Annotated in this window: 232 protein-coding genes, 3 tRNA genes, 2 pseudogenes and 1 riboswitch (1 of these 238 cut by a window edge); of the genes and pseudogenes, 140 read left to right on the top strand and 97 right to left on the bottom strand. The window is 71.5% G+C overall.

Translation table 11 applies throughout. From position 1 onward, the window contains the following. Positions 1-293: 293 nt before the first annotated feature. On the top strand, positions 294-2399 hold the full coding sequence (locus ABD709_RS00750) for an ATP-dependent DNA helicase (RefSeq protein ID WP_344771857.1): 2106 nt from the start codon (positions 294-296) through the stop codon (positions 2397-2399). 4 nt (positions 2400-2403) lie between these two features. Here ABD709_RS00750 and ABD709_RS00755 read toward each other — a convergent pair whose 3' ends face one another. Both ABD709_RS00755 and lexA read right to left on the bottom strand, forming a co-directional pair. After that, a complete protein-coding gene (locus tag ABD709_RS00755; protein WP_344771858.1) occupies positions 2404-3927 on the bottom strand; it encodes an MXAN_6640 family putative metalloprotease in 1524 nt (507 codons plus the stop codon). Positions 3928-3988: 61 nt separating this feature from the next. Next, positions 3989-4705, bottom strand: coding sequence for a transcriptional repressor LexA (gene lexA / locus ABD709_RS00760; protein WP_344771859.1), 717 nt, complete (start codon positions 4703-4705; stop codon positions 3989-3991). Positions 4706-5135: 430 nt separating this feature from the next. On the opposite strand from lexA, the gene ABD709_RS00765 reads away from it, so the two are divergent. Further along, positions 5136-5474, top strand: coding sequence for a LysM peptidoglycan-binding domain-containing protein (locus tag ABD709_RS00765; protein ID WP_344771861.1), 339 nt, complete (start codon positions 5136-5138; stop codon positions 5472-5474). Positions 5475-5695: 221 nt separating this feature from the next. Then, positions 5696-6037 carry a hypothetical protein gene (locus ABD709_RS00770; protein WP_344771862.1) on the top strand — a complete coding sequence of 114 codons (342 nt, stop codon included), beginning with the start codon at positions 5696-5698 and terminating at the stop codon, positions 6035-6037. 1 nt (position 6038) lies between these two features. On the opposite strand, the gene ABD709_RS00775 is transcribed toward ABD709_RS00770, so the two are convergent. The 5 genes from ABD709_RS00775 to ABD709_RS00795 all read right to left on the bottom strand — a co-directional run bounded on the left by ABD709_RS00775 (position 6039) and on the right by ABD709_RS00795 (position 9494). Continuing rightward, positions 6039-6737 carry a hypothetical protein gene (locus ABD709_RS00775; protein WP_344771863.1) on the bottom strand — a complete coding sequence of 233 codons (699 nt, stop codon included), beginning with the start codon at positions 6735-6737 and terminating at the stop codon, positions 6039-6041. 56 nt (positions 6738-6793) lie between these two features. Further along, a complete protein-coding gene (locus ABD709_RS00780; RefSeq protein ID WP_344771864.1) occupies positions 6794-7360 on the bottom strand; it encodes a DUF6318 family protein in 567 nt (188 codons plus the stop codon). Between the two features lie 93 nt (positions 7361-7453). Further along, positions 7454-8386, bottom strand: a complete 933-nt coding sequence (locus ABD709_RS00785; RefSeq protein WP_344771865.1) for a hypothetical protein — start codon at positions 8384-8386, stop codon at positions 7454-7456. Positions 8387-8516: 130 nt separating this feature from the next. Then, positions 8517-8846, bottom strand: coding sequence for a hypothetical protein (locus tag ABD709_RS00790; RefSeq protein ID WP_344771866.1), 330 nt, complete (start codon positions 8844-8846; stop codon positions 8517-8519). A 51-nt stretch (positions 8847-8897) separates the two neighbouring features. Continuing rightward, positions 8898-9494: a hypothetical protein gene (locus tag ABD709_RS00795; RefSeq protein ID WP_344771867.1), complete on the bottom strand. Its 597-nt coding sequence runs from the start codon at positions 9492-9494 to the stop codon at positions 8898-8900. Positions 9495-9867: 373 nt separating this feature from the next. Here ABD709_RS00795 and nrdR point away from each other — a divergent pair, with 373 nt between their 5' ends. The 4 genes from nrdR (at position 9868) to ABD709_RS00815 (ending at position 15645) form a co-directional block, all read left to right on the top strand. Beyond that, the gene (gene nrdR / locus ABD709_RS00800) at positions 9868-10338 is read left to right on the top strand and encodes a transcriptional regulator NrdR (protein WP_344771868.1); all 471 of its coding nucleotides are present in this window, start codon (positions 9868-9870) and stop codon (positions 10336-10338) included. A gap of 94 nt (positions 10339-10432) precedes the next feature. Further along, positions 10433-13426, top strand: coding sequence for a vitamin B12-dependent ribonucleotide reductase (locus ABD709_RS00805; protein WP_344771869.1), 2994 nt, complete (start codon positions 10433-10435; stop codon positions 13424-13426). A 288-nt stretch (positions 13427-13714) separates the two neighbouring features. Beyond that, positions 13715-14512: an FRG domain-containing protein gene (locus ABD709_RS00810; RefSeq protein WP_344771870.1), complete on the top strand. Its 798-nt coding sequence runs from the start codon at positions 13715-13717 to the stop codon at positions 14510-14512. Then, positions 14509-15645: a GmrSD restriction endonuclease domain-containing protein gene (locus tag ABD709_RS00815; protein WP_344771871.1), complete on the top strand. Its 1137-nt coding sequence runs from the start codon at positions 14509-14511 to the stop codon at positions 15643-15645. Before ABD709_RS00810 ends, ABD709_RS00815 begins: the two co-directional genes overlap by 4 nt. 303 nt (positions 15646-15948) lie before the next feature. Here ABD709_RS00815 and ABD709_RS00820 read toward each other — a convergent pair whose 3' ends face one another. After that, positions 15949-17850 carry a DUF262 domain-containing protein gene (locus ABD709_RS00820; protein ID WP_344771872.1) on the bottom strand — a complete coding sequence of 634 codons (1902 nt, stop codon included), beginning with the start codon at positions 17848-17850 and terminating at the stop codon, positions 15949-15951. A 125-nt stretch (positions 17851-17975) separates the two neighbouring features. Further along, complete coding sequence (locus ABD709_RS00825) at positions 17976-18968, bottom strand: HNH endonuclease (RefSeq protein ID WP_344772300.1); 993 nt, start codon at positions 18966-18968, stop codon at positions 17976-17978. 353 nt (positions 18969-19321) lie between these two features. On the opposite strand from ABD709_RS00825, the gene ABD709_RS00830 reads away from it, so the two are divergent. Further along, positions 19322-19744: a very short patch repair endonuclease gene (locus ABD709_RS00830; RefSeq protein ID WP_344771873.1), complete on the top strand. Its 423-nt coding sequence runs from the start codon at positions 19322-19324 to the stop codon at positions 19742-19744. A gap of 229 nt (positions 19745-19973) precedes the next feature. Here ABD709_RS00830 and ABD709_RS00835 read toward each other — a convergent pair whose 3' ends face one another. The 3 genes from ABD709_RS00835 to ABD709_RS00845 form a co-directional block, all read right to left on the bottom strand. Then, a complete protein-coding gene (locus tag ABD709_RS00835; RefSeq protein ID WP_344771874.1) occupies positions 19974-21044 on the bottom strand; it encodes a DNA cytosine methyltransferase in 1071 nt (356 codons plus the stop codon). A 57-nt stretch (positions 21045-21101) separates the two neighbouring features. Further along, complete coding sequence (locus tag ABD709_RS00840) at positions 21102-21827, bottom strand: type II restriction endonuclease (protein WP_344771875.1); 726 nt, start codon at positions 21825-21827, stop codon at positions 21102-21104. Positions 21828-22482: 655 nt separating this feature from the next. Then, positions 22483-23529: a TROVE domain-containing protein gene (locus ABD709_RS00845; protein WP_344771876.1), complete on the bottom strand. Its 1047-nt coding sequence runs from the start codon at positions 23527-23529 to the stop codon at positions 22483-22485. 33 nt (positions 23530-23562) lie between these two features. Between ABD709_RS00845 and ABD709_RS00850 the strand changes: the two genes are divergently transcribed. After that, positions 23563-24402 carry an HNH endonuclease gene (locus ABD709_RS00850; RefSeq protein WP_344771877.1) on the top strand — a complete coding sequence of 280 codons (840 nt, stop codon included), beginning with the start codon at positions 23563-23565 and terminating at the stop codon, positions 24400-24402. Between the two features lie 127 nt (positions 24403-24529). Here the strand turns inward: ABD709_RS00850 and ABD709_RS00855 are convergent, their stop codons facing one another. Both ABD709_RS00855 and ABD709_RS00860 read right to left on the bottom strand, forming a co-directional pair. After that, positions 24530-25753 carry an RtcB family protein gene (locus ABD709_RS00855; RefSeq protein WP_425574999.1) on the bottom strand — a complete coding sequence of 408 codons (1224 nt, stop codon included), beginning with the start codon at positions 25751-25753 and terminating at the stop codon, positions 24530-24532. A gap of 66 nt (positions 25754-25819) precedes the next feature. Continuing rightward, a tRNA-Arg gene (locus ABD709_RS00860) sits at positions 25820-25893 on the bottom strand. Positions 25894-26341: 448 nt separating this feature from the next. Between ABD709_RS00860 and ABD709_RS00865 the strand changes: the two genes are divergently transcribed. Then, positions 26342-27532, top strand: coding sequence for an excalibur calcium-binding domain-containing protein (locus ABD709_RS00865; RefSeq protein ID WP_344771878.1), 1191 nt, complete (start codon positions 26342-26344; stop codon positions 27530-27532). A gap of 42 nt (positions 27533-27574) precedes the next feature. Here the strand turns inward: ABD709_RS00865 and ABD709_RS00870 are convergent, their stop codons facing one another. The 3 genes from ABD709_RS00870 to ABD709_RS00880 are packed head-to-tail and all read right to left on the bottom strand — an operon-like array spanning position 27575 to position 30499. After that, positions 27575-28216: an endonuclease/exonuclease/phosphatase family protein gene (locus ABD709_RS00870; protein ID WP_344771879.1), complete on the bottom strand. Its 642-nt coding sequence runs from the start codon at positions 28214-28216 to the stop codon at positions 27575-27577. A 39-nt stretch (positions 28217-28255) separates the two neighbouring features. Then, the gene (locus ABD709_RS00875) at positions 28256-29935 is read right to left on the bottom strand and encodes a formate--tetrahydrofolate ligase (RefSeq protein WP_344771880.1); all 1680 of its coding nucleotides are present in this window, start codon (positions 29933-29935) and stop codon (positions 28256-28258) included. Continuing rightward, positions 29936-30499: a cyclodeaminase/cyclohydrolase family protein gene (locus ABD709_RS00880; RefSeq protein ID WP_344771881.1), complete on the bottom strand. Its 564-nt coding sequence runs from the start codon at positions 30497-30499 to the stop codon at positions 29936-29938. A 170-nt stretch (positions 30500-30669) separates the two neighbouring features. Between ABD709_RS00880 and ABD709_RS00885 the strand changes: the two genes are divergently transcribed. Continuing rightward, the gene (locus tag ABD709_RS00885; RefSeq protein ID WP_344771882.1) at positions 30670-31512 is read left to right on the top strand and encodes a nuclease-related domain-containing protein; all 843 of its coding nucleotides are present in this window, start codon (positions 30670-30672) and stop codon (positions 31510-31512) included. An 8-nt stretch (positions 31513-31520) separates the two neighbouring features. On the opposite strand, the gene ABD709_RS00890 is transcribed toward ABD709_RS00885, so the two are convergent. After that, positions 31521-32039: a hypothetical protein gene (locus ABD709_RS00890; RefSeq protein ID WP_344771883.1), complete on the bottom strand. Its 519-nt coding sequence runs from the start codon at positions 32037-32039 to the stop codon at positions 31521-31523. 322 nt (positions 32040-32361) lie between these two features. On the opposite strand from ABD709_RS00890, the gene ABD709_RS00895 reads away from it, so the two are divergent. The 6 genes from ABD709_RS00895 to ABD709_RS00920 all read left to right on the top strand — a co-directional run bounded on the left by ABD709_RS00895 (position 32362) and on the right by ABD709_RS00920 (position 35364). Further along, the gene (locus ABD709_RS00895; protein ID WP_344771884.1) at positions 32362-32658 is read left to right on the top strand and encodes a hypothetical protein; all 297 of its coding nucleotides are present in this window, start codon (positions 32362-32364) and stop codon (positions 32656-32658) included. Between the two features lie 22 nt (positions 32659-32680). Next, positions 32681-33001 (top strand): Imm51 family immunity protein, encoded by a 321-nt coding sequence (locus tag ABD709_RS00900; RefSeq protein ID WP_344771885.1) that lies wholly within the window; start codon positions 32681-32683, stop codon positions 32999-33001. Between the two features lie 27 nt (positions 33002-33028). Then, positions 33029-33490, top strand: a complete 462-nt coding sequence (locus tag ABD709_RS00905; protein ID WP_344771886.1) for a YdeI/OmpD-associated family protein — start codon at positions 33029-33031, stop codon at positions 33488-33490. A gap of 88 nt (positions 33491-33578) precedes the next feature. After that, the gene (locus ABD709_RS00910) at positions 33579-33917 is read left to right on the top strand and encodes a DoxX family protein (protein ID WP_344771887.1); all 339 of its coding nucleotides are present in this window, start codon (positions 33579-33581) and stop codon (positions 33915-33917) included. Positions 33918-34084: 167 nt separating this feature from the next. Next, the gene (locus ABD709_RS00915) at positions 34085-34222 is read left to right on the top strand and encodes a hypothetical protein (protein ID WP_344771888.1); all 138 of its coding nucleotides are present in this window, start codon (positions 34085-34087) and stop codon (positions 34220-34222) included. Beyond that, a complete protein-coding gene (locus ABD709_RS00920) occupies positions 34219-35364 on the top strand; it encodes a N(5)-(carboxyethyl)ornithine synthase (protein WP_344771889.1) in 1146 nt (381 codons plus the stop codon). The genes ABD709_RS00915 and ABD709_RS00920 overlap by 4 nt, the downstream gene beginning before the upstream one ends. 12 nt (positions 35365-35376) lie before the next feature. On the opposite strand, the gene ABD709_RS00925 is transcribed toward ABD709_RS00920, so the two are convergent. Both ABD709_RS00925 and ABD709_RS00930 read right to left on the bottom strand, forming a co-directional pair. After that, positions 35377-36054 (bottom strand): DUF6226 family protein, encoded by a 678-nt coding sequence (locus ABD709_RS00925; RefSeq protein WP_344771890.1) that lies wholly within the window; start codon positions 36052-36054, stop codon positions 35377-35379. Positions 36055-36113: 59 nt separating this feature from the next. After that, the gene (locus ABD709_RS00930; protein ID WP_344771891.1) at positions 36114-36587 is read right to left on the bottom strand and encodes an SRPBCC family protein; all 474 of its coding nucleotides are present in this window, start codon (positions 36585-36587) and stop codon (positions 36114-36116) included. Between the two features lie 124 nt (positions 36588-36711). Between ABD709_RS00930 and ABD709_RS00935 the strand changes: the two genes are divergently transcribed. Together ABD709_RS00935 and ABD709_RS00940 are read left to right on the top strand one after the other, a co-directional pair. After that, entirely contained in the window at positions 36712-37203 is a 492-nt protein-coding gene (locus ABD709_RS00935) for a hypothetical protein (RefSeq protein ID WP_344771892.1), read from the top strand. Positions 37204-37213: 10 nt separating this feature from the next. Then, complete coding sequence (locus tag ABD709_RS00940; RefSeq protein WP_344771893.1) at positions 37214-37858, top strand: hypothetical protein; 645 nt, start codon at positions 37214-37216, stop codon at positions 37856-37858. Between the two features lie 215 nt (positions 37859-38073). On the opposite strand, the gene ABD709_RS00945 is transcribed toward ABD709_RS00940, so the two are convergent. Then, positions 38074-39150: an amidohydrolase family protein gene (locus tag ABD709_RS00945; protein ID WP_344771894.1), complete on the bottom strand. Its 1077-nt coding sequence runs from the start codon at positions 39148-39150 to the stop codon at positions 38074-38076. Between the two features lie 97 nt (positions 39151-39247). Here ABD709_RS00945 and ABD709_RS00950 point away from each other — a divergent pair, with 97 nt between their 5' ends. Further along, positions 39248-39802 (top strand): CG0192-related protein, encoded by a 555-nt coding sequence (locus ABD709_RS00950; RefSeq protein ID WP_344771895.1) that lies wholly within the window; start codon positions 39248-39250, stop codon positions 39800-39802. 21 nt (positions 39803-39823) lie between these two features. Here ABD709_RS00950 and ABD709_RS00955 read toward each other — a convergent pair whose 3' ends face one another. Then, entirely contained in the window at positions 39824-41422 is a 1599-nt protein-coding gene (locus ABD709_RS00955) for a TROVE domain-containing protein (RefSeq protein ID WP_344771896.1), read from the bottom strand. A 367-nt stretch (positions 41423-41789) separates the two neighbouring features. Between ABD709_RS00955 and ABD709_RS00960 the strand changes: the two genes are divergently transcribed. After that, a complete protein-coding gene (locus tag ABD709_RS00960; RefSeq protein WP_344771897.1) occupies positions 41790-42131 on the top strand; it encodes a metallopeptidase family protein in 342 nt (113 codons plus the stop codon). A gap of 101 nt (positions 42132-42232) precedes the next feature. After that, positions 42233-43045 (top strand): hypothetical protein, encoded by an 813-nt coding sequence (locus ABD709_RS00965; protein WP_344771898.1) that lies wholly within the window; start codon positions 42233-42235, stop codon positions 43043-43045. Between the two features lie 120 nt (positions 43046-43165). Here the strand turns inward: ABD709_RS00965 and ABD709_RS00970 are convergent, their stop codons facing one another. Genes ABD709_RS00970 through ABD709_RS00990 form a run of 5 tightly spaced genes read right to left on the bottom strand, consistent with a single transcriptional unit; the run spans position 43166 to position 46512 of the window. Then, on the bottom strand, positions 43166-43360 hold the full coding sequence (locus ABD709_RS00970) for a ferredoxin (RefSeq protein WP_344771899.1): 195 nt from the start codon (positions 43358-43360) through the stop codon (positions 43166-43168). Further along, positions 43357-44607 carry an NADH-ubiquinone oxidoreductase-F iron-sulfur binding region domain-containing protein gene (locus tag ABD709_RS00975; protein ID WP_344771900.1) on the bottom strand — a complete coding sequence of 417 codons (1251 nt, stop codon included), beginning with the start codon at positions 44605-44607 and terminating at the stop codon, positions 43357-43359. The genes ABD709_RS00970 and ABD709_RS00975 overlap by 4 nt, the downstream gene beginning before the upstream one ends. Beyond that, positions 44604-45173, bottom strand: a complete 570-nt coding sequence (locus ABD709_RS00980; protein ID WP_344771901.1) for a ferric reductase-like transmembrane domain-containing protein — start codon at positions 45171-45173, stop codon at positions 44604-44606. Before ABD709_RS00980 ends, ABD709_RS00975 begins: the two co-directional genes overlap by 4 nt. Continuing rightward, positions 45170-46084: an FAD:protein FMN transferase gene (locus tag ABD709_RS00985; RefSeq protein ID WP_344771902.1), complete on the bottom strand. Its 915-nt coding sequence runs from the start codon at positions 46082-46084 to the stop codon at positions 45170-45172. The genes ABD709_RS00980 and ABD709_RS00985 overlap by 4 nt, the downstream gene beginning before the upstream one ends. A gap of 2 nt (positions 46085-46086) precedes the next feature. Continuing rightward, a complete protein-coding gene (locus ABD709_RS00990; protein ID WP_344771903.1) occupies positions 46087-46512 on the bottom strand; it encodes a hypothetical protein in 426 nt (141 codons plus the stop codon). A 131-nt stretch (positions 46513-46643) separates the two neighbouring features. Here ABD709_RS00990 and ABD709_RS00995 point away from each other — a divergent pair, with 131 nt between their 5' ends. Further along, positions 46644-47129 carry a hypothetical protein gene (locus tag ABD709_RS00995; protein ID WP_344771904.1) on the top strand — a complete coding sequence of 162 codons (486 nt, stop codon included), beginning with the start codon at positions 46644-46646 and terminating at the stop codon, positions 47127-47129. 10 nt (positions 47130-47139) lie between these two features. On the opposite strand, the gene ABD709_RS01000 is transcribed toward ABD709_RS00995, so the two are convergent. Beyond that, entirely contained in the window at positions 47140-48411 is a 1272-nt protein-coding gene (locus ABD709_RS01000; RefSeq protein WP_344771905.1) for a sensor histidine kinase, read from the bottom strand. Continuing rightward, positions 48411-49103, bottom strand: coding sequence for a response regulator transcription factor (locus ABD709_RS01005; protein WP_344771906.1), 693 nt, complete (start codon positions 49101-49103; stop codon positions 48411-48413). The genes ABD709_RS01000 and ABD709_RS01005 overlap by 1 nt, the downstream gene beginning before the upstream one ends. Positions 49104-49153: 50 nt before the next feature. Here ABD709_RS01005 and ABD709_RS01010 point away from each other — a divergent pair, with 50 nt between their 5' ends. The 3 genes from ABD709_RS01010 to ABD709_RS01020 all read left to right on the top strand — a co-directional run bounded on the left by ABD709_RS01010 (position 49154) and on the right by ABD709_RS01020 (position 51948). Next, a complete protein-coding gene (locus tag ABD709_RS01010; RefSeq protein ID WP_344771907.1) occupies positions 49154-49711 on the top strand; it encodes a hypothetical protein in 558 nt (185 codons plus the stop codon). Positions 49712-49762: 51 nt separating this feature from the next. Further along, a complete protein-coding gene (gene malQ, locus ABD709_RS01015) occupies positions 49763-51163 on the top strand; it encodes a 4-alpha-glucanotransferase (protein ID WP_344771908.1) in 1401 nt (466 codons plus the stop codon). A 71-nt stretch (positions 51164-51234) separates the two neighbouring features. Next, positions 51235-51948 carry a nuclease-related domain-containing protein gene (locus ABD709_RS01020; protein WP_344771909.1) on the top strand — a complete coding sequence of 238 codons (714 nt, stop codon included), beginning with the start codon at positions 51235-51237 and terminating at the stop codon, positions 51946-51948. A 74-nt stretch (positions 51949-52022) separates the two neighbouring features. On the opposite strand, the gene ABD709_RS01025 is transcribed toward ABD709_RS01020, so the two are convergent. Then, positions 52023-52295, bottom strand: coding sequence for a DUF4031 domain-containing protein (locus ABD709_RS01025; RefSeq protein WP_344771910.1), 273 nt, complete (start codon positions 52293-52295; stop codon positions 52023-52025). Between the two features lie 46 nt (positions 52296-52341). Between ABD709_RS01025 and ABD709_RS01030 the strand changes: the two genes are divergently transcribed. Further along, a complete protein-coding gene (locus ABD709_RS01030) occupies positions 52342-53238 on the top strand; it encodes a haloalkane dehalogenase (protein ID WP_344771911.1) in 897 nt (298 codons plus the stop codon). Here the strand turns inward: ABD709_RS01030 and ABD709_RS01035 are convergent. The 4 genes from ABD709_RS01035 to ABD709_RS01050 all read right to left on the bottom strand — a co-directional run bounded on the left by ABD709_RS01035 (position 53219) and on the right by ABD709_RS01050 (position 56156). Continuing rightward, positions 53219-53662 carry a hypothetical protein gene (locus tag ABD709_RS01035; protein WP_344771912.1) on the bottom strand — a complete coding sequence of 148 codons (444 nt, stop codon included), beginning with the start codon at positions 53660-53662 and terminating at the stop codon, positions 53219-53221. The two genes, ABD709_RS01030 and ABD709_RS01035, sit on opposite strands and share 20 nt — an antisense overlap. Before the next feature lie 139 nt (positions 53663-53801). Beyond that, the gene (locus ABD709_RS01040; protein WP_344771913.1) at positions 53802-54935 is read right to left on the bottom strand and encodes an ABC transporter permease; all 1134 of its coding nucleotides are present in this window, start codon (positions 54933-54935) and stop codon (positions 53802-53804) included. Between the two features lie 188 nt (positions 54936-55123). Then, positions 55124-55516, bottom strand: coding sequence for a DUF2237 family protein (locus tag ABD709_RS01045; protein WP_344771914.1), 393 nt, complete (start codon positions 55514-55516; stop codon positions 55124-55126). Between the two features lie 13 nt (positions 55517-55529). Further along, a complete protein-coding gene (locus ABD709_RS01050; protein WP_344771915.1) occupies positions 55530-56156 on the bottom strand; it encodes a hypothetical protein in 627 nt (208 codons plus the stop codon). Between the two features lie 63 nt (positions 56157-56219). Here ABD709_RS01050 and ABD709_RS01055 point away from each other — a divergent pair, with 63 nt between their 5' ends. Continuing rightward, a complete protein-coding gene (locus ABD709_RS01055; RefSeq protein WP_344771916.1) occupies positions 56220-56675 on the top strand; it encodes a DUF4383 domain-containing protein in 456 nt (151 codons plus the stop codon). Positions 56676-56724: 49 nt separating this feature from the next. Here the strand turns inward: ABD709_RS01055 and ABD709_RS01060 are convergent, their stop codons facing one another. Then, positions 56725-57771, bottom strand: coding sequence for an NAD-dependent epimerase/dehydratase family protein (locus ABD709_RS01060; protein ID WP_344771917.1), 1047 nt, complete (start codon positions 57769-57771; stop codon positions 56725-56727). Continuing rightward, the gene (locus tag ABD709_RS01065; RefSeq protein WP_344771918.1) at positions 57768-58454 is read right to left on the bottom strand and encodes a hypothetical protein; all 687 of its coding nucleotides are present in this window, start codon (positions 58452-58454) and stop codon (positions 57768-57770) included. The genes ABD709_RS01060 and ABD709_RS01065 overlap by 4 nt, the downstream gene beginning before the upstream one ends. A 66-nt stretch (positions 58455-58520) precedes the next feature. Between ABD709_RS01065 and ABD709_RS01070 the strand changes: the two genes are divergently transcribed. Continuing rightward, positions 58521-59288, top strand: a complete 768-nt coding sequence (locus ABD709_RS01070; RefSeq protein ID WP_344771919.1) for a class I SAM-dependent methyltransferase — start codon at positions 58521-58523, stop codon at positions 59286-59288. Between the two features lie 17 nt (positions 59289-59305). On the opposite strand, the gene ABD709_RS01075 is transcribed toward ABD709_RS01070, so the two are convergent. After that, complete coding sequence (locus tag ABD709_RS01075; RefSeq protein ID WP_344771920.1) at positions 59306-59674, bottom strand: DUF427 domain-containing protein; 369 nt, start codon at positions 59672-59674, stop codon at positions 59306-59308. Positions 59675-59744: 70 nt separating this feature from the next. Here ABD709_RS01075 and ABD709_RS01080 point away from each other — a divergent pair, with 70 nt between their 5' ends. After that, a complete protein-coding gene (locus ABD709_RS01080; protein ID WP_344771921.1) occupies positions 59745-60296 on the top strand; it encodes a hemerythrin domain-containing protein in 552 nt (183 codons plus the stop codon). Between the two features lie 31 nt (positions 60297-60327). On the opposite strand, the gene ABD709_RS01085 is transcribed toward ABD709_RS01080, so the two are convergent. Together ABD709_RS01085 and ABD709_RS01090 are read right to left on the bottom strand one after the other, a co-directional pair. Then, a complete protein-coding gene (locus ABD709_RS01085; RefSeq protein WP_344771922.1) occupies positions 60328-61617 on the bottom strand; it encodes an MFS transporter in 1290 nt (429 codons plus the stop codon). Continuing rightward, positions 61614-62321 (bottom strand): FadR/GntR family transcriptional regulator, encoded by a 708-nt coding sequence (locus ABD709_RS01090; RefSeq protein ID WP_344771923.1) that lies wholly within the window; start codon positions 62319-62321, stop codon positions 61614-61616. The genes ABD709_RS01085 and ABD709_RS01090 overlap by 4 nt, the downstream gene beginning before the upstream one ends. A gap of 108 nt (positions 62322-62429) precedes the next feature. On the opposite strand from ABD709_RS01090, the gene ABD709_RS01095 reads away from it, so the two are divergent. From ABD709_RS01095 to ABD709_RS01105, 3 genes are read left to right on the top strand one after another with little or no spacing between them, the layout of a single operon-like run. After that, a complete protein-coding gene (locus tag ABD709_RS01095; RefSeq protein WP_344771924.1) occupies positions 62430-62936 on the top strand; it encodes a gluconokinase in 507 nt (168 codons plus the stop codon). A gap of 24 nt (positions 62937-62960) precedes the next feature. Beyond that, positions 62961-64343, top strand: coding sequence for a GntT/GntP/DsdX family permease (locus tag ABD709_RS01100; RefSeq protein ID WP_344771925.1), 1383 nt, complete (start codon positions 62961-62963; stop codon positions 64341-64343). 22 nt (positions 64344-64365) lie between these two features. Then, positions 64366-64998 (top strand): DNA-3-methyladenine glycosylase, encoded by a 633-nt coding sequence (locus tag ABD709_RS01105; RefSeq protein ID WP_344771926.1) that lies wholly within the window; start codon positions 64366-64368, stop codon positions 64996-64998. Here ABD709_RS01105 and ABD709_RS01110 read toward each other — a convergent pair. The 8 genes from ABD709_RS01110 to ABD709_RS01145 all read right to left on the bottom strand — a co-directional run bounded on the left by ABD709_RS01110 (position 64923) and on the right by ABD709_RS01145 (position 70138). Beyond that, complete coding sequence (locus ABD709_RS01110; RefSeq protein WP_344771927.1) at positions 64923-65309, bottom strand: (deoxy)nucleoside triphosphate pyrophosphohydrolase; 387 nt, start codon at positions 65307-65309, stop codon at positions 64923-64925. The genes ABD709_RS01105 and ABD709_RS01110 overlap by 76 nt on opposite strands. A gap of 41 nt (positions 65310-65350) precedes the next feature. Further along, entirely contained in the window at positions 65351-66313 is a 963-nt protein-coding gene (locus ABD709_RS01115) for a type IV toxin-antitoxin system AbiEi family antitoxin domain-containing protein (protein ID WP_344771928.1), read from the bottom strand. Between the two features lie 124 nt (positions 66314-66437). Further along, entirely contained in the window at positions 66438-66881 is a 444-nt protein-coding gene (locus tag ABD709_RS01120; RefSeq protein ID WP_344771929.1) for an HNH endonuclease, read from the bottom strand. Between the two features lie 34 nt (positions 66882-66915). After that, on the bottom strand, positions 66916-67245 hold the full coding sequence (locus tag ABD709_RS01125; protein WP_344771930.1) for a WhiB family transcriptional regulator: 330 nt from the start codon (positions 67243-67245) through the stop codon (positions 66916-66918). Positions 67246-67362: 117 nt separating this feature from the next. Beyond that, positions 67363-67512, bottom strand: a complete 150-nt coding sequence (locus tag ABD709_RS01130) for a hypothetical protein (protein WP_344771931.1) — start codon at positions 67510-67512, stop codon at positions 67363-67365. A 136-nt stretch (positions 67513-67648) separates the two neighbouring features. Continuing rightward, a complete protein-coding gene (locus tag ABD709_RS01135; protein ID WP_344771932.1) occupies positions 67649-68158 on the bottom strand; it encodes a hypothetical protein in 510 nt (169 codons plus the stop codon). A gap of 12 nt (positions 68159-68170) precedes the next feature. Next, positions 68171-68569, bottom strand: coding sequence for a hypothetical protein (locus ABD709_RS01140; protein WP_344771933.1), 399 nt, complete (start codon positions 68567-68569; stop codon positions 68171-68173). 111 nt (positions 68570-68680) lie between these two features. Then, positions 68681-70138, bottom strand: a complete 1458-nt coding sequence (locus tag ABD709_RS01145) for an MFS transporter (protein WP_344771934.1) — start codon at positions 70136-70138, stop codon at positions 68681-68683. An 87-nt stretch (positions 70139-70225) separates the two neighbouring features. Here ABD709_RS01145 and ABD709_RS01150 point away from each other — a divergent pair, with 87 nt between their 5' ends. Together ABD709_RS01150 and ABD709_RS01155 are read left to right on the top strand one after the other, a co-directional pair. Next, on the top strand, positions 70226-70627 hold the full coding sequence (locus ABD709_RS01150) for a MarR family winged helix-turn-helix transcriptional regulator (protein WP_344771935.1): 402 nt from the start codon (positions 70226-70228) through the stop codon (positions 70625-70627). 53 nt (positions 70628-70680) lie between these two features. Then, positions 70681-71514, top strand: a complete 834-nt coding sequence (locus tag ABD709_RS01155) for a hypothetical protein (RefSeq protein WP_344771936.1) — start codon at positions 70681-70683, stop codon at positions 71512-71514. Here ABD709_RS01155 and ABD709_RS01160 read toward each other — a convergent pair whose 3' ends face one another. After that, positions 71515-72108 (bottom strand): mismatch-specific DNA-glycosylase, encoded by a 594-nt coding sequence (locus ABD709_RS01160; RefSeq protein ID WP_344771937.1) that lies wholly within the window; start codon positions 72106-72108, stop codon positions 71515-71517. A 71-nt stretch (positions 72109-72179) separates the two neighbouring features. Here ABD709_RS01160 and ABD709_RS01165 point away from each other — a divergent pair, with 71 nt between their 5' ends. Continuing rightward, positions 72180-72680: a hypothetical protein gene (locus ABD709_RS01165; protein WP_344771938.1), complete on the top strand. Its 501-nt coding sequence runs from the start codon at positions 72180-72182 to the stop codon at positions 72678-72680. Here the strand turns inward: ABD709_RS01165 and ABD709_RS01170 are convergent. Beyond that, on the bottom strand, positions 72677-73960 hold the full coding sequence (locus ABD709_RS01170) for a phosphodiester glycosidase family protein (RefSeq protein WP_344771939.1): 1284 nt from the start codon (positions 73958-73960) through the stop codon (positions 72677-72679). The genes ABD709_RS01165 and ABD709_RS01170 overlap by 4 nt on opposite strands. Positions 73961-74063: 103 nt before the next feature. On the opposite strand from ABD709_RS01170, the gene ABD709_RS01175 reads away from it, so the two are divergent. After that, a complete protein-coding gene (locus tag ABD709_RS01175; protein ID WP_344771940.1) occupies positions 74064-75224 on the top strand; it encodes a site-specific DNA-methyltransferase in 1161 nt (386 codons plus the stop codon). A 36-nt stretch (positions 75225-75260) separates the two neighbouring features. On the opposite strand, the gene ABD709_RS01180 is transcribed toward ABD709_RS01175, so the two are convergent. Next, positions 75261-76919, bottom strand: a complete 1659-nt coding sequence (locus tag ABD709_RS01180) for a long-chain fatty acid--CoA ligase (protein ID WP_344771941.1) — start codon at positions 76917-76919, stop codon at positions 75261-75263. 23 nt (positions 76920-76942) lie between these two features. Beyond that, positions 76943-78532, bottom strand: a complete 1590-nt coding sequence (locus tag ABD709_RS01185; RefSeq protein WP_344771942.1) for a WS/DGAT/MGAT family O-acyltransferase — start codon at positions 78530-78532, stop codon at positions 76943-76945. A gap of 243 nt (positions 78533-78775) precedes the next feature. Between ABD709_RS01185 and ABD709_RS01190 the strand changes: the two genes are divergently transcribed. Next, a complete protein-coding gene (locus ABD709_RS01190) occupies positions 78776-79156 on the top strand; it encodes a hypothetical protein (protein ID WP_344771943.1) in 381 nt (126 codons plus the stop codon). 19 nt (positions 79157-79175) lie between these two features. Further along, positions 79176-80312 carry a DNA polymerase IV gene (locus tag ABD709_RS01195; protein WP_344771944.1) on the top strand — a complete coding sequence of 379 codons (1137 nt, stop codon included), beginning with the start codon at positions 79176-79178 and terminating at the stop codon, positions 80310-80312. A gap of 39 nt (positions 80313-80351) precedes the next feature. Here ABD709_RS01195 and ABD709_RS01200 read toward each other — a convergent pair whose 3' ends face one another. Continuing rightward, positions 80352-81482, bottom strand: a complete 1131-nt coding sequence (locus ABD709_RS01200) for a glutamate--cysteine ligase (protein ID WP_344771945.1) — start codon at positions 81480-81482, stop codon at positions 80352-80354. Between the two features lie 100 nt (positions 81483-81582). Here ABD709_RS01200 and ABD709_RS01205 point away from each other — a divergent pair, with 100 nt between their 5' ends. Genes ABD709_RS01205 through ABD709_RS01220 form a run of 4 tightly spaced genes read left to right on the top strand, consistent with a single transcriptional unit; the run spans position 81583 to position 85354 of the window. Beyond that, the gene (locus tag ABD709_RS01205) at positions 81583-82656 is read left to right on the top strand and encodes a ferredoxin reductase (protein ID WP_344771946.1); all 1074 of its coding nucleotides are present in this window, start codon (positions 81583-81585) and stop codon (positions 82654-82656) included. An 18-nt stretch (positions 82657-82674) separates the two neighbouring features. Beyond that, the gene (locus ABD709_RS01210) at positions 82675-83892 is read left to right on the top strand and encodes a fatty acid desaturase family protein (protein WP_344771947.1); all 1218 of its coding nucleotides are present in this window, start codon (positions 82675-82677) and stop codon (positions 83890-83892) included. Further along, a complete protein-coding gene (locus ABD709_RS01215; protein ID WP_344771948.1) occupies positions 83889-84239 on the top strand; it encodes a hypothetical protein in 351 nt (116 codons plus the stop codon). Before ABD709_RS01210 ends, ABD709_RS01215 begins: the two co-directional genes overlap by 4 nt. Positions 84240-84259: 20 nt before the next feature. Further along, the gene (locus tag ABD709_RS01220) at positions 84260-85354 is read left to right on the top strand and encodes an FUSC family protein (protein WP_344771949.1); all 1095 of its coding nucleotides are present in this window, start codon (positions 84260-84262) and stop codon (positions 85352-85354) included. 77 nt (positions 85355-85431) lie between these two features. Here the strand turns inward: ABD709_RS01220 and ABD709_RS01225 are convergent, their stop codons facing one another. Then, a complete protein-coding gene (locus ABD709_RS01225) occupies positions 85432-85953 on the bottom strand; it encodes a DUF402 domain-containing protein (protein ID WP_344771950.1) in 522 nt (173 codons plus the stop codon). A gap of 38 nt (positions 85954-85991) precedes the next feature. On the opposite strand from ABD709_RS01225, the gene ABD709_RS01230 reads away from it, so the two are divergent. After that, positions 85992-87314 (top strand): threonine/serine exporter family protein, encoded by a 1323-nt coding sequence (locus ABD709_RS01230; protein ID WP_344771951.1) that lies wholly within the window; start codon positions 85992-85994, stop codon positions 87312-87314. Positions 87315-87389: 75 nt separating this feature from the next. Here ABD709_RS01230 and ABD709_RS01235 read toward each other — a convergent pair whose 3' ends face one another. Then, a complete protein-coding gene (locus ABD709_RS01235; protein ID WP_344771952.1) occupies positions 87390-88229 on the bottom strand; it encodes an SDR family NAD(P)-dependent oxidoreductase in 840 nt (279 codons plus the stop codon). Then, positions 88226-89728, bottom strand: a complete 1503-nt coding sequence (locus ABD709_RS01240; protein WP_344771953.1) for a flavin-containing monooxygenase — start codon at positions 89726-89728, stop codon at positions 88226-88228. Before ABD709_RS01240 ends, ABD709_RS01235 begins: the two co-directional genes overlap by 4 nt. 49 nt (positions 89729-89777) lie before the next feature. Between ABD709_RS01240 and ABD709_RS01245 the strand changes: the two genes are divergently transcribed. From ABD709_RS01245 to ABD709_RS01255, 3 genes are all read left to right on the top strand, one after another. Further along, positions 89778-90377: a TetR/AcrR family transcriptional regulator gene (locus tag ABD709_RS01245; RefSeq protein WP_344771954.1), complete on the top strand. Its 600-nt coding sequence runs from the start codon at positions 89778-89780 to the stop codon at positions 90375-90377. A gap of 87 nt (positions 90378-90464) precedes the next feature. Continuing rightward, a complete protein-coding gene (locus tag ABD709_RS01250; protein WP_344771955.1) occupies positions 90465-91019 on the top strand; it encodes an RNA polymerase sigma factor in 555 nt (184 codons plus the stop codon). Then, positions 91019-91840 (top strand): hypothetical protein, encoded by an 822-nt coding sequence (locus ABD709_RS01255; protein WP_344771956.1) that lies wholly within the window; start codon positions 91019-91021, stop codon positions 91838-91840. Before ABD709_RS01250 ends, ABD709_RS01255 begins: the two co-directional genes overlap by 1 nt. Positions 91841-91864: 24 nt before the next feature. Here the strand turns inward: ABD709_RS01255 and ABD709_RS01260 are convergent, their stop codons facing one another. Then, complete coding sequence (locus ABD709_RS01260; RefSeq protein ID WP_344771957.1) at positions 91865-92059, bottom strand: hypothetical protein; 195 nt, start codon at positions 92057-92059, stop codon at positions 91865-91867. Between the two features lie 102 nt (positions 92060-92161). Then, a complete protein-coding gene (gene rocD / locus ABD709_RS01265; RefSeq protein WP_425575000.1) occupies positions 92162-93400 on the bottom strand; it encodes an ornithine--oxo-acid transaminase in 1239 nt (412 codons plus the stop codon). 162 nt (positions 93401-93562) lie between these two features. Here rocD and hrpA point away from each other — a divergent pair, with 162 nt between their 5' ends. The 3 genes from hrpA (at position 93563) to ABD709_RS01280 (ending at position 99969) form a co-directional block, all read left to right on the top strand. Continuing rightward, on the top strand, positions 93563-97534 hold the full coding sequence (gene hrpA / locus ABD709_RS01270) for an ATP-dependent RNA helicase HrpA (protein WP_344771958.1): 3972 nt from the start codon (positions 93563-93565) through the stop codon (positions 97532-97534). 174 nt (positions 97535-97708) lie between these two features. Continuing rightward, positions 97709-98308 carry a hypothetical protein gene (locus ABD709_RS01275; RefSeq protein WP_344771959.1) on the top strand — a complete coding sequence of 200 codons (600 nt, stop codon included), beginning with the start codon at positions 97709-97711 and terminating at the stop codon, positions 98306-98308. A 221-nt stretch (positions 98309-98529) separates the two neighbouring features. Next, a complete protein-coding gene (locus ABD709_RS01280) occupies positions 98530-99969 on the top strand; it encodes an extracellular solute-binding protein (protein ID WP_344771960.1) in 1440 nt (479 codons plus the stop codon). Here ABD709_RS01280 and ABD709_RS01285 read toward each other — a convergent pair. Both ABD709_RS01285 and ABD709_RS01290 read right to left on the bottom strand, forming a co-directional pair. After that, entirely contained in the window at positions 99873-101252 is a 1380-nt protein-coding gene (locus ABD709_RS01285) for an HRDC domain-containing protein (RefSeq protein ID WP_344771961.1), read from the bottom strand. The genes ABD709_RS01280 and ABD709_RS01285 overlap by 97 nt on opposite strands. Further along, positions 101249-101860: a DUF3000 domain-containing protein gene (locus tag ABD709_RS01290; protein ID WP_344771962.1), complete on the bottom strand. Its 612-nt coding sequence runs from the start codon at positions 101858-101860 to the stop codon at positions 101249-101251. Before ABD709_RS01290 ends, ABD709_RS01285 begins: the two co-directional genes overlap by 4 nt. Before the next feature lie 49 nt (positions 101861-101909). On the opposite strand from ABD709_RS01290, the gene hemE reads away from it, so the two are divergent. From hemE to ABD709_RS01310, 4 genes are all read left to right on the top strand, one after another. Further along, positions 101910-102995: a uroporphyrinogen decarboxylase gene (gene hemE / locus ABD709_RS01295; RefSeq protein ID WP_425575011.1), complete on the top strand. Its 1086-nt coding sequence runs from the start codon at positions 101910-101912 to the stop codon at positions 102993-102995. Positions 102996-103071: 76 nt separating this feature from the next. Next, the gene (locus ABD709_RS01300; RefSeq protein WP_344771963.1) at positions 103072-104463 is read left to right on the top strand and encodes a ferredoxin reductase family protein; all 1392 of its coding nucleotides are present in this window, start codon (positions 103072-103074) and stop codon (positions 104461-104463) included. Positions 104464-104468: 5 nt separating this feature from the next. Next, positions 104469-104978, top strand: a complete 510-nt coding sequence (locus ABD709_RS01305; RefSeq protein WP_344771964.1) for an FMN-binding protein — start codon at positions 104469-104471, stop codon at positions 104976-104978. After that, the gene (locus tag ABD709_RS01310) at positions 104975-105766 is read left to right on the top strand and encodes an FAD:protein FMN transferase (protein WP_344771965.1); all 792 of its coding nucleotides are present in this window, start codon (positions 104975-104977) and stop codon (positions 105764-105766) included. Before ABD709_RS01305 ends, ABD709_RS01310 begins: the two co-directional genes overlap by 4 nt. 10 nt (positions 105767-105776) lie before the next feature. Here ABD709_RS01310 and ABD709_RS01315 read toward each other — a convergent pair whose 3' ends face one another. From ABD709_RS01315 to selA, 3 genes are all read right to left on the bottom strand, one after another. Beyond that, positions 105777-106691 carry a LysR family transcriptional regulator gene (locus tag ABD709_RS01315; protein WP_344771966.1) on the bottom strand — a complete coding sequence of 305 codons (915 nt, stop codon included), beginning with the start codon at positions 106689-106691 and terminating at the stop codon, positions 105777-105779. An 84-nt stretch (positions 106692-106775) separates the two neighbouring features. After that, on the bottom strand, positions 106776-108548 hold the full coding sequence (locus ABD709_RS01320) for a SelB domain-containing protein (RefSeq protein WP_344771967.1): 1773 nt from the start codon (positions 108546-108548) through the stop codon (positions 106776-106778). A 2-nt stretch (positions 108549-108550) separates the two neighbouring features. Beyond that, positions 108551-109894: an L-seryl-tRNA(Sec) selenium transferase gene (gene selA / locus ABD709_RS01325; protein ID WP_344771968.1), complete on the bottom strand. Its 1344-nt coding sequence runs from the start codon at positions 109892-109894 to the stop codon at positions 108551-108553. 60 nt (positions 109895-109954) lie between these two features. Here selA and ABD709_RS01330 point away from each other — a divergent pair. From ABD709_RS01330 to nrfD, 6 genes and pseudogenes are all read left to right on the top strand, one after another. Further along, positions 109955-110049 (top strand) — tRNA-Sec (locus tag ABD709_RS01330). 32 nt (positions 110050-110081) lie between these two features. After that, positions 110082-111089, top strand: a complete 1008-nt coding sequence (selD, locus tag ABD709_RS01335; protein WP_344771969.1) for a selenide, water dikinase SelD — start codon at positions 110082-110084, stop codon at positions 111087-111089. Between the two features lie 46 nt (positions 111090-111135). Beyond that, on the top strand, positions 111136-111699 hold the full coding sequence (locus ABD709_RS21485; protein WP_486348520.1) for a hypothetical protein: 564 nt from the start codon (positions 111136-111138) through the stop codon (positions 111697-111699). A 12-nt stretch (positions 111700-111711) separates the two neighbouring features. Next, positions 111712-114405, top strand: a pseudogene (gene fdh, locus ABD709_RS01340) (formate dehydrogenase); the annotation flags it as partial. Continuing rightward, entirely contained in the window at positions 114402-115373 is a 972-nt protein-coding gene (locus tag ABD709_RS01345) for a 4Fe-4S dicluster domain-containing protein (RefSeq protein WP_344771971.1), read from the top strand. The pseudogene fdh and the gene ABD709_RS01345, both read left to right, overlap by 4 nt. Beyond that, positions 115370-116440: an NrfD/PsrC family molybdoenzyme membrane anchor subunit gene (nrfD, locus tag ABD709_RS01350; protein WP_344771972.1), complete on the top strand. Its 1071-nt coding sequence runs from the start codon at positions 115370-115372 to the stop codon at positions 116438-116440. Before ABD709_RS01345 ends, nrfD begins: the two co-directional genes overlap by 4 nt. A gap of 7 nt (positions 116441-116447) precedes the next feature. Here nrfD and ABD709_RS01355 read toward each other — a convergent pair whose 3' ends face one another. After that, complete coding sequence (locus tag ABD709_RS01355) at positions 116448-117239, bottom strand: NYN domain-containing protein (protein ID WP_344771973.1); 792 nt, start codon at positions 117237-117239, stop codon at positions 116448-116450. 44 nt (positions 117240-117283) lie between these two features. Between ABD709_RS01355 and hemG the strand changes: the two genes are divergently transcribed. The 15 genes from hemG to ABD709_RS01430 all read left to right on the top strand — a co-directional run bounded on the left by hemG (position 117284) and on the right by ABD709_RS01430 (position 133341). Continuing rightward, positions 117284-118633 (top strand): protoporphyrinogen oxidase, encoded by a 1350-nt coding sequence (gene hemG / locus ABD709_RS01360; RefSeq protein ID WP_344771974.1) that lies wholly within the window; start codon positions 117284-117286, stop codon positions 118631-118633. A gap of 234 nt (positions 118634-118867) precedes the next feature. Then, the gene (locus ABD709_RS01365; RefSeq protein WP_344771975.1) at positions 118868-119587 is read left to right on the top strand and encodes a hypothetical protein; all 720 of its coding nucleotides are present in this window, start codon (positions 118868-118870) and stop codon (positions 119585-119587) included. 47 nt (positions 119588-119634) lie between these two features. Further along, positions 119635-121692, top strand: coding sequence for a sensor histidine kinase (locus ABD709_RS01370; protein ID WP_344771976.1), 2058 nt, complete (start codon positions 119635-119637; stop codon positions 121690-121692). Further along, positions 121689-122345, top strand: coding sequence for a response regulator transcription factor (locus ABD709_RS01375; RefSeq protein ID WP_344771977.1), 657 nt, complete (start codon positions 121689-121691; stop codon positions 122343-122345). The genes ABD709_RS01370 and ABD709_RS01375 overlap by 4 nt, the downstream gene beginning before the upstream one ends. 24 nt (positions 122346-122369) lie before the next feature. Next, the gene (gene hemQ / locus ABD709_RS01380; protein ID WP_344771978.1) at positions 122370-123095 is read left to right on the top strand and encodes a hydrogen peroxide-dependent heme synthase; all 726 of its coding nucleotides are present in this window, start codon (positions 122370-122372) and stop codon (positions 123093-123095) included. A 92-nt stretch (positions 123096-123187) separates the two neighbouring features. Then, positions 123188-123640, top strand: coding sequence for a cysteine dioxygenase (locus ABD709_RS01385; protein WP_344771979.1), 453 nt, complete (start codon positions 123188-123190; stop codon positions 123638-123640). Further along, positions 123637-124062 (top strand): rhodanese-like domain-containing protein, encoded by a 426-nt coding sequence (locus ABD709_RS01390; protein ID WP_344771980.1) that lies wholly within the window; start codon positions 123637-123639, stop codon positions 124060-124062. Before ABD709_RS01385 ends, ABD709_RS01390 begins: the two co-directional genes overlap by 4 nt. A gap of 52 nt (positions 124063-124114) precedes the next feature. Further along, entirely contained in the window at positions 124115-124516 is a 402-nt protein-coding gene (gene msrB / locus ABD709_RS01395; protein ID WP_344771981.1) for a peptide-methionine (R)-S-oxide reductase MsrB, read from the top strand. Positions 124517-124573: 57 nt separating this feature from the next. Then, positions 124574-125668, top strand: a complete 1095-nt coding sequence (locus tag ABD709_RS01400; RefSeq protein ID WP_344771982.1) for a DNA polymerase domain-containing protein — start codon at positions 124574-124576, stop codon at positions 125666-125668. Next, positions 125665-126216, top strand: coding sequence for a mycothiol transferase (locus ABD709_RS01405; protein WP_344771983.1), 552 nt, complete (start codon positions 125665-125667; stop codon positions 126214-126216). The genes ABD709_RS01400 and ABD709_RS01405 overlap by 4 nt, the downstream gene beginning before the upstream one ends. Before the next feature lie 30 nt (positions 126217-126246). Then, positions 126247-126516, top strand: a complete 270-nt coding sequence (locus ABD709_RS01410; protein WP_344771984.1) for a hypothetical protein — start codon at positions 126247-126249, stop codon at positions 126514-126516. A 167-nt stretch (positions 126517-126683) separates the two neighbouring features. Beyond that, positions 126684-129608 carry an AfsR/SARP family transcriptional regulator gene (locus ABD709_RS01415; protein ID WP_344771985.1) on the top strand — a complete coding sequence of 975 codons (2925 nt, stop codon included), beginning with the start codon at positions 126684-126686 and terminating at the stop codon, positions 129606-129608. A 119-nt stretch (positions 129609-129727) separates the two neighbouring features. Then, on the top strand, positions 129728-130363 hold the full coding sequence (locus tag ABD709_RS01420; protein WP_344771986.1) for a helix-turn-helix transcriptional regulator: 636 nt from the start codon (positions 129728-129730) through the stop codon (positions 130361-130363). A gap of 258 nt (positions 130364-130621) precedes the next feature. Continuing rightward, a complete protein-coding gene (locus tag ABD709_RS01425; protein ID WP_344771987.1) occupies positions 130622-131290 on the top strand; it encodes a Pvc16 family protein in 669 nt (222 codons plus the stop codon). Then, positions 131287-133341, top strand: a complete 2055-nt coding sequence (locus tag ABD709_RS01430; RefSeq protein ID WP_344771988.1) for an ATP-binding protein — start codon at positions 131287-131289, stop codon at positions 133339-133341. The genes ABD709_RS01425 and ABD709_RS01430 overlap by 4 nt, the downstream gene beginning before the upstream one ends. Positions 133342-133343: 2 nt before the next feature. Here the strand turns inward: ABD709_RS01430 and ABD709_RS01435 are convergent, their stop codons facing one another. Further along, positions 133344-134576: a hypothetical protein gene (locus ABD709_RS01435; protein ID WP_344771989.1), complete on the bottom strand. Its 1233-nt coding sequence runs from the start codon at positions 134574-134576 to the stop codon at positions 133344-133346. Between the two features lie 170 nt (positions 134577-134746). Between ABD709_RS01435 and ABD709_RS01440 the strand changes: the two genes are divergently transcribed. The 15 genes from ABD709_RS01440 to ABD709_RS01510 all read left to right on the top strand — a co-directional run bounded on the left by ABD709_RS01440 (position 134747) and on the right by ABD709_RS01510 (position 152577). Continuing rightward, positions 134747-135502, top strand: coding sequence for an eCIS core domain-containing protein (locus ABD709_RS01440; RefSeq protein ID WP_344771990.1), 756 nt, complete (start codon positions 134747-134749; stop codon positions 135500-135502). 23 nt (positions 135503-135525) lie between these two features. After that, positions 135526-139449 carry a phage tail protein gene (locus tag ABD709_RS01445; protein ID WP_344771991.1) on the top strand — a complete coding sequence of 1308 codons (3924 nt, stop codon included), beginning with the start codon at positions 135526-135528 and terminating at the stop codon, positions 139447-139449. A 123-nt stretch (positions 139450-139572) separates the two neighbouring features. Further along, positions 139573-141117 carry a phage tail sheath family protein gene (locus ABD709_RS01450; protein ID WP_344771992.1) on the top strand — a complete coding sequence of 515 codons (1545 nt, stop codon included), beginning with the start codon at positions 139573-139575 and terminating at the stop codon, positions 141115-141117. Between the two features lie 27 nt (positions 141118-141144). Beyond that, positions 141145-141591: a phage tail protein gene (locus ABD709_RS01455; RefSeq protein ID WP_344771993.1), complete on the top strand. Its 447-nt coding sequence runs from the start codon at positions 141145-141147 to the stop codon at positions 141589-141591. After that, the gene (locus ABD709_RS01460) at positions 141591-142034 is read left to right on the top strand and encodes a hypothetical protein (protein ID WP_344771994.1); all 444 of its coding nucleotides are present in this window, start codon (positions 141591-141593) and stop codon (positions 142032-142034) included. Before ABD709_RS01455 ends, ABD709_RS01460 begins: the two co-directional genes overlap by 1 nt. After that, positions 142031-142189: a DUF6760 family protein gene (locus ABD709_RS01465; RefSeq protein ID WP_344771995.1), complete on the top strand. Its 159-nt coding sequence runs from the start codon at positions 142031-142033 to the stop codon at positions 142187-142189. The genes ABD709_RS01460 and ABD709_RS01465 overlap by 4 nt, the downstream gene beginning before the upstream one ends. Beyond that, positions 142189-144300, top strand: coding sequence for a hypothetical protein (locus ABD709_RS01470; RefSeq protein ID WP_344771996.1), 2112 nt, complete (start codon positions 142189-142191; stop codon positions 144298-144300). Before ABD709_RS01465 ends, ABD709_RS01470 begins: the two co-directional genes overlap by 1 nt. A 55-nt stretch (positions 144301-144355) precedes the next feature. Next, the gene (locus tag ABD709_RS01475; protein ID WP_344771998.1) at positions 144356-144796 is read left to right on the top strand and encodes a phage tail protein; all 441 of its coding nucleotides are present in this window, start codon (positions 144356-144358) and stop codon (positions 144794-144796) included. 1 nt (position 144797) lies between these two features. After that, complete coding sequence (locus tag ABD709_RS01480; RefSeq protein ID WP_344771999.1) at positions 144798-145577, top strand: CIS tube protein; 780 nt, start codon at positions 144798-144800, stop codon at positions 145575-145577. Next, a complete protein-coding gene (locus tag ABD709_RS01485; RefSeq protein WP_344772000.1) occupies positions 145564-147318 on the top strand; it encodes a VgrG-related protein in 1755 nt (584 codons plus the stop codon). The genes ABD709_RS01480 and ABD709_RS01485 overlap by 14 nt, the downstream gene beginning before the upstream one ends. Positions 147319-147338: 20 nt before the next feature. Continuing rightward, entirely contained in the window at positions 147339-147623 is a 285-nt protein-coding gene (locus tag ABD709_RS01490; RefSeq protein ID WP_344772001.1) for a PAAR domain-containing protein, read from the top strand. Between the two features lie 2 nt (positions 147624-147625). After that, the gene (locus tag ABD709_RS01495; RefSeq protein WP_344772002.1) at positions 147626-148036 is read left to right on the top strand and encodes a GPW/gp25 family protein; all 411 of its coding nucleotides are present in this window, start codon (positions 147626-147628) and stop codon (positions 148034-148036) included. Then, a complete protein-coding gene (locus ABD709_RS01500; RefSeq protein ID WP_344772003.1) occupies positions 148033-149985 on the top strand; it encodes a putative baseplate assembly protein in 1953 nt (650 codons plus the stop codon). The genes ABD709_RS01495 and ABD709_RS01500 overlap by 4 nt, the downstream gene beginning before the upstream one ends. Continuing rightward, positions 149978-150589, top strand: coding sequence for a phage tail protein (locus ABD709_RS01505; RefSeq protein WP_344772004.1), 612 nt, complete (start codon positions 149978-149980; stop codon positions 150587-150589). Before ABD709_RS01500 ends, ABD709_RS01505 begins: the two co-directional genes overlap by 8 nt. Next, positions 150586-152577: a COG1470 family protein gene (locus ABD709_RS01510; protein WP_344772005.1), complete on the top strand. Its 1992-nt coding sequence runs from the start codon at positions 150586-150588 to the stop codon at positions 152575-152577. The genes ABD709_RS01505 and ABD709_RS01510 overlap by 4 nt, the downstream gene beginning before the upstream one ends. Positions 152578-152588: 11 nt before the next feature. Here ABD709_RS01510 and ABD709_RS01515 read toward each other — a convergent pair whose 3' ends face one another. Continuing rightward, positions 152589-153140 (bottom strand): hypothetical protein, encoded by a 552-nt coding sequence (locus ABD709_RS01515; RefSeq protein WP_344772006.1) that lies wholly within the window; start codon positions 153138-153140, stop codon positions 152589-152591. Positions 153141-153165: 25 nt separating this feature from the next. Further along, positions 153166-154266: an ATP-dependent DNA ligase gene (locus ABD709_RS01520; protein WP_344772007.1), complete on the bottom strand. Its 1101-nt coding sequence runs from the start codon at positions 154264-154266 to the stop codon at positions 153166-153168. An 87-nt stretch (positions 154267-154353) separates the two neighbouring features. Here ABD709_RS01520 and ABD709_RS01525 point away from each other — a divergent pair, with 87 nt between their 5' ends. After that, entirely contained in the window at positions 154354-155400 is a 1047-nt protein-coding gene (locus tag ABD709_RS01525; RefSeq protein ID WP_344772008.1) for an SDR family oxidoreductase, read from the top strand. Between the two features lie 8 nt (positions 155401-155408). On the opposite strand, the gene ABD709_RS01530 is transcribed toward ABD709_RS01525, so the two are convergent. From ABD709_RS01530 to ABD709_RS01550, 5 genes are all read right to left on the bottom strand, one after another. Beyond that, positions 155409-157208 carry a glycoside hydrolase family 15 protein gene (locus tag ABD709_RS01530; protein ID WP_344772009.1) on the bottom strand — a complete coding sequence of 600 codons (1800 nt, stop codon included), beginning with the start codon at positions 157206-157208 and terminating at the stop codon, positions 155409-155411. Further along, positions 157205-158989, bottom strand: a complete 1785-nt coding sequence (locus ABD709_RS01535; RefSeq protein ID WP_344772010.1) for a thiamine pyrophosphate-requiring protein — start codon at positions 158987-158989, stop codon at positions 157205-157207. Before ABD709_RS01535 ends, ABD709_RS01530 begins: the two co-directional genes overlap by 4 nt. 61 nt (positions 158990-159050) lie before the next feature. Beyond that, on the bottom strand, positions 159051-160268 hold the full coding sequence (locus tag ABD709_RS01540) for a DUF4032 domain-containing protein (protein WP_344772011.1): 1218 nt from the start codon (positions 160266-160268) through the stop codon (positions 159051-159053). Positions 160269-160295: 27 nt separating this feature from the next. Continuing rightward, positions 160296-160727, bottom strand: coding sequence for a redox-sensitive transcriptional activator SoxR (gene soxR / locus ABD709_RS01545; RefSeq protein ID WP_344772012.1), 432 nt, complete (start codon positions 160725-160727; stop codon positions 160296-160298). A gap of 48 nt (positions 160728-160775) precedes the next feature. Then, positions 160776-160851 (bottom strand) — tRNA-Thr (locus tag ABD709_RS01550). Between the two features lie 139 nt (positions 160852-160990). Here ABD709_RS01550 and ABD709_RS01555 point away from each other — a divergent pair. Further along, positions 160991-161188 (top strand): hypothetical protein, encoded by a 198-nt coding sequence (locus tag ABD709_RS01555; RefSeq protein WP_344772014.1) that lies wholly within the window; start codon positions 160991-160993, stop codon positions 161186-161188. A 3-nt stretch (positions 161189-161191) separates the two neighbouring features. On the opposite strand, the gene pdxY is transcribed toward ABD709_RS01555, so the two are convergent. Beyond that, a complete protein-coding gene (gene pdxY / locus ABD709_RS01560) occupies positions 161192-162043 on the bottom strand; it encodes a pyridoxal kinase PdxY (protein ID WP_344772015.1) in 852 nt (283 codons plus the stop codon). A 119-nt stretch (positions 162044-162162) separates the two neighbouring features. On the opposite strand from pdxY, the gene ABD709_RS01565 reads away from it, so the two are divergent. Further along, complete coding sequence (locus tag ABD709_RS01565) at positions 162163-163821, top strand: GMC family oxidoreductase (RefSeq protein WP_344772017.1); 1659 nt, start codon at positions 162163-162165, stop codon at positions 163819-163821. Between the two features lie 7 nt (positions 163822-163828). Continuing rightward, positions 163829-165394: a succinic semialdehyde dehydrogenase gene (locus ABD709_RS01570; RefSeq protein ID WP_344772018.1), complete on the top strand. Its 1566-nt coding sequence runs from the start codon at positions 163829-163831 to the stop codon at positions 165392-165394. 80 nt (positions 165395-165474) lie between these two features. Here ABD709_RS01570 and ABD709_RS01575 read toward each other — a convergent pair whose 3' ends face one another. Next, on the bottom strand, positions 165475-165918 hold the full coding sequence (locus tag ABD709_RS01575) for an Hsp20/alpha crystallin family protein (protein WP_344772019.1): 444 nt from the start codon (positions 165916-165918) through the stop codon (positions 165475-165477). A 91-nt stretch (positions 165919-166009) separates the two neighbouring features. Between ABD709_RS01575 and ABD709_RS01580 the strand changes: the two genes are divergently transcribed. From ABD709_RS01580 to ABD709_RS01590, 3 genes are read left to right on the top strand one after another with little or no spacing between them, the layout of a single operon-like run. Further along, the gene (locus tag ABD709_RS01580; protein WP_344772020.1) at positions 166010-166285 is read left to right on the top strand and encodes a MerR family transcriptional regulator; all 276 of its coding nucleotides are present in this window, start codon (positions 166010-166012) and stop codon (positions 166283-166285) included. Between the two features lie 10 nt (positions 166286-166295). Then, positions 166296-166976, top strand: coding sequence for a class II aldolase/adducin family protein (locus tag ABD709_RS01585; RefSeq protein ID WP_344772021.1), 681 nt, complete (start codon positions 166296-166298; stop codon positions 166974-166976). After that, entirely contained in the window at positions 166973-167911 is a 939-nt protein-coding gene (locus tag ABD709_RS01590) for a carbohydrate kinase family protein (RefSeq protein WP_344772022.1), read from the top strand. The genes ABD709_RS01585 and ABD709_RS01590 overlap by 4 nt, the downstream gene beginning before the upstream one ends. Before the next feature lie 37 nt (positions 167912-167948). On the opposite strand, the gene ABD709_RS01595 is transcribed toward ABD709_RS01590, so the two are convergent. Then, positions 167949-168752: a dioxygenase family protein gene (locus ABD709_RS01595; RefSeq protein ID WP_344772023.1), complete on the bottom strand. Its 804-nt coding sequence runs from the start codon at positions 168750-168752 to the stop codon at positions 167949-167951. Between the two features lie 10 nt (positions 168753-168762). After that, on the bottom strand, positions 168763-169425 hold the full coding sequence (locus ABD709_RS01600; protein WP_344772304.1) for a uracil-DNA glycosylase: 663 nt from the start codon (positions 169423-169425) through the stop codon (positions 168763-168765). A 68-nt stretch (positions 169426-169493) separates the two neighbouring features. Here ABD709_RS01600 and ABD709_RS01605 point away from each other — a divergent pair, with 68 nt between their 5' ends. Continuing rightward, positions 169494-169775 (top strand): GNAT family N-acetyltransferase, encoded by a 282-nt coding sequence (locus tag ABD709_RS01605; RefSeq protein WP_344772024.1) that lies wholly within the window; start codon positions 169494-169496, stop codon positions 169773-169775. Positions 169776-170042: 267 nt separating this feature from the next. On the opposite strand, the gene ABD709_RS01610 is transcribed toward ABD709_RS01605, so the two are convergent. Genes ABD709_RS01610 through ABD709_RS01620 form a run of 3 tightly spaced genes read right to left on the bottom strand, consistent with a single transcriptional unit; the run spans position 170043 to position 173813 of the window. Beyond that, on the bottom strand, positions 170043-171293 hold the full coding sequence (locus tag ABD709_RS01610) for an alpha/beta fold hydrolase (protein ID WP_344772025.1): 1251 nt from the start codon (positions 171291-171293) through the stop codon (positions 170043-170045). A gap of 30 nt (positions 171294-171323) precedes the next feature. Then, positions 171324-172757: an alpha,alpha-trehalose-phosphate synthase (UDP-forming) gene (locus ABD709_RS01615; RefSeq protein WP_344772026.1), complete on the bottom strand. Its 1434-nt coding sequence runs from the start codon at positions 172755-172757 to the stop codon at positions 171324-171326. Positions 172758-172802: 45 nt separating this feature from the next. Next, positions 172803-173813 carry a Gfo/Idh/MocA family protein gene (locus ABD709_RS01620; RefSeq protein ID WP_344772027.1) on the bottom strand — a complete coding sequence of 337 codons (1011 nt, stop codon included), beginning with the start codon at positions 173811-173813 and terminating at the stop codon, positions 172803-172805. A gap of 71 nt (positions 173814-173884) precedes the next feature. Here ABD709_RS01620 and ABD709_RS01625 point away from each other — a divergent pair, with 71 nt between their 5' ends. The 3 genes from ABD709_RS01625 to otsB are packed head-to-tail and all read left to right on the top strand — an operon-like array spanning position 173885 to position 175642. Then, the gene (locus ABD709_RS01625) at positions 173885-174184 is read left to right on the top strand and encodes a DUF3263 domain-containing protein (RefSeq protein WP_344772028.1); all 300 of its coding nucleotides are present in this window, start codon (positions 173885-173887) and stop codon (positions 174182-174184) included. 4 nt (positions 174185-174188) lie between these two features. Then, positions 174189-174743 carry a LytR C-terminal domain-containing protein gene (locus ABD709_RS01630; protein WP_344772029.1) on the top strand — a complete coding sequence of 185 codons (555 nt, stop codon included), beginning with the start codon at positions 174189-174191 and terminating at the stop codon, positions 174741-174743. A 50-nt stretch (positions 174744-174793) separates the two neighbouring features. Beyond that, positions 174794-175642: a trehalose-phosphatase gene (otsB, locus tag ABD709_RS01635; protein ID WP_344772030.1), complete on the top strand. Its 849-nt coding sequence runs from the start codon at positions 174794-174796 to the stop codon at positions 175640-175642. Positions 175643-175644: 2 nt separating this feature from the next. Here otsB and ABD709_RS01640 read toward each other — a convergent pair whose 3' ends face one another. Then, entirely contained in the window at positions 175645-176901 is a 1257-nt protein-coding gene (locus ABD709_RS01640; RefSeq protein WP_344772031.1) for an RNA polymerase sigma factor, read from the bottom strand. Next, positions 176882-177259, bottom strand: coding sequence for a YciI family protein (locus ABD709_RS01645; RefSeq protein WP_344772032.1), 378 nt, complete (start codon positions 177257-177259; stop codon positions 176882-176884). The genes ABD709_RS01640 and ABD709_RS01645 overlap by 20 nt, the downstream gene beginning before the upstream one ends. A 160-nt stretch (positions 177260-177419) precedes the next feature. Continuing rightward, a riboswitch (SAM riboswitch) is annotated at positions 177420-177560 on the top strand. A gap of 11 nt (positions 177561-177571) precedes the next feature. Here ABD709_RS01645 and thrC point away from each other — a divergent pair. The 7 genes from thrC to ABD709_RS01680 all read left to right on the top strand — a co-directional run bounded on the left by thrC (position 177572) and on the right by ABD709_RS01680 (position 181606). Further along, positions 177572-178855, top strand: a complete 1284-nt coding sequence (gene thrC, locus ABD709_RS01650) for a threonine synthase (RefSeq protein ID WP_344772033.1) — start codon at positions 177572-177574, stop codon at positions 178853-178855. A 15-nt stretch (positions 178856-178870) separates the two neighbouring features. Further along, a complete protein-coding gene (locus ABD709_RS01655; protein ID WP_344772034.1) occupies positions 178871-179149 on the top strand; it encodes a MoaD/ThiS family protein in 279 nt (92 codons plus the stop codon). A gap of 16 nt (positions 179150-179165) precedes the next feature. Beyond that, a complete protein-coding gene (locus tag ABD709_RS01660; protein ID WP_344772035.1) occupies positions 179166-179534 on the top strand; it encodes a hypothetical protein in 369 nt (122 codons plus the stop codon). Between the two features lie 14 nt (positions 179535-179548). Beyond that, positions 179549-180019, top strand: a complete 471-nt coding sequence (locus ABD709_RS01665; protein WP_344772036.1) for an OsmC family protein — start codon at positions 179549-179551, stop codon at positions 180017-180019. A 52-nt stretch (positions 180020-180071) separates the two neighbouring features. Next, positions 180072-180938 (top strand): SGNH/GDSL hydrolase family protein, encoded by an 867-nt coding sequence (locus ABD709_RS01670; RefSeq protein WP_344772037.1) that lies wholly within the window; start codon positions 180072-180074, stop codon positions 180936-180938. A 116-nt stretch (positions 180939-181054) separates the two neighbouring features. Next, on the top strand, positions 181055-181336 hold the full coding sequence (locus tag ABD709_RS01675; RefSeq protein WP_344772038.1) for a response regulator transcription factor: 282 nt from the start codon (positions 181055-181057) through the stop codon (positions 181334-181336). Between the two features lie 90 nt (positions 181337-181426). Then, positions 181427-181606, top strand: coding sequence for a hypothetical protein (locus tag ABD709_RS01680; protein ID WP_344772039.1), 180 nt, complete (start codon positions 181427-181429; stop codon positions 181604-181606). Between the two features lie 182 nt (positions 181607-181788). Here the strand turns inward: ABD709_RS01680 and ABD709_RS01685 are convergent, their stop codons facing one another. From ABD709_RS01685 to ABD709_RS01700, 4 genes and pseudogenes are all read right to left on the bottom strand, one after another. Then, the gene (locus ABD709_RS01685) at positions 181789-182166 is read right to left on the bottom strand and encodes a hypothetical protein (RefSeq protein ID WP_344772311.1); all 378 of its coding nucleotides are present in this window, start codon (positions 182164-182166) and stop codon (positions 181789-181791) included. A 10-nt stretch (positions 182167-182176) separates the two neighbouring features. Beyond that, positions 182177-182383 (bottom strand): annotated as a pseudogene (locus ABD709_RS01690) (alpha/beta fold hydrolase); the annotation flags it as partial. Between the two features lie 14 nt (positions 182384-182397). After that, positions 182398-184080: a monocarboxylate uptake permease MctP gene (mctP, locus tag ABD709_RS01695; RefSeq protein ID WP_344772040.1), complete on the bottom strand. Its 1683-nt coding sequence runs from the start codon at positions 184078-184080 to the stop codon at positions 182398-182400. Further along, a complete protein-coding gene (locus tag ABD709_RS01700) occupies positions 184077-184337 on the bottom strand; it encodes a DUF3311 domain-containing protein (protein ID WP_344772041.1) in 261 nt (86 codons plus the stop codon). The genes mctP and ABD709_RS01700 overlap by 4 nt, the downstream gene beginning before the upstream one ends. 232 nt (positions 184338-184569) lie before the next feature. On the opposite strand from ABD709_RS01700, the gene groL reads away from it, so the two are divergent. Together groL and ABD709_RS01710 are read left to right on the top strand one after the other, a co-directional pair. Continuing rightward, a complete protein-coding gene (gene groL, locus ABD709_RS01705) occupies positions 184570-186198 on the top strand; it encodes a chaperonin GroEL (protein WP_344772042.1) in 1629 nt (542 codons plus the stop codon). Positions 186199-186326: 128 nt separating this feature from the next. Continuing rightward, positions 186327-186872 (top strand): nucleotidyltransferase family protein, encoded by a 546-nt coding sequence (locus ABD709_RS01710; protein WP_344772043.1) that lies wholly within the window; start codon positions 186327-186329, stop codon positions 186870-186872. Here the strand turns inward: ABD709_RS01710 and ABD709_RS01715 are convergent. Then, entirely contained in the window at positions 186869-187285 is a 417-nt protein-coding gene (locus tag ABD709_RS01715) for a hypothetical protein (RefSeq protein ID WP_344772044.1), read from the bottom strand. The genes ABD709_RS01710 and ABD709_RS01715 overlap by 4 nt on opposite strands. A gap of 110 nt (positions 187286-187395) precedes the next feature. On the opposite strand from ABD709_RS01715, the gene ABD709_RS01720 reads away from it, so the two are divergent. The 10 genes from ABD709_RS01720 to ABD709_RS01765 all read left to right on the top strand — a co-directional run bounded on the left by ABD709_RS01720 (position 187396) and on the right by ABD709_RS01765 (position 198678). Continuing rightward, positions 187396-188127: a response regulator transcription factor gene (locus tag ABD709_RS01720; protein ID WP_344772046.1), complete on the top strand. Its 732-nt coding sequence runs from the start codon at positions 187396-187398 to the stop codon at positions 188125-188127. Further along, on the top strand, positions 188127-189605 hold the full coding sequence (locus ABD709_RS01725) for a sensor histidine kinase (protein ID WP_344772047.1): 1479 nt from the start codon (positions 188127-188129) through the stop codon (positions 189603-189605). The genes ABD709_RS01720 and ABD709_RS01725 overlap by 1 nt, the downstream gene beginning before the upstream one ends. 75 nt (positions 189606-189680) lie before the next feature. After that, entirely contained in the window at positions 189681-190562 is an 882-nt protein-coding gene (locus tag ABD709_RS01730) for an AAA family ATPase (protein WP_344772048.1), read from the top strand. After that, complete coding sequence (locus ABD709_RS01735) at positions 190559-191659, top strand: vWA domain-containing protein (RefSeq protein WP_344772049.1); 1101 nt, start codon at positions 190559-190561, stop codon at positions 191657-191659. Before ABD709_RS01730 ends, ABD709_RS01735 begins: the two co-directional genes overlap by 4 nt. Then, positions 191652-192806: an XdhC family protein gene (locus ABD709_RS01740; RefSeq protein ID WP_344772050.1), complete on the top strand. Its 1155-nt coding sequence runs from the start codon at positions 191652-191654 to the stop codon at positions 192804-192806. Before ABD709_RS01735 ends, ABD709_RS01740 begins: the two co-directional genes overlap by 8 nt. A 9-nt stretch (positions 192807-192815) precedes the next feature. Beyond that, positions 192816-194039: a transcriptional regulator gene (locus tag ABD709_RS01745; RefSeq protein ID WP_344772051.1), complete on the top strand. Its 1224-nt coding sequence runs from the start codon at positions 192816-192818 to the stop codon at positions 194037-194039. Positions 194040-194107: 68 nt separating this feature from the next. After that, positions 194108-194599 carry a (2Fe-2S)-binding protein gene (locus ABD709_RS01750; RefSeq protein WP_344772053.1) on the top strand — a complete coding sequence of 164 codons (492 nt, stop codon included), beginning with the start codon at positions 194108-194110 and terminating at the stop codon, positions 194597-194599. Next, positions 194596-197073, top strand: coding sequence for a xanthine dehydrogenase family protein molybdopterin-binding subunit (locus ABD709_RS01755; protein WP_344772054.1), 2478 nt, complete (start codon positions 194596-194598; stop codon positions 197071-197073). The genes ABD709_RS01750 and ABD709_RS01755 overlap by 4 nt, the downstream gene beginning before the upstream one ends. After that, entirely contained in the window at positions 197070-197948 is an 879-nt protein-coding gene (locus ABD709_RS01760) for an FAD binding domain-containing protein (RefSeq protein WP_344772055.1), read from the top strand. The genes ABD709_RS01755 and ABD709_RS01760 overlap by 4 nt, the downstream gene beginning before the upstream one ends. Positions 197949-197958: 10 nt before the next feature. Further along, entirely contained in the window at positions 197959-198678 is a 720-nt protein-coding gene (locus ABD709_RS01765; protein WP_344772057.1) for an SRPBCC family protein, read from the top strand. A gap of 9 nt (positions 198679-198687) precedes the next feature. Here ABD709_RS01765 and ABD709_RS01770 read toward each other — a convergent pair whose 3' ends face one another. From ABD709_RS01770 to ABD709_RS01800, 7 genes are all read right to left on the bottom strand, one after another. Then, positions 198688-199389 carry a hypothetical protein gene (locus ABD709_RS01770; protein ID WP_344772059.1) on the bottom strand — a complete coding sequence of 234 codons (702 nt, stop codon included), beginning with the start codon at positions 199387-199389 and terminating at the stop codon, positions 198688-198690. Next, positions 199386-200297, bottom strand: coding sequence for a vWA domain-containing protein (locus tag ABD709_RS01775; protein WP_344772061.1), 912 nt, complete (start codon positions 200295-200297; stop codon positions 199386-199388). Before ABD709_RS01775 ends, ABD709_RS01770 begins: the two co-directional genes overlap by 4 nt. Next, positions 200294-201337 carry a VWA domain-containing protein gene (locus tag ABD709_RS01780; RefSeq protein ID WP_344772063.1) on the bottom strand — a complete coding sequence of 348 codons (1044 nt, stop codon included), beginning with the start codon at positions 201335-201337 and terminating at the stop codon, positions 200294-200296. The genes ABD709_RS01775 and ABD709_RS01780 overlap by 4 nt, the downstream gene beginning before the upstream one ends. Continuing rightward, positions 201328-201819, bottom strand: coding sequence for a hypothetical protein (locus ABD709_RS01785; RefSeq protein ID WP_344772065.1), 492 nt, complete (start codon positions 201817-201819; stop codon positions 201328-201330). The genes ABD709_RS01780 and ABD709_RS01785 overlap by 10 nt, the downstream gene beginning before the upstream one ends. Next, on the bottom strand, positions 201803-202699 hold the full coding sequence (locus tag ABD709_RS01790) for a DUF58 domain-containing protein (protein WP_344772067.1): 897 nt from the start codon (positions 202697-202699) through the stop codon (positions 201803-201805). The genes ABD709_RS01785 and ABD709_RS01790 overlap by 17 nt, the downstream gene beginning before the upstream one ends. 18 nt (positions 202700-202717) lie before the next feature. After that, entirely contained in the window at positions 202718-203731 is a 1014-nt protein-coding gene (locus tag ABD709_RS01795; protein ID WP_344772069.1) for an AAA family ATPase, read from the bottom strand. Between the two features lie 148 nt (positions 203732-203879). Continuing rightward, positions 203880-204686 carry an RDD family protein gene (locus ABD709_RS01800; RefSeq protein ID WP_344772071.1) on the bottom strand — a complete coding sequence of 269 codons (807 nt, stop codon included), beginning with the start codon at positions 204684-204686 and terminating at the stop codon, positions 203880-203882. Between the two features lie 28 nt (positions 204687-204714). Here ABD709_RS01800 and ABD709_RS01805 point away from each other — a divergent pair, with 28 nt between their 5' ends. Further along, a complete protein-coding gene (locus tag ABD709_RS01805) occupies positions 204715-205719 on the top strand; it encodes a stage II sporulation protein M (RefSeq protein WP_344772073.1) in 1005 nt (334 codons plus the stop codon). Between the two features lie 88 nt (positions 205720-205807). Here the strand turns inward: ABD709_RS01805 and ABD709_RS01810 are convergent, their stop codons facing one another. Genes ABD709_RS01810 through ABD709_RS01830 form a run of 5 tightly spaced genes read right to left on the bottom strand, consistent with a single transcriptional unit; the run spans position 205808 to position 211093 of the window. Next, positions 205808-207118 (bottom strand): DUF58 domain-containing protein, encoded by a 1311-nt coding sequence (locus tag ABD709_RS01810; protein WP_344772075.1) that lies wholly within the window; start codon positions 207116-207118, stop codon positions 205808-205810. A 28-nt stretch (positions 207119-207146) separates the two neighbouring features. Then, positions 207147-208151, bottom strand: a complete 1005-nt coding sequence (locus ABD709_RS01815) for an AAA family ATPase (RefSeq protein ID WP_344772077.1) — start codon at positions 208149-208151, stop codon at positions 207147-207149. Continuing rightward, the gene (locus ABD709_RS01820) at positions 208148-209302 is read right to left on the bottom strand and encodes a DUF4350 domain-containing protein (RefSeq protein WP_344772079.1); all 1155 of its coding nucleotides are present in this window, start codon (positions 209300-209302) and stop codon (positions 208148-208150) included. The genes ABD709_RS01815 and ABD709_RS01820 overlap by 4 nt, the downstream gene beginning before the upstream one ends. Then, positions 209299-209922 carry a DUF4129 domain-containing protein gene (locus ABD709_RS01825; RefSeq protein WP_344772080.1) on the bottom strand — a complete coding sequence of 208 codons (624 nt, stop codon included), beginning with the start codon at positions 209920-209922 and terminating at the stop codon, positions 209299-209301. The genes ABD709_RS01820 and ABD709_RS01825 overlap by 4 nt, the downstream gene beginning before the upstream one ends. Before the next feature lie 4 nt (positions 209923-209926). Then, positions 209927-211093, bottom strand: a complete 1167-nt coding sequence (locus ABD709_RS01830; RefSeq protein ID WP_344772081.1) for a DUF7544 domain-containing protein — start codon at positions 211091-211093, stop codon at positions 209927-209929. Between the two features lie 321 nt (positions 211094-211414). Between ABD709_RS01830 and rpsJ the strand changes: the two genes are divergently transcribed. The 19 genes from rpsJ to rpsE all read left to right on the top strand — a co-directional run. Then, the gene (gene rpsJ, locus ABD709_RS01835) at positions 211415-211723 is read left to right on the top strand and encodes a 30S ribosomal protein S10 (RefSeq protein ID WP_007078637.1); all 309 of its coding nucleotides are present in this window, start codon (positions 211415-211417) and stop codon (positions 211721-211723) included. A 22-nt stretch (positions 211724-211745) separates the two neighbouring features. Beyond that, positions 211746-212396, top strand: coding sequence for a 50S ribosomal protein L3 (rplC, locus tag ABD709_RS01840; RefSeq protein ID WP_344772082.1), 651 nt, complete (start codon positions 211746-211748; stop codon positions 212394-212396). 5 nt (positions 212397-212401) lie between these two features. Beyond that, positions 212402-213037 (top strand): 50S ribosomal protein L4, encoded by a 636-nt coding sequence (gene rplD, locus ABD709_RS01845; protein ID WP_344772084.1) that lies wholly within the window; start codon positions 212402-212404, stop codon positions 213035-213037. Continuing rightward, entirely contained in the window at positions 213034-213339 is a 306-nt protein-coding gene (gene rplW, locus ABD709_RS01850; RefSeq protein WP_344772086.1) for a 50S ribosomal protein L23, read from the top strand. Before rplD ends, rplW begins: the two co-directional genes overlap by 4 nt. A 24-nt stretch (positions 213340-213363) precedes the next feature. After that, on the top strand, positions 213364-214200 hold the full coding sequence (rplB, locus tag ABD709_RS01855) for a 50S ribosomal protein L2 (protein ID WP_344772088.1): 837 nt from the start codon (positions 213364-213366) through the stop codon (positions 214198-214200). 5 nt (positions 214201-214205) lie between these two features. Then, positions 214206-214487 (top strand): 30S ribosomal protein S19, encoded by a 282-nt coding sequence (rpsS, locus tag ABD709_RS01860; RefSeq protein ID WP_215814567.1) that lies wholly within the window; start codon positions 214206-214208, stop codon positions 214485-214487. Continuing rightward, entirely contained in the window at positions 214484-214903 is a 420-nt protein-coding gene (gene rplV, locus ABD709_RS01865; protein ID WP_344772089.1) for a 50S ribosomal protein L22, read from the top strand. The genes rpsS and rplV overlap by 4 nt, the downstream gene beginning before the upstream one ends. Then, on the top strand, positions 214903-215757 hold the full coding sequence (gene rpsC / locus ABD709_RS01870) for a 30S ribosomal protein S3 (RefSeq protein WP_344772090.1): 855 nt from the start codon (positions 214903-214905) through the stop codon (positions 215755-215757). Before rplV ends, rpsC begins: the two co-directional genes overlap by 1 nt. A 2-nt stretch (positions 215758-215759) precedes the next feature. Beyond that, on the top strand, positions 215760-216179 hold the full coding sequence (rplP, locus tag ABD709_RS01875; RefSeq protein ID WP_344772091.1) for a 50S ribosomal protein L16: 420 nt from the start codon (positions 215760-215762) through the stop codon (positions 216177-216179). Next, a complete protein-coding gene (gene rpmC, locus ABD709_RS01880; RefSeq protein ID WP_344772092.1) occupies positions 216179-216418 on the top strand; it encodes a 50S ribosomal protein L29 in 240 nt (79 codons plus the stop codon). The genes rplP and rpmC overlap by 1 nt, the downstream gene beginning before the upstream one ends. Next, positions 216418-216696 carry a 30S ribosomal protein S17 gene (gene rpsQ, locus ABD709_RS01885; RefSeq protein ID WP_344772093.1) on the top strand — a complete coding sequence of 93 codons (279 nt, stop codon included), beginning with the start codon at positions 216418-216420 and terminating at the stop codon, positions 216694-216696. The genes rpmC and rpsQ overlap by 1 nt, the downstream gene beginning before the upstream one ends. Positions 216697-216765: 69 nt before the next feature. Continuing rightward, the gene (gene rplN, locus ABD709_RS01890; protein ID WP_344772094.1) at positions 216766-217134 is read left to right on the top strand and encodes a 50S ribosomal protein L14; all 369 of its coding nucleotides are present in this window, start codon (positions 216766-216768) and stop codon (positions 217132-217134) included. Further along, entirely contained in the window at positions 217134-217487 is a 354-nt protein-coding gene (rplX, locus tag ABD709_RS01895; protein WP_344772095.1) for a 50S ribosomal protein L24, read from the top strand. The genes rplN and rplX overlap by 1 nt, the downstream gene beginning before the upstream one ends. A gap of 2 nt (positions 217488-217489) precedes the next feature. Continuing rightward, on the top strand, positions 217490-218071 hold the full coding sequence (gene rplE / locus ABD709_RS01900; RefSeq protein ID WP_344772096.1) for a 50S ribosomal protein L5: 582 nt from the start codon (positions 217490-217492) through the stop codon (positions 218069-218071). A 22-nt stretch (positions 218072-218093) separates the two neighbouring features. Beyond that, positions 218094-218279: a type Z 30S ribosomal protein S14 gene (locus ABD709_RS01905; RefSeq protein WP_011757321.1), complete on the top strand. Its 186-nt coding sequence runs from the start codon at positions 218094-218096 to the stop codon at positions 218277-218279. Between the two features lie 72 nt (positions 218280-218351). Then, positions 218352-218756 carry a 30S ribosomal protein S8 gene (gene rpsH, locus ABD709_RS01910; RefSeq protein WP_344772097.1) on the top strand — a complete coding sequence of 135 codons (405 nt, stop codon included), beginning with the start codon at positions 218352-218354 and terminating at the stop codon, positions 218754-218756. 28 nt (positions 218757-218784) lie between these two features. Next, a complete protein-coding gene (gene rplF, locus ABD709_RS01915) occupies positions 218785-219336 on the top strand; it encodes a 50S ribosomal protein L6 (RefSeq protein ID WP_344772098.1) in 552 nt (183 codons plus the stop codon). 2 nt (positions 219337-219338) lie between these two features. Further along, positions 219339-219722, top strand: a complete 384-nt coding sequence (gene rplR / locus ABD709_RS01920) for a 50S ribosomal protein L18 (protein ID WP_344772305.1) — start codon at positions 219339-219341, stop codon at positions 219720-219722. Between the two features lie 28 nt (positions 219723-219750). After that, positions 219751-220133 carry the 5' portion of a 30S ribosomal protein S5 gene (rpsE, locus tag ABD709_RS01925; protein ID WP_344772099.1) on the top strand. 265 nt of this gene lie beyond the right edge of the window, so only the first 383 of its 648 coding nucleotides appear in the window; the start codon lies at positions 219751-219753; its stop codon lies beyond the right edge, outside the window.

A 220133-nucleotide genomic window follows, 5' to 3' on the forward strand; every position in this document is an offset into this window, starting at 1 on the left:
CGAGGAGGTCGCCCTGGCGACCGGCGCCGGGTGGTCGAGGAGGTCGCCCTGGCGACCGGCGCCCGGTGGTCGAGGAGGTCGCCCTGGCGACCGGCGCCCGGTGGTCGAGGAGGTCGCCCTGGCGACCGGCGCCGGGTGGTCGAGGAGGTCGCCCTGGCGACCGGCGCCCGGTGGTCGAGGAGGTCGCCCTGGCGACCGGCGCCCGGTGGTCGAGGAGGTCGCCCTGGCGACCGTCACGAGACCCTTGTGGAGTCGCGGTGAGAACCGTCGGCGTACGCCGTTAGGGTGCTCCGGTGACCGCGGAGACCGTGCCGAGCAGCGCCGTACGCGAGACGCTCGCAGCCGCCGTCACCGCGCTCGGCGGCCAGGAGCGCCCCGGCCAGCTCGCGATGGCCGAGGCGGTCGCCCACGCCCTCGAGGAGCACCAGCACCTGCTCGTCCAGGCCGGCACCGGCACCGGGAAGTCGCTCGGCTACCTGGTCCCCGCGCTGCACCACGACAAGCGCGTCGTCGTGGCGACCGCGACCCTCGCCCTCCAGCACCAGCTCGTCGAGCGCGACCTGCCGCGGCTCGTCGACGCGGTCGGCGGACGCAAGGGTGTCGACGCGTCCTACGCCGTGCTCAAGGGCCGCTCCAACTACGCCTGTCTGCACCGGATCCGGGAGGGGGCGCCGGACGACCAGGGCGAGCTGATCCAGGTGCCGGAGGGCTCGCTCGGCGCCAAGGTCCTCGAGCTGCGCGGCTGGGCCGAGCAGCAGGCCGAGGACGGCGGTACGGGCGAGAAGGACGCCGCGCCGCGGCACACCGACAAGGAGTGGCGCCAGGTCAGCGTCAGCCACCGTGAGTGCCTCGGCGCCGCGAAGTGTCCGTTCGGCGACGAGTGCTTCGTGGAGCGGGCTCGCGAGAAGGCCCAGAAGTCGCACCTGATCGTCACCAACCACTCGCTGCTCGCGATCGACGCGATCGAGGGCGTGCCGATGATCCCCGAGTACGACGCCGTGGTCATCGACGAGGCGCACGAGCTGACCGCGCGGGTCACCCAGGCCGCGACCGACGAGCTCTGGGCGTCGGAGGTCGAGCGGGCCTCTCGTCGAGCGGTCAAGTACGTCGAGGGCAAGGAGGCCGACGACCTCGACGACGCCGCCGATGCCCTGCGCGCCGCGATCGGCGACGCCGAGCCGGGCCGGTTCGACACCGTCCCCGAGGACCTCTCCGACGCGCTGATCCTGGTGCGCGACGCCGCGCGCGCCTGCGTCTCCGCGTTCCCCAAGCAGCAGGACTCCGACGCCGCCGACGCCGGCTTCACCCAGGCCAAGGGCATGGTCCAGGACGTCTTCGCCACCGCCGAGCGGATGGCCGCCAACGCCGACTCCGACGTCATCTGGCTGACCGAGGGCACCGACCGGTTCCCGCCGCACCTGTGCATCGCCCCGCTCCAGGTCTGGGGCCCGATGCGCGACAAGCTGCTCGCCGACAAGACCGTCGTGATGACCTCCGCCACCCTGATGCTCGGCGGCGACTTCACCACCCTCGCCGCCTCCGTCGGCCTCAAGCCCACCGAGCGCCTGGCGCCCTCCCGCCCGGTGGTTGAGGTGCGAGGCGCCGCCGGTCCGGTGGTTGAGGTGCGAGGCGCCGCCGGTCCGGTGGTTGAGGTGCGAGGCGCCCCGGCGCCGAGCCTCGAAACCTCCGGGCCCGACACCGACGCCCTCCCCGACGACGCCGAGCCCTGGGTCGGCCTCGACGTGGGCAGCCCGTTCGACTACGGCAAGCAGGCCATCCTGTACGTCGCCCGCCACCTCCCGCCCCCGGGCCGCGACGGTCTGGGCACCTCCCAGCTCGACGAGATCGTCGAGCTGGTCGACGCGGCGGAGGGCCGGACCCTGGGCCTGTTCTCCAGCCGCCGCGCGGCGGAGACCGCGGCGGAGAAGGTGCGCGAGCGGCTCCCGCACCTGACCACGCTGGCGCAGGGCGACGCCCAGCTCCCCGAGCTCGCGCGGCAGTTCGTCGAGGACCCGCACACCTGCCTGTTCGGCACCCTCGGCCTCTGGCAGGGCCTCGACGTCCCCGGCGACACCTGCCAGCTGGTGATCATCGACCGGATCCCGTTCCCGCGGCCCGACGACCCGCTGATGAGCGCGCGGCAGCGGGCGGCCGACCAGGCCGGCGGCAACGGCTTCATGCAGGTCGCCGCGACGCACGCCGCGCTGCTCCTCGCGCAGGGCGCGGGCCGGCTGATCCGGACCAACGACGACAAGGGCGTGGTCGCCGTACTCGACCCGCGGCTGGTGACCGCCCGCTACGGCCGGTTCCTGACCGCGAGCCTGCCGCCGATGTGGACGACGACCGACCCGAGGGTGGCCCGCCAGGCCCTCGCGCGCCTGGCGGCCACCGCCGGTTAGCGGCTCAGGGGGTCAGCGTCGCCGTGACGCCCTCGGTGTCGTGGCCCGAGGTCTTCCCGTCGACGATGGTGACCTCGACCCACTTGGTGGTGCTGGGGTCGTAGGCGATGGGCGTCTGCGGACCGCCGCTCGTCACCAGCTGCTTGGTCACCGGCGAGCCGGCCACCTTGGTCACGACGACCGCGCGCCCGGCGCTGCCGGCCGTGCCGAAGTCGAGGTCGAGCGTCAGGTTGCCGACCGATCCGGCGGTAAAGCGGTAGGTCCTCGCGGTGAGGTGCTGGTAGCTCTTCGTCAGGGTCACCGGCGTCGCGCCGACGTTCCGGGTGGCCTCGAGCGGTGCCTTGGGGTACTTGATCCCCTGCTTCGCGACCTCGGCCACCTCGGCGTGGTAGGTCTCCTGCGGCCGGCGGCTGCCGGCGGAGAAGCGGGCGAGCTCGTCGGGCAGGTTGGTGCCGTCCTTGCCGAGCGCCAGCTTGATCGCGCGCAGCGAGTTGTGGCTGGCCTTCTGCCCGGCGCACGCCTTCCACATCTTGAGGATGAGGTCGTTCATGCCCGCGGTCTCGGTGTCGTAGCGGTCGGTCAGGTAGCGGAAGAAGATCCAGTCGCCGTACTGGAAGAGCCCGCGGAAGGTGTTGATCGGGATCTGCGGGTTCGCCAGTGGCCCGTAGGGCAGGTAGAAGGCGTTGTCGTTGATCTTGTCGAAGACCTGATCCTCCGCCCAGGTCGCCGTCGCCTCCATGAACCAGGCGTTCTCGCCGGCGTCCATCGCGAACTGCACGTCGTGGAAGAACTCGTGGGCCGCGGTCACCTTCATGTTCTGCAGCGGCGAGTGGGCCGGGAACTCCCGGTGGCTGTAGTCGTTGTCCAGCACGCAGTAGCCCCACATGCTGCCGTGCTGCACGTGCCGCGGGCCCTCGGGCGCGCAGTAGCCGTAGAGCCCCTGGTCGCCGATCTGGGCGAGGTAGATGTCGGGCTTGTCGTTGCCGCCGCGGCCGCGGTCCGACATCGGCTTGCGGTAGCCGGCGGCGACGTACTTCTGGTCCACCCCGGACACGGTCTTGAGCACCCGGTGGACGTACCGCATGCTCACCGGCGCGTTCTTCGGGTCCTCGCTGGCGGGCACCCAGTGCACGCAGATGGTGTCGTTGCAGATCTGCCGGTCCGCGCCCTGGTAGCAGCGCACGTCCGGGCACCGGTTCGGGTTGGCCGTCGGGCGGGCGAGCAGCCGGTTCGCGCGGGCGCGGTCGGCGGGGGACAGGGCGTCCTTGAGCTGCACCAGGTCGCGCAGCTGGAGGGACAGGTCCCGCTGGGCCTTGGCCGGCGAGGTCAGCCCGTTGAGCAGGTCGGTGACGCTGTCGAGGACCTTCTGCGCGCGTACGGCGCGGTGCGGGTCGGGCTTCGGCTGGGCCGTCACGACGGTCGCCTGGTGGGGCGTGGCGTCCGCCGGCGCCGCCGCGGCGGGTAGTGCGAGGCCGAGCAGGCAGGCGAACAGCAGGGCACGGAGCAGCAGGGGGCCGCGACGGGACATCCGAGACCTTTCGGGTCGATGAGCAGACCCGAACGACCCTACGGGACGACCCCGACGGGCCTCACACCCGGCGCAGGACCGCCGTCACCTTTCCGAGGATGGTGGCGTGGGTGCCGTCGATCGGTTCGAAGGCCGGGTTGTGCGGGAGCAGCCACACGTGGCCGTCCTTGCGCTGGAAGGTCTTGACCGTCGCCTCGCCGTCGATCATCGCGGCGACGATCTCGCCGTTCTCGGCGGTGTTCTGCTGCCGGATGACGACGTAGTCGCCGTGGCAGATGGCCGCGTCGATCATCGACTCGCCGCTGACCTCGAGCAGGAACAGCTGGCCGTCGCCGACGAGCTGGCGGGGGAGCGGGAAGACGTCCTCGATCCGCTCCTCGGCGAGGATCGGGCCACCGGCGGCGATCCGCCCGACGACCGGCACGTTGGTCGCCTGGGGCGAGACATCGCCGATGCCGGTCTCGTCGTACGACGACTCCTCGGCCGCGCCGAGCGAGCGCCGGGCCGCCATCACCTCGGGCAGGAAGACCTCGAGGGCGCGCGGCCTGTTGGGGTCGCGCTTGAGGTAGCCCTTCTCCTCGAGGGTGCGCAGCTGGTGGGCGACGCTGGAGGTGCTGGTCAGGCCGACGGCGGTACCGATCTCGCGCATGCTCGGCGGGTAGCCCCGCATCTCGATGCTGTCCTTGATCGTGGCGAGCACCCGCTGCTGTCGCGGGGTCAGACCCGTGGCGTCCGGCGGCCCGTCGGGCAGTTCGGTCACGGTCTTCTTGCCAGCCATGGGCGTGCCTTCCTGTTGGCGTGCGCTGCGCGCTCGGCGTGGACCGACAGTAACGCCGATCACCTCCGCGTTTCAAACACGTGTTCGAACTGGCGTGTCGTCCCCTCCGGTGGTCGAGAAGGTCGCGCCCGGTGGTCGAGGAGGTCGCGCCCGGTGGTCGAGGAGGTCGCGCCCGGTGGTCGAGGAGGTCGCGCCCGGTGGTCGAGGAGGTCGCGCCCGGTGGTCGAGGAGGTCGCGCAGCGACCGTCACGAGACCCACAGGTCCATCGAACACGATTTCGAACAGACCCTTGATTCGTTCGAACGCATGCTCTAACGTCGTACACATGTTCGATCGAATGTCTGATCGACTGGCTCCCCGGGATTGTGTCGGGGCCTCTCGATAGACATCAGCTCGACAGCGAAATCCGTCTTCCCCCGGAGGTCCACCATGAGCACCGCCTACGCCCCCAGCGTCCAGTTCCGCAGCCAGCGCTCGCAGGTCCGCCTGACGCGCCGCGGCCGCCTGGTCGTCCTCCTGCTCGGCGCGGCCCTGCTCATCGGTGTCGCCCTCTGGCTGGCCGCCGGCTCCGCCGCGACCGACCAGCCGAGCGGGACCGCGCCCTACGAGGTCGTGACCGTCGCCCCCGGCGACACCCTCTGGGACATCGCCGACGGCGCCACCGACGGCAACGTCGGCGACATGGTCGCCGAGATCCGCGACGTCAACTCGCTCACGTCCGGCGAGGTCTTCGCCGGCCAGCAGCTCCGGATCCCCGTCGGCGACTGAAGCCCTCGGTGGTTGAGGTGCGAGGCGCCCCGGCGCCGAGCCTCGAAACCTCCGAGCACAACTGAATACTTCGTCCGCCGCCTCGACCCCGGCCGGACGACGGGCCCTCTGCCCTGGGCCCAGGGGAAGGTGAGGGGCGGGCCGCTGCCGGCCCGCCCCTCACAACATTTCTGAGTAGCGGTGCTCTGGGGGAGAACGATCCCGACCGAGACCGTCGATACATGACCTCCACCGAGTCTCCCTCCACCGCCGGTTCTGTCCTGCTGTACGTCGGCTCGCTCGCCTTCGCGGCTCTCACCTGGGTCGTCTCGTTCTTCGCCTGCGTGTTCATCCGCTTCGGCGCCTCGGGCTGCAACGAGGTGATCCCCGCGCAAGCGCGCCAGGGCCTGCTGAGCCTGGCGGTCGTCGCCGGCCTCGCCGTCGCCGTCTGGGCAGGCGTCTGGTGGCTCTCGCGGAAGCGGGCGGGCGTCGCCGTCATCGGCGTCGTCGCCGTGCTGCCGGCGTTCGTGTTCTTCGTGCAGGGCCTCGACTGGCAGAGCTGGGGCGACGGCTGGTGCTTCTGACTCAGCCGACGAGGACCGGCCGCGCCTCGATGGCGCGCAGGCTCTTCGCATCGCCCTCGATCGTCACCGATCCCGGAACCGTGTGCCACGCCCCGCCGTTCACGCGGTAGTCCGCCACGTACGTCGTGTCCAGGCTCGGTCGGTAGCCACCCTTCTGCAGGTAGTTGTGCGTGATCTGCAGGTGCGGGTACGGCGCCCCCGGCTTGCTCGTCCTGAGGACCGCCCCGTCGTCGAAGTGCCAGGTGTACGACGCGACAGAGATGCGCAGCTCGATCCGCTGCCCCAGAAGCCGCACCGTCCGGTCGAGCGGCCGCTGCTCGGTGTAGAAGTTCGTCTCGAAGTTCACCAGCGTCTTGCCACCCGGCGGCTGGATGATCAGCGGCGACGCCGGCAGCGGGATGCGCTGGAACGCGTCGGCGACCATAGGCGGAGTGATCGTCGGCCGATCGCCAATGGCTGGACAGAACTGGTTGGACCAGAGGACGCGCCCGGTCTCGTCCTCGATCCATTCGAAGTTCGGGTACGACCCATCCGCGCACTGGATCCCGGACATGCAAACCGTGCCGCTGCACATCTGAGCGACGTGGTACTCGCCACTTGGCAGCGCCGACTCGCCGGTGTCAGTGACGCCGCCTGGAGCGGCTGAGCCGGGCGCCTGCTCGGCGCCGTTGACGTTGTACGCCCCGGGCCCGGGCGTCACGGTGTCATCCGCCCCGACCGGTGGCCCTACGACAAGGACGGCAAGCAGGCCAGCGATCACTGCTCTGACCATGACGTGACCTTCCAGCTCTGTCCGCCTGGCTTGATTACGAACCGTGCGTCGAAGGTCCCCGCCGGATAAGTCTGGTTGAGCTTGCCGGCGCCTGAGACGCGCTGCCGGGTGGCATGCACCTTCATCTCGACGATCCAGAAGGGCGCGGCACCGCCCAGATGCATCGCCCTTGCCGCGTCGAGTCTGTTCGTGCCCGTGATCGATCCGTTGCGCCGGTAGACGCTGTCGATCCAACTGACGCCGCTTGCACAGGCATCGCATGAGGGCATGTGCAAGCCGCGGAGAAGCCGGGTATCACCCGTCAGCTGGGCGTAGTTGACGACGTCCCAGTAGTAGCGAACGAAGGCCTCGGCGCCTGCCTTCGTGGCGGTCCTCGCCGCCGCGGGCAGCCTCGGCTCGACAGGTCCCGACGGCGTACTCGAGGACGACGGCGGCGTCGCATCAGTCGAGGCGGTGGGGGAGAACGTGCTGGCGGGGTTGGCGCCGTCCGCGTCCGAGTCGCAGGCCGAGAGCCCGAGGACGAGCACCGTGCACAGCAGGAGCCATTTCATGGGCGACCTCCCGAGATGAAGGATGCTCGGAAACTACCTCCGAGCCGCCCGTGCGACCAGAACGACCGGCCCGGCTGTGGAGAACGACGATCCTCAGGCCGCACGCCGTGCCGCCGCATCGGTCAGCGCCTGCTCGATCTGGGCGTAGAACTCGTCGGGCTGGAGTCGCAGCCCGAGCAACGGCACGCGCAGGACGACGTCCCGCTCGAGCGCGAGGGAGTTCTGACGGAGGGCGTCGCCGACGACGTTCTCGACCCAGGTGTGGTGGATGCCGTCGACCTCGACGACCACGCCGAGGTCCGGCCAGTACAGGTCGAGGTAGTACCTCCCGTCACGCCCCCTCCGCACCACCTGCTGCGCAGGCGCCGGCAGCCCGCGTCGGCGCAGCTCCCGCATCAGGTCGAGCTCTCCCAGCGACCGCACGCCACCGAGGAGGTCGTTGACCACGGCGGCCAGCAGCTGTCGCCGCTTGTGCCGGCGGACCGTCAGCAGCTCGTGCCCGATCTGCTCGGGACGGGCCATGCCCTGCTGGACGACGAGCGTCAGCAGGTACGTCGCCTGACGGTCGGACTTCGCCCACAGGGCCGCCCGGACCGCGGCGACCGGTACCCGGGTTCGCGGGACGCCACCAGGCGCCCGGTCGGTGCGCCGCAGGCGGCGGGTCTCGCGGATGTCGAACCGCTCGGTACGGCGTACGCGCGCGCCCTTGGGCACGGAAACGCGGATCCGGTCGACGTCGTACCGCTGCAAGCCGGAGGCGAGGAGGCTCGACGCGCCGTCGAGCATCGCCCGAGGTCCGCCCTGGAGCACCGCCGCCCACTGCATCCCGAGTTCGGGCAGCGGCCCGGTGTGCACTGCCACGACCTGGTCGGTCACGCGCTGCCAGCGACGGGCGCGGAGGTGCGCGGTCACCTCGGACCGGGTGACGCCGAGGGCGTACAGCTGCTTCCGGGCGAGGACGCCACCCTGCTCGTCGGCGAGCGCGAGCGCGCGCCGCCAGCGAGGGCCGGTCAGGAGTGTCGTCACGCCGGAGAGCATCCGTCCGATCGCCCTCGAGCGCGACCGCCGACCCGCCCCCCTGTGGACGACGCGCACAACGTCCTACGAACTGCGCGCCCCAACGTGCGATTCGCAGGACGTTAGGGCTGCCGCGCGCTCAGCGAGCGGCGCGCTTGCCGCCCTTGACCGCGCCGACGACCTTGGGCGGCTTGGGCGGCGGGGCGCTCGTCCAGCCGATGGCGCGGGAGAAGCGCACGACCAGCATCAGGCCGAGGAACAGGCAGGCGACGGCGCCGACGGCGCACACGCCGAGGTAGAACCACGCCTGGTCGTCGCCGTCCTTGCGGGCGGTCGAGCCGAAGTCGATGGCGGCGTACACGAGGTAGCCCCAGGCCACCACGGCGAGCGTGATGCCGACGGCAAGCAGCAGCAGGACAGGGCGGAAGCCGCCCTTGACCTTCTCGCCCGCTCGCTTGCCCGAACTCACGTGCGCATTGTGACTGATGGGGCCAGGAGATTCCGGCGACCGGCCGATCCGTTACCCCTGCGAGACCGAGTAGGTCACCACGACGCCGCTACCGGTCGACACGGCGAGCAGGACGTCGTACTTGTCGCACTTCAGCTGGCCCACGGCGGAGGGACCGCTCCCGGTCTTGTCGATCTCCACCTTGCAACCCGCGTCGGTGAGCAGCTTCTCGGCGACGTCGTACTCCTTGGAGACGTTCTTGCCGTCCCGGATGGTGACGTTCCAGCTCAGCGGCTTCTTGCTGTAGTTGCCGGAGACGATCTCGCCGTCAACGGGCGGTACGGCGTCGGTGGGGAACGCGTTCGGGAGCGGGACCGGCTCCTGGGTCTTGTCGTCGCTACCGTCGGAGCTGTCGTCGGCGCTGTCCGAGCTGTCGCTGGAGCCGTCGCTACTGTCGTCCGAGCCCTTGCCCTTGTCGCCCTTGCCGTCCTTGCCGCCCTTGGCGTCGTCGGAGGAGTCCGAGCTCGCCGTGCTGTCGGAGCTGCTCGTGCCCTGGCTGCTGCCGGCGTCGTCGCTCGACTTGTCGTCGGAGCCGCCGCACCCGGTGAGGGCGAGCAGGCTGGCGAGCGCGGCGCCGGCGGCGACGAGTCGGAGGTTGGTGCGGTACATCGGGGCTCCCGGGAGTCTTCGGAGGAAACAGGCCTTCAGGCTCGGACGAACCTAGACGGCCCGTCCCAACAACGGCCGCGGAATCAGGGAACTTTCAGGTCCGACACGCCGGTCGACGTACGGCGACAGGCGGCCTGACCTGCACGAACGCGACCCAGATCACATCTCGCGAAATCTCTTTGCCCCGCCACTTGCACCGGTGGTGGTGCGGGCGTACTGTCACCACTACATCTAGTAGTTACAAGGATGTAGTTCATCCACAGAGCATCCACAGAACGACCCGGTGGAGTGCACAGGTTACGACTAGATATCCACAGCAAGTGGCAGGCCCGCGGAGGGCCTACTTCGTCATGTCCGGGAGGAGGACCGTCCCATGCACTGCCCTTACTGCAAGCACCAGGACACCAAGGTCCTCGACTCCCGCGTCGCCGACGACGGCTGCTCGATCCGGCGCCGCCGGATGTGCCTGGACTGCGAGAAGCGGTTCACGACCGTCGAGCTGATGCAGCTGACCGTGCTCAAGCGCTCCGGCGCCACCGAGCCGTTCAACCGCGAGAAGGCCGTGTCCGGCGTACGCAAGGCATGCAAGGGGCGTCCCGTCGACGAGGACGCCCTGGCCCGGCTCGGCCAGGAGGTCGAGGACCAGCTCCGCCTCGCCGGCAGCCCGGAGATCGCCGCCCACGAGGTGGGCATGGCGATCCTCGGCCCGCTGCGGCGGCTCGACGAGGTGGCCTACCTCCGGTTCGCGAGCGTCTACCGCGGATTCGAGTCCGCGGACGACTTCGAGGCGGAGATCTCGATGATGCGCGCCGAGCGCGAGCTCACACCGGCCCCGTCGGGCTGAAAAACACAGACCGCCCGGCAGGTTGTGGGGAAGCAGCCTGCCGGGCTCCAACGTTGAACAAGTAGCAGTCCACAGCAGGGGGATCAGGAGCGTCATGACCGAGACCGCGAGCACGTCAGCAGGGACCACGGGTGCACAGCCCGGACTGAAGATCGAGCGGGTCTTCAGCACCGAGGGGACCCATCCCTACGACGAGATCACCTGGGAGCGCCGCGACGTCGTACAGACCAACTGGAAGACGGGCGAGACCGTCTTCGAGCAGCGCGGCGTGGAGTTCCCCGACTTCTGGTCGGTCAACGCCTCGACGATCGTCACGACGAAGTACTTCCGCGGCGCCGTCGGCACTCCCGAGCGCGAGACCGGTCTCAAGCAGCTCATCGACCGCGTCGTCGGCAAGTACGTCGAGGCGGGCGTCGCGAACGGCTACTTCGAGACCGACACCGACGCCGAGGTCTTCGAGCACGAGATGACCTGGCTCCTGGTCCACCAGTACTTCTCGTTCAACTCCCCGGTCTGGTTCAACGTCGGCACCAAGTCCCCCCAGCAGGTCTCGGCGTGCTTCATCCTGTCCGTCGACGACTCGATGGACTCGATCCTGAACTGGTACAAGGAGGAGGGCTTCATCTTCAAGGGCGGCTCGGGCGCCGGCCTGAACCTCTCCCGGATCCGCTCCTCCAAGGAGCTGCTCTCCTCCGGCGGCACCGCCTCCGGCCCGGTCTCCTTCATGCGCGGCGCGGACGCCTCCGCCGGCACCATCAAGTCCGGCGGCGCCACCCGGCGCGCGGCGAAGATGGTCGTGCTCGACGTCGACCACCCCGACATCGAGGAGTTCGTCGAGACCAAGTGGCGCGAGGAGGACAAGATCCGCGCGCTGCGCGACGCCGGGTTCGACATGGACCTCGGCGGCAAGGACATCACGTCCGTGCAGTACCAGAACGCCAACAACTCCGTCCGGGTCACCGACGAGTTCATGCGCGCGGTCGAGGACGGCACCGAGTTCGGCCTGCGGGCCCGCAAGACCGGCGAGGTCATCGAGACCGTCGACGCCCGCCAGCTGTTCCGCAAGATCAGCGAGGCCGCGTGGGCCTGCGCCGACCCGGGACTGCAGTACGACGACACGATCAACGACTGGCACACCAACCCCGAGACCGGCCGGATCACCGCGTCCAACCCGTGCTCGGAGTACATGTCGCTCGACAACTCCTCCTGCAACCTGGCGTCGCTGAACCTGCTGAAGTTCCTCAAGGACGACGACACCTTCGACGCCGAGCTGTTCGTGAAGGCGACCGAGCTGATCATCACCGCGATGGACATCTCGATCTGCTTCGCGGACTTCCCGACCGAGGCGATCGGCGCCACGACGCGCGACTACCGCCAGCTCGGGATCGGCTACGCCAACCTCGGCGCGCTGCTGATGGCGATGGGCCTGGGCTACGACTCCGACGGCGGCCGCTCGATGGCGGCGACGATCACCTCGCTGATGACCGGTACGTCGTACCGGCGCTCGGCCGAGCTGGCCGGCATCGTCGGCCCCTACACCGGCTACGCCCGCAACGCCGAGGCGCACAACCGGGTGATGCGCAAGCACCAGGCCGCCAACGACACCGTGCGCACGATGCACGTCGCCGACGCGACCGTGCACAAGGCCGCGACGGCCGAGTGGGCGAAGGTCGTCGAGCTGGGCAAGGTCAACGGCTTCCGCAACGCCCAGGCGTCGGTGCTCGCGCCGACCGGGACCATCGGCTTCATGATGGACTGCGACACCACCGGCATCGAGCCCGACTTCTCGCTGGTGAAGTTCAAGAAGCTGGTCGGCGGCGGCTCGATGCAGATCGTCAACCAGACGATCCCGCGGGCGCTGAAGAAGCTCGGCTATGACGAGGAGAAGATCGAGGCGATCGTCGCCTACATCGCCGAGCACGGTCACGTCGTCGACGCCCCGGGCCTCAAGCCGGAGCACTACGAGGTCTTCGACACCGCGATGGGCGAGCGGGCGCTGGCCCCGATGGGTCACGTCAAGATGATGGCGGCCTGCCAGCCGTTCCTCTCCGGCGCGATCAGCAAGACCGTGAACCTGCCGGAGTCGGCGACGGTCGAGGAGATCGAGGACATCTACCTGCAGTCCTGGAAGCTCGGGCTGAAGGCGACCGCGATCTACCGCGACAACTGCAAGGTCGGCCAGCCGCTGTCCGACGGCGGCGGCAAGGCCAAGAAGGACGCAGAGTCCGCTGGTCGAGGTGCGAGCGAAGCGAGCCTCGAGACCAAGGACGTCCAGGTCGTGGAGAAGGTCGTCTACGCCCCGACCCGCAAGCGCCTCCCGAAGTCCCGTACCTCCCGCACCACGTCCTTCACGGTCGGCGGCGCCGAGGGCTACATGATCTCCGGCGCCCACGACGACGGCGAGCTCGGCGAGATCTTCCTCAAGCTCGGCAAGCAGGGCTCGACCCTGGCCGGCGTGATGGACGCGTTCTCGATCGCGGTCTCGATCGGCCTGCAGTACGGCGTCCCGCTGGAGACCTACGTCTCGAAGTTCACCAACCTGCGCTTCGAGCCCGCCGGCCTCACCGACGACCCCGACGTCCGGATGAGCCAGTCGATCATGGACTACATCTTCCGCCGCCTCGCCCTGGACTACATGTCCTTCGAGCAGCGGTCGATGCTCGGCATCTACTCCGCCGAGGAGCGCCAGCGCCACCTCGAGACGGGCTCCTACGAGCCCATCGAGGAGACCGGCTCCGCCGCCGAGCTCATGGAGGACAGTTCCGTTGGTCGAGTAGCGGAGGCGAGGAACGAGCCTTCGCGTATCGAGACCTCCGACGCTTCCGCTGGTCGAGGTGCGAGCGAAGCGAGCCTCGAGACCAAGGAAGCCACCATCGACCCGGCGGCATCGCACGACTCCGAAGGCCACAACGAGCGCTCGGTCCCGGCAACCCCGGCGAAGACGGCGCACACCTCCGCCGAGCTCCTCGAGCAGATCACCGGCCACGCAGTCGACAGCCCGCTCTGCATGACCTGCGGCACCAAGATGCGCCCGGCCGGTAGCTGCTACGTCTGCGAGGGCTGCGGCAGCACCAGCGGCTGCAGCTGAGCACCCCGACTTGAACGAAGGGCGGGTACCCGAGGGGGTACCTGCCCTTCGTCGTTCGAGGCGAGGTCCCGACGGACCTGCCCAGCGTCTTGGTCAAGATCAGCCAAGCCCGCGGCTCGAATCCCTCAGAACTCGGACCCCGATTTGCACGTGTCGTCCAGCAAGGCATGCTTTCGCAAGCGTGCACAGTCCCGCCCACGGCGATGAACACCGAGAGGAAGACGAGACTGGGCAAGACGCTCCCTCATTGCGGTACGGCGCTCGCCTCGCTCCGATACCGTCGTCCCCGTGACCGTGAAGGAAGAGGTCGTGCAGTCCATCTCAGACTACGTCAGACTGGTGCTGGAAGACTTTTCGGCAGCGCGCCATTGGTTTCGCGGCCAGGGCTGTCACAGGCGCCTTCTCCGACCATCTCTCTTCCGGCGGATCGAGCCCTACTCTGCTAGTGACATGATCGCGAAGGAACTCGCGCTGATCACGCGCTTTCGTCAGCGAAGCCTTCCCCTCTGGCCCGAGGGCTACCCGCAGGACGATTGGGAGCAGCTATTCGCAATGCAACATTTCGGTGTCCCGACGCGCCTTCTCGACTGGAGCGAAAACGCAACAGTCGCCGCATATTTTGCGGCAGACCACGACGCGACGCGATGCGAGTGTGAAGTCGGCGATTGTCGGCCGACGATCTGGATTCTCGACCCTGTCCGCCTCAACCGCCTAAATTCCCGCCTAGACGGGTACGGCGAGGCGATTGGCATCCTCTCCACAAACTCTGAAGCCATCGAGCCCTGGGCGCCTGGCACAGAGGAAACCCGATTTGCTCCGTGGCCGGTCGCGCTCCATGGGACGCACAACAGCGCGCGGATCGTGGCGCAGCAGGGCACATTCACGGTGATGGGCAAGGAGGGAGCTGCTTTGGAGACGTCACCTGCAGTCCAGGACAACGACGAGGTTCTCGCGAAGGTCGTTTTCGAAACCGACCACAGTATGCTCATGACGGAGTTGCGCGCACTTGGCGTGACTAGGCCTACGGTGTTCCCTGACCTTCCTAGTGTCGCTTTCGATGTCACCGTGGAGGAACTCGGCTCATGAGCGATCTCGAGAGAGAAATCTCTGACGCGCGCATTGAGATATCAGCTGACTCGATTAGCATGTCGATCAGTGAGTTGACCAATTTGTACCGGGAGGGCGTGCTTGAGATCCGCCCCGAATTTCAGCGACTCTATCGGTGGAGCCAGGAGCAAAAGAGCAGACTCGTCGAAAGCGTGTTGTTAGGAATCCCATTGCCCTCACTCTTCGTCTCCCAGGCCGAGACGGGGAAGTGGGAGCTGGTCGATGGGCTTCAGCGAGTCAGCACGCTGCTCGAGCTTCAAGGAGTATTGAGGGCCACGGGTGGGATCAAGCTCCCAGCCTTGACTCTCTCGGGAACCAAGTTCCTTCCGCACCTTGACGGGATGAGTTGGACGGGTGCCGACGGCAATCGGCTGACAGAAGCTCAAAAGCTCGACATCCGCCTAGCGCGTCTCGACCTCCGTGTAATCAAGCGAAGCTCCGACCCCAAGACGAAGTTCGATCTATTTCAAAGACTAAACAGCTTCGGCTCCACGCTGGAGCCTCAAGAGATTCGATCCGCGATGATCGCGGGGACGAACTCCGAAGCGCTGGCGTGGTTGAACCGGCTGGCTGCGAATGAGTTCTTCGTGGACTGCTTAGGCCTGACGGAGCGCCTGACCGATGAACAGTTTGACGTTGAACTCGTTCTACGATTCCTTATGCTTCATGATCGCTCCTTGGACGGGATGCGCGCCGCTTTGGCGGACTTTTCGACAAAGCTCGACGACTGGGCGGTGGACCTCGCTGCAAACTACCCGGAGGGGTCGGATCAACTGGAGGATGTGTTCGTGGAGACGTTCACTTCACTGGCGGCCAATGGTGGCGATAGGATATTTCGCAAGTGGGACGCTGCAAGAGGGCGTTTCCGGGGGTCATTTCTGAACACATCTTTCGAGGTCATCGCCCTCGGTGTCGGCTACCATATCGCCAACGGTTTGCCCCACCGGACTGACTATCTCGACGCTGCCCGCGAGCTATGGCTCTTGCCCAATATGAACACGAGGTTCGCAACCGGCCTGGCGACGCAGGATCGATTCGCGAAGACCATCCCAATCGGGCGGAAACTAATGGCGGATCCTCCGGTGCAGATTACGGCGGCCGATCTCCCATGAAGACGGCCCAGCAACCGATGGGACCCGGGCGGGGTTGTCCCAGATAACGGTACCTTCGATGCACGCTCGCGAGTCTCGCCGAAACTGAACCTGCCACGACAACAGCTGTTTTTTTCTCGTCCATCGACCAGGTTCATCATGAAATGGTTAACGGCCGTGCTGCCGCCGAAGCCAGCGGGAGGAGCCTCAACGTGGTTGGGATGCGCTGGCGACCGCGCGGGGCGGGTGAGGCCGCTGACCATGGGTCGGCGGGTGTTGAACCTCGGGTGTCTAGAGCCCGGCGGTCTTCTCCGTTGCGGCCTTCTAAGGCAGTGGCCAGATGGTGATCGCCGTCTTGGCAAGCGACGTCGACCGCAGGTCAATCTCGGCACGAGTCCACCGCTGGTTCGCGAGCACCATCTTGCTAAGTTCTAAACGAAGGTTTCCCTTGATCCAGCGCCTTTTGTCCATCTTTAGGCCGGGCTGATTGAATGGTAGATTGCTCAGCTCAGAGTTGTAAGCGGTTAGGGTCAGATTCCCCGACACGTCGACAAGCGTCTGCCAAGTCTCCTGCGGGTCCGGATCGCCCCAAGATGCCAGGTCCATGCGCCAAGCCGCCGGGAAGGACTGAGGGAGGATGTGTTCGATCGAGTAATCGCCGCGGGTGGTTCCAATGACGATCTGTGGAGCCTCCTTGCCATCCAGGTGGACGGCGATCCTCTTGAGCACAAAGAAGGTCCACCGTTGACCCTTAGGTCGGTATAGTGGACGTCGCATCATGGCATCGGTCAGCTCCGCATCAGTCGGCCAGCGTCGAAGCTTCTCGCTGAGGCCTTCAAGGAGCGCAGACTCGAACGCGCTGGCTGTCGTCTTGCGGCGGATTTGCTGGGTAAGTCGAGCGAAGATGCTTCGAAGGTCGTTAGGTGGCACTTGCGCGATGAAACGCCGCACCACAAAGCTCTCGAGGTAGCTCAGGATTCTGAGAACATCGGCCTGCTTGAGCTGTCCTCCCCTAAAGCGATCGAGCACCTCCATTAACACCGGCTCCATGGGCACGACGCCCCACTCCTGCAGGCGCACAAGAGCTGCGACTATCGCCTTTGGCACGGTAACGCCGGCGCCGAACTTCGCCCGATCTGATGGAATATTGGGCCGCGTGATGAGAAGGTATGTCCATCCAGCGTTGTGCATGTCCCTCAACTGCTTTCGGACAGACGCTTCAGAGAAGCCGGGTGGCGACAGCAGCTTGACGGCACTGCTGTATATCTCCTTCGCGGGAACGTTGTATCCATGTCGGATAACCCACGTGTGGAGATATGCTTGCAGAAGTTCCTTGCCCATTACGGCTTCCATTGGGGTCCAAAACTCGGCATGCGCGCGCTTTCCGCCCTTAGGCATCAGCATGAACACCGCGTTTCGAGTCAGGTCCACCTGCGAGAGTGGAAGCCCCTTGCTATTGAGTGTCGCGAAGATCTGATAGGCGCTCTCAGGTGGGACGTCGGAGATTGAGACCAGTTCGAGCTGGGTACCTACAACGGACAAAAGTGTCTCCCAATCCCAAACGACATAAGATTGGCCATCGTCGTCGGAGTGGTTGTCGTCTTCGAAGTCAGTGTCCGCGTCGACAAGGTCACTATTGACGGTCTCGTCTGCACTGTCCGCCTTGTCCCCTGAGTCCTCGGAGACGTCGGGGTCAGCGTCCTCTTCGGTCGGACCTTGATACAGCCTGTCGACGATATAGGCATATGCCTTGTAGACCAACGTGCGTTTGTCGGGATCGCCTTGTTGAATGATCTCATCATAGGACGCGCGATCATCGGCACCAGGACGAACCCGCGAGGAAGAGATCTTGTCTTGTTTGAAATGGGCAAGATACTGCTGAGTGATCTCCGCCTTCTCAGCCGGATCGTCAACCAGTTCGTCGCGGATCGCGGCAACGATAAGGGAGAGTGTAATGAGCCGTTGCTGACCGTCGATGATGGGACATTCGACAGGGCCCAAAGCTTTGGTCGAGGCCGCGCCGACGACGACAGATCCGATGAAGTGGGAGTCGGTGCGACCATGATCTATAGCATTTGTGTACAGTCGAAGGATGTCGCTCCATAACTCAGCGACGGACTTGTTCGCCCGCCAGGAGTAGGCCCTCTGGTACTCCGGCACGTAGAATATTCGACCTTGGTCGATCAGCTCCACAAATGGTCCGTGTGCTGTGTCCAGCTTGCTCACAGGCGCTCCGTTCGGCGGACTGATTCTGTCAGGCACAAACTAGAATCAGTTGCTGAGCATAGGTGGTGGTGGACGATGACGGGTCGAAATCAAGGTCCGTGACGACGGTCTGCCGCTGCTGACGCTCACGTCCAGTCATAAGCCGCCCGATAGAGGTCATAGCGCGCCCAGAACATTGAGGAGCGCGGTCGTGCTCGGGGGTCGTAGGGCTCAGCCAGGCGTCGGTACGTCGAGTCCCGTAAGACGGCAGCCTGATCTGACCCAAAGAAGTCAGGGTGCAGGACCACTTCACGGGATTGCGGATGCACAGCGACCAAGTGTCGGTCGAACGCCACGTGGTGATTCGGACACAGTGCGAGGCCGTTCCACACTGCATCATCAGATCCGGGCGCAGAAGCCGGGTAGATGTGTGCTCCTTGGGTGAGGTTCAGTCCCAGACCACACATGGCGCACATTCCGTCGTAGGCCTCCCTGACACGGGCTGAGAAGCGCCAATCGCGGATGATGCGCGAGGCGGCGCGGCGCGCCCGGTTTGCAGCTGGAGGGTTGTCGTCGAACGTGAGTCCCGCCGCGTCAACGATGTCCTGTACGCGCGTGTCATCGTCTTCGATCCAGGCTTGATCGCTGACATCAGCTGCCTGAACCGCGATCGGGAGTAGGCGCGCGTCGAAGCACCGGATGACTTCACCGGCACCCGATGTGAAGCTCGACCAACCGGTCTGGAGAGCTTCGTTGAGGCTGTCCATCGTGGCAAAGACCGAGTATCGCGTTCGAATTCCAGTGCGCCGATGTGCGTCGGCGAGGACTAGGATCGGCCACTCGATATGCGACGCGTCATCGTCGAGCCACAAGCCCACAAGTAGCGATCGGTGCCCAGGTATGTGTTCGATGGGCCGGTCCGGCCCAGGATTCTGGAAGCGCCGCTCGACCTGGTCCCGGTTGCGGCCGCTGGGTCCCACCAGGCTAACGAACAGAGCAACTGAGACGACGCTGTCATCGATCCGGATTTTCCCGAGAGCTGGCCACCCGTTCCGAGGGTCACTGATGTGCAGAACGTCTCTTCCGACCGCCTGTTCAAGCTGCAGCGCTAGCGACGATCGGCTCGCGACCACGTGCATCCCCGTTCTCTTGTTGGACACGACAGAGTAGTGAAGCTATTGCGACTTCGGGGTCGCGCTGTATGGCTGGAGCGACTTTTCGATGTCATGCGCCGCTGCGCTCCAGGCGATGGATTGCGACGCGCGGCAGATCGCCAGGCATCGCAACAATGACCTGGTGGCCACTCGCAGAACAACACCTCGGAGCAACCGAGGTCGACATCGTCGGCGCGACGCTCGTGTGCGGTGAGTAGGGAACGTACGCTTGGCCGGCTGCGCACAGGCCCTTCTAGGTAGCATCTCTCCGTGCCGACCCTCGACCACGCGCGGGACTGGAGTGTGCCCCGCTCCCCTCGTGCAGGAGCGTTCTTCAAGTGACTGCTGGGTACCAGGCCTGGGCGTCGTCCGCCGCCTCGCAGCAGGTGATGAGGGCGAACCGATCGCGCGACACCGGTCCAGAACTTGCGGTTCGAAGGCTGCTGCACGCCGCTGGACTTAGGTATCGCGTGGATTGCCGTCCTGAGGCCTCTCTACGCAGGAGGGCAGATGTCGTTTTTCGCAGCCGCCGCGTCGCGGTTTTCATCGATGGCTGTTATTGGCATGCCTGCCCGGAGCACGGAACCGTCGCTCGGACCAACGCCGAATACTGGTCAGCCAAGTTGGCGCGAAACGTTGAGCGTGACCAGGAGACGACGGCGCTACTCCAAAGTGCGGGTTGGCGGGTCCTTCGCTACTGGGAGCACGACGACCCTCGCGCAGTCGCCGCTTCGATCTTCGCAGCGCTTGCAGAACGTTAAAGGCTTCAGACGATGCAATCGTCAGTGATCGAGCATTACCGTTGCTCGAGGTTCGAGCCGTGCGGCCTCGGGGTCTCCACGGGCCGCGGACGTAGGGCACTTCCCGACCCAGTCGCGCCGTTTAGTAGTAGATCCGTTTCAGAAGCGCGGCATCTTGCAGGCGAACGGACGGCCGCTTAGATCGCTGTGTTGACGGGTTCGCGGCCGCCGATGTGAAGGTCTCGAGGACTCACTGGCTTCGGTTGGTTGCGGCGACCTGTTCGACGACCTTTTGAGCGAGGAGCGGTGGCACCGAGTTTCCGAGTTGGGCCTGAACTCGCGCTCGCGTGCCGACCAGTTCGAACTCGTCGGGGAATGTGAAGAGGCGCTTGACCTCCGCGACGCGGAGGCGACGGCTCTCCCAGTGGAAGGGACCGACATTCGGCCCGGGCTGCGCCTGGATGGTCGGTGACGGCTTGTTCGGATCGAGCTTGAGCAGGAACGACCAGTAGCGGCTGCGGTAGGTGAACTGCGGTTCGGGGTGGCCGCGCTCGGCCGTGTAATACAGGTAGTTGTCGCCTGGCGGGATGCCCGGAAGCAGGTGGCCCCAGGTGCCGCGCACGACCTCGGTCGGCTCGGGGTCAGTGACGAGTCCAGCTAAGGCTTCGCCGGCGGTGACGTGCGGCCGTGCTCCGTTGCCGCTCGCCCGTCGCTCCCAGAGGCCCCCGTGGGTCGGCTCCGGCAGCTCGGGAACTTTGCCGCCCTTACGTACACCGACGATGAAGAGGCGCGGCCGGGCCTGCGGCACGCCGTAGTCGGCGGCATTTAGCACCCGGTAGTTGAACTCGTAGCCGGCCTCGTGCAGTTCCTTAAGCAACCGGGTGAAGGCTGGGCGGCTGGCCTTGTTGTTGTAAGTCAGGGCGTATACGTTCTCGAGCACGAAGGCGCGGGGCTTCGCCTCGGCGAGCACGCGAGTGTAGGCCTGCAGCAGCGAGGCGTCGGGGTCAAGGCCTTCGCGCTTCCACTCCAGCCAGAAGCCGCTCTTCGAGAACGGGGTGCATGGCGGGCCGCCGATCAGCAGCTCAGGGCGCTCACGTCCCTTCAGGCCGGCAGCCCGGAGGATTTCTCTGGTCGGGATGTCAAGGATGTCGCCCTGAATAACCGGCGACGCCAGCCCCGAGAAGTTCTTCTCCATGGTGAGCGCGGCGTCGCGGTCGTACTCAACGGCTGCTCGGACGTGGTAGCCGGCCCGCTCTGCGCCCAGATCTAGCCCGCCTGCGCCGGAGAACAACGAGATGGCGATGCCCTGGGAGCTACTCATGGCTGCACTCTGCCAGCACGGTCCGACGGTTCGCTGGACGCTCGCCGAATGTCGACATTAGGAGTCCTGGCTGGCCAGCAGCTTGTCGAGCTGCTGCTGGACGACGCGACCGATCTTAAAGGGGTACTTGCGCCAGAACTTGTAGAACTCGTCGGGCGTGCTGAACTCGCCGTCACCGTTGCGGAGGGCTTCGATATCCACGACCGCGCCGATGTACTCGCGCGTGGTCGACGAGCGCTGCCTGCTGGCGATCTTCCACGACGGCTGCACGATCAGCTCGAGGTCATCGACGCGCGACGTCGACTCTTCGTTCAGGGTATAGATGCCGATGACGTCGAGATGTGAGGCGTAGTCCTCGAACGGCCGGAAGGTGCCGGGCCAGTGCAGCTTCGGATACCGGAAGTAGGTGTTGCCCGTGTAGAGCGTGATGCGGCTGTCGGTGTTCTTGCTGACGCCCTTCTTGAGGCTCTTTCGTCGGGCGATCTTGATGTCGACGGCGTGGAACTCCCCGTCGAGCGCATCACCCGTGAATTCCAGATCGGGATAGCCGCGCTCGGTCCCGCGACGTGTCTCGACGCCGTCCAACTCGCCTGCTGCATCTAAGAGGTAGTCAACGATCCCCACCTCGAGCACGTTTGCCAGCGCCGCTGGCTCCTTCGGGAGCGGCAGCAGATGACCGCCGGATGCGATCAGGGTGTCGAGTTCTGCCTCGCTGTGCGCTACCAGCGGCCAGTCATGATCACCGCGCGCCTGGAAGATCCCGCGGAGGTCGAACGAGTACACGCTGCACGTTGTTCGCAGCCAGGGCTCAAGATCGAGTCGCGGCACGGCCCGAGCATGCCAGGGCCGATCGAAGGATCCCCGGATCTGTGACCGCGTGGCGATCAGATGGCGGCGAGATCGAAGGCGACCCCGTCCTCGGACATGATCCCCCGAGGAGGTGCAGGCGTCCTTGCAGTTCCCCCCGGACCAGCGACCAGTTCAGCCGCACCGACACTCGTTGCGCCACAGGATCCGCATCCGTACTTCGGGCCTGCGGTACGGGCAGCGCGACCGAGTGGAGGTTCAAGGAGCGTGGCCGAGCAGTAGTGATCAGAAGGCCCTCGATGGCGCGCCGCATGCTCCCGCGGCGACGTCGGCGAGGTCTTGCGGGCGACCGGGTTCTTGCCCCGAGTGGCTGAGAAGTGTTTTCACCTCACCACATAGCGTGTGACGTCCCTCTTCGCCGATGACGGCAAGGTTGGCTCCGTCGCGCACGACAGTCAGCTGGTGCTGGATCCGGTTTGCTTGCTCCGAGGGCATGTCACCACCGTGCCACAGGGATCCCGCGAGCGGTCCGTCGGCAGAAATCGTCAAGCGTCCTGGCGGCTAGTTGCGAGGCGAATAGCCAGGGGCGGCACCTGTCGGTGCCGCCCCGGGCGTCATACCAGCTCGACCGTCAGAGTCCGCGGGCGAACTCCGTGATCAGCGACGGCACGGCGGCGTCGAAGCCGACGACGTCGAGCATGCCGGAGTCACTGGGGTCGGCGATGCTGAAGCCGGTGGCGGTCATGCCGACCACGATCAGCTTCGCGTCGATCCCGGACCGGCGGCGGTACTCGGCGAGCGCCTGGTGCGGGTGGATCGCACCTGCCCAGGTCTCGTTGTCGGTGTAGACGACGAACGTGTCGATCTTCAGCCGCTTCTCCGTCGCGTAGATCATCGGCAGGGTGCAGTCGGTGCCCGCGAACGGCATCGCGTCGGCAACGCGCAGGGCGTCGTCGAGTCGCTGCCGCGGCGAGATCCGCAGCGGCGCCAGTGCGGACTCCCGCCACGTGCGGGCGCCGTACCGGCTCGTGAAACCGACCGCCGTCGCCGACGGCTCGGTCGCGAGCTGGACCAGCGCCAGCGCCGCGGACGCCTCCCGCGCCGAGATCGGCATGCCGGAGATCGACTGGGTCATCGAGCCGGACACGTCGACCGCCAGCAGCGTGCGCTTGCCGGACGGCTTCACCGCGCCGAACGCCGTGTAGAACGCGGCGTCCAGCGCGTCGGTGACCTTCCGCGACGGCGCCCAGGTCGCACCACTGCGCGCCGAGTGGCCGGACGCGTAGGTGCGCTGCGCGACCAGCACGTTGACCGGGTGCACCCGGGCCGCGCGCAGCCGAGCGGGGTCGGTCAGCTGGGCGACGACCTCGTCGGTACGGCCGCCGATGTCCGGCAGCATGCCGAGCCGGGTCGGCCGCGGAAGCTGACGCATCAGCGCCGTCTGCGGCACACCGCTGTCGTGCAGCGCGTCCCAGACCGCGACCTCGCCATGTGCGGCGTCGGGGAGCATCTCCCACGACAGGCCGTACTCGCGCACGAGCGCCGCCCAGGTCGCCGTGTCGCCGGCCTCTTGTGCCCGCACGAAGCCCTCGATCAGCCGAGGCGTGCGGTCGCCCACCGAGCCACGGACGATCCAGTCGAAGGTGTTCTGTGCCGCAGGTCCTTCCGGGATCCGCACCCGCGTCCGCCGACTACCGAATACCGTCCATGCATGGACGCCGAGACCTTGGTGCTCCTGATCGCGACGCTTGCCGCCGGGATAGGGGCAGGATCGTTCGGGCTGATTATGGTCAGGCTGAACGCGCGCCACCGACGTGCTGTGCTTGCTCACAGCGTCGCACTGGCCGAGCTCGCCAAGTTGAATACTGCGTATGCGCCTCGCCTGCAGGCCCCGCCCCCCGCTGCATATGAATTTGTCGACGCCGTTAGTTCCAAAGCGAAGTATGACCGGTACGACCTGCGGAAGTTCTTCCTCGGACAGTTGTCCACGTTTGAGCAGGAGATTCAGCCGAAGATCGATCAGCGCTTGTTCTCCTGGGCCGCCTACCAGGAGTACATGATGCACCGCGCGAGTCTGGCGGACGCCCATCTGGGCAAGTCATCCGCCGATGAGATCGGGCGGTCAGCCTTTGTAAGGATCGAGCGGAAGCAATTTGACACGATGACCCTGACGAGCCCGTACAGTCCGATGCATATGCGTTGTGCCGTAACGTATACGAGTCCCCAGGGCAGGAATTCGTACGGGAGGGCGCTCGACTTTTCGGTTGAGGACATGCGCCGTGGGCTCGAAGAGTTGCGGACCATTCGCGAAACGCGATCCACCACTCATTTCCTGCGTCAGCAAGAGCGCAATCGGATGACTGACCGTCTGAGGGCGGACGTCTTGCGACGCGATGGTTATCGGTGTCGAATGTGCGGCGCTTCCTCGGAGGACGGCATTCGACTACACGTGGACCACATTGTCGCGGTTAGTAATGGGGGAACAACCGTAACGGAGAATCTGCAGACACTTTGTCAGGCCTGCAACCTAGGCAAGAGCAATCGATTCTGACGCAGATCCGCTCGCGTCATCGCAAAGCCGCGTCCAAGCCACAATGTACTGCGCGACCAACGGCGCCCGCAGTGCCCTGCGCTGGTACGACTTGTGGCCGGCCGCGGCAGCGGCCGGCCACGGGTCTTCAGCCCTTCACGCACATGAGCGTCGTGAGCTTCGCGACGACCTCGACGAGGTCGGTCTGCGCCTCGATCACGGACTCGAGGTCCTTGTAGGCGCCGGGGATCTCGTCGAGAACGCCCTTGTCCTTGCGGCACTCCACGCCGGCGGTCTGCGCAGCCAGGTCGTCGACGGTGAAGGTCCGCTTGGCATGGTTGCGCGACATCCGGCGGCCCGCGCCGTGGGACGCGGAGCAGTAGGACTGCTCGTTGCCGAGGCCCTTGACGACGTACGAGCCGGTGCCCATCGATCCGGGGATCAGACCGTACTCGCCCGCGCCGGCCCGGATCGCGCCCTTGCGGGTGACGATCAGGTCGACGCCGTCGTAGGTCTCCTGCGCCACGTAGTTGTGGTGCGCGGAGATCTGCTCGCCGAACCTCACCTCGACACCGCGCGCCGCGAACTCCCGGGCGACCACCTCGCAGAACAGCGCCATCATCACGGCGCGGTTGCGGGCGGCGTACTCCTGAGCCCAGTACAGGTCGCGGAGGTAGGCCTCCATCTCCTTGGTGCCGGACAGGAACACCGCCAGGTCGCGGTCGGGCAGACCGAGGTTGTGTTCCAGGCCCTTGGCCTCATGGATGTGGCGCTCGGCGAGCTCCTTGCCGATGTTGCGGCTCCCGGAGTGCAGCATCAGCCAGACCTGGCCGGTCTCGTCGGACGTCAGCTCGATGAAGTGGTTGCCGCCGCCCAGCGAGCCCATCTGCTGCTTCGCCTTGCGCTCGCGGTCCTGTACGCCGCCGTGGAACTCGCCGAAGCGGCGCCAGAAGCGGTCCCAGCCTGCGAACCGCCCGTGATTGAGCTTGAGCCGGTTCACGTCGGGCGCCAAGGAGTGCGCGGCGAAGCCGACCGGGATCGCCTTCTCGACGGCCAGGCGCAGTGCGTGCAGGTCGTCGGGGAGGTCGGCCGTGGTCAGGCTCGTGCGCACCGCCTGCATGCCGCAGCCGATGTCGACACCCACCGCGGCGGGGGAGACGGCGTTGCGCATCGCCACGACCGAGCCGACCGTCGCGCCCTTGCCGAGGTGGACGTCGGGCATCACGCGGACGCCCTCGACCCACGGCAGCCGCGAGATGTTGCGCAGCTGGTCCATCGCGGCCTGCTCGACGTCCTCGACGCGCGCCCACATCAGGGTCTCTGCCTGGGCGCCGGGCAGGCGCAAGGGCAGCTCGGTCTGCATGGTGTCCATCGTGATCTGCCTCCTTCGGGTCTCGTGACGGTCGCTTCGCGACCTCCTCGACCAACGGTCGTGAAGTACCCCCTCCGGGAGTCGAACCCGGGACCTCCGCGTTCGTAGCGCGGCGCTCTGTCCGGCTGAGCTAAAGGGATGGGGTGAGGGGCGCTGTGGTCAGCAGCTGGGGTGTTCGGCGTCCCGGCGCCGGGGCCCGGAGAGGTACTCGCACCGGGCAGCGTGCAGGGCGCGGACCGCTGGGCGGTTCGCGTGCATCCTTCGCTGCTCGGTGGTCATGGTGCTCTCCATTCCGTTGCCGGCCGAGTGGGCCGGCGACGGATGAAACATAAGGCCCGCCTCGTCACTCGGGCTAACGGGTTATTCGAGGGCCTCAGCCTGCGCCGCGACTTGGTCCTAAATGACTAGACCACTGGTCACGCCGAATAGTTCGCTCCGGTTTGGCTGCGCGAAGCCCCGAACGGTCTTTACCTTTCTCCGGTCGGTTGCGCCTCGACCTCTGGGTGCCACCGCGCAACGCATCCAGCTCAATGCGGACGCTCCGGACGCCTGGGCTGCTCTCAACTTCCACACCAAGGACACATCGCAGTGAAGCTCCTCAAGCCCGCCCTCGTGGTCGCCGCAGCCCTCGCCACGGTGGGCTTCGCCGTACCGGCTCCCTCGGCTGTCGCCAGGGACATGGACTGCAGTGACTTCCCGAGCCAACGAGCCGCGCAGATCTACTTCCTGAACCACGGGGGACCGCAATCCGACCCCGATCGCCTCGACGCTGACGGCGACGGGATCGCCTGCGAGGACAATCCGGCGCCGTACTACTACGGCACGACCCTTCCGGGTGGGGGCGGAGGCGGAGGAGACCAGCAGCCGCAGATCACGAACGTGCACTCGACAGTTCGGCTCGCCGTTCGGCCAGGCAAGCGGATCGCGGGTGAGCTTTATCGGCTGACGGCGTCGGTCCGCCCTGCGATCAGCCGGGAGATCGTGGTCCAGCGCAAGGTCAACGGACGCTGGAGGAACTTCGCTCACGGAACCACCGGTGGGCGCGGCGTGATCACTGGAACCTTCAAGGCCCCCAGGACGTCGACGGCGTACCGCGCGGTCGTGCAGCAGGTCACCAAGGGCAACAAGCGGTACTCCGCTGCGACCAGCCGGACGCGCACTCTTGCCATCCAGCGGCAGCGGGTCTCTCTCAGCTTCGATGATCACAGCGTCGCTGAAGGTGCCAGGGTTCAGGCGCGCGTCCGCGCGACTCCTGTTCGGGCCGGCCGCCCCGTGGTTCTGCAGGCACGGTCAGGAGGCACCTGGCGAACTGTCAGCAGAGCCCGCGTCAATCGTCGCGGCCAAGCCGAGTTCGCCGTCACCGCGAATCTGGGCACGGACGCCTACCGGGCAGTCGCCCTGCGCCATCGAGGAGCAGCGCCCGAGCAGTCGCGCGTCAGGATGCTCACTGCCACCGACCAGACGCCTCCGCCGACGCCGACCAACCTGGTCGCCGTCCCGGGCGACGGCACGGTCCAGCTCAGTTGGTCTCAGGTCACTCCAGCTGACTTCTCCCACAACGAGGTTTGGGTGCGGACCGACTCAACGGCGTGGTCGCTCTACACGACCACCGGCGCGCAGAGTGTCGACGTCACAGGGCTCCAGAACGACGTGACCTACTGGTTCTCCGTTAGCAGCGTGGACCTCCGCGGAAACGCGTCTGCGAAGTCCACTGCGGTGTCGGCGATGCCAACCGCGGTCGCTCCGCGCGCCCGCGTCGCCGCTCCGGCGGCTCGCTGACGTAGGCCGACGCAAGCGCCGGCGCCGGCGGTGAGGCGCACCTCAGGTGCGGTGGACCTCGACGACGTATGCGTCATGGTCCGAGAGCAGAACACCGTTGCACTCAGCCCGGTGGTGCTCGACCTCAAGGGTGCTCCATGAGGTCGGCACGGCGATGTGGTCGATGGTGAGGTCGGATCCCTCCTGGTGGACCAGCGCGGTCGTTGTGATGACGAGGCCCAGCCGCATGGCCGCTGACCAAAGGAGCGTCCGGCTTGTCGGCGCGACGGCGTACCCCGTGGGCGCGAACGACGTGTTCCAGTCTCCGCCCCAGATCCTCGGTGCAGCAGCAGCGATCGCGTCGACGGCGTATGCCGTTCGGTCGCCGTCGTTGTCGCCGCCCCACGGGTACCAACGGCCCGACCCTTGCCAGGGCAGCACCGACGAGCAGACCCGGAGTCCGTCGACCGTCGCGAGCGCCGCGGCCGGGTGCGGATCGGCGAGTCCGGTGACCTCGGTAGCGAAGACGCCGGCCCAGGCTCGACCCGGAACCATGGGCTCGGTCGTGCGGTGTCCTCGCATGCCTGGGATGTCGACCTGGTCGGGCACCTCGGTCATTAGCAGGACGTCACACTCGAGACGGGCCACGAGGTCGCGGTGGCGTGCGTCCCAGCGGCCGTCGAGATTCCACGTGCCGATGCGCATGGCACAGGATGGCGCGACGCCCCGACGGGCGTAGCGAGTTCACGACAAGCCGACGATCGTCCCGTCGTCGAGCAGGTCGATGCCGGCGGCGGCGGGCTTGGCGGGGAGGCCGGGCATCGTCATCACGTCCCCACACACGAGTACGACGAACCCGGCGCCCGCAGCCAGTCGAACCTCACGCACGTGCAGGTCGTGGCCGGTGGGGGCGCCGCGGAGTGCGGGGTCGACGGAGAACGAGTACTGGGTCTTGGCGATGCAGACGGGCAGGTCGCCGTACCCGTCGGCCTCGAGGCGCTCGAGCCGCCGCTTGGCCTTGACGTCCCAGGTGACGACGGACGCGCCGTACAGCCGGTGGGCGATCGTCTCGGCCTTGTCCTTGAGCGGGAGCGAGTCGGGGTAGGTGAACGAGAACGTCGACTCACCGGCGTTGTCGAGCAGGTCGAGCACGCCCTTGGCCAGGTCGGTGGCGCCGGTGCCGCCGTCGGCGAAGTGGGTGGCGGGGTACGCGCGGACGCCGAGCTCGTCGACCAGCTCGACCACGCGGGCGACCTCAGCGTCGGTGTCGGTCGGGAAGCGGTTGAGCGCGACCACGCACGGGATGCCGTAGACCTCGCGGACGTTGCGCAGGTGCCGCTCGATGTTGGCCATGCCGCGCTCGATCGCGCCGAGGTCCTCCTTCGCGATGTCGGGCATGTTGACCCCGCCGTGGAACTTCAGCGCCCGGACGGTGGCCACGACGACGGCGGCGTCGGGGCGGAGGCCGGACTTGCGGCACTTGATGTCGACGAACTTCTCCGCGCCGAGGTCGGCGCCGAAGCCGGCCTCGGTGACGACGAAGTCCGCCAGCCGCAGGGCGGCCTTGGTGGCGATGACCGAGTTGCAGCCGTGCGCGATGTTGGCGAACGGGCCACCGTGCACGAAGACCGGCGTGTGCTCGAGTGTCTGCACGAGGTTGGGCGCGAGGGCGTCGCGCAGCAGTACCGCCATGGCGCCGTGAGCCTCGAGGTCGCGGGCGGTCACCGGCTTCTTGTCGCGCGTGTAGCCGATCACGATGTCGCCGATCCGCTGCTTGAGGTCGGCCCAGGACTCGGTCAAGCAGAGGATCGCCATCAGCTCGGAGGCGACGACGATGTCGAAGCCGTTCTCGCGCGGGTACCCGTTCGCCGTACCGCCGAGGCCGACGACGATATCGCGCAGCGCCCGGTCGTTGAGGTCGACGACGCGTCGCCAGTCCACGGCCCGTACGTCGATCCCGAGCGCGTTGCCGTGGTGGATGTGGTTGTCGATCAGCGCTGCCAGCAGGTTGTTCGCGGCGGCGAGCGCGGCGAAGTCGCCGGTGAAGTGCAGGTTGATGTCGGTCATCGGCACGACCTGGGAGTAGCCGCCGCCGGCGGCGCCGCCCTTCATGCCGAAGACCGGGCCCATCGACGGCTCGCGCAGGCAGGCCATCGCCTTGTTGCCGAGCCCGCGCAGCGCGTCCGCGAGCCCGACCGTGGTCGTTGTCTTGCCCTCGCCGGCCGGCGTCGGCGAGATCGCCGTCATCAGGATCAGCTTGCCGAGCGGCCGCTCGTGGAGCGACTGGACGTAGCCGAGGTCGACCTTCGCCTTGTGGTGGCCGTACGGGACCAGGTGGTCCGCGTCGATGCCCAGCTCGTCCTGGGCAACCTGGATGATCGGACGCAGCTCAGCCGCGTTCGCGATCTCGATGTCCGACAGCATTCATGCCCTCCCCTTCATCACACCCATCCGTCGCAGGAGCCGCTCCCGCTCCTCGGAGTCCGGCAGGGTGCGGACGTTGGACTCCACGTTCATCCGCGCGATCGCCGACGCCGTCCGCGCCACCTCGGCGGCGGCGACCAGGTCGGACGCCAGCCCGGGCCGGGGCGCGGCGGCGTGCCGCAGCTGGTCGATGAGGACCAGTACGTCGACCGCGGTCTCGACGAGCCGCGCCTGCGGCTCGGAGGCCGCGAGCAGCGCGTCGTTGATCGCGGCGCGTCGGTCGGCGTCGTGCTCCGAGCCTCGCGGCAGCTTCCACGCCGCGGCGACCGCACCGAACGCTCGCTCGTCGTCGGCCATCAGCCGCTGGGCCTCGTCGACCAGGCCCTCGGCCCGCTCGGCCAGCTCCTCGGTGTCGCAGTAGCGCGCGACCATCGCGACCAGCGCCGCCGCCTGCGCCGTGCACAGCGCCGCGACGGAGCCGCCCGCCGGGGTCGGTGTCCGGGCGGCCAGGCGGTTCAGGAAGTCGGTGAGCTCGCCGCCGTCGACGTCGTCGTCGTGCGCCACCCGGCCACGCTAACCCTGTGAGCGCTCGCTGCCACCCGTTCGCGGCAAGCCGCGCCTGACCTTCCCGGCGGCAAGGACCAGGGGCACCCGATCTCGGCTTTGCCGGACAGCCGGCCGCATTTTGCTTACGGTGCGTGCGAGGGTCGGCTGGCACAGCTGGTGGGGGAGACATGGCGGGAGAATCCGCGGCGGAGTCCGCACGCCGGATGAGAGAGCGGGCGACGCGGTTGCACCAGTCGGCGCAGCGCTATGAGCGTGGCGCTGAGGGCGAGCGGGCCACGGCCGCCGTGCTCGGCGAACTGCCGCCGGCCGATTGGACGGTCTTCCACGACATCCGGTGGCCAGGACGCCGGTTCGCGAACGTCGATCACGTCGTCGTCGGTCCGCCCGGAGTGTTCGCTATCGACAGCAAGAACTGGTCCGGGCGCCTCGACGTACAGGACGACACCCTTCGACAGGACGGACGGCGGCGCGACAGCACGGTTGCCGGCGCGACTCAGGGTGCGATCGCCATTGGTCAGATGACGCGGAGCGTCCCACCACGGTTGGTGGTGCCGGTGTTGTGCTTCGTTCGAGATGCCGAGGTCACGGGCAGCGCGAAGGGTGTTCTGCTGTGCTCGACCTCGAATCTGGTCGAGATGCTGAGCACGCGCGAGCCCCAACTGAACCCGGCGCAACGCCAGCAGGTTTGCTTCGACCTCAAGGCTGCCTTGCGGCCGGCGACCGAACGCAGTGTGCATCGAGAACCCCGGCGGTCAGCTGCGACAAACAAACCAGCCGGCCGGCGGACCCGGCCCGCGCGAGCGAAGTCGTCCGGGCGCGCGGGCCGGGCTCTCTTGGGGCTGGCCACAGCAGTGGCGATCGGTTTCACAGGGGTGGCCCTCGTCAATACCGACCTGCCGAACGCATTCGGCCGGGCTCTCGTCTCATTGGTGGACGACACGCATCACTCTGACCCAGCCAAGGACAAGCCGGGGCATCCGGGTCCGAGCGGCAAGGCGGGGCGTCGCTGAGCTCCCTGTCAGCCGCAGCTGTCGCAGACGCCGGTGGGGAGCAGCGCCATGTTGCACGTCGGGCAGACCTTCACGGCCGGGGGATTGGCCTTTGCCTTGCGGGCCGCGGACGCGGCGTACTTGGGGGTGAGGGCGGCCCGGCCGCCGTCGGCCGGAAGGTCCGTCGCATTGGCCCAGCGGTAGCACTCGAGCCGCGCCTGCGCGGCGTGCTTCTCCCGCTTCATCGGGTCGTCGATGGGGGCGACGCCGGTGGCGACCAGTACGGCGTCGTACCCGTCGCCGACCATGCCGGTGTCCTTGCGCACGACGAGCGACGTCAGCGGCGGGATGCCCTCGTCGACGCACCGTTTCGCGACGTCCTCGAGCACGCCGCTGATCCAGTTCCGGACGGCCTTCGTCGTCATCAGGCCGCTGTGCTCCTGGATGTCGTTGCCGAGCTGGGTGTACTCGATGACGGCGTTGTAGCGGCCGGCGACGTCCCCCAGGATCTTGTACGCACTCTCTGCCCAGGTCTCGCGGTCGCTCATGCTCGGTCGTCCTCTGCTGATGCTCCGCCCGGGTGCTGACCGCTCCCGATGCTCGAGGTCGTGCCGCCGACGCACCGACAGGGCCGAGCCGACATACCCAGTGTGCCCCTGATCAGCCCGGCTTGCTGCATCGAGAACGCCGCCGGGGGCTGCGACGGTGGTGACGGCCGTTGGTCCACCACCTTCACCACCGCGCGTGTCAGCCCTTCACGCACGTGAGCGCGGGGAGCTTCGCGGCTGCCCGTCTAGTCGTATCGAGCCATGGCTCAGGCGGCACGGTAGCGGGATGCTGAGGGGACCGATCGATTCTCAGGAGGACGCCATGTCCGGCTTCGTGCAGATCATCGAGTTCACGACCACCCGCATTGACGAGGTGAAGGCCCTCGGTGAGGAGATGCGGGCCAGCTCGAACACGGGTCTGGTCGTCCGCGGCACCTTCACCGCGGACCGCGACCGCCCGAACACCTACCTGAACATCATCGAGTTCGACTCTTACGACTCGGCCATGGAGAACTCCAACCGCTCGGAGACCAGCGAGTTCGCGGCGAAGATGATGGAGCTGTGCGACGGTCCGCCGACGTTCCGCAACCTCGACGTGATGGACACGTGGGACAGCTGACCCGGCGAGCGGGGCTCGGGGAGTGACCCGCTCGAAGCTGGTCGAGTACGGCGGCGGCCACTCGCTGGTCTTCGCCTGCGGCGGGCTACCGGCCGACGACGCGATCATCGCCGCGGGGCACGAACCGAACGGCTACTTCTGGGAGGGCGTCGCGACCCTGCTCGCGCCCGACCTGGTCGCGAAGCTCGACCTGGACTCCGAGGCGGACATGTTCAGCGCCGCGGGACCGCGCGCGGACCTGCTGCGTCTGCAAGCGGTCCTCGAACCGCATCTCGACGATCCCGCGTCGGTTCGCGCGTTGATCGATCGCGCCGGGGCCGATGGGTTCCAGTTCGACGACTGAGCGCTGCTCGAACCGTACGATCCGCGCATGGGCAGCCTGAGCTTCCGTACGACGCTGGTCCCTCGCGGGCCGGCGGCCGCCGTCGTCCTCGACGACGACCAGGTCGCCGAGCTGGGCCAGGGGAAGAAGCGGTTCCCGGTCGCGGCGACGGTGAACGGCTACACGTGGCGCACGAGCGTCGCGCGGATGGGCGGCGAATTCCTGGTCGGGCTCAACCGCGAGGTGCGGGCCGGCGCCGGTGTCGAGGCGGGCGACGAGGTCGACGTCGTTCTCGCGCTCGACGAGGAGCCGCGCGAGGTCGAGGTGCCGGCCGAGCTGGCCGCGGCACTCGCGGACGACCTGACCGCCAAGGCGGCGTACGACGGGCTGGCGTTCACCCATCGCAAGGAGTACGCGCGGTGGATCACCGAGGCGAAGCGCGACGAGACGAAGGCGCGGCGGGTGGCGCAGGCGCTCGAGATGCTGCGCGAGGGGAAGACCAGGAGCTGAGGGGGCCGGAGGTTTCGAGGCTCGGCGCTGGGGCGCCTCGCACCTCAACCACCGGCGGACGTGGGACCCTGCTGAGTCAGGAGGACTCATGGACACCTTGCTCTCGATCCTGGTCGCGGCCACGTTCCTGTTCAGCGGCTCGATCAAGGTGTTCGGCGTGCCGCAGAGTCTGGCGGTCCGTGATCACCTCGGCGTACCGCCCGGGCTGTGGCGGTTGATCGGGGTGCTCGAGCTGCTCGGGGCGGTCGGCGTACTGGTCGGGCTCGGCGTGGGCTGGGTCGGTACGGCGGCGCTGGTCGGGCTGGCGGTGCTGATGATCGGCGCGCTCGGGTCGCGGCTGCGGGTGCGGGACACGGCGGTGATGCTCGCCGTGGACGTCATGACGCTGGCGCTGGTCGTCGCCGCGCTCGTCGTACATGTGGCGTAGTGGGCTCAAGGGTCTCGTGACGGTCGCTTCGCGACCTCCTCGACCACCGGGAGGGTCGCTGCGCGACCTCCTCGACCACCAAGGCCTCTGGGTCTCGATACGCCCACCGAATGGGGCGTAGTGTCGGCTCACGGAGCCATTCAGGCTTCCTCTCAGAGAGACTCGCCATGAGCGACAAGTCGCCGCGTCAGAACATGTCCAAGAAGTCCGCGAAGTCCATCAAGGAGAAGCGCGCGGAGAAGCGGGCGAAGGGCGACCACGACACCACGTTCACCGAACAGATGCACCCGGCGAAGAAGAAGTGACACTGCTGACCCTCGGGGTCATCGGCTCCTCTGCCAAGGAGAACGAGCACCGGCTCCCGCTGCACCCGGACCACCTCCCGCACCTCGATGCGGACATCCGGGAGCGGATGACGCTCGAGCACGGGTACGGCGCCCGGTTCGGGGTCGCGGACGATGCGCTCCTGCCGCACGTCGCAGGCTTCGCCTCGCGGGACGAGATCCTCACCGGGTCGGACGTCGTGGTGCTGCCGAAGCCGCAGCACTCGGACGTCGCCAGCATCGGTGAGGGCAAGGTGCTGTGGGGGTGGCCGCACTGCGTGCAGGACGCCGAGCTGACCCAGATCGCGATCGACCGCCGGCTGACGCTGATCGCCTTCGAGGCCATGAACCACTGGACCGTGGACGGCTCCGTCGGGCTGCACGTGTTCCACAAGAACAACGAGCTGGCGGGCTACTGCTCGGTGATCCACGCGCTCCAGCTGGCCGGTCTGACCGGCGACTACGGCCGGCGGATGAACGCGGTGGTGATCGGGTTCGGTGCTACCGCCCGGGGCGCGGTGACCGCGCTCAATGCCCACGGCGTGCACGAGGTCGCGGTGCTCACCAACCGGGCCGTCGCGGCCGTCGGGTCGCCGATCCACTCGGTGCGGATCCGCCAGTTCGAGCACGATGACGACGCGACCAAGCCGAGCCACGTGATCACCGAGCGGGGCCGCGAGCCGCTGCCGGCGTACCTCGCCCAGGCCGACATCGTCGTCAACTGCACCTTCCAGGACCCCACGAAGCCGCTGATCTTCCTGTACGACGAGGATCTGGACGCCTTCCGGCCGGGCAGCGTGATCGTCGACGTGTCGTGCGACCTGGGCATGGGCTTCAGCTGGGCCAAGCCGACGACGTTCGACGACCCGGCGTTCGTGGTGGGGGACAACGTCCTCTACTACGCCGTGGACCACAGCCCGTCGTACCTCTGGAACTCCGCGACCTGGGAGAACAGCCACGCGCTGATCCCGTTCCTGCGGCCGGTGCTCGAAGGCGCTGCCAGCTGGGATACCGAGGAGACGCTGGCGCGGGCCATCGAGATCCGCGAAGGTCAGGTCGTCAACCCGGCGATCCTGGAGTTCCAGGGACGCTCGGCGGAGGCGCCGTACGCCGTGCAGCGCTGACCTCGCCGGCCGTCAGCCGAACCAGGCGCGCCCGACGAAGGCCTCGGTGCCCGGTGGCAGCTCGACGGTCTCGCCTCCGGCCAGGCGACGGCAGCGCTCGGTGATGTCGTGGAAGTCCGGTGCTCCCGGGGTGCCGCCGACCGAGGAGCCGTCCGGGGACCACTCGGCCTGCCAGCCCGGACCACGGAGCACGACGAGCGGGCCGCCCACGATCCGGGCGACGGTCTCGTCGATCGTCGTGAGCAGGTCCGCGGAGCCCGAGTCGCAGGCGTCGCAGCCGCAGTCGGGCAGGCTCTGGACGACGATCTCGGGACGGCCGACGCCGATCCGCAGGACCGGCAGGCTGCCCTCCTCCGCGGTGAGCCTGACGTCCAGCTCGAGGAGATAGAGCGGCAGCGTGCCCGCCCGCTCGGAGGTGAGGCGGGTGCCGCTGACGAAGATCCGGTGCGGGTCGGGCTCGACGTCGGACTCCGCGAGCGGCGCTGCGGTGACGCCGGGAACGGCTCCCAGCTCCGCAGCCCACAGCCGCGACCGCTCCTGGACGATCCGGTAGCGGCCGCCGTCGGTGACGCGGGAGTACTCCTCGTCCGCGGGGCTGCTCATCCCCGGGTGCGGGTCGGGCCAGGGGGGCAGGTCGAGCTCCCGGTAGCGCTGCGCCACCCGCCCGCCCACGTCCGCCACGCTGTTCATGCTGCGGACCCTAGGCCGCGAGGATCTCCCCGGCCGAACGGGTTCTGCAGGGCCGGGCGTCAGCCGTTGGTAGCCGCCTCGGCCTCGGCGACCGCCTTGATCCGCTCGAGGGTCTTGCGCATGCCGTTCTCGTTGGTCTTGCCGCGGAGCTTGCCGAGCAGCGCCCAGTAGACCTTCAGTACGCCGCGCTGCTCGAGCTGGAAGGACTCGGTGACGTCGGTGCCGCCGTCGTCGGTGGGGGTGAGCTCGTAGCGCCAGTTGTTCACGCGCGCGCCGCCGCCGTACACCCCGAAGCCGAAGTCGCGCTCGGGCTCGCACGAGGTGACCTTGCACTTGGTCCAGTAGATCGGCCCGACGCCGTTGCGCTTGACGTGGCCGCGGAAGTGGGCGCCGACGGCCGGGCCGGTCGCGCCGTCGAGCCACTCCGCCTCGAAGGTCTCCGGGCTGAACTCGCCGATCCGGGTGACGTCGCTGACGAGGTCCCAGACGACCTTGGCCGGCGCGTTCATGTGGACGGTCACGGATCCCTGCATGGGTGGACAGTAGCGGGCGCATGCGATGCGATAGGTCACAGGCTCTGACCCGTCTCTCCGGCCCGGTACTGGGCACTGCACACCTATGACCAACGACAAAGCAGCAGAGGCCCGTGAGGGCTTTGTGGACAAGATCGCCGGCAAGGCGAAGGAAGTCGCTGGTGCGGTGACCGGCAAGGGCGAGCTGGTCGAGGAGGGACAGCTGCAGCAGGCCGAGGCCGACAAGCGCCGTGAGGCGGTCGCCGACGCGGCCATCGCCGATGCCGAGCGCAAGGAGGCCGTCCAGGACCTCCGAGAGACCACGGCCGAGACGGCTCAGCAGGAGCGCGCCGCCGAGGAGCGGGCCGAGCAGCAGGAGTCGGAGATCGAGCGCCGGCGTCGGCAGGAGGAGGCCGCGGCGGAGCAGGCAGCGGCCACTCAGGCAGCGCAGGGCGCCGCCGAGGCCGAGGCCGACGCCGACCAGGTGGCCGCCTCGCGGGCCGAGGAGGCCGAGCACCTCGCCGCGGACGCCGAGATCACCGAGCAGCAGGGCGTCGCCGAGCGCGAGCAGCTGCAGCGCGAGGCCGCCTTGGCCGACCAGCGCGCCGCCGAGCTGCGCGCCGAGACCGAGAAGTGAGGAGCAGACGATGATCAAGAACCTGATCGCCCTTCCCTACGAGGTCGCGCGACGACCTCTCGACGTCGTCGGCAAGCTCGCCGAGCGGCTGCCGGACAACTCCTACGCCCGGCTGAGCGTCGACCGCACGCTCGGTACGGCGGATCGGCTCGCCGGCACCGTGCTCCGCAACGACGACATCAGCCAGCGCGGGTCCGAGCGGCTCGAGCGATCCAGCCGGCTCGCCGCCGCGGCCGATCTCGAGCAGCACGCCGCGTCGAAGCGGAAGTACGCCGACAAGACCGTCACGACCGCTCGCAAGGAGGCCGCGGCCAAGCGCGAGGAGGCGCAGGACCGCGTGACCACCGGTCTCGAGGAGGCCGACGAGGTCGAGCTGCGCGAGAAGCAGCAGGCCGAGGCGCGGGCGCGGAAGACCGCCGCCGAGAAGAAGGCGGAGGCCGAGCGTCTCGCCGCCGCGCGCGAGGAGCAGGTCGGGCATGACGAGCAGCGGGTGAAGACCGCGGCTGCGGCGAAGCGGCAGGCCGCGCAGCGCCGTACGAAGAAGGAGCTGGACGAGGCCCGGGAGACCGAGCAGGAGGCCAGCGAGAAGCGGGCCGACGCCGAGCGGCTCGAGGAGCTGACCGAGGCGAAGAAGGCGGCGCGGAAGGCGGACTGAGGTCGGCTGTAGCCCCGGGGGTCTCGTGACGGTCGCTGCGCGACCTCCTCGACCACCGGGGCTTGCGGGTCTCCTCGACCACCGGGGCCGTCGACCACCGGGGCTTGCGGGTCTCCTCGACCACCGGGGCCGTCGACCACCGGGGCTTGCGGGTCTCCTCGACCACCGGGGCCGTCGACCACCGGGGCTTGCGGGTCTCCTCGACCGTCGGGGCTCTAGAGGCGGTAGGTGGCGATCGCGTTGTCGCGGAAGACCTTGCGCAGGAGGTCGGGGCCTCGGGGCGCGAGGAGGTCGACCAGGGCGCCGACGATCGCCGGGTACGTCGTGATCGACTTGTCCATCGGGTAGTTGGAGCCGAAGACGAGCCGGTCCTCGCCGAAGACGTCCGTGGTGTGGTCGACCAGCGGACGCACCTTCTCCGCGAGCTGCTCGCGGGAGAGCCCGGGCTCGCGATGGCCGAGGCTGGGGAACGCGATACCGGAGTGCTTGGCGACCACGTTGGGGCATGCGGCGACCTCGGCGATCGCATCCCGCCATCGATCGAGGAGCGCCGCGCGGTCGGACGGCGTACGGGCCGTCGACCTGCCCATCGGTCCCATCACGCCGACCGGCGGGCCGTAGTGGTCGAGGACGATCGTGGTGTCGGGGTACTCCTTCGCCAACGTGACGACCTCACCGAGCTGGTGGGAGTAGACGTAGGAGTCGAAGGTCAGGCCGCGCTCGGCAAGCGCGGCGAAGCCGCGCAGGAAGGCGGACGACTTCATCACGCCGTCCTCGTCGATCCAGTTCTTCACGCCCTTGTCCGGGTGCCAGGTCGTCATGAACCGGACGCCGCGGAACCTCCCGCTCGCCGCGGCGTGGGCGTCGAGGAGGTCGGCGAAGCCCGGCTCGCGCGGGTCCGCCTCGGCGACGATCGCGGCGAGCCGCGGGTTGCCGTCCCGTCCGAACGGCAGCGTCTCGAGCCACTCCGTCTCCCCGACCGGGCTGCCCTCGTGCCAACCGCACTGGATGTGGATCGCGGCCTCGACCGGTACGCCGACCGCGGCCACCGTGCCGGCGACGTCGGCGGCGTAGTCCGCCGGCAGATAGGGCCGCGCCGCGTGCCGGGCCGTCAGGATCAGCTCGCGCGTGCCCCGGTCGAGCACGACCGGCAGCAGCCGATCCATCAGCCGCGGCGCCCGGTCATAGAGCGGCGCGAGCCTCGACGCCTCCCGCGGTGTGGTGAACGGGTCCCACTGGTGGATGTGGGCGTCGATGATGCTCGGCACGATCCCGGACAGGCTCTGTGTCATGGGGACGAGTGTGCCGAACTGCCATTTCTCGTCGTTCCGCTGCCACTTGCTCGTCGTGGCGCGCGCGGTCGGGCGCCCGCTCGCTAACGTCCGCGGCATGGCCCTGCTGTACGACGCGACGCTCACGCCCACCAAGCTCGAGGTGCTGGAGGGGTGGGTGCCGACGCAGCCGTGGGGCGCCGACGCGGCGGACGGGCTCGAGCTGGTCGGCCGGTTCCGGTTCGACGACCCGGACGGCGAGGTCGGGATCGAGGCGTTCGTCGTGCGGACCGCCGGTGGGACCGTGCTGCACGTGCCGCTGACCTACCGCGGGGCGCCGCTCGAGGGCGCGACCCTGGTCAGCACCATGGAGCACTCCGTGCTCGGCCACCGCTGGGTGTACGACGCCCTGACCGACCCGGTCTACGGGGCCGTGCTGGCCGACGTGATCGCGACCGGCGCCCGGGAGGCGATGCAGTACCTCCACCAGGACGACGGCCCGCCGACCGAGTACCCCTCGTCCATCCGGGCGTGGGGCGTCCCGAGCCTCGACGACGACCCGACGGTCGAGGTGCTCCGGGTCGTCGACCTCGACGCCGTCACGCCGGCGGACGGCGTACTCCTCGCCGAGTGGGAGGGCCTGGCGGCGCCGGTCGTGCTGGCGACGGCGTGAGGCCCCCGACCCCCCGAGGGGTCAGAGGCCGCACGCGAACTCGGTGATCAGCGACGGCACCGAAGCGTCGAAGCCGACCACGTCGAGCATGCCCGGGTCCGAGGGGTCCGCGATGCTGAACTCCGTGGCGGTCATGCCCACGACGATCAGCTTCGCGTCGATCCCGGAACGCCGGCGGTACTCCGCCAGCGCCTGGTGCGGGTGCACCGCACCGGCCCAGGTCTCGTTGTCGGTGTAGACGACGAACGTGTCGACCTCCAGCTGCTTCTCCGTCGCGTGGACCATCGGCAGCGCGCAGTCGGTGCCGCCGTACGGCATCGCGTCGACGACACGCAGGGCGTCGTCGAGGCGCTGCCGCGGCGAGATCCGCAGCGGCGCCAGCACGCCCTCGCGCCAGCTCCGGGAGCCGGCCCGCGTCGTGAAGCCGACCGCCGTCGCCGACGGCTCGGTCGCGAGCTGGACCAGCGCCAGGGCAGCCGAGGCCTCCCGAGCGGTGATCGGCAGACCCGAGATCGACTGCGTCATCGAACCGGAGACGTCGACCGCCAGCAGGGTGCGCTTCCCGGACCGCTCGACCGCGCCGAACGCCGCGTAGAACGCTGCGTCGAGCGCGTCGACGACCTTCCGGGTCGGCTCCCAGCGCGCGTCACCGCGCGCCGAGCGACCGGACGCGTAGGTCCGCTGCGCCACCAGCACGTTGACCGGGTGCACGCGCGCCGAGCGCAGCCGCGCCGGGTCGGTCAGCTGTACGACGACCTCGTCGGTGCGGCCGCCCAGGTCGGGCAGCATGCCCAGCCGGGTCAGCCGCGGCAGCTGACGCAGCAGCGCCGTCTGCGGCACACCGGTGTCGAGCAGCGCGTCCCACACGGCCACCTCGCCGAGGGCGGCGTCGGGGAGCATCTCCCACGACAGTCCGTACTCGCGCACGAGCGCCGCCCAGGCCGACGCGTCGCCGACCTGCTGGGCACGCACGAAGCCCTCGACCAGCCGCGGCGTCCGCTCACCGAGCGAGCCGCGCACGATCCAGTCGAAGGTGTCCTTCAGCTCCGGCACCGCCGTCTCCGGGTGCGCCAGGCGCAGCAGGTCACGGTGCGACCAGCCCTCGCGCTGGCGGTACTTCACCACCTGGTAGGCGAGCGCGTCCGGCTCCTTGGCGGTGTACCAGCCACCCACGGCACGCCGCAGGCCACGGCCCCAGCCGCGGAACTGCTCGACGTACGCCGCGAACAGGAACAGGTGCGTGCCCGTCTGGGCGACGTCCGGCAGCGCCGCGAGGGCCAGCTGCGCGGACTCCCCGTACGCCGTCGCGAGCGCGAGGGCGAACAGGGCCGGGTTCTGCTTCGGAGCAGCGCCCGAGCGCGAGACCTCGACGATCGTGGCGACCAGGGTCTCCGGGTCCTCCACGGCCATCCGCGCGACGACCTCCGCGTTGGCGCGAGCCAGCTCGCGCGGCGCGGCGTAGTAGGTGCCACCGTCGACACCCAGCACCAGGAACCGGCGCAGCCGGGCCACGTCGTCCAGGGTGAAGGCGTAGCCGCCCGCGGCATTGCGCCGCTGGCGGGGGTCGGCCCGCTCGGACTGGGGCGTCCGGCGCAGGCCGAGCGTTCGCAGAACGTCCATGGTGCTCCTCCTTCGGCGGGTGGTGTGGCGGGACGAGGGCGGGGGCGGGCGTGGGGTGCGGACCGGGCGTGCCCGGTTGCCCGGGTGGCCCTCCTCACGAGGGCCGTCACTGAAGAGGTGAGAGAGAACCGATCTGCTTCGGCCCGCCACCGCTCTCGTCGTACGGGTGCGAACGGGCGTGGTGTGCCCTCCGGAAGACGGCGTACGCCGCCGGCGGAACCGAGGGGGACTCGAACCCAAACCGCCATGGACCGGGTTAACCGAAGTGCTCCGGCCCGCTCGCGCATCAGAGGCTAGGGGCCGGTGCGGCCGGCGCCCTAACGGGTTTCCGGCGGTCCTGTTACCGGCCCTGGCGGACACTTGCCCGGTGATCGAGGTGGAGCCGGTGCGGTTCGAGGAGATGGTCGCGGAGGCGCTCGACGGTCTGCCCGAGGAGCTCGGGCGGATCATGAGCAACGTCGCCGTCACCGTCGAGCACGGGCCGGGCCGCCGCGGGTTGCTCGGGCTCTACCAGGGCATCCCGCTGACGCGGCGGACGACGACGTACGCCGGGGTGCTGCCGGACCGGATCACGATCTTCCACCACGCGATCTGCGCGATCTGCGACACCGAGGAGCAGGTCGTGGAACAGGTACGGCGAACGGTGGTGCACGAGATCGGGCACCACTTCGGGATCGGGGACGCGCGGCTGCGCGAGCTCGGCTGGTGAGACTTCCATGTCGGAGTCCTCAGGTGCTGGGTCTTGAGTGCCGAAGGGGCGCATAGGTGGTGCACTCGGCGCTGCCTCCCTGCACCTCAGGAGCCTCACTGATGAAGCGCATCAACCGGGCCGCCGCGGCCTCCTTCGCCGCCGCGGTCGCCCTCGGCATCAGCTCGCCCGCCGCCATCGCCGACCCCGGCCACGGGCAGGGCGGCGGTCACGGCGGTCACGGCACGCACGGTGGCGGTGGACAGTCGTCGCAAGGCGGCAAGTTCGCCCACGACCAGAAGCACGCCCTCGACCAGATCGCCCGGCTGGACCGGCAGATCGGCAAGGCGCTCGACGACTCGCGGCTGCGCAAGCTGGCGCCGGTCCACGACGTCGACGTGAAGTCGGCGGTGCTGGCCAACGGCGCCGCGGACTCTGCCGCGCTCGCGGACCTCGCCGTGACCGTCCAGGCGGCGGCGCCGGGCTTCGACTTCGGCGCAGTGCGCGACCAGCTGCGGTCGGTGCGGCCGGAGAACTACCGGATCGTCGTCAACGCGCTGCGCCGCGCGGCCCGGCTTGCTGCCGCGGCCGACGCCGCCGGCGCGACCGACGTGTCCGCGGCTGTCGACGCGGCGGTCGCGCAGGCGCTGGCGCTCAACGCCAGCTCGTCCAAGGCGGACGTCCAGACGCTCGTCGGCGCGCTGGCCGACGCCGAGGACCAGCAGGACGGCACCGACGACTCCGGTGACGATGACGGCACCGACGGCACCGACGGCACCGACGACGGCACCGACGACAACGGCACCGACGACGGCACCGACGACGACGGCACCGACGACGGCTCGGACGACAACGGCACCGACGACGGCTCGGACGACAACGGCACGGACGACGGCGGTGCGGACGACGGCGGTGCGGACGACGGCACCCCCTGATCCGATCTGATCCGCGGGCGTCACCATCGGGCGGTGGTGGCGCCCGCGTTCCATCTCGGGCCTTTGGGGCCCGCCGCCGACCCACCGGACTGCCCGACCGTCGCCGCAGCGTGCAGACGCTCAGTCCACGAGCCGCAGCGCCAGCCGGGGGCAGCCGCGGACGGCAGCGCGCGCGTCGGAGAGCAGCTCCTCGGAGACCTCGCCCGTCACGATGGGGTAGCCCCACTCGTCCAGCTCCACCACCTCGGGCAGCAGCTCGTGGCACAGGCCGCGGGCCTGGCAGGCCGGCCAGTCCACCCGCAGCTGCGCGCTCATCGAGCCACCACGCGACGCGAGGCCGCCCCGCTCGGCAGGGCGAGGCAGGCACCTGCGCGGTGGGCGGCGACCTCCTCGGGCAGCGCACCGAACAGTGATCGGACCAGCCGTACGGTCCCGTCCGGGTGCGCACAGGCCCCGCGTCGCGCGACGAGGCGCGTCAGCTCGTCGATCCGGGCCGCGGCGTCGCGCCCCTGCGCCATCGCTCGTACGGCGACCGCCAGCGCCGGGAGACCGTTGAGGCACGGCCCGCAGCGACCGGCGCTCTGGCCGGCGAGGTAGTCGACGACGGCGCTGGTGAACGCGACCGGGCAGCTCCCCGGGTCGGGAACGTGCACGACGCCGGCGCCCAGCGGCAGACCGACGGCCGCCATCGCCGGCACCGACACCCGGGTCGCGCCGAGCGTCTCCCAGGTGGCCCACGCGCCGTGGAAGCCGCCCACCAGGGCGGGATGCCCGGTCGCGAACGGCGGCAGCACGTCGCGCAGGCGCACGCCGTACGGCACCTCGAGCACCTCGGCGTCGAAGCCGGGGCGCGTGATCGTCAGCAGCGCGGTGCCGGGCTCCTCGGCGGTGCCGTGGGCACGGTAGGTGGCCTCGCCGGCGAGCACCAGGTGTCCGACGTGGGCCCACGTCTCGGCGTTGGACAGGAGCGTCGGGCGACCGCGGTGGCCGGACACCGCCTCCGGCGCCCACGCCGTGACGGGGAGGTTCGGCCGGCCGGCCATCAGCTCGATCACTGCGCGGGCCTGGCCGGCGACGAACCGTGCATCCGCGGTGTGCAGCCGGAACCGCACCCGGTCCTTGCGCTCCGCCACCGCGAGCCGGACCTGTGCCGCGGCGTCCGGGCGGTCCGCCGGCAGGACCAGGTGCACGTCGCGAGAGCCGAGTGCTCGGGCCGTCGCCACGGCACCGTCGAGCACCAGGTGCGGCCGCCCGAGCGCCAACGCGGTGTCCTTGGCGCTCGCCGGCTCGCCCTCGCTGAGGTTGACCACGACCACGGGTCGGCGCCCGGCGGCGGCCCGCAGCTTCGTCGCGAACGGGAAGGCAGCGCCGCCGCGGCCTCGCAGCCCGACGGCGCTTACCCGGCGATCCAGCTCCGCCAGCGGCACGGTCGGAAGAGGCCCGTAGCGGCTCCGGTGCGCCGCCAGCGTCGGGCCCTCGTCGACACCGGCGAGCAACGCCGGACCGCGCTGGATCCGGACCCGGCCCGGCACCGGGACCGGGGACGGTGCGGGCGCGCTCATGCCGGCCCCCGCGCCGTGGTGAGCTCCGGGTGCGCGACGGCACGCGCGATCCGGGCGACCGCAGCCACGCCGACCGCCCCGACGCAGACGGCCGTCGGCAGCACGGCGAGGCCGTCCGGGTGGGCCAGGTCGGTGCCGATCCCGATCGCGTGCGCCACCGAGAGCGCCCAGGCCGCCCAGGCCAGGAGATGCACGGCCCGCCACGAGCGGTGGCCGAGCCGGGTACGCAGCAGGCTGGTCAGGACCACGACCACGATCACGTCGAGGGAGAGCGTGCCGAGGCCGAGCCAGAGCGGGCGGTACGTCGCGCCGTACGGCACCAGCGCCTGCCACCACCGGATGTCGACGTAGGTGTCGATCACCGCCGACGCGACGTGCGCCAGGAGCATCAGCACCGAGAGCAGTGCCAGGTTGCGGTGGAACGTCTGCGTCACGAAGCGCGGCACCCCGCGCCCGGGGCGCCCGCCCATGGCGAGCACGCCGAGCACCACGCTGACGGTGAGCAGGACGAGGAGCACGACACCCGTGCCGCGGTTGAGGTACCAGAGCAGCGGACCGTCGGTCATGCCGCGCTCCTCTCGGCGGGCCAGTTGCCGACGGTCCGCACGGTCCCGTCCGCCGCGACCAGGCGCGCGGCGATGCCGTGCACGTCGAGCCAGCCGGGGGCCTCGTGGCCGAGCACGACCGCCGCCGTGCTGGCGGTGTTGGCCGCCGAGCAGGTCGCGCCGGTCGCGGTCACGCTGCGCCACACCTCGGCGGCCGGCAGGCCGGTCCGCGGGTCGAGCAGGTGGTGCCGCCGTACGCCGGCGCGCGTCCAGCGCCGCACCTGCGTGCTCGACGTCGCCAGCCCGCCGCGGTCGAGCGTCACGACGACGTCCGGGGCCGCGCCGGGTCGCTCCGAGACCGCGACGGGCCAGGGGCCGTCGGCGCCCGCGATCCGCAGGTCGCCGCCGACGCTCACGATCGCCGGCACACCGAGGTCCTTCTCGAAGGCGGCGGCGATGAGGTCCGCCGCCCACGCCTTCCCGGTCGCACCCAGGTCGAGCGAGGAACCCTCGGGGATCCGGACCAGGCCGTCGGGGTCGACCTGCACGTCGTCCCAGGCCGCGAGCGGCGGCGGCGAGGACTCGAGGGACTCCGCGCCGTCGATCTCGACCAGCTCCTGGAAGTCCCGGTCGTAGCCGAGCTCGACCAGCTGGCGGCCGAGCAGCGGGTGCACGAGCCCCCCGGTGGCCCGGGCCGCATCGACCGCGACCTGCACGGCCGCGACCAGCAGCGGGTCGACCTCGACCCAGCGGCCGGGATGGGCGTTCACGCGCGAGAGGTCGGAGTCGGGCCGGAACCGGCTGCACACCTCGTCGACGTCGACGAGCACGCGGGCGGCCAGCCGCAGCGCGTCACCCAGCGCACCCGGGTCCCGGGTGGCGACGAAGACGGAGGTTCCCAGGGCGGGGAGCTGGGCGGACGTGGCGGTCATCGTCAGGACCCGTGTGTCGGCGCCGGGGGCGGCGGGGGCGGGGGAGCGGCGTGCACAGGGGCGGCCGGGTGCGGCGCCGGAGCCGCAGGAGCCTGGGGAGTGACGGTCCCGCCCTGCCCGAGCGAGGTGCTCGCCGCAGTCACGTAGCGGGTCGTCACCCGGGTCCGGGTCGGTCGATCCTTGAGCACGATCCGGGTGTGGGCGTGCCGGGCGCGCGCCGGGTCGCCGTACTTGGCCTTCCAGGCGGCGTACTGCGCCCGGGCCAGGGCCTTCTGGTCGGCCTTGCGCTGCGCCGCCGCCTGGTCCTGGTGGTGCGCCGCGGTGCCGGCCAGCCAGCCGGTCGCCGTGATCGCCGCGGCAGCAACCGCGGCGGTGGCGCCGGTCACCGCCAGGCGGTACCGGTCGCGGGTGCGAGAGTCGTAGGTCATGGCCAGGAGCATGCGGACCCGACCGGCAAGGCGTCCTCATCGCGCTGTTAAGTCCCTCCTAGGAAGATCCTTGACCCCGACTTGACGGTCTCGCGAGGTCCTCCTATCGAGCCCGGTCGCAGCATCACGGCATGAAGCTGATCACCACCGGGCTCGCCTCGGTCCTGCTCGCCGCCGGCGTCGCCGGCTCCGTCGCGGCCTACCGCAGCCAGTCCGTCCAGGACGTCTCCGTCCCCACGGTCCGCACCACCCACGCGGCGGACCCGGCCGCGTCCGTCGCGGCTGAGCCGCGGCAGCACCGGACCCGCTGGGCTCCGTGCCCCAAGGGCAGCAAGCTCGAGAAGGGCACGTGCGTGACCGACGTCGTGCACACCGTCGTCGTACCCGCGCCGGCCGCGCCGGCGCCGAGCCCCGCGGCCCCTGCGGTCCCGGTCGTCGTTCGTGGCTCCGGCGGTCAGCCCGGCGGGGGAGAGGACGGCGGGCGTGACGACGCCGGCCCGGGTGACGACAGCCCGGGTGACGACGGCCCGGGTGACGACAGCCCGGGTGACGACCACGGTCACGACCAGGACGGGCCCGGCGACGACGACTCGGAGGACGGCTCCGACGACGACTGAGCGGCCCGGATCACTTGCCGGTGAGCGGCATCCGCGCCTCGACCCGTACCCCGCCGGCAGGACCGACCCCCACGGTCAGGTCGCCGCCGCAGCCGCGCGCCGTCCGCGTGGCGATGTCCAGCCCGAGGCCGGTGCTGCCGCTCCGCGCCTGGCGCGGCCGCGCGGCCATGCCCGGCCCCTCGTCGAGGACGGTGAGCACCGCGTGACCGTCGACCTCGCGCAGCTCGACACCCAGCGTCGTGCCCTCGGGCGTGTGGGCGAAGACGTTGTCGACCAGCACGTCGAGCAGGTCCTTGAGGTCGTCTGCTGCGAGGGGTACGTCGAGCGCGCCGTCCGGCAGGTGCACGTCCATCCGGCGGCCCTGGTCCTCGGCCAGCGGTCGCCAGAACTCCACGCGCCGGTGCACCGTCGCGCGGGCGTCGCAGGTCGGGGTGAGATCGGTGCGCACCGGGCGGCGGGCCTCGTGCACGATGGCGTCGATCGTGCGCTGGAGCACCCCGATGTGGGTCTGCAGCCGCTGCGCGAGGTCCGGGTCGTCGACCGCCTCGGCGTCGAGGCGGAGCGCGGTCACCGGCGTCCGCAGGCGGTGGGACAGGTCGCCGACGGCCGCCCGCTCGGTGGCCAGCAGGTCGGTGGTCCGCTCGGCCAGTCCGTTGAGGGCGCGGGCGAGCTCCTGGGTCTCCGCGGGCCCGGCCACCTCCGCGCGCGCGCCGAGCTCGCCCTCGCGCAGGCGGTGCGCCGCTGCGGCCACCTCGCGCAGCGGTTCGCTGACCCGCCGGCCCAACCGCGACGCGATCACCGTCGCCACGAGGAGCAGCAGCAGCCCCAGGCTGATGATCCCGATCCATGCCGCCGCCACGCCACGGTGCAGGTCGGACGGGCTGACCGCCGACCGCACGACCGCGGTTCCGTCCTTCGTGATGACCGGCAGCAGCACGCGGCCGCCGTCGTCGTCCACGACGGTGAACGCGTCGCCCCTGCGGGCCTTCCGCACGTCCGGGTCGTGCCGGAGGTCGGTGCCGCCGCCGAGCTGCCGGCCGTCGGCGGTCAGCACCCCGGTCGTCGGGGTGCCCCGGCTGTCGATGTCCTCGACCAGCTCGCCGAGCTGCGGCTCGTCCCGCACTCCGGCCACCAGGATGGCGACGTTGCGGGCCTCCTGGTCCGCGGCCGCCATCGCCCGGTCCTCCGCGAGGGTGCGCACCAGCAGGCAGAGCGGGACGACGAAGGACACCACGACGGCCGACGTCGTGGCGACGACCAGCCATGAGATCCGCCGCCGCATCAGTCGTCCTCGGCGTCCGGGTCGACCAGGCGCACACCGACCCCGCGGACGCTGAGCAGGTACCGCGGCTGGGCCGCGGACTCGCCGAGCTTGCGCCGCAGCCACGAGAGGTGCACGTCGACGGTGCGGTCGGAGCCGCCGTACGCCTGCTGCCAGACCTCCGCGAGCAGCTCCCGCTTGGTCACCACCTGGCCGCGTCGCGACGCAAGCAGCGCGAGCACGTCGAACTCCTTGCGGCTCAGGTCGAGCGCGCGGCCGTCGACCGAGGCCGTACGGGAGCTCTCGTCGATCCGCAGCCCGCCCACCTGGAGGATCGACGGAGTCAGGTCGCGCCCGGTGCGGCGGAGCACCGCGCGGATCCGCGCCGCGACCTGGTCGGTCCCGAACGGCTTCACGACGTAGTCGTCGGCGCCGCTGTCGAGCGCCTTGATCATCGTCGGGTCGTCGTCCTGGGCGGTGATCACGATGAGCGGTACGTCGCTCGCGGCGCGGATCATCGCGATCAGCGTGAGCCCGTCGACGTCGGGGAGACCCAGGTCGAGCAGGACCACCTGAGGCCGCGCCTGGAGGATCTGCTCGAGCCCCGCGAGGCCGGTCGCGGCGGTCGCGACGGCGTGGCCACGCTCGCGCAGTCCCCGCATGACGGCGCTCCGGATCGCGTCGTCGTCCTCGACCACGAGGATGCTCGTCATGCCCGAACCGTAGACCCAGCCACCGTGCCGCCACCTGCCAGGATGAGGGCATGAGCCGCCCGCGTCTTCTTGCCGCGGCGATCGCGTGGGTGGTCGTCGTCGCGGTCGGCTCGACGGTTGTCTGGGCCGTGATCTCCCGGGCCGGGGACCAGGTCGTCTCGGCGGATCGCGAGGTGCGGACGACGGACGACCGGTCGCCCCGGCACTCGTCGACGAGGTCGTCCCGCCAGCCCTCGCCGTCGGGCGGGCCCTCGAGCTCCACCTCGAGCACCACCTCGAGCAGCACCGCCCCCGCGTCCCCGTCGCCGAGCACTCCTGGGAGCGACGACTCCCACCCCGCTGCGCCGCCGCCGGCCCAGCGCCGGACCTGGCAGGGCCAGGCCGGCCTCCTGGTCGCCGAGTGCCGGGGGACGGCGATCTCGCTGGTGTCCACGCAGCCGAACGTCGGATTCCACGCCGAGCTCAAGAAGCCCGGCCCCGAGGAGCTCGAGGTCGAGTTCGACGGGAGGGAGGACGAGACCGGCACCACCGTGACGGTCACCGCGCACTGCGCCGGAGGTACGCCCGCGTTCGCGACCCGGCAGGAGACCGACGGGCAGGACGACTGAGGGTCGTCGCCCTGAGCGCAGGGAGATCGCCCGAGCGGCTACGTTCGAGGGATGAAGGACGACATCGGGCCGTTCGACGTACGCCGTGCCGGGGTGCTCCTGCACGTGACCTCGCTGCCGGGCGGCGACCTGGGCGAGGAGGCGTACCGCTTCGTCGACTTCCTCGCCGCCGCCGGTTGCACGGTGTGGCAGGTGCTGCCGCTGGTACCGACCCACGACGACGACGGGTCGCCGTACAACGCGCTCTCGTCGATGGCCGGCAACCCCGACCTGGTCGACCGCGACACCTGGCCGGTGGAGAAACCAGCCGACTCGGGGGAGCTCGCGCGGTGGTGCGCGGAGCAGGCGGACTGGCTCGACCCCTACGTCGAGTTCACCGCGCTCCGCGAGCTGCACGACGGATCGCCCTGGTTGACCTGGGAGCCGCGCCTGCGGGACCGGGACCCGGAGGCGGTCGCCAGCGCGACGGGATCGGTCGCGGACCGGGTCGAGGAGCTGCGGCTCGAGCAGTGGGTGTTCGCACGCCAGTGGGGGCGGCTGCGGGAGTACGCCGCGTCGAAGGACGTGCTGCTGTTCGGGGACCTGCCGATCTTCGTGTCGCTCGACAGCGCCGACGTCTGGGCGCACCGCGCGCTGTTCCAGCTCGACGAGGACGGCCGGCCGATCACCGTGACCGGCTGCCCGCCGGACTACTTCGCCGAGGACGGGCAGCGGTGGAACAACCCGCACTACGACTGGGAGGCCATGGCGGCCGACGGGTTCGCGTGGTGGCGCGCGCGGATCGCCCGGCAGCGCGAGCTCTTCGACCTGGTGCGGATCGACCACTTCCGCGGCTTCGAGGCCGCGTGGCACGTCCCCGTGGAGGCGCCCACCGCCCGTGACGGCGAGTGGGTGAAGGCACCGGGCAAGGAGGTGCTCGCCGCGCTCGTCGAGGCCGCCGGCCCGGGCTCGCTGGTCGCGGAGGACCTCGGCGTCATCACGCCGGAGGTCGACGCGCTGCGGACGGCGTACCGGCTTCCCGGGATGAAGGTGCTCCAGTTCGCGTTCGACGGCGACCCCGACAACCCCCACCTGCCGGCCCAGCACGACGAGCTGAGCGTGGTCTACACCGGCACCCACGACAACGACACCACCGTGGGCTGGTGGGACGGTCTCGACGAGGACGCGCGGCAGCAGGTGCTCGAACTGACGGCTCGAGGTGCTCCAAGTGAGGGTTCGACGGGGATGCCGTGGGCGCTGATCCGGCTGGCGCTGTCGTCGCGGGCGCGGCTCGCGGTCATCCCCGCCCAGGACCTGCTCGGGCTCGGCAACGAGGCGCGGATGAACACGCCCGGCACCGACGAGGGGAACTGGGGCTGGCAGGCGCCGGCCGGTGCGTTCGGAGCAGACCTGGCCGAACGAGTGCGGTCGCTGGTCGTCGAGACCGGTCGCACCGGGTCGAACGGGGGGTGACTCCAGCAGACTTCCTACTTAGGCTCCGAGGGGAGGGGCCCTCGGCGTGAGCCGGGGGCGGAGGGGAAGTCATGACTGGAGACTCGGCTCGGTCAGCCCGCAAGCTGCGGGAGAAGACGGACGGCGAGCGGCAGACGGCGGAGGCGCTCGAGCACCTGCCGCACGGTGAGTGGGACGTGTTCCACGACGTCCGCTGGTCCGGGCGGCGGTACGCCGACATCGACCACATCGTCGTCGGACCACCCGGGGTGTTCGTGATCTCCTCGAAGAGCTGGTCCGGCCAGATCGCCGTGCACAACGGCGTCGTGCGGCAGAGCGGGCGGCGCCGGGACGCGGCCGCGATCGCGGCGGTCGAGGCGGCTTACGCCGTCGCTCAACTGGTCCCCGACATCTCGCCGACCCACGTCCACGGCGTGCTGTGCTTCGGCGGCGAGCACCACGTGACCGCGTGGTCGCACAGCCCGATGCTCTGCTCCACCCGCAACATCGCGACGATGCTGGCGTCGCGGCCGCCGGTGATGATGCAGGCCGCGCGCGAGGACGTCGTACGTCAGCTGCGCGAGCAGGTCGCCAAGCCGACGCCGGTCCCGCCCCGGGGTGCGGCGTCGGGCTCGCGCTCGCGGGCGAAGCAGACGTTCATCGCCTCGCTCGTCGGTGGCGCGGTGGCGGCCGGTGCGCTCGTCGTGATCACCCACCCCGAGATCCCCGACAAGGTAGGCGACCTGGTCGTCGGCATCATCGGCTCCGACGATCCGCCCCAGAAGCATCCGCACGGAAAGCGGTGAGCGGAGAGCGGGGGCTCGCGGCCGCGGGCGTGGAGGTCGCGCTGGGCGCGGCGGCCCAGCGATTCAGCGCGGAATCATCCTCGGGGCTGAGTGCGCTTGCGGCGGCGCAGGCCGGAGTCGATGAGGCGGCGGACGAGGACCCGGCTGGAGACGGGGAGGGCGCCGGCGGCGACGGCGGCGTCGTAGAGCTCCGCCGGGACGTCGTAGTGGTCGCGCTCGAACGCCCGCGGCGGTACGCCGAGCGCGCCGGCGAAGGCGTGCAGCTCGTCGTACGAGGTGTCCGACGCGAGGTGCGACCACATCCGCCCACGGGACGGCACGAGCGGCGGGTCGATCAGCACGGTCACCGGAACATTGTGCGGACCACCCGCGCCGGGCACTAGGTTCCGGGCCATGGACGTCCTCCGCACGTCGGACGCGCGCTTCGCCGGCCTCCCCGGCTATCCGTTCGCACCGAACTACGTCGACGTGGCCGCCTCGGACACCGAGCCGCTGCGGATGCACTACGTCGACGAGGGTCCGCGCGACGGGCGACCGGTCGTGCTCCTGCACGGCGAGCCGACGTGGAGCTACCTCTACCGCACGATGATCCCGCCGCTCGTCGACGCGGGCTACCGCGTGCTCGCGCCCGACCTGATCGGGTTCGGCAAGTCCGACAAGCCGACGCGCCCCGACGACTACACCTACCTGCGCCACGTCGAGTGGGTCACCGCGTGGTTCGAGGCGCTCGACCTGACCGACGTGACCGCGTTCGTCCAGGACTGGGGCTCGCTGATCGGGCTGCGGATCGCGGCTGAGCAGGAGCACCGGTTCAGCCGGATGGTCGTGGGCAACGGCTTCCTCCCCACCGCCGACAGAGGTACGCCGCCCGCGTTCCGGATCTGGCGCGCGTTCGCCCGCTACACCCCGGTGTTCTCGTGCGGCTTCATCGTCGGCAGGGGCACGGTGACGAAGGTGCCGCGCGCGGTGCGGGTGGCCTACGACGCGCCGTACCCCTCCTCGAAGTACCTCGCCGGCGCCCGCCAGTTCCCGAACCTCGTCCCGACCGAGCCGGACGACCCGGCGGTGCCGGCCAACCGCGCCGCGTGGGCGGCGCTCGGGCGCTGGGAGAAGCCGTTCCTCTGCCTGTTCGGCGCCAATGACCCCATCCTCGGCAAGGCCGACAAGCCGCTCATCGCCCACGTCCCCGGCGCCGCCGGCCAGCCGCACGACCGGATCCGCGCCGGCCACTTCCTCCAGGAGGACGCCGGCCCCGAGCTCGCCCGGCGGATCATCGCGTGGGAGGCGTAGGCGCGGCCGCGTTCTTCCGCCGCAGCTTCCCCTGCAGCCACTTGAACGTCAGGAAGGAGAACGGCAGGCCGAGCGCGATCAGGATCAGCGGCAGCCCCAGCGACCGGCTGTAGAGCACGCCGTCCCGCTCCGTCGCGACGACCGTCTTCCCTACCTCGTTGTCGCCCGAGGCCTCGATCGGACCGGTCTTCTCGACGCCGTCCTCGGTCCAGCGCGCCGTGCAGTACTGCGAGTACTGCCGGTAACCCGCATCGGTGTCGCAGCTGATGACCGTGGCCTCGATCCGGTCTCCGAGCTGGCGCTGCGCCAGCAGCCAGACGCCCGAGCCGATCAGCACGACCGGGAGCAGCAGGATGACGGCGACGAGCAGGCCGATGAGGATCCGCATCGGCAGCGACTCCGGTGGACGGGTCGGCTCCGTCATGCGCCCAGCGTGGCACCCATCCGGGGACCCTGGTCACGAATGACTAGACCGGCGGTCCGATCTGTCGGTGTTGGGCGATTCCTCCCCACGCGGCCCCCCGGGTCCCTAGCGTCAGCCTTCTTGGCCGTCGCATGCTCCATCACCGCTCTGGGGGCGGGGATGGGGATGCGGCCGGGACTCCTGATGCCGCGTGGCGGCGCAGCCACCACGTGTACCGACTCCGGTTGGCGGCGGTGTTGGTGACCAGGATGACCGCCAGCCCGATCACGGAGTAGAGCCCGAGCACCACGAACGGCCCGGCCGTCGACGCGTCCGGGAAGTACGTCGCGTCGCGGGCTACCGTCGCACCCGCGCCCGGAGGCAGCAGCTGGCCGATCGCCTTCCCGAGCGTCGGCAGCATCTCCGGCACGATCGAGGAGCCGGAGATGACCAGGCCCACGGTGAAGTAGAGCCCGCCGACCAGCGAGCCGACGGGCCCGAACAGCGCCACGCACGCGGCGGTCGACGCGGTCACCGCCAGCGAGATCAGCGCCAGGCCGCCGAACAAGGTCAGGTGGTGGGCGTCATCGCCCACCCCGAAGACGGCCATCGCGACCAGCGCGACCGCGCCCGAGCCGAGGGCATAGACCACGAGCAGCGATGCGTGCCCGGCGCCGCGCTTCGGCGACCGCTGGGTCAGCCGCCCGAGCCGGCCGAGCGCGAGAGACGCGATCGAGCCGCCCAGGCAGAGTGCCTGGATCACGAAGCCCAGCGAGCTGCCGGCCGAGTCGTCGGCGGGCAGCGGCACCACGTCCTTGACCGCCGGCGGTGCCGCGAGCCGGGCCGCGGTCGCGGCCGGCACGGGGCTGCCCGCCGCGACGATCTGCTTGACCTGCTTGCCGAGCTCCTGCTCGTAGGCCTCGGTGAACGACCTGCGGAACAGGTTCGCGACCGACGGCCCGGCGGCCGAGGCGACGTACAACGTCGGCACCCGGCCCTTGAACACCACGCCGCCGTAGGCGTCGCGCTGCTTGATCGCCTGCACCAGGCCGGCGGCGCCGTCGTATGCCTCGACCTTGAAGTCGCCGCCCTGCTCGAGCCGGTCGGTCACCTGCGCCTGCTGCTGGGCGCTGCCGACCACCCCGACCGGAAGGTCGTGCGGCTGGGGCGAGTGAGCCATCGCGAGGTAGTAGACGCCGAGGACGAGCTGTACGCCGATCCCCACGGCGGCGATGATCAGGCCGTACCTGGAGATCGTCCTCGCGTCGGGTGCTTCCGTCGACGTGTGCGCCATGGCGGACAGCATGGCGGGGCCGGATGGCGGTCGCCAGACCTGCCCGGCCCTCGGAGCCCTGTCGCCGCCGCCGAATCATCACGGTATGCAGGCGAATCGGCACTTCCCGGGCGGAACCCCGCGGGGGAAGCGCACACTCACCCGCATACCGTGATGATTCGGCGGACCCGCCCCGGCCCTCGGAGCCTCTAGCCGAGGAGCCCGCTGGGGTCGTCCGGTACGTCGACGGCGTTCTCGCGCAGCACCTCGAGCGGGATCACCTCGAGCGCCCGCTCGTTGGTGGACGCGAGCACGACGGGCGCGGCGAGGCCCTCGGCGTACGACTGCAGCCAGCGGACCGCCACCACGCACCAGCGGTCGCCCGGCCGCAGTCCCGGGAACTGCCACTCGGGGTGCGGGGTCGAGAGGTCGTTGCCGATCGCCTGCTGGTGGGCCAGGAACTCGTCGGTCATCACCGCGCACACGGCGTGCAGTCCCCGGTCCTCCGGTCCGCACGAGCAGCTGCCGTCGCGGTAGAAGCCGGTGACCGGGTCGATGCCGCAGGGCTCCAGGTCGCCCCCGAGGACGTTGCGCTCGCTCACCTGGCCACCCGTCTCATCCGCAGTTGTCGCAGATGCCGGTCGCGGGCAGGGCCATGAAGCAGGTCGGGCACACCTTGACCGCCGGCTCGGCGGGGCGGGCCGGCGCCTTGGGTGCGCGCGGCGCTCGGGGGGTCGTCGACCGTCGCGCGACGGGAGCCCGTGAGACGACCGGCTCGACCACGGGCGGAGGCGGCGGCACCCAGCCCGGCGGCTCGGGGTTCTCCAGCCCGAGCCCGGCCAGCACCTCGCGGGCGGCGTCGGTCGGGCGGTGCTTGGGCTTGGTGACGATGTCGTGGGGCGAGGCCCCGCCCTCGAGGAACGTCTGCGCGGCCGGGCCCATCTTGGGAGGCAGCCGACGGTGCCGCCACCGGGGCGGCGCGGTGCCGCGCTGGGTGATCGTCACCAGGTCGGGGCGGCTCCAGGCGACGAGGGTCCAGTCGTTCTGCGCGCTGATCGCCCAGATCACGCCCGGGCCGTCGGCCAGCTCGCCGGCGGCCTGCAGGGCGATCCGCTCGGGGTTGAGGAACCTGCCCTCGACCAGGAGGGTGCCCTCCTGGGGCCGCTCGACCTTGTAGCCCTCGTTGCGCAACGTGAAGGCGAGGTCCGCGTAGGGGTCCTCGGTCGGCTCGGCGTCTTCCATCGCCTCCTGACTCTACGTGGTCGGTTCCAGACTCGGAATGCCAGGAGGGGGTACCTGCTGGTCATGACGCAACACGTAGCGACAGACCGCACGACCACCACCACGCTCCTGCAGAAGGCGGCCCTGGCCGTCGCTGCCACGTTCGCTCTCGTCGGCGTGCTCGGGTTCATCCCGGGCATCACGACCGACTACGGCCAGATGAAGGTGCTCGGTGACGAGTCGGGTGCCGAGCTGCTCGGCGTCTTCGGTGTCTCGGTGCTGCACAACATCGTGCACCTGCTCTTCGCGGTCGCCGGCTTCCTGATGGCCCGGACCTGGCAGGGCGCTCGCACGTTCCTGATCGGCGGAGGCGCCGTCTACCTGGTGCTGACGCTGTACGGCGCCGTCATCGACCTGTCGAGCAACGCCAACTTCGTGCCGTTCAACGTGGCCGACAACTGGCTGCACCTGGTCCTCGGGCTCGGCATGATCGGCCTCGGGCTCGCCCTCGGCCGTCAGGCACACGACTCCCGCATCTGACCCCATGACCTCGGCCCGGCGCGAAGCTCGCGCCGGGCCGACGTGCGTCTCAGGGCCGCCAGCCCAGGCCGGTGGCGAACTCGTGGCTGCGCAACCGCCCGCTGGTCGCGGGAGCCAGTGGCGGGGTGGGGCCGCCCTCGCCCGAGCGGAAGCCCGCCCACAGCTCGCCGAACGTCGTCTCGGCGTCGCGCTGCGGCTCCCAGCCGAGCTCCTCCCGGGCGCGGTCGGTGCGCATCACCGGGATCTGCGCCAACAGGTCGAAGAGGCCGGGCGAAGCGGGGAGCAGGTGCGCCGCCCAGGCGGCCCCGACGCCGAGGCGGGTCAGCCGCGCCGGCACCGGCACCGCGCGCGCACCGAGCAGCCGGGCGATCGCGGGGACGTCGAGGGTCGGCCCGGTCGCGATGTTGAAGGCGCCACGGACCTCGCGGAGCAGTGCCAGCCGGTAGGCCTCCACGACGTCGTCGGTGTGCACCACCTGCAGGGTCACGCCGGGATCGGGCAGCACCGGCAGCGGCAGGTGCGAGATCAGCCGGGTCGGCGCGAGCGGCCCGGCGAAGAGCCGCCGCTGCTGCACCGAGGACTCGCGGCGGAAGATGAACGCCGGCCGCATCCGGACCACCCGGGTCGACGGGTTGTGCTGCTCGAACACGTCGAGCAGGCGCTCGACGTACGCCTTCTCGCGGCTGTACGCCGCCGTCGGGATCCCGTGCGCCGGCCACGACTCGTCGACCGGGCGCCGCCCGGGCCCGCGGCTGTAGACCCCGACCGACGACGCCTGGACGACGGTGCGCACGCCGGCGTCGGCCGCGGCGCTGAGCAGCCGGACCGTGCCCTCGACGTTGGCGCGCCAGGTCGCCCCGGGGTCGCGGGTCGGCTGGAACAACCAGGCGAGGTGGACCACGGCGTCCACTCCGGGGAGCAGGTCGCGCGGCACGTGCTCGGCGAGGTTGGCGGCACGCCACTCGACCCCGGCCGGTACGTCGTCCGGCTCGCGCCGGGAGACCGCGACGACCTCGTCCACCTCCGGGTCCGCGGCCAGCCGCTCGACCAGCCGTGAGCCGACGTTGCCCGTGCCGCCGGTGACGACCACCCTCATGACCGGCGACCGCTCTCCTCGCGGGCGGAGCGGTAGGCCGGCTCGCGCAGCCGGCGTACCCAGCCGTAGGGCTCCAGCCCCGGCACCGGGTTGGTGATCGCGTCGAAGGAGACCTCGGCGTCCGGCGCCGGCTCGCTGAGCAGCACCAGCTCGCCGAACTCCGCCCACCGCCCGATGCCGACGGACCAGAACAGCTCGAAGGTGCGGCCGTCCCAGCCGGCCTCGGTCGTCTTCGCGGCCGCGGCGATCAGCAGCGGCCCCGCCGGGCTCCGGTAGGGGAGCAGCGTGGTCAGCGGCCGGCTCGAGATCCGTCGGCCCGCGGTGAGCGTGAAGCGGGTGAGCCGGCCCAGCCCGGTCTGGGCGAGCAGCAGGTCGGCAGGCCGGCCGTCGACCGGCACGCGTACGGCGAGCCCGTGGATGTCCGGCACCGCGTCCGGGAGGCCGACCGCGCGGGAGATGCGCACCAGCGCCTCGTCGACCCCGGGCGTGTCGAGCCAGGGCACGCCGGACCCGGTCGAGCCGATCCGACGCAGCGTGGCGGTCACGATCTCGCCGCGCGGATGAAGCGGCTTCGGGTCGCGCCGGGCCCAGGTGAGCGCCCGGGCGGTGGTCCCGAGGACGCTGCCGGCGGCCGCCGCGGTCACGTCGGCGAGGCGGGCGAGGGGAGCAGGTGTGGTCGCCATGAGGGGGCGGTACCCGTTCACCCGAGATCCCCACGGGTCCCGCCGCGAGGTGCCACGATCGGAGGCGTGGCGCTCTTCGACGTGTCGGCGGACTCCTACGTCCGGTTCATGGGGCGGTTCTCGGCCCCGCTCGCGACCTCCTTCGCCGACTTCGGCCTGCGCGGCCTGGGTGAGGACATGAGCGTGCTCGACGTGGGCTGCGGGCCTGGGATGCTCACCGCCGAGCTGGTCCGCCGGCTCGGCGACGAGCGGGTCTCCGCCGTCGACCCGCAGCCGTCCTTCATCGCCGCAGTCCAGGCGGCCTACCCCGAGGTCGACGCGCAGGTCGCCTCCGCCGAGGACCTGCCGCACGAGACCGCGACCTTCGGCGCGACGCTCGCGCAGCTGGTCGTCCACTTCATGGCCGACCCGGCCCGCGGCGTGCAGGAGATGAAGCGGGTCACCGTGCCCGGCGGCCGGGTGTCCGCCTGCGTCTGGGCGCACGCCGACGACTCCGGACCGCTGTCCGGGTTCTGGCGCGCGGTGCAGCGGATCGACCCCGGAGCCGACGACGAGAGCGGTCTCACGGGCTCGGCCCGCGGCGAGATCGTCGCCCTCTTCGAGGGTGCCGGGCTGCGCGAGGTCACCGAGGAGCTGCTCACCGTGGCCCTGGAGTTCGCGACGTTCGAGGAGTGGTGGCTGCCGTTCACCGAGGCCGTCGGCCCGGCCGGGGCCTACGTCGCGAGGCTCGGCGAGGATCGCCGGGAGCGGTTGGTCACCGAGCTGCGCCGGGAGTACGGCGAGGGGCCGTTCTCGCTCCAGGTCGCCGCCTGGGCGGCGACCGGCCGGGTCTGAGTGCCGCGCCGGGCGGCTCAGTGCTCGGTGACCTCGACCTTGTCCGGGTAGAACGCCAGGTGCCCGGCGATCTCAGGCACCGCGTCGTACGGCGTCTCGTAGGACCACACCGCGTTCTTGACGGTCCCGTCCTCGGTACGGATCGAGAAGTAGGACGCGTCGCCCTTGTAGGGGCAGTAGGTCCGGTGGTCGGTCGGCTCGAGCAGCGTCAAGTCCGCGTCCTCGCGCGGCACGTAGAGCACCGCCGGGTAGCTCGACTCCTGCAGCGTCTGCGCGCGGCTGGTGTCCGCGATCGTCCGGCCGGCGACCCTGACCGTCACCCGGCGAGGGTTCGCGGTGACGGTGATCGGGTGGCTGGGGCCGGGAGTCAGGCGGGGCTTGCGCACGTCCGTGACGGTAGCGCGACGGACCGCACCGACCTGGTTGACGACGCGAGGCCCGGGGTAACAGCCCCCCATGACCAGTGGCATCGACCTCGGCCGGCCCACCAGTGGCGACGTACTCGACCTGATCACCGACGACCACCGGCACTTCGAGCGGCTGCTCGCCCAGCTGCGCGACTCGACGAGCGACCGCGACGCGGTGCGCCAGGCGTTCGCCCACGTGCTGATCGCGCACGGCGAGGCCGAGGAGGAGCTGGTCTACCCGGTTCTGCGCAGGCGCGCCACGGACGTCGGCGAGCACGAGATCGAGCACGGCCACGAGGAGCACGCCGAGGGCAACGAGGCGCTGCTGAAGGTGCTCGAGCTCAAGGGCACCGACACCGATGCCTTCCAGGACGCGGTCGAGAAGCTCAGCAACCTGATCGCGCACCACATCGCCGAGGAGGAGCTGACCATCATCTCGCCGGCCCGCGAGTCGGTCGGCGAGCGGGTGCGGCGCGAGCTGGGCGAGAAGTGGGCCGCCCGCCGCAACCAGCTCGTCGACGACGGCTGCGGCTCCCTCGAGAACGTACGGCGCGTGGTGGCCGCGGCCGAGCGTGAAGGGCTGCTCGACGACGACGAGTGACCGCACAGCCCCGACGGGTCCGGCTCGCGACTCAGATCATCGTGGAGCCGGACTCGACCACATCGCGACCGAGTGCCCTGCGCACCCGGTTGCGGTAGCGCCAGATCTGCGCGGCGCCCAGTGCCCACAGGACGTACTGCACGCTCATCGCCCACCGGAACGCGTGCGGCGTGTACTCCGAGGACGAGCCCGGCGTGAGGGCGTCGAGAACGCCGCCGACCGCGAACACCGCGATCAGCGCGGCCAGGAAGCCGCCCTGGTTGATGATCCCGCTCGCGCTGGCCAGCCGGTCCGGAGGGTTGCTGGTGCGGCCGACGTCGAAGCCGATCATCGACGTCGGCGACCCGCAGCCGCAGACGAGCATCAGCAGCACGAGCAGCCACAGCGGGGCGTGGCCGGGCCAGAGCAGCACGACGGTCCACACCGTCGCCATCGCCCCGACGACCGACAGGGAGACGCTCGAGCGGTGCCAGGGGTGCTTGCCGACCAGCCACCCGAGCACCGGCCCCGAGGCGATCGTGGCCACGACGATGACGCTGAGCAGGGTGCCGGCGGTGGTGTCGGAGACGCCCTCGCAGAGCACCAGGAACGGGAAGCCCCACAGCAGCGAGAGCACGTGGGTGCTGAACGGCGTCGCGAAGTGCACCCAGAAGCCGAGCCTGGTCCCGGGCTGCGCCCACGACGACCGCAGGCTGGTGACCAGCGCGCGGCGCGACATCGGGTGCCCGCGCAGGTAGCGGCGGTCCGGCGCGTCGCCGACGACGACCAGCAGCGCGACGAGCAGCACGGCGCCCAGCCCCGCGGCGATCAGGTAAGCCCGGGTCCAGCCGAGCGCGCCGAGCGCCCAGGTCATCGGCACGGCCGCCGCGATCGCCCCGATCTGCCCGGTGCTGCCGGTGAGCTGGGTGATCAGCGGGATCCGCCGAGGGGAGAACCAGGAGTTCACCAGGCGCAGCACGCAGATGAAGGTCATCGCGTCGCCGACGCCGACGAGCAGCCGGGCGCCCAGCGCCGCCGGATAGGTCTCCGCGAGCGCGAAGCCCGCCTGGCCCAGGCTGATCGTGACGATGCCGATCGTGAGCACGGTGCGAGGGCCGAACCGGTCGACGAGCAGGCCGACCGGGACCTGCATGCCGGCGTAGACCAGCAGCTGCAGCACCGTGAACGAGGCGAGCTGGCTCGCGGACAGGCCGAACCGCTCGGTGGCGTCGAGGCCGGCCACCGCCAGGCTCGTGCGGTGGAAGACCGCGAGCACGTAGATCGCGAGCGCGACACCCCACACCAGCCAGGCGCGCCGCAAGGTCACGTCGGGAGGGGTCACGCGGGGCCTTCCTGCTCGGCCTCCGCCACCGCGTCGGCCGCCTCGTCGATGATCGCCTGCATCGCGGCCCGGGCGGCGGCCGCGTCACCGGAGCGTACGGCGCGCGCGACCCGCTCGTGCAAGTCGACGGCCTCGGCCTTGGGGTGGGCCGGCATCAGGTCGTGGTGGGTGCGGCCGCGCAGCACCTCGGCGACCACGTCGCCCATCGCGGTGAGCATCTCGTTGCCGGTCGCCTCGAGCAGGATCCTGTGGAACGCGACATCGGCGGCGAGGAACGCCTCGAGGTCGCCGGACCGACCGTGCACGACCATCTCGCCGGCGGCCTGGGACAGCGCGCCGCACTGCTCCGGCGTCGCCCGCTCGGCGGCGAGCCCGGCGGCGACCGGCTCCAGCCCGCGGCGCAGCTCGCCCAGCGACTGCAGCTGCGCGAGCCGGTCCCCGGAGTCGAGCCGCCAGCGGATCACCCGCGGGTCGAAGACCTGCCAGGAAGAGCGGGGGAGCACGGTGACGCCGACCCTGCGGCGCGAGGCGACCAGGCCCATCGACGAGAGCACCCGGACGGCCTCCCGCGACACCGAGCGGCTGACGGCGTACTCGACGTCGACGGAGTCGAGGGTCAGCACGGTGCCGGGGGCGAGCTCGCCGCCGACGATCCGCCGCCCGAGCGCGTCGAGGACGTCGTCGTGGAGGGCGCTGCCGGCCATGGCCGCTCCTTCGAGCACAAAAATCAGATCAATTGCCACGAGACTCTTGCAATAAGCATATCAATGAACGCATCCTGTGACGACCCGCACACCGACAGGGAGACCTCGATGAACCGATCCGCACCGCTCGTCGTCGTGATGGGCGTCTCCGGCTCGGGGAAGTCGACCGTCGGCGCGGCGCTCGCACAGCGCCTCGGCGTGCCGTTCGCGGACGCCGACGACCTCCACCCGGCCGCCAACATCGCGAAGATGACCGCCGGGCACGCGCTCGACGACACCGACCGCGGGCCGTGGCTCGAGGCGATCGGCACCTGGCTCGCCGACCACGACGGGCGGGGCGGCGTGATGAGCTGCTCGGCGCTGAAGCGGTCCTACCGCTCGGTGCTCCACCGGCACGCGCCGCGGACGGAGTTCATCCACCTCGCCGGCTCCCGCGAGGTGATCGCCCGGCGGCAGGCCAGCCGGCCCGGGCACTTCATGCCCGCGTCCCTGCTCGACTCCCAGTTCGCGATCCTCGAGCCGCTCGCGCCCGAGGAGCACGGCGTCGAGGTCGACGTCGACCAGTCGGTGGACGCGATGGTCGACGAGGCCGCGGCCTACGTCGCCGGTCGCTGATCGCCGTACCCCAGGAAGGAAGCCATGCCCCACCTCATCGCCCTCGACGCCGCGACCGATCTGGTCCAGCCGGTCGCGTCCGACGGACGGCTGATCGCAGCCGCCCTGATCGGCATCGCGGTCATCGTCACCCTGATCATCGCCGCCAAGGTGCACCCGTTCCTCGCGCTGACGATCGGCGCGCTGACCGTCGGCCTGGTCGCCGGCGTCGACATGGCGACGGTGATCGCGAGCTACTCGACAGGGTTCGGCACGACCGCCGCGAGCGTCGGCATCCTGATCGCGCTCGGAGCCATGTTCGGCAAGCTGCTCGCCGACTCCGGCGGCGCGGACGAGCTCGTCGACACCATCGTGGGCGCCGCCTCGCCGCGGACACTGCCGTGGGCGATGGCCCTGGTCGGCGCGGTGATCGGCCTGCCGATGTTCTTCGAGATCGGGCTCGTGCTGCTGATCCCGGTGATCTACCTGGTGGCCCGCCGCTCCGGCCAGTCGCTGGTCGCGATCGGCATCCCCGCGCTCGCCGGCCTGTCCGCGATGCACGGACTGGTGCCGCCGCACCCGGGGCCGATCACCGCGATCGGCCTGCTGCACGCCGACCTCGGCATCACCCTCGCCCTCGGCGTCGCGATCGCGATCCCGACCGTGATCATCGCGGGGCCGCTGTTCGCGAAGGTGCTCCGCGGCATCGACGTACCGGTCCCGGACCGGTTCGAGGCTCGTGAGAACGCCGAGGAGCAGCGGCCCTCGTTCGGGATCACCCTGGCCTCGGTCCTGCTGCCGGTCGTGCTGATGATGGGCAAGGCGATCGCGGACATCGTCATCGACGACGTCGAGGACCCGGTGCAGAAGGTGTTCGACGTCTTCGGCACGCCGCTCATCGCGCTGCTGATCGCTGTCGTGGTCGGGATGTTCACCCTCGGCCGCGGAGCCGGCATGGGCCGTGAGGCGGTCTCCAAGTCGCTGGAGTCCTCGCTGCCCGCGATCGCGGGCATCCTGCTGATCGTCTCCGCCGGCGGCGGCTTCAAGCAGGAGCTGGTCGACACCGGCGTCGGCACCCTGGTCGCCGAGTGGGTCTCCGACCGGAACATCTCGGTGCTGCTGCTCGCGTGGGTGGTGGCGGTGCTGATCCGGCTCGCGACCGGCTCCGCCACGGTCGCCACGGTGACCGCGTCCGGCCTGCTCGTCCCGCTGACGTCGTCGCTCTCCAACGGCGAGATCTCACTGATGGTGCTCGCCATCGGCTCCGGCTCGGTCTTCTTCTCGCACGTCAACGACGCGGGCTTCTGGCTGGTCAAGGAGTACTTCGGCATGACCGTCGGGCAGACGCTCCGCACCTGGTCGGCGATGGAGACGCTGCTGTCGGTGTCCGGGCTCGCGTTCGTGATGGTGGCCAACGTCTTCATCTGAGACCACTCCTAGGGTGGGGCCCATGTCGGAGGTGCCGGTCGACGCGGTCGTCGACGAGGCGCGCTCGCTCCTGGGCCGCACCCTGTGGGGCCACGGGGTCGCCGTACGCATCACCGAGGTGGAGGCGTACGGCGGCCGCCACGACCCCGCGTCGCACGCGTTCACCCGCACGCCCCGCTCGGAGATCATGTACGGGCCGGCGTACCGCCTCTACGTCTACCGCTCCTACGGCATCCACCTCTGCGCCAACATCGTCACCGGGCCGACCGAGCACGGCGCCGCCGTGCTGCTGCGCGCCGGTGAGGTGGTCGACGGCATCGAGCTCGCCCGCGCGCGGCGCGGTGCGGTCCCGCGCGGCCCCGACCACCGGCTCGGGCGCGGTCCCGGCAACCTGGCCCAGGCGCTCGGCATCACGCTGACGGACCTCGGCACGCCGGTGCTGGAGGACGCCAGCCCGGTGCGGCTGGGCCCCGCCGTCGAGGACGCCGGCCCGATCGTCGCCGGCCCGCGGGTCGGTGTGTCCAAGGCGGCCGACGTCCCCTGGCGGTTCTGGCTCAAGGGCGAGCCGTCGGTCTCGGCCTACCGCCGGAGTCCGCGGGCGACGGTGGCGAGCGCAGCCCGGTCGGACGGCAGCCAGTCGACCGTCTCGAGCTGATCGGCCTCCAGCCAGCGGACCTCGTCGTGGTCGGTGTCCGGGGTCGGCTCGCCGGAGGTGATCGTCGCGAGGAACAGGCGGAGCTCGTAGCGATCGTCGATCGGCCAGGTGCCCAGCTGCTCGCCGATGGTCGCCTCGACGGCGAGCTCCTCGCGCAGCTCGCGACGCAGCGCGGCAGCAGGGGTCTCGCCCTCGTGCACCTTGCCGCCGGGGAACTCCCAGAGTCCGGCGAGCTCCGGCGGGTAGGTCCGCCGCGCCGCACACACCCGCCCCTCATCGACGAGGATCGCCCCCACGACGGTCTGCGTCATAAGGAGATCATCGCCGAACGCAGTTGTGCGGTTGATCCGAGTCACCAGGTGCCCCGGATCAACCGCACAACGTCCGAGGGGCAGCGCGGACACGGGTGGACCGCCCCCGCCCAGCCGCGCTCGTTGAGCCCGCGGCCGATCTTGACCGCGGTGGAGCATGGACGGTCGAAGACCTGGCCCCACCCGAGGCGCGCGGTCGCCCGGGCGGCTGCGAACACGTCGAGGTCGCGCTCCATGTCCCGGTCCCGCTGGCGCACCTTCGCGTGGAACGGTCGCCCGTCGAGCTCGACCACGACGAGGCCGCCGAGGTAGGCCGCGTCCCGGTAGAGCTGGCCCTTGAGCGACTCGCGGAACTGTCGCTCGGCAAGAGGGAGCCCGTGCGGCCGCTCGACCAGGGTGAGGTAGCCGTGCTCGAGAGTCGAGCACGTGCCCAACCGGATGTCGTCGACGACCGAGATGAGGAAGCGGCGACGGGCGAGCCGCTCGCGCCCGTCGATCGCCGCGGCGAGACGAGCCGCCGTTGTCTGTCGCCCCTGGACGGCGTCGGCGAGGTAGGCGACGGCGTCGACCTCGCGGGGTGCGTCTGCGGCGAGCCTGACGACGGCGTGCTCGATTCGCTCGCGCGGCGGCGAGGCGGTCCACAGCACCCGCCTCTGTATGTCAGCCGCGCGGTGGAGCCGCACCCCGGGTGGCTCGACGACGTTCCGGTGCCGGTCGACCATGACGTCGATCGGCTTTCCGTCGTCGTAGCCGGCGCGCCCGGGACCGTCGGCCGCCCGGCGTGCCGCCTCGCCGCAGAGCGCCGCCGGCTCGGAGAACAGGACAGCAGCCCAGGCGCGCTGCAACCAGGTCAGCGGGCCGGTGTGGTCGACGTACACGCCGTCGTGGACGCGGGCGATCTCGTTCCGGCGTCGCATCCGTCGCAGGTCGTTGACGTTCAGCCCGGCCTCGAGCGCCTGGCGCCGGTTGAACACACCGGCTTGTCGACGGATCAGCTCCTCCATGCGCAGGACCGTGGACCGCGCGCCGGCGAGTGGCAACCGTGCGTCCCCCGACCTGTGGACGGCCGCCCGAAATGCACTACGCGGTGGATCCGGGTCGCCAGGTTGCTCGGATCCACCGCGCATCTCACTGCAGCTGCGCGAGCTGCGCCCGGGTGGGGACGTACGGCGCGAACCGCAGCCGCATCCGGGCCTCGACCGGCGTCCGGTCGGCCTTGTGGGCGTTGCACCGACCGCAGGCCGCGACCGTGTTCTCCCAGGTCCAGCCACCGCCTCGCGAGGCGGGGAGGACGTGGTCGACGGTCGTGGCGCGCCCGCCGCAGTAGGCGCACGTGTGCCGGTCGCGGACGAGCACGCCACGCCGCGTGTAGCCGGCCGGGCGGTACATCCACTTCGCAGCGACGTACCGCACCAGCCGGATCACCTTCGGCCACGGGTGCGGACCGATCATCCGCTCGCCGTGCGCCTCCTCCACGGTCGCGACCTGCCGGAACAGCATCCGCACCGCGTGCTGGAACGTCACCGTGCCGAGCGCCTCGTAGGAGGCGTTCAGCAGGATCACTTGGGTCACCGCTGAACGCCTCCTCTCTGGTCTCGTCGCGGGTTCAGGCGACCTTCTTGGGCCGGCCGGGCTTCTTCACCGCGGCCAGCGGCTTGCCACCCTCGAGCAGCACGCCACCCCAGACGCCGTACTCGTCCCGGGCGTGGCCGAGGTCGAGGCACAGCGCCCGGACGGGGCAGTCGGCGCAGAACGCCTGCGCCGCAGCCAGACCCGCGTCGTCCACCGGGTGGAAGAACTCCGGGTCCGGGTGGTCGGCGCAGCGCCAGGCCAGTCCGGGGGTGAGGGGCGTGGGAGCCGTGAAGGCGATGGTCACGCCCTTGGTCTCGAACCGGTCCTCGTGGGCCGGCTTGGTCTTGGTGATCGAAATGGACATCTCCTTCACCTCCTGGTGTCGGGTGGGTCGGGTGGGTTGGTCGAAAAATGCGGAAGGCCGCCCCTGGCGCCGTTGCTGGCTACCTGGAGCGGCCCGGTGGAACCGGTGCCTGAGCACCTAGTCCATGGGCAGCTCCGATGGGCACGGCAGCCACCGCTCCACGCCCCTGCGGGCGCTGGAGCCGAGGCCGATGGGGCAGTCGAGGGCAGCCGGCATCACGCGGACCGCGGTGCGGTTCGCGTACTGCTGGAGGTGGCGGTGTTCCATCTCCGGCTCCCTTCTCGACGTGGCGCTACTGTCAGCCGGTCGTGACGACCGGCTGCAGCAGGGTAGATCCGCGGAGGGCCGCGGGCCTAACGAGTTTCGAGGCTCGGCGCTGGGGCGCCTCGCACCTCAACCACCGTTACTCGGGCCGGGCGCCGGGCTCGGCGGGGCGCGCGCCGGGCGAACCCGGGGGCGGCGCGGCTCCCTCGGGGAGGGGCAGCCGGCTGGTCCTGATCCAGTCGATCCCCATGTCGGTGGGGTTCTGGTGATCGATGGCAACGGCGAGCTGACCGCCCGGCACGACCCGAGCCATGCTCATCTGCGCGATGCAGTCGTCGAACACGGCGATGTAGGGCTCGGTGCCGTCCTCGCGCTCGACCCGGCCCTGGATGCGGTAGACCTCCGACATCCCGGCGTACGTCGCGATGTGCCAGACGCCGTCGATCGTGACGATCCCGTGCACACCGCCACCGTTGACGAGCTGCGAGTGCCGCATCATCAACATGCCGATCTCCATGTTGTTGGCGGCCTCGTTCATGTTGCGCGGGATGTCGGCCATCTGGCCGAACATGCCGGTGCGCTTGCCCTGCGACGCCAGGTACTGGTTGTTGGCGTCGTTCATCCGCTTCCAGTCACCGAACATGCCCATGGTGCGCTCCGCTCAGTAGCCCAGGAAGCGTCGGAACTGCTGCCCGACGGCCTGCGACTGACCCATCCGCGCCACCCAGCCGTCGAGGGCGGCCTTGGTGTCCTCGGCGGTCCAGCCCTTCTCCTGGGCGACCGTGATCATGCCGGCCTCGTCGTTGACGCCGCGGGCCTGGCACTCCTTGGCGAGGTCGGCGTAGTCCTGCAGCGAGATGCCGTTGATCGGCTCCCAGATCGGGTCGTCGTTGGCCACCGACGCGGTCGAGGGGCCGCCGAACACGGCCGGGTCGATCGGGCCCGCGCCCTGCACGTGCACGTAGCCGTCGCCGCCCTGCTGCTGCGGCGGCTGACCGGTCTGCTGCATCTGCTGCGCGGCCTGCTCCGCCGCCTGCTTCGCCTTGTTGAACAGTCCCATGGGGGTCCCCTCCCGGGGCAGAACCGAACCGGTCGCCGGGCGGCGGCCTTGCCCCCTGACGGTAGGCGCGTCAGGGGGCAAGGACCATGCCCGGACTAGACCGGCGGCGGGTCAGGCGGCGAGCTCGGCGGGCAGCGGCTCGAGCTCGTCGGCGACCTCCGGGGCGCCGCGCAGCCGCCACGGCACGACGGTGAGCAGGGCGACCAGCGCGCCCACCGAGGCGATGACCGCCGCGAACACCAGGCCGGGTCGGTAGGCGTCGAGCATCGTCGCCCGCGTCGGGTCGGCGGGCATCCCGGAGGCGATCATCGCGGAGGTGATCGCCAGCAGCACGGCGGGCCCGACCTGCATCGAGGTCTGCAGGACGCCGGCGGCGAGACCCTGCTCCTCGTTGCGGATGCCGTTCGTGGCCTGGATGTTGACCGCCGGGAACCCGATCCAGCCGACGGCGATGAGCAGCACGGCCGGGAGGATCGCGCCGACGTAGGACGCCGAGGTGTCGATCCGCAGGAACATGAAGTAGCCGATCGCCATCACCGTCAGCGTCGTCGCGATGATCCGGCCGGTGCCGAACCGGTCGACCAGCCGGTCGGAGAACAGCGCGGACAGCGTGACCATCAGCCCGACCGGCAGCAGCGCGAGCGCGAGGTGCAGCGGCGACCAGCCGATCGTGTCCTGGAGGAACAGGGTGACGATGAACTGCCAGCTGAAGTAGGAGCCGCCCATCGCCACGATCGCCAGGCAGGAGCGGATCAGCGTCGACGTGCGCAGGATCCCGAGCCGCACCAGCGGGTGCCGCACCCGGCTCTCCGTGACGACGAACGTCGTGAAGAGCGCGACGACCGCAGCGAACGAGCCGAGGGTGCGGACCGAGTCCCACCCCGCGGTCGGCGCCGACACGACGGTGTAGACGAGCAGCAGCATCCCGGAGGTGGAGAAGACCGCGCCGAGCAGGTCGTGGCCGCCCTCGGTGGCCGGCCGGTCCTTGGGCAGCAGGACGTACGCCGCCGCGAGCGCCGCGAGGGCGATCGGCACGGGCAGCAGGATCGTCCAGCGCCAGCCGACGCCGGTCAGCAGGCCGCCGAAGACCAGGCCGAAGGAGTAGCCGCCGGCGCCGAACACCGTGTAGATGGAGAGCGCCTTGTTGCGCGCGGGGCCCTCGGCGAAATTGGTGGTGATGATCGACAGGCCGGTCGGCGCCGTGAAGGCGGCGGCGAGGCCCTTGACGAAGCGGGTCAGGATCAGCAGTGGGCCGCTCGTGACGAACCCGCCGGCGAGGGAGGCGACCGCGAAGACCGTGAGCGCCAGCAGGAACACCCGGCGGCGGCCCATCAGGTCGGCGGTGCGTCCGCCGAGCAGCAGCAGGCCGCCGTACCCGAGCACGTAGCCGCTCACCAGCCACTGCAGCGAGGAGGTGGACATGTGCAGCTCGCTGCCGATGGACGGCAGGGCCACGCCGATCATCGAGACGTCGAGCCCGTCGAGGAACAGCACGATGCAGAGGGTGATGAGGAGGGCCCAGACCCGGGCGGTCCAGCCGGTGCCGGAGATGGGGAGCGTGGAAGACATGAGCATCACCATTCCATGCGTGTGCATTGAATGCAAGAGCAAATAATGTGTTTGCATGTTCGTAACATCTCGGCTACCCTCGGACGCATGCCGACCTCTGCCCGCAGCGCCTCTCGAGCCGAGCTCGTCGGCGAGTGGCGCGAGCTGCTGGAGCGGCACGCCAAGGTCAGCTGCGCGCTGGAGAAGTCGCTCAACGCGGAGCACGGCATCGGGCTGAGCGAGTTCGAGGTGCTCGACCGGCTCGTCGACGCCGCCAAGGGCGAGAACCGGATGTCCGACCTCGCAGCGGACATCTACCTCAGCCAGAGCGCGCTGTCCCGTGCCGTCGCCCGGCTCGAGGACGACGGCCTGGTGAGGCGCGCGATGTGCGACAACGACCGGCGGGCGATCTTCGTCTGCCTGACCGACAAGGGTCGCGAGGTGGCAGAGCGGGCGCGGCCCACCCACCGCGAGATCCTCGGTCGCACGTGGGACGTCGCGGCCGACTGAGCGGTCTGCACAATTGGTCCCTACGGGCCGGTGATCTGTCCTAGGTTGCCGTCATGCCTCCGGACGACGCGGACCCGCCGCCCCAGCGCTGGGACGAGTACGACGCACCCGGCGACTCGCCGGGCAGCGTGCTGCTGCCCGACACCCCGGACCCCTCCTCGACGCCGCCGCCGGTGACGCCCATGACTCCGCCCTCGGCGGACCCGCCGCCGTCGACGTGGGTCCCGGAGCAGACCCCGCAGCCGTTCGTGCCCTACGGGAGCGCGGGCGGAGGCCCGACGATCGGCGGCACGACGTTCGTCACCCTCGGCGGTGCGTCCGGCCGGATCGGCTCGCGGTGGAGCCTCGTCGGCGTGATCCTGGGCATCGCCGGTGCCACGGTCGGCGTCGGCGTGGCGATCTGGGCGGCCAGCGGCGGAGGTGGGATCGGGATCCACAACCCGCTCGACAAGCCGGACATGCATTCCCAGGCCGGCATCGACGACCTCAGCAGCTCCCTCGAGGACGCCGGCGCGGGCACGAAGATGTACAACCTGGTGCTCTACCCGGACTACGCGGTGGCCGAGGTCGCCGTCCCGGGCGGAAGCGGGTCCCGCTACCAGGGCTACTACTTCAGCGGCTCCCTCGACGGCGACTGGAGCGACGGGACCGCGCCGGACGAGAAGACCTTCGACCTCTCCCAGGTCGACGGAGGGCTCATCGGCGGGTTCTGCGACCGGGTGTCGAAGCTGCTCGACAGTCCCGGGGACTGCTACGTGGTGGTCGACCCCTCGGAGACGAAGGGCGACAAGACCTTCTACCAGGCCTACGTCAGCAACGACTTCACCGAGAGCGCCTACGTGACCTACGACGCCGACGGCAACGAGCTCTCGCACTACACCTCGTGATCACCCGATGATGCCGGCCGCGCGGCCGACCTCGGCGTACGCCCGCGCCAGGGAGTCGATCGTCTCGTGCGCGTTGAGCCCGCTCGGGTTGGGCACCACCCAGAGCTCGGCGCCGGCAAGCGGCTCGGGCTGGCGGCCCTGCACCGCCTTGGGAAGGCCGTACGCCGCGCGGTAGGCCGTGATGCCCGCGATCGCGACGACCCGCGGCCGCGTGCGCGCGACGAGCGCGGCCAGCTGCTCACCGCCGGCCCGCAGCTCCTCGTCGGTCAGCTCCGAGGCCTTCGCCGTCGCCCGGTGGACGACGTTGGTGATGCCGATACCGCGCTCGCGCAGCCGGTCCCGGTCGTCCTCCGTCATCCCGCCGGCCGGGTCGACCGGCTCGGTGAGGACGCCCGCCCGGTGGAGGGCGGGGTAGAAGCGGTTGCCCGGATGGGCGAAGTGGGTCTGCGTCGCCGCGGTCCAGAGCCCCGGGTTGATCCCGACGAACAGCAGCCGGAGGTCGTGCTCGGGCCGGGTCGGCAGCAGGTCGGGAACGACCGCGTCCCGGAACGACTCGAGCTCCGCCCGGGTGAAGGTACGGCGGCGCGGGGTCACGTCGGCATTCTGCTGGACGTCGACCGGGGCGGGGTGGGAACCGGGCCGGTGCGGGTAGCGTCCCACCTGTCATGCGGACACCTCTCGGACCTGCGCGGGCGGCCCTGGTCGCGGCGCTGCTCGCCTGCGGGCTGGCCTCGGCGTGCGGCGGTGGCGACGACAGCCACGCGAGCGACCCGGCCACCTCCTCGGCCGCCCCCTCGAGCGGCACCACGACGTCGTCGGGCGCCCAGCCGAGGGTGCTGGACGTCGTGGCGGCGCCGGCGTCCGGCTCGGGTGAGGTCGACCCGACACCGGTCGACATCAGCACGACCACCGGCTTCCAGGTGTTCGCGAAGTCGCTCGGCCCCGGGACGCTGGCCGACCAGGTGCAGGCGGTCGCGGACCGGGCGAAGCTCGCCGACGGGCTGCGCCCCTACGCCGCGATCATCGCCATCGGCTGCGACGTCCCCGACGCGTTGATCACCGGCGGGCCCGGGGACTGGCAGGTCGTCGCGGCGAAGGTCGCGAGCCCCAAGCCCGAGTGCTTCGTCGCCAACATGAGCGTCGCGGTGGTGGCGCTGCCCGGCTAGCGGTGGTGGTGCCGCCCGGCGGCCTTCGGCTTCTTGTAGATCACCTGCAGGCCGTTGGGGATCCACCGCTCCTGGCCGTCGGACGGGGTGTTCTGCACCTGCAGCCGGCCGTCCTGGCGGGTGACCAGCGTCGAGGACCCGCCACCGTCGAGGTTGAGCGCGTCCTCGGCGCCGAGCTGCTTCATCAGCCGGGCCTCCTGGACCATCGTGAACCCGGTCGTCGACTCGCGGCGCCCGTCCACGACGACCCAGATGATCTGACCGGCGTCGCGGTCGATGCCGACCATCGTCCGCGGGTGCAGCTCGCTGTCGTCGGTCGCGAGGATCTTGCCGTCCTTGAGCAGGATCGACTGGCCGGTGATCGCGAACGCCGGCCCCTCCGGCAGCCGCCAGCCCACCTGCAGCTTGCTCCCGACCTTCAGCGAGCGCAGCTGGCGGCGCTGCTCCGGTCCGCGCGCGACGAGGTAGGTGCCCTTGAAGGTGCCGGTCGGGAAGCTCGTCGTGTTGGTCATGACCCTGCCCTCCCGGATGTGCACCACGCGCGCATAGCGGGTGTAGCCGTCGACCCACCGGCTGCCGATCGCGGAGCCGAAGCGGGGCGTGTAGATCCCGATGCCGTTGGGCTTCACCTGCGGTGAGTTGAGGTTGCTGACCTTGATGTCGGGGTGGCCGGCGATCCAGGCCTCCGGGTGGAGCAGGTCGATGTGCGGCTTGTCCTTGCGGTCGATCCAGAACGCGTTGTTCCACCCGAAGTCGATGCCGTGCATGAGGCCGACGCCGCGTGCGCGGCCGAGCCCGAGCGGCGCGCCGCTGTCGCCGATGTCGAAGAAGTCGCCGTTGATGCCCGCGACGACGCCCGGCGTCTGCTTCAGGATGTCGCTCAGCGGCTCGTCCTGCTTCACCTTCGGCGCGTGCGCGTAGTCCATGGTGATGCCCTTGTGCCGCCACCAGGTCCGCACCACGAAGTAGCGCACCCGGCCGCGCGGGCCGTCCTGGATCCACTTCGCGACCCGGCAGCCGGGCGCGGCGTCGTACCACCACTTGCGGTGGGAGCTCGTCGTGGCGCGGAGGTAGTGCGGCACCCTCGGTGCGATCCCGCCGCGCTCGCAGTCGGAGGTCTGGCAGTGGCGGGGATCCTTCGGGTACGCCGCCGGCCGCCCGGCCGGGCCGTTGGGCTGCGGCGGGTTGCCCGGGTCGGCGTACGACGTCTGCGACGCGCCGACCAGCCCGAACGTCGCGGACAGGGCAAGGCACAGCAGCAGCGTGGGGAAGGAACGCATGGATTCGAGGTTAAGCAAAGGAGGCCCCGTGATCGGGGGTTTCGTGCGGCGTGGCAGGCATTGGCTGCCAGTCCGGCCGAGCCCGCTCGGACATGATGGGTGGGTGGCGGTGACCAACACGTTCTGCGAGGGCGACAACCTCGCAGTGCTGGCCGGCCTCCCGGACGCGTCGTTCGACCTGATCTACGTCGACCCGCCCTACAACACCGGCAACGGGTTCGCCTACCGCGACTCGTGGGGTCGGCACGCGGCCTGGGTGGAGATGATGCGGCCCCGGCTCGCGGAGGGGCGCCGGGTGCTCGCCGACACCGGCGCGATCTTCGTCAGCATCGACGACCACGAGGTGGCGCACCTGCGGCTGCTGATGGACGAGGTGTACGGCGAGGCCAACCTGCTGGCCCAGGTCGTCGTGAACCTCAACCCCAAGGGCCGGCAGCTGGGGAAGGGGTTCGCGACCTCGCACGAGTACGTGCTGGCCTATGCGAAGGACGCGACTCGCTGCGTGCTCGACGCGTCCTCGCCGACCACGGTCGACCCGGCGGACTTCCCGCTGGTGGCCGAAGACGGGCGGCGCTACCGCCGGCTGCCGCTGCGCAACACCAACAAGAAGTTCAACCCGGTCACCGCGCCGACGCTGCACTTCGCGATCTGGGGCGACCCCGGGTCGGGGGAGGTCCGGGTCGACCCGTTCCCCGGCGCCGTGGAGATCAAGCCGGTCTTCGGCGACGGGGCGCCAGCCGTCTGGCGCTGGTCCCGGCCGCGGATCGAGGCGCGACCGGACGACCTGGTGTGCCGGCGGGTCGCCGGCGCGATCGGCGAGCGCGTCGACGTCTTCCAGCGGGACTGGCTCGACGTGCACCACGACGGCACTGCCCGCCGCAAGAAGCTGCGCACGATCTGGCTGGCCGAGGAGGTCGGCTCCACCGACACGGCCGTCGCCGAGCTCAAGGTCCTGGTCGGGAAGGTGTTCGAGTCACCCAAGCCGACCGGACTGGTCCGGCGGATCCTCGGCACGATGCCCGATGACGCGCGGGTCCTGGACTTCTTCGCCGGCTCCGGCACCACCGGTCACGCCGTCGCGCTCGCCAACGCCGAGGACGGCGGTCGGCGTACCTGCCTCTCGGTCAACGACGCCGCCCCGGTCCGCAAGGACTCCGCCGCCGACCTGGCCGGCTTCCGCACCGTCGCCGACATCACCCGCGCCCGGCTGCGGGCGGTCGCCGACACGGTCGGCGGCGGGTACCACGAATCGGTGGTCGAGTAGCCGCCGAGGAACGAGGCGGCGTATCGAGACCTAGACCTAGGCCGTCCGCGGCTTGGGTGCCCCGAGCTCGACGACCTCGAGCTCGCCGTCGGCGTACTGCTTGCGCAGCACCTTCTTGTCGAACTTCCCGACGCTGGTCTTGGGGACCTCCTTGACGAAGGCCCAGTGCTCGGGCAGCTGCCACTTGGCGAAGTGCGCCTCCAGCGACGACCGCAGGTCCTCGGCGCCGGCGGAGGCGCCGTCGGCGAGCACCACGGCGACGAGCGGGCGCTCGTCCCAGTTGGGGTCGGGTACGCCGATCACCGCGGCCTCGGTGACGTCGGGGTGGGCCATGACGGCGTTCTCCATGTCGACCGAGGAGATCCACTCGCCGCCGGACTTGATCACGTCCTTGGAGCGGTCGACGAGGGTGAGGTAGCCGTCGGGGGTGATCCGGCCGACGTCGCCGGTGCGCAGCCAGCCGTCGTGGAACTTGGCCTCGTCGACCGCGACGCCGTCAGGCGCGTAGTAGGACGCGGTGATCCACGGCCCACGCACCTCGACCTCACCGAGGCTCTCGCCGTCGTGCGGCACGATCGCGCCGTCGTCGTCGACGAGCCGCGCCTCGACCTGGACCGGGAACTGGCCTTGGCTGATCCGGTAGGCCCACTTCTCGTCGCCGGTCGCCCCCGGCGGCGGGTGCGCGACGCTGCCGAGCGGGGACATCTCGGTCATGCCCCAGGCATGCACGACCGTCACGCCGTGCTCGTCGTCGAAGGCGCGCATCATCGCGGGCGGCACGGCGGACCCGCCGACGATGACCTGCCGCAGGTGCGTGATGTCCTGCGGGTGGGTGGCGAGCTGACCGAGGACGCCGGTCCAGATGGTCGGCACGGCGGCGGCGAAGGACGGCTTCTCGGCCGCCATCATCGCCAGGATCGGCTCGGGCTGCAGGAACCGGTCCGGCATCAGCAGCGAGGCGCCGCACATCAGCGCGGCGTAGGGGAGGCCCCACGCGTTGGCGTGGAACATCGGCACGATCGTCAGCACGTCGTCACGGGCGGAGAGGCTCATCCCGTCGCCGGTGCAGACGTGCATCGAGTGCAGGAACGTGGAGCGGTGGGAGTAGACGACGCCCTTCGGCTCCCCGGTGGTGCCGGAGGTGTAGCACATCGCCGCGGCCTGCCGCTCGTCGACGACGGGGTAGTCGTAGTCCTCGGACTGGGCGCCCAGGAGCTCGTCGTAGCCGTGCACCTCGACCCCCGCGGGTGCCTCGAGCGATGCCGGATCGCCGTTCACGACGACGACGTGCTCGACTGCCTCGAGCTGGGGGAGCAGCGGCGCGAGGAGCGGCACGAGCGATCCGTCGAGGAGGATCACCTTGTCCTCGGCATGGTTGGCGACGTAGACCAGCTGCTCAGGGAAGAGCCGGATGTTCAGGGCGTGCAGCACCGATCCCATGGCCGGGATCGCGTTGTAGGCCACCAGGTGCTCGTTGTTGTTCCACATGAACGTCGCGACCCGGTCGGTCAGCCCGACCCCGAGGCTCGACAGGGCGTTGGCCAGCCGGCCGGCCTGGCGTCCGAGGTCGCTGTAGGACAGCCGGCGTACGTCGTCGCCGGTCCAGGTGGCGACCTCGCCGGCGGCCTTCGCCGTGCTGGCGTAGCGCAGCAGCGTCGCGAGCGAGAGCGGTCCGTCCTGCATCGTGCTGAGCATCGTGGTTCCCTCCGGTCGAGCGATCAGTTGACTCCGGCGGCCTTCTCGAGCGCGCCGAGCTCCTCGTCGAGGAAGGTCAGCAGCCGCTGGAGGTGCGGCACCGTCCGGCGGCAGCCGGTGAGGCCGAAGCCCATGTCGCCGTCGTAGGACGTGCAGGTGATGTTGAGCGCCATCCCGTTGATCGGGATCGACAGCGGGTAGGTGCCGGCGAGTCGGGCGCCGTTCCAGTAGTGCGTCGAGCGCGGGCCGGGCACGTTGCTGATGATCAGGTTGAACGGCGGCCGGACGACGCCCTGCATCCGCAGCAGGCCCGGCACGATCGCGGGGGCCATGCCGATCGCGCTCATCGCCATGATCTGCGACGGCGTCATCGAGGACAGCGCGTCCTTGCCGTCCTTCATCGAGGCGTGGATGGTCTTGAGCCGCCGCTCCGGGTCGTCGAGGTCGGTCGCCATCTTCACCATCACCGCACCCACGGCGTTGCCGCCGTCGGCCGAGGCGACATGCGACTCCTTGGCCTTGAGGCCGACGGGCACCATCGCGACCAACGAGGTGTCCGGGAGGGCGTCGAGGTCGGTGAGGTACTTCCGGATGGCGCCGCTGCACATCGCGAGCACGACGTCGTTGATGGTGGTGTTGCTGGCCTTGCCGATGGCGCGCATCCGCTCGATCGGCCAGTCCTGCGCGGCGAACCGCCGGGACCCGGTGATCTTCTGGTTGAAGATCGTGCGGGGGGCGTAGAGCGACACGGCGGACGTCTCGTTCCTGATGCCGCGGCGCAGGGTGCGGACCAGCGCGCCGGGCATGCCCGCCGCGTCCGCGCTGATCGCGAGTGCCGTGCGCATGACGTCCACGGGGAGATCGGGGATGCTGAGGCCGCGCGCCGCGTCGGCCGCGCCGGCCGCCGCGTCGACGACCACGTCGGCCGCCCCGCTCATCGCGCCGGCGGCGACCTCGGTGGCGGCGGCTGCCGCGCCGACGACCGCGGCGGTGGCTCCGCTGACCGCGGCCGCGATGGCGCCGGGATCGTTGTCGTGGTCCTCCTCCTTGCGGGACCTGCGCGACCGGACCGCTTCGGCCGACCACATCGCCTGCATGTTGCGGCGGTCGGGGTCGGTGCTGAGCACCTTCTGCAGCAGTCGCATCGCCGAGATGCCGTCGACCAGGCCGTGGTGGATCTTCGTGTAGAGCGCGACCCGGCCGTCGGCCAGGCCCTCGATCACGTGCGCCTCCCACAGCGGTCGCTCCCACGCCAGCCGCGTGGAGTGCAGCCGGCCGCAGAGATCGAGGAGCTCGCGGACCCGGCCGGGCTCGGGGAGCGCGCTGTGCCGGACGTGGTGCTCGATGTCGAACTGCTCGTCCGGGCGCCACACCAGCTGACCACCGGTGCGCACCGAGCGGTAGGGGTGCTTGAGGAACAGCGGTGCGATCTCCTCGACGTCGCGCATCTTCTCGTACATCTCGCGCACGTAGTTGGGTCCGGCGTCCTCCGGCAGCTCGAAGAGCTGCAGGCCACCGACGTGCATCGGCTGGTTGCGGGTCTCGGCCAGCAGGAACGCTGCCGAGGTCGGATCGATCGGCTTGCCGGGCAGCAGCCTGGGAGCAGAGACCACGGGTGCCCCTTTCGGGATCGGCTCGTGCGCGCGTTGGGTTGGGCGCGTGATCTGGCGATCCTTGCGCGGAGTGACCGCTGCCACAAGGACCGTCCCATCGCGGTATGGACCAGGAACCGTCCACAGGCAGCCCCGGACCGCGCGTCCTCCACAGGCCGCCCGGCGAGCAGGGCGCCGGGTCGGGCGTCGCTCCTAGGTTCGCTGCGCGCGCCGGAAGGACCGGCGCCGTCGAACACTCGGGAGTTGATCCGCATGCAGTTCCACGTCATCGGCCGGCGGTCGCCGTACGTCCTCCTCGGGGCGGTGGTCACCGCCCTCCTGCTCCTCGTGCCGGGCGGTGCGTCCGGCAGCCCGTCGCCCGCCGCCAAGATCCACGACCCCCCGCGCAAGACCATCGTGCGCGTCTCGGGCGACGCCGCCAACGGCTTCGGGATCCACTACTTCGACGGCACCAGCGACTTCCCGCCGACCGACAGCGAGGCGCTGGCCGAGTGCACGGAGTACGACGAGCAGGTCGACCGCGTGAAGTGCCGCACCCAGGTCCGCACCTGGTACTACGACCTCGCCGACATGCACCAGACGATCCACTACTACAAGGCGCTGCTGGAGGAGGCGACCGACTGAACCTGACACGATCGGGGGCATGACGGACCCGGATGCGCTGGTCCTGCACGTCGACCTCGACCAGTTCATCGCGGCGGTCGAGGTACGGCGGCGCCCCGAGCTGGCCGGGCGGCCCGTGGTGGTCGGCGGCCGCGGCGACCCGACCGAGCGCGGGGTCGTCGCGACCGCGTCCTACGAGGCACGGGCGGCCGGTGTCGGATCCGGGATGCCGCTGCGGGTCGCGCTCCGGAAGTGCCCGGACGCGGTGTTCCTGCCGGTCGACAAGGAGGCGTACGACGCGGCGTCGGCCGAGGTGATGGAGGTGCTGCGGTCGCTGGAGTGGGGTGGCGTGCCGGTCGTGCTCGAGGTGCTCGGCTGGGACGAGGCGTTCCTCGCCGCGGGGCCGGGTGCGGAGGACGGCGAGGAGCCGGAGACGTTCGCCGAGCGGGTCCGGCAGGCGGTGCTCGACGCCACCAGCCTCACCTCCGCGGTCGGCATCGGGGACAACAAGCTGCAGGCCAAGCTCGCCACGGGCTTCGCGAAGCAGAAGGTCAGTGGCGCCGCCGCCCCCGAGCGCACGCCGGAGTCGAACGTCGGGACCACGGGGACGGGGGTCTACCGGATCTCCTCGGAGCGCTGGTACGACGAGATGGGCTCGCGTCCGACGACCGCCCTGTGGGGCATCGGCGCGCGGACCGCGGCACGGCTGGAGCTGCTCGGGATCCGCACCGTCGAGGAGCTCGCTCGGTCCGATGCGCAGGTGCTCGCGGAGCAGATCGGACCGACGACCGGCCCGTGGCTGCGCCGCCGCGGCCGGGGCGTGGACCCGAGCCCGGTCGACGCGACGCCGTGGGTGCCGCGCGGCCACGGTCGCGAGGAGACCTTCCAGCAGGACCTGGCCGACTGGGCCGACGTCGAGCGCGAGACGGCCCGGATCGCTCGCCGCGTGACCGAGGACGTCGTCGCCGAGGGCCGTGCGGTGACCCGGGTCGGCCTCAAGATCCGGTTCCGCCCGTTCATCACGCTCACCCGGATCCACAAGCTCGCCGAGCCGACCCTCGACCCCGACGTGCTGGCCGCGGAGGCCGTCGCGCTGCTCGACCGCGTGGAGAAGGACCGCCCGGTGCGCCTGCTCGGCGTACGGCTGGAGATGGTGGAGCCCGAGGGCGGCTACTGACCGGTGGTCGAGGAGGTCGCGAAGCGACCGTCACGAGACCTATCGGAGCTCTGCCCTCAATTCCTGCACGACGGAGTCGACCACGGCGACCAGGTCGCCACCGGTGCGCTCGGCGATCGCGCGCTGCCGCTGGTAGGACGCCCCGCGGACGGGGATCTGCAGCACGCCGGCCAGCTCCTCGGCGCACCCGAGCCGGTCGGCGACGGGGGCCAGCTTCTCGACGAGCTCGGCGAGGTCCTCGGTCACGAGGCGCTCGTTGCTCTGGGCGTCGAGGATCACGATGGCGTCGACGCCGTACCGCGCGGCCCGCCACTTGTTCTCCTGCACGTGCCACGGCGGCATCGTCGGGAGCGTCTCGCCCGCGGCGCACCGCTCGTCGAGCCACACGACGAGGCAGTGCATCAGCGCGACCAGGCTGCCGAGGTCGGCGAACGTGGAGACGCCGTCGCAGACCCGGTTCTCCAGGGTCCCGTGGGTGACGGCCGGCCGCACGTCCCAGCGGATCTCGGACAGCTCGTCGATCACGCCGGTCGTCAGCTGGTCCTCGACGAACCGCTCGAACTCGTCCCACGCCTGGAACTGGAACGGCAGCCCGGCCGTCGGCAGCTGCTGGAACATCAGCGCCCGGTTGGAGGCGTACCCGGTGTCGACACCCGCCCAGATCGGCGAGGACGCCGAGAGCGCCTGCAGGTGCGGGTAGTAGGTGAGCAGGGCCGACAGCACCGGCATCACCCGCTCCTCGGCCGGCATGCCGACGTGCACGTGCACGCCCCAGATCAGCATCTGCCGCCCCCACCACTGGGTGCGGTTGATCAGCTCCTCGTAGCGGTGGCCCTCGGTGAGCTGCTGGCCGTCCCACTTCGCGAACGGGTGGGTCCCGGCGCCGTACAGGTCGAGGTCGAGCTCGTCGCACGCGGGGACGACGTACCCGAGCGTCTCGCGCAGGTCCGCCATCGCCTCCGGCACCGTGTGGCAGACCCGGGTCACCAGCTCGACGGTGTTCTTGAGCAGCTCCTTGTGCAGCCGGTTCGGGTCGGGCATCCGCGCCTTCGCCCGCGCGAAGAGGTGGGCAGCGTCGTTGCGGAGGTCGCGCGTGCGCCGGTCGACGAGCGCCAGCTCCCACTCGACGCCGAGCGTCGGCTCGGGTGAGCCCCGGAAGTCGATCCGCACGGCTCCAGCGTTCCACATCGCGGACGGAGCGGCGGCCTACCCATCGTCCGGACGATCAACCGTCTTGAACTGTCCAGTGAACAATTGTTCTCTGGTGTTCATGGCCAGCACCATTCCCTGGGAACGGGTCAGGCGGGCCGGCTCCAAGCTGACCACGCCCCTGCACCCGGACGACTACCTGCGTCTCTTGAATCCGCTGTGGAGCGAACGCGAGCTCCGTGGGCGGATCGAGAAAGTGATCCCCGAGACCGACGACGCCGCCACCCTGGTCATCCGGCCCGGGTGGGGCTGGCGCTACGACCACAAACCCGGCCAGTACGTCGGCATCGGCGTCCAGGTCGAGGGGCGGTTCCAGTGGCGCTCCTACTCCGTGAGCTCGCCGCCACATCGCAGCGGCCGGACCATCTCCATCACGGTCCGGGCGATGCCGGAGGGCAAGCTGTCCAGCCACCTGGTCAACGGGCTGGCGCCGGGCACGATCGTCCGGCTGGCGCTTCCCGAGGGCGAGTTCGTGCTGCCGGACCCGCCGCCGGACAAGATGCTGTTCCTCGTCGGCGGGAGCGGGATCACCCCGGTCATGGCGATGCTCCGCACGCTCGACCGGCGCGGCCAGATGCCCGACGTGGTCATGCACTACTCCTCGCCGACCGAGGATCGGATGATCTTCAGGGACGAGCTCGACGAGCTCGAGCAGAAGCACGACGGCCTGACCCTGCACCGGCTGGCCACCGACGTCGACGGCATGCTCGAGATGGCCGCCCTCGACGAGATCTGCCCCGACTGGCGCGAGCGACAGACCTACGCGTGCGGTCCCGGTCCGATGCTCGACGCCATCACCGAGCACTTCGAGTCCAACGAGCTCGAGGACAACCTGCACCTGGAGCGGTTCTCGCTCGAGCTCGGCGGCGAGGGCGGCGAGGGCGGGACCATCACGTTCCAGAACTCGGGCAAGACCATCGAGGCCGACGGCGCCACGACCGTCCTCGAGGCTGGCGAGGAGGCCGGCATCGGCATGCCCTACGGCTGCCGGATGGGCATCTGCCACACCTGCACGCTGACCCTGCTCAAAGGCAAGGTGCGCGACCTGCGCAACGGCGACGAGTACGACAGTCCCAACGAACCCGTGCAGACCTGCGTGACCGCCGCCGTCGGCGAGTGCACGCTCGACATCTGACGACGAAGGAGAACACACATGGCGATCTCGGACGTCCGGGAGTACACACACCTCACCGATGACGAGGTGGAGCAGATCGGTCGTGAGCTCGACCAGATCCGCAGTGAGATCGAGGAGTCACGCGGCGCGTCGGATGCGGCGTACATCAACCGGATGATCAGGATCCAGCGGGGGCTCATGGCCGCCGGCCGGGTCACGCTGATCGCCGGCACGCAGATGAAGCAGACGCGGAAGCCCGCCTGGGTACTGGGCGCAGGTCTCCTGGGGATGGGCAAGATCCTCGAGAACATGGAGATCGGCCACAACGTGATGCACGGCCAGTGGGACTGGATGAACGACCCGGAGATCCACTCCTCCAACTGGGAGTGGGACACCGCGCAGCCGGCCGAGCAGTGGAAGCACTCGCACAACTACGTCCACCACCAGTTCACGAACGTGCTCGGCTACGACAACGACATCGGCTACGGCATCCTGCGGATGGCCCGCGAGCAGAAGTGGTCGCCCTACAACCTCGGGCAGCCGATCTACAACAGCCTGCTCGCGACGCTCTTCGAGTGGGGAGTCGCTCTCCACGACCTCGACATCGAGCGGATCCGCAAGGGCGAGAAGGACCCGAAGGAGATGAAGCGGCAGCTCAAGCAGATCTTCCGCAAGGGTCGCAACCAGGTCATCAAGGACTACGTGGTCTACCCCGCACTGGCGGGCAAGCAGTGGAAGACGGCGCTGACCGCCAACGTCACTGCCAACATCATGCGGAACTTGTGGTCCTACATGATCATCTTCTGCGGGCACTTCCCCGACGGGGCGGTGCACTTCACCGAGGAGGAGATCGAGGACGAGTCCAGGTCCGAGTGGTACCTGCGGCAGATCCTCGGCTCGGCGAACTTCGAGGGGAGCAGGCTGCTGCACATCATCTCGGGCAGCCTCGGCTACCAGATCGAGCACCACCTCTTCCCGGACCTGCCGAGCAACCGCTATCCGGAGATCTCCGAGCGGGTCCAGGCGCTGGCCGCCAAGTACGACATCCCCTACACGACCGGTCCGCTCTACAAGCAGTACGGCCAGGCGCTGCGCACCATCATGAAGCTGTCGCTGCCGAACAAGATGACCAAGAGCGACCAGCCGGAGGCGCCAACGCCTCCGCACGACCGACGGCGGAAGTCCGACCAGGAGCGCCCGTCGCGTCGTACCGAGCTCGGAGGGTGGTCCCGCTCGCACTCGGAGGCTCGTGGATGAGGCTCCCCGCCGGGCTGGACACGCCCTTCGCCTGGGACCCCGCCCCCGGCGGGGGTCTCGGCGACCTGGTCGGACGGCGGGTCACCCAGTGCGCGCTCAGCCGGATCTGTGGGGTCTGCGCTGAGTCCCTGGGTCGGCCCGTCGTCTTCGTGGGCACGCCCACGGAGATCGGCCGCAACGCGTTTCACGCACCCCCGCTGCACGCCACCTGCGCCGATGACCTGCTCCGCGTCGACGGCGCCGACCCGGAGTGGCAGGCGGTGAACACGGCCGGCTTCGAGTTCGTCCGGCCGACCCGCGAGGACGTCGACCGCCGACCCACGTTCCAGCCGAACTCCCTCCTCTAGGCGTCTGCGACGATAGGTGGGTGGAGGCGCCGCTCGACCGGATGTGGGAGCGGAGCCGCCTGTCGGTCGGCGGACGGCTCGCGCGCTGGCGCGGCAAGTCCTTCGCCGTCGCGCAGTGCGCGATCGCCGCGGGTGTGGCCTGGTGGATCGCCGCCGACCTGCTCGACCACACCCGGCCGTTCTTCGCGCCGGTGGCCGCGGTGGTCGCGCTCGGCACGTCCTTCGGCCAGCGGCTGCGCCGGGTCGTCGAGATCACCATCGGCGTCGCGATCGGGGTGTTCGTCGCGGACCTGCTGGTGCTGTGGATCGGGTCGGGTCCCTGGCAGCTGACCCTGATCGTCGCGCTGGCGATGTCGACAGCCCTGGTGCTCGACGCGGGCGTGCTGTTCGTCAACCAGGCCGCCGTGCAGTCGATCGTCGTCGCGACACTGATCCCCGGCCAGGGCGCGGCGTTCACGCGGTGGACCGACGCCCTCATCGGCGGCGGGGTCGCGCTGGTCGCGGCCGCCGTGGTGCCCGCCGCGCCACTGCGCCGACCGCGCGAGCAGGCGGCCGGGGTCGCCCGGAAGATCGCCGAGCTGCTGCGCGCCGCAAGCCACGTGATGGTCGACGGCGACCCGGACGTCGCGCTGGACCTGCTCGCCGACGCCCGCTCGACCGACCGGATGATCCGGGAGCTCCAGGCGGCGGCCTCGGAGGGGATGTCGGTCGTGACGTCCTCGCCTTTCCGTGCGCGGCACCGCGAGCCGCTGCGCCGGATGGTCGAGCTGGTCGACCCGCTGGACCGCGCGCTGCGCAGCACCCGGGTGCTCGTGCGTCAGACGGCCGTGTCGGCGTACCGGCACCGTGAGGTGCCGTCGTCGTACGCCGATCTCGCGGCCGACCTCGCGATCGCCGTCGACGCGGTCGCCGACGAGCTGGCCGCGAACCGGATGCCGGTCGCCGCTCGCGAGAAGGTGCTGGAGGTCGGGCAGGCGACCGGGCTGGTGGAACGGACGCGCGAGCTCACCGGCGAGGCGATCCTCGCGCAGCTGCGCTCGATCGTCGTCGACCTGCTGCTCGTCACGGGGATGGAGCAGCTGGAGGCGACCGACGCTCTCCCGCCGCCCCGCTGAGGCTTGCAGGTTCCCCAAGGGATGCAGCGAAGTGTGCGCCTCCCAGTGGTTGTACGACGTGGGGGGCGCGGGTTTCGCTACATCCCTTGGGAAACCTGCAGCTCGCGCAGCCACCGCTCCGCGGTCCCGTCGTACGGCGTGACGCCCGCCCGCACCGCGGCGAACACCTCCCGCGCGGACGCCTCCGCCATCGCGACCACGTCGGCGGGGTAGCCGTACTCGACCGTGTGCTCGGCGAACTCGTCCTCGTCGTCGACGTACACGGTGCCGTCCTGCAGCTTGACCACGTCCAGGTCGAGGTCGACCGACCGGAGGACGCGCCCGTCCCAGGCGGCGGGCGTCGCCATGTCCACGTAGATCGCCGCCTTCGCGGCCTGGTCGTTGAACGCCGCGAGGTGCGCCGCCCCGCCGGCCGGGACCAGCATGACGCCGCTGAAGGTGGCGACGAACTCCATCCCGGGCCGGCGATAGAAGGTCCCGACGCGGAAGCCGAGCCACTCGCCGTGCTCGTCCGCGCCGAGGTAGACGCCGTCGTACTCCCAGTGCGGGCGGCCTTCCCACTTCGTCATCTCGACGCGGATCGGATCGCCGGGAGCCACGTACCGCTGTCTACCAGAACTCTGCGAGCATCGGGAGCATGGACGAATCGCGCCGGCTCGCCCAGACCCTCGATCTGTGCCTGCGGATCGGGGAGGTGCTGCTCTCCTCCGGGGCGGGGGCTGCCGACGTGACCGCGACGATGCGGGTGGTCGCGCAGGCGCTGGACGTGCGCAACCCCCAGGTCGACGTGACGTTCACGTCGCTGTCGATGACCGCCCAGCACGCCGACGAGCTGCCGGTCTTCCAGATGCGCCAGGTCATGCAGCGCGACATCGACTACGAGGACCTGACCCGGGTCGACCACCTGGTCCGCGACATCGTGGCGGGTCGTGCCGACATGCAGACCGCCCGCGCGAGGGTGGCCCGCATCGCCTCGTCGGGCCACGCCCGGCCGCGGTGGGCGGCGAGCGCCGGGTGGGGCCTGATGTGCGCCGGCACCGGCCTCCAGCTGGGTGGCTCGGTGGCGGTCGTCGTGGTCGCGTTCGTCGCGGCCGTCTCGATCGACCGGCTCCAGCTCGCGATGTCGAAGCGCCGGCTGCCGTTCTTCTACCAGCAGATCGCCGGCGGCGGCGTCGCGACGATCCTCGCCGCCGTGGCGACCAAGCTGACGGAGTCGTTCGTGCACATGGACGCCTCGCTCGTGGTCAGCGCGAACATCATCATGCTGCTGGCCGGGATCGGCTTCATGGGTGCCATCCAGGACGCCCTCTCGGGGTTCTACCTCACCGGCGGCGCGCGGGTGCTCGAGGCACTGCTCGCCACCGGCGGCATCATCGCGGGCGTCAGCGGCGGCTTCAGCCTCGCCGCGACCCTCGGGTTCGACCTCCCGGTCCTGGTGCCGGCGCGCACCGACCTGGTCGGGGTGAGCGTCGCGGCCGGCGGGGCCGCCGTCGGCGCGGCGGCGTTCGCCTACGCGTCGTACGCCCCCATGCGGTCCCTGATCCCGATCGGCCTGCTGTCCGGCTTCGCGCTCGCGATCAGCGAGACGATCGCGCTGCAGGACTTCGGGCGCCCCTGGTCGGTCGGCGTCGCGGCCTTCGTCGTCGGCCTGGTGAGCTATGCGGTCGCGTCGCGACTGCGGGTGCCGCCGTTCGTGATCGTCGTGCCCGCGGTCGTGCCGATGCTGCCGGGTCTGTCGATCTACCGCGGTCTGGCCCTGCTCACCGCGACCGGGCACCCCGCCGTCGCCGAGGGCCTGCTGTCGATGGTCACCGCCGCCTCGACCGCCACCGCCCTGGCCGCCGGGGTGATCCTCGGCGAGTACGTCGCCCAGCCGGTCAAGCGCGAGGCGCGCCGGGTCGAGACCCGGCTCGCCGGCCCGCGGCTGGTCGGCGTCACCCGGTTCCGCCGGCACCGCTGAGCGGGCGCCGCGCGAGCGGAGGGGTAACTCAGGGAGTGGTCATAACACTGAGTTGCAGCAGCGCCCGCCGGCCGCTCAGACGACCTTCTTGTTCGGCAGCACCCGCTTGGACACCGTCGCGATGACGTCCTCGTAGCGCGAGCCGGTGAACTTCTGGAAGTTGTGCAGGGCGTGGGCGTCGATGCCGACGAGGACGCGGGCCTGGTTCTTGAGGATGCCCTTGACGATGATCTCGGCGGCGCGCTCGGGGCTCATCCGGGCGAGCTTCTCGTCGAACAGCTTCGCGGTGGCGGCCTTGTCCTCGTGCTCGGAGACGCGGGCGTTGCGGGCGATCGCGGTCTTGATGCCGCCGGGGTGGACGGCGGTGACGCCGACGTTGTGCCCGGCGATCAGCATCTCCTCGCGGAGCGCCTCGGTCATGCCGCGTACGGCGAACTTGGTCGCGTTGTAGGCGCTCTGGCCGGGCATCGCGAGCAGGCCGAACAGCGAGGACAGGTTGACGACGTGGCCGTCGCCGGAGGCGATCAGGTGCGGGAGGAACTCCTTGGTGCCGTGCACGACGCCCCAGAAGTTGACGCCGATGATCCAGTCCATGTCCTTGTAGGACAGGTCGTTGAGGTCGCCGGCGAGCGCGACGCCCGCGTTGTTGACGATCACGTTGACCCGGCCGAACTGCTCCGCCACGGCGGTGGCGTAGGTCTGGAACGCGGCGCGGTCGGCGACGTCGAGGCGGTCCGAGCGGACCTCCTTGGCGCCGGCCTGCTTGACCAGGTCGACGGTCTCGGCGAGCCCGGCCTCGTCGACGTCGGAGAGAGCGAGGAGCGAGCCCCGCTTGGCGCAGTTCACCGCGAGGGCGCGGCCGATGCCGGAGCCGGCTCCGGTGATGACGACGACCTTGTCGTTGAGTGTCTTCATGCGGGGACGGACTCCTTCTCGGTGAGGGGCGCGACGTCGTACTTGTCGACGTCGAAACTGGACAGCAGCTGGCGGAACCTGAAGGTCTGGCCGGGCCAGAGGGTGGTGTTGTTTCCGAACTTGTCGAGGTACCAGCTCGCGCAGCCGCCGGTCATCCAGACCGTCGGCTTCATCCGCTCGCGCATGGCCTCGGTCCACTCCTGCTGGGCCTCGGCGGTCGGCTCGACGGCGGCCAGGCCCTGCTCGCGCAGGGTCCGCGCCGCGTCGACGATGTAGCGGACCTGGGACTCGATGATGAAGATCATCGAGGAGTGCCCCAGCGCGGTGTTGGGACCGACGATCTGGAAGTAGTTGGGGAAGCCGCTGACCGTGGTGCCCTTGTAGCCGGCCATGCCGTGCTCGCCCCAGACGTCGGCGAGGGTCCGCCCGTCGCGCCCGGTGACGTGCTGGGCCATCGGCGGCTCGGTGACGTAGAAGCCGGTCGCGACCACGAGTACGTCGATCGGCCGCTCGGTGCCGTCGGCGGTGACGACCGCGTCCGCGGTGACCTTCGTGATCGGGTCGGTGACGAGCTCGACGTTGTCCTGGGCGAGCGCGGGGTACCACGCGTTGGAGATCAGGATCCGCTTGCAGCCGGCCCGGTAGGTCGGCGTGACCTTCTCGCGCAGCTCGGGGTCGTCGATCGCCTTGGCGATCTGCTTCTTGACCTGGCCCTCGACCGCGCGCATCAGGCCGGGGAAGCGGGTGAAGGCGGGCGCCCGGGACTCGAGCGTGGCGTAGATGCCGGCGCGGACGGCGCGCTGGGTGGCGGGCACGCGGCGGAAGAGCTCCTTCTCGACGCCGGTGTACTTCCGCTCGTTGCGCGGGATCACCCAGTTCGGCGTGCGCTGGTAGACGTCGAGGTGACCGACGACCCTCTGCAGCTCGGGGACGATCTGGATCGCCGAGGCGCCGGTGCCGATGATGGCCACCCGCTTGCCGGTGAGGTCGACGTCGTGGTTCCAGCGGGCGGAGTGGAAGACCTCGCCCTGGAAGCCCTCGATGCCGTCGATCTCCGGCATGCGGGGCTCGGACAGGCCACCCGAGCCGGCGATGAGCGTGCGGGCGGCGTACTCACCGGCGCTGGTGCTGACCAGCCAGCGGCTCTGGCCGTCGTCCCAGCGCGCGTCGAGCACCAACGTGTCGAAGACGAACCGGTCGAGGGTGCCGGAGTCGCGCGCCACCCGCTTGATGTAGGCGAGGATCTCCGGCTGCGGCGAGTAGTGCGAGGACCAGTCCGGGTTCAGCGCGAACGAGAACGAGTAGAGCTGGCTCGGCACGTCGCACGCGGCTCCGGGGTAGGTGTTGGCGAACCAGGTGCCGCCGACGTCGCTGTCCTTCTCGATCACGACGAAGTCGGTCTCGCCGGCCTCGTCGAGCTTGATCGCGGCGCAGAGGCCCGCGAAGCCGGCGCCGACGACCAGGTGGTCGACGAGCGTGGGAGTGGTCTTGGTGGCCATGCGGATGACGGTATGGACTTATTGAACAAGTGTCAATAGACTGTCCGTCGTGACCGCGACCACACCCGCTCGGACCCGGCTCTCACCCGATGAGCGCCGCGAGCAGCTGCTCGAGCTGGGCGTCCGGATGCTCGCGGACCACTCGCTCGAGGAGCTCTCGATCGACCTCCTCGCGGAGGCCGCCGGGATCTCGCGCGGGCTGCTCTACCACTACTTCGGTGGCAAGCAGGGGTTCTACGAGGCCGTCGTGCAGCGTGCGGCGGACGACCTCTACGCGCAGACCGCCCCGCCCTCGGAGGGTGAGCCGTTGGAGCGGCTGCAGGCCTCGATGGAGGCGTACGTCGACTACGTCGCCGCGAACCGGGCCGGCTACGCCTCGCTCGTCCGCGCAGCCGCCGGCGGCAACGACGCGCTGCGGGCGATCTACGACACGACCTTCGACGCACTGGGCACCCGGTTCTTCGAGGAGGACACCCAGAGCCTGCTGATCGCCGACACCCCGGCCAACCGGGCGCTGATCCGCGGCTGGCAGGCGATGACCGAGGAGCTGACGCTCACCTGGTGCGACGACCCCTCGGTGCTGAGCCGCGACGACCTGCTGCGCGTCATCGCGGGCTCGCTGCCCGCCGTGCTCGCGATCCTCGCCTGACGGTCCACGGCTGGGGAACCGCCCGCGCGGTCCCGGACATGACACCGTGTGAGGGCCGGTGAGCGCGGGATCGACGAGGCGGTGCGGATGACCGACGAGGAGCTCGTCGCGCGGCTGCGTGCCGGGGACCGGGACGCGATGGCGGCGGTCTTCGACCAGTACGCCGACCGCGTCTACAACGCGTGCTTCCGCCGGACGGCCTCGTGGTCGATGGCCGAGGACGCGATGGCGGCCACCTTCCTGGAGGTGTGGCGGATCCGCGACCGCGCGACGGCGTACGACGGCGATCTGCTGCCGTGGCTGTGCGCGGTGGCGACGAACGTCTGCCGCAACACGGTGCGGTCCGCCCGGCGCCAGTCGCTGCTGCGGGCGAAGCTCACCGTCGTCGAGGGCATCGCCGCGCACGACCCCAGCGACGAGGTGGCCGGCCGGGTCGACGACGAGCAGCGGATGGGGCAGGTGCTGGAGGCGATGGACGGGCTGTCCCGCGCGGACCGTGAGGTGCTGATGCTCGTGGCGTGGGACGGACTGACCTACGCCCAGGCGGCCGCGGCGCTCGGCGTCGCGGTCGGGACGGTGCGGAGCCGGATGTCGCGGTCGCGGTCGCGGCTGGCCGGGCTGCTGGGTCAGGAGGAGGCGTGATGGACGAGCGGGTACCGGCCGAGCGGCCGCTGGACGATGCCACCAGGGCGCGGCTCCGAGCCGAGCTGCTGGAGGCGGTGGCGCGCGACGACCCCGGCTCGTCGTCGCGGTCGTGGCGGTGGCTGGCGCCGGCCGGTGTCGCGGCTGCGGTCGCAGCCGGTGTGCTGGCGGGCGCCGTACTGCTGGGGGGCGGGAACGAACGGTCCGACGAGCTCGGACCCGCGGGCGGCTCGAGTGTCGTGCAGGAGGCGAGTGACACGCCCTCGAGCACGCCGACGTCTCTGTCGGCCGACCCGGACGGCTGTCTGCCGGATTCGGTGGGCAACGCGCGGCGGCAGCTGCGCGACCAGATGCAGAGCTACCGCAAGCTGCTGCCGACGGTGCAGGCCTACCGCGACATCGTCGCCCAGCACCTCGACCCGGCCGGCGAGCACCTCGATCCGCGGGCGACCAACGTGCAGAGCAGCGGAGCGGCCTGCGGCATGTCGGGGCTCGGCACCAAGGTCGGGTGGTCGGTGCCCGGGCAGGACGGCCTCGGCGAGGTCCAGGTGGAGGTCACCACGAGCTGGCGGAACGCGCAGGTCCACCTCGCGCACGACGGCTGGATGCCCGCCGTGGACGTTCCCGGCGCGACGAAGGCGTGGTCGGTGAAGTACGACGGCGGCTTCGCGGTCGCCGTACAGCGCACCGACGGCCTGACGGTCGCCCTGTCCGCCGACGAGCTGTTCGGGAACAACTCGCTGACCGGCATCGCCGGGTTCCCGTTTTCGCCCGACGACCTGTTCGAGACCGCGGCCGACCCGGCCTTCACGCTGCCGTGACGGCGGCCGCGGTGGCGGCCCTGCCTACTTGGAGGGCTTCGGTGTCGTGCAGTGGATCTTGGGGTTCACGCCGACATAGTTGAGCGGGCCCGCCACGATCGTCAGCGCCGTGTCGCCGAACGTCTTGCAGGACACGTCCTGGTCGCTGCCGAAGTAGCCCCGCTGTGCTGCCGCGATCACGCCGATGATCAGCCAGATCACGACGATGACGCCGATCAAGCCGCCGCCTCGTCCCATTGGTCACGCCCCCTCGGTGCGGGATGCAGTCGATCCCGCACCGCAGCGGTACCCCGCTGCTGGGGCGCCAGACGGTCGAAGCCGTCAGGCGAGGACGGCCGCCAGCTGGTCGAGGCCCCACTGCAGGTCCTCCGCCGAGATGACCAGCGGGGGAGCGAGGCGGATCGTGGAGCCGTGGGTGTCCTTGGCGAGGACACCGCGCGCCATCAGCCGCTCGCACACCTCGCGGCCGCTGCCGATGGCCGGGTCGATGTCGATGCCGGCCCACAGGCCGCGCGAGCGCACGGCGACCACGCCCTTGTCGATCATCGCGTCGAGCCGCTCGCGCAGCACCAGGCCGAGCTCGGCCGCGCGGGACTGGTACTCGCCGGAGGCCAGCATCGCGACGACCTCGGAGCCGACCGCGCACGCGAGGGGGTTCCCGCCGAACGTCGAACCGTGCTGGCCCGGCTTCAGCACGCCGAGCACCTCGCGGTCGCCGACCACGGCCGAGACCGGGACGACGCCGCCGCCCAGTGCCTTGCCGAGGACGTAGAGGTCCGGCACGACGTCCTCGTGGTCGCAGGCGAACGTGCGGCCGGTGCGGCCCAGGCCCGCCTGGATCTCGTCGGCGACGAAGAGCACGTTGTGGCGGGTGCAGATCTCACGGACGCCGCGGAGGTAGCCGTCCGGCGGGATCAGCACGCCGGCCTCGCCCTGGATCGGCTCGATGAGGACGGCCACCGTGTCGGGCGTGATGGCAGCCTCGAGGGCCGCCAGGTCGCCGTACGCCACCTGGTCGAAGCCGGGCGCGAACGGCCCGAAGCCGTCGCGGGCGTCCGGGTCGTCGGAGAAGCCGACGATGGTCGTCGTACGGCCGTGGAAGTTGCCGGCCGCGACGATGATCCGCGCCGAGTCGGCGGCGACGCCCTTGACGTCGTAGCCCCACTTCCGGCTGACCTTGATCGCGGTCTCGACCGCCTCGGCGCCGGTGTTCATCGGCAGCACGAGCTCCTTGCCGCACAGGTCGCCGAGGCCGGCGGTGAAGTCGGCGAACGCGTCGTGCACGAACGCGCGGCTGGTCAGCGTCAGCCTGTCGAGCTGGGCGTGCGCGGCGGCGATGAGCCGCGGGTGGCCGTGGCCGAAGTTGAGGGCGGAGTAGCCGGCGAGCATGTCGAGGAACCGGCGACCGTCGATGTCGGTCATCCAGGCGCCCTCGGCCTGGGCGAGCACCACCGGCAGCGGGTGGTAGTTGTGCGCCGTCCGCGCCTCGGCCCGCAGGACCTCGGCCGGGGTCGCCCCGCCTTTCGACTCCATCGACGTGGTGTCGGTCGTGATGCTCATGTCGCCTCCTCTGGCTGTCCGCGCTGATGTCTCCGCAAGAGATTGTCTGACAATCTCCACGCTAACGTACGCGAACTCCAAATCCCGAAAGCGCGACACAAGTGGGCTCGGCGGGATAACGGCTGGCAGGGAGAATTGCGGCCCTGGGACAATGGGCTTGCCGTGAAGATCTCCTACCCGCCCGACCTGCCGGTCAGTGCCCGTCGTGACGACATCGCGGCGGCGATCCGGGACCACCAGGTCGTGATCGTCGCGGGGGAGACCGGGTCGGGGAAGACCACCCAGCTGCCGAAGATCTGCCTGGAGCTGGGCCGTGGGGCGCCGTCGAAGGACGGCCGGGACGCGCGGCCGCGGATGATCGGGCACACCCAGCCGCGGCGGATCGCGGCGCGGGCGGTGGCGGAGCGGATCGCCGAGGAGCTCGGGACCGAGCTGGGCGAGACCGTCGGCTACCAGGTGCGGTTCACGGACCGTACGTCGAGGCGCTCGCAGGTCAAGGTGATGACGGACGGCATCCTGCTCGCCGAGCTGCAGCGCGACCGGATGCTGCGGCGCTACGACACGATCATCATCGACGAGGCGCACGAGCGGAGCCTCAACATCGACTTCCTGCTCGGCTACCTCAAGCAGCTGCTGCCGAAGCGCCCCGACCTCAAGCTGATCATCACCTCGGCGACGATCGACCCCGAGAGGTTCGCCGAGCACTTCGCGGACCGCGACGGCAAGCCGGCTCCCATCGTCGAGGTCTCCGGACGGACATACCCGGTCGAGATCCGCTACCGGCCGCTCGTCGAGCTGCCCGAGGCCGACGAGGAGGGCGAGCCGGTCGTCCGCGACCAGACCGAGGCGATCGTCGAGGCCGTCAAGGAGCTGTCCGCCGAGGGCGCGGGCGACGTACTGGTGTTCCTGCCGGGTGAGCGGGAGATCCGGGACACGGCGGAGGCGCTTGGCGAGCTGACGCAGGGCCCGCGCGGGATCGACGTACTCCCGCTCTACAGCAGGCTTTCCGCCGCAGAGCAGCACCGCGTGTTCGCGCCAGCGAAGAACTCCCGGCGCCGCGTCGTGCTCGCCACCAACGTGGCGGAGACGTCGCTGACCGTGCCGGGCATCCGGTACGTCGTCGACACGGGCGTCGCGCGGATCTCGCGGTACTCCTCGCGGACCAAGGTGCAGCGGCTGCCGATCGAGGCGATCAGCCAGGCGTCGGCCAGCCAGCGGTCCGGTCGGTGCGGTCGGGTGGCGGCCGGCGTGGCGATCCGGCTCTACTCCGAGGAGGACTTCGAGAGCCGACCGGAGTTCACCGAGCCCGAGATCCTGCGCACGAACCTCACGTCGGTGATCCTGCAGATGACCGCGCTCGGCCTGGGTGACATCGCGCGGTTCCCCTTCGTCGAGCCGCCGGACCGGCGCAACGTGCAGGCCGGCAACCAGCTGCTCGAGGAGCTCGGCGCTGTCCGACCCGCGCCGAGTCGGCAGAAACTCGGCACCGACGCGCCGAGTCGGCTCAAGCTTGAGCCGACTCGGCGCCGAGTTTCTGCCGACTCGGCGGTGCTGACGAAGGTGGGGGAGCGGCTGGCGAGGCTGCCGGTCGACCCGCGGCTGGGGCGGATGCTGATCGAGGCGGAGCGGCTGGGGTGCGTGCGCGACGTACTCGTCATCGTCGCGGCGCTCTCGGTGCAGGACCCGCGGGAGCGACCGGGCGCGGACCAACCGGCGGAGCAGGCGAAGGCCGACCAGGCGCACGCGCGGTTCAAGGCCGAGGGGTCGGACTTCCTGACCTGGCTGAACCTGTGGCGCTACCTGCGTGGCCAGCAGCGGGAGCTGTCGGGCAGCGCGTTCCGGCGGATGTGCAAGCGGGAGTACCTGCACTACCTGCGGGTCCGGGAGTGGCAGGAGCTCGAGGGCCAGCTGCGCCAGGTGTGCAAGGAGATCAATCTGCGCATGGAGGGTCTCGATACGCCCGCTCGTCCCTCGCGGGCTACTCGACCACCGTCCGATGGCAGCGGACCGACGTCCGCGCCGTACGACGCGGACGGGATCCACCAGGCGCTGCTGTCCGGCCTGCTGTCGCACATCGGGGTGCTCGAGGAGCGGGAGAAGCCCAAGCCGGGCGCCAAGGGCAAGGAGCGGCGGCCGGGGCCGCGGGAGTACCTCGGCGCACGCGGGACGAAGTTCGCGATCTTCCCCGGCAGCGGCCTGGCGCGGAAGAACCCGCCGTACGTCATGGCCGCCGAGCTGGTCGAGACCGGCCGGCTCTGGGCGCGGCAGAACGCCGCGATCGAGCCGGCGTGGGCCGAGCGGCTGGGCGGGCACCTCGTGAAGCGGACCTACAGCGAGCCGCACTGGTCGCGGAAGCGGCAGTCGGTGGTCGCGCACGAGCGGGTGACGCTGTACGGCGTACCGCTCGTCGCGGACCGGCTGGTCTCGTTCGGGAAGGTCGACCGGGAGCTGTCCCGGGAGATCTTCATCCGGCACGCGCTGGTGTACGGCGAATGGTCCACCCGGCACCGGTTCTTCCACGACAACCGCAAGCTGCTCGAGCAGGCCGAGGAGCTCGAGCACCGCGCCCGCCGTCGCGACCTGGTCGTCGACGAGCACACGCTGTTCGACTTCTACGACGCCCGCGTGGGTCCCGAGGTGGTCAGTGGCGCGCACTTCGACCAGTGGTGGAAGCAGGTGCGGCGCGAGCGGCCCGACCTGCTCACCTTCGACCCGGCGATGCTGCGGCACGACGCGGCGGCGGAGGTGACGGAGAGCGACTATCCGGAGCGTTGGCAGGTCGGGGGAGCGGGCGAGGGCCTCAGCTTCAAGATCGGCTACCACTTCGAGCCGGGCGCCGCGGACGACGGCATCACCATCGACATCCCGGTCGCCACGCTCAACCGTGTCGACGACGACGACTTCTCGTGGGTCGTGCCGGGCCTGCGCGAGGAGCTGGTGACCGAGCTGCTGCGCAGCCTGCCGAAGCAGCTGCGCGTGAACTTCGTGCCGGCGCCGAACACGGCCCGGGAGTTCCTTGCGAACGTGCCGGCCGGCGACGAGCCGCTGCTGACCGCGCTGGAGCGGTACCTCCGGTCGAAGACCGGCGTGCACGTGCCGCGTGAGTCGTGGAACCTGGCGTCGCTGCCCGCGCACCTGCGGCCGACCTACCGGGTCGTCGACGAGAGCGGTCAGGAGCAGGCGCGCGGCAAGGACCTCGCCGCGCTCAAGGCGCCGCTGCGGCCACGGTTCGAGGAGGCGATGGCCGAGGTCGCCGCCGACAGCGGCGTCGCCCGGAGCGGCGAGACCACCTGGGTGTTCGGCACCATCCCCGAGACCGGGACGTGGACCCGCGCCGGCCACGAGGTCGAGGCCTATCCCGGCCTCGTCGACGAGGGCACGACCGTCGGCCTCGGAGTCTTCGGCTCCGCCGAGGAGCGCGACGCGCGGCACCGGCTGGGCGTGGTCCGGCTGCTGCTGATCGCGCTCGGCACCGCGCCCACCAAGGGCGTGGTCGACGGGCTGTCGATGACCGACAAGCTCGGGCTGGCGGGGACGCCGTACTCCTCGGTCGAGGGGATCGTCCGCGACTGCCTGCGCGCCGTCGTCGTGGACGCGGTCGATGCGGCGGGGGCGGTCCGCACCGAGGAGGAGTACGCCGACCTGCTGGCGCGGGTCTCCACGCAGGCCGCGGACGGCGTACGCGCGACCCTTGCGGAGCTGCTGCGCGCCCTCGCCGCGTGGCGGGAGGCCGACAAGGCGCTCAGCGGGCGGGCGGAGCTGCCGCTGCTGCCGGCGCTGACCGACCTGCAGGGCCAGCTCGGCCGGCTGGTCCACGACGGCTTCGTCGGAGAGGCGGGCGCAGCGCAGCTGCGGCGCTATCCCGTCTACCTCCAGGCGATGCGGCGGCGCCGCGAGCAGCTCGGAGCCGGAGGCACGGCGCTCCACCGCGACCGCGAGCGCCTCGACCGTGTGCAGCCGCTGCAGGACGCCTACCTGCAGCGGCTCGCCGCCCTGCCCGACGGCCGGCCGCCGTCGGCCGCGCTGCGCGCGGTGCGCTGGATGCTGGAGGAGTACCGCGTCTCGCTCTGGGCGCCCGAGCTCGGCACCGCCGGCAAGGTCAGCGACGTACGCATCCGCAAGGCCCTGGGGTGAATCGCGGTCACAACAGGCGGTTCGACGCGCCACAACAGGCGGTTCGACCTGCCACAACAGGCGGTTCGACGCGCCACAACAGGCGGTTCGACGCGCCACAACAGGCGGTTCGACCTGCCACAACAGGCGATTCGACGCAGCACAAGTGAGGATTCGGCTCGTAGGCTGGAGGGGATGACAGCGGATCGGTCCCACCACAGGCCGTCGCCCAGGACGGGCGACTTCTTCGACGCGTTCGTGGGTGGCGGGGATCCGGCGCAGGTGAGCGAGGCGGCGGACCGGGCGGCGGTGCTGCTGGTGCGGGGGGCGCGGGAGCGCGGCGACGACGAGGTCGCGGAGCGGCTGGTGCACCTGGCGGACACCGAGGGGATCGAGGCGATCGCCGAGGTGTGGTCGGGAGCGCCGGCGGACTCGCTGGCGGGGTGCCTGTGGCGGCTGTACCTGCTCCGCTCCTGGGTGTACGCCGACCCGGCGGGCGTCGCGCGCGAGTTCGAGGCGGGCCGCAGCGGAGCCGAGTTCGCGCGGGTCGTCGCCGGGGTGGCGGACCCGCCCGGGCCGGACGAGCTCCGGGCGATGATCGACGACGTGCTGCGCGGGATCGCCAGCGGCGACTTCGCCGACGTGCTGTTCCGTGCCGCCGCGTTCGCGCGGGTGGTCGCGACCGGCCGGGCGTCGCTGCCGGGCACCAGCCACGACGGCGTACGCCGGATGCTCGGGCTCGCCGACCAGCTCGAGGCGGCCGCCCACATCGAGCTGGGCCGCGGCCTGGGTTAGCCACGCCGGGCGAGGGAATGTGTGGGGATCCCCCCGCGTTGTTGCCCGTGGTCCTACAGTGGATCTCCGAGCACGTCGGGTCGCGGCAGCCCCGGGTCCCAAATTCAGCCGCCTAGAGCGGCCACGCGCCGTGAGGCGCTCCCGGCCCGACGTGCTCGGCTTTACCCCTCGGTAGGGTGGCGTCGGTCGATCGACGTACACGAAGGGGACTGCGCGCGGACATGGCGGAATACGGACGCTTCGGCTGGCGCACCGCCGTGACCATGGCCGTCGTGGCGATCGGCGTCGTCGTCGGGATGATCGTCATCGGCAATGCCAGCGACTCCGACTCACGCCCCCACCCCCGGCCGACGTCCAGCGGCGCGCCGTCCATGGCCACGCTGGTGTTCGCGACGTGGGGCTCCGACGAGGAGCTCGGGGCCTACCAGAAGATCGTCGACGCCTACAACGAGAGGTCGACCGTGGTCGACGTGCGCGTCGTGGGCTACTCCGACCCGGAGACGATGATGAACGCCATCGACTCGGGCCAGATCGACCCGGACGTCTTCCTCCTCCGGCAGGACGACCTCGCGGCGACGATGGCAGCCGAGCGCAACCAGCCGCTGCAGGACCTGATGGACGCCCGCGGCGTGCACGTGAGCGACAGCTTCCTGCGCGAGGGGATCAACGCCTTCTCCGCGGCCGACGACCTCCAGTGCATGCCCTACACGGCCTCGCCGATGGTCATGTACTACAACAAGGACCTGATCGACTTCGACCGGATGGCCAGGCGCGGGCAGCCGGTGCCCAACGAGGACCACTCGAGCTTCTCGCTCGACGCGTTCCGCGCCGCCGCCCAGTACGCCAGCCGGCCCGGCACCCACGCCAAGGGCGTCGAGATCGCCCCGACCCTGAGCGGGCTGGCGCCGTTCGTCTACTCCGGCTCGGGCCACTTGTTCGACGACGACACCCAACCGACGTCGCTCGCCCTGGGCAACGCGACCGACGCGATCCGCGACACCCTCGAGGTCCTCCGCGACCCGAAGATCACGCTCAGCTCCGAGCAGCTGGAGCGGAAGTCGGCCCTCGAGTGGTTCGAGGCCGGCAAGCTCGGGATGATCGCGGGCTACCGCGACCTGACACCGGTGCTGCGGGGGACGCCCGGGCTGCACTTCGACGTGCTGCCGATGCCGTCGCTCGGCTCCTCCGCCACGATCGGCCAGATGACCGGCGTGTGCCTGGCGAAGGGTCCCCGCGACCGGGTCGCGCAGGCCGCGGACTTCCTCGTCGACCTGATCGGCGACAAGGCGGTCAACCTGGTGACCAAGACCGGCGCGACGGTGCCGGCCAACCTCGACGTCGCGTTCCACGGCTTCCTGAAGCAGGTGCCGCCCGCGCACCCGCGGGTGTTCACGGTCGCGCAACGGTCGATCGTGCCGCCGCCGATCGACGTGGACTGGGCGAAGCTGCAGAGCAACGTCCGGGCCGGGATCGAGGCGTTGTTCACCGAGCCGGTGCTCGACGACCTGTCCTCGGCGCTGACCGACATCGACGACCAGTCGCGCGTGGTGCTCGACCCGAGCTATCAGCCCTCGGAGTCGCCGTCCGGCTCGCCCTCGGGCTCCACGGACTCCTCGGCCGGCGGGTCGTCGTCCCGCTCGGACGCTCCCTCGGACGACTGAGCCTTCTCCGCCGCCGCGGCGTCCGCGTCCAGCACGGCCTGCGTCAGCGCCTGCGCCGTCAGTCCCACCTGCCACGACCGGGCACCGAGCGCGCGGAGCTGGTCGATGAGCGCCTCCAGCAGGGCCACCGGCTCGCGGGCCCGCGGCGGTGTCCACATCACGCGGCGCAGGCTGTCCGGCGTCAGCAGGTTCTCGGTGGGCAGCTCGTTGTCCTTGGCGATCCTGGCGACCGCGGCACGGGCCAGCTCCAGGCGCCGCGCGGCGACGGGGTCCTTGTCCGCCCAGGCCCGCGGGTTCGGCGGGCCGTCGCTGCGGCCCGTACGGTGCGGGAGCTCCTCCTCGGGCAGCTCGGCGGCCGCCTTCAGTGCGGCGAGCCAGTCCTTCGCGTGCCGGGAGGCACCCCGGCCGTGGAAGCCGGGGGTGCTCATCAGGGCTCCGCGGTCGGTCGGCAGCGCGGACGCCGCGGCCACGATCGCCGAGTCGGGGATCAGCCGGCCCGGCGTCACGTCGCGCTCCTGGGCGATGGCGTCCCGCGCCTCCCACAGCAGCTTGACGGCGGCGAGCGAGCGGCGGCCGCGGACCTTGTGCATGCCGGAGGTACGGCGCCACGCGTCCACCCGGGGCGTCGGCTCGAAGCCGAGCAGGTGCTCGAACTCCTGCCGCGCCCAGTCGTCCTTGCCGGCCTCCTCGAGCTGGCGGCCCAGGATGTCCCGGAGCTCCACGAGGACCTCGACGTCCAGGGCGGCGTACTCCAGCCACGCCTCGGGGAGCGGCCGCGTCGACCAGTCGACGGCGGAGTGCTCCTTGAGCATCTGGACGCCGATCAGGGTCTCGACGAGGGTCGCGAGTCCGACGCGCGGGTAATTCAGCAGCCGGCCGGCGAGCTCGGTGTCGAACAGCGCCACGGGCCGCAGCCCGACCTCGGCCAGGCACGGCAGGTCCTGGGTCGCGGCGTGCAGGATCCACTCGGTGTCACCGATCGCCTCCTGCAGCGGCTCCAGCGTGTCGAGAGGGATCGGGTCGATCAGCGCGGTGCCCGCGCCGGCGCGCCGTACCTGGATCAGGTAGGCGCGGTTGGAGTAGCGGTAGCCCGACGCCCGCTCGGCGTCGATCGCCACCGGCCCGGTGCCCGCCGCGAGCTCGGCGCAGTAGGCCTCCAGTGCTTCCGCGGTGTCGGTGACCGGCGGGAGGCCGTCGGCGAGCCGGAGGAGGGCCACCGCCGGCGGCGCCTCGTCGGCGCCGGGAGTCTCCTCGCCGTCGACCGGAGCCGGGTCCGACGTCAACGTCCGGGGCCTCGCTGGCCACGCCGCGACGGCATCACGGCGACGCCGTCGGGAACCGGCTCGAGCCCGCCGGCGGTGCACAGCAGCTCTCCCCACGCCTCCACGTGCGCCGCCAGGTCGGGCGCGTCGAGCGGGGTCCACGAGGCTCGGATCTCGAGCTGGGCGGTGCCGCCCTCGTCGGCCATCGTGCCGTAGTTCTCGGTCTGCACCCGGGTCACGGTGCCGGAGATGGCGGTGTACGCCGCACCGTGCGCGGCGAGCGCCTCGGTCAGCCACTCCCAGCCGACGTCGGTGAGCAGCGGGTCGGTGGCGAGGTCGCCCTCGATCTCGGCCCGGCAGTAGGCGACGCAGCGGAACGTGCCGTCCCAGGCGGCGTTGCCCGCCGGGTCGTGCAGGAGCACGATCCGCCCGGTCGAGACGTCCTCGCCGTCGACCGTCACGTCGGCGGACAGCGCCGTCGCGTGCGGCGCGATCCGCTGCGGGGCCGGCATCTCCTCGCAGAGCACCTCGGGCCGGAGCACCGCCTCGCGCATGCTGGCGACGGCGGCCTCGAACTCCGGAGGTGCGGCAGCGCCGGACCCCTGGTGCGTCTCCTCCCGGGCCACCATGAGGCCAATCTAGAACCAATGACCGGAAATGAGCCTGCGGCGCGCCACGATGTGCCCGAAGCTCACCCCACCTGAGAAACTGCCCGGTGTGGGTGACCTGAGCCAGACCGCGTTGCTGAAGGCCCTCCGGGGCGAGCCGGTGCCGCACACGCCGGTGTGGTTCATGCGGCAGGCGGGACGGTCGCTGCCGGAGTACCTCGCGGTGCGCGAGGGCGTCGCCATGCTCGACGCCTGCGCCGACCCGGAGCTGATCGTCGAGATCACCCTGCAGCCCGTCCGCCGGTACGGCGTGGACGCGGCGATCTTCTTCTCCGACATCGTGCTGCCGCTCAAGGCGGTCGGCGTGGACCTCGACATCGTGCCGGGCACCGGCCCGGTGGTGGCGAAGCCGGTCGCCACGCTCGCCGACGTCGAAGCGATCCCGGACCTGACGCCCGAGCACGTCTCGTTCATCACCGAGGCGGTGCGCGGCCTCGTGGGCGAGCTCGCCGGGGTGAACGGCGGTACGCCGCTCATCGGCTTCGCCGGCGCGCCGTTCACGGTGGCGTCCTACCTCGTCGAGGGCGGCCCCTCCAAGGAGCACGCCCGCACCAAGGCGCTGATGTTCGGGGCGCCGGAGGTGTGGGAGGCGCTGATGCGGAAGATCGCCGGGATCTCGGCGACCTTCCTGCAGGTCCAGGTGGAGGCGGGCGCCTCCGCCGTACAGCTGTTCGACTCGTGGGCCGGCGCGCTGACGCCCGCCGACTACGAGCGGTTCGTGATGCCGCACTCCGCGGACGTGCTGGGCCGGATCGGTGACCTCGGCGTGCCGCGCATCCACTTCGGCGTCGGGACGTCCAACCTGCTCGACCTGATGGGCCGGGCCGGGGCCGACGTGGTCGGCGTGGACTGGCGGACGCCGCTCGACCGGGCGATCGAGGTCGTCGGGCCGACCCGCGGCGTCCAGGGCAACCTGGACCCGACCCTGGTCTTCGCGCCGACCGACGTGATGACCGCTCGCGCGGCGGAGATCATCGACGCCGGACGGGCAGCGCGCGGACACGTCTTCAACCTCGGCCACGGGGTGATCCCCTCCACCGACCCGGACCAGCTGGCCCGGCTCACCGAGTTCGTGCAGTCCTACCCGCTGGCCTGAGCCGGCTCGACCGCTCACAGGAAGTGCACAGGTCGGCGACAGGCCGACCTCAACCTGCGGACGCAGACTCGTGGTCATGACGATGACCGCGCCCCGGCCCACGATCCCTGCGGCACCCGTGGCTGCACGGGCCGACGCGGCCGTGCGGACCGGCGCCGGCCTGGCCCTGTGGGCCGGCCTGCTGCTGGTGACGTACTGGTGGGTCGCCGACGGCGGCCTCCGCGACCTCGCCACGGCGACCGGCGCGCTGACCGAGCTCGGCCGGCTGAGCGGCCTGGTGGCCTCGGTGCTGCTGCTCGCGCAGGTGCTCCTGATGGCCCGCCTCCCGATCCTGGAGGGTGCGTTCGGCCAGGACCGGCTCGCGCGGATCCACCGGATCGTCGGGTTCACCTCGTTCTCCCTGATGCTGGTGCACATCGCGTCGGTGACCTGGGGCTACGCGGGCGCCTCGCTCGCCCGGAGCCCGCGTGAGCTCTGGACGCTGACGTGGGACTACCCGGGGATGCTGCTCGCCGTCGCCGGGACCCTGGCGCTGGTCATGGTGGTCGTCACCAGCCTGCGCGCCGCGCGCCGCCGGCTGCGGTACGAGTCGTGGCACCTGCTGCACCTCTACGCCTACCTCGGCGTCGGCCTGGCGCTCCCGCACCAGCTGTGGACCGGCAAGGACCTGACCTCCTCCCCGTCGCGCACCGTCTTCTGGTGGTCCGCGTGGGGCGCCACGGCCCTGGCGGTCCTGGTCTGGCGGGTCGGCCGCCCGGTCGCGATCAACCTGCGGCACCAGCTGCGGGTGGTCGCCGTCGTCCCCGAGGGTCCCGACACCCTGTCGGTCCACCTGACCGGACGCCGGCTGGACGCCCTGCGCGCCGAGCCCGGCCAGTTCTTCAGCTGGCGGTTCCTCGGCCGACCCGGCTGGACCCGGTCGCAGCCCTACTCGCTGTCCGCGGCGCCCGACGGCCGCAGCCTGCGGATCACCGTCGCGGCCGTCGGCGACGGCAGCGCCTCGCTCGCCGCGCTCCGGCCCGGCACGCGGGCGCTGGTCGAGGGGCCGTTCGGCCGCCTCTCCCCGCGGGCCCGGACCCGGCACGGCGTCGTGCTCATCGGAGCCGGTGTCGGGGTCACGCCGCTGCGGGCGCTGCTCGAGGGCATGCCGTACGCGCCCGGCGACGCGGTGTACGTCGAACGCTTCCACCAGCAGCCGCTGTTCGCCGCCGAGGTCGACGAGATCGCGCGGCGGCGGGGCGCGCGGGTGATCCGGCTCCCCGGCTGGCGCCGCGGTGCGGGGTCGTGGCTGCCCGCGCTGAACCGTCCGGTCGACGACGTCACCGCGCTGCGCAGCTGGATCCCCGACCTCGTCGAGCACGACGTCTACGTCTGCGGCCCCGAGCCGTGGACCCGGCTCGTCATCTCCACCCTGTCCGCTGCTGGGCTGCCCGAGGCCCAGCTCCACGTCGAGCACTTCGCCTGGTGATCTGAATGCGTCGTATCTTCCTCTGGTTCGCGAGCACCGTCTCGGTCGTCGCGCTCCTCTTCGGCTACCACACCTCCCTGGGCGGCGCGTCGCCCGTGACAGCGGGCGGCCAGACCGCGATCTCCGGCTCGGCCTCAGGCGACCACAGCCGCACCACCTCCGGCAATGGCTCGGGCAATGGTGCCGGCGGCTCCGGGGCGGGCGGCAACAACGGCAACGGCGGCAGCAGCGCCGCGTCGTCCTCGACCGTGACCGGCGACGTGGCCCAGACCCAGTGGGGCCCGGTGCAGGTCGAGCTGACCGTGGCGAGCGGCAGCATCACCGATGTCTCGGTGGTGCAGTACCCGAGCGGCAACGGCACCGACGAGCAGATCAACTCCTACGCGCTGCCGCGGCTGATCCAGGAGACGCTGAACGCCCAGAGCAGCTCGATCGACATGGTGAGCGGCGCGACCGTCACCAGTACCGGCTACCTGCAGTCGCTGCAGAGCGCGATCGACCAGGCCGGCCTGTGACCGCCGCGGAGGTGGTGCCCGCTCCGGCTCGGCGCCGCGTGCTGCAGGTGATGGGGACCGCGGTGAGCCTCGCGATCCGCGGCGAGCACGCCGACGGCCCGCTGGCCGACGAGGCGTGGGCCGGCGCCGTACGGGTGCTGGAGGAGGCCGACGCGGTCTTCAGCACCTACCGGCTGGACTCCCCGGTCAGCCGGTGGCGGCGCGGCGAGCTCGCGCTCGTCGATTGCCCGCCCGAGGTCGCCGAGGTGCTCGACCTCGCCGAGCAGGCGCGCATCGAGTCGCACGGCGCCTTCGACGTCGAGTACGGCGGCGAGGGCGCGCTCCCCGACCCCGCCGGGGTGGTGAAGGGCTGGGCGGTCCAACGCGCCGCAGACCTGCTCGCCGAGCTGCCCGGCACCGACTTCTGCCTCTCGGCCGGCGGGGACATGGTCTGCCGGACCGCCGTCCCGGGCGCCCAGCCGTGGCGGATCGGTATCGAGGACCCGCGGAACACCAAGCGCCTGGTCGCGACGGTCCCGGTCTGGAACGGCGCCGTCGCCACCTCCGGCACCGCCCAGCGCGGTGCCCACATCCTCGACCCGCGCACCGGCCTGCCGGCCGACCGCCTCCTGCAGGTCACGGTCCTCGCGCCCGACCTGGTCCGCGCCGACGTCGACGCCACCGCCGCCTTCGTCCTCGGTGACCGGGCCGAGTCCTGGCTCGCCGGACGCGGGCGGACCGCGGTCGTCGTGCCGGCCGTCGGGGAGGCGGTGGTGGTCGGCGGCGGGGAATCGTCCGTCGACCGGTGACTCCCGGTGCTCAGCTCGCGCGCTTCGCCTTGTACTCGTTGCCGAGGGTGACCAGCGTGGCGTGCAGGTCGCGGACCGGCAGCGGAGCCTGGAGGGTCTTGCGCTGACGCAGCACGAGCGTGACGATCGTCCGGTCGCCGGCGATCGGGCGGGTCTCGATCATCCCGGCGCGGGTGAGCGGGTCGCCGTGCACGCTGTAGTCCGGTAGCACGGTGACCCCGAGCCCCTCGGCCACGAGGGCCTTGCCCATCTCCGCACCGTCGGTGCTGTGGCAGACCTGTGACGGCGCGCCGCCGAAGACCCGGTGGACGTAGCGGTGCATCAGGTAGCCCGCGCGCATCATCACGAACCGCTCGGACCGCAGGTCGTCGATGCTGACGTGGGACTGCGCGAGCAGCGCGTGTCCGGCCGGGAGCACTGCGACCGGCCGGCCCACGACCAGGTCGGTGCCGACCAGGTCCGGCGGAGTGTCGTCGCCGTCCAGGACGTTGACCAGGCCCAGATCGAGGCTGCCCTCGGTCAGCCCCTCGTCGATCTGCGCCTGCTGCATCGTCAGCACCTCGACCGTGGTGGCGGGGTGCGCCTCCTGGAACGCGCGGACCGCGGGCACCAGGAGCGTGGAGGTCGCCGCGTGCACCGTGCCGAGACGGATCAGGCGGGTATCGGTGCGCTGCCCGCCGGCGGCCACACGCAGGCGGTCGACCGCGGCGAGCACCTCGACCATGTAGGGCATCAGCTCTCGGCCCTCGCGGCTGATCCGTGCGCCCGAGCGGCGGCGGTCCAGGAGGGTGACTCGGAGCTCCCGCTCGAGCTTGGTGACCGCCTCGCTGAGCGCGGGCTGCGAGAGATGGAGCTTCTCGCTGGCACGGCGGAGCGAGCCGTGCTGAGTGACTGCCGAGATGTACTCCAGCTGTTCGATGCGCATGGCGTTCCTCTGTTCGCGGTCCCTAAAGACCAGTAACTCTGTAGACAAACGCTATCAGATCCGGGCGGGACGACGCCGCCAGGCTCAGCGGGCGGGTCGGACCTCGCGCCGGTCGTCCGGCAGGCGCGAGGTGAGACCGGCCCGGTCCAGGTGTGCCAGCAGCGGCAGGACCACCCGCCGGGAGGTGCCGAGCCGTTGCCGGGCCGCACTCGTCGTGAACGGCTGGGGGAGCTCGGCCAGCCACCGGGCGGCGAGGACGTCGGCGCCGGGCAGCAGCACGACCCCGGGCGCCACCCGCAGCAGCCGGCCGGCGCGGGCCGCGGCCGCGGCGCCTCGGTCGTCGAGGCGCAGCTCGCCGAGCCGGTCGGCGGTCGGCGCGGCGAACGGCGCGTCCGCCAGGTCGTTCTCGACGGCCGCGACGGCCGCCTCGACCCCGGCCGGAAGCGCCTGCGACCCGGGTGCCTCCACGCGGCCGGCGCGGACCCGCAGCGGCGGCCGCACCGCGGCGGCCACCAGGCCGGGCGACGGGATCCCGAGCCGCGCGGCGAGCGCCGGGAGCGGGATGCCGGGGTCCAGCGGCTGCGCGCGGACGTGCTCGGCCAGCGCCGACGTGATCTCGTCGGCGAGCCGCGCGCACTGCGCCGCGCTCATCAGCCAGCCGTCGGACTCGATGGCCCCGGCGGGCACGTCGTCGACCGGTACCCCGATCCGCCGGAGCAGGTCCGCCTGCACCAGGCCGCGTCGACGTACCTCCTCCGCGGGGTCGGGCTCCGCCGGCAGACCCGACAGCCGCTCCGCGCGCCGGGCCGACGCGCCGCGGCGGCGGAGAGGAGGAGGAGCCGGGTCGAGCACGCGCAGCCCCCACACCCGGCGGCTGCCCGGGTCGCGCAGCAGGGCGCGGTCCCCGACCCGGAGCGGCAGCGCGTGCGGCAGCGTGAGCCGCGCGGCCTCCAGCCCCAGCGGACGTGCGTGGACCGCGACCGCGACCGCGCCGACGTGCAGCAGGGGTCGTTCCGGGAGCGCGTCGACACCGCCGGCTACCCGGACGTCGGCCACGGCGGTGGCGTGCCAGGCGTGCTCGGTGACCAGCGCCGCCCCGCGCTCGAGCAACGGGACGCCGTCGCCGACCAGGTTCAGCGCCACTCGCGCCACCCCGCTGACCGCGTCGCGCTCGGCGCCGAGCGCCTGCACCCCGCGCACGCGGACCGTCCCGGCGCCGCGCTCGGAGAGCACGCCCAGCAGGTCGCCGCGCCGGACGGTCCCGGCAGGGAGAGTGCCGGTGACGACGGTCCCGGCTCCGCGGACGGTGAAGGTGCGGTCGACCCAGAGCCGTACGTCGCCCGCGGGGTCGGCTGCCGGAAGCCCGCCCACCATGGTCACGAGGGCCGCCCTGAGCTCGTCCAGCCCGGCCCCGGTCCGGCCACTGACCGCGACCACCGGCGACCCGGCGAGCGTCGTACGAGCGATCTCCGCCGCCGCGCGGGCCGCGGCCGGCGCCGGATCGGCGAGGTCCGACCTGGTGACCGCCACGACGCCGTGGCGGACGCCGAGCGCGTCCAGCGCGGCCAGGTGCTCGGCCGCCTGCGGCATCCAGGGGTCGTCAGCAGCGACGACCAGCAGCGCCGCGGGCACCGGCCCGATGCCGGCGAGCATCGTCGACACGAACCGCTCGTGGCCCGGCACGTCGACGAAGGCGACCTGGCCCGCGCCGGCCAGCTCGGTCCAGACGTAGCCGAGCTCGATCGACAGCCCGCGCCGCCGCTCCTCGGCGAGCCGGTCGGGCTCCATCCCGGTGAGCGCGGCCACCAGCGTGGACTTGCCGTGGTCGACGTGGCCCGCGGTCGCGACGACGTGCACGATCAGCCTCCGCTCGAGGCCGTACGCCGAACAGTAGCGACGAGCGCGGGGTCGTCCTCCGGCGCGACCGCGACCAGGTCGAGCAGCAGCCGGCCGCGGTCGACCCGGCCGACGACGGGCAGCACCTCGTCGAGGCGCAGGGGAGCGGCGAGGCGCTCGGGCAGGGCGACCGCGGCGCTCGCCAGCTCGACACCGGGCGCGCCGCCGCCGCCGACCGCGGCGACCGTCTCGACCGCGGTCGCCGGCACCACGCCGGACAGCTCGGCCGCGACCCGGCGCGCCCGCTCGAGCAGCAGGATCGCGTCGGTGGCCAGGGCGGCGGCGACCGGCGGCTCGGGGCCGCGCAAGGTCGCCTCGAGCGCCGCCAGGGTCAGCTTGTCCACGCGCAGCGCGCGGGCCAGGGGATGCCGGCGCAGCCGCTCGACGAGCTCCGCGGTGCCGAGCATCAGCCCGCACTGCGGGCCGCCGAGCAGCTTGTCCCCGGACGCCGTCACCAGGTCGGCACCGGCGCGCAGCACCGAGGCGGCGTCGGGCTCGTCGGGGAGCCGTGGATGGGGCGCGAGCAGCCCGGACCCGATGTCGACGACCACCGGCACCGGCAGGCCGGCGAGCTCGGCGACGGGCACCGAGGAGGTGAAGCCGGTGACCCGGAAGTTCGACGGGTGCACCTTGAGGACGAAACCTGTGTCCTCGCCGATCGCGGCGGCGTAGTCCTCGCGCCGCACCCGGTTCGTCGTACCGACCTCGCGCAGCCGCGCACCGACCGACTCGAGCAGCTCGGGGATCCGGAAGCCGTCGCCGATCTCGACCAGCTCGCCGCGCGCGACGACGACCTCGCGACCCTGGGCCAGGGCGCACGTCGCGAGGGCGAGTGCCGCGGCCCCGTTGTTGACGACGTGCACCCCGCCGGCGTCCGGGACAGCCTCGGCGAGGGCCGCGAGCGCGGAGCGACCCCGGCGCCCGCGCGCTCCGCTCCCCAGGTCGAGCTCGACGTCGGTGGCGCCCGCCGCGACGGCGAGCGCCTCGACGGCCGCGGCGGAGAGCGGCGCGCGCCCGAGGTTGGTGTGCACCACGACGCCGGTCGCGTTGAGCACCCGGCGCATGCCGGCCGCGCCGTCGGGCAGCGCGGCGACGGCGGCGTCGACGACCTCCTCGGCGCGGAGCTGCCCGGAGCGACAGCGGTCCAGGGTCGCGGCGACGACCTGCTTCACGATCCGCGGGCCGAGCCGGTCGGCAGCCGCCTGCAGCCGGGGATCGGCCAGCACGCGGTCGGTCCGCGGCGTCGATCGCCGCGGGTCGGCCACCGCGTCGCCGGTCGTGCCGCTGACCCGCACCTCGTCGCCCACGTGGGCATTCTGGCGCACGGCCGGTCGCGGGCCGGTTGCTACGGTGGCGGCGCTGTGCGGGGAGGCGTACCTCGTCTGGTGACGGGCGCGGTCCTCAAAACCGTAGTGGCCGAGCACCTCGGCCAGGCGGGTTCGATTCCCGTCCGCCTCCGCCAGCCGGCTCGCGGGCCGTGAGTAGCGTGGTGGCATGGTCGCCGCGCCGCCCGCACCGCCCGTCCGCCTGACCCAGTACGCCGCCGGCGGCGGCTGCGCGTGCAAGGTCCCGCCCGGCGAGCTGGAGCGGATCCTGGGCGAGCTGCCTGTCGAGCCCGCCGGTGCGGCCGGGGACCTCCTGGTCGGCACCGAGCACGGTGACGACGCCGCGGTGGTGCGGATCGACGGCGACCGCGCCGTGGTCGCGACGACCGACTTCTTCACTCCCGTCGTCGACGACGCCTTCGACTGGGGCCGGATCGCGGCGACCAACGCGCTGTCCGACGTCTACGCCATGGGCGGCGAGCCGCTCGTCGCGCTCAACCTGCTCGCGTGGCCGCGGGACCGCATTCCCTTCGAGCTGGCCGCCGAGGTGCTGCGCGGCGGCGCGGAGGTCTGTGCCGCCGCGGGATGCCACCTCGCGGGCGGGCACAGCATCGACGACCCGGAGCCGAAGTACGGCCTCGCGGTCACCGGGATGGCGGACCCGGCGCGGCTGCTGCGCAACGACGCCGCAACGGCCGGGACGCCCCTGACGCTCACCAAGCCGCTCGGGCTCGGCGTGCTCAACAACCGCCACAAGGCCACCGGCGAGCGGTTCGACGAGGCGATCTCGGTGATGACGACGCTGAACCGGGACGCGGCGCGGGCGGCGGTGGCCGCCGGTCACCGCGCGGCCACCGACGTCACCGGGTTCGGCATGCTCGGCCACCTCTTCAAGATGTGCCGCGCCAGCGGGGTCACCGCCGTGCTCGACTCGTCCGCCGTCCCGTACGTCGACGGAGCGCGGCAGGCGCTCCGCGACGGCTACGTCCCGGGCGGCAGCCGCCGGAACCTCGACTGGGTCCGGCCGCACCTCGACGCCCGGGTCGACGAGGACGAGCTGGTCCTGCTCGCCGACGCCCAGACCTCCGGGGGCCTCCTCGTCGCGGGCGAGCTGCCCGGCCACCCCGTCGTGGGCGAGCTCGTCGCGCGGCGCGAGGCCGCGGTCGTGGTGGTCTGAACGTCGGCGGGCGTGGGTAAAGTGCGAAGCACAGGGAGGTGATCGGGTGGCTGCGACGTTCCTGTCCTGGCCGGTGCTCCGACAGGTGACCGGCCGCGACCCGCTGGGTCGTGGCACGGCCGCGCGCTCGCGGCACACCGACGAGATCACCTCGCGCACCGAGACCGCGGACCGCGTGGTCAAGAGCGTCTGCCCCTACTGCGCGGTCGGCTGTGCCCAGGACGTCTACGTCAAGGACGAGAAGGTCGTCCAGATCGAGGGCAACCCCGACAGCCCGGTCAACCGCGGCCGGCTCTGTCCCAAGGGCTCGGCGAGCAAGAACCTGGTCACCAGCTCGCTGCGGCTGACCAAGGTGCGCTACCGAGCGCCGTACGCCACCGAGTGGAGCGAGCTCGACCTCGACACGGCGATGGACATGATCGCCGACCGCGTCGTGCAGGCGCGCCACGACACCTGGAACGACCTCGACGAGCGTGGGCAGCGGGTCCGCCGCACGCTCGGGATCGCGAGCCTCGGAGGAGCGACCCTCGACAACGAGGAGAACTACCTCATCAAGAAGCTGTTCACGGCGGCGGGCGCGATCCAGATCGAGAACCAGGCGCGGATATGACACTCCGCCACGGTCCCCGGTCTGGGGACCTCGTTCGGGCGCGGCGGCGCCACAGGATTCCTCCAGGACCTGTCCAACGCTGACTGCATCGTGATCCAGGGCTCCAACATGGCCGAGGCCCATCCCGTGGGCTTCCAGTGGGTCATGGAGGCCAAGGCCCGCGGCGCGAAGGTCATCCACGTCGACCCGCGGTTCACGCGGACCAGCGCGCTGGCCGACGACTACGTCCCGCTGCGGGTCGGCACCGACATCGCGTTCCTCGGCGGCGTCATCAACTACGTGCTCAGCAACGAGCTCGACTTCCGCGAGTACGTCGTCAACTACACCAACGCCGCCACGGTGCTGAGCGAGGACTACCGCGACACCGAGGACCTCGACGGGCTGTTCTCCGGCTTCGACCCCGAGAGCCGGACCTACGACCCGACGTCGTGGCAGTACGACAGCCAGGAGGACGAGGGCGGGGACCGGCAGGACCACGACATGCAGCGCGACACCGCGAGCGCGCTGCAGCACGAGACCCACGGCGTCGAGGTGCAGGGCGAGCCGCCCCGCGACGAGACGCTCCAGCACCCGCGCTGCGTCTACCAGGTCCTCAAGCGTCACTTCGCCCGCTACACCCCCGAGATGGTCGCCCGCACCTGCGGCGTCAGCGAGGAGCAGTTCCTCGAGGTCTGTCGCGCCTGGACGGAGAACTCCGGCCGCGAGCGGACGACCGCGCTGGTCTACAGCGTCGGCTGGACCCAGCACAGCGTCGGCGTGCAGTACATCCGCACCGGCGCGATCCTCCAGCTGCTGCTGGGCAACATGGGCCGCCCGGGCGGCGGGATCATGGCGCTGCGCGGGCACGCGAGCATCCAGGGGTCGACCGACATCCCGACCCTGTACAACATCCTGCCGGGCTACCTGCCGATGCCGAACGCCTCCGAGCACGGCTCGCTCGAGGAGTGGATCGGGTCCGTGCACAAGCCGGGCGCCAAGGGGTTCTGGGCCAACGCGGACGCCTACGCCGTCAACCTGCTCAAGGCCTACTGGGGCGAGCACGCGACCGCCGACAACGACTACTGCTTCGACTACCTGCCGAGGATCACCGGCGACCACGGCACCTACAGCACCGTGCTCGACATGATCGACGGCAAGGTGAAGGGCTACTTCCTGCTGGGACAGAACCCGGCGGTCGGCTCGGCGCACGGGCGCGCCCAGCGGCTCGGCATGGCCAACCTGGACTGGCTCGTCGTACGCGACCTCTTCGAGATCGAGAGCGCGACGTTCTGGAAGACCTCGCCGGAGGTCGCGACCGGGGAGATCGTGCCCGAGGAGTGCCGCACGGAGGTGTTCCTCCTGCCCGCCGCCTCCCACGTCGAGAAGGAGGGCTCCTTCACCCAGACCCAGCGGATGCTCCAGTGGCGGGACAAGGCGGTCGAGCCGCCCGGCGACTGCCGCTCCGAGCTGTGGTTCTTCTTCCACCTCGGCCGGCTGATCCGCGAGCGGCTGCAGGGCTCCACCGAGGACCGCGACCGGCCGCTTCTCGACCTGACCTGGGACTACCCGACGAGTGGGCCGCACGCGGAGCCGAGCGCCGAGGCCGTGCTCGAGGAGATCAACGGCTACGAGGTCGCGACCCGCAAGCCGCTCTCGTCGTTCAACGAGATGAGGTCCGACGGCTCGACCCTCGGCGGCTGCTGGATCTACACCGGGGTCTACAAGGACGGCGTCAACCAGGCCCGCCGCCGCAAGCCGGCGAGTGAGCAGAGCTACGTCGCCCCCGAGTGGGGCTGGGCCTGGCCCGCGAACCGGCGGCTGCTCTACAACCGGGCGTCGGCCGACCTCGACGGGCAGCCGTGGAGCGAGCGCAAGGCCTACGTCTGGTGGGACGAGGAGTTGGGCGAGTGGACGGGGCACGACGTACCGGACTTCGAGAAGGACAAGTCACCGTCCTACGTCCCTCCCGAGGACGCGGAGGGCGTCCCCGCGATCGCCGGCAGCGACCCGTTCATCATGCAGGGCGACGGGAAGGGCGCGCTCTACGTGCCGCAGGGGCTGATCGACGGCCCGATGCCCACGCACTACGAGCCCGTCGAGTCGCCGTTCCGGAACCCGCTGCACGGGCAGCAGGCGAACCCGACGCGCAAGGAGTACGACCGCGCCGACAACCCGATCAACCCGTCGCCGCCGCAGGCGCACTCCGACGTGTTCCCCTTCGTGTTCACGACGAGCCGGCTGACCGAGCACCACACCGCGGGCGGGATGAGCCGCTACGTCCACCGGCTCGCGGAGCTGCAGCCGGAGATGTTCGTGGAGGTCTCCCCGGCTCTCGCCGGGGAGCGCGGGCTCGAGCACGGCGGCTGGGCCACGATCATCACGGCGCGGTCGGCGATCGAGGCGCGGGTGATGGTGACCGAGCGGCTGCGGCCGCTGCGCGTCGAGGACCACCTGGTCCACCAGATCTGGCTGCCCTACCACTGGGGCGAGGGCGGGCTGGTCACCGGCGACTCCGCCAACGACCTGTTCGGGATCACCCTCGACCCGAACGTGTTGATCCAGGAGTCCAAGGTGGGCACGTGCGACGTGGTCGCCGGGCGGCGCCCGACCGGTCGCGCGCTGCGCGACCTCGTCGCAGGCTACGTACGCCGTTCCGGCGCGCGCAGCGCGCACGAGATCGTCACGGCACGACCGGGTGAGGACGCAGCGGAAGGTGGGGACGGATGACGAGCCTGTTCGAGCCGAACGACCTGTGGGGTCCGCTGGACCCCGCCGCAGACGCCGGGTACGGCGAGGACCGCCCCCAGCGCAAGGGCTTCTTCACCGACACCAGCATCTGCATCGGCTGCAAGGCGTGCGAGGTCGCCTGCAAGGAGTGGAACGACGTACCGGCGGATCACTTCGACATGCTCGGCTCGTCCTACGACAACAGCCACTCGCTCAACGCCAACCAGTGGCGGCACGTGGCCTTCATCGAGCAGCCCGCCGGCCGGGCGCCGGTGGACCTCGGGATGCCCGGTGTCGGTGGGCCCGGTGTCGGTGGGCCCGGTGTCGGTGGGCCCGGTGTCGGCCGTCCGGATGCGGACGGCGAGGGCGACGCGGAATCGATGGACTTCCGCTGGCTGATGTCCTCCGACGTGTGCAAGCACTGCACGCACGCCGGCTGCCTCGACGTCTGCCCGACCGGCGCCCTGTTCCGCACCGAGTTCGGGACCGTGGTCGTCCAGGACGACGTGTGCAACGGGTGCGGCTACTGCGTGCCGGCGTGTCCCTACGGCGTGATCGAGCGACGCACGGGGCCGGACGACGCGAAGAACGTGGGCATCGCCCAGAAGTGCACGCTCTGCTACGACCGGCTCGATGCCGGGAAGCGGCCGGCCTGCGCGCAGGCGTGCCCGACCGAGTCGATCCAGTTCGGTGACGTCGAGGAGCTGCGCGAGCGCGCGAACCAGCGCGTCGCGCAGCTGCACGAGGCCGGCGTGATGGACGCGCGGCTCTACGGCAACGACCCCGCCGACGGCGTGGGCGGCACCGGCGCGTTCTTCCTGCTCCTGGACGAGCCCGAGGTCTACGGGTTCCCGCCGGACCCGGTCGTCCCGACCCGCGACCTGCCGGACATGTTCCGCAAGGCCTCGCTGGCCGCCGCGACCCTGCTGGCCGGTGCGGCCTTCGCCTTCGTCGGGCGGCGGCGATGACCGAGCGTCCCGACAACGCGGTGACCCGCGGCGGCCCGGAGGGCGTGCGCTCCCAGACCACGGCCGTTCCCGGCGTGTCCGACCTGGGGCCGAAGGCGCGCCGTGGCGGCGGCGACCGCTCGATGGTGCCCGACGTCGAGTTCACCTCCTACTACGGGCGCCCAATCGTCAAGGAGTCGCCGTGGAAGGAGGAGATCCCGGCCTACCTCTTCACCGGCGGCCTCGCCGCAGGCTCCTCGCTGCTCGCCGCCGGCGCGGACCTCACCGGTCGCTCCGGGATGCGGCGGTCGGCCCGGTTCGCCGCGCTCGGTGCCCTCTCCTTCTCGATGGGCGCCCTGGTCCGTGACCTCGGCAAGCCGTCGCGCTTCCTGAACATGCTCCGCGTCGTCAAGCTGACCTCGCCGATGTCGGTCGGCACCTGGATCCTCTCCGCCTACGGACCGTTCGCCGGTGCGGCCGCCGCGTCCGAGCTCGTCGGGATGCTGCCCGAGAGCGCGCGCACGGGGCCACTGCGCCTGGCGCCGTACGCCGGTCGGCCGGCAGGGCTCGTGGCTGCGCTGTTTGCTCCGCCCGTGGCGGCGTACACCGCGGTGCTGCTCGCCGACACCTCCACGCCGTCGTGGCACGAGGCCTACCGCGAGCTGCCGTTCGTGTTCGTCGGCTCCGCCGCGGCCGCTGCGTCCGGGCTGTCCCTGGCGACCTCCCCGCTCGCCGAGAACGGCCCCGCCCGCCGGCTCGCGCTCGGCGGCGCGGCGCTGGAGCTGGCGATGGAGCACCGGATGGAGCGGTCGATGGGCATCACCGCCGAGCCCCTGCACCAGGGCACGGCGGGCAGGTTCCTGCGTGCCGCCAAGGCGCTGACGGTCGCGGGGATCGCCGGATCCCTGCTCGCCGGCCGGAGTCGCACCATGGCCGTGGCCTCCGGTGCGGCGCTCATGGCCGGCTCCTGGTGCACCCGGTTCGGCGTCTTCGAGGCGGGCCAGCAGTCGGCGCGGGACCCGAAGTACGTCGTGGTGCCCCAGCGGCAGCGGATGGAGCGCGAGGGCCCGGTCCGCTACTCGGAGTGATCCCGGGCTAGCTGCCGGCGGCCTTCTTCGCCGCGGTCTTCTTGGCGGAGGTCTTCTTCGCGGTGGTGCCGCGTCGGCGCCGCTGGGTCGGCGTCCGGAGCCGGGCGCGCGGCCTGCCGGCCGACGCGTCCACCTCGACGTAGGGCTGGGCCTGTGCGAGCGCGATCAGCTTCGGGAAGCCGTAGTTGCGCGGGTCGAACGACGTGCTCGCCGAGGACAGGAACGTGCCGATCGAGCTGAGCTGGGCCCATCCGTCGTCCTGCGAGGTCGAGTCGATCGCGCGTCGCAGCAGCGGTTCGAGCTCGGGCAGCGGCGGCGGCGCGCCGTCCTGGTCGGCGGGCTCGTCCGGCTCGTCCGCCTCGTCCCCGAGCACCTCGAGGTAGATGAACTTGTCGCACGCCGCCACCAGCGACGACGGGGTCTTGCGCCGCCCGAGGCCGTAGACCGTCATCCCGGACTCGCGGATCCGGGTGGCGAGGCGGGTGAAGTCGCTGTCGCTGGACACGATCGCGAAGGCATCGAGGTTGCCGGAGTAGAGGAGGTCCATCGCGTCGATGATGAGCGCGGAGTCGGTGGAGTTCTTCCCGGTCGTGTAGGAGAACTGCTGCACGGGCGCGATCGCGTGCCGGTTGAGCTGCGTCTTCCAGCCGCCGAGCTGGGAGGTGGTCCAGTCGCCGTAGGCCCGCTTCACGGTGGCGACGCCGTACTTCGCCAGCTCGTCGAGCAGGGCGTCGGCGTACTTGGGCGAGGTGTTGTCGGCGTCGATGAGGACCGCGAGCCGCGCTCCGGAGGAGGTCATGGGCCCATTCTCGCGTGCGGCCGAAGGTCTGAGACGCTGGTGGGGTGCGAGCGGTGGTCGTCGGCGGGGGTATCAGCGGGCTGACGGCGGCGCGCGACCTGGCGCAGCGGGGGTACGACGTCCTCGTGCTCGAGGCCACCGATCGCGTCGGCGGCAAGCTGCGGCGCGGCGAGATCGCAGGCGTCACCGTCGACGTCGGGGCCGAGGCGATGGTCAACCGGCGTCCCGAGGCTGTGGGTCTCGCCGCCGAGCTCGGCATCGAGGTCGTGCACCCGACGACGGCGACGTCCCGAGTCTGGACCCGCGGCGGGCTGCACCCGCTGCCCCGCACGCTGATGGGCGCGCCCCTCGACCTCGACCAGCTCGCCGCCAGCGGCGTGCTCTCCGAGGAGGGCATCGCCCGGGCCCGGCAGGAACCCGGTCTCGCGGCGACCGACGTCGCCGGGGACATCTCGGTCGGCGACCTGGTCGAGCAGCGCTACGGGGCGGAGGTCACCGACCGGCTCGTCGAGCCGCTCCTCGGCGGGGTGTACGCCGGCCGCGCCCGCGCCATCAGCGCCGAGGCCGCCATGCCCCAGCTGCTGGCGCTGGCTCGCCGCGGCTCGATCACCACGCAGGGCGCCGCCCTGTCGTCGCCGAGCACCGCGGAGTCCCCGGTGTTCGCCGGCATCGAGGGCGGGATGTGGCAGCTGCCCGAGCGGCTCGTCGACGACCTGGGTGGCCGCGTCGTCCGTACCGGCGTGACGGTCCGCGGCGTGCGGCGTACCGACGCCGGCTTCGAGGTCGACACCGGTGAGGCGCTCGAGGCCGCCGCCGTCGTCGTCCTCGCCACCCCCGCGGCACCCACCGCGCGCCTGCTCGCCGACCTGGCACCGGCCGCGGCGGGTGAGCTGACGGCCATCGACTACGCGTCCACCGCGGTCGTGACCCTCGCGTTCCGCGCCTCCGACGCCGCTGCCGCCCTCGACACGGGTGCCTCCGGGTTCCTCGTCCCGCCCGTCGACGGACGCCGGATCAAGGCTTCGACGTTCTCGTTCGCGAAGTGGGACTGGGTGCGCCGCGCCGGTGGCGACCTGCTGCTCCTGCGCACGTCGCTCGGCCGGATCGGGGAGGAGCAGACCCTCCAGGTCCCCGACGAGGAGCTCGTCACCGCGTCCCTCGCCGACCTCGCCGACGCCACCGGCCTCACCGCCACCCCGGTCGACGCCGTCGTGCAGCGCTGGGGCGGCGGCCTCCCGCAGTACGCCGTCGGCCACCTCGACCGGGTCGCCCGGATCCGCGCCGCCGTCGCCACCGTCCCCGGCCTCGCCGTCTGCGGTGCGGCGTACGACGGCGTCGGCATTGCCGCCTGCATCGCCTCCGCCCACCGCGCGGTCGCGGACGTCGCGGGCTGAGCGCGAGCCTGCAGATTTCCCAAGGGATGTAGCGAACTCTGCGCTTCCCCAGGGTTGTACGGCGTGGGAAGCGCAGAGATCCCTGCATCCCTTGGGGAACCTGCAGCCCCCGCCCGCAGGAGTACGCCGGCCCCACGTGTCCCGCCAGGTCTGCCGCGCTGTCCCTCCCGCCCGGGACAGCGCGCCCAGCAACCTCAGGTCATCGCACCAGACCATCCCCGAAAGGACCCCGCGATGACCACCCACATCACGACCCACAACCCGGCCCGAGCGGACCTGCCGGCCACCGGCCCGGCTCCCGCAGCGACCACGACCGACCGCCGCTGGGCGCTCGCCGGCATCGGCGCCGGCCTCGCCGGCATCGGCTCGATCATCACCACGACGATGGTCGACGGCGTCTACGACCAGGACCTGGTCGGCCACCCCGACCTGATCGCCGACAAGATCGCCGACGAGCGGGGCTGGATGTTCGCCTTCCACTCGATCTCGATGCTCGGCGCGCTGCTGATGATCGTCTTCGCGGCCGGCCTGTTCGGGCGGCTCAAGGCGACCGTCGGTGTCACGACCTCGACCATCGTCGCCCTGGCCGGCCTCGTCGGCACGGCCGTCGTCTCGGTGCTGGGCGCCGGCCTCGACACCGAGTTCATGATGTCGCTCAGCTTCGACCGCGACTCGGTCGACGACTACAACATCGCGCACTACAACCACTGGATCGGGACGATCCCGTGGCTGTGGGTCCTCGCCGGTCTCTCCGGGCTGGCGCTCTTCGCGATCGCCCGCCAGGGCGGCGTGCCCCGGTGGATCGGCCGGGTCGGGCTCGTGCTCGGCGGCCTGACCGCGCTCCTCGGTGTCTCCCCGCTCGAGTACATGTCGGGCGTCACCGGCGCGCTGCTCGTGCTCGTGACCGCGATCGGCTTCGCCGCCGGTGACCGCGTCTTCCGCGGCACCCGGTGATCATCGAAACCGCCACGGGCGGTGGCCCGGCCGACCAGAATGACCCGGTGTCGACCGAGGCCGCGCAGCTCGATCGTCGGACCCCGACCACCCTCGTGGTGGTCGGGGTCCTCGTCGTGCTCGGCTTCGCGATCTTCGGGATCTCGGTGTGGCTGGACCTCGCCGCCGCTCCGCACGGGACCGGCGCCCAGCTGGCCGAGGGTTGGGGGTCGACGTACACGCTGCTGGGCGCGCTCCTCAGCGTCCTCGCGGCCGTCATCCTGCTGAGCGGGAAGGGCCGCGGGTTCGGCTGGGGCATGGCCTGGCTGGGGCTGTTCTGGTCGCTGGACGGCCTGAGCCAGACCTACGTCCGCTTCGCCATCACCAGCGACGACGCCCTTGCCGGCGCGAACCTGGCGCTCTGGTTCTTCAACAGGGTGGGTGCCTACCTCCCGCTCAGCCTCGCCCTGCTCCTGCTCCTCTTCCCCGACGGCCGGTTCCTGCCGGGCCGGTGGCGGGTGACGAGCTGGGCGACCACGATCGCGATGGCCGCGGCGGCGACGGGCGTCGTGATCGCGCCGGCCCACGACTCCCCGACGATGGCCCTGCCGCCCGGCGTGGACCTCGACGCCGGTTCACTCCCGATCTCCGACGCGGTGATCTCCGTCGCGGCTCCGGTCTGCCTGCTGCTGTCCGTCGCCGGCCTGCTCACCGCGATGGTCACCGTCGTCGTGCGCTTCCGCCGCTCCGAGGGCCTCGAGCGCGACCGGATGCGCTGGCTCGCGTGGAGCGTCGTCGCGATGACGCTCGTCATCACCGTGTCCGCCGGGCTCGAGGTGACCCACGTCAACGACGCGGCTCTGGTCGTCGTGATGCTGCTCCCGTCGGTGGCGATGACGGTCGGCATCGTCCGGCCCGAGGTGCTGGCGATCGAGGACCTCCTCGTCCGCACCGTCGTGTGGACCGCACTCGCCGGCACCATCCTCGCCGCGGACGTCGTGGTGATCGCCGTGCTCGACGCCCTCCTCGGCGACGCGCTGCACCAGCGGCAGGTCGTGCTGACCGTCTTGCTGCTCTCGGTGGTGCTCTACGCGCCGCTGCGGCTCCGGCTCGCCCGGCTCGTTCAGCGACTGCTGGTCGGCCGGCGCCAGGAGCGGTACGACGCCGTCGCCGGCCTCGCCTCCACCCTCGAGACCACCGACGAGGGACCCGAGCAGCTCGCCGCGGTCGCCCGCGCGGTCGCGACCGCGTTCGGCGTGCGCTTCGTCGGCGTCGAGGTCGACCGCGGCGCCGGCGAGAAGCTGCTGGCGACGTACGGCGACCGCCCGCCCGCGGTCCGCATGCTGCCGATCACCTACCGCGAGGCCGAGGTGGGCCGGCTGGTGCTGCCGGCCAAGGGCATGCGCAGCCGGCTCAGCGCGCGCGACGAGCGGCTGCTCGGCGACCTGGTCCGGCAGGCCGCGACCGCCGCCCGCACCAGCCGGCTCGCCGAGGAGGTCCAGGAGAGCCGCGAGCGGCTGGTCACCGCACGCGAGGAGGAGCGTCGCCGGATCCGGCGGGACCTGCACGACGGGCTCGGCCCGGCGCTCAGCGGCGTGGTCTTCCAGCTCGACGCCGCCCGGATGACCGTGGACGCCGACCCCGAGCGCGCCAAGGAGCAGCTGGCGACGATCAGCGACCACGTCCAGACGGTGGTGGCCGACGTACGCCGGCTCGTGCACGACCTGCGCCCTCCCGCCCTCGACGACCGCGGCCTGGTCGGCGCTCTCCGGCAGCAGGCCGAGCGGCTCGACGTGCCGCTCGCCGTGGACGCGCCCGACCTTGACGGCCGGCTGCCCGCCGCGGTCGAGGTCGCCGCGTTCCGGATCGTGGGGGAGGCGCTGACCAACGTCGCGCGCCACGCCCGCGCCACCGGCGCGACGCTGCGCCTCGCCCTCGCCGACCACGCCCTCACCGTCGAGGTCGCCGACGACGGGGTCGGCATCGACGCCGACCGCCAGGCCGGCGTCGGCCTGGTCGGTCTCCGCGAGCGCGCCGCCGAGCTCGGCGGCGCCGCCGAGGTCACCTGTCCACCGGGCGGCGGCACCGTCGTCCGCGCCCGCCTGCCGCTGAGGAGCGAAGCATGACCGACCCCATCCGCGTCGTGGTCGTCGACGACCACCAGATCGTCCGCGACGGCCTGGTCGCGCTGCTCGGTGCGCTGGACGGCATCGAGGTGGTCGGCGCCGCCGCCGACGGCCGCGAGGCGCTGCACGTCGTGGGGGAGACCGGACCCGACGTCGTCGTCATGGACATCCAGATGCCGCACCTGGACGGGATCGAGGCGACGAGGTTCCTCACCGGCCGCGACCCGGACCTCAGCGTGGTCATGCTGACGATGAACGAGGACGACGACACGGTGCTCGGCGCGATACGGGCCGGCGCCCGCGGCTACCTGCTCAAGGGGTCGGGCGCCGACGAGGTCCAGCACGCCGTCCGTACCGCCGCCGCCGGCGGCATGGTCTTCGGCGCCAGCCTCGCGGCCAAGGTCGCCGCCTTCTTCGCCGGCGCCTCCGCCGCGCCCGCTGCGGCCGACGAGCCGTTCCCCGACCTCACCGAGCGGGAGCGCTCGGTGCTCGAGATGATCGCGTCCGGCCGCTCCAACGACGACATCGCGGGCGAGCTCTACGTCTCCAACAAGACGGTCCGCAACACCGTCTCCGCGATCTACGCCAAGCTGCACGCCACCGGCCGCGCCGACGCCATCGTCAAGGCGCGGGAGGCGGGCTACGGCCGCTGACGGGGCCGCGCCACAATGGGGACCATGAGCGACCCGCAGTCGGACACCCAGACGAACGCCGCGAAGATCAACGAGCTCAACGAGGCCATCCGGTTCACGATGTGGTCGGTCTTCAAGGTGGAGCGGCCCTACGGCAACGACGACGAGGCGCGCACGAAGGACGTCGCGGAGGTCGACGAGCTGATCGCCGCCCTGGCGGAGGACGACGTCGTCGTCCGGGGCCTGTACGACGTAGCGGGGCTGCGCGCCGACGCCGACCTGATGGTGTGGTGGCACGCGCCGTCCAGCGATGCCCTCCAGTCGGCCTACCACCGGCTGCGCCGTACCGCCCTCGGTGCGCGGCTCGCACCGGTCTGGTCGCAGATGGCGCTGCACCGGCCCGCGGAGTTCAACCGCAGCCACCTGCCGGCGTTCCTCTCCGAGGAGTGGGCCTACAACTACGTCGCGGTCTACCCCTTCGTGCGCTCCTACGAGTGGTACCTCCTCGAGGAGTCCGAGCGGCGCCGCCTGCTCGCCGAGCACGGGCAGATGGCGCGCGACTACCCCGACGTGCGGGCCAACACCGTGCCGAGCTTCGCGCTCGGTGACTACGAGTGGATCCTCGCCTTCGAGGCCGACGACCTGACCCGGATCGTCGACCTGATGCGGCACCTGCGCGGCTCGGAGACCCGCCGCCACGTCCGCGAGGAGGTGCCGTTCTACACCGGCGCTCGGATCGACCTCCGCCACCTCGCCGACCGCCTGCCGTAGCGAACGCGCCCGCGCAGGGTGACAGGGGATTCCGGTCGCGACGCGGCATCCATAAGTTTGGAAAGGCTACTGACTTACTTCAGTATTGCGCCATGTCCACCGACACCGCTCTCCTTCCCCTGCTCGAGGTCGTCCGTGCGCACTCCGCTGACCCGGAGCTGCTGGACCGCCTCGACCCTGCCCCGGAGGACCGGACCTGGGCCCGGATCCTCGCCACCCCCGAGGTCGAGCTGTGGCTCATCGCCTGGCCGCGTGGCGCCGCGACCGACTGGCACGACCACGGCACCTCCGCCGGAGCCTTCACGGTCCTCCGGGGCACGCTCACCGAGCACACCTTCGACGGCGGCCTGCAGCTGCACGACCTCGCCGCGGGCCAGGCCCGGGCTTTCGGTCCTGGCTACGCTCACGACGTGCGCAACCACGGCAACGAACCGGCGCTGTCACTGCACGCCTACTCGCCGCGCCTGACCACGATGACCCGGTTCCGCTTCCGCGGAGACCGGCTCGAGGTGCTCGGCGTCGAGCGTGCCGGGGAGGAGTGGTGACCTCCCTGGAGGCGCCGCCGACCTACGACGGCATCGACGCGATGCTGGCCGGGGCTCGCTCGGCGCTGGTGCGGGTACCGCCGGCGACAGCTTTCGCGGAGCTCGTCGACGGCGACGCGCTCCTCGTCGACACGCGGCCCGCCGCGCAGCGGGCGGCGAGCGGCGAGATCGCGCCCTGGCTCAACGTCCGCGTGATCGAGCGCAACGTCCTCGAGTGGCGCCTGGATCCTCGCTCGGACGCCTGCATCCCCGAGGCTGCCTACGACGCCCGCGTGCTCGTCCTCTGCCAGGAGGGCTACGCGTCCTCGCTCGCCGCACACGCCCTCCAGCAGCTGGGGATCCGCCGCGCCACCGACGTCGTCGGCGGGTTCCTCGCCTGGCAGGCGGCGGGACTGCCGGTGGCGGGTCCGTCGACGGTATGAACTTTGCCGTTCGTCGACCCGGCAGCAGCCAGACGCTCGGTAGATTCGGGGCATGACCTACAACGTCGAGAAGAGCGACGAGGAGTGGCGCTCGGAGCTCTCTCCCGAGGAGTACGCCGTGCTCCGCAAGGCCGGCACCGAGCGTGCCTTCACCGGTGAGTACACCGACACCGAGACCACGGGCGTCTACCGCTGCAAGGCCTGCCAGGCCAAGCTGTTCGAGTCCGACACGAAGTTCCACTCCGGCTGCGGCTGGCCGAGCTTCTACCAGCCGATCAGCGACACGATCGAGTACATCGAGGACAACTCGCACGGCATGAAGCGGGTCGAGGTCCGCTGCGCCAACTGCGGCTCGCACCTCGGCCACGTCTTCCCCGACGGCTACGGCACCCCGACCGGCGACCGCTACTGCATCAACTCGATCAGCCTGACCCTCGAGCCCGCCGACTCCTGACCTCGAGTGGGCCCCGCCGCACGCTCGAGTGGGGGTCGCGCCACCTAGGGTGTCGGCATGGCGAAGACCGCTGCCGCCGAGGTGCAGGCCGGGGACCGGGCGGTCCGGGTGTCGAGCCCGGACCGGGTGATCTACGAGGCGACCGAGCGCACGCCCGAGGTCACCAAGCTGATGGTGGCGGAGTACGTCGCCTCGGTGGCCGACGGCCTGATGCGGGCCCTGTGGCACCGGCCCACCGCGCTGGAGAGGTGGCCGTCCGGCGTACGGGAGGGCTTCAAGCTCGCCACCGGACCCCAGGACAAGGACGCCGAGGCGTTCTACCAGAAGCGGGTGCCCAAGGGCGCGCCCGACTACCTGGAGTCGGTGCAGGTCACCTTCCCGTCCGGCCGGACGGCCGACGAGATCTGTCCCACCGAGATCGCGGTCCCGGTGTGGTGCGCCCAGATGGGCACGATCGTGTTCCACCCGTGGCCGGTGCGACGCGACGACGTCGACCACCCCGACGAGCTGCGGATCGACCTCGACCCGCAGCCCGGCACCGCGTTCGGCGACGCGGTGCGGGTCGCCGGCGTCGCGAAGGAGCTGCTCGAGGAGCTCGGGCTCCGCGGCTATCCCAAGACCTCGGGAAACCGGGGCGTCCACATCTACGTGCGGATCGAGCCACGCTGGACCTTCGAGGACCTGCGGCACGCCGCGATCGGCTTCGGACGGGAGCTGGCCCGCCGCGACGAGCAGGTGACGACCGCCTGGTGGAAGGAGGAGCGCGGGGAGCGGATCTTCGTCGACTTCAACCAGAACAACCGCGACCGCACGATCGCGTCGGCGTACTCCCTGCGACCGATCCCCGGCGCCCCGGCCTCGACGCCGATGACCTGGGCCGAGCTGGCCGACGTGACGGACCCGCGCGAGTTCAACCTGTTCACCGTCCCCGACCGGCTGGCCGACGGCGACCCGTGGGCGAGCATCGACGACGAGGCCTTCACGCTGGACCCGTTGCTCGCGCTGTGGGAGGCGCAGGTCGACCGCGGGGAGGGCGAGCTCAACTTCCCGCCCGACTACCCCAAGATGCCCGGGGAGCCGCCGCGGGTGCAGCCGAGCAAGAAGGTCGCCGAGCACTGGGACGAGCACGGCAACCGGGTCGAGGGCACGTGAGCGAGGACCAGCGGGTTGCGCGCAAGAGCGCCGAGCCCGCGAAGACGGGTCCGTCCGGAGCGCGCCGCTGGGCCGACTACCTCGACTGGGTCCGCGCCGAGATCGCCGACGCGGTGCTGGCGCTGACGCCCGAGCAGCAGCGGGCCACGCTGGTCCCGTCCGGATGGACGCCGATCGAGCTCCTCTCGCACGTGCTCCACATGGAGCAGCGGTGGTTCGTCTGGGGCTTCCTCGGCGAGCAGGTCGACGCGCCCTGGGGCGACTGGAACGTCGACGAGCCGTGGCACTCCGACGACGCCGACGAGACCCGGCCGGTCGCGCGGTGGCAGGTCGCGGACCGCGTGACGGCCGAGGACCTCGCTGTGCGGCTGGACGCGATCGGTGCCCGGACCCGTGAGGTGCTGTCGACGTACGCCCTCGACACGGCGGGCCGGCCGGGTGGCCGGTTCGGCGAGGACCCGCCGACGCTGGAGTGGATCTGCTTTCACGTGCTGGCGGAGTACGCCCGCCACGCGGGACACCTCGACATCGTCGTCGAGCTGTCGTAACCGGCGCCCAGGACGCGTCGTTGATCCGGCATGGGGGCTGAATTCCTGGAGGTGCGTCTCTACGAGGCGCTGTCGGTCGCCGGCGGCCTGCGCCCGGTGGAGCGCGACGCGACGGTGGACCTGTGCTGCGGCCTGGTCGACGAGTGCGCGTGCCTCGACATCGACCACCGGGGCCGCGCGGTCCGCAGCGCGGTGCAGCTGATGACGGGTGAGATGACCCCGGCGCTGGACCCCTCGGTCCGCGACGAGCTCGCGCGGCAGTGCGAGGTCGAGGTCGTCCTCCGCACCCGCGCCTCCTGAGACCCGGCCCAGGGGCGGGCTGGCCCTCCACTTTTTGGGGGGATATCCCGGTATTGCCACGCACTCCCGCTCGTTAGCGTGAGCATTCCTAGACGACGACGGATCGTCACCACTGGCACCTCTCGGGAGCAGTCGCCGCTCCGGGAGACTCCGGGGAAGGAGAGGCGGTGTCCGAGCGGGAGGTCTCCACCGCGCTGCCCGACGCCGATCGGGTCCGCCTTCCTCCCGCCGCCCATCCGCCGCGCCTGCCCGCTCCCGACATCCGGGTGCCCGCCGCCGGCGGTCTGGTCCGGCCCCGGCTCGTCGCGGCGCTGAACCGGGTCCGCGACACGCGCATCTGCGCCGTCGTGGCACCTCCGGGTTCCGGGAAGACCACGGCGCTCGCCCACTGGGCGCAGCAGGCGCCGGTCGACGTGCTCTGGTGGCGCGCCGACGCGGGAGCCGCCGACCCGGTCACCGCGGTCCGGGCCGGCATCGGTGCCACGCTGCGCCCGCTCGGGCACCGGCTGCCCGCGGTGCCGGACGTCGAGAGCCTGGCCGCCGCCCTCGACGGGCACCAGGGACCGGTCGTCCTGGTGCTCGACGACTTCCACCTCGTCGGCACCGAGCGCGTCGGCTCGCTCGTGGAGCGGCTCGTGCTGACGACCGGCGACCACGTGCACCTGATGATCGGGAGCCGGGTGATCCCGCCGCTCAACCTGGCTCGCTCGGAGCTCGCGAGCCGGATCGTGGGCCCCTCGGACCTCCGGTTCCGCGCCGTCGAGGTCGCCGAGCTCTTCCGCGTCGAGTACCGCACACCGCTCGGGCCCGAGGACGCGCGCGAGCTGACCCGCCACACCGAGGGCTGGGCGGCCGCGCTGCACCTGTTCCACCACGGGGTCACCGGCCGCGGCCCGCACGCCCGGCACCGCGCGCTCGCCGGTCTCGGCGACGGCGCCGGCTACGCACGTGAGTACGTCGTCCGCACGTTCCTCGCCGATCTCGACACCGCGGACCTGCTGTTCCTCCAGCGCTCGGCGCCGTTCGAGGCACTGGTCGGCGGCTTCTGCGACCGCTACCTCGGGCGCTCCAAGAGCGAGGAGACGATCGCGCGCCTCGCCAGGCGAGGCGTCCTGACGGCGCTCGAGGACGGCCGCGGCTTCGCGTTGCCGCGGATCCTGCGGCACCACCTCCTGGCCGCGACGACGACCGACGCGGGACCACGGACGACGGCGCAGGCGTTCCGCGCAGTGGCCGGGATCCTGACCGACGCCATCGGCTCGACGGTGCCCTCGACCGCGCCGGAAGCGGCGCGGGCCTGGGCTGCCGGCGGCGGCTGGCCCGACGCGCTGACCGTGCTGGCGGAGTCCTGGGAGGACGTGCTCGCCGACCCGGACCTCGCCTGGCTCGACGCTGCCCCACCGGACATCAGCGCCCACCCGATCGTGCGCACGGCCCGTGCCGAGCAGGCCCGCCGTGACGGCCGGCTCGGCGCCGCGCTCCGGCTGCTCGAGGCAGGACCGCCGCCGGCCGCGCCGGCGCCGGCCGCGACCGCCGCCGCGATCGCCAGGTTCTGCCGGACCTGGACGGCTGGTGACCTCCAGCCGGAGGGGCGCTGGCCCGAGTACCTCCGGGCCGCCGTACGGCGACCGCGCCCCGATCGGCGTACGCCGCTCCCGCGGGAGCAGCGGGAGGTGCTGTCCGCGCTCGAGCTGACGATCAGCGGCAACGTGCGCGCCGCGCGGCACCAGGTCGCGCAGGCCGCCGACCGGCTGACGGACCCCGTGCTCGCGTGCGCCGCCGACCTGCTCGGGGCCGCGCTCCACCCCGACCAGCCGGACCGCGCCGACGCGGTCGCCCTCCTCGCCGAGGATCTCGGCTTCCCGTGGTTCGCGCGGATCGCGCACGGCGTCACCCACGCCGGGGACCCCGACGTGGTGGCGGCCGAGGTCGACGCGGCCGACGATCGCGGTGACGTCTGGGGCGCGCTGCTCCTCACCTTCTGCGGGGCGGTGGGGGACCTCCGTGCGGGCAGGCCGGCCGTCCGGGCGTTCGACGACGCCGCCCGTCGGTGCCGGGAGCTCGACGCCCCCGCGCTCGAGGCGTGGGCCCGCAGCGGGCAGGCGTTCAGCGCGGTCGTCACCTCCCAGCCCGACGCCCTCCGCGAGGCCGAGTCCGCCGTCGGGTTCGCGCACAGCGCCCAGGTCCCGGGCGCCACCGCTCTCGCCCACCTGGCGCTCACCCGGTGCCGCCGGGATCGCGAGGCGAGCGTGGCGGCCGAGGCCGAGCTCGACCGGCTGGGCCTCCGGCCACCGGCCCCTGGGGCGCCGCCGACGGCCGCTCCCGCGGTGGTGGTCGTACGACGCGCTCCGGTCGACGTGCGCTGCTTCGGCGGGTTCGCGATCGAGGTCGACGGGACCGTCCCCGACCTGCATGCGGTGCGACCGCGGGCGCGGGCGCTGCTGCGGCTGCTGGCGCTGCACGCCGGCCAGCCGACCCACCGCGAGGTGATCGCCGAGGCGATGTGGCCGCAGCTCGACGCCGCTGCCGCGCTCCACAACCTGCACGTATGCGTCTCCGGGCTCCGAACGGCGCTCGAGCCCGGCGCTGCCCGCGGCGCGAGCAGACTGCTCGTCCGGGACGGTGAGCGCTACCTGCTCGCCCTGCCCGCCGGATCGGTGTCCGACCTCCGGGCCTTCGATCTCCGGACTGCCTCGGCAGAGTCGGCGTACGCGGCCGGGGGCGTCGACACCGCGATCGCCGACCTCGAGGAGGCGCTCGCGCTCTACACGGGCGAGGTGCTCCCCGAGGACGGTCCGACCGAGTGGGTGCTGCCGCACCGCGAGCACTACCAGGCCCGCGCCGCCGAGGCTGCCGCCCAGCTCGGCCGGCTGCACCTCGAGCAGGACCGCCCGGAGGACGCCGCGGGCGCGGCCCGGCGCAGCATCGACATCGACCCGTTCCGGGACGGCAGCTGGCGGCTGCTCATCGCCGCGCACGAGGCAGCCGGGAACCTGGCCGAGGCCGAGGAGGCGCGTCGGTCCTACGCCGACGTGCTCGCCTCACTAGGCGTCGCCACGCAGGCGGCGACCTCGGTCACCCGCCAGCACTGACCGTCCGGGCAACGGATCCTGCCCTGTTGAGTCGCCGTTGAGTGGGCGGTAAGGGCCGTTTGCTTCAGTGCTCCCGGGTCCGACGGACGGACGGGGGCAACGAGATTCGGGGAATGGCCATGGCAGCACCGTTGCACCGGGTGGGCGTGTACGTCGACGCGTTCGACCCCATCCTCAAGGCCGGTGTGGTGAGCCACCTGCGGCCCCGCCCGGAGGTCAAGATCCTGACCGACTCCGAGCGCGAGGGCGCCGAGGTCACGGTGGTCGTCGTGGACCGTCCGGACGACCGGGCGCTCGAGATGCTCAAGTGCTACCAGCGGAGCTCGGACACGCGGCTGGTGCTCGTCGCCGGCGAGCTCGCCGACGGCGACCTGGTCTCCGCCGCCGAGGCGGGCGTCGTGGCCCTGCTGCGGCGGCACGAGACGACCGCCGACCGGTTGGTCGCGGCGATCACCGGCGCCGCCTGCGACGAGGGCACCGTGCCGGCCGACCTGCTCGGGCAGCTCCTCGGCCAGGTCGGCGCCCTGCAGCGCGGCGTACTCGCTCCTCGCGGTCTCGCCTTCAACGGGCTGGCGACGCGCGAGGTGGAGGTCCTCAAGCTGGTCGCCGACGGCTGCGACACCAGCGAGATCGCCGAGCGGCTCGCCTACTCCGAGCGGACCGTCAAGAACGTCCTGCACGACGTCACCTCCCGGCTCCAGCTCCGCAACCGGTCGCACGCCGTCGCCTTCGCCATGCGCCGCGGGCTCATCTGAGCCTTTCGGCGCGAGCGTGTCGCAGATCGTGCGGCACCGCCCGGGCCGTCGCTCCGCTCGGCCCAGGGGCGTCGCACGATGCGGCTTCGCCGCTGTGCGACACGCTGCCGCGCGCGCAGTCGAGGTGAACATGGCTCGCGGTTGCTCGGCGGCCCCGCTGCCGTCCGTGGGGGACTGCCCGATCGGACCTCGGGGGGTGCCCGATCGGAGGTCTGCGGCCGACTGTCGGCCGGGATCGGCCCGTAGGACAGTGACGTCGTGATCGCACAGGTGGACGCCGCCTTGCGGGAGATCGTGACGAGCGACGCCCTGGAGGGCGCCGACCTCGAGGTGGTCTTCGACGCGCCGACGAAGGACTGGGCCGCGCGCCGGAACGCGCCGACGATCAACCTCTACCTCTACGACATCCGCGAGGACGTGCGCCGCCGGCCCGCGGGCTATCTCGAGGAGCGCAACGAGGACGGCATCGTGCAGATGCGGCGCCCGGCACCCCGCTTCTACAAGCTCTCCTACCTCGTGACCGCGTGGACCCAGCGCTCCGAGGACGAGCACCAGCTGCTCGACGGCCTGCTCCGCGCCTTCCTCAAGTACGACGCCCTGCCCGACGAGCTCGTCGTCGGCCCGCTGGCCGAGCCCGGCGAGGGCGTGAAGATGACGGTCGGCCTGCCCCCTCCGGAGGACCGCGCGTTCGCCGACGTCTGGTCGGCGCTCGGTGGCGAGCTCAAGCCGTCGCTCGACCTGGTCGTCACCGCGCCGATGTGGACCGGCCGGGAGTACCCCGCCGGGCCGCCGGTGGAGGAGGGCGTCTACCTCGACGTCCACGACACGGTGGACGGCGGCTTCGACCAGAAGCGGCACCAGCACGTGCCGCCGCCCAAGGCGGAGCCGAAGCCGATCGCCCCCGCGCGGCGCCGGAGGAGCCGGTGACCTCGCCGAGCCTGGCGCACGTCCTCGGCCGGCTCGGCGTGCTCGAGGAGCGGATCCGCCACGCCGTCGCCGTACGCCGCGCTGCGGACCCTGCCCCCGACGACCCGTTCCGCGGCCTCTACCTCAGCGAGGAGGTGGTCGACCACCTCCTCGAGGGCCGGCGGCCTCCGATGAGCTGGGCGGAGACCTCCGCGCGGCTGGAGGCCTGCGAGTCGGCGGCCGACGCCGCCGAGGAGGCGGGCGTCACGCTCCGGCTGCGCGACGTGAGCGCGACCTTCGGGCTCGACCCCGTCGACGTCGACCTGCTCCTGCTCGGGATGGCCGCCGACGTCGACCCGAGGTTCGAGGCGTTCTTCGGCTACCTCAACGACGACGTGAGCCGGCGGCGCCCGTCGGTCGCCGTCGCCCTCGAGCTCGCGGGTGTGCCGGTCGCGTCCGCCAACGGCTTCGCCCGGCTCCTGCACGGCCCGCTGGTCCGGCTCGGGCTGGTCGAGCTCGACGACCCCGACCGCCCGTTCCCCGGTCGGGCCCTGCGCGTGTCCGACCGGGTGGCCGCCTACCTGCTCGGCAGCGACGCGCCCGACGCCGAGCTCGAGCCGGTCCTGGGCTCGGTCCCCGACGTGCCCTGGGGTGACCCGTCGCCGCTGGCCCGGGCACTCGGCGCGGGCGCGACGCTCGCGTACCTGCGCGAACCCGCCACCGGCTCGGGTCGCGTCCTCGCCGTCGAGGCGCTCCGCCTCACCGGGCACCGGCCGCTGGTCGTCGACCTCGATCGGCTGGTCCGGCAGCCCCAGGCCGCCCGGCTGGCGCGGGTCGCGGCCCGTGAGGCCCGGCTCGGCGGCTGCGGGATCGTCGCGGGCCCGGTCTCCGCGGTGGCCGAGCGGCCCGAGCTCCTCGAGCACCTCGTGGCCGACCCGCGTCCCCTGCTCGTGGTCGGTGAGACCTCCTGGGACCACGCCTGGATGAGCCGGCCGCCGCTGATGGTGCCCGTGGCCGCGAGCACGCACGAGGAGCGCAGCACGGTGTGGCGGTTCGCGCTGGCCGGCAGCGTCACGGACCCCGAGACCTTCGAGGCGACGGCGCAGTTCCGGATGCGACCCGACGAGGTCGCCCGCGCCGCCGAGTCCGCCCGCGTCCAGGCCCTGCTCGAGCCGGACGGCCGGATCGCGGCCACCCACCTGAGGACGGGCGCCCGGTCCGGCAACGGCTCGGCGCTGGAGCGGCTCGCGCGGCGGGTGGAGCCCGCCGTCTCGTGGGCCGACCTGGTGCTGCCGCCTCCGGTGCTGACCGCGCTGCAGGAGGTGGCGCTGCGGGCGCGGCACCGCGAGCAGGTGCTGGGGGACTGGCGGATGCGCCCCGGCGGTGGCCGCGGCGTCGGGGTCGCCGCGCTGTTCGCGGGCGACTCGGGGACCGGCAAGACGATGGCGGCCGAGGTCATCGCGCACGACCTCGGCCTTGAGCTGTACGTCGTCGACCTGGCCACGCTGGTCGACAAGTACGTCGGCGAGACCGAGAAGAACCTCGAGCGGGTGTTCACGGCCGCCGCGGGCGTGAACGCCGTACTCCTCTTCGACGAGGCGGACGCCGTGTTCGGCAAGCGCTCGGAGGTCCGCGACGCCCACGACCGCTACGCCAACGTCGAGAGCGCCTACCTGCTGCAGCGGATGGAGTCCTTCGACGGCCTCGTCCTGCTGGCGACGAACCTGCGGGCCAACATCGACGAGGCGTTCACCCGGCGGCTCGACATGATGGTCGACTTCCCGATTCCCGACGCCCATCACCGGCACGCGCTGTGGGACAGCTGCCTCGGCACGGTCGTACGCCGGTCGCCCGACGTCGACCTGCGGTTCCTCGCCGGCGCGTTCGAGCTCGCCGGCGGGTCGATCCGGTCCGCCGCGGTCACGGCTGCCTACCTGGCCGCCGCAGACTCCGGCGTGATCGGCATGAGCCACCTGGTCGGGGCGATCCTTCGCGAGTACCGCAAGCTCGGTCGGCTGTGCCGCGAATCGGAGTTCGGCCCGTACTGGTCGATGGTCAGGGAAACCGCCTGACCTCACCTGCCGGGAGGGGCGACGAGGCCGTGCACCTTTGCCGGGTCGACGTCGATCCCGCCGATCTGGGTCTGCGCCTGGGCGAGCGCCTCGGTCTCCTTGTCCTGGGGGATCCAGCGACGGAAGACGATCTCGTTGTCCTCGCCTCCGACCTCTGCATAACGGATCCGACCCCAGGCGTCCATCCTCACGATGCGCGTCTGCATGATGACCGGGTCCGGCAGCTTGTTGGCGATCAAGCCGGGATCCAAGGGTTCACCGGGGTTCTGCTGCTGTCCGGCCACGTAGTCGACCATCCCGGGCGGCACCCACGCGATGAACATGTAGTTCGCCGAGGTGGTGTTGTAACGCACCTTCGCCCAACGTAGGCGGCCGTAGGCGTTGATCTGCACGAACGATGTCGGCTTGGCGCCAGGAGCCGCAGCCATGATGTCGGCGAATTGGGTGGCGCGACCGCGGAGGTCACCGACGTACGCCTGACGCAGGTTGGGGTTGCTGTAAGCGGCGTACATCGCCGCAACCTGGTTGTCCGACATGGTGCCGACGAGTCCTGACAACGTTCGCTTGCTCGCCTCGTCGGCGCATCCGTCGAGGTAGCTCAAGGTCTGCTGCAACGCGGTGGACCCGACGACCGTGCTCTTGGCTATCTCCTTCCATCCGTCCGACGCAGCCTTGTAGGCCGTCTTGAGGTTGTCGGGCTTCGCGAGCATGCCCGCGATCTCGGCCATCGCGTTGTTGGCATGGTCGTCAAGCGTCGGCTGCGAGAACGGTAGAGGGTTGCGGCTGATCATGTCGGAGATGACGCGAGCCTTGAGTGTTTCCCGTACCGGACCGGCCATCGCCTCCAGAGCAGCCACGGCGATCGCTTCCCACGGCACGAGCGCCATCCCGACGGCGAGCAGGACGTCCAGAGGCTTCGTCTCCGGAGGAAGCTCGATCTTCTTGGCGAGCACCTCCGAACGAATGGTCGAGACGGCCGACTCGTAGTCGACGTAGGCCTTCGTCACCAAGGAGGGGAGCGTCGCCCGCATGGCACCGACGGCTACAGCGTGCGGATCGATGGCCGGCTGCGGGGTGCCGGGTAGCTGTTGTCGCTGAAGCGCTGCGGAGACCGCTCGGTTCCCCGCGGCGTGCTGGAGGGAACTGAACGACGGTGGGCCGTCGCTGGACGCCTCGCGCGCTGAGCGCTCGTCGGCCGCTACCGGTTGCGGCCGGCGCACGTGTGCCTTGGCCATGCCTCAGGCTCACACGAGGACCGCGCGACCTCGGCGTCCCAACGGCCGATGTCAGGGAAGGGCGTGGTGCCCGATCGGGCACCCGCGCGGTCCTTACGGCTGCGCCGGGGCATCTGGTGGTCGCTGATGTCGAGGGGCAGCGTGGTGAGCCCACGACTCTGGAGGTCGGCATGCGCCACCACGACCACGACCACCCCGAACTCGAGGCCGACGCCGCCCAGCACGCCCGGACCGAGAGCCTGGACCCGACCACGGGTGCTGCCGCAGCCGCCCGACGGCCGGACGTGCTCGGCGCCGCGGGCATGCTCGGTATCCAGCGGACGGCCGGCAACGCGGCCGCAGGCGCCGTGGTCGAGGAGCGCTCACCCGTCCACGACGTCGTCTCCGGCGGCGGTGCGCCGCTCGCCGACGACGTACGCACCGACATGGAGACGCGAATGGGACAGGACTTCGGCGACGTCCGCGTGCACACGGGCGACGCCGCCGACGCGTCCGCACGGTCCGTGAGCGCCCACGCCTACACGGTCGGCTCGAACGTCGTGTTCCAGCGCGGCGCCTACGACCCCGACTCGTCGCAGGGCCGCACCCTGCTGGCGCACGAGCTCACGCACGTCGTGCAGCAGCGCAGCGGCCCTGTGGACGGTACGCCGACGGCAGGCGGTGTCTCGGTCAGCGACCCGTCTGACCGGTTCGAGGTCGAGGCGGCGAGGAACGCCGAGCGGGTGATGAGCCAACCGGCGCCGGCGGTGACGGCCGCGCCGTCGGGACCGGCAGCCCCGGCGGCGCCCCTCCAGACAGCCGTCGATGCCTCGCTTCCAGCGGTCCAGCGGGAGGCCGAGGAGGAAGAGGAGGCGCAGGCTGCCCACGACGACTCCCTGGGTCCGGTTCAGCGTGAGGCGGCCGAGGAGGAAGAGGAACAGGCCTGAGCGACCGCTGCCCGGAGCCGGAGATGAGCGGCGCGCACGAGCGTCCTGTCGGCCCGATCGGCGAGCGACTGACCGAGGGGCGCGAGCGGGCCCGGAGCAGCGGTCGACCGGCCGGGCCCGCCCGGCTGTTCGCGCTGCAGCGAGCCGCCGGCAACTCGGCGGTCACCGCGCTGCTGTCCGGGAGGCTGAAGTCCTCCGGTGACGCCGTGGCGGACATCGACAAGGCCCTGACCGAGGTGCGGGGCAACGATCCGGACGTCTCCATCGTCGAGAAGGGCCTCAAGGCCACCAAGGCGGCAGGCGTCCCCGTGGACCTCGAGGGCGAGGCCAACAAACCGCCTGCTTCCGCGCTCGCCGTGGTCACCACGGGCTTCGGCCCCGGCGCCGTTGCGCCGAAGAAGCCCGTGCCACCGCCCAAGCCGACCAAGCCCGTCTCGCCGCTGGGCAAGGCCGCAGCGAAGGCACCGAAGCCCGCAGGGTCGGCCAAGCACCACGCGGGGAAGGCTGACGCAGGCGCGACGACGGGTGTCGCCGGCGGCGCGGGCACCGCCGCTGCGCCGGCGGCGCCGACCCCGTTGCCGGCCGACAAGCTGCTGCAGCCTCCGGTGCCGCCGCCGGGGGTCACACCCGCGGAGGACCCCGCGTTCGCCCAGGTCAAGGCCAACGTCAAGGGATTCGCAAAGGCCAAGAAGGCGCACCAGCCGGCGTCGGCGAAGGCCAAGGAGGCGCAGGGCGCGGCCCTCCCGCCGACCGACGACGTGTCCGGCCAGGCGAAGGCGGCCAAGGTCGACTCGATGGACGCGCAGCAGGCCGGCACGTTCGACAAGAAGGCGTTCATCGCTGCGGTGAAGACGGCCATCGAGGCCAAGTCGCCGAAGTCGCTCAAGGAGGCCGACGACTACAAGGAGTCCGGGAAGGCGGGTGAGGTCAAGGGCGAGGTCAAGGGCATGGTGACCCAGGGCAAGGAGGGCTCCGCCAAGGACATCGAGGCCGCGACCGACGCCACGCCCGACCAGTCCAAGGCAGTGCCCAAGCAGGTCACGCCACTGCAGCCCGAGGATCCCGGCAAGGCAGCGTCCATTCCGGCCTCGGGCGCCGCGCCGAAGCCGGCGCCGGCTGAGCAGACGAACCTCGCCGCAGGCAAGCACGAGGTCAACCAGGAGATGGCCGACGCCCAGGTCAGCGACGAGCAGCTGGCCCGGTCCAACGAGCCGGAGTTCCAGGGGGCGCTCGCGGACAAGCAGAAGGCCGCCGAGCACGCCGACACCGCGCCAGCAGAGTTCAGGGAGCAGGAGAAGGCGACTCTCGCCGAGAACAAGGCACAGGCCGGCGCCCAGACCGCTGCCGGCGTCGCCGGCATGCAGGGCGCGAAGGGCGCGGCGGTCGCGAAGCTGGTGTCCGCGAAGGCGCAGACCAAGTCCAAGGACGAGGCCAAGCGGGCAGAGGTCACCGGCAAGGTCCAGGAGATCTTCGCTGCCACCGAGGCCGACGTGAAGAAGATCCTCGAGGCCATCGACCCCAAGGTGGAGAAGGCCTTCGACGAAGGGGAGGCGGGAGCCCGCGCCAAGTTCGAGACCTACGTCGCCGCCAAGATGTCGGCGTACAAGGCCGACCGGTACGGCGGCTGGCTCGGCGGGCTCCGGTGGGCCAAGGACAAGCTGCTCGGGATGCCCGACAAGGTCAACGAGTTCTACGAGGCCGGCCGCGAGCTCTACCTCAAGGAGATGGACGGGGTCATCTCCCGGGTCGCCGACATCGTCGGCGGGGACCTGACCGCCGCCAAGCAGCGGATCGCCAAGGGACGCGCGGACATCGCGGCGTACGTCAAGACGCTCTCGCCCGACCTGCAGAAGGTCGGCGACGAGGCGGCCAAGGACATCGGCGACAAGTTCGACCAGCTGGAGTCCGACGTCAACGACAAGCAGAACTCCGTCGTCGACACGCTGGCGTCGAAGTACGTGGAGGCGCGCAAGGGGCTGGACGAGCGGATCGAGGCACTCCAGGCCGAGAACAAGGGGCTGGTGGACAAGGCCATCGGCGCCATCAAGGCGGTGATCAACACCATCAAGAACCTGACGGAGATGTTGAAGAACACTCTGGCCCGGGCCGCCGCCGCGATCGGCGACATCATCAAGGACCCGGTCGGGTTCCTCGGCAAGATGGTCGACGCCGTCAAGGGCGGCATCAACAAGTTCTTCTCCAACATCGGCGCCCACCTCAAGAAGGGCCTGATGGGGTGGCTCTTCGGTCAGCTCGGCGACGCCGGGATCGAGATCCCGGACACCTTCGACATCAAGGGCATCATCAAGCTGCTCGCCTCGATCTTCGGCCTCACCTGGGCCAACATCCGGAACCGGATCGTCAAGCAGATCGGCGAGAAGGCGATGTCCGCGATCGAGACGGGCGTCGACATCTTCCAGAAGATCGCCAGCGGCGGGCTCGGTGCCGTCTGGGAGCTGCTGATGGAGAAGCTCGGCGACATCAAGAACATGATCATGGAGCAGATCGAGGACTTCGTCCTCACCAAGATCATCACCGCCGGCATCACCTGGCTGATCAGCCTCCTCAACCCCGCTGCGGCGTTCATCAAGGCCTGCAAGCTGATCTACGACGTCGTGATGTTCTTCGTGAACAACGCCGACCGGATCCTGAAGTTCGTCAACACCGTCATCGACGGCATCGTCGACATCGCCAAGGGCAACATCTCCTCGGTCGTCGACAAGATCGAGGACGCCCTGAGCCAGATGGTGCCGATCCTCATCGGCTTCATCGCCAGCGTCCTCGGCATCGGCGGCATCGGCGAGAAGATCAAGTCGATCATCCAGGCGCTGCAGAAGCCGGTGAACAAGGCCCTCGACTTCGTGATCAAGACCGGCCTCAAGCTCGCCGGCCCCGTCATCCGCGCCGTCGCCGGCATCGGCGCCAAGATCAAGGGCAAGGTCGCCGCCGGCAAGGCGTGGGTGAAAGGGAAGGCCGACGCCGCGAAGGGCTGGGTGAAGGGCAAGGTCGCCGGGGTGAAGGACAAGGTTCTGCCTGGCAAGTTCGAGTGGTGGAAGATCGCGATGCCCTTCACCGACAAGGCCGGGCGGGGGCACCGTGTCTTCTTCGCGGGTGAAGGAGCGGCCGCGCGGCTGAAGGTTGCGAGCCACGAGCAGTTCGACGAAGAGGTCATCGCAAAGGCCGAGGCGGTGATGGCGACGGACAAGGTCGCCGAGTCCGTCGGACGGGGGCCGCTGAGCAGAGCGCGCCAGGACGAGGCCGAGATCAAGCGCTTGACCGGGTTGATCGAGGGACTCAACCAGCGTGGCGAAACGATGGCTGCCAAGGGCTACAAGTCAAAGCTCGAGAATGCCGTGAACTCCCAGCGCACGCAGATGCGCGTCCTGATCGACATCCTCCCCGAGAACGCAGACCCATCCTTCCCCGTGCAACCCGGCCAGTTCGTGACCATCAAGTACAAGGACACGAAGCGGAAGGGCGAGATCCTCGTGGTGAGCAACCTCCGCGTCCGCTATAAGGTCGACGCGGTCGACGGGACGATGGAGATGGACGCCAAGACGTTCAAGTCCAAGTGGGGCACGGAGATCCTCGAGTACGTCGAGGACACCCGCCGCATCCAGTACCTCGGGGCGACCCCGGGCAAGGCCTCCACCACGGGACGGAAGCTCATCGCCACCTACCAGACGCGGACCACCCCGACCGGCGTCGTCGAGGTGCTGCTCAAGCCGCCCGACACCCGGTGGTGGCCTCTTCTCGACTGCGACATGAGCCACAGCCCGGTCGACGCGGTCGACTACTGGAACAGCACCGGACGGCACACGGGCCGGAAGTCCGAGGAGGTGCGCACCTGGATGCTCGACCACAAGAACTACATCCTCGAGCCATCGAAGGAGAACCAAGGGCGCGGTTCGCGCAACAAGGCCAACTACCTTCTCCCCACCAAGTAGGCCTTCGCCTTGCCCGTTCGGGCAGCCGACGCTTCCTCAGTAGCCGTCCACGGGGACGTGGGCGGGGGCGCGGGCGCGGACGACGCTGGATGTTCCAGTCCATCCAGCCGTTTGGGAGGCAGCATGCCCACGTATCTCTCGCCCGGGGTCTACGTCGAGGAGGTCCCGGCGGGATCGCGCCCCATCGAGGGCGTCGGGACGTCTGTCGCGGCGTTCGTCGGCCTGGCCGCCAAGGGGCCGGTCAACGAGCCGACGCTGGTGTCCAACTGGACCCAGTTCACGGACGCGTTCGGCGACTTCGTCGAGAACTCCTACCTCGCCCACTCCGTCTACGGCTGGTTCCTCAACGGCGGCGGCAACTGCTTCGTCGTGCGGATCGCGCCGGGCGGCGGCGGCAAGGAGCCGAAGGCGATCGAGGCGCCCAAGCAGGCGACGCTCGGCGGCTACCGCGTGCAGTCGATCGCCAAGGGCGCGGCGGCGAGCAAGGACATCCAGGTCACGATCGAGGCGGCGGGCGGCCAGGGTGCACCCGACGACGAGTTCAAGCTCGTGGTCCTCGTGGACGGCAAGGCCAGCGAGACCTACGACAACGTGACCACCAAGCCCGGGGACAACAACGTCGCGACGAAGGTGAATGCGGCCTCGAAGGTCATCAACCTCGAGGAGACGAGTCCCGGCAGCGCGCTCACGCCGATGTCGAAGGGACAGGTCGACCTGATCGCGCCCGAGCCGGCTCCCGAGCCGCCGTCGACGGACAACCTCGGCACGGGGGACTACGTCGGCGACGCTGCGAAGCGCACGGGCTTCGGCGGCCTGGAGGCGGTCGAGGAGGTGACCATGGTCGCCGTACCGGACCTCGCCGCCGCGCTCGAGAACGGCGCCATCGACCTCGACACGTTCAAGGCCGTGCAGCTCGGGATGATCGCGCACTGCGAGCTGATGGGCGACCGGATCGCGATCCTCGACACCCCGCCCGGCATGAACGCCCAGGAGGTGCTGAACTGGCGGACCCGCGACGCCGGCTACGACTCGAAGTTCGCCGCCCTCTACTGGCCGTGGATCCAGGTCTTCGACCCGGTGTCCGGGACCAACAAGTACGTCCCGCCGTCCGGCCACATGGGCGGCGTCTGGGCCCGGAACGACGACACCCGCGGGGTGCACAAGGCGCCCGCCAACGAGGTCGTCCGGGGTGCGATCTCGCTGCAGACCCAGATCACCAAGGCCGAGCACGACCTGCTCAACCCGGTGGGGATCAACTGCATCCGCACCTTCGCGGGTCGCGGCGTACGGGTGTGGGGTGCGCGGACGCTGTCCAGCGATGCCGAGTGGCGCTACCTCAACGTGCGCCGGCTCTTCAACTACCTCGAGGAGTCGATCCTCGGCGGCACGCAGTGGGTCGTCTTCGAGCCGAACGACCACCAGCTGTGGGCGCGGATCAACCGGACCATCAGCGCCTTCCTCGTCAACGAGTGGCGCAAGGGCGCGCTGTTCGGCACCACGCCGGACGAGGCCTTCTTCGTCAAGTGCGACGACGAGACCAACCCGGCCGAGGGCATCGACGCCGGCCAGGTGGTGTGCCAGATCGGGGTCGCGCCGGTGAAGCCGGCCGAGTTCGTCATCTTCCAGCTGTCCCAGTTCTCGGGCGGCACCAGCCTCGTATCCGAATAGCCAGCCCAACCAGCAAGGAGATCCAGGATGGCACTCGCAGACCCGCTCGACTCCAGTGCGGCGAACGGCTTCATCGTCACCGTCGACGGGATCCAGATCCCCAAGGTGAACGAGGTGAGCGGCCTCAAGGCCGAGGTGGACAAGATCGAGCTGAAGCAGCAGACCAGCGACGGCAAGTACGTCGTACGCCAGCTGATCGGTCGCCAGAAGGCCGGCGAGTTCACCGTGACCCGCGGCCTCACCGACAGCAAGACGATCACCGACTGGCTCAAGACGGTCGCGCAGGGGGACGTCGCCGGGTCGCGCAAGACCGCGTCGGTGCAGCTGCTGGACTTCTCCGGGTCGCCGATCAAGACCTACAACTTCGTCAACTGCTGGGTGCGTTCGGTCGAGATCAACTCGCTCAAGGCCGGCGCTGCGGAGCAGGCGACCGAGAAGTTCACGATCTGCTACGACGAAGTGACCGTCTCCTGATGCAGCGCGGACCCGCTCCCGTCCTGGACCCGATCGCCGTGGCGGCCGGGCCGGGTGCTCCCGAGCGCGCCACGATGCGCACGGAGTTCGACTTCGAGCTGCCCCGCGGGTACGTCGACAGCGACGGCATCGTGCATCGGCACGGCACCATGCGGCTGGCCACGGCCCGCGACGAGCTGCTCCCGCTCTATGACGAGCGGGTCCAGGAGAACCCCGCCTTCACCACCGTCGTGCTGCTCGGCAGGGTGATCACCCGGCTGGGCAACGTGCCGGTGGTCAACGCACAGGTCGTCGAGAACATGTTCGCCAGCGACGTGGCGTTCCTCCAGGACTTCTACCGGCGGATCAACGCCGAGGGCCACACCCGCGCCGCGGTGACCTGCCCCAGCTGCTCCCACCGGTTCACGATCGACCTCGCAGGTGGGCGCCTGGGGGAATCGTGACGTACGCGCCCCAGCGGCTCTACGAGGAGGTCGCGTACGTCGCCTACCACTTCCACTGGGGCCTGCAGGACATCCTCGACCTCGAGCACCCGCAGCGGCTGCGCTTCGTCAGTGAGATCGCCAGCATCAACACCCGGCTCGCCGAGGAGCGGTGATGCGCTGGCCGTGGACCCGCCGGGAGAGCGACGCGGCCGCGCCGGCACCCCCGGCGCCCGCGGCCGCGCCGGCGCCCGCTCAGCCCTCCCCGATGGGCTGGGCGTTCCTGCCGCCGATCCAGCGGTCGCTCGACACCCCGATCGAGGCGGTCACGCGGCCGGCTGCCTTTCCGGCCGACCTCCCGGCCTGGCGGTCGCCCGCCTTCACCGGCAGCCTCGGCCACGCGGTCGCCGACACGGTCCCCGGCGGTGTCGTCGACGCCGACGGCGGCGGGCTCGGTACGCCGACGTACTCGGCCGGCGCAGCCCCGGAGCTCACGCTGCTGCCGCCCCCACGACCGACCGCGGTCCAGCGGTCCGCTGCGGCAGCCGACCCGCCGTCCACGGCGCCGCTCGTCGCACCGCCCGCCGTCGACGATCGCGCGGCCGACGTCGTGCGGCCGGAGCCGCCGGCCGCCACGCTCCTCCGCGCAGGGCCGGCCGGCCTCCCGATCGTGCAGCGCGCCGCCGTGGCGGAGCAGGCGCGGGTCGAGCCGGTGCCCCCTCCCGCGGACGACCCGGTATCGCCGCCGGACCTGCCCGTCCGTGCGCCCCTCGGCGCGCGCGAGCCCACGGTCGTGCAGGACGCGCGGCCGGCACCGGCCGTCCAGCGGACGACGACGACACCGACGGCCTCCTCCGCGCCGACGCCGGCAGTGTCCGCGGCCGTGGTGCGGCCGCGGCTCGGCCTCGGGGCGCCGCTCGACGCGGCACCCGCCACCGCGGTCCCGACACCCGTCGAACCGGACCATCTGCGGCCAGACGCGGCCGTCACCACCTCCGTCGTCGATCCCGGTGCCGGGTTCACCGAGGTACCGATCCAGCGGGCCGCCGTCGCCGCGCCGCTGCCTCTGGCACCTCCCGCGGCCCCGTCGGGCGAGACGCCCGCGTCCCCACCGGCCGAAGTGGCCGCCGCGCCGGAGGCGCCCGCCGACGCGGTGACGCCGGCGCCGTCCGGCCCTCCCGCGCCGGACGAGCCCGGGACCTCGCTCCCCACCGACGTACCCGACTCCGACGAGCCCTCCCGGTCGTCCGAGCCTGCCGTCGCCGTCGAGCCGGCGCCCGCGTCGCTGCCGAGCGTCCCGCTGCCCCTCGTCTCCGGCATCAGCACGTCGATCCAGCGCGCGGCCGTGCTCCCCGGCCCCGGCCTCCCCAGCCCGTCGCTCGTGGTCCGACCCGCTCCGCTGATCCCCACCCGGTCGTCCGGCCACGACCGTGTCGTCCCGATCCAGCGGCTCCCCGCCGATCCGCCGCCCTCGGCCGCGTCGACTCCTGCGCCACCACCACCCCCCGCCGAGCCGGCTCGTCTCGGCACCCCTGAGACGCCGAGTCGGCTCATCTCGAGACGCGCCGACCCGGCGATGCCACCGGTGGGTCCCGAGGGAGCGTCGGTGCAGGGGGCGGCCGTGCAGAAGGCGGCCGTGGGGACGGCGGCGGTGCAGGCGCCCGCCGTGCAGACGGCCGCCGTGCTGACGACGATGCAGAGCGCGGCTGCCCAGGGAGCGGCGGTTCAGCGCACGCCGGTGCAGCGAACGACCGCACCGGCCCCTCCGCCGCCGGTCCGCGTCACTCCCAGCGAGCCGGGCGTGCCCGAGCCCGGGGCCACCGTCGAGGACCCGCCCGTTCCGGTGACCGACCGGACCACCGTCGCCGTCGAGGCGACGCCCGTACGGATCGACCCCACGCCCCTCGCGCCCGCCCCGTCGCAGGGGTCACCCGTGATCTCGCGGGCGGTCGTCGCCCCGGCTGCTCCATCGCCCATGCCGATGCCGCTCGCGGTACCGCCCGCCCCGCCCGAGCCGGTGACCGTGCAGACCGCGGCGACCGGCGGCGAGGCGCCGTCCGTCACCGAGACGGATCCGGCCGGGCCCGCCGCGCCGCCGCCCGTCGCGGTGCAGACCGCGCCGGCCGCCGGTCCCGCGCCCGCGGGCGCTGCGCCGGCCGCGGGAGGCAGCGCGACCGGCGACGTCGACGCCCTGGCACAGAAGCTGTTCCCCGCCGTGCTGCGCCGGATGAAGGCCGAGCTGCTGCTGGACCGCGAGCGGCGCGGCGTACGGACCGATCCGTGGTGAGTCGGTGCTGAGCGATGAGTGATACCCCGGACCCGACGATGCGAGAGGAGCGTCCATGAGCCAGATGACGCAGGACGTCGACACCGCGGTGGGCGTGCACTTCGTGGTGAGCATCGACGACACCAACCTCGGCGCGTTCTCGAGCTGCGAGGGCATGACCTGCGAGGTCGTGATGGAGACCCGCGAGGAGGGCGGCAACAACGCCTACGTCTGGCAGTTCCCGACCCGCTTGAAGTACGGCAACATCAAGCTCTCCCGGCCGCTCGGCGCGAACACCGCGAAGGTGGCGCAGTGGGTGTCCTCGATGGCCGCCGGCTACGAGCGCAAGACCGGGGTCATCGAGGCGAAGCGGGCCGACGGCAGCACCGTCGCCACCTGGGCGGTCATCGACATGGTGCCGGTGCGGTGGACCGGGCCGAGCTTCAACACCGACTCGCCCAAGGTGCTGACCGAGACGCTCGAGATCGCCCACCACGGCTTCACGGTGAAGGGCTGACATGGGCGGCAGTCCGGTCTCCTTCGACGCGGCGCAGTCCGGCGGCACGGCCGCCGCGGACGGGCGCCCGAACCTCCAGCACGCCTACCTCCTCGTGCACGAGCCGTCGAAGGACGGCTCCCTCTCCGCCCCCGGCGCGCAGCTCTTCAAGCTCGACTTCCAGTTCAACCCCAAGGAGCTCCAGCTCGCCAAGCAGGCCACCTGGAAGCGCGAGCAGGCGAAGGGCAACAAGAAGGCCTCGCCGCCGCAGTTCACCGGGTCGCAGCCGTCGAAGCTCACCCTCGAGCTGTTCTTCGACGCGTCGGCGAAGCAGGACAGCACCGTGGTGAAGAACGTCGAGCAGCTCTTCTCCCTGACCGTCCCCACCGAGGCGTCGATGACCTCCAAGAAGGCGTCGCCGCCGTGGGTGATCTTCCGGTGGGGCGGGCTGACCGGGTTCCTCGCCTACGTCAGCCAGGTGCAGGCGAAGTACACGCTCTTCACCGCCTCCGGCCTGCCGATCCGGGCCACCTGCCAGGTGACCCTCGAGGAGCTGTCGGGGGACGCGCCCAAGCAGAACCCGACGTCCGGCGGCCTGGTGCCGCACCGCGTGCACCAGGTGATCGCCGGGGACACCCTGCCCGCGATCGCCTACCGCGAGTACGGCGTGCCCGCGCTCTGGCGCTCGATCGCGGTCGTCAACGACGTCGACGACCCGATGCGGCTGCGGCCGGGGCGCCGGCTGCTGCTGCCGCCGCTGGAGGAGATCACCGAGGGGAGCGCGTCCCGTGCCGCACGGTGAGGAGTTCAGCAACACCGTCCTGGTCAAGGTCAACGGGACGCCGCTGCCCGACGACGTCCGGCCCCTCCTGGTGAGCGGGTACGTCGACGGCAGCCTCAACGTCCCGGACCTCTTCGTCCTCCGCTTCTCCGACGAGGCCGGCACCGTGCTCGCCAAGGGACAGTTCGAGATCGGCGCCAAGGTCGAGCTCAGCCTCCAGTCCACCCAGCCCGGGGGACCGGGTGTCCTGCTGGACGGCGAGGTCACCGCGATCGAGATCGACGTCAGCGAGGCCGGCGTCTTCACCGTGGTCCGCGGCCTCGACCCCTCGCACCGGTTGTTCCGCGGCACCCGGGTCGAGGCCTACGTCAACATGACCGCCTCCGACATCGTGCGGAAGGTCGCGCAGCGGGTCGGGCTGCAGTGCGAGGTGGAGGCCACCACGGCCCTGCTCGACCACACCACCCAGGAGGGCGTGAACGACTGGGACTTCCTCCAGCGGTTGGCCACGCAGAGCGACCGGATGCTGACCATGGCCGAGGGCAAGCTCCGCTTCGTCGCGCGGCCCCCAGCCTCGGAGGCTCCCGGTGGCACCGCCGGCGCCCGCACCGACCCGCTGGTGCTCGAGCGCGGCGTCAGCCTGGTCAACCTGCGCGGGACGCTCACCTCCGACGGCCAGGTGAAGAAGGTCGAGGTGCGCGGCTGGGACCCGCAGCAGAAGAAGGAGGTCGTCGCCGTCAAGGACGCGACCACCGACAGCGCGACGCCGGGCGGCGGCATCACGCCCGCCTCGATGGCGGCGAAGTTCGACGGGGCGTCGTACGTCGTCGGCCACGCCACGTTGTCGCAGCAGGACCAGGTGACCGCGGTGGCCACCTCGCTCGCCGATCATCTCGCGGGCGGCTTCGCCGAGCTCGAGGGCACGGCCCGGGGCAATCCGGCGCTGCGCGCGGGCACCGCCGTGCAGCTGGCCGGCCTGGCCGCGCCGTTCGCCGGCAAGTACGTCCTCACCTCGACCCGGCACGAGTTCTCGCCGGAGTTCGGCTACCGGACGGCGTTCACCGCCAGCAACACCTCCGAGCGCTCGCTGTTCGGCGCTGCCAGCGCCACCAGCCGGCACCGCCCGGAGATCAGCGGCGTGGTGCCCGCGATCGTCACCAGCGTCCAGGACCCCGACCACCGCGGCCGGGTGAAGATCAAGCTGCCGTGGCTGGCCGACTCCTACGAGTCCTGGTGGGCGCGCACCGTCCAGGCAGGCGCCGGGAAGGACCGAGGTGCCGCCGTGCTCCCGGAGGTCGGCGACGAGGTCCTGGTCGCCTTCGAGCAGGGCGACCTCGGGCACCCCTACATCCTCGGCGGGCTCTACAACGGCAAGGACCAGCCGCTCGGCGGCTGGCCCGCCAACATCGACGCCGGCTCCGGTCAGGTGGTACGTCGGGGCCTGGTGTCGCGCACCGGCATGAAGGTCGACTTCCTCGAGGCCGCCGGTGCCGAGTCGATCCTCATCAGCTCCAACGACGGCGCGCAGAAGATCGCCCTCACCCAGAGCGGGACCAAGGGGATCGAGATCGTCTCCGAGGGTCCGCTCACGGTCACCGCCAAGCAGGCCGTCGCCGTCACGACCGCCACCGGCGACCTCACGATCAAGGCGGTGAACGTCGACATCCAGGCCCAGGCCAACCTGACCCTCACCGCCGCCAACGCCCAGCTCACCGGCTCCGCCGTCGCCACGGTCAGCGGCGCCCTGGTGAAGATCAACTAGGCGAGGAGGAGGACCAGGCGATGCCAGCGGCCGCACGCGTAGGCGACCTGACCCCGCACCCGGGCGTCATCACCGGACCGGGGGTCACGACGGTCCTCATCGGCGGTCTGCCCGCGGCGGTCGTGGGCGACCTGCACACCTGCTCGTTCCCGCCGCCGGCCGGGCCGCACCCGCCGTCCCCGATCGCGAAGGGCTCGGCGACCGTGCTGATCGGCGGCCGGCCCGCCGCCCGGGTCGGCGACCTCAGCGGCTGCGGCGCGCCGATCCTGCCGCCGGGCTGCCCGACCGTGCTGATCGGAGGTTGACGATGGGCGAGGAGTTCGTCGGCTCCGGATGGGCCTTCCCCGTCCGGGCCGACCCGACCGGCAAGGTCGCGCTGGTCACCGGCACCCGGGAGATCGAGGAGAGCATCCGGCTGATCCTCATGACGGCGCCGGGGGAGCGGCCGATGCGTCCGGAGTTCGGGTGCGCGGTCCACGACTACGTCTATGCGCCGGCCGACGCGTCGACCGCGGGCGACATCGCCTACGCCGTCCGGGTCGCCCTCACCCGCTGGGAGCCGCGGGTCGACCTCGAGGCGGTCACCGTGCGCTTCGACGCGGTCGACCGGGGCGTCCTCTACGTCGACATCGAGTACGTCGTCCGCGGCACCAACGACCCGCGCAACCTCGTCTTCCCGTTCTACGTCATCCCTGCCCACGAAGAGGCGACCCCATGAGCCTGCCGATCCCCAACCTCGACGACCGTCGCTTCCAGGACCTCGTCGACGACGCCAAGCGGATGGTGCAGCAGCGCTGTCCCGAGTGGACCGACCACAACGTGTCCGACCCCGGCGTCACCCTGATCGAGACGTTCGCGTTCATGACCGACGAGCTGATCTACCGGCTGAACCGGGTGCCGGACCGGATGTACATCACCTTCCTCGACCTGCTCGGCGTCAGCCTGCACCCGCCGACGCCCGCGCGCGTCGACGTCACCGCCTGGCTCTCGTCGCCGCCCGAGGAGCCCGTCGTCCTGCCGGCCCACGCGGAGGTGGCCACCCTTCGCACCCTCCAGGACGACGCCATCGTCTTCTCGACCGCCCAGGACCTGACGATGCCGCCGCACAGCCTGCGTCACGTCCTCACCCAGGCCGCCGACGGGGAGCCGGTCTCGCGCGACGACGAGCTCAGCCTCCGGACCGAGTTCCCCTGCTTCTCCCCGCAGCCGGCGTACGGCGACGTCCTGCTCCTCGGCCTGGACGACGCGGCGCCCCGCTGCGCGATCGCGCTCCGGTTCGAGTGCGACGTGCAGGGCGTCGGAGTCGACCCGACGGCGCCGCCACTGGTCTGGGAGGCATGGGACGGGTCCGCCTGGGTCGGCTGCGACGTCGACCGGGACGAGACCGGCGGCCTCAACCGGCAGGGCGACGTGGTGCTGCACGTCCCGTCCACGCACACCGCGTCGCTGGTCGGCAACCATCGCGGTGGGTGGCTCCGCTGCCGCACCGTGCCGGCGGTCGAGGGCTACCCCTTCTACAGCGCGAGCCCGACGCTCACCGCGGCGTCGGCCTTCACCATCGGCGGCACCATCGACGCGGTCCACGCCGAGGTGATCGAGGACGAGGTCCTCGGGCTGTCCGAGGGCGTCCCGGGCCAGGTGTTCCGGCTCTCCCACGGCCCGGTGGTCTCCGACGGCACTCCGCTCGAGGTCGAGGTCGCCGCGGGCTCCGGCTGGGAGCGCTGGCGGGAGGTCGACTCGTTCGCTGGGTGCGCCGAGAGCGACCTCGCGTTCCGCGTCGACCGGGCGACCGGTGACGTGCACTTCGGTCCCGCGGTGCGCGAGCCGGACGGCTCCCTGCGCCTCTACGGCGCCGTGCCCCCGAAGGGCGCGCCCCTGCGCGTGCCCGGCTACCGGGTCGGTGGCGGGCCGACGGGCAACGTCTCCGCCGGGACGATCCGGGTGCTCCGCTCCACGGTGCCCGGCGTCGACCGGGTGGAGAACCGCCGGGCGGCGATCGGGGGAGTCGCGCCCGAGACCGTCGCCGAGGCGCGGCTGCGCGGACCGCTGGCGCTGCGCACCCGGGACCGGGCCGTGACGGCCGAGGACTACGACCAGCTCGCCCGCGACGCGGCACCGCAGGTCGCCCGGGTGCGGACGGTCCCGGCGGAGTCCGCCGACGAGGCGGGCGGCGTCCGGGTCCTCGTCGTACCGGCCGCGCCGGCCGACGCCGAGGGACGGCTGCGGTTCGACGACCTCGTCCCGAGCGAGGAGACGCTGCAAGCGGTCGCCGAGTACATCGACGAGCGCCGCACGGTCGGCGCCCGGGTCGTCGTCGAGCCGCCGTACTACCAGGGCGTCACCGTGGTCGCCACGCTGGTCGCCCGGCTCCGGACGTCACCGGAGGAGCTGGAGCTGGCCGCCCTGCTCGCGCTCAACCGCTACTACAGCCCGCTCGTGGGCGGCCCGGACGGCACCGGCTGGCCGTTCGGCCGGCCGGTCCAGGCGGGCGAGGTGTACGCCGTGCTGCAGCGGTTGCCGGGGACCGAGCTGATCGAGGAGGTCGTCCTGTTCGGCGCCGACCCGGTCACCGGCAAGCGCGGAAAGGCGACGCCGCGCCTCGACCTGGATCGCAACGCGCTCACGTTCTCCTACGACCACCGGATCCGGGTGGTGACCGGTGGCTGAGCAGTCCGCACGGCGCACGGTCCGGGGGCTCGGCACCCCGGCGCCGGTGCTGCAGCGACTGCCCGGGGTGCTGCAGGACGACGAGTTCCTGCAGCGGTTCGTGACCGCGTTCGACGACGCCTACGCCCCGATCCTCGCCACCCTCGACTCGCTCACCTGCTACTTCGACCCGCACCTCGCGCCCGCCGACTTCCTCGACCTGCTCGCGGCCTGGGTCGGGGTCGAGATCGACGACTCCTGGGACCTCGACCGCCGCCGGGCCGTCATCGCCGGGGCCGCACTGCTGCACCGGCGCCGCGGCACCTCCCGCGGCATCCAGGAGGCGCTGAGCGTCGGTCTCGGCGCCGACGTGGACATCCAGGACACCGGCGGGTGCACCTGGTCGCGGACTCCCGGCGGGGCCGTCCCCGGGAACGCGCTGCGGCGGGTAGCCGTCCGGGTCCGCGCCGCCGAGCCGTCGTCGGTCGACCCGCGGCGCGTCGAGGCGCTGCTCGAGGCGACCAAGCCCGCGCACGTGTGGCACGACTTCATCGTGACCGACCTCCGCGGACGGCAGCCCGGGGCTAGCCTCGACGCAGCCCAGGACGACGGGGACGGTGGATGACCGAACAGCGGATCTGCAAGACGTGCGGCACGCCGGCCGACGGGTCGGCGGCGTTCTGCAGCGTGTGCGACACCTACCTCGGCTGGAGCGTCAACGCCTCCGCCCCCGAGGCGCGGCAGCCCGACGCGGCGCCGCGGGGCCGGGTCGGCGTACCCGGGGGAGCCGGCGGCGCCCCGCCCCAGGAACCGGACCCGCGCGTGGCGCAGCAACGGGAGGCTCGGCCCGACCGGGTGGTGGTGCCGGTCGCCTCGGTCAAGCAGGCCGAGGTCACCCTGACCGCCGCCGCTCCGGCGACCTTCGAGGTCGACGTGAAGAACGACTCGACCATCGTCGACTCCTACACGATCCAGGCCGCGGACCCGCCTCCCTGGCTCACCGTGACCCACGGCGAGGCGAACCTCCTGCCCGGCGTGCTGCGGACCGTGCAGGTGACGTTCGCGATCACACCCGGCGTGCTGGCCGTCGCGCAGCGTGTCACCGTTCCGCTGTTCGTGCGCTCGGGGGTCGACGCGACCCGTGCCACTCCGCTGTCGATCGTGGTCGACGTGCCGCGGTCGGGGCCTGCGGCGACCCTGGTCGCGCGGCCGAACCTGATCCGCCTCGTGGACTCGGACAGGGGCTCGCTGCACGTCCAGCTCGACAACCGGGCGGCCAACTTCGCTCGCCAGTACGTCCTGACGGCGACCGATCCCGAGGGCGTCGTGCGCGTCGAGTTCGTGCCGGCCGCGGTCGACGTACCGGCAGGTGGCAGCGCCGAGGCCGAGGTCCGCTTCGCCGCACCGCCCCCGCCTCCGGGCAAGGACCTGGCGCGGCAGCTGACGCTGACGGCGACCGACTCCGAGGGGCAGGTCGGCGTCGCCGTCACGGTCGAGCAGAGCACGTCGCCGCCGCCGGAGAGCCTGCCGGCCCGGATCCGGCTCGAGCCCGCGGAGATCGCGATGGCCGACCGGACGACGGCGGAGCTGAACGTCGTCCTGGACAACCGCGGCGGCCACGAGGCGGTCAAGTTCAACCTCAGCGGGCGCGACCCCGGCAACCAGGTGGGGTTCCGGTTCGAGCACGCCCGCGTCGCGGTGCGGGAGGGCAGCCTCGGCTACGTGGGCCTGGTCGTGCAGACGGCCCCGATCGCGCGGGGCGAGTCGGACTCCCGGCCGTTCTCGGTCGTGGCGACCACCGACGACGGCCGCGAGATCGAGGCGGCCGGAAGCCTCGAGCTCAGCGCCCACCCCGACCCGATCACGACGGCGCGCCTCTACATCCAGCCCGAGCACCTCGTCGTGAAGGGGCGCAAGGGCAAGTACGCCGTCGACGTGGACAACCGCCAGGGCGGTGAGCCGCTCCAGGTCCGGCTGAGCGGCTCCGACGAGTTCGGCCGGGCCCGGATCACCTTCCAGCCCGAGCTCCTCGCCGTGCCTCCGGGTCAGGTCGGGCGGTCGATCGCCGCCATCGACCACCCACGGCCGGACGGCGGCAGCTCATCGACCCGCCAGGTCCAGGTCGCGGCGACGTCGCTGACCGGCAGCGTCGACGGCCGGGCGACGTTCACCCAGCAGACCAACAGCTACCGCAAGCTGTGGGCGGTGCTGCTCGTGCTGCTCGGCGCGACCCTGCTCGCGGTCGCGGCCATCGGCTGGGCGGCCAACCCGCCCGTGGACGGTGTCACCGGCGCCGTCGACCGGCTGACCAGCGTCGGCTCGGCGTCCGACGTCCAGGCCGCGGACGTGGTTTCCGTGACCACGACCGTGTTCCTCGGGCTGGTGCTCTTCAGCATCGCGATGATGCTGCTGGGGCTGATCGGTGCCGGCAGGCTGGTGCGGGTCTCCGCGATCTTCGCCGCGCTGTGGACGGGGGCCGTCGTGGCGACCCACCCGGTCGCAACCTTCTTCACCGATGACCCCCTCGGCTCGGTGCCGGCCGGGCTGGGGCTGGCGTTCGCCCTGCCCGGAGCCGTCCTCGCCTTCATCGGCGGCATCCTGCTGAAGCCCTGAATCACTCCGGCTCAGGCGCCGCTGATGCCCTCGGGCCCGCCGGCCTGCTCGTCGAAGTTCTCGTGCTCCAGCAGGTGCAGCACCGGTACGCCGAGCTTCCGGCGTGCGCGCGAGGTCCAGTCGACGTGGAAGAACTCGGCGACGACGTGGGAGCGGGTGAGCACGATCGCCTCCTGGCCGTCCTGCGCCTTGACGGTGTCGATGAGGGCGTCCACGGCCGGGCCCGCCACGACCTGCGAGCTGCCGATCGTGGCGCCGGCCGCCTCCAGCACGGTGAGCGTCGCAGCGAGCTCCCGCTCGGCGCGCTCCTGGTTCTCATCGCGCAGGGCGTCGATGTCGTCGGGGCTCGGCGTCATCGGCGTGGCCATCATGTCGACGCCACCCATCGCACCGAGGGAGGCCTCGACCGCAGCCGCGGCGTCGGCCATCGGCAGCAGCACGTGGTAGACGACCTCCGCGTCGAGCTCCTCGTGCAGCGACCGCACCCGATGGGCGTCCTCGCTGCTCAGCGACTGCTCGACGAGGAGCACGACGTCGTACCGCTCCCGGATCTCGGTGCTCATGGGACCAGTATCTCCTGCGCCCGGCTCAGCCGCCGAGCACGTCCGCCAGGTCGTAGTTGACCGGCTGCTCGAGCTGGTCGTAGCCGCACGACTCCGGGTCTCGGTCCTCGCGCCAGCGCTTGAAGTGGGCGGTGTGCCGGAAGCGGCGGCCCTCCATGGCGTCGTACTTCACCTCGAGCACGCGCTCGGGCCGCAGCGGCGTGAAGGAGAGGTCCTTGCCCTGGCTCCACCGGCTCTGCGTCCCGGGCTGGCGGCCCGGGTTCGCCACCAGGAATTCCTGCCAGCGTCCCCAGGGGTGCTCCTCGATCGGGCACACCAGGGGCTGCAGCTCCTGCCACAGCTCGGCCCGCCGCGCGTCGGTGAAGCTGGCCGACACCCCGACGTGCTGCAGCTCGCCGCCGTCGTACAGCCCGAGCAGCAGGCTCCCGATCAGGGGCCGTTCCGGGGTGCTGGTCTTGTGCTCGCGGTAGCCCGCGAGCACGACGTCGGCGGTCCGCTCGTGCTTGATCTTCAGCATCGTGCGCTGGTTGGGCTGGTACGGCGCACCCATCGGCTTGGCGACCACGCCGTCCAGGCCGGCGCCCTCGAAGGTGTGGAACCACTCCTCGGCGACGGCGGGGTCGGTGCTGGTCCGCGTGAGGTGGCACGGCCCTTCGGCGGGCAGGCCGGCGAGGGCCTCCTCGAGCGCCGCACGGCGCTCGGAGAACGGGCGGTCGACGTACGACGTGTCGCCGAGCGCGAGCAGGTCGAACGCGACGAAGCTCGCCGGCGTCTGCTCGGCCAGCAGCTTGATCCGGCTCGCGGCCGGGTGGATGCGCTCCTGCAGCACCTCGAACTGGAGCCGGTCCCGCCCATCGGTCGGCAGCGCCACGAAGATCTCGCCGTCGAGGACGCAGCGGTCCGGCAGCTGCGCCCGCGCCGCCTCCTCCAGCTCGGGGAAGTAGCGCGTCAGCGGCTTGGTGTTGCGGCTCGCGAGCTCGACCTCGTCGCCGTCCTTGAAGACGATGCAGCGGAACCCGTCCCACTTCGGCTCGAAGCTGAGCCCGCCGAACTTGTCCGGGTCGGGCACGCCCTTGACGGCCTTCGCGAGCATCGGCAGCACGGGCGGCATCACGGGGAGGTCCACGTCGTGGAGGTTAGCCGCTGGTCGAGTGACCGAACGCTCACCCCAGGAGGCGTATCGAGACCGTCCACATCGGGCACTGGGACACCCATGACGGGACAAGTGGTCGTGGTGACGGGTGCCAGCGCAGGGGTCGGCCGCGCGACGGCGATCGAGTTCGCCAAGCGCGGGGCGAAGGTGGCGCTCCTCGCCCGCGGCGAGCGCGGTCTCGAGGGCGCGGCCCGCGAGGTCGAGGAGGCCGGCGGCACGGCGCTGACGATCCCGACCGACGTCGCCGACCACGACCAGGTGCAGGCGGCCGCGGCACGTGCGGAGGACGAGCTCGGGCCGATCGACGTCTGGGTCAACAACGCCTTCTCCGCGGTCTTCGCGCCGTTCATGGAGACCACGATGGAGGAGTTCCACCGCGCGACCGAGGTCACCTACCTCGGCGTCGTGCACGGGACCCGTGCCGCGCTCGACCGGATGCTGCCGCGCGACCGCGGAGTGGTGGTCCAGGTCGGCTCGGCGCTGGCCTACCGCGGCATCCCGCTGCAGTCGGCGTACTGCGGCGCCAAGCACGCGATCCAGGGCTTCGCCGAGTCCGTCCGCTGCGAGCTGCTGCACGACGGCAGCCAGGTCCGCACCACGATGGTGCAGCTCCCGGCGCTGAACACGCCGCAGTTCGACTGGGTGATGAGCCGGCTGCCCGACCACCCCCAGCCGGTGCCGCCGATCTTCCAGCCCGAGGTGGCCGCGCGGCAGATCGTCTACGCCGCCGACCACCCCCGCCGCCGGGAGTACGTCGTCGGCGCGAGCGCGGCCGCGACGATCCTCGGCAACTACGTGGCACCGCGGGTGCTCGACCACTACCTCGCCCGCACCGGCTACGGCTCGCAGCAGACCGACGCCCGCGGGCTGCGGCGCGCCCCGGGGCCCGGCAACCTCTGGGAGCCGGCCGACGGCAAGGACGGGCGTGACTACGGCACGCACGGGTCCTTCGACGACCAGGCCCGGCCGCGGTCGGCCCAGGCGATCCTGTCCCGGAAGCTGAGCCCGGCGCTGGTCAACGGCGTGGGCGCGGCGGCGGCCGGCAGCCTGATGGTGGCCCAGGACCTGCGGCAGTTCGTCGGGGCGATCCTGGACCGGCGCTCCTAGCGCCGGCCCTAGCCGGTCCGCATCTCCTCGCCGTCCAGGTGCCGGGCGGTGTTCACGATGCCGACCATGCTGAAGGCCTGCGGTGTGTTGCCGAGCTGACGGGCGTGCTCGGCGTCGTACTCCTCGCTGAGCAGGCCCACGTCGTTGCGCAGGCCGAGGAGCTTCTCGAAGAGCGCTTCTGCCTCCTTGTCCCGGCCGGTGGCGAGCAGGGCGTCGGCGTGCCAGAAGCTGCACGCGAGGAACGCGCCCTCGCCGTGCGGCATCGGATCGACGTCGCCATCGGCCTCCGGGTCGTAGCGCATCAGCAGGTCGCCGTGTCCGAGCTCGCGCTCCACGGCGGCGATCGTGCCGGCGACCCGCGGGTCGTCCCCGGGCAGGAAGCCGACGCGGGGGAGCAGCAGCAGCGCGGCGTCGAGGCCGCGCGAGCCGTAGAACTGGGTGAACGTGTTCCGGTCGCTGTCGTAGCCCTTGCGGCAGACCTCGTCGTGGATCTCCTGCGCCAGTGCCCGCCACCGATCGGGGTCACCCTCGAGGCCGGCGCGCTCGACGGCGCGCACCGCCCGGTCGACCCCGGCCCACGCCATCACCTTCGAGTGCACGAACTGGCGGGGGTCGCCGCGCATCTCCCACAGGCCGTTGTCGGGCTCCTGCCAGTGGCCCTCGAGCCAGTCGAGCAGCCCGCGCTGCAGGTCCCACGCGCTCTCCTCGGGGCCGAGACCCGCCTCGCGCGCGAGGTGCAGGCCGGCGAGCACCTCGCCCCACACGTCCAGCTGACGCTGGCCGGCTGCGTCGTTGCCGATCCGGACCGGCCGCGAACCGGCGAAGCCGGACAGGTGGTCGAGGGTCAGCTCAGGCATGAAGCGGTCGCTGTCGACGGTGTACATGATCTGCAGGTCCGCCGGGTGCCCGGCGACCGCGCGCACCAGCCACTCGCGCCACGCCCGCGCCTCGTCGACGTACCCGGTCCCGAGGAGGGCCTGCAGGGCGAAGGTCGCGTCCCGGAGCCAGCAGTAGCGGTAGTCCCAGTTGCGCACGCCGCCGATCTCCTCCGGGAGGGAGGTCGTCGCCGCCGCCACGATGCCGCCGGTCGGCGCGTAGGTCAGCGCCTTGATCGTCAGCAGCGCCCGGCGCACCGGCTCGGCCCAGCGGCCGCCGTAGGCGCAGCCGCCGATCCAGTCCTCCCAGAACCGGGTGGTGTCCTCCAGCGCGCGGTCGGCGTCGACCGGCTCGGGGCGGGGCAGGTGCGACGCGGCGTAGGTCAGCACGAACCGGGCGCGGTCGCCCTCCCGGACCGTGAACTCGGAGGTGAGTACGCCGTCCGCGTGCTCGACCGGCGGGTCGGCGCGCAGCCACAGGGCGTGCGGCCCGGCCACGACGTGGGCGTCCGGTCCCTCCTGGCGGATCCAGGGTGCCTGCCGGCCGTAGCCGTACCTCGCCCGCAGCTCGGACCGCATCCGCACGGTGCCGCGCACGCCCTCGACGATCCGCACGACGTCGGCGTGACGGTCGCGCACGGGCATCAGGTCGACGACGCGCACGCACCCGTCGGTCAGGTCCCAGGTCGTCTCGAGCACGAGGGTGTCGCCGACGTAGCGGCGCGAGGTCGCGCGCCGGGCGCCCTCGGGTGCCAGCCGCCAGCGGCCGTCCTCGGGCTCCCCGAGCATCGCGACGAAGCACGACGGGCTGTCGAACCGCGGCAGGCACAGCCAGTCGATGCTGCCGTCGGTCGCGACCAGCGCCGCGGTGTGGAGGTCGCCGATGACGGCGTAGTCCTCGATCCGCTTGTCCGGCCCGCTGCGATCGGTCATCGGTGGGTGAAGATCTCCTGCGCCTTGGTCTTGACGCCCTCCTTGATCACGCCCCAGCGGTCCTCGTCGCCCTTGATCAGCGACTCGGCCGTGTTCTTCGCCTGCTCGAAGGTCGCGTGCGGCGGGATCGGAGGCACGTCCGGGTCGCAGTGCACGTCGAGCACCGTCGGTCGGTCCGCGGCGAGCGCCCGCTCCCACGCGGGACCGACCTCCTCCGGGTCGGCGACGGTGATGCCGAGCAGGCCGATCGACTCGGCGAAGCCGGCGTAGGAGACGTCGGGAAGAGTCTGCGACGCGGCGAACTTGGGCGCGCCGCCCATCCCGCGGAGCTCCCAGGTGACCTGGTTGAGGTCGTTGTTGTGGAGCACCGCGACGACGAGCCGTGGGTCGCTCCAACGCTCCCAGTAGTGCCGGATCGTGAGGAGCTCGGCCATGCCGTTCATCTGCATCGCGCCGTCGCCCTCGAGCGCGATCGCCGGTCGTTCGGGGTGCGCGAACTTGGCGCCGATCGCGTAGGGCACGCCCGGACCCATCGTCGCGAGGGTGCCGGAGAGCGAGCCACGGACGTTCCCGCGGAACCTCAGCTGGCGGGCGTACCAGTCGGCGGCAGAGCCGCTGTCGGCCACGACGATCGCGTCGTCGGGAAGGCGCGGCGAGAGCTCGCTGAAGATCCGCATCGGGTTGATCGGCTTCGCCTCGACGGCCGCCTCGGCCGCCATCGTCTCCCACCACGAGGCCACCTGCTCCTCGATCCCCTCCCGCCAGCCGCGGCCGGTCTTGCGCTCGAGCAGCGGGATCAGCGCGCGCAGGGTCGCCGCGGCGTCGCCGACGAGGTTCACCTCGTAGGGGTAGCGCATCCCGATCATCGCGCCGTCGATGTCGATCTGCACCGCCCGGGCCTGGTCGAGCGGCGGCAGGAACTGGCTGTAGGGGAAGCTCGAACCGACCGTGAGCAGCGTGTCGCAGTCGTTCATCATGTCGTAGCTCGGCCGGGTCCCGAGCAGGCCGATGGATCCCGTCACGTAGGGCAGGCCGTCGGCCAGCACGTCCTTGCCCAGCAGCGCCTTGGCGACGCCGGCGCCGAGCAGGTCGGCCACCTGCGCGATCTCGTCCTGCGCGCCGCGAGCGCCCTGGCCGACGAGAATCGCGACCTTGCTCCCGGAGTTGAGCACCTCGGCAGCACGACGTACGGCGACGTCGTCGGGGACCGCGGTCGGCCAGTCGATGTCGAGGCTGGACGGGACCATCTTGAACTCGTGGCCCGGCGGCGTGTACTCCAGCTCCTGCACGTCGGCCGGGACGATCACCGCCGTCGGTGCGCGCCGCGTCATCGCGACCCGGATCGCGCGGTCGATCACGTTGGGCAGCTGCTCGGGCACGGTGACCATCTGCACGTAGTCGCTGGCGACGTCCTTGAACAGGCTCGGGAGGTCGACCTCCTGCTGGTAGGACCCGCCGATGGCCGACCGAGCGGTCTGCCCGACGATCGCCATCACCGGGACGTGGTCGAGCTTGGCGTCGTAGAGGCCGTTGAGGAGGTGGATGGCACCCGGGCCCGAGGTCGCCATGCAGACCCCGACGCGGCCGCCGAACTTGGCGTAGCCGACCGCCTGCAGGGCGCTCATCTCCTCGTGCCGCGACTGGATGAACGACGGCTGGTCCTCCGCCTTGCCGAACGCGGCGATCAGGCCGTTGATGCCGTCGCCCGGGTAGCCGAAGACGTGCTCCACGCCCCACTGTCGCAGCCGCTCGAGCAGGTAGTCGGCAACCGTCGTGGTCATCTCGTCCCTCCTTCTGCCGGGGCGTCCCCGGACAGCTCGGCGGTACCCGAGAAGCGGCCCTTCAGGCGGTCCCCGGCGGCGGGGTGACGAGCTCGTCCGGTCGTCCCGGCAGGACGGTGGCGATGTAGTCGGCGGCGGTGTCGAAGATGTCGACCTCGTGCCCGGCGCGCTCGGAGAGGTACCAGCGGTGCACGAGCACCTCGTGGAAGAACTCGGCGGGCTCGATCTTGCTCCTGTGCTCGGCCGGGAGGAGGGCGACGAGCGGCTCGTAGACCTCGGTCAGCCACCGGCTCGCGACGACGTGACGGTCGAGATGACCGAGGTCGTGGTGCGCCGCGTAGGCCGCCAGGTCGTTGAGCAGCCGGCGTGCCTGGTTGTCCTCGACCACGAGGCCGGTGAGCGATTGGAGCTCCCGCTGGTGGTGGCCGGCCTCCACCACCTTCGGCTGGATCCGCACCCGGTCGCCCTCGAGGTCGGTGACGATGTCGATCTCGTCGACGTCGAAGCCGAGGTCGTTGAGCCGCTCGATGCGCTGCTCGATGCGCCACATCTCGCCGCGCTCGAACTCCTCGGCCGTGGTCAGGTCGTTCCACAGGTGGTCGTAGCGCTGGCGCAGCAGGTCGACGATCTCGTCCGCACGCACGTCGGGGTCGAGCTCGGCACCGGCCTGCAGGTCGAGGAGCTCGGCGAAGATGTTCTCGGTGGCCACGGTGAGGTCGTGCTCGCGCATCCGGTCCGACAGGCTCGGCTGCAGCTCACCGGTCTCGGCGTCGACGAGGTACGCCGCGAACCCGCCCGCGCTGCGCCGGAACAGCACGTTGGACAGCGACACGTCGCCCCAGTAGAAGTCGGCCAGGTGCAGCCGGACGAGGAGCACCACGAGCGCGTCGACCAGGGACGGCAGCTCCGCAGCCGGGAGCCCGTTCTGGAACAGGGTCCGGTAGGGGACCGAGTAGTGCAGGTGCTCGGTCAGCAGCGCCGCGGGCAGCGCATCGCCGTCGCGGTCGGTGCGTCCGGTGACGACGGCCTTGGGCGCGACCGTCGGCAGGCCGAGGCGCCGCAGGTCGCGGAGCAGCCGGTACTCCCGGAACGCCAGCGCCTTCTCGGTCTCCTTCGCGACCAGCATCTGGCGGCGCAGCTGGACGATCCGCACGACGTGGCGGGACAGACCTCGCGGCAGGCGCACCACGGGCGGCTCCGGCCACTCCGCCAGGGCCGAGTCCCACGGCAACGTCAACAGGTCCGGGTCGGGCCGGATGGCGACGACATGCAGCGCCATGGGTGAAACCTACGCCGAACTGGGCCGTCACGGCTCCAGCAGCACCGCGCCCTTGCCGCGCTGGGCCGCGACGTCGTCGGGGTTGGAGAGCCAGCAGCTCTTCATGCTCAGGCAGCCGCAGCCGATGCAGCTGTCGAGACGCGCGCGGAGCAGCTCGATCCGGCGGATCTGCTCGTCCAGGCGCGGTCGCCAGTCCTTGCTGATCCGGTGCCAGTCGGACTTGGTCGGGGTGCGGTTGTCCGGCAGCGTCGCAAGCGCCTCGCCGACCTCCTCCAGCGTCAGCCCGACCCGCTGCGCCGCCTTGATGAACGCGACGCGGCGCAGGGTCGACTGCTCGTAGCGGCGCTGGTTGCCGGTCGTCCGCGTGGAGTGGATCAGCCCCTCCGCCTCGTAGTAGCGGATCGCGCTGGTCGCCACGCCGGCACGGTCCGACAGCTGGCCGATGGTCAGGAGGGTCACCCGGACAGCGTGACGCGCAGGTCGACGTACTTCAAGGATGGTTGAGGTTGGAGCCGGTGACAGGACTCGAACCTGCGACTCTCTTATTACAAGTAAGACACTCTACCAACTGAGTTACACCGGCGATCGCCCTGGAAGGGCTGCCTCATCGTAGTCAGCGGGCGGGCCGCCGACCGAACCGCGGCGCGCAGTTGGAGCGGGCGCGCGGGATGGTGCACGATGTGGGCCGGTCCCCATGCTCCGCGACTCTCGGGAGGACGTTCGTGTCCGCAGCGAAGACCTACAGCCGCCGCCTGTTCCTGACCTACCAGGAGCTCATCGAGGGGCGCCACGGCCGCGACCTCGAGGCGGCGGTCCACAAGTACGCGATCGCGAACCGTGGGGTGAACCTCGACCAGCCGATGACGTTCCGGCAGTGGTTCGCCGAGACGGCGCCGGCCAGGCGGGCGCACTCCAAGTAGCGCTCAGCGCAGCCGCCGCGCCTCGAACCGTCGTGGCGGCTGGGCGATCGCGTCCTGGGCGCCGACGATCTGGAGCTCGCGGGTTCCGGCCGCCAGCGTCGCCTCCAGCACGCCGAACACCGAGCTCGCGGTCCGCTCGAGCGCCGTCGCGGGCGAACCCGTGTCGAGCAGGTGCGCGAGGTAGAGGGCGGCGGTGATGTCGCCGCCGCCGTTCGGCGAGATCCGCAGCAGCGGCGTGGTGACGGCCCAGGCGCCGCCGTCGGAGACCGCCACCAGGTCCAGCGTGTCCTCGTCCCGCTCGTCGTAGAGCACCGACGTGACCAGCACGTCGTCGGGCCCGTGGTCGCGGACGGCGTCGACAGCGGCGAGCAGGTGCTCCGGCGTACGGGCCTCCCGGCCGGCGAGGAACTCCAGCTCGAAGTGGTTCGGCGTGATGATGTCCGCCTGCGGCACCACCTCGTCGCGCATGAACTCCGGGATGCCCGGGCGGACGAACATCCCGCGGCCGACGTCGCCCATCACCGGGTCGCAGCAGTAGACGGCGTCCGGGTTGAGCGCCTTCACCTTCGCGACCGCCTCCAGGATCACCGCGCCCACGGCGGGATCGCCCTGGTAGCCGGACAGGACCGCGTCCGCCGTACCGAGCACCCCGCGGTCCTCGATACCGGCGATCACCTCGCGCACGTCGTCCGGGGCGAGCAGCGGGCCGCGCCACGCGCCGTACCCGGTGTGGTTGGAGAAGTGCACGGTGATCACCGGCCACGCCTCGTGGCCGAGGCGCTGGAGGGGGAACACCGCGGCGGAGTTGCCGACGTGCCCGTAGGCGACGGAGGACTGGATGGACAGGATCCGCATCCGGCCATCCTTCCAGGACGGGATGTGAAACCCTTTCGGCAAGAAACTAGAACGCGTTACAGTTGGTCGGCCGTCCCGCTCGTGGGGCGATGCTGGTAGGACAGGGAAGGGACTCGCACATGGCCAAGCGCCCGTCGTACACGAACGAGGCCGACTACGTGGTGGTCGGCTCGGGGAGCTCCGGCTCGATCATCGCCGGGCGGCTGGCCGAGGCGGGCGAGAGCGTGATCCTGCTCGAGGCCGGCAAGTCCGACGACCAGATGCTCACGATGATCCCGGGCATGATCGGCCCGATGCACGCCGAGCCCAAGCTCAAGGCGCGCAACGACTGGGGCTTCTACTCGGTCCCGCAGGAGAACCTCGGCGGCCGCCGGATGCCGGCGCCCCGCGGCAAGGTGCTGGGCGGGTCGAGCTCGGTCAACGGCATGGTCTACGTGCGCGGCAACCGCGCCAACTACGACTCGTGGGCGGCCGAGGGCAACACCGGCTGGAGCGCCGACGAGGTCAACCCGGCGTTCAAGCGCTACGAGGACTTCGAGGACGGCGAGAACGCCTACCGCGGCGCCGGCGGACCGATCCGGATCACCCGGTCCAAGACGCCGCAGGCCGCGACCCAGCTCTTCATCCAGTCGACCGCCGACACCCTCGGCGTGAAGATCCTCGACGACTACAACGCCGCCGAGCAGGAGGGCATCGCCCGGATGCAGCAGAACGCTGCCGACGGCCTGCGCTACTCCTCCGCGCGCGGCTACGTCCACAACCTCAACAAGGACAAGCCCAACCTGCAGGTGCAGACCCGGGTGCACGCGACCAAGGTGGTCGTCGAGAACGGCCGCGCCACCGGCGTCGAGGTCGCCGACCTCGACAAGACCGGCACCAAGGCCACCACCCGCCGCTTCATCCGTGCCGGCAAGGAGGTCATCGTCGCGGCCGGCTTCATCGGCAGCCCGCAGCTGCTGATGCTCTCCGGCATCGGACACCCCGACCACCTCGCCAGCCTCGGCATCGACGTCGTCGCAGACCTCCCGGTCGGCGACAACCTGCACGACCACCTGTTCCACCCGCTGACCTTCCACGTCCCCGCGGTGACCCACCGCGGCAAGCCGCTCTACTTCGGCAAGGGGCTGCTCAAGGAGAAGATGCGGCCCGGTACGTCGTTCCTCGCGAACTCCGTCTTCGAGTCGGTCGGCTTCGTGCGGACGTCGTACGCCGACCCGGCGGGCCCGCCGGACCTGCAGCTGCACATGCTCCCGTGGGCCTACGTCAGCCCCAACCAGGACGCACCGATCAGGCACGAGGTCGACCCGCGGCCCGCGATGACCGTCTTCTCCACGCTCATCTACCCGCGCAGCCGGGGCACGCTGCGGCTCGCGAGCAGCGACCCGCTGGCCGCGCCGCTCATCGACTACGGCTACTTCAAGGAGCCCGACGACGCCGCCGTGCTCGCCGAGGGCACCGAGATGATCCGCGAGATCATGGCGGGCGCCGCGTTCGGCGGCGGCGTCAAGGAGGAGATCCACCCCGGTGCGGGCGTGCAGGGCAAGGAGCTGCGCGAGGCGCTGAAGATCCGCTCCACCTCGGTCTACCACGGCGTCGGCACCTGCCGGATGGGCGTGGACGACCGCGCGGTCGTCGGCCCGGACCTCAAGGTCCGCGGGATCGAGGGGCTGCGGGTCGCGGACGCCTCGATCATGCCGTCGATCACCGGCGGCAACACCAACGCGCCGTGCTACATGATCGGCGAGCGAGCGACCGACTTCATCCTGGGAAGGGCCTGACCACCCCATGACCACGCCGCTGCGACGTCCCGCGTCCGTCACCGACGAGCTCCTCGAGCGCCTCGTCTCCCGGGTGCCGGGGTCGACCGGCGCCACCTGGAAGCTCACCGAGGTCTACACCGGCGAGGTCGTGGTCGAGCTGCCGCAGTCGACCCCTGCCGACATCGAGCGGGCCTTCCACGAGGCCCGGGCCGCGCAGAAGCTGTGGGCCGAGTGGCCGGTCAAGAAGCGGCTGGAGGTCTTCGACCGCGCGCACGCGCTGCTGGTCGACAACGCGCAGACCACCGCCGACCTGCTCCAGGTCGAGAGCGGCAAGAACCGGCGGATGGCCATCGAGGAGACCTGCGACCCGCCGATGGTCATCAGCCACTACCTCAAGCGCGCAGCCAAGCTGCTCGCGCCGACGAAGCGGGGCGGCCCGGTCCCGTTCCTGTCCAGCTCCACCGAGGTGCACGTGCCCAAGGGCGTGGTCGGGATCATCGCGCCCTGGAACTTCCCGTTCGCGACCGGACTCTCCGACGCGATCCCGGCACTCATGGCCGGCAACGCCGTCGTCGTGAAGCCCGACAACAAGACGGCGCTGTCGCCGCTCTACGGCATCTCGCTGCTCGAGGAGGCCGGGCTGCCGAAGGGGCTCTTCCAGGTCGTCTGCGGGGAGGGCCCGGACATCGGTCCGACCCTGATCGACAACGCCGACTACGTCATGTTCACCGGCTCCACCGCGACCGGCCGGGTCATCGGCGAGCGCGCCGGGCGGAACCTGATCGGCTGCTGCCTCGAGCTGGGCGGCAAGAACCCGATGGTCGTCCTCGACGACGTCGACGCTGAGGAGTGGGTGCAGGGCTCGCTGTTCGCCGTCTTCGGCAACACCGGGCAGATCTGCATGCACATCGAGCGGATCTACCTGCCCGAGTCGCGCTACGACGAGCTGCGCGAGGCGTTGGTGAAGGCTGCCGCGGGCCTCGAGATCGGGGCGGCGTACGACTTCGGGCCGGAGATCGGCTCGCTGGTCTCCGTCGACCACAAGGATCGCGTCGCCTCGCACGTCGCCGACGCCGTCGCGAAGGGCGCGACCGTGCTCACCGGCGGCCGCGAGCGGCCGGACCTCGGCCCCGCGTTCTTCGAGCCGACCGTGCTCGAGGGCGTCACCAAGGACATGCTCGCCGGGCAGACCGAGACGTTCGGCCCGGTCGTCGCGCTGCACCGCTACCGGACCGTCGACGAGGCCGTCGCGCTCGCCAACGACACCGACTACGGCCTCAACGCCTCGGTCTGGTCCTCCGACATCTGCCGCGCTGAGGCCGTCGCCGCCCGGATCGAGTCCGGCAACGTGAACATCAACGACGGCCTCGCGACGGCGTACGCCTCCAAGGGCACGCCGTCCGGCGGCGTGAAGAACTCCGGGGTCGGCGCCCGCCACGGCGACCAGGGCCTGCTGAAGTACACCGACGTCAAGAACGTCGCGGTGCTGAAGAAGCAGGTGATGGGCCCCCGCCCGGGCCAGGAGTACGACGCCTACGTCAAGCAGATGCTCAGCTCGCTGAAGCTGATGAAGCGGCTCCGCGTCCGCTGACTCCTCGCCGAGCCGGCAGAAACTCAGGACGAACGACGCCGAGTCGGCTCAAGCTTGAGCCGACTCGGCGATCCGGCGGCTCAGGCCTCGATGGCCTCGGTCTGGTTCGCAGGCTGCACGCCGGCGATCTGGACCTTCCGCGGCTTCGCCCTCTCGGCGACCGGGACGACCAGGCGCAGCACGCCGTTGTCGTAGCCGGCCTCGATACGGTCGAGGTCGAGGTTGTCGCCCAGCACGAGCTGGCGGCTGAACTGGCCGTGCACGCGCTCGGACGCGAGCCGCTGCCAGTCGCCGTTGCCGGCGACGCGCTCGGCCCGGACCGTCAGCACGTTGCGCTCGACGTCGATGTCGATGCTCTCCGGGTTGATGCCCGGGAGGTCGAACTCGATGACGAACCGGTCGCCCTCCCGCCAGGCGTCCATCGGCATGACCGCCGGCCGGTTGGTGGTGCCCAGCGAGGAGCCCAGCAGCTGCTGGGTCAGACGGTCGAAGTCACGGAACGGATCGGTGGAACGCAGCAACATGGTGTCCTCCTCGGAGTGTCTCGGGGTGGTTGATCTGTATTGACTGTTATAGATAATCTGTTTCCAGGATTCAAGAGGCGAAAGGCAGGAAGTGGCGGACCAGGCACGCGGGGTCTTCGCGATCTCCGTCGCGGCCGAGCTCGTGTCGATGGAGATCCAGAACCTCCGCGTCTACGAGCGCCGGGGGCTGGTCGAGCCCACCCGGAGCGCCGGCGGGACCCGGCTCTACTCCGAGCAGGACATCGAGCGGCTGCACCGCGTCCGCGACCTCCTCGCCGAGGGCCTCAACCTCGCCGGCATCCGGCGAGTCCTCGAGCTCGAGGACGAGGTGGCGCGGTTGCGAGCGCGGCTCCGTCGGCGCGGCTAGGGTCGGCGGCGTGCCGACCGATGCCGCGTTCGACGACGTCCGCGACGACGTGGCGGCGGCGGCCCGCCGGCTGGCCGCCGAGGGCTTGCTGATCGGGACGGCGGGCAACGTGAGCGCCCGGCTGCCCGGGACCGACCTGGTGGCGGTGACCGCGACCGGCGTCGTGCTGGGGGAGTGCGCCGTCGAGCACATCAGCGTCGTCGACGCGGCGGGTGCCGTCGTTGCCGGAGACCTTGCGCCGACCTCGGAGCTCGACCTCCATCGGGCGGTCTACGCGTCCGGCGGCGCCGGCGCGATCGTGCACACGCATGCGCCGTACGCGACGGCGGTCGCGTGCGCCGTCGACGTCCTCCCGGTGCTGCACTACCAGCAGCTGCTGCTCGGGGGAGAGGTGCGCGTGGCGCCGTACGCCACGTTCGGCACGCCCGAGCTCGCCGCCCACGTGGCCGCCGCGCTCGAGGGCCGGAGCGCGGCGCTGATGGCCAACCACGGTGCCGTGAACCATGCGGCCGATCTCGGCGCGGCGGTCGACGGCGCGCTGCTGCTCGAGTGGTGCGCGCGGCTGTACGTCAACGCGAGCCGGCTCGGTGAGCCGCGCGTCCTCGACGAGGCGCAGCAGGCCGCGGTGATCGAGGCCGCGATCGCGCGCAGCTACGGGAGGACCAGACCGTCCGCGGAAGGAACAGCATGAGCCAGATGACCGTCGCCGCCGTCGGGGTGCACGTCCTCGACACCCACGTGCTCCGGGTGGAGTCGATCCCGGAGGGATCGGACGGGCAGCTGGTCGACACGATCCGGATGTCGCCCGCCGGGACTGCCGGCGGGACCGGGGTGGTCCTGCGTCGGCTGGGCGCCGACGTGCACTCGATCGGCGCGATCGGGTCCGACCCGGTCGGCGACACGCTGCTCGCCCTGCTCGAGCGCGAGGGGCTCGACGTCAGCCGGCTGGTACGGCGCGGCGACCAGCAGACGTCGGCATCGGTGCTGCCCGTGCGGCCGAACGGCGACCGGCCCGCGTGGCACGTCGTCGGCGCGAACGGGACGCTCACCCTCGACGACATCGACCTCTCCTCGGTGCCGGGGCTCACGCACGTCCACCTCGGCGGGCCGGAGTTCCTCGGCGGGCCTGCGGCCGGGGAGCTGCTCGCCGCCGCGCACGAGCTGGGGTGCACGACCTCGGTCGACGTACTCGCTCCGGGGGACCCGGACATGCTCGCCTGGATCGCCGACTGCCTCCCGCACGCCGACTACCTGCTGCCGAACGACGAGCAGGTGCTCGGCTTCACCGGCGCACCCACCCTGAACGAGGGCGCTCGCGCGCTGGTCGACGCCGGCGCCGGGTGCGTCGCGGTCACCCAGGGCGCGAAGGGCGCGCTCGTCGTCACCTCCGACGAGAGCCACGAGGTCCCGGCGTTCGCGATCGACGTGATCGACACGACCGGGTGCGGCGACGCGTTCTCGGCCGGGTTCCTCCGGGGCCTCTCGCTCGGCCACGACCTCGCCTCCGCCGCGCGCCTCGGGTGCGCCACCGCGGCCCAGGTCGCCCAGGGCGTCGGCACCGACCACGGCAGCTACGACCTCGACGTGGTCCTCGCCTTCGCCGAGTCGGCAGAAACTCAAGCCTGAGATCGCCGAGTCGGCTCAAGCTTGAGCCGACTCGGCGTCAGGCGACCTGGAGGCTGCGCTTGGAGAGGCCCATCCAGAAGCCGTCGATGACCTGCAGGCCGGGGGTGGAGGGGTCGGTGGCGGCGCCGAGGGTGACGAAGAGCGGCGTGTAGTGCTCGACGGTGGGGTGGGCGTAGGGCATGCCCGGCGCCCTGGTGGCGTACGACGCCAGCGTGTCCACGTCGCCGGTGGTCAGCGCCTCGGCGGCCCAGGCGTCGAAGTCCCGGGACCAGCCCGGTGCCTCGGCGTCGATCCGGAACTCCTTGAGGAACGGCAGCCCGTGGGTCAGGAAGCCGGAGCCGATGATGAGCACGCCCTCGTCGCGCAGCGGCCGGAGCCGCTCGCCGAGCCGGAGCAGCCGCGCCGGGTCCTGGGTGGGCAGCGACATCTGCAGCACCGGGATGTCGGCCTCGGGGTACATGATCCGCAGCGGCACCCACGCGCCGTGGTCGAGCCCGCGCGACACGTGCTGGTGGACCGGCTCGGTGTCCGGCATCACCGCGGCGATCCGCTGCGCCAGCGCCGAGGCGTCGGGAGTCTCGTAGGTCATCCGGTAGTACTTCGGGTCGAACCCGCCGAAGTCGTAGACCAGCGGCGCGCCGCTGGCGGTCAGCGAGACCGGTGCCGACTCCCAGTGGGCGCTGACGATCAGGATCGCCTTGGGGCGCGGCAGGTCCTGTGCCCAGGCGGCCAGCTGGCCGGACCACAGCGGGTCGTCGAGCAGCGGCGGCGCCCCGTGCCCGATGTAGAGCGCAGGCATCCGGTCGGCGTACGGCTCGGTCATGGTCACCTCAATGGTCAAAGATTCAACTTTATTCCGGGATGGACCAGTCGACGGGAGCGCCGCCGCGCTCGACCAGCAGCTCGTTGACCCGGCTGAAGGGCCGCGACCCGAAGAACCCGCGGTACGCCGACAGCGGCGAGGGGTGCGGGGACTCGACGGCAGGGATCGGGCCGAGGTGCTGCTTGAGCCCGCGCGCGTCGCTGCCCCAGAGGATCGCGGCCAGCGGCGCTCCCGCCTCGGCCCGCCGGACCAACGCCTCGATCGCGCAGGCCGTGACGTGCTCCCAGCCCTTCCCGCGGTGGGAGTTGGACTGGTTCGGGGTCACGGTCAGCACTCTGTTGAGAAGCATCACGCCCTGGTCGCTCCACGCGGTCAGGTCGCCGTGCCCGGGGACGGCGACGCCGACGTCGCTCGCGAGCTCCTGGTAGATGTTCACCAGGCTCGGCGGCAGCGGCCGCACGTGCCGCTCGACGGCGAAGCTCAGACCGATCGGGTGGGCCGGCCGCGGATAGGGGTCCTGCCCGACGATGAGCACCCGGACGTCCGCGAGCGGCCGCGCGAAGGCGCGGAACACGCGGTCGCCGGCAGGCAGGTAGCCGCGTCCCGCGGCGACCTCCTCCCGCAGGAACCGGCCCATCGCGGCGATCCGCTCCTCCACCGGAGCGAGCGCCTCCGCCCAGTCCGGCGCCATCAGTCCCTTGTCGACCAGGCCCGCCAGCGTGCTCACGGGTCCAGACGCTAGGCCATTACCTTGGCGTCATGGAGACCACCGTGACCCGCAACGAGGAACGCAGCCGCTTCGAGATCACGACCGACGACGGCACGATCGCCGGCTTCGCCGAGTACGTCGTCCGCCCAGGCGTCGTCGAGTTCCGCCACACCGAGGTGGACGACGCGTTCGAGGGACACGGCATCGGCAGCACGCTGGTGCGCGCGGCGCTCGACGAGGTGCGCGCGTCCGGCGACCGGGTCGTGCCGACCTGCCCGTTCTTCAAGAGCTGGATCGAGAAGCACGAGGACTACCAGGACCTGGTCGCCTAGAAATGCGTGATGGCGCCCCTCTCCCTCCCAGGGGCGCCATCGACTGCATGCAGCGGCATAGCGCCGACGCGGACCACGGCTCACGGTCGGACCACCGGCGGCAGCCTCAGAGAGGCGCCTGGCCCGGGGGGCTCCCTCCGGCCACTGGCCGTGGTCCCGCGTCGGTGAAAGAGAATCTACGGACCGCGACAGGGTCTGCGGATCGGGCAGCCGGGCGGAACCGTCTAGTCCTTTGGGACTAACGACCCGGAAGCGATCGGCAGCGGCTCACTTGGCCTTGAGCGCCCGCGACGCGGCCGAGGAGTGCCGCCGGCTGCGGTTGGTCCCGATCCGGGTCGAGGCGGAGCGCGCCGATCCCGACTTCCCCGCCTGCCCCGGCTGCTCTGTCGGCTCGCTCGCGTCCGTGGACCACTGGGAGATCCACTCGTCCATCGCGACCCAGGTCGTACGGCGAGCGGCCCGCCCGGTGAGCATCCCGAGGTGTCCGCCCGGGACCACCTCGAAGCGGACCTCCGGCGAGCCGGTCAGCAGCGGCACCACGGCGCGCACCGCCGGCACCGGGGCGATCCCGTCGACGGAGCCGCCGAAGGCCAGCACCGGCTGCCGCACGTTCGCCAGGTCGATGGTCCGGTCGTCGAGCTCGAAGGTCCCGATCGCGAGCTGGTTGCCCTTGGCGAAGCGGTGGTAGAGCTGCCCGAACGTCCGGCCGGGGTAGGCGATCATGTTCTCGGTGAACCGGTCGACGGCCTCGATCTGCGCGAGGAACTCCGCGTCGTCGAGGTGGCTGGCGATGGCCAGCGGCTTGGTGACCAGCTTCTGGAACGACGAGAGCTGGAAGGCCCACTTGACGATCGGCTTCGGGGCGCCGCCGAGCAGCTGGTAGCCCTTGGTGATCGGCCCGCGGCCGTTGAACCAGTTCAGCAGCGGCCGCAGCGGCGCGACGAGCGGGACCAGCGACACGTCGATCGGCGACCCGACGACGGTCAGCGAGGCGATCGGCAGGTCGGGGGAGTCCGCGGCCGTCAGGAGCGCGAAGATGCCGCCGAGGCTCCAGCCGATCACGTGCACCGGCCGCCCGCCGGCGTGCTCGGACACGACCTTGATCGCAGTCGGCACGACCTCGTCGACCCAGTGCTCGATGCCGAGGTTGCGGTCGCGGAACGACACCTCGCCGTACTCCAGGAGGTACGTCGGCCGCCCGCCGGTGACGAAGTGCTCCACCAGCGAGCACCCGCGCCGCAGGTCGTAGCAGATCGCCGGCGCCGCCAGCGGCGTCACCAGCAGCATCGGGTCGCCGGTCTCCTTGACGGTCCCCGCCGGCCGGTAGTGGTAGACCTCGCGGAGGGTCCCGTCGTCGATCAGGGTGCGGGGCATCGGACGCAGGTCGGCGAGGCCGCCGTACAGCATCTTGTGCGCGACGTTGCTGGCGGCGGCGACCACCTGGTCCGGGCCGGGGAGGCCCGGCACGCCGGGGAGCGCCGGCAGCTTGGGAGCCTTGGGGCGCGGCACCAGTTCCATGGGCGAAACCTAACGCTTCCGGAGCGGTTCCTACGACCGGTTCGCGGGCCGGACCGTCTTCTGGTGCTCGACGCCGGAGACGTCCTCCAGCTCGGTCATGAAGCTGCTGGCCCAGGCCTTGACGTCGTTCTGCGCGATCGTCTTCCGCATCGCCCGCATCCGGCGGGTGACCTCCTTGGGCTCGGCCTCGTAGGCCTCGAGCAGCGCGGCCTTCATCCCGTTGATGTCGTAGGGGTTGACCAGCCACGCCTGGCGGAGCTCGTCGGCGGCGCCGGCGAACTCCGAGAGCACGAGGGCGCCGTCCTCCTCGACGCGGCAGGCGACGTACTCCTTGGCCACGAGGTTCATCCCGTCGCGGTACGGCGTCACGACCATGATGTCGGCGGCCCGGTAGAGAGCCGCCATCTCCTCGCGCGGGTAGGACGTGTGCAGGTAGCTGATCGCCGGACGCCCGATCCGGCCGAGGTCGCCGTTGATCCGGCCGACCAGCCGGTCGATCTCGTCGCGCAGGATCCGGTACTGCTCGACCTGCTCGCGCGAGGGCACCGCGACCTGCACGAAGACGGCGTCCTCGACGTCGAAGTGCCCGTCGCGGATCAGCTCGCTGTAGGCGCGGAGCCGGGCGTAGATGCCCTTGGTGTAGTCGAGCCGGTCGATGCCGAGGAAGACCTTGGTCGGGTTGCCGAGCGCCTCGCGGATCGCCTTGGCCCGGTCGGTGACCGCGTCGGACTGGGCGAGCTCCTCGAACCCGGCGGCGTCGATCGAGATGGGGAACGCGGCTGCGCGGACCGACCGCCCGTCGGGGAGGTAGACCAGGTCGCGGTGGGTCTTGTGCCCGACCCGCTGCCGCACCAGGCGGACGAAGTTCTGCGCGGCACCGGGCAGCTGGAACCCGACCAGGTCGGCGCCGAGCAGGCCCTCGAGGATCTGCCGGCGCCAGGGCAGCTGCTGGAACAGCTCGCCCGGCGGGAACGGGATGTGCAGGTAGAAGCCGATCTTGAGGTCGGGCCGCAGGTCGCGGAGGTACTGCGGCACCAGCTGCAGCTGGTAGTCGTGCACCCAGACCGTCGCGTTCTTGGCCGCGAGCTCGGCCGCCTTCTCGGCGAAGCGCTTGTTCACCGACTGGTAGGCGTCCCACCACTCGCGGTGGAACTCGGGCTTGGCGACGACGTCGTGGTAGAGCGGCCAGAGCGTTCCGTTGGAGAAGCCCTCGTAGTACTCCTCGATCTCCTGCTCGGTCATCGCCATCGGCACCAGGGACAGGCCGTCGTCCTCGAACGGCTCCATGTCCTGGTCGGTGCCGCCCGGCCAGCCGATCCAGACCCCGCCTCCGTGGGTGCGCATGACCGGCTCGATCGCCGCGACCAGCCCGCCGGGCGAGCGCCGCCACGTGGTCTCCCCGGACGGCGTCGTGACGCGGTCGACGGGGAGCCTGTTCGCGACGATCACCAGGTCGTGGCCCACGGGAGCAGCCTATGTGAGTGCTGTGCGGTGCGAGCGCTGTGATCGTCAGCGAGCCGCGACCTGCGCCCGCAGGTCGTCGATCTGGCCGAGGATCGTGAGGGTCTGCTCGTGGGGGACCCACGGCGACTCCCGCAGGTCCGCGCGCAGGCAGTCGCCCACGTGCGCGACCTCGTTGCCGTAGCCGACGCCGATGATCGGCGTCGCCGGCTCGAAGCGCACCGGCTCCGGCGGGCTGGTGCGCGAGCTCTTGCGGTGGAAGGTGAAGTGCGGCGGGAAGTGGAAGTCGCCGGGCACCTCGATCCAGCCCTCGTCGGTGGTGATGGTCGCGGTGCAGGGGGAGTAGGACGTCAGGCTCGTCCGCAGCTCCGCGAGCACCTCGCCCGGGTAGCGGCCCGCGATCGCGACGTCGAGGTCCACCCCGGCGCCCTCCGACTCGGGGTCGAGCACGCCGGTCGCCCGCAGCTCGAGCGCCTCCCCGAGCATCACGTGGGCGAAGGTCAGCGGGTAGATCCCGATGTCGAGCAGCGCCCCGCCACCGAGCGCGGGGTTGCGCAGCCGGTGCTCCCGGCCGACGCCGGCGAGGAAGGAGAGGTCGGCCGCGAGGTGCCGCGGCGTGCCGAAGTCGCCGGCCCGCAGCCGGGCCGCCAGGTCGCGCCACACCGGGTGGCACGCGCTCCACATCGCCTCCATCAGGAACCGGTCGTGCGCACGGGCCGAGGCGAGCAGGCCCTCGGCCGAGGGCCGGTCGAGGGTCAGCGGCTTCTCGCAGAGCACGTGCTTGCCGGCCGCGAGCGAGAGCGTCGCCTGCTCCAGGTGCAGAGCGTGGGGCGAGGCGACGTACACCACGTCGACGTCGGGGTCCGCGACCAGCGCGCCGTAGTCGCCGTACGCGTTCGCGCGGAGCGCGTGGCCCCGGACGAAGTCCGCCGCCCGCTCCCGGGACCGCGAGGCGACCGCCGTGATCTCGGCGCCCGGCACCTGCGCGAGGTCCTGCGCGAAGACGCTCGCGATCGCGCCCGGTGCGATGATCCCCCAGCGGACCGTCGTCTGGCTCACGTGCCCGACCCTAGTGCCCCGTTCCGGCGTGGGAATGACACTCGTGTGATTCGGCGTCTACCATGGGTGCCATGGAGACCCAGCGGAGCAGCCAAGGGGAGGCCGCGGCCCCGGAGTCGTCCGCACTCAGCGACCGGGACCGCGAGATCCTCGAGTTCGAGCGCCAGTGGTGGAAGTACGCCGGCGCCAAGGAGACCGCCGTTCGCGACAAGTTCGACATGAGCTCGACCCGCTACTACCAGGTCCTCAACGCGCTCATCGACCGCCCGGAGGCCCTGGAGGCCGACCCGCTGCTCGTACGCCGGCTCCGGCGCCTCCGCTCGCAGCGCCAGCGCCAGCGGTCCGCGCGGCGGCTCGGCTTCGAGATCTGAGCCGATGGCTGCGCTGCGTCGGAACGAGCGAGGGGCGGTGCTGCCCTCGCCGGTCGTGCTGTTCAGCATCGTGGTCCTCGCGGTGGCGGCCGTGACGTTCTTCGTGACCCGCGGCGACCAGCCGACCGAGCGCGAGATCACCCAGGCGTCCCAGGAGTCCACCCCGAGCGGCAGCGCGTCCGGCTCCTCCGACCCGACCGACGGCGCCTCCGACGACGCCTCCGACCCGGCGAGCAGCCCGACCGAGGAGCCGACCAGGACGCCGCCGCCGCCGATCCAGAAGGACCAGGTCGGCGTCAACGTCTACAACAACACCACCGTCGCCGGGCTCGCCGGCGAGGTCCTGGCGAAGGTCGACGACATCGGCTGGAACGGGCTGGCCGCCGACAACTGGTACGGCAGCGTGCCCGCGACCACCGTCTACTACCCGGACGGGATGAAGCGCGAGGGCCGCCAGCTGGCGCTCGACCTGGGGATCCAGCGGGTGCTCCCGGCCGACACCGACAGCGACATGAGCACCGACAACCTGACGGTCATCCTGACCGGGGCCCTGGGCTGATTCCACGGCCGACCGTGCCCTGACGGGGTCACCCGTGATTGGGTGTTCTCGTGCAGTTCTCGTCGACGGAGGGTGAGCATCGCTACGCGGACCTGGTCCGCGTCGCCCCGCACACCGTCGTCGGGCTCGACTTCGACGGCACCCTGGCCCCGATCGTCGACGACCCGACCCGCGCCCACATCCACCCTGACGCCAGCGAGGTGCTGGTCGACCTGGCGGGGGAGATCGCCGCGATCGCGGTCATCACCGGCCGGCCGGCACGCCAGGCCCTCGACCTCGGTGGGCTCGAGGACGTCGGGGACGCGATCGCCGCCGTCGGCAAGGAGCTCTTCGTCTTCGGGCAGTACGGCAACGAGCGCTGGACCTCGACGCACCGCCGGATCGTCGCCCCCCGGCCGCCGCGCGGGCTCGCGACCTTCGAGCGGGAGCTCCCACGGGTGCTCCGGCGGGCCGGCCTCTCGGAGGCCTACGTCGAGGACAAGGGGCTCGCGATCGCGGTGCACACGCGGCGGCTGGACGACCCCGACCAGGCGTTCCGGGACCTGCTCGAGCCGTTGAAGGAGCTGGCGGCGCGGCACGAGCTGGTCGTGGAGCCCGGCCGCTCCGTGATCGAGGTGCGCTCGGCGGGCTCGCACAAGGGGATGGTCGTGGAGCGGATCGCGGAGGAGACCGCTGCGCAGGGGTTCCTGTTCGCGGGCGACGACCTCGGTGACATCGAGGCGTTCGACGCCGTCGACGATCTCGCGGGCCGGGGCCTCGCGACGCTGCGGGTGTGCTCGGCGTCCAACGAGGAGAGCGCCCTGATGTCGCTATCCGACGTCGTCGTGCGCGGCCCCGAGGGCGTGCTCGACCTGCTGCGACGGCTCACCGCCGACGCCCGCAGCGCGCGCGTCGCCTGACCTCACGCACCGAGGGCGGCCCGCTGCTCGCGGAGCACGGCCAGCTCGACCTCGTTCGCGCAGAGCGCGATCGCGGTGTCGTACGCCGTCCGCGCGCCGGCGTGGTCGCCGGTCCGGGCGAGGAGCTGCGCGCGGACGGCGGGGAGCCGGTGCCCCGGCACGGCGAGGCCGGCGAGGGCGTCGAGGCCCGCCTCCGGGCCGCGCGCCTCGGCGAGTGCGACGGCGCGGTTGAGCCGGACGACGGGCGAGTCGCCCAGCGTCAGCAGCTCGTCGTAGCGCGCCACGATCCTGTCCCACGCCGTGTCCTCCGCCGACGCCGCGATCGCGTGCTCGGCGGCGATCAGCGCCTGGAGGAGGTACGGCGCCGGCGCCCCGACCGCGAGCGGCGCCAGCAGTGTCAGCGCCTCGCCGATCTCCTCCTGCCGCCACAGCGACCGGTCCTGGTCGGGCAGCAGCACCAGGCGGTCCCCGCTCACGCGGGCGGCGCGGCGCGCGTGCTGGAGGAGCATCAGGGCCTGCAGGGCGTCGAGCTCCGGGTCGTCGTACGGCAGCAGCGAGCGGAGCGCCCGGACCAGCCGGATCGCCTCTCCCGCGAGATCGGCCCGGACGACGTCCGGACCGGTGCCGGGCGCGTAGCCGGCCGTGAACGCGAGGTAGGCGACGTCCGCGACCCGCGCGACCCGATCGGTGAGGTCGGACCCGGACGGCACCCCGAGCCGCTCGCCGGCCAGCTTCTTGCGCGCCCGGGTGAGCCGGGCCGCCATCGTGGCGGGGGACTGGAGGAAGAGCCGGGCGACCTCCGGCGTCGGCACGCCGAGGACCAGCCGCAGGGTCAGCGCGGCCGCGGCCTCACGGGAGAGCCGTGGGTGGGTGCACAGGAGGACCAGCCGGAGCCGTTCGTCCCGGAGCTCGTCGCCGGGGTCGACCAGCACCCGCTGCGCGTCCTGCGCGAGGTCCGCCTCGACCTCGAGCAGCGGCATCGACCGGGCCAGGACCCGCTCGGAGCGCAACCGGTCCAGCGCCCGGCGTCGGGACGTGGTCAGCAGCCAGCCGGCCGGGTTGGCGGGCACCCCCGTCTCCGGCCAGGTCCGGGCCGCGGCCTCGAACGCGTCGGCGAGTGCGTCCTCGGCGAGGTCGAGCCGGCGGAAGTGCGCGACGAGCAGGGCCACGATCCGGCCCCACTCGTCGCGCAGCGCCTGTTCGAGCGCGGTGTCGACGCTCAGGCTCGCCTCCCGAGGCTCACGACATGCCTGCGTCACCGCTGTGGTCGACGACCTCCCGGACCTCGATCGAGGCACCCTCGGCGTTCGCGAGGATGCCGCAGACCTGGAGCAGGTCGTCGAGGTCGTCGGTCTCGACGGTGTAGAAGCCGGTGAGCTGCTCGACGGTCTCGGCATAGGGGCCGTCGGTGACGAGGACGTCGCCGCCGGCGGACTTCCGCACCTGCTGGGTGGTCCGGGAGTGGGTCAGCTCGGCACCGCCGGTGACCTTGTGGCCGCGCTCGGCGAGGACGCGCGCGAACTCGCCGTGTCGCTCGTACATCTCGGCCCGCTGCTCGGGCGTGGCGTTCTCCCACGTGCTCTCGTCGCCGGGGAGGAGGACGGCGTACTGGGTCATGATGGTGATCCTTCCGCTGTGGAGGTGTTCTGTCATCGGGATGACTCCGGACCCCGGGCCGGATCGACAACCCACCGCGACCATCTCGACATCCGGACGTCCGTCTCGGATGCCGGGATTTCGATTCGGCGCCGCGAGGGCCGCCCGATAAGTTGAGGACCGCTCATCCAGAGGGACTGAGGGATACGGCCCGACGAAGTCCCGGCAACCGCCACGAGCCTCCTGCCGCACCAGCGGCGGCAGTCGTGGAGACGGTGCCAAATCCGGCCCGGCGCGACGGACGCACCGGGACAGATGAGAAGGAGGACCCCCATGAGCGCCGTCGTGACAGAGGTCGAGTCCGACACCACCGCCCGATCCGGGCTGCGCGAGGGCGCGTTCGGCCACGCCGTCGCCCTCTCCTGTCGGGAGTGCGGTCACCGGGTCGACCTCGGCCCGTTCTACGCGTGCCCGGAGTGCTTCGGCCCGCTGGAGATCGCCTACGAGTTCCCGCGGGTGACCCGCGAGGAGATCGAGGCCGGCCCCCGCAACATCTGGCGCTACAAGGCGCTGCTGCCGGTGCCGGCGGACATCGAGCAGAGCCCGAACATGGAGCCCGGCTTCACCCGGCTCCTCAAGGCGAACAACCTCGCCGCCGAGCTCGGCCTCGCGAAGCTGTGGGTCAAGGACGACTCGACCAACCCGACGAACTCCTTCAAGGACCGGGTCGTCGCGTGCGCGCTCAGCGCCGCCCGCGAGCTCGACGCGAAGGTCTTCGCGTGCCCGTCGACGGGCAACCTGGCCAACGCGGTCGCCGCCGCTGGCGCCCGGGCCGGGATCAAGACCGTCGTCTTCATCCCGAGCAACCTGGAGACGCCGAAGCAGGTCAACTCCGCGATCTACACCGAGAACCTGGTCGCCGTCGACGGCAACTACGACGACGTGAACAAGCTCGCCTCCGAGATCGCGGGCGAGGAGGACGGCTGGGCGTTCGTGAACGTCAACGTCCGGCCCTACTACGCCGAGGGCTCCAAGACCCTGGGCTACGAGATCGCCGAGCAGCTCGGCTGGCGGCTTCCGGACCAGATCGTCATCCCGGTCGCCTCCGGCTCCCAGCTCACCAAGGTGCACAAGGCCTTCCAGGAGCTGATCAAGGTCGGCCTGGTCGAGGACAAGCCCTACAAGGTGTACGGCGCGCAGGCCACCGGCTGCTCGCCGGTCTCGGTCGCCTACAAGACCGGCACCGACGCGATCCGCCCGGTCAAGCCGGACACCATCGCCAAGAGCCTCGCCATCGGCAACCCGGCCGACGGCATCTACGTCCTCGACATCTGCCGGGAGACCGGCGGCGCCGTCGAGGACATCACCGACGACGAGGTCCGCGCGGCCATCGTGCTGCTCGCCCGGACCGAGGGCATCTTCACCGAGACCGCGGGCGGCACGACCGTCGGCTGCCTCAAGAAGCTGGTCGAGACCGGCCAGCTCGACCCCGAGCTCGAGACCGTCGTCATCAACACCGGCCACGGCCTCAAGACCCTCGACGCGATCGCCGACACCGTCGGCGCCCGTGCGACGATCGCACCGACGTACGACGCCTTCCAGGCGCTCGGCATCTAAGGAGACAGCAGCAACATGAGCGTGAGCGTCCGGATCCCCACCATCCTGCGCACCTACACCGGCGGCGACTCCGAGGTGAGCGCCGAGGGCGCGAACCTGGCCGAGGTGCTCGACGACCTCGACGGCCGGTTCGCGGGGATCAAGGGCCGGATCGTCGACGAGAACGGCAAGCTGCGCCGGTTCGTCAACGTCTACGTCGGCAACGACGACGTCCGGTTCCTCGACGACCTCGCCACTCCCACGCCGGACGGCATCCAGGTCTCGGTGATCCCCGCCGTCGCCGGCGGCTGCTGAACCGATGATCGGCGGCGTGGCAGCCGGCGCGGTCCTCGGGCTGGCCGCGGCCGAGCTGTCCGCGCGCGTCTCGGGCTCGCGGCTCGCCCTGGCGAGCGGCGCCGGACTCGTCACCGCGGCGGCGATCTACCCGCTCGCCCGCAGGGAGCGAGGAGAGGGCGTAGCGCTGGAGGGCGCCGTGCTGGCCGGCGCCGGCCTGTTGACGGCGCTCGCCGGCACCCGACCGACGGACCCGCGGATCCGTCGGACCCTCGCTGGAGCGTGGGCGGCGCACGCGCTGTTCGACCTGCTCCGGGGCCCCACCAGCGACTCGCGGCTGCCCGGCTGGTACCCGGCCGTCTGCGCCGGCTACGACGTGGCGTACGCCGCCCGCACCGCACTCTGAGCTGGAATGGCCCGGTGACCGACCACCACTACACCCTCGGTGTCACCTGGCAGGGCAACCGCGGCTCGGGCACCAGCGGCTACCGCGACTACGGACGCGCGGTGCTGCTGACCGCGGCCGGCAAGCCGGACCTCCTGGGCTCGGCGGACCCCACGTTCCGCGGTGACGCCGACCGCTGGAACCCCGAGGAGCTGCTCGTCGCCGCGCTCAGTCAGTGCCACCTGCTGTCCTACCTGCACTCCGCGGTGAACCACGGCGTGGTCGTGACGGCGTACGAGGACAACCCGGTCGGCACCATGGCCCAGGCCGGCCAGGGTGGCCGCTTCACCGACGTGCTGCTGCGCCCACGGGTGACGGTGGCCGACGCGTCGATGGTCGAGGCCGCCGCCGCGATCCACCACGAGGCCAGCGAGAACTGCTTCATCGCGGCATCGGTGAGCTTCCCCGTGCGGCACGAGCCGGAGACTCTGGTCGCCGCTCACTGACCCGCCACCAGGCGGCCACGGTCCGTTCAGGTCCCTCTGGCAGACAGCACCCATGATCCGCAAGCGGACCCTGGTCGCGATCGTCGCCGGTGTGGGGACCGCCAGCCTCACGGCGGGCGGGACCCGGGAGATGCTGCGCCGCCAGGCGGCGGTCGCCCGGCGGCGGATCGGCAAGGATCTGGGCGAGGTCGCGCCGGACGCGTCGAGGACCTGGAGGAAGTCCTACGGCGACCGGCTCGAGCTCGTGCTGCTCGGCGACTCGATCGCGGCCGGCCTCGGGGCCGAGCGGCCGAAGGACACCCTCGGCGGACGGCTCGCCCGCGGGCTCGCGAAGGAGCTGCAGCGCTCGGTGCGGCTGCGGACGGCCGCGGTCGTCGGGTCGGAGTCCGCGGCGCTGGCGGCGCAGATCGGGTCGCTACCGGAGAGGTACCGGCCCGACATCGCCGTCGTCGTGGTGGGCGGCAACGACGTGACCCACCGGGTGCCGGTCGCGACGTCGGTCCGGCACCTCGAGGACGCGATCGTCGCGCTCCGGACCCGTGGCGCCGAGGTCGTCGTCGGCACCTGCCCCGACCTCGGTGCCCTGCGGCCGGTACCCCAGCCGCTGCGCTCGCTCGGGTCGCGGATGTCGCGGCAGCTGGCGACCGCGCAGGCGGCGGCCGCCGTACGGAACGGCGCGCACGCGGTGTCCCTCGCGCACGTCGTGGGCCCCTTCTTCATCACCAACCCGGACGAGATGTTCAGCCTGGACCGGTTCCACCCGAGCGCACTGGGCTACAAGCGGACCGCCACGGCGCTGCTGCCCTCGCTGCTCACCGCGCTCGGCGAGCGGGACGCGCCGCCGTTCGGCCACCACGCCCCGAGGTCGGTGGAGCCAGGGCCGGAGGTCGTCGAGGTCGACCCGGGCACGGACGTCTGACCGGGACAAGGTCGGGACAGCCTGCACGAAAGTCGGGACACCGGACTCTCGGACGCGGGACGCCGGGTCTCGGAGTCTCGGGTCATCGCCTGACGGCCCGACCCGAGGAGAACCTCATGACCGCGATGCCCCTGTCCCGATCGACGATGCCTGCGCGACCCGAGCTGCGCCTGGTGCGACCGAGCGAGCCGCGCTGGGTGCGGTACCTCACCCGTCGCGAGGTCGAGGTGCTGCACTGCGTGGCGCGCGGCCTCTCCAACGCCGAGATCGCCAAGGAGCTGTGGGTCTCGCTCCCGACGGTCAAGAGCCACGTCGCGCGGCTGCTGCACAAGGTGGGCGTCCGGGACCGGGTGCAGCTGGTCGTCGTCGCGTACCGGTCGGGTTTCGTCACGGTCTGAAGCGGCGTCAAGAAAAATCGGCCGGCGCCAACCTTTTGAGGGCACCCGTGCGTTCTACTGGTGACACCTTCATCGCCCCAGGAGGGCACCATGTGGCTGGCCATCGAGATCACCGCCGCCGTGCTGTTCGTCGCGGCTTGCGTCTACGCCGAGTTCTTCTCCCGGTCGCGCAAGAAGATCGAGCGCAACCCGGGTCTGACGGCGAACATGATGCTGGTCCAGGAGGCCTGGCACCACAACGCCGGCGACCAGAGCACCGGCGGCATCTGAACCCCAGCCTCGCGGCGGCCTACGCCGCAACGCGCGTGACGTCAGTCAGGCCGTGCCCTGACTGACGTCAAGGTGCTGGTGACGCCCTGCCTGACGTCCGTCAGGGTGAGCCCTGACTGACGTCATGCAGGGTCGGAGGCCGCGGTCGCGCTCGGGCCGCCCGGTGCAGGCGCGGTGGGTCGTCAGCCACGCAGGAACCGGGCCAGGGTCGCGGCGAGCTGCTCGGGAGCCTGTTCGGCCATGTGGTGGCCGGAGTCGATGACGGCCGATGCGACGGCGTCCCGGCACCACGGCTGCCAGACGGCCACCGGGTCGCCGTACAGGTCCTCGAGGTCGTCGTGCCGTGACCAGCCGACGAGGACCGGGCACTCGACGAGCCGACCCGCCGCACGGTCGGCCTCGTCGGCGGCGCGGTCGACGTGGGGGGACGCTGCGTAGTCCTCGACCATCGCCCGGACCGTCCGCGGATCGGTGACCGCGGCGACGGCGTCGGCGTGGTTCTCCTCGCCCATCGACGTCGGCCGCCATCGCGCGGTCGCCGTACACCGAGTGCTCGGCATCCGGCTCCGGCTTCGACGACCGTCCGTAGCCGCGCAGGTCGGGGCAGACCACCCGGAACCCCTCGGCAACCAACAGCGGCGCCACCCGGTGCCACGTCGTGTGCGTCCGCGGGTGGCCGTGCAAGAGCACCACCGCCGGCCCGGTGCCTCCCACGCGGACCCGGAGGTCGACGCCGTCGGCGCCGGGCACCGTCAGCAGCTCGAACCCTTCGAACATCCTCGTCGCGTCCGCTAGGCCGTCCGCGGCTCGCCGCGGGTCAGGTCGTCCTCCGTCGTGAGGTCGGCCTGGACCCGCGGGTCGTCCCGGTCCGCGAAGTAGTCGCCCGGCGCCGTCCGGTCGCGGCCGTTGGAGACCTTGAGCAGGTTGAGCACGACCGTGAGCACGGCAGCCACGACCACGTTGAGCACGAACGCGGTCAGCGCGATGTAACCCAGGTCGCCGAGCGCCGGGATCTCCGCGAGGCTGCCGCCGAAGTGCTTGGTCGCCGGGCTGGCCACCTTGTAGGCCTCGACCGTGCCGTAGACCATGCCGACCGCCCAGCCCGCGAGCAGCCCCCACCGGTGGAACCATCGGGTGAACAGGCTGAACACGATCGCCGGGAAGGTCTGCAGGATCCAGATGCCGCCGAGCAGCTGGAAGTTGATCGCGTTCTGCCGGTCCAGGGTCAGCACGAACACCAGCGCGAACGCCTTCACCACCAGCGACATGATCTTGGCGACCCGCGCCTCCTCGGCCGGGTCGGCGTCCTTGCGGATCCACTCCTTGTAGACGTTGCGCGTGAACGTGTTCGCCGCCGCGATCGACATGATCGCGGCCGGCACCAGCGCGCCGATCGCCACCGCGGCGAACGCGACGCCGGCGAACCACGAGGGGAACTTGTCCTCGAACAGCTGCGGGATCACCAGCTGCGCGTTCGGCTCGCCGTCCGCCCCGATGGGCTGGGTGCCCGCCGCGATGGCCACCCAGCCGAGCAGGGCGAGCAGGCCGAGCACGAAGGAGTACGCCGGCAGGATGGCCGCGTTGCGCCGTACGGTGTTGCGGCTGTCGGAGGACAGGCTCGCGGTGACCGAGTGGGGATACATGAACAGCGCCATCGCCGAGCCGAGGGCGAGGGTCGCGTAGGCCCAGAACTGCGGGTCGCCCGGGATGAACGCCCCGGTCGGGGCGTTCGTGGCGGGGTTGGTGGTCGCCATCTTCTTCTCGGCGGCGCCGAACACCGCGTCCCAGCCGCCGACCTTCGACGGCAGGTAGATCACGGCCACGATGACGACCAGGTAGATCAGGAAGTCCTTGACGAAGGCGATGACGGCGGGTGCCCGGAGGCCGGAGGAGTAGGTGTACGCCGCGAGCACCGCGAACGCGATGAACAGCGGCAGGTCCCGCAGGAACGCGTTGTCGTTGCCGCCGAGGCCCGCGACCTCGAGCACCGCCTGGATGCCGACCAGCTGGAGCGCGATGTAGGGCATCGTCGCGACGAAGCCCGTGACGGCGACGGCGAGCGAGAGGCCGCGGTCGTCGTACCTGCCCCTGACGAAGTCGGCCGGGGTGACGTAGCCGTGCCGGTGGCTGACCGACCACAGCCGCGCCATGAACAGGAAGACGATCGGGTAGAGCACGATCGTGTAGGGCACCGCGAAGAACCCGGCCACGGCACCGGTCGCGAACATCGCGGCCGGTACGGCGACGAACGTGTAGGCCGTGTAGAGGTCGCCGCCGAGCAGGAACCAGGTGATCCAGGTGCCGAACCGGCGTCCGCCGAGGCCCCACTCGTCGAGGGAGTTGAGGTGCGGTGCCTGCCGGAAGCGCGCCGCCATGAACCCGAGGACCGTGACGACGAGGAACAGGGCGATGAGGACGGACAGCGCCACCCAGTTGATGCCGGAGGACGCCGCCAGGTGAAGCGGCGCCGTCATCGCCGGGCCGCCAGGGTGAGCTTGTAGGCGGTCCAGGTCAGCGCCGAGGTCACGAAGACCCAGACGAACTGGTACCAGAAGAAGAACGGGAAGTCCCAGAGCTCGGGACCGTCCTTCGCGTAGCTGGGCACCCACAGCAGGGCCACCAGCGGGATGACCAGCAGCACGCCGGCGATGGCCATCAAGGTCTTGTTGGTGCGCGGGACCTCGGCGTCGTCAGGGGACGCCGGAGCCCGGTCATGATTGCCCGAGGTCATGGACCGGAAACTACTCACGCGCGGCCGGGCGTCAACCCCGCTTGCACTCGCAGGGGTCGAGTGCTAAACATTGAGTTGGCACTCTCGCCATGAGAGTGACAAAACTCCCGGCTCGGGGAGTCGAGGTCAGGCAGCGTCGGCGGGAAGGGTCCGCCGGAACGGCCCGACCGTCCGTCGCGGGCGACGAACCGGGTCCACCAGACATCTCTAATGCGAAGGAATCGCAGGAGCTATGCCGAAGCTGATTGCTTTCAACGAGGAGGCCCGACGCGGGCTCGAGCGGGGCATGAACACCCTCGCCGACGCCGTGAAGGTCACCCTCGGCCCCAAGGGTCGCAACGTCGTCCTGGAGAAGAAGTGGGGCGCCCCCACGATCACCAACGACGGTGTCTCCATCGCCAAGGAGATCGAGCTCGAGGACCCCTACGAGAAGATCGGCGCCGAGCTGGTCAAGGAGGTCGCGAAGAAGACCGACGACGTCGCCGGTGACGGCACGACGACCGCGACCGTCCTCGCTCAGGCGATGGTCCGTGAGGGTCTGCGCAACGTGGCCGCGGGTGCGAACCCGATGGGCCTGAAGCGCGGCATCGAGGCCGCTGTCGAGGCTGTCTCCGAGCAGCTCCTCGGCATGGCCAAGGAGATCGAGACCAAGGAGCAGATCGCCTCCACCGCGTCCATCTCGGCCGCCGACCCCACCGTCGGCGAGATCATCGCCGAGGCGATGGACAAGGTCGGCAAGGAGGGCGTGATCACCGTCGAGGAGTCGAACACGTTCGGCCTCGACCTCGAGCTCACCGAGGGCATGCGGTTCGACAAGGGCTACATCTCCGCCTACTTCGTGACCGACCCGGAGCGGATGGAGACCGTGCTCGAGGACCCCTACGTCCTCATCGCGAACTCCAAGGTCAGCAACGTCAAGGACCTGCTGCCGCTGCTCGAGAAGGTCATGCAGTCGGGCAAGCCGCTCGTCATCATCGCCGAGGACGTCGACGGCGAGGCGCTGTCGACCCTGGTCGTCAACAAGATCCGCGGCACCTTCAAGTCCGTCGCCGTCAAGGCTCCGGGCTTCGGTGACCGCCGCAAGGCCATGCTGCAGGACATCGCGATCCTGACCGGTGGCCAGGTCATCTCCGAGGAGGTCGGCCTCAAGCTGGAGTCGGCCGGTGTCGAGCTGCTGGGCCAGGCCCGCAAGGTCGTCATCACCAAGGACGAGACCACCATCGTCGAGGGTGCCGGTGACGCCGCCCAGATCGAGGGCCGGGTCAACCAGATCCGCGCCGAGATCGAGAAGTCGGACTCCGACTACGACCGCGAGAAGCTGCAGGAGCGGCTCGCCAAGCTGGCCGGCGGCGTGGCCGTCATCAAGGTCGGCGCGGCCACCGAGGTCGAGCTCAAGGAGCGCAAGCACCGCATCGAGGACGCCGTCCGCAACGCGAAGGCCGCCGTCGAGGAGGGCATCGTCGCCGGTGGCGGCGTCGCGCTGGTCCAGGCCGGTCAGGGCGCGTTCGCGAAGCTCGAGCTGGAGGGTGACGAGGCCACGGGCGCCAACATCGTGAAGGTCGCGATCGAGGCCCCGCTCAAGCAGATCGCCATCAACGCCGGCCTCGAGGGCGGCGTCGTGGCCGAGAAGGTCCGCAGCCTCGAGCCGGGCCACGGCCTCAACGCGGCCACCGGCGAGTACGTCGACATGATCGCCGAGGGCATCATCGACCCCGCCAAGGTGACCCGCTCGGCGCTGCAGAACGCCGCGTCGATCGCCGCGCTGTTCCTCACCACCGAGGCCGTCGTGGCCGACAAGCCGGAGAAGGCCGCCCCCATGGGTGGCGACCCGACCGGTGGCATGGGCGGCATGGACTTCTGAGTCCGTCGAGTGGGGGTCTTCGCACCCTCGAAATGTGATCGAAGCCGACCCGGCGCCAGGCAACTGGCGCCGGGTTCCGGCTTTTTCTGACATCTCGAGGGTGCGGAGACCCCCACTCGACGATCAGGATGGATGACGTGATCCACGGACTGCTGCTGGCGGCGGGGGCGGGGACCCGGATGGGTACGCCGAAGGCGCTGGTGCCGGGCTGGCTGGCGGGGGCGGTCGAGGCGCTCCGGGACGGCGGGTGCGCCGAGGTGACCGTCGTGCTGGGGGCGGCGGCCGACGAGGCGCGGGCGCTGCTGCCGGACGGCGTGGACTGTGTCGTGGCCGAGGACTGGGAGAGCGGGATGTCCCGGTCGTTGAGCGCGGGCCTGGTCGCGCTGGCCGGGACCGAGGCGACCGCGGCGATGCTGCACCTGGTCGACCTGCCGGACGTCGGCGCCGACGTCGTGCGGCGGCTCGCCGCGTGCGGTGGCGGGCGCGACGTGCTGGCGCGGGCGACGTACGACGGCAGGCCCGGCCACCCGGTCCTCATCGGCCGCGACCGCTGGGCGGGTGTGCTCGAGGGCGCGACGGGGGACGAGGGGGCGCGGGCCTACCTGCGCCGCAACGACGTCGTGGCCGTCGAGTGCGGGGACCTCGCCGGCGGCCACGACGTGGACCGGCGCTAGCTGGCCGCGGACCCTCCCGAGCCGGAGGACTGGTCCTCGGAGTCGTCACGCGGGACGCTCGGCAGCTGGCCGCCCGGAGGGGCGCCGGGGAGCCGGCCCTCGCCGCCGGGCAGCTGCCCGCCACCCGGGAGCGGCCCGCCCGGGAAGCCCTCCCGGTCGGACAAGCCGTGCTCGCTGCGGTCGGAGTGGTCGGCGAGATGGGTGATCGCCGTGCCGCCGAGACCGCCGAGGACGACACCGGCCGCGGCCACCGCGAGAACCGACCGGAGCCGGAACATCCGCCCGGGCGCGGCTGGGGCCGGGGGCGCGTAGGCCGGCGGGGTCGGCCGGTCCGAGGGAGCCTGCGCGGGCGGGTCGAGAGGCGTGCCGGTCCACGGCTGGACCGGCTCGATCGGGGTGTCCTCGTTGCTCATGTCTCGCACGGTGACCCTCCGACCTGTGCGGACGCTGTGCCCGCGCCGTGTGCAGGCCCTGCACAGTCGTGCCACAGCAGACTCACAGGTTCACCCGCGAGACTTCCCCCATGCCCGCAGAGACCAGCACCCCGCCCACGAGCGTCGACGGCACCCCCCTGCGGGCGCTCGTCGTGGACGACGAGGTCAACATCGCCGAGCTGGTGGCGATGGCGCTGCGCTACGAGGGCTGGTCGGTCGACACCGCTCACAACGGCAGCCAGGCCGTGGCCGCCGCGCGGGCGGCCCAGCCCGACGTCGTGGTGCTCGACCTGATGCTGCCGGACTTCGACGGCATGGAGGTGCTCCGTCGGATCCGCTCGATCGACCCGGCCGTCCCCGTGCTGTTCCTGACCGCGCGCGATGCCGTGGAGGACCGCGTGGCGGGACTGACCGCGGGCGGCGACGACTACGTGACCAAGCCGTTCTCCCTCGAGGAGCTGGTCGCGCGGCTCCGTGCACTCGTACGGCGGGCCGGCGTCGCCGCCGAGACCCGTGGCAACGCCGTGCTCACCGTCGGGGACCTCGTCCTGGACGAGGACAGCCGGGAGGTCACCCGCGGCGGGGAGGAGATCGGCCTGACGGCGACCGAGTTCGAGCTGCTGCGCTTCCTCATGCGCAACCCGCGCCGGGTGCTCAGCAAGGCGCAGATCCTGGACCGGGTGTGGAACTACGACTTCGGCGGCCAGGCCAACGTCGTCGAGCTCTACATCTCCTACCTCCGCAAGAAGATCGACGCCGGCCGCGAGCCGATGATCCACACGATGCGTGGGGCCGGCTACGTGCTGAAGCCGGCGGGCTGATGCGGATCGGCCTGCCACGGACCCTCACGTCCCGGCTCGTCATCACCGCCGTCGGGCTGGTGGCCGTCGCCTCGCTCCTGCTGGGTGGGGCGACCGCGCTCGTCATGCGCGGCTACCTCACCGACCAGCTCGACGCGAAGGTGCAGGCGTCCCTCGACCGCGTCGAGAACGGCCCGCGGCCGGCTGCCGGCGGCCTGCCCGTGCCCCCGGTGCCCAAGGAGAACGACGGCGACGACCACTACAACGAGGGTGAGCTGGGCGCGGGCAACCAGGAGCCCGGCACCCTGATCGCCTTCCCGCAGGACGACTTCGGGGTGATCCTCAGCGACCAGCGGGGGCAGGGGCAGGTGCTCGACGCCGCGACCCGGGACCTGCTCGCGAAGGTGCCCGTCGACCGCCAGGTCCACGTCGTGCAGATCCCCGGCCACGGCAGCTACCGGGTCGCCGCCGTGCGGGACAAGGACGAGGACCGGACCTTCGTGACCGGCCTGCCGACGGCGGAGGTCGACTCCGCGGTCGGCTCGCTGGTGCGCTGGGAGCTGGCGCTCGCGCTGTTCGGGACGGTCGCGGCCGGGGTGGCCGGCACGTTCGTCGTACGCCGCCAGCTGCAGCCGCTGGAGGAGGTTGCCGCGACGGCGCACCGGGTGGCGGGCCAGACCCTCGACACCGGCGAGATCGGGGAGCTCGACCGGGTGCCGGAGCGGCTGACCGACGAGCGCACCGAGGTGGGGCAGGTCGGCCAGGCGCTCAACACCCTGCTCGCGCACGTGGAGTCCTCGATCGACGCGCGGCACCGCAGCGAGCAGCAGGTGCGGCAGTTCGTCGCGGACGCCTCGCACGAGCTGCGCACGCCGCTGACGACGATCGCCGGCTACACCGAGCTCGCGCGCCGGCGGCCGGACGACGCGACCAGGGGGATCGCGCTGGCGAAGGTCGAGGAGGAGGCGAGCAGGATGACCGAGCTCGTCGAGGACCTGCTGCTCCTCGCCCGGCTGGACGCCGGCCGGCCGCTGGCCCGGGAGGTCGTCGACCTCTCCCGCCTGCTCGTCGAGGCGGTCGACGACGCCCGCGTCGTCGCGCCCGACCACCGCTGGCTGGTCGAGCTGCCCGAGGACGGTGAGCCCGTCGAGGTCACCGGCGACCCGGACCGGCTGCACCAGGTCGTGACCAACCTGCTGACCAACGCCCGCAAGCACACGCCGGCCGGCACGACCGTCACGGTCCGCGCTCGGCCGGGTGGCTTCGACGTCCGCGACGACGGCCCGGGGTTCCCCCCGGAGCTCGCGGCGAGGGCCTTCGAGCGGTTCACCCGCGGCGACGCCGCCCGGCAGCGTGAGGGCGGGGCGGGACTCGGCCTGTCCCTCGTCGAGGCCATCGTCACCGCCCACGGCGGCTCCGTGGCGCTCGACAGCCGTCCCGGCGACACCACGATCCGCGTCGACCTCCCCGCCCCCGTCGCCGAGTCGGCTCAAGCTTGAGCCGACTCGCGGGCGAATCGCGGGCAGATCGCGGGCCAACCGCGGGCCAACGTCGCCGCCCGTACCGTCGTAGGCGTGGACGACCGTGTCGCCGGGCTGGCGCGCCGGCTGGAGAGCACCGGGTACCTGTGCGACGACAGCCTCGCGACCGTGCTCTTCCTGGCGCTGGAGATGCAGCGCCCGCTCCTGCTCGAGGGCGAGCCCGGAACCGGGAAGACCGCGCTGGCGGAGGCGCTCGCGGACTCACTCGAGGTGCCGTTGATCCGGCTGCAGTGCTATGAGGGGATCGATGCGACGCAGGCGCTCTACGACTGGGACTTCCCGCGGCAGATCCTGCACCTGCGCGCGCTCGAGGCCGCCTCGTCCGCGGGCGGCTCGGCGCCCGACGTCGAGGAGGCGGAGAAGAGCCTGTACGACGAGCGCTTCCTCCTCGCCCGGCCGGTCCTGGCGGCGTTGCAGCAGAGCCCCGCGGTGCTCCTGGTCGACGAGATCGACCGGGCCGACGACGAGTTCGAGGCCTTCCTGCTCGAGGTGCTGTCGACCTACCAGGTGACCATCCCCGAGCTCGGCACCGTGCAGGCGGCCGTGCCGCCGACCGTCGTGCTCACCTCCAACCGGACCCGCGAGCTGCACGACGCGCTCAAGCGGCGCTGCCTCTACCACTGGATCGACCACCCCGGTCTGGAGCGCGAGGTCGCGATCCTGCGCTCCCGTGCGCCCGAGGTCGGCGAGAAGCTGTCCCGGCAGGTAGTGGTCGTGGTCCAGCAGCTGCGCGACGACGACCTGCTCAAGCCGCCGGGTGTCGCCGAGACCCTGGACTGGGCCCGCGCGCTGCACCGGCTCGGCACCACCGAGCTCGACCTCGAGACCGCCGCCCGGACGATCGGCGCGCTGGTGAAGTACCGCGAGGACGCCGACCGGGTCCGCGCCGCCCTCGACCGGATGCTGACGACGTGACCCCGTCGACCACCGGGGCGGACGAGGTGCTGGTCGGATTCACCCGGGCGGTCCGGTCCGCGGGAGTGCCGGTGACGGCGGACCGCACCCGCGCCTACCTCTCGGCGGTCGCGACCGTCGGGCTCGACGACCGCGCAGCGACCTACACCGCCGGCCGCGCCACCCTGTGCGGCTGCCCCGAGGACCTCGAGCGGTACGACCGGGTGTTCCGGGAGTGGTTCGCCGTCGAGGCACCGCCCGCCACCCGCCCGGTCCCGCCGCGCCCGGCGACGTACGTCGACCTGACCGACGAGGGGGACGAGGGCGAGGGGAGTGGTGACGCCGAGGCCGCCCGTGCCGCCGCGTCGGCCGACGAGGTGCTGCGGCACCGCGACGTCGCTGCCCTCTCGACGGCCGAGCGGCAGCGGCTCGCCGCGCTGTTCGCCACCCTGCAGGTACGCCCGCCGCTGCGCCGGGCCGCGCGCCGCGTTCCCGCGCGGCGGGGCGACATCGACCCCTCCCGCACGCTCCGCGCGAGCCTGCGGCAGCTGGGCGAGCCCGCGGAGATCCGGCTGCGCCGCCGCGGGCGGCGTCCGCGGCGGGTCGTGCTGCTGCTCGACGTGTCCGGCTCGATGAGCGGCTACGCCGACCCGCTGCTGCGGCTCGCGCACCGGGTGGTCCAGGGTGGAGGTGGCCGCGCGGAGGTGTTCACCGTCGGCACCCGGCTCACCCACATCACCCGCGCCCTGCGCACCCGCGACCCCGACGCGGCGCTGGTCGCGGCCGGTGCCGTCGTGCCCGACTGGTCCGGCGGTACCCGGCTGGGGGAGACGATGCGCGCCTTCCTCGCCCGCCGCCGCGACCTCGCCCGCGGGGCGGTGGTCGTGATCGCGAGCGACGGATGGGAGCGCGGCGACCCGGCGCTCCTCGCCGAGCAGGTCGCACGCCTGCACCGGATCGCCCACCGCGTCGTCTGGGTCAACCCGCACGGGGGCAAGGCGGGCTACCAGCCGGTCCAGCGCGGGGTGGCTGCCGTCCTCCCGCACGTCGACTCCTTCCTCGCCGGCCACTCACTGGCGACCTACGCTGAGCTGATGGAGGTGGTGGCGCGTGCGTGACGTGCTTCCGGAGCTGCTGCGCTGGTGGGAGGCCGGCGAGACCGTCGGCATGGGCACCGTGGTGGCGACGTTCCAGTCCGCGCCCCGGCCCCCCGGCGCATCGATGCTGGTCGGCCCCGAGGGCACGGCAGTCGGCTCGGTGTCCGGCGGCTGCGTCGAGGGCGCGGTCTACGAGCTCGCGCAGGAGGTCGCCGGGAGCGGCGTGCCCGTGCTGCAGCGCTACGGCATCTCCGACGACGACGCCTTCGCCGTCGGGCTGACCTGCGGCGGGATCCTCGACGTGTACGTCGAGAAGGTCTCCCGCGAGACCTTCCCCGAGCTCGGCGAGATCGCCGTCGCCGTCGAGCGGGGCGAGCCCGTCGCCGTCGCCACCGTCGTCGAGCACCCGGACCCGTCGTACCTCGGCCGTCGGATGCTGGTCACCCCCGACGCGGTCCACGGGACGCTCGGGTCGGAGCGGATGGACGACGCGGTGCGCGACGACGCGCTGGGGCTGCTCGCCAGCGGGCACAGCGCGACCCTCGGGTACGGGCCCGACGGGGAGCGGCGCGGCGAGGGGATGCGGGTGTTCGTGTGGGCGTTCGCGCCGCGGCCGCGGATGCTCGTGTTCGGGGCGATCGACTTCGCGGCGGCCGTCGCGCGGGTCGGCAGCTTCCTCGGCTACCAGGTCACGGTGTGCGACGCGCGGCCGGTGTTCGCCACCCACAGCAGGTTCCCGGAGGCCGACGACGTGGTGGTCGAGTGGCCGCACCGCTACCTCGAGGCCGAGCGCGACGCCGGCCGGATCGACGCCCGCACCGTCATCGCGGTGCTCACCCACGACCCGAAGTTCGACGTACCCCTGCTCGAGGTCGCCCTCCGGCTCCCCGACGTGGCGTACGTCGGCGCGATGGGCTCGCGCCGTACCCACGAGGACCGCGAGCAGCGGCTCAAGGAGGCCGGGCTGACCGCTGAGGAGATCGCCCGGCTGTCCAGCCCGATCGGTCTCGACCTCGGCGCGCGGACCCCGGCGGAGACCGCGATCTCGATCGCCGCGGAGATCATCGCCGGCCGGTGGGGCGGCACAGGCAGCCGGCTCGCCGAGCTCGGCGGCCGGATCCACCACGACGACGCGCTCCTGGGTGACGCCCGTCACACCGCGACCTAGGCTGTCGGTATGGCCCGTGCCGACCTGCAGGTGAAGCGTCTCGAGGCAGTGCGCGCATGGACGTCGTTCGTCGAGCACGGCGACGGCGTCGAGCGGCTGGTCCGGCCGGAGATCTTCCGCAGCTGGACCCGCTCGGAGTCCGCGATCTCGACCAGCGTCGAGGCCGCGCCTCTCGCCGACGAGTCCGAGACCCGCGCGCTCTGGCGCGACTCCCCGCTCCAGATCGCCGTCGAGCGCGTCGAGGAGGAGCTGCGGCGTACCGCCGAGGACGGCGACCTCGTCATCGCCGTGACCGACCCGGAGACCCGGGTGCTCTGGACCTACGGCGGCCGGGTCATGCGCCGCAAGGCGGAGTCGGTGAACTTCGTGGCCGGCGGCCGCTGGGACGACCGCTCGGTCGGCACCAACGCCCTCGACCTGGCCAACCGCCTCGGCCAGCCGGCGATGGTCTTCAGCGCCGAGCACTACGCCCCGATCGTGCACAACTGGGTCTGCTGGGCCGCCCCCGTCCACGACCCCGTTACCGGCGCCCAGCTCGGCGTCCTCGACCTCTCCACGACCTGGGACCGCACCCACCCGATCGGGCTCGCGACCGCCCGGGTGATGGCCCGGCTCGTCGAGCAGGCGATGCCGCACAGCAGCTACTACGGGGGCGCCGAGGACACGGCCGACCCCGGCCTGGTGATGACGCTTCTCGGCACCGCCGAGGCGCGCCTCGACGGTCAGCGGCTGCTGCTGACGCGCCGCCAGACCGAGGTGCTGGCCCTCCTCGCTCTGCATCCCGAGGGCCTCTCGCTCGAGCAGCTGCACGCGCACCTCTACGGCGACCAGGCCGTCACCTTCTCCACCCTCAAGGCCGAGGTCTCCCACCTCCGCCACGCCCTCGGCGGCCAGCTGGCCTCCCGGCCCTACCGCCTCCTCATGCCGGTCGCCACCGACGTCGACCACGTCCTCGCCCTGCTCCGCCGCGGCCAGGTCGCGGCCGCCGTCGAGAGCTATGGCGGCGACCTCCTCCCCGGCACCAACAGTCCCGCCCTCGTCGAGATGGGCGAGTACGTCGCCGTCGCCGTCCGCGAGGCCCTCCTCGCCGACCCCCAGCCCGATGCCGTCGTCCGCTACATCGAGCAGGCCCCCTACGACGCCCAGGTTCTCGAGGTCTGCCTCGCCTCCATCGACCCCCGCCACCCCGCGGTCCCGCTGCTCAAGGGCCGGCTGGCGGTCGCGCGCGGCTGACCAACGGTCGGCCAACCACCTCTCCCTAGCGTGACCTGTGCCACAGGTCACCACCTCAAGGGAGAGCCATGACCCGGATCAGCCTCACTGTCGACGGCCAGAAGGTGGCCGACGACGTCGAACCCCGGATGCTGCTCGTGCAGTACCTCCGCGAGCGTCTCGGCAAGACCGGCACCGTCATCGGTTGCGACACCAGCAACTGCGGCGCGTGCACGGTCCATCTGAACGGCAAGAGCGTGAAGTCCTGCAACGTGCTCGCGGTGCAGGCCGACGGTGCCGAGGTCACCACCATCGAGGGGCTGGCGCAGGGCGGGCAGCTGCACGCGGTGCAGGAGGCCTTCCGCGAGTGCCACGGCCTCCAGTGCGGCTACTGCACGCCCGGCATGATCATGCAGACCGTCGACCTCCTCAACGACAACCCGGACCCGTCGGAGGAGGCGATCCGGCACGGTCTGGAGGGCAACCTCTGTCGGTGCACCGGCTACCACAACATCGTCCGGGCCGTGCAGCACGCCGCCGGGTCGACCTCCGGCCAGCAGTCCGAGGGGGTCGGGGCATGAGCACCACCCAGGAGACCGCGGCCCCGACCCAGGAGATCGGCCGCGACCGGCGCCGCAAGGAGGACCAGCGGCTGATCACCGGCCGGACCCGCTGGACCGACAACATCACCCTCCCGGGGATGCTGCACCTCGCGATGGTCCGCAGCCCGTTCGCCCACGCGAACATCACCTCGATCGACACCGCGGCCGCGAAGGCCGCGCCGAACGTCGTCGACGTCCTCACCGGCGCCGACTTCGGCGAGGACCTCGGCGTCTGCATCAACGCCTGGCCGATCACCCCCGACCAGAAGACACCTGCCCACTCGCCGCTGCCGGCCGACCGGGTCTCCTTCGCCGGAGAGATCGTCGCCGTCGTCGTGGCCCGCAGTGCGGCCGAGGCCCGAGATGCGGCCGAGCTCGTCGACGTCGAGTACGACGAGCTGCCCGCCGTCGTCGACCTCAAGGAGGCCGCCGAGGACAAGGTCCTCGCGCACCCCGACCTCGGCACCAACAAGTCGGCGCTCTGGGTCTTCGACTCCGGCGAGGCCGGCACCGGCGGGAACGTCGAGGACGCGATCGCCAAGGCGCGCGAGGACGGCATCGTCATCGAGCGGGAGTACCGCCAGCAACGGCTGATCCCCGCCTTCATGGAGCCCCGCAGCGTGGTCGTCGACCCCACCGGCGAGCAGCTCACGATGTGGAGCGCGACCCAGATCCCGCACATCCTCCGCTTCGCCCTGGCGGCCACGACCGGCGTCCCCGAGTCCAAGATCAGGGTGATCGCGCCCGACGTGGGCGGCGGCTTCGGCGGCAAGCTCCAGACCACGCCCGAGGAATGGATCACCTGGGCGATCGCCCGGAGGATCGGCAAGCCGATCAAGTACACCGAGACCCGCAGCGAGAGCCTGATCGCCGGCCACCACGGCCGCGACCAGTGGCAGCGGCTGACCCTGGCCGCCGACAAGGACGGCACGGTCACCGGCCTCAAGGTCGACCTGCTGGCGAACCTCGGCTCCTACGTCGCGATCGTCGGCGGCGGCGTACCGGTGCTCGGCGCGTTCATGTTCAACGCGATCTACAAGTTCCCGGCCTACCGGTTCGCGTGCCAGACGGTGCTCACGAACACCACCTGGACCGACGCCTACCGCGGCGCCGGCCGCCCGGAGGCGACGTACGCCATCGAGCGGCTGATGGACGAGCTCGCCGCCGAGACCGGCATGGACCCGCTCGAGGTCCGCGAGAAGAACTGGATCAAGCACGAGGAGTTCCCGTTCACCACGGTGGCCGGCCTCGAGTACGACTCCGGCAACTACGAGGCCGCGACGGCCCGGGCCAAGGAGATGCTCGGCTACGACGAGCTGCGCGCCGAGCAGAAGCGGCGGCGCGACAGCGGCGACCGGGTCCAGCTCGGCATCGGCGTCTCGACGTTCACCGAGATGTGCGGGCTGGCGCCCTCCCGGGTGCTCGGCCAGCTCGACTACGGCGCGGGCGGCTGGGAGCACGCCAAGGTGCGGATGCTCGCGACCGGCAAGGTCGAGGTGGTCACCGGAGCGTCCGCGCACGGCCAGGGCCACGAGACGGCGTTCAGCCAGATCATCGCGGACCGGCTCGGCGTGCCGTTCGAGGACGTCGAGGTCCTGCACGGCGACACCCAGATCGCCCCGAAGGGCCTCGACACCTACGGCTCGCGGAGCCTGGTCGTCGGGGGCGAGGCGCTGGTCCGGGCCGCCGACAAGGTGATCGAGAAGGCCAGGCCTCTCGCTGCCCATGTGCTCGAGGCGTCGGCCGACGACCTCGAGTTCAGCGGCGGCCGGTTCTCGGTCCGCGGCACCGACCAGGGCGTCCCGCTCACGGAGCTGGCGACGGCCGCGTTCGCGGCGCACGACCTGCCTGAGGGGATGGAGCCGTCACTCGACGCGTCGGCGACGTTCGACCCGGTGAACTTCAACTTCCCCCACGGCACGCACCTGTGCGCGGCGGAGGTCGACACCGAGACCGGCCAGGTGAAGCTGCGCAAGTACGTCTGCTGCGACGACATCGGGGTGATCATCAACCCGCTCATCGTGTCCGGCCAGGTGCACGGCGGCCTGGTCCAGGGCATCGCCCAGGCGCTCTGGGAGGAGGCGGTGTACGACGACCAGGGGACCCTCGTCTCCGGCTCGTTCGTCGACTACCTCCTGCCCACGGCGGCCGACACGATCAGCTTCGACATCGATCACACGACGAGCCCGAGCACGACCAACTCGCTCGGGACCAAGGGCGTCGGGGAGGCGGGCACGATCGCCTCCACCCCGGCGGTCGTCAACGCCGTCGTCGACGCGGTGCGGCACCTGGGTGTCGACGACATCGTGATGCCGTGCACGCCCGAACGGGTGTGGCGGGCGATCAACAGCGGATCGGCCGGTGGGGACACCACCGGCGCGGCCGCTCCCCACTTCGACTCCTCGACGGGCATGAGCGGCACCGTCGACCGCAGCACTGGAGGTGCCGAATGATCCCGGCCAGCTTCGAGTACGTCGCCCCGACCAGCGTGGAGGAGGCGCTGGCGGCGCTCGCCGAGCACGGCGACGACGCCAAGATCCTGGCCGGCGGCCAGAGTCTCCTCCCGGTGCTGCGGATGCGGTTGAACGCTCCCGAGTGGGTGATCGACCTCGGCCGGATCGAGTCCATGCGCGGGGTCCGCGACGGTGACGACCACCTCGCGATCGGAGCGATGACGACCCACGACGTGGTCGCGCACGACCCGCTGGTCGCCGAGCACGCGCTGTTGCTCACCAAGGCGGTGACCCAGGTGGCGGACCCGCAGATCCGGCACCGGGGGACGTTCGGAGGAGCACTGGCCCACGCCGACCCTGCGGGTGATCTGGGGGCATGCGTACTGGCGCTGGGCGCGTCCTTCGTCGTCCAGGGAGCCGGCGGCACCCGGGTCGTTCCGGCCGACGAGTTCTTCGTCGGGCTGTTCGAGACAGCGATCTCCGAGGACGAGATCCTGGTCGAGGTACGGCTGCCGAAGCGGCCCGGCTGGGGCGCCCACTACGACAAGTTCGTGCGGGTCGCCCACCAGTGGCCGATCGTCGCCGTCGGCGCCACGGTCCGGATGGACGGTGACACCATCGGCGAGGCACGGATCGGGCTCACCAACATGGGCAGCACGCCGGTGCGGGCCAACGCCGTCGAGGACGCGCTCGCCGGGCAGCCGGCCACCGAGGACGCCGTACGCGCGGCAGCGGAGCTGATCGGCGACGGCAGCGTCCCGGTCGAACCGCCGTCGGACCTCAACGGCGACGCCGACTACCGGCTCCACCTCGCGACCGTGCTCACCCGGCGTGCCGTCCTGGCGGCCGCCGGTCGCAACGGCACGCAGGCCTGACGGGAGCGGCGTGGACCTCACCCACTCGTTCACCGTCCCCACCCCGATCGAGGAGACCTGGGCGCACTTCCAGGACATCGCCGCGCTGGCGGAGTGCTTCCCGGGCGCCCAGGTCACCGGGTCCGACGGCGACACCTTCGAAGGCACCTGCAAGGTGAAGCTGGGTCCGATCGCGCTGGTGTACGCCGGCTCGGGCACCTTCGTCGAGCGCGACGACGAGGCGCACCGCTTCGTCGTCGACGCGAAGGGCAAGGACAAGCGCGGCAACGGCACCGCCGGGGCGAAGGTCACGCTGACGATGGTCCCGACCGACACCGGGACGGCGGTCGAGGTGCTGACCGACCTCGCGATCACCGGCAAACCGGCGCAGTTCGGGCGCGGCGTGATGCAGGACGTCTCGGACAAGCTGCTCGGGCAGTTCGTGGCCTGCCTGGAGAAGCGGCTGGGGGACGAGGCCGCGCCCGCGCCGAGCACGGCCGACGCCGCGGACCAGGACGCGGAGCCGGCGTCCGTGCCGACCGGTGCGGCCGCGGTGGCGGCACCCGCCGGCGACCCCGATGCCGGCCCCGCCTCGGCTCCGCCGCCGCGCGCCGTGCCCGCCGACGACGACGCGCTCGACCTCGGCTCGGCGCTGCTGCCGGTGCTCGTCCGGACCTACGGCAAGCAGGTCGTCGCCCTGGTGGCCGGGCTGATCGTGCTCAGGTGGCTGGTGCGCCGGGCCCGGAGCTGATCCGGCGGCTCACCACTGCTGGCCGTCGAAGTTGAGGTCGCTGTCCAGCTCGTGCTGGAGCTCGTCGTTCTGCTTCTGGTCCGTCAGGCCCTTCTGGTTGCGCTGCTGGAGCCGCTGCTCCCTGTCCTGCTCGTCGTGCTGCTGACCCTGCTGTTCCTGGTGGTCCTGGTGCTGTTGCTGCTGGTCCTGGCCGCCCTGCGACTCCTCCTGGTCGATCTTCTGCTTGAGTCGCTCGTCGACCGCCTTGGCGTCGGCGGTCTGGTCGGCACCGCGGCCGGAGTCCACCGGGCAGTCGCCGTCCTCGAGCGCCTTCACACCCGCCCGCCAGGCCTCGAGCGCGGCGTCCCGGTCGGGCATCTTGATCTTCGCGTCGCCGATGGCCTCCTCGGCCAGGGCCAGGTTGATCCGGACGGTGCACTCGTCCTCGATGGGCACGTCCTCGAGCGCCGCGCGGTAGGCGGTGACGGCGCCGTCGTCGTCGCCGTTCGCGAACCGCGCCGCGCCCTCGTCGAAGGCGGCGACCCAGGACTCGAAGACGTTGAGCGAGCGGTTGTGGGAGAACTGCGCGGCCGCGTCGTCGTACCGGGTGTCGTCGAAGCTGCCGCGGCCGTGGTCGTCGTGGGTCAGCATCAGTGCGACCTTCGCGGAGAACAGCAGGACGAGCAGCAGGGGGAGCAGCCCGGCCAGGTAGAGGGTGCGGCGCCGGCTCATCGCTTGCCTCCCGCCCGCCGGGGCTGCAGCACGCTGCGCGTCGTCCACACCGCGCGCCAGACCACGAACAGCTCCCACAGGACGAGCAGCGCGAGGACCAGGCCGGCTACCCAGACGAAGTCGACCTTCGCCGGCCGCTGCTCGTCGCTGTCCAGGCTGTAGTCGGCCTTGAAGCCCGCGGCGATGTCGTCGACGCCGCCGGGCGCCGTCCGGTGGTCGAGCGGCACGCCCAGCTGGTCGGCGATCGTCCCGAGGTTGTGGAGGTCGGCGTGCGAGACGGCATCCGTGCCGGAGTCGTAGTCGTAGACCCAGCCCTCGCTGCGCCCGAGGTCGTCGGCCTCGGGCATCTTGCCGCCCTCCTCGGTGCCGTAGCCGAGCACCGCCCCGCCGGAGATGTGCTTCGCGACCTCTTCGTAGGACTCCTGCTCACCCTGGTCGTCGGTGTTCTCGCCGTCACCGAGGAACACGACGAAGCGACGCTCGTCCGGGTTGGCCTTCTCCGCACGCTCGAGGGTGGCGAGCACCAGGCTGAGCGGCCGGTCGGCGCGCGAGCCCTTCGCATAGAGCACCGGCTCGACGATGGTCGTGTCGACGGCGGACTCGAACGCGTTCGCGTCGGTCGTGAACGGCAGGTCGAGGTGCGCCGTCGAGCCGAACGTCACCAGCCCGAACCGCGCACCCGGCAGGGCGGTGGTGAGGTCCTCCAGGTCCTGCTTCACGCCGTCCCAGCGGGGCTTGTCGCCGTCGTAGTCGTAGGCCGCCATCGAGCGGGTCCGGTCGAGCACGACCAGCACCTCGACGTCGGCGGTCTGCGTGGGGGCGGCCTGCTCGCCGTGCTCGAGGGGTACGGCGAGCGCGACCACGGCGGCGACCAGGATCAGGCCGCGACGGACCAGGGTCAGGATCACGACGCCCTCCCCGGAGCACGGCGACCGCGGCGCGCGGCGAGCGCGAAGCCGGCCTCGACCGCCCACACGAGCGCGAGCAGGCCGACGCCGATCCCGGCGACCACCTTGCCGGTCCGCGGCTGGTCGACGACCTGGACCAACGGCGGCTTCTCGATCTTGGCCGCCTCGAGGTCGTTGATCGAGGCGACGACCGAGTCGGCCGACCCCAGGTCGCCGAGCTGGTGGTAGGTGCCACCGGTGCGCTGGACGACCTCCTCGAACGCCGCGCTGTCGCCCGGCTTCGTCGCGGGCGCGGCGATCCCGTGCACGACGACGTGGTGCTGCTCGGCGTAGTCGCCGGCCTGCTCGAGCGTGTAGACCCCGTGGCCGTAGACGTCGTTGTCCGAGGCGAGCACGATGGCGCGACCGCGGGTCTGGTCGATCCGGTCGAACCGCTGGACGCAGGACGCGAGGCCGTCGCCGATGAGCGAGGCACCGCTGCGGCCGCTGAGCGTCCCGTAGATGTAGTCGAGGTCCTCGGCCTTGAGGGCCCGCGCGGCCCGGGAGAGCTGCTCCCGGACGAAGTCGTAGTCGTCGGTGAGCGGGAAGAGCGTGATCGACGTGCTGTTCCAGACGGTCAGGCCGATCCGCGCGCCGTCCAGGCCGTCGACGATCTTCTCGAACTCGCCGATGACGGCGGCGTCGACCTTGGTCATCGAGCCGGAGACGTCGAGGCACAACATGATGTCGCGGGTCTGCTCGTCCCGCTCCATGCTCCGGGTCTGCTGCAGCCGCCCGGCGAGGATGATGCCGCCGAGGCAGGCGACCAGCGCGAACAAGGTCGCGACGGCCGCGACCGCCGTGCGCCGTACGACGAGCGCGCGGTAGCGGGGCAGGGCCCGCAGCCGGGCCGCGTGGGCGACGTACGTCGGGTGCGACGGCAGCCGCCGCCAGCGGACCAGCGCCGCGACGAGGAGCACGACCACGACCAGTCCGGCCAGCAGCCAGATCAGCCACCCGTAGGCGAACGACGAGTCGCCGACCTTCCAGCTCAGCTCCACGAGGTCACCAGCCTACGGCCGTCGCGGACGGCCAGGTCGAACCGCTCCTGGGCGACTGCCGGCTCCGGGGCGAACTCGGGCGGGTACATCAGCTCGATCGCGTCCGCGAGCGGCGCCGGCGCGTGGGCGCGGAAGTCCGCGAGCGCCATCGTGCGCGCCGGAAGGGCGCTGACGGCCTCGACGTAGGACCGGACCACCTCGCTGAGCCGCTGGTGACCGACCCGCGCGGGGATCCGGCCGGCGCGCACGTCGGCCTCGATCGCGTCGATCCGCTCGAGGTGTTCGCGCCGGGCGCTGGGTACGTCGGTCGTCCGGCTCCACCGGCCCGGGCCGGTGGGCCGCGGCCGGGTCAGCAACCAGGCAGCGAGGTAGTAGAGCGCCACCAGAGCGACTCCGGCGACGGCGAGCCACAGCCAGAGGTCGCTGTAGCCGACCGGGCCGTGGAACTCCTCGGGCAGGTCGCCGTCAGCGGTGGCGAGCATGACGGTGCCTCTCCAGCAGCCGGAACACGGCGGTGATCGCGGAGTCGTTGTCGTGGACCCGTTCGTGGACGACGCCGAGCTGCTCGAGGCCACGGCGGAGGCCGTCCTCCTCGGCGCGCACCAGGGCGGCGTACTCCTCGGCGAGACGGCGGTCGTCGCGCAGCCAGTCGGGAACGGCGCTGCGGGCGTCGACGTCGACCAGGTCCCGGAGGTGCGCGCCACCGGGGGAGACGGCGGTCGGATCGAGGTCGCCGATGGTGAAGAAGAGGACCTCGTGCTGCGCCCTCAGCCGGCGCAGCGCATCGGCGGTGTCGGGCGAGACGTCCGGTTCGTCGGAGATCACGACCAGGATCGTGCGGCGGCGGATCGCGCGGACGGCGTACTGCAGCACGGCGGCGAGGTCGCCGGGGTCGCCGTCGGGGCTGATCGCGTCGTGGACCGTCGCGAGGAGTCGCTCGAGGTGCAGCTCACCGGTGTCGGGCGGCCGGACGTGCTGGGACCTCGCGTCGCCGTGGACGAGGGCGACCATGTCCTTGTGGCGGGTGGCGAGGTAGCCCATCACCCCGGCGATGAAGACGGCGAGCTCGCGCTTGGAGTGCTGGGCGTCGTTCATCGCGGCCATCGAACGACCCGTGGAGACGCAGAGCAGCACCGTGTGGCGGCGCTCGGCGACGTACCGCTTGATCAGCAGGGTGCGGGTGCGTGCGGAGGCCTTCCAGTCGAGGTCCTTCACGTCGTCACCGCGCACGTACTCCCGCAGGTCCTGGAAGTCGATGCCGCGGCCGATCTGGATCGCGGCGTACTCACCCTCCAGCAGCCCGCGCACCTTGCGGTGCGCGTGGATGGAGAGCCGGGCCTTGACCCGGGTGAGGTGAGCCATCGCTGCGTCGTTCCGGGCTCAGGGGGTCGGGACGGCGCGGAAGACGGCGTCGATGACGGTCTCCGGCGCGACCCGGTCGGCGAGCGCCTCGAAGCTCAGGTGGATCCGGTGGCGGAGCACCGCGTGCCGGAGCTCGCGGACGTCCTCGGGGATCACGTAGTGGCGTCCCTGCACGACCGCCATCGCCCGAGCCGCCTGGAAGAACGCGATCGAGCCGCGCGGGCTGGCGCCGATGTCGACGTACGCCGCGAGCTCGGGGCCGAGCAGCGGGCCGATGTCCCGGGTGGCCCGGATGAGGGAGATGACGTAGCGCTTGATGGCCGGGTCGACGTACACCCGCCGGACCAGGGCCTGGAGCCCGACCACGTCGGGGGTCGAGATCACCGGCTGGACGGCGGTGGCGTGCTGGCCCAGGGTGCCGTCGTCGATCCGGTCGAGCACCGTCAGCTCGTCGGACTCGGCGGGGTAGTCGACGACCTCCTTGAGCAGGAACCGGTCCATCTGGGCGTAGGGGAGGACGTAGGTGCCCTCCTCCTCGATGGGGTTCTGGGTGGCCAGCACCATGAAGGGCTGCGGAAGCCGGTGGATCTCGCCGGCGATCGACGTCTGCCGCTCCTGCATCGCCTCGAGCAGCGCGGACTGGGTCTTGGCGCTGGCGCGGTTGATCTCGTCGAGGAGGACGAAGTTGGCGTGCACCGGACCGAGCTGGGTCTCGAAGGTGTGGTTGCGCGGGTCGTAGACCTGGGTGCCGACGATGTCGCTGGGCAGCAGGTCGGGCGTGCACTGGATCCGCGCGAACTCCGCGGCCACCGCCTGGGACAGGGTCGACGCGGCCAGCGTCTTCGCCAGGCCGGGCACCGACTCGAGCAGGATGTGTCCCTCCGCGAGGAGGGTGACGAGCAGCGCGGTGCGGACCTTCTCCTGGCCCACGACCCGGCTGGAGAAGGCGGCGGACACCCGCTCGATCGAGTCCTTGGCGCTGGCCAGCTCGGCAGCCGTCAGGGGAGCGGCTGAGGTGGCGGTCGACGTCATGCGGCTGGCTCCTGTCGTGGTGTGCAAGCCCGTGGAGCGTGCCGCCCCGAAGACACGCGTAAACCTTAGGCGATCGAGTGAGCGACAGCGCCGAGCGAGGAACGAGCTCGTGTGCTGGCCGCGAGCGAGTGAGCCAGGCGCGACGCGCCTAGTAGCCCGTGGTCAGCCGGGACCTCGCCCGGTCCTCCCGGCGCAGCCGGGCCAGGTCGCGCTCGCGGCGTTCGGCGATCACGGCCGCGAGGACCTGCTCGGGCGGGGCGCCGGCCGGGGGCGGCGGGGCGACGTACTCCATCACGTCGGTGAGGAGCGCCGTCCCGACCCGGTGCCGCGTCGCCGGGTCGATCCCGGGCAGCCGGCCGAGGAACTGGCGTACGGCGAGCGCGAGGCCGGTCGGCAGGGCGGCGATGTCGGCCCGTCTCGCCCACCCCGCGAGCTGCGGCGGCATCGGCGGCGGGAGCGGGAGCCGCAGCGGGACCCGGTCCCGGACGACGTACGTCCCCGCGGCGAAGTCGCCGAGCCGCTTGCCGCGCCGGCTGACCATCATCGAGAAGAACGCGGGCACGCCCGACATCGCGTAGATCTCGACGAACCCGATCAGGGCGCGCACCAGTGCGTGCTGGGCGCTGATCGGGCCGCCGTCGTCGCGCACGGTGCGCAGCCCCATGGCGAGCTTGCCGAGGGTCCGGCCGCGCGTGAGCGTCTCGACCGTCGCAGGGTAGGCGAGGAAGACCAGCATCAGGCCGAGGACGAACGCGGCCTCGAGCAGTGCCTCGTCGGTGCGGATCGAGGCCACCGCCAGCACGAAGAAGATCACGAGCGCGAGCACGAGGGTCGCGATCACGTCGAGCAGCCCGGAGACCAGCCGGACGCCCAGCCCGGCGGCGGGCAGGTCGAGCGCGACGCCCTCGCCGGTGACGAGGTCGTCCTCGGTCAGGGTGGCGAACTCCGCGGGCACCCGCTCACCCTAGATCTAACCTTTCGCCATGCCGCGGATCGACATCGACGCCTACGTCGCCGTCCACTCCCACGAGTGGGCACGCCTCGAGGAGCTGATCCGGACCCGCGGGCGCAGCGGCGCGGTGAGCGACGAGCTGGTCGACCGCTACCAGCAGGTCGCGACGCACCTGTCGGTCGTGCGCACCTCGGCGCCGGACGGCGAGCTGGTCTCCTACCTGTCCTCGCTGCTCGGCCGCGCGCGGATCGCGATGCTCGCGACCCGGGTGCCCCGCTGGCGCGCGGTGACCGGCTTCTTCACCGGCCGCTTCCCGGCCGCGCTCTACCAGCTGCGCTGGTGGTGGCTCGGCTGCCTGGCCGGGAACGTGCTCGTGACCGCCGCGATGATGCTGTGGCTGCTCCACCACCCCGCCGCCGAGCAGACGCTGCTGTCGAAGGCCGAGATCGACCAGCTCGTCAACAACGACTTCGCCGGCTACTACAGCGAGCACGCCGCGACGTCGTTCGCCAGCCGGATCTGGCTCAACAACACCTGGGTGTCGGCCGAGTGCATCGCACTCGGGATCCTCGGGATCCCGGTGCTCTACGCGCTCTACAACAACATCGCCAACCTGGCCGTCATCGGCGCGATCATGATCCACCACGGCCGCGGCTCCCTGTTCTGGGGCCTGATCCTCCCGCACGGGATGCTGGAGCTCACCGCGGTCTTCGTCGCCGGGGGCGTCGGCCTGCGGCTGTTCTGGTCCTGGGTCGAGCCCGGCGACCTCACCCGCACCGCCGCCATCGCCCGCGCCGGCCGGACCGCGATCACCGTCGCGATCGGCCTCGCCGCGGTGCTGTTCGTCAGCGGCATGATCGAGGCCTTCGTGACCCCCTCCGGCCTCCCCACCTGGGCCCGGATCGGCATCGGCGCCGTCGCCGAGCTGCTGTTCCTCTCCTACGTCTTCGTGGTCGGCCGCGCCGCCGCCTCCCGCGGCGTCACCGGCGACCTCGACCCCACCCTCCTCGAGGACCGGGTCGCCGCCCAGTCCTGACCGCGAATCTTTTCTCGTGTGGCATCGAATCTTGAGGGATGCCGACATGGCCCAAGATTCGACGCGACACGAGTCAAGATTCGGCCGCTCAGAGGAGCCCCTGGGCCTTGAGGGCGAGATAGTGGTCGGCGAGGGCGGGAGGGAGGGACTCGGCGTCGGCCTCGAGCACGTCGACGGCGTGCTGACGGAGGACGTCGGCGATCCAGGTACGGCGACGGAGCTCCTGCTCGGCGGCGGCGGCGCCGTAGACCTGGTCGACGTCGTCGCGCTCGTCGGCGAGACGGCTGAGCTCGGGGTCGCGGACCGAGGCGAGCACGACGCGGTGGTGGCGGGTCAGCGTGGGCAGCACCGGGACGAGCCCCTGCAGCACCGCGGTCGGCTCGAGCGGAGTGAGCAGGACCAGCAGGGCGCGGCCGCGACCGAGGCCCTGTACGGCGCCGGCGAGCGCGTCCCAGTCGGCCTCGGCGAGGACGGGGTCGAGGTCGGCCATCGCGTCCTGCATCCGGGCGGCGACGTCGCGGCTGCCGCCCAGCCGGAGCCGGGTGCGCACGCGGCGGTCGCCGGCGACGAGGTCGACCCGGTCGCCGGCGCGCGAGGCCAGCGCGCCGAGCAGCAGCGCGGCGTCCATCGCCGCGTCGAGCCGCGGCTGCCCCTCGCCCGCCCCGACCCGGCCGGCCGAGGTCCGCGAGGTGTCGAGCACGAGCACGACCCGCCGGTCGCGCTCCGGCTGCCAGGTCCGTACGACGACGTGGGCCGAGCGTGCCGACGCCCGCCAGTCGATGGACCGGACGTCGTCGCCGCGCACGTACTCACGCAGCGAGTCGAACTCCGTGCCCTGCCCGCGCACCCGCACCGCCGCGCGGCCGTCGAGCTCCCGCAGCCGCGCCAACCGCGACGGCAGGTGCTTGCGGGACTCGAACGGCGGCAGCGCACGCACCACGCCCGGCACGCCGTACCTCCGCTGCCGCGCCGCCAACCGCAGCGGCCCCCACGAGCGCACGGTGACCCCGTCGGCCCGCAGGTCCCCGCGCCGGCGGGGGAGCAGCGGGGTCCGCAGGGCCACCCGGTCACCCGCGCCGAGCCGCGCCCGGTGCCGGTTCCCGGTCGCGCCCGCCGACGGCTGCCAGGCGTCCCGCACCTGCAGCCGCAAGGTTCCGTGGGCCGCCGGTCCGTCGTTGCCGACCGTCAGCACCGACTCCGCCGGGTCGCCGAGCCGCACCGTCCCCGGCTCCCGGCGCCGCAGCACCGCCCGCGCCGGCGACGCCGCCAGCCAGAGGTCGACCAGGGTGAACGCCGCGACGACGAGCAGCCACAGGCCGACCGTGCTGCCGGCCGGCCGCAGCCAGACCGCCACGACGCCCAGCGCCAGGAGCAGGGGCACCCGCCCCGAGATCGCCACGTCTAACCTCCGCCGAGCCGATTCGCGGTCATCGGGGGACGGGGACCGAGCCGAGGGCGGAGGAGAGGACCTGGGCGACGTCGACGCCCTCGAGCTCGGCCTCGGGACGCAGCCCGAGGCGGTGCACGAGCGTGGCGTGAGCGAGCGCCTTCACGTCGTCGGGTGTCACGAAGTCGCGCCCCGAGAGCCACGCCCACGCCCGCGCGGCCCGCAGCAGCGCGGTCGCACCGCGGGGGCTGACGCCGAGGGACAGCGACGGCGACTGCCGGGTGGCGCGGGCGATGTCGACGATGTACGTCGCCACCTCCGGCGCGACCTGGACCTTCGCGACCGCCGCCTGCCCGGCCTCGATGTCGGTCGCCGAGGCGACCGCGGTCACCCCGGCGCCCGCCACGTCGCGCGGGTCGAAGCCGGCCGCGTGCCGGCCGAGGATCGCGATCTCGTCGTCGCGCGGCGGCACCGGCAGTACCACCTTGAGCAGGAACCGGTCCAGCTGCGCCTCGGGCAGCGGGTAGGTGCCCTCGTACTCCACCGGGTTCTGCGTCGCCGCCACCAGGAACGGCCGGGGGAGCGGCCGGGTGACGCCGTCGGCCGAGACCTGGCCCTCCTCCATCGCCTCCAGCAGCGCGGACTGGGTCTTCGGCGGCGTCCGGTTGATCTCGTCGGCGAGCAGCAGGTTCGTGAACACCGGCCCCTCGCGGAACGACAGCTCGCCCGCCTTGTTGTCGATCACCAGCGAACCGGTGATGTCGCCGGGCATCAGGTCGGGGGTGAACTGCACCCGCCGGGTCTGCACCGACAGCGACGCGGCCAGGGTCCGCACCAGCAGCGTCTTCGCCGTGCCGGGCACGCCCTCCATCAGCACGTGCCCGCCGCAGAGCAGCGCGACGAGCAGCCCCGACACGGCGGCCTCCTGCCCGACGACGGCCTTCGCGACCTCGTGGCGTACGGCGAGCAGCCGCTCGCGCGGGTCGCCGGTCGCCGTCGGGTCGGGAGGCGGGACCTCGGTCGGGGCGGGGGTGGGCTCGGTCATTCCGGGCGTACCTCTCTCGTCATCGTGCTGAGCTCCTGGCCGAGACGGACCAGGTCGTGGTCGGTGGCGGGCGGCGGTGCCGAGCGGGCCAGCACGAGGGCGACCTCGCCCTGCGTCCGCCCGAGCCGATCGGCGACCGCCGCGACGACGGCGGCCTCCGGAGCGTGCCGCCCGAGCGCCAGTCGCTCGGCCAGCCGGCGCTGGGCCGCCACGCGCAGCGCGTCGGCGGCGTGGGCGCGGTCGCCGCCCTTCCGGTACATCCGCCCGCGGCTCTGCGCCGTCTCCACCGCGCGTACGACGACCGGCAGCGGCTCGGTCGACAGCGGCCCCAGGCGGCGCACCCGCCAGAGCAGCAGGCCCACCAGCGCCAGGAGCACCATCCACAGCGCTGGCTTCAGCCACCGCGGCAGCAGCGTCGACAGGCCGACGGACTCGCCCGGCGCGGTGTCGTCGAGGGACGCGACGTACCAGACCAGCCGGTCGCGCTGACCGAGCAGCCGCAGCGCCACCGCGGCGTTGTCACCGCGGAGGATCTGGTCGTTGGTGAACGCGTCGGTCGCGCCGACGTAGACGGCCCCGGACGGCCCGGTCGCGACCAGGTGACCGCCGGAGCTCGGGAAGCAGCCGTCGGCGTCGTAGGACGTCGCCGAGTCGACGGTCAGCTGGAGGTCCTCGGTGAGCCCGAGGGTCGAGCAGTCCGCGGTGACGCTGTGCACGTCCCCGTCGATCCGGGTGTCGAGCCGGTCGAGCTCCCGCAGGACGTAGGCCGGCGGGTCCGCCAGCACCAGCAGTCCCGGAGCCGCCTGCTCCTCCAGCCCGCGGATCGTGCTCGGAGCGAGGTTGGCGGTGTCGGTGACCAGCACGGTCGTCCGGTCGTCGACGCCGGCGCGCTCCAGCTCTGCGGCCGAGCGCGCGATCGTGACGTCGACACCGTCGCGGTCGAGCACCTCGGCCAGCGCCTGCGCACCGTTCTCGCCGGGGTTCCGCGGGTCCAGCGGGTCGGGGTACTGCTGGCTGTCCTGCCCCGCCCACGCCGCCACCGCGATCGCGATCACCAGCGCGCCGACGACGATGACCGGCACGCGGTACCGCCGCCACAGGCCGGCGGGTGGCTGGGCGGCGACGCCGGCCGCGGGCGCCTCGACGGTCATCGGCGCGCCACCCGTCCGGCGAGCTCCTCGTCGAGCGCCAGTACGCCGACCGCCTGCTCGCGGTCCCCGGGCCGGTCGCCGTACAGGACCGCGTCGAAGGCGTCGGCCGCCGCGAAGATCCGGTCCCGCTGCGCGGGGAAGGACGCGGCGAGCGCGCCTGCGAGCTCGTGCGCCGTCGCCTCGGGCACGTCCTCGATCCGGTCCCGCTCGACCTGCCGCACCGCCAGCGCGCGATAGCCGTCGACGAGCGCGTCCGCGAACCGCGCCTCCGCGAGCGCCCGCTCCGCACGGTCGCGCAGCTGGGCTGCCGTCACCCGCTCGCCGGTGAGAGCCGGAGCGGAGCGCGCCCGGCGCACCTGCGCCGTCCGCCGCGCCCGGCTGACCAGCAGCACGACGGCCAGCGCGATGCCGACCAGCACCACGGTGGCCAGCAGCCAGACGACCGTCGGCGACGTGCCGGCCTTGGCCACGCCGTTGTCGAAGATCCGCTCCACCCAGTGGAGCACCCGGCGGAGCAGGTCGTCCTGGTGGTACTCCGGCCGGGCCAGCTCCTTGGCCAGCTGCGACCGGGCGTCGTCGCCGCTCGGGTCGAGCGGCGGGTCGAGGGGTGGGGGGCTCATCGCGTCATGCGGGCAGCAGCCCCGCCTCGCCCATCAGCTCCACGTCGTAGGCCTCGCGCCGCATCCGCAGGTCGACGTACAGCAAGGTGGCGACGCCGGCGAGGAACGGCGCGACGAACGCGTTCTGCGCGACCGCGCCGAGCGACTGCAGGGCCAGCGCGAGCACCAGGCCCTGGTCGGGCCAGATCGCCGGGGCGACCACGGCCGCGATCGAGAACGGGGTGGCCAGGATCCCCCCGCCGAACGACCCGATCAGCCAGGTGAGCAGCGCGATGCCGAGCACCCGCCAGAAGCTGCCCCGGGTGAGCCGCCAGCTGCGCGCCAGGGCGGCGAAGACGCCCGTCTCCGGCTCCAGCATCAGCGCCGGAACCGGGATGTAGAAGAGGCGCGCCCAGGTCCACAGCAGCAGCACGACCAGGCCGGCGGTGCTCGCGAGACCCCACAGGATCGAGACCAGCACCGACTGGGTCAGGACGATGACCGCGACCAGCAGCACGGCCCAGAGCACCAGCATCAGGGAGAAGAGCAGCCCCACCAGCAGCGAGAGCCCGATCAGCCGCCACCGCTTGCCGCGGGTCGCGGCCCACGACTGCTCGAGGCCGATCTTGCGGCCGACGGCGGCGTCGTGGACGACGTGGGCGATGGTCCCGGTCACCAGCGTGATGCCGACCCAGGAGATGAGGCTCCCGAACACGCTGCTGCCGTAGTAGGCCAGCAGCCCCAGCGTCTCGCTGTCGGTCATCTCCCCGGAGGAGGAGTCGGCGGTCAGGTCCAGGGTCAGCCCGGCGGCGTAGGTGAGCACGATCCCGACCACCACCGGGATGATCATCGCGACCGCGGTCACCAGCACGGCCGCGCCGACCGTCGCCTTCGGGTTGTAGCGCATGATCCGGAACGCGCCGTCATAGATCGACCCGAGCGTGAGCGGCCGCAGCGGGATCGCGCCGGGCTTGTGCGCGGCGCCGAGCGTCTGCCACGCCGGCCCGCCGGCGCCCGGACCCTGCACCGGGTAGGAGGGGTACGCCGACCCCGGCGCGGGCGCGCCGGGTGGTGCGGGCGGTGGTGGAGGTGCGCCGTACCCGGGCGGTGGCGCGCCGTACGCCGGAGGCGCAGGCTCCTGCGGTGGCGGCGCACCCGGCGGCGGGAAATTGTGCGGGGCACCGGCGGTCATCGCGCTCCTTGCTTTCCGATTTGGTTCCGCTCCGGGATCTCTGCCAAGATATCCAGGTTGCTCCGGCGGCTCGTCGGGGCGCGGCACATCTTGACTCCTGAATCAGTTCTCCCAAAGCGGGTGGCTCGCTGCCCGCGATGAGCTTGCTCGGCGGTCGACGTGTGTCACGCCTCGGGAGGACCGACCAGGACAACGGCGGCTCGACTTCCCCGTGGGAGACGTGCGTGCCGAAACAGGCACGACACGCCCGACCTCGGGGGTCGGAGATGAGCTGCAAACCAAGAACCCGGTGAGCCAAGACGTAAAGGACGAGAGAGACCTATGGCGGGACAGAAGATCCGCATCAGGCTCAAGGCCTATGACCACGAGGTGATCGACACCTCGGCGCGGAAGATCGTTGACACGGTCACCCGGACGGGTGCGAAGGTCGCCGGCCCGGTGCCGCTGCCGACCGAGAAGAACGTCTTCTGCGTCATCCGCTCGCCGCACAAGTACAAGGACTCGCGCGAGCACTTCGAGATGCGCACCCACAAGCGCCTCATCGACATCATCGACCCCACTCCGAAGACCGTCGACAGCCTGATGCGCCTCGACCTGCCGGCCGGTGTCGACATCGAGATCAAGCTCTAGGTCGAAGGGAGCTGTTGACACCATGACTATCGAGCGCAACGTGAAGGGTCTGCTGGGCACCAAGCTCGGCATGACCCAGCTGTGGGACGAGAACAACCGGATCGTCCCCGTGACCGTGATCGACGCGACCACCAACGTGGTCACCCAGGTCCGCCAGCCCCAGCCGGACGGCTACAACGCCGTCCAGATCGGCTACGGCGAGATCGAGGGCCGCAAGGTCAACAAGCCGCAGGCCGGTCACTTCACCAAGGCCGGTACGACGCCCCGTCGCCACCTGGTCGAGATCCGCACGGCGGACGCCTCGACCTACGAGATCGGCACCGAGCTGCCCGTCGACACGTTCGAGGCCGGCGAGCAGATCGACGTCACCGGCACCAGCAAGGGCAAGGGCTTCGCCGGTGTCATGAAGCGGCACGGCTTCGCCGGTGTGAGCGCGTCCCACGGTGCCCACCGCAACCACCGCAAGCCCGGCTCGATCGGCGCGTGCGCCACGCCGGGTCGTGTGTTCAAGGGCCTCCGCATGGCCGGTCGCATGGGTAGCGAGACCGTGACCACGCAGAACGTCACCGTGCACGCGGTCGACGTCGAGAAGGGCCTGATCCTCGTCAAGGGCGCCGTGCCCGGACCCAAGGGCGGCGTCGTCGTCCTCCGCACGGCCGCGAAGAAGGGCTGATCGCCATGGCTGACAAGAAGACGAAGGGCTCCTCCGTCGACCTCCCCGCGGAGATCTTCGACGTCGAGGTCAACGTCCCGCTGATCCACCAGGTCGTCGTCGCGCAGCAGGCCGCTGCTCGTCAGGGCACCCACGCCACCAAGACCCGCGGCGAGGTCCGCGGCGGTGGCCGCAAGCCCTACAAGCAGAAGGGCACCGGCCGCGCCCGCCAGGGCTCGACCCGCGCGCCGCAGTTCGCCGGTGGTGGCACCGTCCACGGCCCGCAGCCGCGCGACTACAGCCAGCGCACCCCCAAGAAGATGAAGGCCGCCGCGCTCCGCAGCGCCCTCTCCGACCGGGCCCGCAACGACCGGATCCACGTCATCGAGTCGCTGGTCAGCGGCGACAAGCCGTCGACCAAGGCCGCGCTCGCGTCGCTGTTCGAGGTCGTCGCCGACCGCCGCAAGTTCCTGGTCGTGCTCGAGCGCACCGACTCGATCACCTGGCTCTCGCTGCGCAACGCGCCCGAGGTCCACCTCGTGGCCGTCGACCAGCTCAACACCTACGACGTGCTGGCCGCTGACGACATCGTCTTCAGCAAGGGCGCCTTCGACGCCTTCGTGTCCGGCACGGCCCACGGCAAGAAGGAGGCCGACCAGTGAGCACCCTGCACAAGGACCACCGCGACATCCTGCTCGCGCCGGTCGTCTCCGAGAAGAGCTACGGCCTGCTCGACGCCAACAAGTACACCTTCCTGGTGCACCCGGACGCCAACAAGACCGAGATCAAGATCGCGGTCGAGAAGATCTTCAACGTCAAGGTCACCTCGGTGAACACCCTCAACCGGCCGGGCAAGACCCGCCGGACCCGCAACGGCATCGGCAAGCGCAAGGACACCAAGCGCGCGATCGTCAGCCTGCGCGAGGGCGACCGCATCGACATCTTCGGGGGTCCGGTCTCCTGACCGGGCCTGAGTAAGGACGAGACAATGGCTATCCGCAAGTACAAGCCGACCACCCCGGGCCGTCGTGGCTCCTCGGTGGCCGACTTCGTCGAGATCACCCGGACCACGCCCGAGAAGTCGCTGACCAAGCCGCTCCCGAAGAAGGGCGGCCGCAACAACCAGGGCCGGATCACCACCCGGCACCAGGGCGGCGGTCACAAGCGGGCCTACCGCATCATCGACTTCCGTCGCTACGACAAGGACGGCGTGCCGGCCAAGGTCGCGCACATCGAGTACGACCCCAACCGCACCGCGCGCATCGCGCTGCTGCACTACGCCGACGGCGAGAAGCGCTACATCGTGGCGCCGAAGGACCTGGCGCAGGGCATGCGGGTCGAGTCGGGCGTCGGTGCCGACATCAAGCCCGGCAACAACCTGCCGCTGCGCAACATCCCGGTCGGTACCACGATCCACTGTGTCGAGCTGCGGCCCGGCGGCGGCGCCAAGCTGGCCCGCTCGGCCGGCAACAGCGCCCAGCTGGTCGCCCGTGAGGGCTCCCGCGCGACGCTGCGGCTGCCGTCCGGCGAGATGCGGTTCGTCGACGTCCGCTGCCGCGCCACGGTCGGCGAGGTCGGCAACGCCGAGCAGTCGAACATCAACTGGGGCAAGGCCGGCCGGATGCGCTGGAAGGGCAAGCGCCCGACCGTCCGCGGTGTCGTCATGAACCCCGTCGACCACCCGCACGGTGGCGGTGAGGGCAAGACCTCCGGTGGTCGCCACCCGGTCAGCCCCTGGGGCAAGCCCGAGGGCCGCACGCGCAAGCGCAAGGCCTCCGACGCCCAGATCATTCGTCGTCGCAAGTCCGGCAAGGGTAGGAAGTAACTGTTATGCCTCGCAGCCTGAAGAAGGGCCCCTTCGTCGACGGCCACCTCCTGAAGAAGGTGGACGCGGAGAACGAGAAGGGCAGCCACAACGTCATCAAGACCTGGTCGCGCCGGTCGATGATCATCCCCTCGATGATCGGTCACACGATCGCCGTCCACGACGGTCGCAAGCACGTGCCGGTGTTCATCAGCGACTCGATGGTGGGCCACAAGCTCGGCGAGTTCGCGCCGACCCGCACCTACCGCGGCCACGTCAAGGAAGACCGGAAGGGACGTCGTCGATGACCAGCACCGATCGCGTGCGCACGAGCGCCCGCCGCGACTCGCTCCTCGGCGACCAGCCGGGTGCCTTCGCGACCGCGCGCTTCCAGCGCATCACGCCGATGAAGGCGCGCCGCGTCGTCGACCTGGTCCGCGGCCTGCCCGTGGACGAGGCGCTGGCGCTGCTGCAGTTCGCCCCGCAGTCGGCCAGCCAGACCGTCTACAAGGTGCTCGAGAGCGCCATCGCGAACGCCGAGACGACCGAGGGGCTCAACGCAGCCGACCTCGTCGTGGCGGCCGGCCGGGTCGACGAGGGCCCGACCATGAAGCGGTGGCGTCCCCGTGCCCAGGGCCGGGCGACCCGCATCAACAAGCGGACCAGCCACATCACGCTCGTCGTCCAGCCTGCAGACGCCGTGGCGAAGAAGGGGAAGAACTGATGGGTCAGAAGATCAACCCGAACGGCTTCCGTCTCGGCATCTCCACCGACCACAAGTCGCGCTGGTACGCCGACAAGCTCTACAAGTCCTACGTCGGCGAGGACGTCGCGATCCGCAAGCTGCTCTCCAAGGGCATGGAGCGGGCCGGCATCGCCAAGGTCGAGATCGAGCGCACCCGTGACCGGGTCCGCGTCGACATCCACACCGCCCGGCCGGGCATCGTCATCGGCCGCCGCGGCGCGGAGGCCGACCGGATCCGCGGCGAGCTGGAGAAGCTCACCGGCAAGCAGGTGCAGCTGAACATCCTCGAGGTCAAGAACCCCGAGATCGACGCGCAGCTGGTCGCCCAGGGTGTCGCCGAGCAGCTCTCGGGCCGCGTGCAGTTCCGCCGCGCGATGCGCAAGGCGATGCAGACCTCGATGCGCTCCGGCGCGAAGGGCATCCGGATCCAGTGCTCGGGCCGCCTCAACGGCGCCGAGATGTCGCGGACCGAGTTCTACCGCGAGGGTCGCGTCCCGCTGCACACGCTGCGCGCCGACATCGACTACGGCTTCTATGAGGCCCGCACGACCTTCGGCCGGATCGGCGTGAAGGTCTGGATCTACAAGGGCGAGGTCGCCGGCACCCGTGCCGAGCGCCAGGCCCAGGCCGCTGCCCGCGCCGGTGTCCCCGGCCGCGGTGGCCGTCCCACCCGCGGCGGCGACCGTCCGACCCGTGGGTCGCGCGGCGACCGTCCGACGCGTTCGGACCGCGAGGCTGCTCCGGCCGACACGGCGACTGCTCCGGCAGACGCCGGTCGATCGGGCGAGGCCGCTGCGGCTCCCGCGTCCGAGACCACCGGAACGGAGTCCTGACCATGTTGATGCCGCGTCGCGTCAAGCACCGCAAGCAGCACCACCCGAACCGTCGGGGTGCTGCCAAGGGTGGCACCAGCCTGGCGTTCGGTGAGTTCGGGATCCAGGCGCTCGAGGGTCACTACGTGACCAACCGGCAGATCGAGTCGGCCCGTATCGCCATGACCCGTCACATCAAGCGTGGCGGAAAGGTCTGGATCAACATCTACCCGGACCGTCCGCTCACCAAGAAGCCCGCCGAGACCCGGATGGGTTCCGGCAAGGGCTCGCCGGAGTGGTGGATCGCCAACGTCAAGCCCGGCCGCGTCATGTTCGAGCTGTCCGGCGTGGACGAGGACGTCGCCCGCGAGGCGATGCGCCGTGCCATGCACAAGCTGCCCATGAAGTGCCGGTTCGTCACCCGAGAGGCTGGTGGGTTCTGATGGCGACGAGTGCCACTCGCGCGCACGAGCTCGATGAGCTCAACAACGTCGACCTCGAGGCCAAGCTGCGCGAGGCCAAGGAGGAGCTGTTCAACCTGCGGTTCCAGGCGGCCACCGGCCAGCTCGAGAGCCACGGTCGGCTGCGCACCGTGAAGAAGGACATCGCCCGGATCTACACCGTGGTGCGCGAGCGCGAGCTCGGCATCCGGAGCACGCCCGGTGCGGAGGAGGAGAACTGATGGCTGAGCAGACCGAGCAGACCGAGCAGCGCAACACCCGCAAGACCCGCGAGGGTCTCGTCGTGAGCGACAAGATGGACAAGACCGTGGTCGTGTCCGTCGAGGACCGCGTCAAGCACGCGCTCTACGGCAAGGTCCTGCGCCGCAACACGCGGCTCAAGGCGCACGACGAGCAGAACGAGTGCGGCGTCGGCGACCGGGTTCTCATCATGGAGACCCGACCGCTGTCGGCGACCAAGCGCTGGCGCGTCGTCGAGATCCTCGAGCGAGCCAAGTAACCACCGAAGTTCGGCAAGGCTCATCGCTCCCGAAGCGATGAGAACCGGCACGACAACCAGGAGAAACTGATGATTCAGCAGGAGTCGCGACTCAAGGTCGCCGACAACACCGGTGCGAAGGAGATCCTCTGCATCCGGGTGCTCGGCGGCTCCGGCCGTCGCTACGCCGGCATCGGCGACGTCATCGTCGCCACGGTCAAGGACGCGATCCCCGGCGGCAACGTCAAGAAGGGTGACGTCGTCAAGGCTGTCGTCGTGCGCACCGTCAAGGAGCGCCGCCGGCCGGACGGCTCGTACATCCGCTTCGACGAGAACGCGGCAGTGATCCTCAAGAGCGACGGCGAGCCGCGCGGCACCCGCATCTTCGGCCCCGTCGGCCGCGAGCTGCGCGACAAGAAGTTCATGAAGATCATCTCGCTCGCGCCGGAGGTGCTGTGATGACGAACATCAAGAAGGGCGACACCGTCAAGGTGATCGCCGGCAAGGACAAGGGCGCCGAGGGCAAGGTCATCAAGGTTCTCCGTGAGGAGGACCGGGTGATCGTCGAGGGCGTCAACCGGATCAAGAAGCACACCAAGGTCGTCAACCAGGGCGGTCGCGCCGGCACCACCGGCGGCATCATCACGACCGAGGCGCCCATCCACGTCTCCAACGTGATGCTCGTCGAGGGCAAGGGCGTGACCAAGATCGGCTTCAAGCGGGTCGAGGTCACCAAGCGCCGCCCGGACGGCTCGGAGTACAAGGCGACGCGCAGCGTCCGCATCTCCCGCAAGACCGGAAAGGAGATCTGAGGATGACCGAGTCTGCCACCATCGAGGGCGCCGAGAAGGTCACGCCTCGGCTCAAGACCAAGTACCGCGAGGAGATCCTCCCGGCGCTGAAGTCGGAGTTCGAGATCGCGAACGTCATGCAGGTCCCCGGCCTGGTCAAGATCGTCGTGAACATGGGTGTCGGCGAGGCCGCTCGCGACTCCAAGCTGATCGAGGGTGCCATCAAGGACCTCACCTCGATCACCGGCCAGAAGCCCGCCGTGACCCGCGCCCGCAAGTCGATCGCGCAGTTCAAGCTGCGCGAGGGCATGCCGATCGGCGCGCACGTCACGCTGCGCGGTGACCGGATGTGGGAGTTCCTGGACCGGCTGCTCGCCCTGGCGCTGCCCCGGATCCGCGACTTCCGCGGCCTGTCGCCGAAGCAGTTCGACGGCCGCGGCAACTACACGTTCGGTCTGACCGAGCAGGTCATGTTCCACGAGATCGACCAGGACAAGGTCGACCGCCAGCGGGGCATGGACATCACGGTCGTCACGACCGCCACCAACGACGATCAGGGGCGCGCGCTGCTGAAGCAGCTCGGCTTCCCCTTCGCCGAGCGCTGAGCAGGAACAAGGGAGAACTGACATGGCGAAGACTGCGCTGAAGGTCAAGGCCGCGCGGAAGCCCAAGTTCGCGGTCCGCGGCTACACCCGCTGCCAGCGGTGCGGCCGTCCGAAGGCGGTCTACCGCAAGTTCGGCCTGTGCCGGATCTGCCTGCGGGAGATGGCCCACCGCGGCGAGCTGCCGGGCGTCACCAAGTCCAGCTGGTAATCACCACTAACAGCTGAAGGTCCGATCCGCCGGAGAGCGGGCGGAAACCGCAGCAGAAGGAAACAACAGATCATGACGATGACCGACCCGATCGCAGACATGCTGACTCGTCTGCGCAACGCCAACCAGGCGTACCACGACGCGGTGTCGATGCCGTACAGCAAGCTCAAGCAGGGCGTCGCGGAGATCCTCAAGCAGGAGGGCTACATCACCTCCTTCGACGTCGCCGACAACGAGAACGGCGTGGGCCAGATCCTGACCATCACGCTGAAGTACGGCCGCAACCGCGAGCGCTCGATCGCCGGCGTCCGCCGGATCAGCAAGCCGGGTCTGCGGGTCTACGCCAAGCACACCGGCCTGCCGAAGGTGCTCGGCGGCCTGGGCGTCGCGATCATCTCGACGAGCCAGGGCCTGCTGACCGACCGCCAGGCGAACCAGAAGGGCGTGGGTGGGGAAGTCCTCGCCTACGTCTGGTGACGAGGACCAGGAAAGAGGAGAAAAAGCTATGTCGCGCATTGGCAAGCTCCCCGTCCCGGTCCCGGCCGGCGTGGATGTCACCATCGACGGCGCCCAGGTGACCGTCAAGGGCCCGAAGGGCCAGCTCAGCCACGTGGTGGCCGAGCCGATCATCGTCGAGAAGAGCGAAGAGGGCGGCTCCGCTGTCCTCGACGTCAAGCGTCCCGACGACGAGCGTCGCAGCAAGGCCCTCCACGGCCTGAGCCGCACGCTGATCAACAACATGGTCGTCGGTGTCACCGAGGGCTACGAGAAGAAGCTCGAGATCGTGGGCGTCGGCTACCGCGTCCTGTCCAAGGGCCCGACCCAGCTGGAGTTCCAGCTCGGCTACTCGCACCCGATCATCTTCGACGCGCCGGAGGGCATCTCCTTCACCGTCGAGGGGCCGACCCGGCTCGGCGTCGCGGGCATCGACAAGCAGCTCGTCGGCGAGGTCGCGGCCAACATCCGCAAGCTCCGCAAGCCCGAGCCGTACAAGGGCAAGGGCGTGCGTTACGCGGGCGAGATCGTCCGCAAGAAGGTCGGAAAGGCTGGTAAGTGACCATGGCCATCACCATCAAGCACCAGCGGAGCCTCGCCGGCAAGGCGAAGTCGCGGCTGCGCCGCCAGGTCCGCGGCCGGAAGAAGATCTCCGGCACCGCCGAGCGTCCGCGCCTGGTCGTCACCCGGTCGTCGAAGCACATCTCGGTCCAGGTCGTCGACGACCTGGTCGGCAAGACGCTCGCGTCGGCCTCGACGATGGAGGGCGACGTGCGCTCCATCTCGGGCGACAAGACCGCCAAGGCGAAGAAGGTCGGCGAGCTCGTCGCCGCCCGCGCCAAGGACGCCGGTGTCGACGCGGTCGTGTTCGACCGTGCCGGCAACAAGTACCACGGTCGCATCGCGGCCCTCGCCGACGCCGCCCGTGAGGGCGGCCTGAGCTTCTGACCGCGTAGAAAGACTTAGGGAGACAGACATGAGTGGACCCCAGCGCGGACAGCGTTCGGGCGGCGACCGCCAGCGCGGCGGTCGTGACGACCGTCGTGGCGGTTCCGACAAGAACCAGTACGTCGAGCGCGTCGTCGCGATCAACCGCGTCGCGAAGGTCGTGAAGGGTGGTCGTCGCTTCAGCTTCACCGCCCTCGTGATCGTCGGCGACGGCGACGGCCTGGTCGGCGTGGGCTACGGCAAGGCCAAGGAGGTGCCGGCCGCGATCGCCAAGGGCGTCGAGGAGGCGAAGAAGAACTTCTTCCGCGTCCCCCGCGTCCAGGGCACGATCCCGCACCCGGTCCAGGGCGAGAAGGCCGCCGGCGTGGTGTTCCTGCGCCCGGCCGCTCCCGGTACCGGTGTGATCGCCGG

Source organism: Nocardioides panacisoli, from assembly GCF_039537325.1.
Classification (GTDB): domain Bacteria; phylum Actinomycetota; class Actinomycetes; order Propionibacteriales; family Nocardioidaceae; genus Nocardioides; species Nocardioides panacisoli.

Excerpts from the sequence above, each read along its gene's own strand:
- ABD709_RS01035 (WP_344771912.1), bottom strand. The coding sequence starts at position 53,662 with ATGACGGAGCCGACCCGTCCACCGGAGTCGCTGCCGATGCGGATCCTC.
- rpsC (WP_344772090.1), top strand. The coding sequence starts at position 214,903 with ATGGGTCAGAAGATCAACCCGAACGGCTTCCGTCTCGGCATCTCCACC.
- ABD709_RS00985 (WP_344771902.1), bottom strand. The coding sequence starts at position 46,084 with ATGACCGCCACGTCCGCCCAGCTCCCCGCCCTGGGAACCTCCGTCTTC.
- hemE (WP_425575011.1), top strand. The coding sequence starts at position 101,910 with ATGTGCCCGAAGCTCACCCCACCTGAGAAACTGCCCGGTGTGGGTGAC.
- ABD709_RS01675 (WP_344772038.1), top strand. The coding sequence starts at position 181,055 with ATGACCGCGATGCCCCTGTCCCGATCGACGATGCCTGCGCGACCCGAG.
- rplR (WP_344772305.1), top strand. The coding sequence starts at position 219,339 with ATGGCCATCACCATCAAGCACCAGCGGAGCCTCGCCGGCAAGGCGAAG.
- ABD709_RS01535 (WP_344772010.1), bottom strand. The coding sequence starts at position 158,989 with ATGACCACGACGGTTGCCGACTACCTGCTCGAGCGGCTGCGACAGTGG.
- ABD709_RS01235 (WP_344771952.1), bottom strand. The coding sequence starts at position 88,229 with ATGAAGACACTCAACGACAAGGTCGTCGTCATCACCGGAGCCGGCTCC.
- ABD709_RS00755 (WP_344771858.1), bottom strand. The coding sequence starts at position 3,927 with ATGTCCCGTCGCGGCCCCCTGCTGCTCCGTGCCCTGCTGTTCGCCTGC.
- thrC (WP_344772033.1), top strand. The coding sequence starts at position 177,572 with ATGAGCGCCGTCGTGACAGAGGTCGAGTCCGACACCACCGCCCGATCC.
- ABD709_RS01700 (WP_344772041.1), bottom strand. The coding sequence starts at position 184,337 with ATGACCTCGGGCAATCATGACCGGGCTCCGGCGTCCCCTGACGACGCC.
- ABD709_RS01500 (WP_344772003.1), top strand. The coding sequence starts at position 148,033 with ATGAGCCTGCCGATCCCCAACCTCGACGACCGTCGCTTCCAGGACCTC.
- rplX (WP_344772095.1), top strand. The coding sequence starts at position 217,134 with ATGACGAACATCAAGAAGGGCGACACCGTCAAGGTGATCGCCGGCAAG.
- selD (WP_344771969.1), top strand. The coding sequence starts at position 110,082 with ATGGTCGCCGCGCCGCCCGCACCGCCCGTCCGCCTGACCCAGTACGCC.
- ABD709_RS01145 (WP_344771934.1), bottom strand. The coding sequence starts at position 70,138 with ATGTCTTCCACGCTCCCCATCTCCGGCACCGGCTGGACCGCCCGGGTC.
- ABD709_RS01290 (WP_344771962.1), bottom strand. The coding sequence starts at position 101,860 with ATGGTGGCCCGGGAGGAGACGCACCAGGGGTCCGGCGCTGCCGCACCT.
- ABD709_RS01530 (WP_344772009.1), bottom strand. The coding sequence starts at position 157,208 with ATGACCGATCGCAGCGGGCCGGACAAGCGGATCGAGGACTACGCCGTC.
- ABD709_RS01655 (WP_344772034.1), top strand. The coding sequence starts at position 178,871 with ATGAGCGTGAGCGTCCGGATCCCCACCATCCTGCGCACCTACACCGGC.
- ABD709_RS01785 (WP_344772065.1), bottom strand. The coding sequence starts at position 201,819 with ATGCTCGCCACCGCTGACGGCGACCTGCCCGAGGAGTTCCACGGCCCG.
- ABD709_RS01790 (WP_344772067.1), bottom strand. The coding sequence starts at position 202,699 with ATGGCTCACCTCACCCGGGTCAAGGCCCGGCTCTCCATCCACGCGCAC.
- nrdR (WP_344771868.1), top strand. The coding sequence starts at position 9,868 with ATGCACTGCCCTTACTGCAAGCACCAGGACACCAAGGTCCTCGACTCC.
- rpsS (WP_215814567.1), top strand. The coding sequence starts at position 214,206 with ATGCCTCGCAGCCTGAAGAAGGGCCCCTTCGTCGACGGCCACCTCCTG.
- ABD709_RS01300 (WP_344771963.1), top strand. The coding sequence starts at position 103,072 with ATGACGATGACCGCGCCCCGGCCCACGATCCCTGCGGCACCCGTGGCT.
- ABD709_RS01040 (WP_344771913.1), bottom strand. The coding sequence starts at position 54,935 with ATGGCGCACACGTCGACGGAAGCACCCGACGCGAGGACGATCTCCAGG.
- ABD709_RS01255 (WP_344771956.1), top strand. The coding sequence starts at position 91,019 with ATGGACGAGCGGGTACCGGCCGAGCGGCCGCTGGACGATGCCACCAGG.
- ABD709_RS01645 (WP_344772032.1), bottom strand. The coding sequence starts at position 177,259 with ATGACCCAGTACGCCGTCCTCCTCCCCGGCGACGAGAGCACGTGGGAG.
- ABD709_RS01030 (WP_344771911.1), top strand. The coding sequence starts at position 52,342 with ATGGACGTCCTCCGCACGTCGGACGCGCGCTTCGCCGGCCTCCCCGGC.
- ABD709_RS01100 (WP_344771925.1), top strand. The coding sequence starts at position 62,961 with ATGCCCCACCTCATCGCCCTCGACGCCGCGACCGATCTGGTCCAGCCG.
- ABD709_RS01725 (WP_344772047.1), top strand. The coding sequence starts at position 188,127 with ATGCGGATCGGCCTGCCACGGACCCTCACGTCCCGGCTCGTCATCACC.
- ABD709_RS01795 (WP_344772069.1), bottom strand. The coding sequence starts at position 203,731 with ATGACGTCGACCGCCACCTCAGCCGCTCCCCTGACGGCTGCCGAGCTG.
- ABD709_RS01240 (WP_344771953.1), bottom strand. The coding sequence starts at position 89,728 with ATGGCCACCAAGACCACTCCCACGCTCGTCGACCACCTGGTCGTCGGC.
- ABD709_RS01815 (WP_344772077.1), bottom strand. The coding sequence starts at position 208,151 with ATGACCGAGCCCACCCCCGCCCCGACCGAGGTCCCGCCTCCCGACCCG.
- lexA (WP_344771859.1), bottom strand. The coding sequence starts at position 4,705 with ATGGCTGGCAAGAAGACCGTGACCGAACTGCCCGACGGGCCGCCGGAC.
- ABD709_RS01720 (WP_344772046.1), top strand. The coding sequence starts at position 187,396 with ATGCCCGCAGAGACCAGCACCCCGCCCACGAGCGTCGACGGCACCCCC.
- ABD709_RS01820 (WP_344772079.1), bottom strand. The coding sequence starts at position 209,302 with ATGACCGTCGAGGCGCCCGCGGCCGGCGTCGCCGCCCAGCCACCCGCC.
- ABD709_RS01365 (WP_344771975.1), top strand. The coding sequence starts at position 118,868 with ATGACCACCCACATCACGACCCACAACCCGGCCCGAGCGGACCTGCCG.
- ABD709_RS00945 (WP_344771894.1), bottom strand. The coding sequence starts at position 39,150 with ATGACACAGAGCCTGTCCGGGATCGTGCCGAGCATCATCGACGCCCAC.
- groL (WP_344772042.1), top strand. The coding sequence starts at position 184,570 with ATGCCGAAGCTGATTGCTTTCAACGAGGAGGCCCGACGCGGGCTCGAG.
- ABD709_RS01525 (WP_344772008.1), top strand. The coding sequence starts at position 154,354 with ATGACGGGACAAGTGGTCGTGGTGACGGGTGCCAGCGCAGGGGTCGGC.
- ABD709_RS00955 (WP_344771896.1), bottom strand. The coding sequence starts at position 41,422 with ATGGACGTTCTGCGAACGCTCGGCCTGCGCCGGACGCCCCAGTCCGAG.
- ABD709_RS01630 (WP_344772029.1), top strand. The coding sequence starts at position 174,189 with ATGGCTGCGCTGCGTCGGAACGAGCGAGGGGCGGTGCTGCCCTCGCCG.
- ABD709_RS01905 (WP_011757321.1), top strand. The coding sequence starts at position 218,094 with ATGGCGAAGACTGCGCTGAAGGTCAAGGCCGCGCGGAAGCCCAAGTTC.
- ABD709_RS01205 (WP_344771946.1), top strand. The coding sequence starts at position 81,583 with ATGGCCAGCACCATTCCCTGGGAACGGGTCAGGCGGGCCGGCTCCAAG.
- rpmC (WP_344772092.1), top strand. The coding sequence starts at position 216,179 with ATGGCGACGAGTGCCACTCGCGCGCACGAGCTCGATGAGCTCAACAAC.
- ABD709_RS01410 (WP_344771984.1), top strand. The coding sequence starts at position 126,247 with ATGGGGGCTGAATTCCTGGAGGTGCGTCTCTACGAGGCGCTGTCGGTC.
- ABD709_RS00870 (WP_344771879.1), bottom strand. The coding sequence starts at position 28,216 with ATGCGCATCGGCACGTGGAATCTCGACGGCCGCTGGGACGCACGCCAC.
- ABD709_RS01060 (WP_344771917.1), bottom strand. The coding sequence starts at position 57,771 with ATGAGGGTGGTCGTCACCGGCGGCACGGGCAACGTCGGCTCACGGCTG.
- ABD709_RS01005 (WP_344771906.1), bottom strand. The coding sequence starts at position 49,103 with ATGACGAGCATCCTCGTGGTCGAGGACGACGACGCGATCCGGAGCGCC.
- ABD709_RS01130 (WP_344771931.1), bottom strand. The coding sequence starts at position 67,512 with ATGGAACACCGCCACCTCCAGCAGTACGCGAACCGCACCGCGGTCCGC.
- ABD709_RS01460 (WP_344771994.1), top strand. The coding sequence starts at position 141,591 with ATGCAGCGCGGACCCGCTCCCGTCCTGGACCCGATCGCCGTGGCGGCC.
- ABD709_RS01385 (WP_344771979.1), top strand. The coding sequence starts at position 123,188 with ATGTCCACCGACACCGCTCTCCTTCCCCTGCTCGAGGTCGTCCGTGCG.
- ABD709_RS00815 (WP_344771871.1), top strand. The coding sequence starts at position 14,509 with ATGAGCGATCTCGAGAGAGAAATCTCTGACGCGCGCATTGAGATATCA.
- ABD709_RS00990 (WP_344771903.1), bottom strand. The coding sequence starts at position 46,512 with ATGACCTACGACTCTCGCACCCGCGACCGGTACCGCCTGGCGGTGACC.
- ABD709_RS01210 (WP_344771947.1), top strand. The coding sequence starts at position 82,675 with ATGGCGATCTCGGACGTCCGGGAGTACACACACCTCACCGATGACGAG.
- ABD709_RS00805 (WP_344771869.1), top strand. The coding sequence starts at position 10,433 with ATGACCGAGACCGCGAGCACGTCAGCAGGGACCACGGGTGCACAGCCC.
- ABD709_RS01435 (WP_344771989.1), bottom strand. The coding sequence starts at position 134,576 with ATGGCCAAGGCACACGTGCGCCGGCCGCAACCGGTAGCGGCCGACGAG.
- ABD709_RS01280 (WP_344771960.1), top strand. The coding sequence starts at position 98,530 with ATGGCGGAATACGGACGCTTCGGCTGGCGCACCGCCGTGACCATGGCC.
- ABD709_RS00855 (WP_425574999.1), bottom strand. The coding sequence starts at position 25,753 with ATGGACACCATGCAGACCGAGCTGCCCTTGCGCCTGCCCGGCGCCCAG.
- ABD709_RS01065 (WP_344771918.1), bottom strand. The coding sequence starts at position 58,454 with ATGGCGACCACACCTGCTCCCCTCGCCCGCCTCGCCGACGTGACCGCG.
- ABD709_RS01250 (WP_344771955.1), top strand. The coding sequence starts at position 90,465 with ATGACCGACGAGGAGCTCGTCGCGCGGCTGCGTGCCGGGGACCGGGAC.
- ABD709_RS00970 (WP_344771899.1), bottom strand. The coding sequence starts at position 43,360 with ATGAGCGCGCAGCTGCGGGTGGACTGGCCGGCCTGCCAGGCCCGCGGC.
- ABD709_RS01590 (WP_344772022.1), top strand. The coding sequence starts at position 166,973 with ATGAGCCAGATGACCGTCGCCGCCGTCGGGGTGCACGTCCTCGACACC.
- ABD709_RS00795 (WP_344771867.1), bottom strand. The coding sequence starts at position 9,494 with ATGTACCGCACCAACCTCCGACTCGTCGCCGCCGGCGCCGCGCTCGCC.
- ABD709_RS01515 (WP_344772006.1), bottom strand. The coding sequence starts at position 153,140 with ATGAGCACCGAGATCCGGGAGCGGTACGACGTCGTGCTCCTCGTCGAG.
- ABD709_RS01420 (WP_344771986.1), top strand. The coding sequence starts at position 129,728 with ATGGCAGCACCGTTGCACCGGGTGGGCGTGTACGTCGACGCGTTCGAC.
- ABD709_RS01375 (WP_344771977.1), top strand. The coding sequence starts at position 121,689 with ATGACCGACCCCATCCGCGTCGTGGTCGTCGACGACCACCAGATCGTC.
- ABD709_RS01400 (WP_344771982.1), top strand. The coding sequence starts at position 124,574 with ATGGCGAAGACCGCTGCCGCCGAGGTGCAGGCCGGGGACCGGGCGGTC.
- ABD709_RS00930 (WP_344771891.1), bottom strand. The coding sequence starts at position 36,587 with ATGCAGGGATCCGTGACCGTCCACATGAACGCGCCGGCCAAGGTCGTC.
- ABD709_RS01230 (WP_344771951.1), top strand. The coding sequence starts at position 85,992 with ATGGACGAATCGCGCCGGCTCGCCCAGACCCTCGATCTGTGCCTGCGG.
- ABD709_RS01010 (WP_344771907.1), top strand. The coding sequence starts at position 49,154 with ATGAGCCGCCCGCGTCTTCTTGCCGCGGCGATCGCGTGGGTGGTCGTC.
- ABD709_RS00975 (WP_344771900.1), bottom strand. The coding sequence starts at position 44,607 with ATGAGCGCGCCCGCACCGTCCCCGGTCCCGGTGCCGGGCCGGGTCCGG.
- ABD709_RS01825 (WP_344772080.1), bottom strand. The coding sequence starts at position 209,922 with ATGAGCCCCCCACCCCTCGACCCGCCGCTCGACCCGAGCGGCGACGAC.
- rplB (WP_344772088.1), top strand. The coding sequence starts at position 213,364 with ATGGCTATCCGCAAGTACAAGCCGACCACCCCGGGCCGTCGTGGCTCC.
- ABD709_RS01575 (WP_344772019.1), bottom strand. The coding sequence starts at position 165,918 with ATGTTGCTGCGTTCCACCGATCCGTTCCGTGACTTCGACCGTCTGACC.
- ABD709_RS00940 (WP_344771893.1), top strand. The coding sequence starts at position 37,214 with ATGATCAAGAACCTGATCGCCCTTCCCTACGAGGTCGCGCGACGACCT.
- ABD709_RS00925 (WP_344771890.1), bottom strand. The coding sequence starts at position 36,054 with ATGAACAGCGTGGCGGACGTGGGCGGGCGGGTGGCGCAGCGCTACCGG.
- ABD709_RS01180 (WP_344771941.1), bottom strand. The coding sequence starts at position 76,919 with ATGCTCAGCACGATGCAGGACGGACCGCTCTCGCTCGCGACGCTGCTG.
- ABD709_RS01475 (WP_344771998.1), top strand. The coding sequence starts at position 144,356 with ATGAGCCAGATGACGCAGGACGTCGACACCGCGGTGGGCGTGCACTTC.
- ABD709_RS00980 (WP_344771901.1), bottom strand. The coding sequence starts at position 45,173 with ATGACCGACGGTCCGCTGCTCTGGTACCTCAACCGCGGCACGGGTGTC.
- ABD709_RS00885 (WP_344771882.1), top strand. The coding sequence starts at position 30,670 with ATGGCGGGAGAATCCGCGGCGGAGTCCGCACGCCGGATGAGAGAGCGG.
- rpsQ (WP_344772093.1), top strand. The coding sequence starts at position 216,418 with ATGGCTGAGCAGACCGAGCAGACCGAGCAGCGCAACACCCGCAAGACC.
- rplC (WP_344772082.1), top strand. The coding sequence starts at position 211,746 with ATGACTATCGAGCGCAACGTGAAGGGTCTGCTGGGCACCAAGCTCGGC.
- ABD709_RS01140 (WP_344771933.1), bottom strand. The coding sequence starts at position 68,569 with ATGGGACTGTTCAACAAGGCGAAGCAGGCGGCGGAGCAGGCCGCGCAG.
- ABD709_RS01020 (WP_344771909.1), top strand. The coding sequence starts at position 51,235 with ATGACTGGAGACTCGGCTCGGTCAGCCCGCAAGCTGCGGGAGAAGACG.
- ABD709_RS01215 (WP_344771948.1), top strand. The coding sequence starts at position 83,889 with ATGAGGCTCCCCGCCGGGCTGGACACGCCCTTCGCCTGGGACCCCGCC.
- ABD709_RS01095 (WP_344771924.1), top strand. The coding sequence starts at position 62,430 with ATGAACCGATCCGCACCGCTCGTCGTCGTGATGGGCGTCTCCGGCTCG.
- ABD709_RS01090 (WP_344771923.1), bottom strand. The coding sequence starts at position 62,321 with ATGGCCGGCAGCGCCCTCCACGACGACGTCCTCGACGCGCTCGGGCGG.
- rplP (WP_344772091.1), top strand. The coding sequence starts at position 215,760 with ATGTTGATGCCGCGTCGCGTCAAGCACCGCAAGCAGCACCACCCGAAC.
- ABD709_RS01440 (WP_344771990.1), top strand. The coding sequence starts at position 134,747 with ATGCGCCACCACGACCACGACCACCCCGAACTCGAGGCCGACGCCGCC.
- ABD709_RS01510 (WP_344772005.1), top strand. The coding sequence starts at position 150,586 with ATGACCGAACAGCGGATCTGCAAGACGTGCGGCACGCCGGCCGACGGG.
- ABD709_RS00780 (WP_344771864.1), bottom strand. The coding sequence starts at position 7,360 with ATGAAATGGCTCCTGCTGTGCACGGTGCTCGTCCTCGGGCTCTCGGCC.
- ABD709_RS00965 (WP_344771898.1), top strand. The coding sequence starts at position 42,233 with ATGAAGCGCATCAACCGGGCCGCCGCGGCCTCCTTCGCCGCCGCGGTC.
- rocD (WP_425575000.1), bottom strand. The coding sequence starts at position 93,400 with ATGAGCATCACGACCGACACCACGTCGATGGAGTCGAAAGGCGGGGCG.
- ABD709_RS00765 (WP_344771861.1), top strand. The coding sequence starts at position 5,136 with ATGAGCACCGCCTACGCCCCCAGCGTCCAGTTCCGCAGCCAGCGCTCG.
- ABD709_RS00770 (WP_344771862.1), top strand. The coding sequence starts at position 5,696 with ATGACCTCCACCGAGTCTCCCTCCACCGCCGGTTCTGTCCTGCTGTAC.
- ABD709_RS01000 (WP_344771905.1), bottom strand. The coding sequence starts at position 48,411 with ATGCGGCGGCGGATCTCATGGCTGGTCGTCGCCACGACGTCGGCCGTC.
- ABD709_RS01135 (WP_344771932.1), bottom strand. The coding sequence starts at position 68,158 with ATGGGCATGTTCGGTGACTGGAAGCGGATGAACGACGCCAACAACCAG.
- hemQ (WP_344771978.1), top strand. The coding sequence starts at position 122,370 with ATGAGCGACCCGCAGTCGGACACCCAGACGAACGCCGCGAAGATCAAC.
- ABD709_RS00995 (WP_344771904.1), top strand. The coding sequence starts at position 46,644 with ATGAAGCTGATCACCACCGGGCTCGCCTCGGTCCTGCTCGCCGCCGGC.
- ABD709_RS01540 (WP_344772011.1), bottom strand. The coding sequence starts at position 160,268 with ATGGCGCTGCATGTCGTCGCCATCCGGCCCGACCCGGACCTGTTGACG.
- ABD709_RS01685 (WP_344772311.1), bottom strand. The coding sequence starts at position 182,166 with ATGCCGAGCACTCGGTGTACGGCGACCGCGCGATGGCGGCCGACGTCG.
- ABD709_RS01275 (WP_344771959.1), top strand. The coding sequence starts at position 97,709 with ATGACAGCGGATCGGTCCCACCACAGGCCGTCGCCCAGGACGGGCGAC.
- ABD709_RS01050 (WP_344771915.1), bottom strand. The coding sequence starts at position 56,156 with ATGGAAGACGCCGAGCCGACCGAGGACCCCTACGCGGACCTCGCCTTC.
- ABD709_RS01670 (WP_344772037.1), top strand. The coding sequence starts at position 180,072 with ATGATCCGCAAGCGGACCCTGGTCGCGATCGTCGCCGGTGTGGGGACC.
- ABD709_RS01710 (WP_344772043.1), top strand. The coding sequence starts at position 186,327 with ATGGATGACGTGATCCACGGACTGCTGCTGGCGGCGGGGGCGGGGACC.
- ABD709_RS01305 (WP_344771964.1), top strand. The coding sequence starts at position 104,469 with ATGCGTCGTATCTTCCTCTGGTTCGCGAGCACCGTCTCGGTCGTCGCG.
- ABD709_RS01605 (WP_344772024.1), top strand. The coding sequence starts at position 169,494 with ATGGAGACCACCGTGACCCGCAACGAGGAACGCAGCCGCTTCGAGATC.
- ABD709_RS01105 (WP_344771926.1), top strand. The coding sequence starts at position 64,366 with ATGTCGGAGGTGCCGGTCGACGCGGTCGTCGACGAGGCGCGCTCGCTC.
- ABD709_RS01345 (WP_344771971.1), top strand. The coding sequence starts at position 114,402 with ATGACGAGCCTGTTCGAGCCGAACGACCTGTGGGGTCCGCTGGACCCC.
- ABD709_RS00905 (WP_344771886.1), top strand. The coding sequence starts at position 33,029 with ATGGGCAGCCTGAGCTTCCGTACGACGCTGGTCCCTCGCGGGCCGGCG.
- ABD709_RS01565 (WP_344772017.1), top strand. The coding sequence starts at position 162,163 with ATGGCCAAGCGCCCGTCGTACACGAACGAGGCCGACTACGTGGTGGTC.
- ABD709_RS01570 (WP_344772018.1), top strand. The coding sequence starts at position 163,829 with ATGACCACGCCGCTGCGACGTCCCGCGTCCGTCACCGACGAGCTCCTC.
- ABD709_RS00835 (WP_344771874.1), bottom strand. The coding sequence starts at position 21,044 with ATGAGTAGCTCCCAGGGCATCGCCATCTCGTTGTTCTCCGGCGCAGGC.
- nrfD (WP_344771972.1), top strand. The coding sequence starts at position 115,370 with ATGACCGAGCGTCCCGACAACGCGGTGACCCGCGGCGGCCCGGAGGGC.
- ABD709_RS01610 (WP_344772025.1), bottom strand. The coding sequence starts at position 171,293 with ATGGAACTGGTGCCGCGCCCCAAGGCTCCCAAGCTGCCGGCGCTCCCC.
- rpsJ (WP_007078637.1), top strand. The coding sequence starts at position 211,415 with ATGGCGGGACAGAAGATCCGCATCAGGCTCAAGGCCTATGACCACGAG.
- ABD709_RS01490 (WP_344772001.1), top strand. The coding sequence starts at position 147,339 with ATGCCAGCGGCCGCACGCGTAGGCGACCTGACCCCGCACCCGGGCGTC.
- ABD709_RS01625 (WP_344772028.1), top strand. The coding sequence starts at position 173,885 with ATGGAGACCCAGCGGAGCAGCCAAGGGGAGGCCGCGGCCCCGGAGTCG.
- mctP (WP_344772040.1), bottom strand. The coding sequence starts at position 184,080 with ATGACGGCGCCGCTTCACCTGGCGGCGTCCTCCGGCATCAACTGGGTG.
- msrB (WP_344771981.1), top strand. The coding sequence starts at position 124,115 with ATGACCTACAACGTCGAGAAGAGCGACGAGGAGTGGCGCTCGGAGCTC.
- rplN (WP_344772094.1), top strand. The coding sequence starts at position 216,766 with ATGATTCAGCAGGAGTCGCGACTCAAGGTCGCCGACAACACCGGTGCG.
- ABD709_RS00915 (WP_344771888.1), top strand. The coding sequence starts at position 34,085 with ATGAGCGACAAGTCGCCGCGTCAGAACATGTCCAAGAAGTCCGCGAAG.
- ABD709_RS01750 (WP_344772053.1), top strand. The coding sequence starts at position 194,108 with ATGACCCGGATCAGCCTCACTGTCGACGGCCAGAAGGTGGCCGACGAC.
- ABD709_RS01745 (WP_344772051.1), top strand. The coding sequence starts at position 192,816 with ATGGCCCGTGCCGACCTGCAGGTGAAGCGTCTCGAGGCAGTGCGCGCA.
- rpsH (WP_344772097.1), top strand. The coding sequence starts at position 218,352 with ATGACGATGACCGACCCGATCGCAGACATGCTGACTCGTCTGCGCAAC.
- ABD709_RS01125 (WP_344771930.1), bottom strand. The coding sequence starts at position 67,245 with ATGTCCATTTCGATCACCAAGACCAAGCCGGCCCACGAGGACCGGTTC.
- malQ (WP_344771908.1), top strand. The coding sequence starts at position 49,763 with ATGAAGGACGACATCGGGCCGTTCGACGTACGCCGTGCCGGGGTGCTC.
- ABD709_RS01830 (WP_344772081.1), bottom strand. The coding sequence starts at position 211,093 with ATGACCGCCGGTGCCCCGCACAATTTCCCGCCGCCGGGTGCGCCGCCA.
- rplE (WP_344772096.1), top strand. The coding sequence starts at position 217,490 with ATGACCGAGTCTGCCACCATCGAGGGCGCCGAGAAGGTCACGCCTCGG.
- ABD709_RS01155 (WP_344771936.1), top strand. The coding sequence starts at position 70,681 with ATGCCTCCGGACGACGCGGACCCGCCGCCCCAGCGCTGGGACGAGTAC.
- ABD709_RS00875 (WP_344771880.1), bottom strand. The coding sequence starts at position 29,935 with ATGCTGTCGGACATCGAGATCGCGAACGCGGCTGAGCTGCGTCCGATC.
- rplV (WP_344772089.1), top strand. The coding sequence starts at position 214,484 with ATGACCAGCACCGATCGCGTGCGCACGAGCGCCCGCCGCGACTCGCTC.
- ABD709_RS00850 (WP_344771877.1), top strand. The coding sequence starts at position 23,563 with ATGGACGCCGAGACCTTGGTGCTCCTGATCGCGACGCTTGCCGCCGGG.
- ABD709_RS00825 (WP_344772300.1), bottom strand. The coding sequence starts at position 18,968 with ATGCACGTGGTCGCGAGCCGATCGTCGCTAGCGCTGCAGCTTGAACAG.
- ABD709_RS01170 (WP_344771939.1), bottom strand. The coding sequence starts at position 73,960 with ATGCGTTCCTTCCCCACGCTGCTGCTGTGCCTTGCCCTGTCCGCGACG.
- ABD709_RS01195 (WP_344771944.1), top strand. The coding sequence starts at position 79,176 with ATGACGGACCCGGATGCGCTGGTCCTGCACGTCGACCTCGACCAGTTC.
- ABD709_RS01445 (WP_344771991.1), top strand. The coding sequence starts at position 135,526 with ATGAGCGGCGCGCACGAGCGTCCTGTCGGCCCGATCGGCGAGCGACTG.
- ABD709_RS01805 (WP_344772073.1), top strand. The coding sequence starts at position 204,715 with ATGCCGCGGATCGACATCGACGCCTACGTCGCCGTCCACTCCCACGAG.
- ABD709_RS01470 (WP_344771996.1), top strand. The coding sequence starts at position 142,189 with ATGCGCTGGCCGTGGACCCGCCGGGAGAGCGACGCGGCCGCGCCGGCA.
- ABD709_RS01600 (WP_344772304.1), bottom strand. The coding sequence starts at position 169,425 with ATGGCGCCGGACTGGGCGGAGGCGCTCGCTCCGGTGGAGGAGCGGATC.
- ABD709_RS01110 (WP_344771927.1), bottom strand. The coding sequence starts at position 65,309 with ATGACGCAGACCGTCGTGGGGGCGATCCTCGTCGATGAGGGGCGGGTG.
- ABD709_RS01755 (WP_344772054.1), top strand. The coding sequence starts at position 194,596 with ATGAGCACCACCCAGGAGACCGCGGCCCCGACCCAGGAGATCGGCCGC.
- ABD709_RS01480 (WP_344771999.1), top strand. The coding sequence starts at position 144,798 with ATGGGCGGCAGTCCGGTCTCCTTCGACGCGGCGCAGTCCGGCGGCACG.
- ABD709_RS01080 (WP_344771921.1), top strand. The coding sequence starts at position 59,745 with ATGACCAGTGGCATCGACCTCGGCCGGCCCACCAGTGGCGACGTACTC.
- ABD709_RS01355 (WP_344771973.1), bottom strand. The coding sequence starts at position 117,239 with ATGACCTCCTCCGGAGCGCGGCTCGCGGTCCTCATCGACGCCGACAAC.
- ABD709_RS01760 (WP_344772055.1), top strand. The coding sequence starts at position 197,070 with ATGATCCCGGCCAGCTTCGAGTACGTCGCCCCGACCAGCGTGGAGGAG.
- rplD (WP_344772084.1), top strand. The coding sequence starts at position 212,402 with ATGGCTGACAAGAAGACGAAGGGCTCCTCCGTCGACCTCCCCGCGGAG.
- ABD709_RS01115 (WP_344771928.1), bottom strand. The coding sequence starts at position 66,313 with ATGGAGGAGCTGATCCGTCGACAAGCCGGTGTGTTCAACCGGCGCCAG.
- ABD709_RS00910 (WP_344771887.1), top strand. The coding sequence starts at position 33,579 with ATGGACACCTTGCTCTCGATCCTGGTCGCGGCCACGTTCCTGTTCAGC.
- rplF (WP_344772098.1), top strand. The coding sequence starts at position 218,785 with ATGTCGCGCATTGGCAAGCTCCCCGTCCCGGTCCCGGCCGGCGTGGAT.
- pdxY (WP_344772015.1), bottom strand. The coding sequence starts at position 162,043 with ATGCGGATCCTGTCCATCCAGTCCTCCGTCGCCTACGGGCACGTCGGC.
- ABD709_RS00895 (WP_344771884.1), top strand. The coding sequence starts at position 32,362 with ATGTCCGGCTTCGTGCAGATCATCGAGTTCACGACCACCCGCATTGAC.
- ABD709_RS01165 (WP_344771938.1), top strand. The coding sequence starts at position 72,180 with ATGCGGACACCTCTCGGACCTGCGCGGGCGGCCCTGGTCGCGGCGCTG.
- ABD709_RS01495 (WP_344772002.1), top strand. The coding sequence starts at position 147,626 with ATGGGCGAGGAGTTCGTCGGCTCCGGATGGGCCTTCCCCGTCCGGGCC.
- ABD709_RS01315 (WP_344771966.1), bottom strand. The coding sequence starts at position 106,691 with ATGCGCATCGAACAGCTGGAGTACATCTCGGCAGTCACTCAGCACGGC.
- ABD709_RS00890 (WP_344771883.1), bottom strand. The coding sequence starts at position 32,039 with ATGAGCGACCGCGAGACCTGGGCAGAGAGTGCGTACAAGATCCTGGGG.
- ABD709_RS01150 (WP_344771935.1), top strand. The coding sequence starts at position 70,226 with ATGCCGACCTCTGCCCGCAGCGCCTCTCGAGCCGAGCTCGTCGGCGAG.
- ABD709_RS01455 (WP_344771993.1), top strand. The coding sequence starts at position 141,145 with ATGGCACTCGCAGACCCGCTCGACTCCAGTGCGGCGAACGGCTTCATC.
- ABD709_RS00950 (WP_344771895.1), top strand. The coding sequence starts at position 39,248 with ATGGCCCTGCTGTACGACGCGACGCTCACGCCCACCAAGCTCGAGGTG.
- ABD709_RS01770 (WP_344772059.1), bottom strand. The coding sequence starts at position 199,389 with ATGAGCCGGCGCCGCACCCTCTACCTGGCCGGGCTGCTCCCCCTGCTG.
- ABD709_RS01715 (WP_344772044.1), bottom strand. The coding sequence starts at position 187,285 with ATGAGCAACGAGGACACCCCGATCGAGCCGGTCCAGCCGTGGACCGGC.
- ABD709_RS01680 (WP_344772039.1), top strand. The coding sequence starts at position 181,427 with ATGTGGCTGGCCATCGAGATCACCGCCGCCGTGCTGTTCGTCGCGGCT.
- ABD709_RS01055 (WP_344771916.1), top strand. The coding sequence starts at position 56,220 with ATGACGCAACACGTAGCGACAGACCGCACGACCACCACCACGCTCCTG.
- ABD709_RS01450 (WP_344771992.1), top strand. The coding sequence starts at position 139,573 with ATGCCCACGTATCTCTCGCCCGGGGTCTACGTCGAGGAGGTCCCGGCG.